This window comes from Nocardioides xinjiangensis, assembly GCF_017916455.1.
GTDB lineage: Bacteria > Actinomycetota > Actinomycetes > Propionibacteriales > Nocardioidaceae > Nocardioides > Nocardioides xinjiangensis.
Genome location: NZ_JAFMSY010000001.1, coordinates 682,376 through 851,881 on the forward strand (window position 1 = coordinate 682,376; position 169,506 = coordinate 851,881).

Consider the following 169,506-nt stretch of genomic DNA (forward strand, 5'->3'; position numbering starts at 1 on the left):
CGTCGAGGTTGCGCAGGCCGTAGACGAGCTCGCCGTAGCGCGGCTCGGCGGCCACGATGCGGACGTCGGGCTTGGCGGCGCGGAAGAAGCGGGAGACGCCCATGAGGGTCCCGGTCGTGCCGAGCCCGGCGACGAAGTGGGTGATCTCGGGGAGGTCGGCGAGCAGCTCGGGACCGGTGCCCTCCTCGTGGGCGAGGGCGTTGGCGTCGTTGCCGTACTGGTAGAGCATCACCCAGTCGGGGTGCTCCCCCGCGATCTGCTTCGCGACGCGCACGGCCTCATTCGAGCCGCCGGCGGCCGGGGAGGAGACGATCTCCGCGCCCCACATCCGCAGCAGCTGCCGCCGCTCCTCGGAGGTGTTCTCCGGCATCACGCAGACGATGCGGTAGCCCTTGAGCTTGGCGGCCATCGCCAGTGAGATGCCGGTGTTGCCGCTGGTGGGCTCGAGGATCGTGCAGCCGGGGCGGAGCGTGCCGTCCTTCTCCGCCTGCTCGATCATCCGCAGGGCCGGACGGTCCTTGATCGAGCCGGTGGGGTTGCGGTCCTCGAGCTTGGCCCAGATCCGGACGTCGGGGCTCGGCGAGAGCCGTGGCAGGCCGACGAGGGGCGTGCCGCCGACCGACTCCAGCAGGCTGTCGAAGCGCATGCCGCAAGCATGACATCCGCCCCTCGGTGGAGGCCGCCGGCCGCCGGTTGCCCGATGCGCGAGACGACGCCAGCCGGGGGCCGGAGGCGTGCTCTTGCCCCCGGCTGACGCCGGGGGACCCGGACCGGCCGGCTCAGCAGCCGCCGGCGACGGCGGGGAGCACCACGACCTGGTCGCCGTCGGAGAGCTCGGCGTCGAGCCCGCCGATGAAGCGGACGTCCTCGTCGTTGATGTAGACGTTGACGAACCGCCGCAGGTCGACCGAGCCGGCCTTCTCCTCGACCAGGCGGTCCTTGATGCCGGGGTGGTTGCCCTCGAGGTCGTCGATGAGCTCGGCCAGCTTGCCGCCCGTGCCCTCGACGGCCTTGGCGCCGTCGGTGTACGTGCGGAGGATGGTGGGGATCCGGACCTCGATGGCCATCAGGTGGTGCTCGCTTCCTGGGATGTCTCTGGGGGTGTTCCTGCAGTGGGCGTGACCGTGATGTCCTCCTCGGTCACGACGCCGTCGATGATTCTGTAGGACCTGAACTCCACGGGGCCGTCACTATTCCCCTCCTCGTCGAAGCTGTCCCGGGTGCTCACCAGCACGTAGTGCGCATTGGGCTCGCTGGCGAGGCCGATGTCGGTGCGGCTGGGGTAGGCCTCGGTCGCGGTGTGGGAGTGGTAGATCACCACCGGCTCCTCGTCGCGGGCGTCCATGTCCTTGTAGAGGGCGAGCAGCTCGCTGGAGTCGAACTCGTAGAAGGTCGGGCTGCCCGCCGCGTTGACCATGGGGATGAAGCGCTCGGGCCGGTCGCTGCCCTCGGGGCCGGCGACGACGCCGCACGCCTCGTCGGGGTGGTCGCGCTTGGCGTGCGCCACGATGGCGTCGTAGGTCTCCTGGGCGATGGTCAGCACGTCTCCGAGCGTAGGCGGCGCCCGGAGTTGACCTGGCCGCGTCTCACGACGTATATCTTGACGTCAAGATAGTCGGGTGTGCGAGGGGTTCGGATGACGGTCGGAGATGTCCAGGCACCCCTCACGCGCCGGGGGCTCCCGCTCGACCCGGACCTCCGGGTGCTGGCCCTGGGCTCCTTCGCGAACCGCTTCGGCTCCGGAGCGGTCATCACGACGAGCGCCATCTACTTCACCCGCCACGTGGGCTTCACCGCCGCGGAGGTCGGCCTGGCCTTCGCCCTCGCCGGCATCGTCGCGCTCGTGGTGCAGGTGCCGGCCGGCCAGCTCGGCGACACGCTCGGGCCGCGGCGGGTGCTGACCGCCGCCATGGTCGGGGCCGCGCTCGTCGCGCCCCTGCCCGCCTTCGCCCGGGCGCCCTGGTCGCTCGCGCTGCTCCTGGCGCTGCTGACCCTCTTCGAGCGATCCGCCGGCGCGGTGCAGCAGGGTGTGATCGCCCAACTGGCCACCGGCGGCCGCGGCGTGCTGTTCAAGGCCTACCTGCGTGCGGTCACCAACTCAGCCATCGGCCTCGGCTCGGTGTTCGGCGGCGCCGCGCTCGTCGTCGACGAGGAGTGGGCCTACGTCTCGGTGTTCTTCCTCAACGCCGCGTTCACCGGCCTGGCGGCGTGGAACAGCACCCGCCTGCCCGACCTGCCGGCGTACGTCCGCACCGAGGGCGAGCCGCGCCTAGCCGTGCTCCGCGACGTGCCCTTCGTGGTGATCACCCTCATCACCGGCGTGTTCTCCCTGCACTTCACGATCATGGAGCTCGGCATGGCGCTCTACATCGTCGAGCGCACCGAGGCGCCCAAGGTGATGGTCGCGATCCTGCTGGTGGTCAACACCATCGCCGTCACCTTCTTCCAGGTCCGCCTCTCGCGTCGTGCCGACTCCGTGGCGACCGGGGCCCGCGCGCTGCTGACCGGCTCGCTGTTCATCGCCGCAGGCTTCGCCGTGGTGGCCTTCGCCGACCGGGGCGACGCCACCACCGCCGTGCTGCTGCTCGTCGTCGGCTCGCTGGTGCACGTCGTCGGGGAGATGATCGGCTCGGGCGGCCAGTGGGGGCTCCAGATGGGGCTGGCGCCGCACGAGCGGCAGGGGCAGTACCAGGGCTTCGCCGGACTCGGCTTCAGCCTCACCTCGGTCATCGGTCCGCCGATGGTCGCCTACTTCTGCGTCGACCTCGGCGAGGTGGGCTGGCTGCTGCTGGCCGGGCTGATGGTGGTGACCGGCCTCGCCGCGATCCCGGCGTCACGCTGGGCGCTGGCCTCGCGGGCCCGCTACGGGGTGACCACCCACTCGGGCTGACCTCAGGCGCGGATCGCGGCCGGGATGCCGTCGGAGAAGACCTCCGGCTCGGCCGGGAAGGCCTCCGAGAGGCCACGGGCGTGCCGCACCGCCGTCCACGCCGCCGCGCACGCGTCGAGCAGGTCGTCCTCGCCGAACCCGGACCCGCGGAACCACGGGGGTGCCGCGATGCCGTGGGCGGCCAGCACCTCGCGACGCGCCCGTACGCCGTCGGCGTCCTTCTTGCGCGCCTGCACGGGACCGCCGGCCATCCGGGCGAAGCTCACCTCCGGGTGCACCTCGATCACCTGGGTGCCGGGCTCCGAGCGGACCCACGCGTCGACCTCCAGCACCTTCCGGCGCAGCGCGTACGCCTGGGCGCTGACGCTGGTGCGGCCGTCGGTCGCGGCGAGGTTGGCCGTCCGCGCCTCCTCGTAGGTCGGCGCCTCGAGCGCAGCCCGCACCGGTGTGGAGAACACCGACGACGCCCGCCCGGCCAGGACCCGGCGCGCCTCGGCGTCGGCCCGCCGGCCCCCGGCGTCGGGCAGCCCGATCGGGATGTCGATCGCCACGACGGGCACGTCGTACCTCTCGCGCACGAGCTCGACGAGCTCGACGACGGTGGCGGCGACGAACACCGAGGCGCGGAGCCCGGTGTCGAGGACCACGCCCACCCATCCGGTGCCGCACGCGTCGACGCCGAGCACCGGTGCGGGTGGCGCGACGAGCGCCGGCGACCCGACCCCGTCTGCGGCCCCCGCGGTCTCCTGTCCCGCCGGCGCGACGAACCGGGCCTCGCGCTCGTCGCTGGTGGCAGCCGCGATCCGGGCCAGCATCACCTCGGTCATGGGCGGCAGCGCGGCGAGCGGCCACCAGCGGACGTGGCTCGACTCGTCGTCCGCCACGTGCGCCTCCCCCTCGAGCCAGGTGCAGGCGAAGGTGAGGTCGAGGTAGCTCGCCCGGTCGCCGTTCACGTGGACGATCCCGCCGTGCGCGCCGGTCGAGGCCAGGCGGTCGACCCGGATCCGGACGCCGGTCTCCTCCATCGCCTCGCGGGCCGCCGCGACGGCCGGCTCCTCGCCGGGCTCGGGGATCCCGGTGACCGGCGTCCAGTGGCCGTTGTCGGCCCGCCGGACCAGCAGGACGTCGTCCCCGCGGCGCACGACCGCGGTGACCCCGGGCAGCCACAGCGGGTCGTGGCCGATCTTCTCGCGGATCGCGAGGACGAAGTCGGGGACCGGGGTCACGAGGGGCTCACGAGGGGCTCACGAGGACAGCGCCTCGACGAGCGTCTCCTGCAGGTAGCCGACCCACTCGTAGATGTCGTGCGCCTGGGCGCGCGGGTCGTCGTCGGGGAGCGAGTGCCAGTAGTGCTCGTCGCCGGCCTCCACGCCCAGCCGTGTCGCGAGGGCGAGCCGGATGTCGGTGAACGCCCTCATCCAGGACTCGGCGTCGTCACGGGTCAGCTCGACGTCGATCACCAGGCCGTCCTCGGTGAGCTCGGGCGGGAGGCCGGCGTCCTCGAGCGTGTCGATGATCAGCGCGGAGACCGCCGCCTTGCCGTCGCGCAGGGCTCCCTCGGTGAAGCGGCGGAAGTCGGCGGCCGCCTCCTCGTCGTCGAGGTACGCCGTCGGGAACAACCGCGCCAGCACCGGGTCCTCGGGGGCCGTGGTCGCGCCGGAGAACTCGGCGGTCATCGCCTCGAACGGGTCGCCGGACGGGGTCGCCGGCTCGGCCCGCTCGTTGCGGAGCAGCTCGACGAGCTGCGAGGCCAGGGAGCGCAGGAGGTCGGCCTCGAAGCCGGTGAACGTCGCGATGACGCGGTCCGACCTCCGGTGGTGCTCGAAACCGCTCACCTCAGGCCTTCTCCATCGTCGCCCAGAGGCCGTACTCGTGCATCGCCTGCACGTCGCGCTCCATCTCCTCGCGGGTGCCCGTCGAGACGACGGACCGGCCCTCGGTGTGCACCTCGAGCATCAGCTTCTCGGCCTTGGCCTTGTCGTAGCCGAAGTACTTCTGGAAGACGTAGCACACGTACGACATGAGGTTCACCGGGTCGTCCCAGACCAGGGTCACCCACGGCTTGGCCAGGTAGGTGATCTCGTCGGGAGTCACGGTCGGCTCGACCTCTACGGGACTGGCGGCTGACACGAGGCCCATCGTGGCACAGTACGGGTCGTGACGACTTCGGCGGCGCTGTTGACCGACCACTACGAGCTCACCATGGTCCAGGCCGCCCGGCAGTCCGGCACGGCTGACCGGCGGGCGGTCTTCGAGCTGTTCCCCAGGCGGCTGCCGGGCGGTCGCCGCTACGGCGTGGTGGCCGGCGTCGGGAGGGCCCTCGACGCCGTCGAGGACTTCCGCTTCGACGCCGCCTCGCTGGCCGTGCTCGAGGGCCTGGTGGACCCGGGCATGCTCGAGTGGCTGGCGTCCTACCGCTTCTCGGGTGACATCCACGGGTACGCCGAGGGCGAGACCTTCTTCCCCCACTCCCCCCTGCTCGTGGTCGAGGGCGCCTTCGCCGAGGCGGTGCTCCTCGAGACGGTGCTGCTGTCGATCTACAACCACGACTCCGCGATCGCCTCCGCCGCGTCGCGCATGACGCTCGCGGCGGGCGCCCGGCCCTGCATCGAGATGGGCTCGCGACGCACGCACGAGGAGGCCGCGGTCGCCGCGGCGCGGGCGGCGTACGTCGCCGGCTTCGAGGCCACCAGCAACCTCGCCGCACGCGCCCGCCACGGCGTCCCCTCGACGGGCACCTCCGCGCACTCCTTCACGCTGCTCCACGACGCCGAGGCCGACGCGTTCCGCGCCCAGGTGCAGACGCTGGGCGTCGGCACCACCCTGCTCGTGGACACCTACGACGTGACGGAGGCCGTGCGGCTCGCGGTCGAGGTGGCCGGCACCGGCCTCGGCGCCGTGCGGCTGGACTCCGGCGACCTCGGCGAGGTGGCGCGCGAGGTCCGCGCCCAGCTCGACTCCCTCGGCGCGACCGGCACCCGGATCGTGGTGACCAGCGACCTCGACGAGCACGCGATCGCCGCCCTGGCCGCCGCCCCGGTGGACGCCTACGGGGTCGGCACCCAGCTCGTCACCGGGTCCGGGCACCCCACCTGCGGCTTCGTCTACAAGCTGGTCGCGCGCGAGGGCGACGACGGCCGGATGGTGTCGGTGGCGAAGAAGTCGACGGACAAGCGCTCGATCGGCGGCCGCAAGTACGCCCTGCGCCGCCGCAGCGCGTCGGGCGTGGCCGAGGCGGAGGTCGTCGGCATCGGCACGGACCCGGGCGACGACGGTGACGACCGCCCGCTGCTGGTGCCGCTCGTGCGCGACGGCGAGGTCGTCGGCAGGACGACGCTGGAGCAGGCGCGCACCCGGCACCGCACCTCCCTCGCGGAGCTGCCGCGCGCGGTCACCCAGATGTCGGCCGGCGAGCCGGTGATTCCGACCGTCTTCGAGGGAGGCTGACCCGAGCGTCGGTCCGCATCGGCGGTCCGGATCGCCCGTCAGGGTCGGCGGGTGCTCACCGGGCCGCCAGGTGCCATCATGCCGAGATGGGTCTCGTCGCGCGCGAGCCGGAGCTCGCGGTGATCGCCGACGTGCTCGACCGCGCGCCGGCCGACGTCCGCGCCCTCGTGCTCGTCGGCGAGCCGGGCGTCGGCAAGACCAGCCTGTGGGAGGTCGGCCTTGCCCACGGCAGCGCGCGCGGCATGCGGGTGCTCGTGGCGCGGGCCTCGGCGTCCGAGACCGGCCTGCCGTTCGCCGGGCTGATCGACCTCCTGGACGAGGTGTCCGGCGCGGACCTCGACGACGTGCCGCCGCCCCAGCGGCACGCGCTCGAGGTGGCTCTCTACCGCGCCGACCCCGGGGAGCACCCTCCGACCGACCAGGTGGTGTCGCTGGCCCTGTTGTCGACGCTCCGCTCACTGGCGCGTCGCGAGCACGTGCTGGTCGCGGTGGACGACCTGCAGTGGCTGGACCCGCCCTCGCAGCTCGCCCTGGCGTACGCGTCGCGCCGCCTGCCGGACCACGCGACCCTGCTGCTCGCCCGGCGACCGGGCGCCGCGACGGCCGTCGAGCAGGCGCTGCCCGACGAGCACCTCGGCAGCCTCACCGTCGGCGCGCTGAGCCTGGGCGGCACGAGGCAGCTCCTCGCCGCGAGGCTGGGCCTCCGGCTGCCGCACCACCTGCTCCGCCGCGTCTACGACACCACGCTCGGCAACCCGCTCTTCGCCCTCGAGGTCGGACGCCTGCTGTCGGGGCGGGACCCCGAGCTCGTCGGCGACGACCTGCCCGTCCCGGACGCCGTCGAGGACCTCCTCGGCCTGCGGGTCGCCGACCTGCACCCGGCCGCACGCCGGGTGCTGCTGGCGCTGGCCCTCGCCGCGGACCTCCGGACCGCCCAGGTGGCCGCACTGGCGGGCGCCGACGCCGTCGAGGAGGTCGTGCGGGCGCACGTCGTCCAGGCGCAGGGCGACCGAATCCGTCCGACGCACCCCCTCCTCGCCGAGGCGGCGCGGCGCGCGGCCTCCGCGGACGACGTACGACGCCTGCACGCCGACCTGGCGGCCATCGTGTCCGACGACCAGCGACAGGTGCTGCACCTGGCCCTCGCCGCGACCGGGCCGGACCGCCGGCTGGCCGCACGGCTCGACGCGGCGGTCCGCGGGGCGACCGCCCGCGGGTCGATCCGCCTCGCCGCCGACCTCGCCGGGCACGCGCTGCGGCTCACGCCCGTCTGCGAGCCCGACGCCGCCCGCGTCATGGTGCTGGCCAAGCTCCTGCAGATGGCCGGGGACAAGCACCGGCTCACCGAGCTCCTCGCCCCCCGCGCCGCGTCGCTGCCCGACCGCGCCGACCGGGTGCGCGCGCACGTGCTGCTCACCGGCGGCGTGGTGCACGGCAACGACGACATCCTCCGCCACCTCCAGCAGGCGCTGGACGAGGCCGGCGACGACAGCGGCTTGCGCCTGCGCGTGCTGTGCCACCTCGCCGAGAACGAGGCCGTCATCGAGGTGCGCAACGTCGAGGTCGCCGACCGGAAGGCAGCCGAGGCCGTCGCGGCGTCCGCCGCCGGGTCGGCCGGCGACCAGCGGCTCGCCCTCTACACCCGCGTGTGGACCTCCGCCCTCCGCGGCCGGCCGCTCGACGGGCTCCTCGAGCGCTACGAGGCGCTCGCCAGCGGCTCCACCTACCTCGCCCGCACCCCGGGCCGGGTGGCCGGCCAGCAGCACGTGTGGCGCGGCGAGCCCGGCCCGGCGCGCGCACGGTTCGAGGCCTTCCGGTCGCTCGCCGCCGAGCGCGGCGAGCCGTCCCCGTACGCACTCGCCCGGCTGCACCTGTGCGAGCTGGAGCTGCGCGTGGGCCGGCTCGACGCCGCCGAGGAGCTGCTCGACGAGTGGGCCGCCTCGCTCGACAGCAGCCTGCTCCACTGGCCCATGTACGAGCGGTGCCGCAGCCTGCTGGCCGCCGGGCGGGGCGACGCGGCCCGGGCCCGCGAGTGGGGCGGCCGCGCGGTCGCGCAGGCGGAGGAGATGGGGGTCCGCTGGGACTGGCTCGAGGCGACGCGCGCCCTCGGCGTCGCCGCCCTGCTCGACCACCGGCCCGAGGAGGCCGTCCGGCACCTGCGCACGGTCTGGGCGCACACCCGCCGCGAGGGCGTGCTCGACCCCGGCGCGTTCCCCGCGGCCCCCGACCTCGTCGAGGCGCTCGTCGAGGTCGGCGACCCTGCGGGCGCGCGCGAGGTCGTCGACGTGCTGGCCGAGGCGGCCGACGTGCAGGACCACCCGTGGGCGCGGCTGGCGAGCGGGCGCGGTCGAGCCGCGGTCGCGCTCGCCTCGGGCTGGTCCGACGACGTGGCCGCCGACCTCGCCGGCGTCGCGGCGTCGTACGCCCGGCTCGGGCTGGCGGCCGACGCCGCCCGCACCTGGCTCCTGCTCGGGCGCGCCCAGCGCCGGTCGCGCAAGTGGGGCGCGGCCCGGGAGTCCCTGGGGTGCGCCGTCGGGCTCTACGAGCAGATGGCCGCCCCGGGCTGGGCCGCGGCTGCGCGCGCCGAGCTCGAGCGGGTCGGGGCCCGTCGCCCCGGCGGCGGCCGGCTCACCGCGACCGAGCGACGCGTGGCCGACCTCGCCGCCGACGGCCTGTCGAACAAGGAGATCGCTCGCGTCCTGGTGGTGACGGTGAGCACCGTGGAGTTCCACCTGCGCAACACCTACAGCAAGCTCGGCATCCGGTCGCGGATGGAGCTCGCGCAGGGCCTGGCAGCGCTCGACGAACCGGCACCGTGACAGCCGCCTGACAGCCCCCGGGCCTCCGGCCGCCACCGTCAACTGGGGTTGTCCTCGGGCCAATTCCTCGGGTCCTCCGCGGTTTCGGCGGCCGGGGTGAGCGAGCACCGTGGTGGTCATGGCCGAGTACCTCGTCGAGCTGTACGTCGCTCAGGGAGACCACACCGCCGCCCGGCGCCAGGCCGCGTCCGCGGAGCGGGCCGGCACCGACCTCGCCCGGGAGGGTCGGGCGGTGCGCTACCTGCGGTCGATCTTCGTCCCCGAGGACGAGACGTGCTTCCTGCTCTACGAGGCGGACTCGGCCGACCTGGTCACCGAGGCGGTGGCCCGGGCCGGCTTGCGGCTCGAGCACGTCTCGGCGGCCACCACGTCCGTCGCCGGCGCACAGGAGTCGCCGGACGGCATCACGAAAGGAACCCGCATGACGAGCACCACCAGCACCACCACCAGCACCAGCAGCAGCACGACCAGCACCACCCCGACCGGCACGACCGGCGCCCCCGACCTCGCCGAGCTGCGCGACAAGCAGCAGAAGGTCTGGAGCAGCGGCGACTACAACAAGATCGCCGCCCTCACGGTGCCGGTCTCGGAGCACCTCGTCGACCACGTCGGGGTGTCACCCGGGGACCGCGTCCTCGACGTCGCCACCGGGACCGGGCACGTCGCCCTCGCCGCCGCCCGGCGCTCGGCGGAGGCGGTGGGGATCGACTACGTCCCCGCGCTGCTCGACATCGCCCGGCGCCGCGCCGCCGCCGAGGACCTGGCGGTCGAGCTCACCGAGGCCGACGCCGAGCACCTGCCCTACGACGACGCCTCCTTCGACGTCGTCCTGTCCGCCATCGGCGTCATGTTCGCCGCCGACCACGAGGCCGCAGGCCGCGAGCTGGTCCGCGTCACCCGCCCCGGTGGACGCATCGGCCTCGCGAGCTGGACGCCGGAGGGCTTCGTCGGCGGCATGCTCCGCACGGTCGGCGCACACGTCTCACCGCCGCCCGGGGCGCAGCCCGCCACCAGGTGGGGGACCGAGGAGGTCGTCGCCGGCCTGCTGGGCGACGGCGTGACCGACGTGCGGTCGGTGACGGCCACGGTGCGTCAGCGCTTCGCCGACGCGGCGGCGTTCGCCGACCTGTTCCTCACCTACTACGGTCCGACGTTCTCCGCGGCCGGCCGGCTGGACGAGGAGGGGCGCGCCGCGCTCCGTGCCGACCTGGTCGCGCTGGCCGAGTCCCACGACCGCGGCGAGGGGAGCCGCGGCCTGGTGTGCGACTGGGAGTACCGCATCGTCACGGCGACCCGCCGCTGACGGCGTGGACAGGGATGCCCCCGGCGTCGCACCGACCCGGCCCTCGGGGCCGCGGTCACGAGCAGCCCTCTCGCCGCGAGGCGGGAGGGCTGCTCCCACCGGGGTCCTCGCTCGGCGCCGGTGCGCCCCGCCGTCGCTCCCGGCTAGTCTCGGGACATGGCACGAGCGCTGATCGTGGTCGACGTCCAGAACGACTTCTGCGAGGGCGGGTCGCTCCCGGTCTCCGGCGGCGCCCGCGTCGCCGCCGACGTCAACGACCTCCTGCACCGCTGGCACTCCGGGGCGACCGACGCGCCCGCCTACGACGTCGTGGTCGCCACCAAGGACCACCACGTCGACCCGGGCGCCCACTGGTCGGCCAAGCCGGACTTCGCCGAGTCCTGGCCGGTGCACTGCAAGGTCGGCACGAAGGGCGCCGCGTTCCACCCGAACCTCGACCCGCAGCCCTTCGACGAGGTGTTCTACAAGGGTGAGCACCAAGCGGCGTACTCCGGCTTCGAGGGGCGTACGTCCGGCGGCGAGGCGCTGGCCGACTGGCTGCGTGCGCGCGGGGTGGAGGACGTCGACGTCTGCGGGATCGCCACCGACCACTGCGTCCGCGCGACGGCCCTCGACAGCGCCGGGGAGGGCTTCGTGACCCGCGTGCTCACCGCGCTCTGCGCGGGAGTCGCGGAGGAGACCACGGCCGCGGCGCTCACCGACCTCGCCGGCGCGGGCGTGGAGCTCGCTTGAGGACCCCGGCTCAGCACCACTTCCCGGTGACGGTGCGCAGCACCTTGACCGTGCGCGCGGTGCCCTTGCCCAGGGCCGCGAACTGCTTGGACGACAGCACCTTGGAGGTGTGGATGTCGCCGTCGAGCAGGACGTAGGCGGCCCGCCCGTCGACGACGACCGTCTCGCCCTCGTGCTCGAGCGCGTGGACGGCCTCGACGGCCGCCGCGCTCGGGGCGGCGGAGTAGAGGGTGACGTAGTGCTGGCCCGCCGGGTCGTGCTCGGCGTGCAGCTCCTCGGCGCGGGCGGTGACGGCGGCCAGCTCGTCGGTGGTGAGGACGACCGTGTCCACCTCGAACCCGGCGGCGTCGGCGTACGCCTCCTCCAGCGCCGCCCGGACCTCGGCGACCGAGCCGGCCGGGTGGGTCAGGCGCACGTTGCCGGTGTTGATGTAGGTCTCCACGTCGGTCCCGCCGGCCGCCTCGGTCGCCGCCTTGATGGCGTCCTTGGGAAACTTCCGCTTGGCGCCGAGGTTGATGGCGCGGAGGAAGGCGACGTAGGTGGGCATGGGGAGGAACGTAGGCGGGCTCAGCCCCGCTTGCACTGGCTGGGCGGCGTCACCGCGGGATCGAAGACGAACTTGGGCGGGACGATGGCCGCCTCGTTCTGCGACTCCTTCATCGTCATCGCCCACCAGCCCGCCTTGCGGGTCTGGATGGCGGCGAGCTCGGCCCGGGGGACCTGGGACCACATGGTGAGCACGTCGACGCCGACCTCGATCAGGTGGCCGTGCGGGGTGACCACCGCCCTGGCCTCGACGCCGTTCAGCGCCGGAGGCACGGTCGGGAACAGGCCGCGCGGCATCCCGGTGAGCACGGCCTTGGCGGGCACGCCGACCGCCACGCCCTCGCCCGCGACGCGGACCGCCCGCGCCGCCGTCACCGGCCAGGTCGGGTCGAGGTCGGTCGGCAGCCCCCAGCTGCGAGCCGGGTCGTCGGTGATGTCGGCCCAGCACTCCGCGGCGTTGGGACCCCACGCCTCGCTGTTGAAGTAGGTGCGCCCCGCGACGACGAGGTAGTCCACCTGCTGGAGGTTGCCGTCGATCGCGGAGTCCATCGAGAGCTCGCTGTACCCCGTCGAGGGGCTGAAGCGGCCGTCGAGGTCGAAGATGCGCTTGCCACCGTTGTCGGGGTTCTTGGTGAGCAGCTGGCCGTGCCACTCCACGAGGCCCACCTTCTCGACCTGGGCCATGAGGGCGTCGAGCCGCTCGTCCTCCATGACGACGTGCTCGTCCTGGGTGGAGGCGGCCGTGCCGGAGCCGCCGCAGCCGGTGAGGGCGAGCAGGAGACCAGCGCTGAGGGCGGAGAACCAGGATGCGTTGCGACGTCGTGCCACAGGTGCCTCGATAGGGTCGTGACGAGCTCCGTGCTCGATCTCGCGGGCAGCCTAGGGTCGGCCTCGGGCGCCTGTCCGAGGAATCGGGGATCTCGTCTGCACCCCTCAGCCCGCCATCCAGCGCCGCGCGGCGCCGACCACGGCGTCGGTGAGGTCCCCCACCAGCGACGACCCGAGCCGCCAGTGCTGCCAGTACAGCGGCACCTCCGGACGGCGCCCGGCGACCAGCTCGACGAGGTCGCCGCGCGCCAGCTCGTCGACGACGTCCGACTCCGGGAGCAGCCCCCACCCCATCCCCACGCGGATCGCGCGGTCGAACTCGCGCACCGACGGCACGTACGTCACCGGCGGCGTGAGGTGGCGCCGCGTGACGCGACGGACGAAGTCGTGCTGGAGGGAGTCGTTGCGGTCGAAGGCGACGAGCGGCGCCTCGGCCAGGGTGGCCGACCCGACCCCGTCGGCGAAGTGCTCGGCGTGGAAGTCGCGCGTGGCGACCGCGGCGTACCTCAGCCGGCCGAGCCGCACGACCCGGCAGCCGGGCACCGGCTTCGGCTCGCCGGTGATCGCGGCCACCACCTCGCCGCGCCGCAACCGCTCCGCCGTGCGGGTGTGGTCCTCGCGCACGACCTCGAAGACCACGCGGTGGCGCGACTGCACCTCGGCCAGCGCGTCGACGAACCAGCCGTAGAGCGCGTCGGCGTTGACCGCGATGGGCAGCGAGGCGTACGACGTGCCGCCGCTGTCGTCCTCCTCGACGAGCTCGGCGACCGCCTCCCGCTCCAGCAGCTCGGTCTGCGTGGCGAGCCGGACCAGGACGAGGCCCGCCTCCGTGGGCTCGAGCGGCTTGACCCGGTGGAGCAGGACGCGTCCGACCCGCGTCTCGAGGGCCTTGATGCGCTGGCTCACGGCGGAGGGCGTGACGTGCAGCTCGCGGGCGGCCGCCTCGAAGGTGCCGAGCCGCACCGCGACCGCCAGTGTGCGCAGCGCCACGGGATCGAGCTGGGTGAGGTCTCTCATACTCAGAGATCCTAATGATTCCTCAAAATCCTTCGCTGGATTACAGATCCAACGGGATCTAGCGTGATCTGCATGATCCAGGTCGCACTCACCGGTCTCGTCACCGGGCTCGCCCTCATCGTCGCCATCGGCGCGCAGAACGCGTTCCTCCTGCGCCAGGGGATCCGCGGCGAGCAGGTGCTGCCCATCGTGCTGACGTGCCTGGTCTCCGACGTGGTCGCCATCACCGCCGGCGTCGCAGGACTCGGCGTCGTGCTCGAGCGGTGGCCCGCGGTGCTGCCCGTCGCCCAGCTGCTCGGCGGGCTGTACCTGATCGCCTTCGGCGTGCACGCCGCGATGCGGGCGTGGCGGCCGGGCGCGCTCGAGGCCGGCGAGGGCACGGCCCTCACCCCGGGCCGGGCCGTGCTCGTGACGCTGGCGCTGACCTGGCTGAACCCGCACTTCTACCTCGACGCCGTGCTGATGCTCGGCACGGTCGCCAACAGCTTCGGCCCCGACCGCTGGTGGTTCCTCGCCGGCACGCTGGCCGCGAGCCTCGCGTGGTTCTTCGGCCTCGGCTACGGCGCCCGGCTGCTGCGCGGCCTGTTCGCCCGCCCGCACGCGTGGCGCGTGCTGGACTCGGCCATCGCCGTCGTGATGGGCACGCTCGGCGTGGGGCTCATCGCCCACTGAGCGCCCCGGCGGGCGCTACTCCCCCGCGTAGGCGAGGCCGCGCTCGGCCATCGCCTCGCGCAGTCGGGTGAGGGCGATCGGGCCGACGCCGTGCATGGCGGCGAGCTGGTCGGCGGAGTACGACGTCAGGTCCTCGAGGGTGCTCACCCCCGCCTCGCGGAGCGCGCGAGTGGCCGGCGCGCCGATGGTGCGCGGCAACGGGGTCCCGTCCTGCCGCGGCGCCCGGTCGCGGGGCGCCGGCAGCCCGGCGTCGACGACGGCCTCGCCACGCGGCGAGAGCAGGTAGCCGATGGCGAGGGACTCGGTGAGGCCGAGGTCCTTGAGCTTGCGGACGTCCTTCTTGAAGTCGGCCGTCTCCCGACCCGCACGCGCCGCCAGGTCGGGTGCGCGGACCGTCGGGTTCAGGTCGATCAGGTCGAGCGTCTCGCGCGTCCACGGTCCGTGCGGGGACGCCGCGTCGAGCCGGTCGAGGCGTGCGTTGATGGCCGCGATCTCGTCGGCGTCCGGCACGGACTCGCGCAGCGCCTCGCGCGGGTCGGGACCGGCGTACGTCAGCCCGATCCGCCACGCGGGCTCGGACGAGCGGGCCGCGAGGGCCTCCTTGAGCGCCGCGAGCGAGGGGGCGCCGGCCCGGCGGGCGTCCTCCGCGCGCAGGCCGGACACGCTGACCTGCTCGAGCGAGGTCACCTCGACGACGCCGACGGCGGTGCGCATCCGGGTGCCGACCACGACGCGCGGCCTGGCCCACCGGCGGAACGCGAGGTCGATCGTGCCGGCCTTGATCGCTGCCAGCTCGGCCGGGCGGATCATCATGGCCCCAGCCTGCCAGAGCGCGACCGAGCGGTGAGTGAGGCAGGTTCTGCGGCCGCAGAACGTGCCTCACGCACCGCTGGTGCCATGGACGCGGGGTGAGGTCCGGCAATCCCCCGCTCAAGCGGGGGATTGCGAACATCCGGGGGTCTGCACGCCACCGGAAGTTCGCAGAACCCTCGGCAAGTCGGCCCGACGGAGCCCGGGGAGCCCGAGGAGCCGCCCTGGACACCCGGCGTACGTCAGAGGTTCCCGCGCTTCTCCTGCTCGCGCTCGATCGCCTCGAAGAGCGCCTTGAAGTTGCCCTTGCCGAAGCCGAGCGAGCCGTGGCGCTCGATCAGCTCGAAGAACACCGTCGGCCGGTCGCCCAGGGGCTTGGTGAAGATCTGGAGCAGGTAGCCGTCCTCGTCACGGTCGACGAGGATGCCCCGCTTCTGCAGCTCCTCGATGGGCACGCGCACCTCGCCGATGCGGGCGCGCAGCTCGGGGTCGGAGTAGTAGGAGTCCGGGGTGTTGAGGAACTCCACGCCGTTCGCGCGCAGCGCGTCGACGGTCGCGATGATGTCGCCGGTGGCGAGCGCGAGGTGCTGGGCGCCGGGACCGCGGTAGAACTCCAGGTACTCGTCGATCTGCGACTTCTTCTTCGCCACCGCCGGCTCGTTGAGCGGGAACTTCACCCGGTGGTTGCCGTTGGCGACGACCTTCGACATGAGGGCGGAGTAGTCGGTGGCGATGTCGTCGCCGATGAACTCGGCCATGTTCACGAAGCCCATGACCCGGTTGTAGAAGCCGACCCACTCGTCCATCCGGCCCAGCTCGACGTTGCCGACGATGTGGTCGAGGGCCTGGAACAGCCGCTTGGGCTGGCCCTCGCGCTTGTGCCAGCGCGGCTCGACGGCCACGTAGCCGGGCAGGTACGGGCCGGCGTACGTCACGCCGTCGACCGTGCGCTGCACGAGCGTGTGCCGGGTCTCGCCGTACGTCGCGATCGCGGCGATGCGGACCGAGCCGTGCTCGTCGCTGACGGTCTCCGGCTCGCGGAGCACCGTCGCGCCGGCCCTCCGGGCCTGGGCGATGCACTGGTCGACGTCGGGGACCTCGAGCGCGATGTCGACGACGCCGTCGCCGTGCCGGGCGTGGTGGGCGATCAGGTCGCTGTCGGGCGACACGGCGCCGCTGACGACGAACTTGATCGAGCCGGACTTCAGCACGAACGACTTGTGGTCGCGGTTGCCGTTCTCCGGACCCGAGTAGGCGATGAGGTCCATGCCCCACGCCGAGGCGTAGTAGTGGGCGGCCTGCGTCGCGTTGCCGACCACGAAGCAGATGGCGTCCCACCCCGTCACCGGGAACGGGTCGGCGTCGGCGTCGTACTCCACGAGCCCGACGAGCTGCCGCAGCTGCTCGAGGGACAGGTCGGCCTTCATCTCGTCCACGGTCAGGGCGCCACCGGTCGAGGCGATGTCAGTCGTCATGCGGCTCAGCCTCCCAACGCCCGGGCAAGGTGTGCAACAGTACGACGAAACGTTGGGCAGATTGCACAACAGGAGGGCTGGTCATGGACGAGATCGACGGCAAGGTGATCGACCTGTTCGCCAGCGAGCCCAGGCTCGGCGTGCTGGAGGCGAGCCGCCGGCTCGGCATCGCCCGCGGGACGGTGCAGGCCCGCCTCGACAAGCTCGCCGCGGCCGGGGTGATCACCGGCTGGGGTCCCGACCTCTCACCGGAGGCGATCGGCTTCCCGGTGACCGCCTTCCTCACCCTCGAGATCCGGCAGGGCTCGGCCCAGCGCGGCGGGCACGACGCCGTCGCCGCGCACCTCGAGGCGATCCCCGAGGTGCTCGAGGCCTACACGATCACCGGCGCGGGCGACATGTGGGCGAGGGTCGTCGCCCGTTCCAACGCCGACCTCCAGCGGGTGATCGACCTGGTGCTGACCGACCCGGGCATCGACCGCTCCACCACCGTCATCGCGCTGGCGACGCAGATCCCCTACCGGGTGGTGCCCCTGGCGCGGGCCGCCGTGCGGCCCGCGCCGGAGCGTCAGGACCCGTAGGCGCCCGCCGGGTCGGCGAGGAACGCGAGGTCGTCGGGCTGGTCGATGCGATAGCTGCCGCTGGCGTTGCAGTTGTAGTTCATCCCGAACGACGTCACGGCGACGATGATGTTCTCGTCGGCGATCTCCGGGGTGGTGATGTCGAACGTCGGTCCGCCGGAGTCACCGAAGCAGGTGCCGCCGGTCGTCCCGCCGCCGCGGTGGGAGAACATCACCGCGATGTCGCGGTAGCCGTAGGCCCCGCGGAGGCTGACCAGCCTGCGGTCGGCCTTGCGCCGGGTGTCCCCGCCGAACGAGAACTTCGGCCCGCTGTCCTCGAGCCCGTAGCCGACGCTCTCGAACAGCCCGCGCTGCCGGTCGCTGCCGGCGTAGCGGTCGAGGTAGTCCTCCTCCGGGAGGGACCCGTACTCGGGCAGCACGATCGGCTCGCTGAGCTCCACGACGCCGAGGTCGTGCAGGAGGAACGCCGCGTCGACGTACTCCGGGTGGGTGTACGTCGCGCTCGCCTCGTGCCACGTGGGGCTGGCGTCGAGCGCGGCCGACCAGTCGGCGTACCGCTCGGCGTTGCGGTCGGGCACGTAGCCCGCGCTCGGGTCGAGGATCGAGTAGTCGGGCGCCTCCTCCACCGAGAACCAGACGTCGGTGCCGCCGTGCAGCGGGTCCGCCGGGGCCTCGCCGTCCACACCGACGGCGTACGTGCAGTGTCCTGCGGTCACGACCGTGTCGGCGTCGATGAGGGTGCCGGTGCAGTTGAACCAGCCGCCCGGGTCGTCGAACCGCGGGTCGACGGCGTCCGGGACGTAGAACAGCAGCTGGCCGACGTAGGGGTGCTCCCCTGCGTCGGGGGCGCCGCCGACGATGGCGGAGGCGGGCAGCGCGGGGGCCAGGAGTGCGGCGGTCGCGAGGCCGGCGACCGCGAGCCGACCGATACGGACAGTCATGCGGGTGCTCCTTGCTGACGGGGGGTTGGTCCTCCTCAGTCAGCGCGCCCGGGCACCGGCACGTCAATCCCCCGTGGGGGTGGACCGCCGACTCACCGAAGCCGGTCGGCGACGGCCGCCGCCGCGGCGATCACCTGCGGCGCGACCACCTCCTCGTCGATCGCCCCGTCGAGCGTCACGATCCCCACGCTCGCCCGCAGGCCGTCGACGCCGCGCACCGGGGCGGCCAGCCCGCGGGCACCGGACTGCAGCTCGCCGCTCGTGACGGCGTACGCCGTGTCCTCCACCTCGCGCAGGCCGATCGCCTTGCCGGCAGCGCCCTGCGTGAGCGGGTGACGCGCCCCGACCCGGTGGGACACGTGGAAGTCGGTCCACGTCGGCTCGACGACCGCCAGTGCCAGCGCCTCGTCGCCGTCGGCGACCGTGAGGTGCGCCGTGGAGCCGAGGGCCTCGGCCAGCTGGCGCAGCACCGGCATCGCGAGGTCGCGCAGCAGCGGCTGGACGCCGCTGGCCAGGTGCAGCACGCCGAGCCCGACGAAGAGCCGCGACCGGGCGTCGCGGCGGACCAGCCCGTGCTGCTCCAGCGTGCTGATCAACCGGTACACGACCGTGCGGTTGACCTCGAGGCGGTGCGACAGCTCGGTGACGGTCAGGCCCTCCGGGCTCTCCGCGAGCACCCGCAGCACCCGCAGGCCCCGGTCGAGCGTCTGCGAGGTCTCGGCGGGCACCGGACCAATCTAGGGCGCTCAGCCCGACTGGCGCACCGCCCACTCGCGGATCCGGTTGATCCGCTCGTGCAGCTGCTCGGCGCTGGCCACGGCGGCGGGCGGGCCGCCGCACTCCTTGCGCAGCGCGTTGTGGGTGACCCCGTGGGCCTGACCGGTGCGGTGGTGCCAGGCCGCGACCAGTCCGTTGAGCTCGCGACGCAGGACGCCGAGCTGCTGGTGGGTGCTCAGCTGCTCCACGGAGTCGACGACGCGGTCGCCGCCCCCGTCGGAGCGCTGCTTGCGCGCCCGCTCGCTCTGGCGGGAGTGCAGCAGCTCGCGCACCTGGTCGGGCTCGAGCAGGCCCGGGATGCCGAGGAAGTCCATCTCCTCCTCCGACCCCACGTGCACCTCGCCGGAGTGGCCGAACTGCGCTCCCTCGTAGAGCACGTGGTCGAACGACGCCGTCGAGCCGAGCGCCTCCCACGACATCTCGAGCTCGTCGGAGGCCGACTCCCCCTGCTGCGCCTGCGCGAGCAGCTCGTCCTCGGCGGCGAAGATGTCGTCCTCGTCCCGGACCCGGCGGCCCAGCACGTGGTCGCGCTGCGCCTCCATGTCGGAGGCGAACTCGAGCAGGTGCGGCACGGACGGCAGGAACACCGACGCGGTCTCGCCGCGCGACCGGGCGCGGACGAAGCGGCCGACGGCCTGCGCGAAGAAGAGCGGCGTCGACACGGTCGTGGCCCACACGCCGACCGCGAGGCGTGGCACGTCGACGCCCTCGGAGACCATCCGCACGGCGACCATCCAGCGGTCGTCGGAGGCGGTGAACTTCTCGATCTTCTTCGAGGAGCCCTTCTCGTCGGAGAGCACGACCGTCGGCGCCTCGCCGGTGATCTTCCTGAGCAGCGCCGCGTAGGCACGCGCGGAGTCCTGGTCGCCGGCGATCACCAGCCCGCCGGCGTCGGGCACGTGACGGCGTACCTCCGACAGGCGCTTGTCCGCGGCCTCCAGCACCGCCGGGATCCAGGACCCCCGCGGGTCGAGCGCCGTGCGCAGCGCCTGGGCGTGCATGTCCTTGGTGAGCGGCTCGCCCAGCCGGGCCACCACCTCGTCACCCGCGCGGGTGCGCCACTGCATCTCGCCGGAGTAGGCCATGAAGAGCACCGGCCGCACGACGTGGTCGGCGAGGGCGTGGGCGTAGCCGTAGGTGTAGTCGGCCGCGGACACGGGGATGCCGTCGTCGCCCGGGGCGTAGCTGACGAACGGGATCGGGTTGATGTCGGAGCGGAACGGCGTGCCGGTGAGCGCGAGCCGCCGGGTCGCCGGGTCGAACGCCTCGCGCACGCCCTCGCCCCACGACAGCGCGTCGCCGGCGTGGTGGATCTCGTCGAGGATCACCAGCGTCTTGAACCGCTCGGTGCGGATCCGCATCGCCAGCGAGTTGACCGCGACGCCGGCGTAGGTCACCGCGATGCCGACGTAGTCGTCCGACGTCTTGCCCTTGCCGGCCGAGTAGGTGGGGTCGATCGGGATGCCCGCGCGGGCGGCGGCCTCGGCCCACTGCGTCTTGAGGTGCTCGGTCGGGGCGACGACGGTGATCCGGTCGACGACGCGGCGGCCGAGCAGGTCGGCCGCGACCGTGAGGGCGAAGGTCGTCTTGCCGGCGCCGGGCGTGGCCACCGCGAGGAAGTCGCGGGGCTGGCGCGACCGGTAGAGGTCCACCGCCGCCTGCTGCCAGGCGCGCAGGGAGGGCGCGGTGCCCCAGGCGGCCCGGTCGGGCCACGCGGGGGGCAGCGGCGCCTCGGGGCGCCCCGTCACGCGTCGGAGCCCGAGCCGTCGGAGCCGGAGCCCTCCCCCGGCTTCATCGACTCCCAGATCTCCTTGCACTCCGGGCACACCGGGTACTTCTCGGGGGCGCGCGAGGGGACCCACACCTTGCCGCACAGGGCGATGACGGGCGTGCCCATCACCATCGCCTCGGTGAGCTTGTCCTTCGGCACGTAGTGCGAGAACCGCTCGTGGTCACCCTCGTCGGTGGGCACCGTCTGACGCTCTTCGACGGTCTGCGTGCCGGGCGAGAATCCGATGGTGCTCATGATGGACAAGCCTAACGCCGGAGTCAGTTGAGGTCGGGATCGACGGGCCTGTTGACGTGCCAGGCGAGCATGCCGGGCTGGCGTCGCATGACGTCGCGCCACAGGCCGTCGGGATCGCCGCGGAAGGCGTCGGCGGCCTCGCTGCTGACGACGTACCAGCTGCCCTCCTCGACCTCCCCGGCGAGCTGGCCGGCGCCCCACCCGGCGTAGCCGGCGAAGACCCGCATCGCCGCGAGGGACCCGTCCACGAGCTCCGTCGGGGTGTCGAGGTCGACCATGCCCAGCACGCTGGTCACCGGACGCCACCCGACGGGCGGCTCGTCCGGGTCGCGCAGCCGGGCCACGGCCAGGGCGCCGTCGGTGCCGACCGGTCCGCCGCGGAAGAGCACCTCCGGCTCCACCACGACGTCGCGCCACGGCTCGAGGACGTCGGCCACGAGGACCTGCGTGGGACGGTTGAGCACCACGCCGAGGGCTCCCTCGTCGTTCACGTCGAGCAGCAGCACGACCGTCTCGACGAAGTTGGGGTCCTGCAGTGCCGGTGTCGCCACCAGCAGCATCCCCGAAGCCAGCTGCATGCCTCCACTATGGCAGGCCCGCGGGTACGCCGCTCAGGCCGCGAGCACCGCCTTCAGCCGCTGCACCAGCGACGGCGCCGGAGCCTGCCGCGGCACGGCACCCGGGACGTACGACGCGCGGGCGGCGGACTCGATCGCCCGACCCGCGCGGCGGGCGGCGTCGCCGGGCGCGCTGGCACGTCCGGCCATGAGGGCGAGCAGCTCGTGCTCCTTGCCCGCGGCGATCGCGGTCGTGCGGGCCATCTCGGGACTGCTCGGGTGCGCGACGTGGTGGTCGATGACGGCGCGGACGCCGGGCATGTCCTCGGCGGCCCGCCGCCACGCGACGGCGACGGCTCGAGGGAGGTCGAGGGGCTGGTCGGCCAGCTCGCGCTCGATCCGGCCGGCGAGGCGGGTGTGCCAGCGCAGCTGCAGGGCTCCGAGCAGCGTGACGTCGTCACCGAAGGTCTCGGCGACGCCGGCCACGTCCATCGGCAGACGGCCGTCGAGGCGGCTGTCGGCGGTGCGGATTACCTCGCGCAGCACGTCCGCGCGGCGGTGGTGGGACGTCCAGGTCATGGCGGTCTCCTTCTGTACATACCGACGGTACGTACCTTCAGTATGCCGCAGCCGCGCCGCTCCGCACAGTCCTCCACGCGTGAGGCCGGTCACCTAGGCTGCGCCCCATGACCGTCGACGGAGCACGCACGTGATGGCCCGCCGCCAGCGCTGGCCGGACTCGACCAAGCGCGCGCTGGTCGACGTGGCCGAGCGGCTCTTCACCGAGCACGGCTACTCCGCGACGTCCCTCGACGCCATCGTCGCGGGTGCCGACGTCACCAAGGGCGCGCTCTACCACCACTTCAGCGGCAAGCAGGCGATCTTCGAGGCCGCCTTCGAGCGCGTGGAGTCGCGAGCCACGGCCGGGATCGCCCGGGCCACCGAGGGGCACCGCGACCCGTGGTTGAAGGCGCAGGCGGGGCTGCGTGCCTTCCTCGGGGCCGTGCAGGAGCCGGGCTACCGGCAGATCGTGATCTCCGACGGGCCGTCGGTGCTGGGCCACGAGCGCTACCGCGAGCGCGAGGAGCGCTCCACCTACGCGATCGTCGACGAGATCGTGCGGTCCGCGCTGGGCGGCGGCGACTGGGACCTCGACGACGCCATGCTCGACACGTTCACGCGCATCTTCTTCGGCGCGATGTCCGCCGCCGGCGGCGCCGTCGCCGTCAGCGAGGACCCGGCAGCGGCCGCGCTGCGGGTCGAGGCCGCCATCGGCTTCGTCCTCGCCGGCCTCCAGCGGTTGCTGGAGGAGGGAGTCGGCTCGCCCGACCCGGGTGCTACTTCGCGAACGTGACGTTGCCGTTGACGGCCGGCACCAGCTCGACCCAGACGTGCCCGGCGGGCACGGCCAGGTCGCCGTCCTTGGTCGAGAGCTCGAGCGCACCCTTCAGCCCGTCCTTGCTCCAGGTGCCGCGCACGACGCGCCCACCGTGGAACAGCAGCGCGGCGCCCCTGCCCTCGAACTTCGTCTCGGGCACGGGGTAGCCGGCGGGGTCGCGGTACCCGGCGTCGCCGACCTTGACCCGCAGCACGAGCACGGAGTCGGCGGGGAACTGGTCGCCCTGCGCGGCGTAGGAGTCGGTGTTGACGTACCCCCCGCCCTGGAACTGCCAGCTGGTGGAGTGGGCGCCGAAGTCGGCGGTGAGGCTGCGCGCCTTGGCGCCCCGGGGCAGGTCGGCGGCGGTGCCCCACGGCAGGTACGGCGGCGGCTCCTCGTCGGCCTCGAGGCGCTTGGCGATGTCACCGAGCCGGGCGAACAGGTTGTAGGGCGCCGAGCGCGAGGTCTCGCGGTAGACGCCCGCGTCGCCCTCGGTGATCCAGGGGATCCCGGCGCCCTTGATGCGCTTGATGGTGATCGGGGCGGCGCCGCTGGTCACGACCGTCGCCCCCTCGGGCACGATGCCGATGTCGCTGGCGCGCATGGAGCGGACCGGACCGATGTCGGCGGGCACCTTGGAGTAGTAGAACGCCGCCAGGCGGGTGTAGCCGCCCTCGACGAGCTCCTCCACGACCAGGTCGGCCGACCCGAGGCCCACCTGCGGGGCGCTGGAGGAGGTGTTGTCGACCTTGGTGACGATCACGGGGTGCTCGGGGGCGTCGCCCTTGCGCTCGAGCCCGGTCAACGGCCAGTACGTCGGCTCCGGCGCCTCCGTGGTCTCCGACGTGGTCGGCTCGGGGGACCCGGAGGCGCTCGGCTCCTCGGCGTCGCCTCCGCTGCAGCCGGCGAGGAGCAGCGAGGCCGCGACCAGCGCGGCGGCGACTGCCCGGGACGAGGAGGGGCGAAGGGGGTGACGCACGGGAACTCCGATCGAGCGGGAACAGCAGGGGGATGTGCCTCGAGTGTGGCGGCGCGCCCTCCCCGATGGGAGAAGGCGCGCCACAGGGTAGATCAGCAGGCTCTGCCTACCAGCTTCGGCCGATCACCCACGCCGGAGCGTTCCGCCGAACCACTGGGAGGTCCACGGGACGGCCACCCGCACCCGCTGCCCGGAGCCCGGGGAGTGCACCATGACCGCGTGGCCGCGCTCCCAGCGCAGGAACACCGCGGCGTGGTAGACGCCGCCGCTGCCGTGGAAGAACATCAGGTCGCCCGCGCGCATGTCCTTCTTCGCCACGCGCCGCGTGAAGCCGGCCTGGGCCGCCGACGTGCGGGGCACGGGGAAGCCGGCGCGACGGTAGCTGTAGTAGACGAGCCCGGAGCAGTCGAACCGGTTCGGCCCGGTGGCGCCGTAGCCGTACCAGTCGCCGCGCTGGCGCAGCGCGGTGTCGCGGGCGCCGAGGACGCGGGCGGCGACGCGGCGACTGGCGGCGCGGCGGTCGGTGGTCGTCGAGGACGTCCGCTCCGAGGTCCGCTCCGACGTCGTCGGGGAGGACTGGGAGCCGGCGGCGGTGGCGGGCAGCGCCGTCAGGGTCGAGGCGGTGAGGCCCAGTCCGGCGAGGGCGAGCGCGCAGGCTCGCGCCGTGCGAGAGGTCGCAGGCATGAGTGTGTGTTCCTTTCCCACGCCTGTGAGGTGAGCTGTCGGGTTGGGGCTGGAAGGTGCCCCGCCGCCTGCACGGCGACTTCACCCCGAGCCGGCGCGTGCAGTGCTGCACGAACCGGCAGTGGAACCTGTGGGTCCCCCACTCCTGCCCTCGAAGATGTCGGGGGTCGCCCCGGGCGGGCAGGACTCGGCGTTGTCCCGGGGCGGGTGGTGCTGATCGTCGAGCACCGTAGGCACATCACCGCGCCGGGATCAAACCGCGGTCAGCCGAGCTTGCGTCCTCCGTCCACGTAGAGCGTCTGGCCTGTGATGAACGACGCTTCGTCGCTGCACAGGAACGCCGCCGCGGCGGCGATGTCCTCCGGCTGGCCCACCCGGCGGACGGGGGTCGCCTCGGCGTTGAGGCGCTGCAGCTCCTCGGGCTCCATCTTGAGCCGGCGCGCGGTCGCGTCGGTCATCTCGGTGGCGATGAAGCCGGGGGCGATCGCGTTGGCGGTGATGCCGAAGGGGCCGAGCTCGATGCCGAGGGTGCGGGTCAGCCCCTGGATGCCCATCTTGGCGGCGGAGTAGTTGGCCTGGCCGCGGTTGCCGAGCGCGGAGACGCTGGAGAGGTTGAGGATCTTGCCGTACCTCTGCTCCACGAACCGCGACTGCGCCGCCTTGGTCATGTTGAACACGCCCTTGAGGTGCACGCCCATGACCAGGTCCCAGTCCTCCTCGGTCATCTTGAAGAGCAGGTTGTCGCGGGTGATGCCGGCGTTGTTGACCAGCACGTGGATGCCGCCCAGCTCCTCGACCACGCGCTGGACGGCGGCCTCGGCCGCGGCGGCGTCGACGACGTCGCACGCGACGCCGATCGCCCGCGCACCCTCGACCAGCTCGAGCCGGCCCGCAGCCTCCTGTGCCGCCGCCTCGTCGAGGTCGAGGACGGCGATCGACGCGCCCTCGCTGGCCAGGCGCTGGGCGATGCCGAAGCCGATGCCTCGCGCTGCTCCGGTGATGGCGGCGACGCGCCGGTCGAAACGACCCATGTCGGTGACTCCTCAGGCTCGGTGCTGGTCCTCCCGGGAGACTAGTGGTCGCTGCTCCGCCCGCGCGCCGCGGTCGTGCGGGTGCGAGGACTCCCCCGACTTGTGGAGATCCGGTGCAGGGGGTGGGCCGCGGCGCGGCGCGTCGCTAGCGTGCCGACATGGGACGGGGGGACTTCCGTGCCGCGGCCGTGGTGGCCGCGGTGATGGCCGTGGCGACGGTGCTGGTCGCGACGGCGTACGACCTGCCGGTGCGCGACCCGGACGGGGTCTCCGTGCCGACGTGGGTGCGGCTGCCGGTCATCGTCGCGGCGGCCGTCCTGCTCGACGTCGTGCCGCGCTGGGTGCTCGCCGCCCGCGGTGCCGCGCACGCGGACGCGTGGGCTGCGCTGCGGTTCGTGCTGCGTGACCGGTGGCACGGAGCCCAGGTGCGGTTCACCCTGAGCGGGCTCGCCGCCTGGTACGTCGCCTACGTCGCCTTCCGCAACCTCAAGGGCTACCTGCCGTTCGTCGACGACCGGCTCTGGGACACCGAGCTGGCGAGGGCGGACCGCCTGCTGTGGCTCGGGCACGACCCGGCGGACGTGCTGCACCAGGTGCTCGGCACCGGCTGGGCGGCATGGCTCATGTCGGGCGTCTACGTGCTGTGGATCGGCCTGGTGCCGGCGACGCTGGCGGTCGCGCTCGTGTGGACCCGGCGCTCGCTCGCGGGGGCGTTCTACGTCACGGCCGTCTCGTTCAACTGGCTGCTCGGCGTGGTCGTCTACTACCTCGTCCCGTCGCTCGGGCCGGTGTACTCCCGACCCGGCGAGTTCGCCGACCTCTCCCCCACCTTCAACACCCGGGTCCAGGAGTGGTTGCTCCAGGACCGGGTCGACGTGCTGGCGGGCCCCTGGGACACCCGCTCCGTCCAGACCATCGCCGCCTTCGCCTCCCTCCACGTGGCGATCACCGTCACCGCGTGCCTGGTGGCCGAGGTGCTGCGGCTGCCGTCGTGGGTGCGGGCGGGCAGCTGGGTCTTCGCCGTGCTCACCTCGGTGTCCACCGTCTACCTGGGCTGGCACTTCTTCGTCGACGTCCTGGGCGGGGCGGTCATCGGCGCGGCCGCGGTGGTGCTCGCCGCGCGGGCGACCGGCCACCCGCTGCGTCGACGCGCGGAGGCAGGTCCGGGCCCCGCCGTCGCGCACGACCGCGCCGGCGCCGGGCACCCCTAGCCGTCGAGCGCGTCACGCAGCCGCTCGGCGTAGGTCTCCGCCTCGCCCTCGGCGTACCTCGTGCGCGGCCAGAAGAAGCCGCGCAGGCCGTCGCCCTTGGTCCGCGGCACCACGTGGAGGTGCAGGTGCGGCACGGACTGGCTGACGGTGTTGTTCATGGCCACGAACGACCCCTGCGCGCCGAGCCCGTCCTTGACCGCGGTGGCCAGCCGCTGGGCGGCCGCCAGGAAGCCGTCTCGCAGCCCGGCCGGCAGGTCGGGCAACGTCTCGACGTGGGTGCGCGGCACGAGCAAGGCGTGGCCCTTGAAGACCGGCCGGGTGTCGAGGAAGGCGACCAGGTCGTCGGTCTCCAGGACGACGTGGCCGGGCAGGTCACCGGCGACGATCCGGCAGAACACGCATCCGTCCATGCGGTCAGTGTGCCGCGTGCTCCGCCGCGCCGTGACCCGTCGTCGGGGTGGGGCGCCGCGCGTCGGGGGTGCCTACCCTCGAGGGAGTGCAGACGTTCCTCCCCTACCCCGACTTCGAGGCGTCGGCGCGCGCGCTGGACCAGAAGCGGCTCGGCAAGCAGCGCGTCGAGACCATCCAGGTCGTGCGCGCGCTGACCGTGGCCGACTACGGCTGGCGCAACCACCCGGCGGCGCTGATGTGGCGCGGCTACGAGGAGGCGCTCGGGCGTTACGGCTTCGCGTGCTGCGAGGTGTGGCTCGAGCTCGGGTTCGGCGACACGTGCGCGGCGACCATCGGCGCGGACCTGCGGGCCGCCGGTGTCACCGAGGTCCGGACGCAGGCCGAGCTCGCCGACGCGGGCGCGCTGCCACCGTGGCTCGGAGACCCGGGCCTGCACCGCAGCCACCAGTCCGCGCTCGTGCGCAAGGACCCGGAGTTCTACCGGCCCCGCTTCCCCGACGTGCCCGACGACCTGCCCTACCTGTGGCCGGTCCGCTCCCCCGCCGTCGTCGAGGCGGAGCGCAAGCGTGCGGAGAACGCCGTGCGCCGCGCCGAGCGCGCGGCCGAGCGGATGCTCCAGGAGGCCGAGCGGGCACGCAAGCGGCGCAGCCGGGCGGCGAAGAAGGCCTGGGAGACGCGGCGTCGCAACGCGCGCGAAGGCGGCTAGGACTCGGTCAGCCGGCGTTCAGCACGGCCCAGGCGATCAGCTTGTCGAGGCGACGGATGTCGACCTTCTTGTCCAGCTTGATCTTGATGTGGCCCGCCCGGGTCCACATCTCGAGCTCTGCGTTGAAGTCGAGCAGCTTCCCTGCGTTCTCCGACGACCACATGTCGATCCGGCTGTACGGCAGCGAGTAGACCTCGACCTTCTTGCCGGTCAGGCCCTGCGCGTCCCTCACGATGAGCCGCTTCGTGGTGAAGATCGCCGAGTCGCGGAAGGTCTTGTACGCCGCGACGGCCTGCTCGCCGTCGACGAGCAGGTCGTTGACGTCGGCCGGCACCGGGATCTCCTGGACGAGCGTCCACGACGTGATGGCTGCTGTTTCCATGGCGGCAGCGTCTCAGGACGAACGCCTTCGCGAGGCCGATTCGCCCGTCCGAAAGTTTGAACTGTGTCCGCGCTGTCCGCGCACGTCGCCGAGCCGCGGCGCGCGACCTCGTGCTCGAGGACCAGCGCGCGCGCAACCCGACTCGCTGGAACGTGTTCGACGTCTAGGGTCGGGGCGTGCGCATCGTCTCGCTGATCCCGTCGGCCACCGAGATCCTCTTCGCCGTGGGCGCGGGCGACGACGTGGTCGGGGTGACCTTCGAATGCGACCACCCGCCGGCGGCACGGGAGCGACGCGTGGTGTCGACGTCGGCGATGCCGGAGGGGCTGGCACCGCGCGAGATCGACGACTTCGTGGCCGCTGCGCTCGCCGCGGGCGAGGACCTCTACCGCCTCGACGCCGACGCGCTGGCCGAGCTCGACGCCGACCTCGTCGTCACCCAGGACCTGTGCGCCGTCTGCGCGGTCGACGTCGGCACGGTCGGCGAGGCCCTGGACTTCCTCGGCTGCCGCGCCGAGGTGGCGACCGTCGACCCGCACACGCTGGACGACGTGCTCGCCTCCGTCCGCGAGATCGGCCGGCTCACCGGCCACGACGACGCGGCCGAGGGCCTCGTCGCCTCGCTCGAGCAGCGCCTGGCCACCGTCGCCGAGCGGGTCGCGGGGCGCGCCCGCCCGCGCGTGCTGGTGCTGGAGTGGACGGACCCGCCGTTCGCTCCCGGCCACTGGATCCCGGAGATGGTCGCCCGGGCCGGCGGCGAGCCCACCCTGGGCGTCGCCGGGGCGAGGTCGATCCGCACCACGTGGGAGGACGCCGTCGCGTCGGGGCCGGACGTCGTCGTCTGCGCTCCGTGCGGCTACGACATCGAGGGCAGTGCCGAGCTGGCCGCGGGTGTGCGCGGCCACTTCCCCGGTGTGCCGGTGTGGGCCGTCGACGCCGACGGGCTGTTCGCGCGGCCCGGGCCGCGGCTGGTCGACGGGGTCGAGGCGCTGGCCGGGATCCTGCACCCCGAGGCAGCGCCGACGTCCGAGCACTGCCGGCGCGTCTGAGCGGCAGCTACGCCGTCTCGGGGCGCACCAGGACCACGAACTCCCGGCCGTCCCGGGCGGCCGCGAACGAGCCGGTGCGGGCGAACCCGAGCCGCTCGACGGTGCGCAGGGCGCGGACGTTGAAGCTCGCCACGGTGACGCGGAACGCGGGCGGGGCGAACCGGGCGCGACCGAAGGCCAGCCCTGCCGCGATCACCGGCCGGCCGAGCCCCTGGCCGGTGAGCTCGGGGCGCAGGCCGCCGCCGGTGTCCAGGGCGGAGTCGTCGTAGTCGCCGCCCGGCACCTGCCCGTCCCGGCCGAACGAGCGGAAGCCGATCAGCCGCCCGGCGGCCATGACCGCGAAGAACCCGGCGCCGGGGTGCAGCAGCTGCTCGGGGTCGGCCCCGGCGATGTCGTAGACGTCGTAGGGCGGCTCGTAGCGCCAGGTGACCATGTCCTCGGCGTGCTCGCGGGTCAGCGGCGCGACGGTGATCGAGGCCGGGTCGATCTGAGGGGGCACCACCGCAGGGTGCCACGACCCGTGCGGTGGCCGCTCGGGAGCGCACGCGCTGGCTCGACCGGGCACCTCGGCATGCGGCAGCCGCAACGACGACGAGGCGAGGCGGCCCGCAGCATCTGCCGGCCACCTCGCCTCGTGACGAGTGGAGCTGCGGGGAATCGAACCCCGGTCCTCGAGCGCCGAACCAGGTCTTCTCCGGGTGCAGTCTGCGATGTCGCTTTTCTCGGCCCCGGCGCTCGCACAGACACGTCGCCGACAGGCTCAGTCAGGAAAGAGTCCCGGCCACCCCTCCTGACAGGAGGTGACCAGCAAGTCTCCTAGATGAGGCCTGGGTCCGGGACGGAGACGGATGCCCGGTCAGACCCTTCGATCACTGCTCAGGCAGCGAGAGCGAAGTCGTTGCGCTCAGAATTGGCAACTATGGTTTCCAGCGATCGTTTACGAGATGGCGCTGGCTTCTCGACCCGCTTCCCCTGGAACTAACGTCCCAAGTCGAAACCGATCAGCCCCTCTTGTGTTGTCAAGCAGGCCGGAGCCTGCGACTCCAGTCTACCGGCCTCAACCGACGGCGGGCGAGCGCTATTCCGCCGTGCGCAGCGGATCCGCCTGCCAGGCGCCGTCGTCAAGGCGCCACAGCTGGTCGCCAGCACCGGCCGCCAGGCCCTCGGACGGGGCCGACTGGTCGAAGTCCATCCCGGCGGCGGTGACGGCCTCGCCGTGCCTGCGCCACGCCCGGGCGTGCTCCCGCTCGATCGCCGCCCGCTGCTCGGCCGTCGCGTCGGACGGCAGGACCATGCCCTCGCCCGGCGGCTCCGGTGCGGTCGGCTCGACGGAGCCGTCGGGGGCGATGACGAACAGGCGCTCGTTGGTCATCCGGTGCCCCGCGCGGACCAGGAGCGAGCCGTCGTCGCGCCAGCGGAACCGCACCGACCAGCCATCCCCCTTGACGTGACCGTCGCGACGGCCGGCGACGGCGTCGTCGGGCAGGAAGAGGCCCCAGCGGGCGAAGTAGCGGGCGAAGGCGTCCTGCTGGGCGCTCGTGCGGCCCTCGCCGGGGTCCGCGCTCCCACCGTCGGACGCCCCGTCCGCGGATCCGTCCCCCGGGCCGTCGCCCGACCCGCCCTGGCCAGCCGGCCCGTCAGCCGGACCGGTGACGAGCGGCGGGTGCAGCCGCACGCGCGTGATCCGGTGGCCGTCGACCTCGACCACCTCGAGCGGCCGGTCGCCGAGGAGCACCACGTCGCCCACCTCGCCCATCCGCGCGAGGCGGTGCAGGACGTAGCCGGCGACGGTCTCGAAGGGTCCGTCCGCGAGCTCCACACCGGTGCGCTCGGCGAACTCCTCGATGGTGAGACCGGCGTCCAGCGTCGTCGGGTCGGCGGCAGCGGCGACCTCGGCGTCGGTGTCGTACTCGTCGTGGATCTCCCCGACCAGCTCCTCCATGAGGTCCTCGAGCGTGACGATGCCGTCGGTGCCGCCGTACTCGTCGACGACGAGCGCGATGTGCGCACCCAGGCTGCGGAGGTGGTCGATCGAGGGCAGCACGCGGTTGGTGCGCGGCAGCACCGGCAGGTCGCGGGCGAGCTCGGCGACGGTGGTGGAGCGGTCGTCGGCGCGGCCGAGCACGTCGCGCAGGTGCAGGTAGCCGAGCACCTCGTCGAACGACTCGCCGGTGACCGGGTAGCGGGTGTAGGGCTGCTCGACGATCACCGAGACCGCCTCGGCGAGGGTGAGGTCGCCGGCGAGGAACACCACGTCGCCCCGCGGCTTCATCACCTCGCTCAGCGACCGGTCGCCGGCCTCGAAGACCTCGTCGACGAGCCTGCGCTCGCCCTCGGGGATGTCCTCGTGGCCCGAGATCATCATCCGCAGCTCCTCCTCGTCGACCTCGTCGCCGGCCGCGTCGGGGTTGCCGCCGAGCACGCGCACCAGCAGGTTGGTGGACAGCGACAGGAGCCAGATCACCGGCGTCATCACCGTGGCGAACCTGCCCAGCGGCGGCGCGAACAGCTTGGAGACGCCGACCGAGCGCTGGAGCGCGAGCCGCTTGGGCACGAGCTCGCCGAGCACGAGCGAGAGGTAGGACACGACCAGGGTCGTCACGACCAGCGACACGGTGTCGGGGGCCGGCACGCCGAGCCCCTCGAACGCCGGCGCGAAGGAGGGCGCGAGCGTGGAGGCGCCGAACGCGGCGGAGAAGAAGCCGGCCACCGTGACGCCGATCTGCACCGCGGAGAGGAACCGGTTGGGGTCGCGGGCCAGGGACGCGACGGCGTGCCCGCGCCCGCCCTCGGTGTCCAGCCGCTCCACCTGGCCGGCGCGCAGCGACACCAGCGCGATCTCGGTCGCCGCGAACACACCGCCCACCAGGATGAACGCGAGGACGAGGAGGACGTCGATCCACGTGCCGGCCACGACGTCAACCTATCGGGCGGCCACCAAGGCGGCGCCGACCGCGGCGACCGGGTAGTGCTGGGGGACCATGCTCACTCGGTCGGCCAGCCCCAGCGAGGCGAGGAACGGCGACCCCTCCCCCAAAGCGCGCAGCTGCCGCACCACCTCCACCCGCAGCGGCTCGCCGACCTCGCTGACACCGCCGCCCAGGACGATGCACTGGGGATCGATGGCGAGGCCGAGGGCGCGGACCGCGCTCGCCACGCCCCAGCAGAAGTGGTCGCGCACCTCGACGGCGTGGACGTCGCCGCCTGCCGCGGCGGCGAACAGGGCGGCGGCGGGTGGCCCGTCCGGCGTCGGCCAGGCCCGCGCCAGGGCGCGTCCGGACGCGACGGTCTCCAGGCATCCGGTCTGGCCGCAGCCACAGGCCGCACCGGCCGGGTCGACCGGCAGGTGGCCGATCTCGCCGGCGGCACCGTGCTCACCGCGCCGGAGCCGGCCGTCGACGACCAGGCCGGCCGCCAGACCGGTGCCGACGCTCAGGTAGACCACGTCGTCCGCGGCGACCAGCGCGCAGGCGGCCAGCGCCGCGGCGTTGACGTCGTTCTCCAGCACGACCGGGACGCCGAGCCGCTGCTGCAGCAGGTCGCGCAGCGGCAGGTCGTCGCCGTCGACGCCCAGGTTGACCGCGTGCCGCAGCATCCCGCGGCCCACGTCGACCAGCCCCGGCACGCCGACGCCGACCGGGCAGCGCAGCGGCTCGCCCAGCTCGCGGCCGAGCTCGGCGAAGACCTGCTCGGCGGTGGCGAGCACGCCTTCGGCGCCGGAGCCGGTCGACGAGCGCACCTGGGCCAGCACCGCGCCGTCCGCGCCGACCACGACGCCGTCGGTCTTGGTGCCGCCGATGTCGAGCCCGATCGTCCGCGCGTCCGCCCGTGCGGCACTCACCGCGTCCATCCCGCCTCTCGCAACCGCTCGACCACCGCGGCGACGCCCGGAGCGGACGAGCCACGGGTGCAGATCCTCGCAAGCCCGACGTCGTACGTCGCCGGCCAGCCCCACTCCACGACCACCGCGGGCCTGCCCGAGCGGGCCAGCGAGCGCAGGAAGGCCAGCACCTCGGGCCGCCGGTGCGCGTCGCGGACCTGCACGACGAGCGGCGCGTGCGCAGGTACGCCGTCGGGCAGGCCGTCGTCGAGCGCCTGCGGGTCCAGCCGGTGGTCCGGCGCGATCCCCCACGCCACGTCGCCCACAGCGATGTTCGCGACGGTCTCGACGCTCAGCACCGAGGCGCCGGCGAGGTCGGGCAGGTCGCCGTCGACCTGCAGGGCCGACCGCGCGGCGACGGCCTGGCGCGGGGCGTCCGGCGGCTCCGGGGTCGACCCGGGCGCCCGCACGCCGACGGCGGCGACGCGGGCGGCTGCGTCCTCGAGGCGATCGCGCCCGAGTCGTCCCTGCCCCACGGCTGCGACGACCGCGTCGCGGACCTCGATGACGAGCGAGGCCGGCTTGTCCGGACCGATGCAGAGCAGGTCGCAGCCGGCGGCGAGGGCCTGCACGGACGCCTCCGCGATGCCCAGCTCGGCCGAGGCCCCCGCCATGTCGAGCGCGTCGCTGACGATGACGCCGTCGAAGTCGAGGACCTCGCGCAGCATGCTCAGCACCACCGGGCTGAGGGTGGCGGGCCGCTCGCGGTCGAGCGCCGCGACGACGATGTGCGAGGTCATCACCGCAGCGACGCCGGCCTCGACCACGGCGTCGAAGGGCACCAGCTCGCGCCGCGCGAGGGTGTCGGCGTCGACGTCGATGCGCGGCAGCGCGAGGTGGCTGTCGGTCGCGGTGTCGCCGTGGCCGGGGAAGTGCTTGGCGCAGGCCGCGACCCCCGTCGACTGCAGGCCGCGGGTCCAGGCCGCCGCGTGGGCGGCGACCTGCTCGGGGTCTGCGCCGAAGCTCCGCGTGCCGATGACGGGGTTGTCGGGGTCGCTGTTGACGTCGGCGTCCGGCGCGAGGTCGAGGTTCACGCCGACTGCGGCGAGCTCGTGGCCCACCCAGCGCCCAACGGCCTCGGTGAGGCCGAGGTCGCCGGCGCCGCCGAGCGCCGCCGCGCCCAGGACCGGGCTCGGCTCGCGCGTGTGGAGACGGCTGACGTCGCCGCCCTCCTCGTCGACGGCGATCACCGCCACCGGGTTGGCCGCGCGGATCGCGGCGCTCAGCGCCGCCAACGCGGCGGGGCCGTCGGCGGTGTTGCTGCCGAAGTAGCAGATGCCACCGAGACCCTGCTCCAGCAGCTCGCGGTAGTCGGCGGGGAGCGTCGTGCCCTCGAAGCCCGGCAGCAGCACCCGGAGCGCGAGCGAGCGCACCTCGTCCGCCGGGTCCCCGGCCGAGTCGGGCTCCTCGCGTCGTCCGTATGCGCGCACGGCACCGGCGGGCGGCTGGGCCGAGGTCATCCCTTCACCGCCCCGGCGGTGAGGCCGCTGGCCATGCGGCCCTGGACGACGAGGAAGAAGATGATGACGGGCACCGCAATCAGGGTGGAGCCGGCCATGATGCCGCCCCAGTCGGTGCCGCGGTTGACGTCGGTGAAGGTGGAGAGCCAGAGCGGCAGTGTGCGCTGGTCCTCGCGGGTCATCACCACCAGCGCCAGGGTGAACTCGTTCCAGGCCTGGATGAACCCGAAGACGCCCGTCGCGACCAGCCCCGGCGCGAGCAGCGGGAAGGTGACGCGGAAGAACGCCTGGACGCGGGTGCAGCCGTCCATCATCGCGGCCTCCTCCAGCTCGTAGGGGACGCCCTCGACGAAGCCGCGCAGCGTCCAGATCGTGAAGGGCAGCACGCCGGCGACGTAGACGATGGTGAGGCCGGCGACGGTGTTGAGCAGCTCCATCGTCTCCAGCATCTTGTACTGGGAGATGAACAGGCCCTCGGCCGGGATCATCTGGATGACGAGCAGGGTGACGATGAAGGACATCCGGCCGCGGAAGCGGAACCTCGAGACCGCGACCGCCGCCACGAACGCGAAGCCGAGCGCCACGACGAGCGTCAGGCCGGTCACCATCAGGCTCGTCCTCAGGGCGGCGACGAACTGGCCTCCGTCGAAGACCGTGCGGAAGTTGTCGAGGTCGCCGCCGAACGGCACCCAGGTGGGCACCCGGTTGCGGATCTCGTTGCGGTCGAGGAAGGAGCTGTTGACCATCCAGTAGACCGGGAAGACAGCGAGGACGAAGGCGACCAGGCCGACGCCGTTGGCGAGCCACCTCGTCGGGCGGGGGGTCGGACGGGCCATCAGGCGGCGCTCCTCTCCTGGCGCAGCATGGCGCGGACGTACGGGGCGGTGAGCACCACGGTGAGCGCGAGCATGAACACCGCGACCGCCGCGGAGGTGCCGAAGTCGCCGCCGCCGATGCCGAGCCGGTAGATGTAGGTGCCGAGCAGGTTGGTGTCGCTGGCGCTGCCGCCGGCCTCCTGCAGGATGAAGATCTGCGTGAACACGCGCAGGTCCCAGATGATCTGCAGCAGCCCGACGACGAGCAGCACGGGCCGGATGCTCGGCAGGACCACGTGCCGCAGCCGCTGGGCGGGCGAGGCGCCGTCGATCTCGGCCGCCTCGACGAGCTCCTCGGACAGCTGGGTGAGCGCGGCGTACACGGTGAACGCCACGAACGGCACGCTCATCCACACCACGACGACGGTGGCCACGAAGAAGAACGACAACGGGTGCAGCAGCCAGCCGTGGCCCTCGAAGTCGCCTCCCAGGGCTGTCAGCACGTGGTTCACGACGCCGTACTGGGTGTCGAAGAGCCACTGCCACACGGTCAGCGACGCGACCACCGGCATCGCCCAGGCGAACAGCAGGCCGGTCTGGGTGAGGAGGCGGACGGGGGTGGACATGGCGCGCATGACGAGCGCGAGGCCGACGCCGAGCAGCATGGTGACGACGGCGTTGACCAGGCAGAACACCACGGTGCGGGCGGTCACCCGCCACAGGTAGCCGTCGGTGAGCAGCTCGCGGTAGTTGGCGAGGCCGACCCACTCCGGCGGCCGGCCGAACTGCTGCGCCAGGCCGAACTCCTGGAAGGAGAGCACCAGCTGGCGCACGAGCGGGTAGCCCAGGGCGAGGCAGAGGGCCAGGACGGCCGGGGTGACGAGCAGGTAGGGCAGCGCGCTGCCACGCGGGCGCGGGGTCCGGCCGCCCGTCCCTCGTCCCATCGCGCCTCCCGTCGTGGGTCCCGGTGCTCGTCCCGGTGTCCGTCCCACGGAGCCTGCCACCGAGTGTGCCGCCGTGGCTGCCGCGGGACCTGTCACGGCTCCTGCGATTCGTCCTGCCATCGGTCCTCCCATCGGTCCTCGAGTCGGTCCTGGCGTCGGGTGCTGCTGAGCTCTCGTCGGCCGGGGCCGGGCAGGCCTCGGCGGGGGCGGCGACCGGTGCCGCCCCCGCCGAGCCGATCGGTGGCTCAGCCGTTCAGCTGGCCGCTCATCTGCTCGTCGGCCTCCGCGGCGAGCTCGGCCACGTCGCCGCCCTGGGCGATCGCGCTGAAGAGGTCCTCGAGGACGCGGGAGCCCTCCACGTTGGCCCAGCCCGGCGCGGCCGGCGTGAGCTTGGCGTTGGACGCGGCCTCGATCGTGGCGGCGGCGTACTCGTCGTCCCCGAGCAGCGAGGCCAGCGAGTCCTTGGCCGGCGTCAGGCCGGCCTCGGCCAGGATCGTCTGGTACTCGTCGCTGAGCATCAGGGCGACCGCCTTTTGGGCGAGGTCCTGGTTGGGCGACTTCGCCGCGATGGCGATGTCCGAGCCGCCGAGCAGCACCGGGGCGGGCTCGCCGTCGCTCCCCGGGAGGGCGAAGACGCCCATCTGCTTGGCGAACGTGTCCGGGCAGCCGGTCTCGGGGTCCTCGATGAGGCCCTTGACCCAGCCGGGCGTCGACATCATGCCGACCTCGCCGGCGCAGAACGGCGTCCACGGGTCGGCCTCGTTGCCGTCCTTGGGTGCACCCGAGGCCTCCATGAAGAGCCGCTGGGCGGTCTCCAGGCCGGCGACGGACTCCGCCGAGCTGAGGGCCGGTTCCCACTGGCCGCCGTCCTCGGTGGCCAGGTCGCCGCCGGCGTCCCAGATGAACGTCGCACCGTTGCGCCAGTCCTGGCCGGGGAACCAGAAGCCGGAGAAGTTGGCCGGCTTGGGGTTGGCCTCCTTCAGGGCGATCGCGGTGTCGACGAACTCCTCCATCGTCGTCGGCACCTCGAGGCCGGCCTTCTGGAGCAGGTCCTTGCGGTAGAAGATGTACTTCGAGCCCGCGTAGTAGGGCACGGCGTACGTTTTGCCGTCGACGGTGGCCCCCTCGACGAAGCCGGGGAGCAGGTCGTCGCCGCCGAGGTCGTCGAGCTGGTCGGTGAGGTCGGTGAACGCGCCGGCCGAGGTGAAGGTCGGGGCCTGGGTGTTGCCGATCTCGACGACGTCGGGCGTCTCGGACTCGCTGGACAGCGCGGTGGTGAGCTTCTCCACCAGGCCGTCCCACTCCTGCTGCTCGATGGTCAGCGTGGAGCCGGGGTTCTCCTCCTCGAAGGTCTCCTTCAACCAGTCGCGGGCCTCCTGCGGGGTGTCGGTGCCGTTGAACCAGACGCGGATGTCGGCCGACTCGGGGCCGCCGTCCTCGCCCGACGAGCCGCCGTCGTCGCCGCCGCACGCGGCGAGCGTGGTCAGCGCGAGCGCGGCGACCGCCGCACCTGTCAAGGACTTCCTGATGCGCACCACAGTGTTCCTCTCGATGATGTACCGCTGGTGGCGATAGGGGTGGGGGTTGCTGGCCGGGTCGCTCACGAGACGCCCAGTTCTCCGGCGAGCACGAGCACGGCCGCTCCCACGACCACGACGTCCTCGCCGAGCTTGGAGGTGCGGACCGCCAGGCCCGTGGAGCTGATGGGCATCGTCCGCTCGCGGATGGTGCGGTCGGCTGCGTCGAGCAGCGGGCCGTCGAGCAGCTCCGCGGGGCCGCTCAGCACGATCTCGTGCAGGTTGAGCGCGGCGACGATCGGCGCCAGCACCTCACCGAGCCGCGTGCCCACGGCGGCGAGCTCGGCCGGCCCGTCGGCGCCGGGTGCGGCGACCCGGCGCCGCAGGCGCGGCGCGGACAGGATCGTCTCGAGGCACCCGGTGCGCGAGCAGGCGCAGCGCTCCCCGTCGGGGTCGACGGCGACGTGCCCGATCTCGCCCGCGGCGCCGAGGTGGCCGTGCAGCAGGGAGCCGCCGAGCACGAAGCCGGCGCCGACACCGGTGCCGACCCGCAGGACCATCAGGCCGCCGTCGCCGGACTCGCCGAAGGTGTGCTCCCCGAGGACGGCGGTGTTGGCGTCGTTGGCGACGAGGACGGGCAGGTCGAAGGCCTCCGCGAGCCGGGCCGCGAGCGGCGTGTCGGTCCACGCCAGGTTGGGGGCGTCGATGACGGTGCCGGCGGTGTCGACGACGCCGGGGCTCCCGACCCCGATGCCGAGTACCGGCCTCTCGGCCATCGCCCTCAGCTCGGAGACGAGGTGCTGCACCAGCGCGACCGCCTCGTCCCCCTGCGCGCCGTCGACGTGCACCTCGTGGCGCGCCTGCACGCTGCCGGCGAGGTTGACCACGGCACCGGACATCCGGTCGGTCTCCGACAGGTCGAGCCCGATGATGTGGTGGGAGTCGACCGCGAGCCCGACGAGCGTGGGCGGCTTCCCGACCCGGCTCTCCGCCGGGGCGCCGAGCTCGGTGACGAGCCCGTCGGCGAGCATCTCGCCCACGAGGTCGGAGACCGTGACGCGGGTCAGCCCGCTGGCCCGGGCGAGGTCGGCGCGGCTGGCAGGGCCGTCGCGGAAGAGCTGCTGCAGCAGCAGCGCACGGTGGTGCCGGCGGGCGTCCTCCTGCAGGAGCTTGCCGCGAGGTCGCAGCGGGCGGCCCACCGGTGTGTGCTTCGTCACATTAGTTAGTTCAGCGCACTTACTTATCGCTGTCAAGCAGTGCTGGCACTGGTCCAGCGCACCCCGCGCCTCGCGGCTAACGCCTCGCGAAGCGCGGGGCGCCGAGCGCGGGGGGTGCAAGCACGCACCACCACGCGGCCCGTAGGTCGTCAGTGCCGGACGAGACCGCAGGGTCCGCCGGGCGCGTCCGGAGGCGGGCCCTCGCCGGGCGGCGCGCTCCCGCCGCGGAGAAGCTCCACGAGCCGGCCGCGGTCAGCGCGACGCCGGGACGGCGAGCGGGAGGAGGAGCAGGGCGGCGTCCGCCGGGCTCAGTCCCGGTGGCCCTTGAGGCGACGCTGGACGGCCTCGACCTTCTCGCGGTCGGCCTGCCGCTCGGCGAGCGTGTGCCGCTTGTCGTAGGCCTTCTTGCCCTTGGCCAGGGCGATCTCGACCTTGGCTCGGCCGTCCTTGAAGTAGAGCGAGAGCGGCACGATCGTGTAGCCCTTGTCGGTGATCTTGCGCTCGATCTTGTCGATCTCCGAGCGGTTCAGCAGCAGCTTGCGGCGCCGGCGGGCCGAGTGGTTGGTCCAGGTGCCCTGGCTGTACTCCGGGATGTGCACGCCGAGGAGCCACGCCTCGCCGTTGTCGATCTCCGCGAAGCCGTCGACCAGCGAGGCGCGACCCTGGCGCAGCGACTTCACCTCGGTGCCCATGAGGACCAGCCCGGCCTCCCAGGTGTCCTCGATGTGGTAGTCGTGGCGCGCCTTCTTGTTCTGCGCGACCATCTTCTGGCCCTGTTCCTTCGCCATCGGGCCATCCTCTCAGGCAGGCCCAGCGACCCGCACGGCGGTTTCGGGCGGTGCCGGGTGGTCAGAGGAAGTTCATCGGGTCGACCGCGGTGCCGTTGGCCATGACCGTGAAGTGCAGGTGGCAGCCGGTGCTCCAGCCCGTGCTGCCCTCGAAGCCGATGACCTGCCCCTCGGCGACGCGGTCGCCGACGCCCACGTTGTAGCTGCTGGCGTGGTTGTAGATCGTCGCGAGGCCGCGGCCGGCGAGCACGCCGTGGTCGATGACGAGCCGGTTGCCGTAGACGCCGCTGTAGTACGACGACACGACCCTGCCGGACGCCGCGGCGCGGAGCGGGGTGCCGCACCCGCCACCGAAGTCGACACCGTCGTGCAGGCCCCAGTAGTGGTAGATGGGGTGGGTGCGGTAGCCGAACGGGGACGTGACGTAGCCGTCGACCGGGGAGGCGAGCACGCCGGTGGACGGGCCGCTCGCCGCGCCGCCGCGCGCTTGGGCACGCTGCCGGCGGAGCGCCGCCAGCGCGCGCTTGCGGAGCATCTCCTCGATCCGCTGCTGCTCCCTCTCGAGCTTGCGGAGCTTGGCGAGGTCCTTCGCCCGGGCGTCGCGAGCGCCGGCGCGGGCGTCGCGGCGCTCGACGACGAGGGAGACCACGGAGTCCTTGGCCGCCTGCTGCTCGGCCTCGAGCTGCTGCATCAGCGTGAGGTGCTCGGCGGCGGCAGCGCGCTTGGCAGCCACGGCGTCCCGGGCCTCGGTGACCTGGTCCTCCCGCACCTGCAGGAGCACCTCCGAGGCCTTCAGCTCGTCGTACTCGCGGGCCTCCTGCCCGACGACGACGTCGCGCACGCCCTCGCGCCGGGTGAGCTCCTCGGTCGAGTCGGCGTCGAGGAGCGAGGAGAAGGCCAGCAGCTCGGGGTCGCCCTCGGAGTACATGTCGGCGACGGTGCGGGCCACCTTCTCGCGCTGGGCGTCGCGGTCGACCCGACCCTGGGCGAGGGCGGCCTCCGCCTCGACGAGCGCCTGCTCGGCGGCGACGAGCTGGGCCTGCATCTCGGCGTCGCGCTCCTGCGCCACCTCGACCTTGCCGCGTGCGGTCGCCAGCCGGGTCTTCGCGACGGCGAGCTGCTCCTGCGCCGCCGCGAGACGCGCGGCGGCCTTGCGCAGCTGGGCGCTGGACTCGTCGAGGTCCTGGTGCGCGCCCTTGAGCTGGCGCTGGACCTCGTCCTTCTTGTCCTTGAGGTCGTCGGCATGTGCTGCGGACACGCCCAGCGCCATGACCACGACCAGGGCTGCGGCCATGCGGCGGTGAGCGGCACGGGGGAAGGTACGCACCGGGGAGCCTTTGCGTTGGGGAAGCGGGGAAGGGTCGTCTCCCCCGTCGGCACGACCGGGGAGACGGCTAGACGCTAACCTCCGCGACTCAGACTTTGAGGTATTTGCGCGTCAGCACGAGTGTCGGGAGCAAGGTCAGCACCGGGCCGAGGATCCCGACGGCCGCTGCGGCCACCCAGAACTCGTCCCAGCCGATCCACGGCACGAAGCGCAGGTTGGACGCGAGGTCGCCGATCGCGAAGTGCAGGAACGCCGCCAGCGCCCCTCCCGCGAGCGCCACGCTGACGAGCGCGGTGACCAGCGCCTCGAGGAGGAACGGCAGCGCGATGTAGAGCGTGGAGGCGCCGACGAGGCGCATGATGCCGATCTCCTTGCGGCGCGCAAAGGCGGCGAGGCGGATCGTGTTGGCCACCAGCAGCAACGCGGCCAGGACCAGCAGCCCCGCGGTGCCGAGCGCGTACGTGCGCATCTTGGTGATCGTGGTCAGGATCGGTCCCACCTGCTCGCGCAGGTCGCGGACCCGCGAGACCCCGTCGAGCCCCTGCACCGCGCTGCTGATGCCCTCGTACTGCTCGGGGTCCTCGAGCGTGATCCAGATCGTCTGCGGCATGTCCTCGGCCGTCAGTGCCGGGTTGTCGCCGGAGAACAGCTCCGCGCCGTAGAGCTCCTTGGCCTTCTCGAGCGCGACCTCGCCCGACTCGAAGCGGTAGTCCGCGACCTCGGGGTTCTCCGCGACGACGGCCTCGATCTCGGCCTTCTGCGCCTCGGTCACCGGGTTGGGGCACACCGGGTTGGAGTCGTTGAGGCGGCACAGGTAGACGGTGATCTGCAGCTGGTTGCCGAAGTGCTCGGCAGCCCGCGTGGCCTGCTGCTGGAAGAGCAGGCCGATGCCCACCAGCGTCAGCGAGACGACGAGGGTGAGGATCACCGCCAGGTGCATCGTGAGGTTGCGTCGCAGGCCCTGGCCGAGCTCGGAGTAGACGTAGCGCAGCTGCATGGAGGTGAGGTCTCGATTCGTTCGGGTGCGGGTCCGGGTCGGGGCGGTCGGGGCCGCCGGCCGGGATCAGTTCTGGTGGCCGTAGACGCCCTGCGCCTGGTCGCGCACGACGTGGCCGTTCTCGAGCTCGATGACGCGCTTGCGCATCTGGTCGACGATGCCGGCGTCGTGCGTGGCCATCACGACCGTCGTACCGGTGCGGTTGATGCGGTCGAGGAGCTTCATGATGCCGACCGAGGTGGTCGGGTCGAGGTTGCCGGTGGGCTCGTCGGCGATGAGGATCATCGGCCGGTTGACGAACGCGCGCGCCACCGCGACGCGCTGCTGCTCGCCACCGGAGAGCTCGTCGGGCATCCGGTCGCCCTTGCCGCTCAGGCCCACGAGCTCGAGCGTCTCGGGGACGACGTCCTTGATCTCCTTGCGCGACTTGCCGATGACCTGGAGCGCGAAGGCGACGTTCTCCGTGACGGTCTTGTTGGGCAGCAGGCGGAAGTCCTGGAAGACGGTGCCGATGTCGCGGCGCAGCCGGGGCACCTTCCAGCCGGCGAGCCGGTTGATCTCCTTGCCGGCGACGTAGACGCGGCCCTGCGTCGGGCGGTACTCGCGCAGCACCAGGCGCAGGAAGGTCGACTTGCCCGACCCCGAGGACCCCACGAGGAAGACGAACTCCCCCTTCTCGACGTCGACGGAGACGTTGTCGAGCGCCGGGTGGGGGTGGCCGGGATAGGTCTTGGTGACCTTCTCGAAGCGAATCACGGCGTCGAGGCTACGTGAGGGGTGGAGGTGATCGGCGAATCCCGGTCCGGCCGCGGGATGTGAGGTGCCTGACCCTCCGGCGCAGGCACCGTGCAGGCAGTTCGAGCCGGGTGCCGCCGCGTCCACGCTCCACCGGCGAGCAGGAGCGACCCGACTACCTGCATCGTGCTGCGCTCAGCCGGGCACCTCGACGACCGTGGGTCAGGCGTCGACCTTCTCCGCGCCCCGTCGCCAGCGGATGCCGGCCTCCATGAAGTCGTCGAGGTCGCCGTCGAAGACCGCGCTGGGGTTGCCGGACTCGTGACCGGTGCGCAGGTCCTTGACGATCTGGTACGGGTTGAGGACGTAGTTGCGCATCTGGTCGCCCCAGCTGGCGGCGACGTCGCCCTTGAGGTCCTTCTTGAGCGCGGCCTCCTCGGCCTTCTTCTGCGCGAGCAGCTTGGCCTTGAGCACCACCATGGCCGACGCCTTGTTCTGCAGCTGGGACTTCTCGTTCTGGCACGACACGACGATGCCGGTGGGGATGTGCGTCAGCCGCACCGCGGAGTCGGTGGTGTTGACCGACTGGCCGCCGGGGCCGCCGGAGCGGAAGACGTCGACCCGGATGTCGTTCTCGTCGACCTCGATCTCGTCGGTCTGCTCGAGCACGGGGACCACCTCGACGGCCGCGAACGACGTCTGGCGGCGGCCCTGGTTGTCGAAGGGGCTGATCCGCACGAGGCGGTGGGTGCCGGCCTCGACCGAGAGGGTGCCGTAGGCGTAGGGCGCGTGGATGGCGAACTCGGCGGACTTGATGCCCGCCTCCTCGGCGTAAGAGACGTCGTAGACCTCGACGCCGTACTTGTGCTGCTCGGCCCAGCGCGTGTACATCCGCATGAGCATCTCGGCGAAGTCGGCGGCGTCGACGCCACCGGCGCCCGAGCGGATCGTCACGATCGCCTCGCGCTCGTCGTACTCCCCCGACAGCAGGGTGCGGATCTCGAGCGATTCGACGGCCTTCTTGATGCGGCCCAGCTCGGCCTCGGAGTCGGCGAGCGTGTCGGCGTCGCCCTCCTCCTGCGCCATCTCGACCATCAGCGCGAGGTCCTCGACGCGGGTCTGCAGGCCGGTGTAGCGGTCGAGCTCGCCCTGCAGGGCGGAGAGCCGGCCGGTGACGCGGGTGGCGTTCTCCTGGTCGTCCCAGAGGTCCGGGGCGGCGACCTGCTCCCCCAGCTCGGCGATCTCGGCGCGCATCCGGTCGAGGTCGAGGACCTGGCCGATGGTCTTCATGGTCGCCTGGAGCTGCTTGATCTCTACGTCGAAGTCGATGCCTGCCACAAGGAGCAACAGTACGGCGTCGGGCGCGGAGGTCAGAACTGCAGGACGACCCGGCCGTCGCCGCCTCGGCCGGCCGTGCCGGCGCCCCTGCCGCCGTTGCCCTCGGCGACGGGGCCGGCGACGTTGGACACCGGTGCGGCCGTCGCGCCGCGCGTGTAGCTCGACCCGGCACCTCCGGCGCCTCCCGCATCGACGTTGGCGACGAGCTGACCGCCGAGGAGGACCGAGTTGGTACGGGTGCCTCCGGCGCCGCCGCCGGCGTACCCACCGCCGCCGCCCCCAGCGCCCACCCGCCCTCGTGGCACCCCAGACCCTCCATTGCCGCCGCCGTTCAGACCCTGACCGTTGACGCCGCCCGACGCACCTGGGGCGCCCTCCACCAGCAGACCACCCCCTGCTCCGCCTGTCCCCGGCGTGGTGGGGCCCCCGGGAGAGCCCACCGCTCCGCCGCCCCCACCTGCGCCGACCGCGCCGAACGGGTAGCTAGCCCCCGCGGCACCGCCGTTGCCTGCTGGGGCGACCGATGACCCGCCGGTCCCGGCGTCCTGCGAGCTCGGGGTTCCGTCGGCGCCAAGCCCGCCCTTTCCGCCACCACCGCCTGCCACCACGATCGGGGCGGCGCCGAGTAGGAGCGCAGTACCTCCTCCGCCTCCACCGGCCGCGAGGACGGAACCTCGACCGCCGGCACCGCCGCGGCCGTAACCGGTGCCGCCCGCCCCGGCCGAGGCCGCCGTGCCGGTGCCCTCGCCGCCTCCTCCACCGACGATGACAGTGAGGGTGACTCCCGACGCGTTAGTCGGCAGCGTGAAGGTGCCCGTGACGCGTCCGCCGTCGCCTCCCGAGTAGGCAGCACTACCGCCGCCCCCGCCCCCGACGACTTCGAACTGGACCGAGCGGTATCCGGCCGGGATCGTCACGGCGTACGAGCCGCGAGTCGTGTACGTGTGGGTGAAGCTCGCCGCGAACGCGGGCGCCGCGGTGGCCACCGAGATCGCCGGGACGCTCCAGGCCACGCCGCGGCTGAACGACCGCCGGGTCACACCGCGCTGCCCGCGCTCCTCGTGGCGCTGGTGTTCCATGTCTGTGTGCTTCCCGACGACGACCTGTTGACAACGTGAAGATATCAACAGGCTGTTGACGACGCGGGCGGATCCGGGAGCCTGTATCCCGGATCACGCCCGCGCCGGTGCGACCCCGGCCCGCGCGATCAGCGCGTGCAGAGCACCTCCGGGGTGGCGACCGCGACCGTGCCGGCCGGGGTCTCGCTCCTGGTGGCGTCGATCCTGAGGCGGAAGACGCCGGTCAGGTCGACGGTCTCGCCGGCGAAGACGGTGCCGACCGCGAGGGCGTGGTCGACGAGGACCGCGCCGTCGCCGGTGACCTTGACGGTTCCGGTCGCGCCGGTGACGGACTCGTCGGTGAGGGCGTAAGTCGCCCGCATCTCGGTGCACTTGCGGCCCAGCGTGTACTCGATCGAGGACGCGGCACCGAGCGTGGCGGTCGCGATGCTGTGGCCGTAGAACTCGGCACCGATGTTCACACCGGTCGGGACGTTGACGTTGGTCGCGACGGGCTGGCGGTCGACCAGCCTCTGCCAGCTGTACACCTCGACGGTGAGCGTCTTGCTGAAGCCTTTGGCGATGCCCTTCGAGGCCGGCTTGAGGACGCGGTACTCCCGGGTGCCGGGAGTCGAGGGGTCGTCCTGGAGCTTGTAGGTGCCGTTGCGCTTGATGGTCGCGGTGCCGCTGGGCCTCCACTTCCTCTTGCCGTCCACGCGCTGCTGCAGGACCACCTTCTGGCCGGCAGCCTTCGGCGTGACCCTGCCGCGCACCTTGAGGACGTCCTCCTTGCCGATCGCCACGGTCTTGTTGATCGACGCGGTGACGGTGTAGGCGTCGGCCTGGGCGGGCGCGGCGTGGACGGGCGCGCCGAGCGCGCACGCGCCGGCGGCGATGCCGGCGACTGCGGTCCACACGGTGGTGCGGTTCATGTGAGTTCCCCTCGTTCGGTCGGCCCGGGCGGGCCGTTGCGCGAGGGAGACGCGGGCGGACCCGGAGAAGTTGTCGCGGGTCTAGCATGCGGGGCATGGCGCTCCTCGAGCGCGACGAGCAGCTGCGCGCCGCGACCGGATACCTCGACGAGGCAGCGACCGGCCACGGTCGCCTGGTCTTCGTCGGAGGCGAGGCCGGCGTGGGCAAGACCACCTTCGTCGAGGCGCTCGCGGCGCGCGCCGACGCGCACGTGGGCTACGGCTGGTGCGACGGCTCCGCGACCCCACCACCGCTGGGGCCCCTGGTCGACCTGCTGCCCGACCTGCCGGACGGCACGTGGCCCGAGGACGCCACTCGGTCGCAGGTCTTCACCAACGTGCTCGCGGCGCTGCGCGACCCGCCGGACGGCACGCCGTACCTCCTCGTCGTCGAGGACGCCCACTGGGCCGACGAGGCGACGCTCGACCTGGTCCGCCACCTCGCTCGCCGCATCCACGGCTGCCGCGCGCTGGTCGTGGTGAGCTACCGGCCCGAGGACACCGTCGTCGGCGACGGGTTGCGGGTGCTGCTCGGCGACACCGCGTCGGCGACCGGCACCCGACGCATCGACCTGTCGCCGCTCACCTCCGACGGCGTGGCCAAGCTCGCGGCCGAGCACGGCGCCGTCGTCGGCGCCGCCGAGCTGCACGCGGTCACCGGCGGCAACCCGTTCTTCGTCACCGAGGCGCTGGCCGCCTCCGGCGGCCTCCCGCCCACCGTGCGCGACGCCGTGCTGGCGCGGGTGGCGCGGCTCGACGAGGCGGGACAGCGCGCGCTCGAGCTGGTGGCGCTCGCCGGCTCGCGGGCCGAGGCGGACCTCGTGGCCGACCTCCTGCCCGACGGGCTCGCCGCGCTCGACGAGCCGTTGGCCCGCGGCCTGCTGCGCCGATCCGGCGGTGACGTGCTGTTCCGGCACGAGCTCGCGCGGCTCGCCGTCGTCGACGAGGTCCCCGCCGGCCGCGCGGTGCACCTGCACCGGCGCCTGCTCGCGGCGCTGGTCGGGCGCGGGGCCGATCCGGCGCGGCTCGCGCACCACGCCGAGGCGGCCGGGGACCGGGCCGCCGTGCTGGAGCACGCGCGGGCCGCCGCAGCAGCCGCCGCCACCCTCGGCGCGCACCGCGAGGCGTCGCGGCAGTACGAGCGTGCGCTGGCGCACGCGAGCGACCTGCCCCCGGCCGACCGGGCCCAGCTGCTCTGGGACCTCGGCTACGAGTACTACCTGACCAGCCGCATCGAGGAGTCCATCGAGACCGTCGCCCTGGCGCGGTCGCTCTGGGACGAGCTCGGCGACTCCGTGCGGGTGGGCGACGCCTGGCGGTGCGGGTCGCGGCTGCACTGGTTCGCGGGCCGCAACGACGAGGCCCGGGCGTACGCCGCCCGGGCCGTCGATCTGCTGGACCGCACCGGCACGGTCGAGGAGGCGATGGCACTCAGCAACCGCACGCAGCTCTCCATGCTGTCCACGCACCTCGCCAGCACGCGCGAGTGGGGCGGGCGCACCCTCGCCGCCCTCGACGCGCTGCCCCCGGGCACCGGCTCCGAGGAGGTGCGGGTCCACGCGCTCAACAACCTCGGCACAATCGAGGTCACGGCCGGTGAGCTCCACGCCGGGCAGCAGATGCTGCAGGAGTCGCTCGACGGCGCCCGCTCGGCGAACCTGCAGGAGCACGCCGCCCGCGCCTACTGCAACCTCGGCTCCACCGCTGTGGTCCAGCGGCGCCATGCCGATGCCCGCCGCTGGCTCGAGGAGGGCATCGTCTACTGCACCGACCGCGACCTCGACTCCTGGACCAGCTACCTGCTCGCCCTGCGCTCGCGGCTGCACCTCGACCGGTGGGAGGAGGCCGAGGCGCGGGCCGACGCCGCGGCGGTGATGCGTGGCGGCGCGAGCGCGGTCGGCTACCTGGAGCCGCTGCTGGTGACGGCGCTGCTCGACGTGCGCACCGGCGCGGGCGACGGGAGCGAGTCGTTCGCGCGCGCGGTCGAGATGTCGGAGGGCATGCAGGAGGCGCAGCGGGTGGGACCGACGGCGGCTGCCCGCAGCGAGGCGGCCTGGATCGCCGGCGACCGCGAGGCCGCGGAGCGCATCGCCGAGGAGGCGTGGCCCCACGTGCGCGACGTGGACTGCCCGTGGCACCGCGGCCAGGTGGCGACCTGGCTGCCCGCCGACGTGGACGCCGGGCTCCCGCTGTCGCCGCCGTACGTCCTCGAGCGCGCGGGTCGCTGGGCCGAGGCCGCGGCGTGCTGGGAGCGTCTGGAGTCGCCCTTCGAGCAGGGGCTCGCGCTGGCGCGCAGCGGCGAGGCCGGGCTGCTCGCCGACGCCGTGCGCATCTTCGACCGGCTCGGCGCGACGGCGGCGGGTGCTCGTGCCCGCGCGATGCTGCAGGCGCTCGGGGCCGCGGTGCCGCGGGCGACGCGGGCGAGCGCACACCCCCACGGGCTGACGCCGCGTGAGCAGGAGGTGCTCCGGCTCGTCGTCCGCGGGCTGGGCGACGCCGCGATCGCGGAGACGCTGGTGATCTCGAGGCGCACGGCGGAGCACCACGTGGCCTCGATCCTCGCCAAGGTCGGCGTCCGTAGCCGCAGGGAGCTGGAGATGGGTGGCGGCGACGGCTCATCTGGGTAGTGACTACCGATGAGCCGGGGGGGCTGGGTGTCGTCCACTCGAGGTGTCAGCACGACACCAACGAGGAAGGAACACCGAGATGCCGCTCTACATGGACGTCCACTCGCTCGGCGACGGAGTCACGATGGACGACGTCGCCAAGGCGCACCAGGCCGACCTGGCCACCCAGGGAGCCCACGACGTGAGCTACCAGCGCTACTGGGTCGACGAGGAGAAGGGGCAGATCTTCTGCCTCGTCGAGGCTCCCTCCGCGGAGGCCGCCAACACGGTGCACCGCGAGGCCCACGGCCTCGTCGCGGACCGCATCTTCCAGGTGCAGGAAGGCGTCTGAGCCCGGTCAGCGCAGCAGCGCGCCGGCGTGCGGCGGCACGGTCAGCGTGTCGCCGCGCACGTCGACGCCCGACGGCGTCTCGAACAGCACCTCGCTCGCGTCGACCGCGACGCTGGCCTCGGTCTCCCCGGTGTTGACGACCACCAGAAGGTCACCGCGCCGCATGGTGAACAGGCGGCCGTCGACGGTGCACGACACCGACCCGAACGCCGGGTCGGTGAGCTGGGGCAGCTCGCGCCGCAGCCGCGCCAGCCGGCGGTAGCAGTCGAGGACCACGGCGTGCCGGCCCTCGGTGAGCTCGTCCCAGTCGAGCCGGGAGCGGTGGAAGGTCTCCGGGTCCTGGGGGTCGAGCACGTCGGCGGGGTCCCAGCCCATCTTGGCGAACTCCTCGATGCGCCCCTCGGCGGTGGCCGTGCCGAGCTCGGGCTCGGGGTGGGAGGTGAAGAAAGCGAACGGCGTCGAGGCCGCCCACTCCTCCCCCATGAACAGCATCGGGGTGAACGGCCCTGCCAGCGTCAGCAGGGCGGCGCAGGCGAGCTGGTCGTCGTCGAGGTGCTCGGCGAGCCGGTCGCCGCGGGCGCGGTTGCCGACCTGGTCGTGGTTCTGGTTGGCCACGACCAGGCGCCACGTCGGCATGTGCTCGGTGTCCACTGGCTTGCCGTGGTCGCGCTCGCGGAACGACGAGTACGTCCCGTCGTGGAAGAAGCCCTTCTCGCACACCTTCGCCAGCGCCTCGAGCGGCTCGAAGTCGGCGTAGTAGCCCGTGGTCTCCCGGCTCAGCGCGACGTGGACGGCGTGGTGGAAGTCGTCGCTCCACTGGGCGTCGAGGCCGTAGCCGCCCGCCTCGCGCGGGCGGACGAGCAGCGTGTCGTTGAGGTCGGACTCCGCAATCAGCGTCAGCGGGCGCCCGAGGTGCGCGGACAGCGCCGCGGTCTCGATCGCCATCTGCTCGAGCAGGTGCACCTCGGAGGTGTCGGCCAGCGCGTGCACGGCGTCCAGCCGCAGTGCGTCGACGTGGTAGTCCTCGAACCACATGCGGATGTTGTCGAGGATGTAGCGGCGCACCTCGGCCGACCCCTCGGCGTCGAGGTTGACCATGTCGCCCCAGGTGTTGCGCCCGTCCTTGAGGTAGGGCCCGAACAGCGGGAGGTAGTTGCCCGCGGGTCCGAGGTGGTTGTAGACCACGTCCTGGACGACGCCGAGCCCCTTGGCGTGGCAGGCGTCGACGAAGCGCTTGTAGGCGTCGGGGCCGCCGTAGCCCTCGTGGACCGCGAACCAGCCGACGCCGTCGTAGCCCCAGTTGTGGGTGCCGTTGAAGGCGTTCACCGGCATCAGCTCGACGAGGTCCACGCCGATGTCGAGGAGGTGGTCGAGCCGGTCGATCGCCGAGTCGAGCGTGCCGTCGGGCGTGAACGTGCCGACGTGCAGCTCGTAGACCACCGAGCCGGCGAGCTGGCGTCCAGTCCAGGCCGCGTCGCCCCACTCGTACGTCGTCACGTCGCGCCGCGACAGGCCGTGCACGCCGTCGGGCTGCCGGCGCGAGCGGGGGTCGGGGCGCGGGTCGGGGTCGTCGTCGACGAGGTAGCCGTAGTCGACGGCGGCGTCGCGGTCGGGCACCGGCTCGGTGGGCGTCCACCAGCCGTCGTCGCCGCGGGTCATCTCGACCACCTCGCCCGCCAGGGCCAGCCGCAGCCGCTCTGGCCGGGGCGCCCACACGTCGAAGGGTCCGCGGGTCGTGGCAGTCATGTCAGTCCTTCTTCACGAGCAGGGCGACGGGGTGGACGGCGAGCAGGTCGGCCAGCCTGCCGTCGGTGTCGAGCCCGGTGAGCACGTCGTGCCAGCGCCCCTCGGGCAGGTCGAGCGTGGTGTCGTCCCAGCCACCGGTCGTGGCCAGCCCGACCGGGAGCCGCGTGGCGACGGTGATGGCGCCCCCGCGGTCGAACGCGAGCACGTGCCCTGCCGCGGTGCCCGACGCGGACACCGGCGTGTACCCCGTGAACAGCTCGGGCCGCTCGCGGCGCAGGGTCAGCGCGGTGCACGTGACGTGCAGCTTGTCGACCGCGTCGTCCTCGTCGTCGCCGGCGAGGACCGCGGCGCGGTGGTCGAAGTCGACGGGCCGGCGGTTGTCCGGGTCGACGAGCGAGGTCTCCCACAGCTCGCTGCCTTGGTAGACGTCGGGCACGCCGGGCATGGTGATCGCGACGAGCTTGGCCGACAGCGAGTTCGAGCGGCCCGGGGCGTCCACGCGGGCGGCGAGGTCGGCCAGCACGGCGCGCACCTCCTCGGAGTCGAAGATCGCGTCGATGGCGGCGTGCACCTGGGCCTCGTACGCCTCGTCGGGCTCGGTCCACGTCGTCCGGTCGCCCGCCTCGCGCATCGCCTTCTCGGCGTAGCCGTGCAGGCGGTCGGGCAGGTCGGGCAGGTGGTCGGGCGTCCAGGCGCCGAGCACCGCCTGCCAGAGCAGCGAGCCGAAGGCGGGGTCCGGCACGGGCGCGAGCCGCAGCAGCTCGTCGAGGGCCCGCTCCCAGTGGCCCGGCTCCTCGGACAGCACGGTGATGCGCGCGCGGACGTCCTCGCCGCGCTTGGTGTCGTGGGTGGACAGCGTGACCATGGCGTCCGGCCAGTCGCGCTGCCGCTCCGCCATCGCCTCGTGGAACTCCTCCACGCCGATCGAGAAGACCGACGGGTCGCCACCGACCTCGTTCAGCGAGGTGAGCCGCGACCAGCGGTAGAAGGAGCAGTCCTCCACGCCCTTGGCCATCACCATGCCCGACGTCTGCTGGAAGCGCCGCGCGGGCTGGCTCCACTCGTCGTGGAGGACCGGCTCGAGCAGGTCGAAGGTGGCGGCGAGGTCGGGGCGCTCCTCCCGAGCCCGGGCGAACGCCTGCTCGAGGTGCTCGCGGCCCTCCGGGAGGTACGACCGGTAGACCGGGAAGCAGGCCAGGAGCTCGGCGAGGGCGTCGGCCACCGCGTCGTCGTCGGCTCCCTCGACGACCCGCGCCACCTCGCGGGTGATGCGCAGGACCTCGGCGTGCAGGATGCCGTCGGCGACGGCGCGCTTGTTGTCGTGGACCATCCGGTGCCAGTCCACCGACGTCCCGCGCAGCCGGTCCTCGAGGGCCGTCAGCGGCGCCTCGCCTGCCGGGTCGGTGAGGACGCGGTCGATGAAGGCGAGGGCGTCGTAGCCCGTCGTGCCCTCGGTCGCCCAGTCGGTCGGCAGGTGCTCGCCCGGCTCGAGGATCTTCTCCACCAGGACGTAGGCGCCACCGGTGAGCGCGGCGAGGTCGTCGAGGTAGCGCTTGGGGTCGCGAAGGCCGTCGGGATGGTCCACCCGCAGCCCGTCGACGAGCCCCTCGTCGAACCAGCGCTTGATCTCGACGTGCGTCTCGGCGAAGACCTCCGGGTCCTCGACCCGGACGGCGGCGAGCGTGTTGACGGCGAAGAAGCGGCGGTAGTTGAGCTCCTCGTCGGCGGTGCGCCAGTTGACCAGCTCGTAGTGCTGCTCCTCCAGCGTCGAGGTGCCGGGCGCCATCGGGAAGCGCTGGTCGTGGTAGCGCACGACGTCGCCCTCGATGCGGATCGAGCCCTCGTCGTCGTCACCGACGACCGGGATCCGGATGCGTCCGTCGCCGGCCGCCCAGTCGACGTCGAAGGCGCTCGCGTGCTCGGACTCGCGGCCCAGCCGCAGCACGTCCCACCACCACGGGTCCTCCGACGGGGTCGCGACACCCACGTGGTTGGGCACGATGTCGACGAGCACGCCGAGCCCGAGGCGCCGCGCCTCCTTCGACAGCGCGTCCAGGCCCTCGGCGCCGCCGCGCTCGGGGTCGACGTGGTCGAAGGCCACGACGTCGTACCCGTGCGTGCTGCCCGGCTCGGAGGCCAGCAGCGGCGAGAGGTACACCCAGTCGACCCCGAGGTCGCGCAGGTACGGCAGGACGCGCGCGGCGTCGTACAGCGTGAAGTCCTGGCTGACCTGGAGGCGGTAGGTGTTGTGCGGCTTGGGCTTGTCGGACCGGGCGTCGGGTCGGGTCACGGCGCTTCTGTTCCCGCGGGGCTGGTCAGGGATGCGGCCACGGAGCGGTCGGTCTCCTCGGGCTCGGGCTCGACGTGCTGGCGCAGCACGAGGGTGGACCGCTCCCCCATCGGCAGCGTCGTGCCCGCGGCGCAGCGGCCGCGGTCGTCGGCGACGCCGCCGGTGTCGATGAGCACGTCCCACGCCTCGGCGAACTCGGCGGGCGGCAGGGTCACCTCGCACTCGCCGTCGGCGTTGAACCACAGCAGGAAGTGGTCGTCGCGGATCGGGTTGCCGCGGGAGTCGCGGGTGCCGATCGCGTCGCCGTTGAGGTACATGCCGAGCGACTTCAGCCCCGACTCCCAGTCGCCGTCCTCCATCGCCCGGCCGTCGGGGTGCAGCCAGACGATGTCGTCGAGGCCGTTCTCGTCGGCCTGGCCGGTGAAGAACTGGCGGCGGCGGAAGGTGCGGTGCTCGCGGCGCAGCCGGGACACGGCGGCGACGAACTCGATGAGCCCCTGGTCCGCCTCGTCCCAGTGGACCCAGGTCAGCTCGTTGTCCTGGGCGTAGCCGTTGTTGTTGCCGTTCTGCGTGCGGCCGAGCTCGTCGCCGTGCAGCAGCATCGGCACGCCCTGGCTGAGCAGCAGCGTGGCGATGAAGTTGCGCTGCTCGCGCGAGCGCAGCGCGTTGATGTGCGGGTCGTCCGTGGGGCCCTCGACGCCGTGGTTCCACGAGCGGTTGTGGCTCTCGCCGTCGTTGTTGTCCTCGCCGTTGGCCTCGTTGTGCTTCTCGTTGTAGGAGACGAGGTCGCGCAGCGTGAAGCCGTCGTGGGCGGTGACGAAGTTGATGCTCGCGAAGGGGCGGCGTCCGGAGTTCTCGTAGAGGTCGGACGACCCGGCCACGCGGGACGCGAACTCGCCCAGCGCCGGCTCGCCGCGCCAGAAGTCGCGGACGGTGTCGCGGTAGGCGCCGTTCCACTCGGTCCACTGCGGCGGGAAGCCGCCGACCTGGTAGCCGCCGGGGCCGACGTCCCAGGGCTCGGCGATCAGCTTGACCTGGCTCACCACCGGGTCCTGCTGCACGAGCTCGAAGAACGTGGCGAGGCGGTCGACCTCGTAGAACTCGCGGGCCAGCGTGGAGGCGAGGTCGAAGCGGAAGCCGTCGACGTGCATCTCGGTGACCCAGTAGCGCAGCGAGTCCATGATCAGCTGCAGCGAGTGCGGGTGCCGGACGTTGAGGGAGTTCCCGGTGCCGGTGTAGTCCATGTAGTACTGCTGGTCGTCCTCGACGAGGCGGTAGTAGGCCGCGTTGTCGATGCCCTTCATGCTCAGCGTCGGCCCGAGGTGGTTGCCCTCGGCGGTGTGGTTGTAGACCACGTCGAGGATGACCTCGATGCCGGCGGCGTGCAGCGACTTGACCATCGCCTTGAACTCCTGGACCTGCTGGCCCAGCCCGCGCGTGGAGGCGTACGACTCCTGCGGCGCGAAGAAGCCGATCGTGTTGTAGCCCCAGTAGTTGCGCAGGCCCTTCTGCACGAGCGCGTCGTCCTGGACGAACTGGTGCACCGGCATCAGCTCGATCGCGCTCACGCCGAGGCGGGTCAGGTGCTCGATGACGGCCGGGTGGGCGATGCCGGCGTACGTCCCGCGCAGCTCCTCCGGGACCTCGGGGTGCAGCTGGGTGAGGCCCTTGACGTGCGCCTCGTAGATGAGCGTGTCGTGGTACGGCGTGCGCGGGCGGCTTTCGCCCTCCCAGTCGAAGAACGGGTTGACGACCACGCCCAGCATCACGTGGTCGAGCGAGTCGTCGTCGTTGGTCTTCTCCGGCTCGTCGAAGTCATAGGAGAACACCGACGGGTCCCACTCGTACTCCCCGACCGTCGCCTTGGCGTAGGGGTCGAGCAGCAGCTTGTTGGGGTTGCAGCGCAGGCCCTGCGCGGGGTCCCACGGACCGTGCACGCGGTAGCCGTAGCGCTGGCCGGGCTGCACGCCCGGCAGGTAGGCGTGCCACACGAACGCGTCGACCTCGGTCAGCTCGACGCGGGTCTCGACGCGCTTGCCGTCCTGGTCGGGGTCCTCGTCGATGAGGCACAGCTCCACGCGTTCGGCGACCTCGCTGAAGAGCGCGAAGTTCGTGCCGGTGCCGTCGTAGGTGGCTCCCAGGGGATAGGCCGATCCGGGCCAGGTCTCCGTCATGCCCCGAACGTACCCGCGACCGGCCGGTAGGCAGCAGACGGACCATCCGGCGGGGTGGGGTCGGTGGCGACCGTCACCGGGCGCTCCCCGGGGCCCGGGCCTGCGTCATACGAAGCGGGGCCTATGGGTGCGGGTCCGCATGACGCTCGGGCCGCCGGCGCGCCAGCGTCACACGAAGCGGGGCCTATGGGTGCGGGTTCGTATGACGCTCGCGCGCCCGGCGGGGCGGCGGGGGCGGCCGCGCTCAGTCGGCGACGACGGTCACGGCGGCGGTGCTGCTCGCGCCGACGACGGGGTTGCCCGGCGAGCCGAGAATCGTCAGCGGGAGGTCGAGCGGCGCACGCAGCAGCACCGTGACCGAGCGGCCGACCGGGTCGACCCGGACCGCGACGTGGATGCCGGGGTACTTCGTGGCGGCGTCCGCGCGGGCGAGGTACTCGCGCACTGCGACCTCGACCGCCGCCTCCTGCTGGGTCAGCCGCACCCCGTCGAGGCCCTGCTCGTAGACACCCGCCGAGCCGAGGTCGGCGCCGTACAGCGCCGCGCCGTCGGCGAGGTTGTCGAGCCCCTGCCGCTGGAGGTACGCCGCCGACGCGTCGATGACGACGACGATCGCCATCAGCAGGATGCCGGCGAATCCGATGATCAGCAGCGTGACCTGCCCGCACTCGTCGCGTCTGCCGCCCCGAACCGCAGGCCGGATCAACGCCCACGCCCCTCGCCGTCGGGCGGCGCGCTCACGACGTACTGCCCGATCGGCACCGTGTGCGTCGCGTCGAGCGAGAAGCTCGCAGCGCCCTTGCCGAGGATGTCGGGGAAGAGCGGCAGGTCGACCGCGGAGTCGACGCGCACGGTGATCACCGACGTCCCGACGTGGCAGCTGTCCCCGGGTGTCTGGCAGCTGACCGTGACCGTCGCGCGCTGGCCGGGCGTGCCCTGGTCGGCGAGGACCTGCCGTACGACGGCCTCCGCCCGCGCCTCGCCGGTGGCGTCGTCGGGCGCGAGCGCGTACGCGCGGCCGGCTGCGCGGGCAGCGGCGCTCGTGGCGAACGCGCCCTGCTGCACCTCGAAGACCGAGATCACGATCCACACCAGCGGCACCAGCAGGATGATCGCCAGCCAGCTGAACTCCACGAGGGCCGAGCCGCGGTCGTCGCGGAGGCGCCGCCTCATGGCTGCACCGTGTCGTGCTCGGCGACGGCGTGGCCGGTGACCCGGACGCGGACGCCGGTGCCGAGACCGAGGACGCCGACGTCGGCCTCGACCACCGCCTCGTAGCCGGGCGCGCCGCCGAGGAGGGCCGGCCGGACCGTGACCGACCGCACGAAGTCCTGCGACAGCGCGCCGTCGACGAGCTCGTGCACCTTGGCCTCACCGGCCGGCGCGGAGGACCCGGCGACCGCGGCGTGCCGCGCCCCCTCGGCGGCCGCCGAGGCGAGGGTGTTGCGCACGTGGAGCACGAGGGCGAGCTGGAGGATGCCGAGCACCAGCGGCAGCAGGACCAGCAGGACGAGGACGAAGTCGACGACCGCCGCCCCGCGCTCCCCGGCGCGAGCGCCGGGAGCCACCTAGCCGCTGACCATCGAGAACGCCCGCGCGAGAAGGGCGCGGAGCTCGTCGCGGACGAACGGCGTGAGCGCCGCGACGACGATCGCGGTCATCAGCGTGACGAGCACCCAGCCCGGCACGTCGCCGCGCTCGTCGCGCGGACGGTCGAGGAGGAGCAGGAGTCCCGAGACGGCTTGCTGCATGTGAGGTGTCCTTTCGGTGTCGGACCGGTCATGGGCCGGGCGTCGAGGCGGCGATCACGGAGTGGTGAGGCGCAGGCCGAGCACGCCCGGGTAGAAGGCGAACAGGATGGTCACCGGCAGCACGAAGAAGACGACGGGCGCCATCATCGCGATCTCCTTGCGTGCCGCCGTCTCGATGAGGAGCCGTCGCCCGGCCTCCCGCACGTCAGCGGCCTGGGCGTGGAGGACGTCGGCCAACGGGGTGCCGCGCTCCATCGCGACGGTGATCCCGGTGGCGAAGCGCGCCACGATCGGGAGCCCTGTCGAGCGGGCGAGCGTCTCGAAGGCGGCCGCCACCGGCTCGCCGGTGCGGATCCGGGCGAGCACCTGGGCGAGGTCCTCGGAGAGCGCGCCGTGGCTGCGGCGCACGACACGGTCGAGCGCGGAGACCGGGCTCTCGCCGGCCGCGACGGAGAGCGCCAGGAGCTCGGCGACGGTCGGGAACTCGGTGAGGACCTGCCGTTCGCGGTTCTTGACCTGCGTGCTGAGCCGGTTGTCGCGCAGCAGGATCCCGCCGACGAACCCGAGGACGCAGAGCACCGCGCCGGACCCGACGTCGCCCGCACCGCCGAGGGCGCGCAGGAGCACGACCGCCGCCGTGACGCCGAACCCGATGAGGCCCCACACCACCTGCTCGGTGCGCAAGTCCTGGACGCTCCGGTCGAGTCCCGCCCGCTGGAGCCGCCGGCGGACCGACGAGCTGCCGCCGAGCACCCGCTCGACGACGTCGGCGGCCGAGCGCAGGACGGGTCCGAAGATCCCGGCCGCGGCCGAGGCCGGCGACGACGCGGTCGGTCGGAGCGCCGGCTGCTGGTCGCGCTGGGGCAGGTCGCGCAGGTAGGGCAGGACCCGGACGGACAGCTGCGGGCGGCGCAGGGCGGCGATCCGGAGCGCCACGACCAGCACCCCGAGCGCTGCCCCTCCCCCGAGGACGCCGCCCCAGACCGCCGTGCTCACGACAGGATCCGCTTCTCGACGGGGAGCCGGCCGATGCGCATCATGGCGGCGTAGGCGAGGACGCAGACGGCGAACCCGATGCCCAGCACGAGGACTCCGCCCGGCGTGGCGTACTGCCGGATCGCGGTGGTCTGGAACGACATCAGCAGCAGCACGATCCACGGCGCCGACACGGCCAGCCGGGCGCCGTTGACCGTCCACGCCTGCCGGGACTCCAGCTCGGACCGCGTCCGGGCGTCGTCGCGCAGGAAGCCGGAGAGGTTGCGCAGCAGCCGGCCGAGGTCGCCACCTCCGACCTCCCGCGCGAGGCGGAGGCCCTCGACGACCCGGTCGCCGACGGGGTCGGCGAGGCGCTCCTTGAGGCGGTCGAGGCACTCCCCGAAGCGGCCGGTGACCTGGTAGTCCAGGGCGAACTGAGCGAAGTCGGCACGCAGTGCCTCCGGGCCCGTCGTGCCGAGCGCCGCGACGGCGTCGGGCAGCGACAGCCCGGCGCGTACGGCGCTGGCGAGGTTGTCGACCGCCTCGGGCCACACCTCCGCGAAGTCGCGCAGCCGCCGTGCGGCGCGCTGGCGCAGCACCGCGATCGGCAGGTAGGCGGCCATCGCGGCGAAGACGCAGGCGATGGGCACCGTCCGCGACACCGCCTGGACGACCGCGAAGGCGATGGCGAACAGCACGGCGCAGAGCGACACCACGCTCGTGGTCGTGACGTCGGAGAGCCCCGCGCGGCCCAGCAGCCGGCTCAGCGCCGTCGAGGAGGGCCCCGTCCGCCGCGACCGCGGCAGGGCGAAGGCCGACCAGACGAGCAGCAGCCCCACACCGACCCCGAGGCCCACGAGCGCGCCCATCAGCGGCCGCCCTCGGACGCGAGCACCTCGTGGACGTCGATGCCGACCCGCTCGTAGCGCTCCGTCCTGGCCGGCACCCCACCGGCCCGGCGCAGCTCGTGGCCGTCGCGGACGAAGATCGGCTCGACCTCGATGGCGTCCGCCTCGACCCGGCCCGGCACCGCCACGATCTCGTTGACGCGGCGCACGCCGTCGGCGCCCAGGCCGAGGTGCACCACGAGGTCGACGCTGCTCGCGACCGTCGGCACGACGAAGCGGGCCGAGATGTTGTCGCCGGCCAGGAGCGGCAGCGTGCACATCTTGACCAGCGCCTCACGGGCGCTGTTGGCGTGGAGGGTGCACATGCCCGGCAGACCCGAGTTGAGCGCGAGCAGCAGGTCGAGGCACTCCGCCGCGCGGACCTCCCCCACCAGGATGCGGCTCGGGCGCATGCGCAGCGCCTCCTTGACCAGGTCGCGCAGCACGATCGCGCCGGTCTGCTCCAGACCTGCCTGGCGGGTCTGCATGGCGACCCAGTCCGGGTGGTTGAAGCGGAGCTCGAAGACCTCCTCGGCGCTCACCACGCGCTCGCCACCGGGCACTGCCGCGGCCAGGCAGTTGAGCAGCGTGGTCTTGCCGGCCTGCGTGCCTCCCGCGACGAGGATGTTGAGGCCCGCGCGCACCGACGCCTCGAGGAAGCGGGCCGCCTGCGGCGTCAGGGTGCCCAGCGAGACGATGTCGGAGAGCCGGTGGGCGCGCAGCAGGAACTTGCGGATGTTGACCGCGGTGAAGCCGCGGGCGATGCCCTCCAGCACCACGTGGAGGCGATGGCCCTCGGGGAGCATCGCGTCGACGAACGGCGTGCTGATGTCGAGCCGGCGGCCGCTGGACTTGAGCATCCGCTCGACGAGCTCGTCCACCTGGCCGGCGTCGAGGCGGAGGTTGGTCAGCTCGTGCCGGCCGCGGCGGGCGATGAAGACGCGGCTGGGGTCGTTGATCCAGATCTCCTCGACCTCGGGGTCGTCGAGGAAGGGCTGGAGCGGGCCGAAGCCCGAGACCCGGGCGACCAGCTGGCCGACCATCGCGGCGTCGTCGGCGACCGGCGCGACCGCGCCGGTGAGGCTGAGCCGGTCGTGGTCGGCGACGACGTCCTCGGCGATGCGGCGGACGACGACGGCTTCACGCTGCGGGTCCACCCCTTCGCGGCGCACCCGGTCGCGCACCTGGGCGTCGAGGCGCTCGACGAGGTCGTCGGCGTGCGGCCGCTCGACGCGATGAACTGCCATGGTGCCCTGCTTCCCGAGTGTGCTCCGTCACGCTACCCAGCGTCGGCGGCCGGGAAACAGGGCCAGCGCGAAGGTTGTGGATCTCAGGCGATCGACTCGCGCACGGCTCGGGCCACCTGCTCGGGGTCCTGCAGCTGCAGGCCGTGCCCCACGCCGACGAGGCGGCGTACGCGCAGGTGCGGCACGTGCTCACGCAGGTGGGCGACGTCGTCGTCGGTGACCAGCCCGCCCGCTGCGGGGTCGGCCCGCAGGAGCACCACGGGCACGTCGATCGCCTCGAGCAGGTCGTCGGTCAGCCGCTCGTAGGTCTCGTCGAAGCGCAGGAGGACGGCGTCGAGGAAGTCGCCGTCGTGGTGACCCAGGGACGTCACCATCTCCGCGACGTAGGGGTGGTCGGGCCCGAACAGGTCGCGGATGGTCGGCGCGCCGGGACCGGGGGCGACCGGCAGGTCGAGGAAGTGGCGGGTCCGCTCGTCGGGGGACAGGGACGCGTCCGTCAGCTCGCGCCAGGCCCGGTTCATGGCCGCGGTGTCCTCCTGGTGCGCCCGCATCCGGTCCCGCGACATGGGGGCGTCGCCCAGCAGCAGGCCGCGCACGAGGTCGGGGCGGTCGGCGGCCAGCACGGCGGCGACGTGCGCGCCGTGGGAGTGGCCGAACACCCACGCGGGCCCGGCGCCGTCGGCGTCGAGCACCGCGGCAGCGGCCGCGGCCGAGTCCTGGAGCCGGTACCGGCCCGGCGTGGGCGGGGACCCGCCGTGCCCGGGCAGGTCGGGCCGGACCATCCGAGCGTCCTCGGTGAGCAGGGCCGACATGGCGTCGAACCATTGCCGCCGTCCGGACCCGCCGTGGAGCAGCAGGAGCGGCACGGGGCCCGTGCCCACCACGTCGAGGTCGACGTCGACGTCGACGTGCAGGGCCTGGTCGTCGGTCATCACGATCACCTCGTCGCTGGGTCGCGGGGGGCGAACGGGCCGCTGGTGACGGCCCACTGCAGCAGGAGCACGGTCTTGGCGTCCGTGATCCCGGCGCCGATGCTACGCAGGGCGTCGTCCACGTCGAGCTCGACCAGCTCGATGTCCTCGCCCTCCTCGGCCACGCCGTGGCGACGGTGCTCCACGTCGAGGCCGCGGTAGGGCGCGGCGAAGAAGTGCAGCCGCTCGGTCACCGACCCCGGGCTCATGAAGAGGTCGAAGAGGTGCGTCACCGGGCCGATGTCGAGCCCGGTCTCCTCCGCGGTCTCCCGGCGGATCGCGGTCTCGGGGTCCTGCTCGTCGAGCAGGCCGGCGGGCGCCTCCACGAGCATCCCGTCGGGGTGGTCGTTGACGTAGGCGGGATAGCGGAACTGGCGCGTGAGCAGCACCCGCCGGCGCTCGGCGTCGTGGAGGAGGATCGTCGCCCCGTTGCCGCGGTCGTAGGTCTCGCGGCGCTCGGTGACCCACGAGCCGTCCGGGCGGCGGCGGTCGTACGTCGTCGCCCGCAGGACGTACCAGTCGCACGACAGCAGCTCCACCTCGCGCACCCGGACGTCGGGGTTGCGGTCGAGGTCGAGCCCGGTGAGGTGCAGCCCGGTGCGCCCGCGACCGTCGGGTGTGTCGACGCCCCTGGCGGTGGTCGCGGTCACCGCGCGCCCACGGCCCGGTCGCGCGGCTGCACGCCCGGGACGTCCTCGAGGCGGTGCCACACGGGCAGCCCGCGCTCGCGGGCCAGCGCGACGTCCTGATCGGCACCGGACGAGGCGCCGGGCAGGCGCAGCACGCCGTCGCAGCGCTGCAGCAGGCGCGCCGCCGTCGGGTAGAGGTAGCGCTCGGACACCTCGTCGCCGACCCGGGTCGACCCCGCCTCGCGGGCGACGGGCAGCGACACCCACTCCGCCACCATCGGCAGGTGGCCGGCGTCGAAGAGCGGACGCGTCGCCTCCTCGAGGCGGCGCAGGTTGGCGTCGACCAGCGCGGGGTCGTCGCCGGTGCCGGAGCGGTACGGCCCGGCGACGAGGATCATCATCGGTTCAGTCATGGGTCCGACAGTATCGTGCACTTTCGTGCACGCCTACGCTTTTTCGTGCAGTGCTCGTAGGATCGGGCCGTGCTCACCGCCCACCGCAAGCAGGTCATCCTCGACGTCCTCCGCAGCGACGGCCGCGTGGTCGCCAAGGACCTCGCGGCACAGTGGGGCGTCTCGGAGGACACGGTGCGTCGCGACCTGCGCGACCTCGCGGCCGACGGGCTCCTCCAGCGGGTGCACGGCGGCGCGCTGCCGGCGTCGCCCGCGGTCGCGGACTTCGCCGCGCGGTCGGCGATCGGCGGTGCGGCGAAGGCGGAGGTGGCCGACCTCGCCGCCGGCCTCGTCCGGGCCGGGCAGACGATCGCCATCGACGGCGGCACCACCGCGCAGGCCGTCGCCGCCCGGCTGCCCGCCGACCTGCGCGCCACCGTGCTGACCCACAGCCCGACGGTCGCGGTCGAGCTGGCGAGCCACCCGGGCGTCGAGGTGGTGATCGTGGGCGGGCGGCTGTTCAAGCACTCGGTGGTCGCCGCCGGCGCAGCGGCCCACGAGGCCATCGGCCGCCTGAGCGCCGACGTCTTCTTCCTCGGCGTCACCGGCGTCCACCCGGTCACCGGCCTGACGACGGGCGACGTGGACGAGGCGGCGATCAAGCGGGCCTGGGTGGGGCGGTCGGCGGAGACCTACGTGCTCGGCAGCGGCGAGAAGATCGGCACCGCCTCCCCGTTCGAGGTGGTCCCCCTGGCCGCGGTCACCGCCGTCCTCACTGACTCCGGTGCACCCGCGACCGAGGTCGCGGCGCTCCGCAAGGCCGGGGTCGACGTACGCCAGCCGGCGCCGGCGCGCTGACCCGCCCTGGGACCCGCTCTCAGACCCGGCCGCGCAGGATCCGCCGCCAGTAGACCTGGGGCAGCGCGTAGCGGTCCACCCACCACGTGAGCGCCCGCGGCCGGACGAGGTCGACGAACGGCACGCTGGGCTGCGGCCGACCCTCGCGGTCGACCTCGACGAGCATCAGCCGGCGGCGGGACGTGGTGATCGGCATGACTGTGTAGCCGTCGTACTCCTGCATCGGCCCGCCGGAGCGGGCTGCGCCGATATTCGCGGCGAGGACCGCGACCTGCTTGCGCAGCGCACCCCCGGACGGCCGGGTCCGCACGTCGGCGACGTCACCCAGCGACCAGACGGCCCCTAACCGTCGGTGCCGCAGGGTCAGCGGGTCGATGTCGACCAGGCCGGCCGGGTGCGCGCCCGCCAGCCCGCCGTCGACCACCCAGCGCGGCGCACGGTAGTGCGGCACGACGTGGGCGAACGCGACGTCCCCGAGCACCCGCTCCCCCGCCGGCGTGCGGAGGGTGACGCCGTGATCGCCCATCGCGGCGACCCGCGCCTCGCGGTGCACCTCGACGCCGTACGCCGCCAGCGTGCCCTCGAGCCGCGCGTCGGGTCCCGGCAGCCCGAGCGGCGCCGGGCCCGGGAGCACGAGGTGCACCTCGAGGCCCGCGAGGACGCCGGCGCGGCCCCAGTGGTCGCACGCCATGAGCAGCGGCTTGAGCGCGGTCGCCCCGCACGGCGCCGGCTCGGGCGGGACGGTGAAGACCACGCGACCCGAGCGCAGCCCACGCAGGGCCGGCCACACGGCGGCGGCGGTGCCGTCGTCGAAGGTCGACGCGGCCCACCCGGCGGCGTACGCCTCGCGCAGCCCGGGCGTGGCGTCCCAGTCCTCGTCGAGGCCGGGGCACACCACGAGCGTCGTCGCGCCGATGCGACGACCGGACGCGGTGAGCACGGACGGGCCGCCGGGATCGACGGAGACGACCTCGTCGCGGACCGCGGTGCAGCCGTCGGGAAGGACGCGCTCCGCCGGCCGCTCGAGCGCTGACATGGTGGTCTCCCCGCCGCCGACGTAGTTGAGCAGCGGCCGGTAGCGGTGGACGGACCGCGACTCGATGACGGCCACGTCGCGCACGCCGTCGCGCAGCAGCCTCGCGGCCAGCGAGATGCCGGCGTTGCCCCCGCCGACGACGACCACGTCGTGGTGCGCTGCCCGACCCCGGTCTCCGGTCACCGCGCCCTCCAGTCTCGTACGCCGTCCCGGCGACCGTAGCGCGGCGGTCCGCCTCAGCGCCGCGGCAGGAGGATCTCCAGGCCGTCGCCGACCACGTCGCCGTGCCAGCGGCCGCCCAGCACCTCGGTGACCGCCTCGCCGGCGCGGGCTGCCGGCCTGTCGGCGGGGGCGCCGGTGCGCACGCCGCGGGAGGCGACGCGCAGCCGGACGTGTCCCTGCTCCGCCTCGAGGTGCAGCGAGACCGCCCCGGCCCCGTGCGTCTCGACGTCGCCGAGCACGCTGTCGAGCACCTGCTCCACGGGGCCGTGGGTCACCGGCAGGTCGACGCCGTCGCCCAGCGAGAGGTGCACGTCGCGTCCCGACGGCAGCCGCCGGCCCCAGCGCTCGACGGTCAGGGTCGCGAGGTCGCGGAGGGTGATCGCCCTGCCCGGCACGTAGGGCCGGCTGCGCTCGGCGTCGACGACCTCGGCGACGGTGTGCTGCAGCCGGGCCACGTCGGCCAGGCACCGCACGACGGTGCGGCGCACCTCCTCGTCGACGTCGTCGCGCAGCAGGATCTCCTCGAGCTCCAGCCGCAGCCCGGTGAGCGGGGTGCGCAGGGCGTGCGAGGTGCGCTGCACCGACTCGTCGATCCTGCTGAACTGCTCCTGCAGGCTGCGCGCACTCGCCCGCAGCGCCGCGCCGAGCGCCGCGACCTCGGGCACCCGCGAGGGCGGCGGGTCGATGTCGAAGCGGCCGCGGCCGAGCGCCTCCGCGCTCGAGGCCAGCTCCCTGATGGGGCGCGGAAGCCCCGCGCGACGAGCGTGGCGAGCAGGGCCGCCGCCACGGCGGCGGCCCCCATCAGTGCCAGGAGGGCCCGCGAGACGCCCGCGGTGAGCGCGCGCACGTGGGAGTCGCCGTGCATGACGGTCACCGTCGTGTCGCCCACGGTCCGCTCCACGACGACCGGCGTGTCGAGGTCCTCGGCCGAGAACGTCGCCCCGTCGACGGCGAGGGCGGGCTCGCCGGCCGTCGTCACCGCCAACCGCATGTCGGCCGAGACCCACAGCGCCAGGTCGGCCTCGGTGACGCGGCGACCCCGCGCGCGCTGCTCCTCGACCACCGCCGCGGCCTGGCGCGCGAGGTCGGAGAACGCCTCGCGCTCGCCGTCGCGCACCGCGTCGGCCAGCAGGGCGCGGCCCGCCAGCAGTGCAGTGGCGACGATCAGGAGCGAGAGGCCCACGAGGGTGACGGTGAGCCGCTCGCGCACGTCAGGTGCCGGTCTCCAGGCGGAACCCGACGCCGCGGATGGCGACCACGCGCTCACCGGCCTCGGCGGCCTCGAGCTTGTGGCGCAGGCGCCCGATGGTGACGTCGAGGGTCTTCGTCGAGCCGTACCAGTTCTGGTCCCAGACCTCGGTCATCAGCGTCTCGCGCGGGACGACCTTGTCGTGGTGGGTCGCGAGGACGGCCAGCACGTCGAACTCCTTGGCCGTCAGCGCGATCTCCTTCTCGCCGAGGTGCACCCGGCGCGACCCCGCGTCGATCCGCAGGCCGGAGGCGGTCGTGACGGCGGTGTCGTCCTGCGCGGCGGCGTTGCCGCTGCGACGCAGGAGGGCACGGACGCGCGCGAGCAGCTCGGCGAGCCCGAAGGGCTTCGCGAGGTAGTCGTCGGCGCCGACGTCGAGGCCGACCACGCGGTCGAGCTCGCCGGCACGAGCGGTCACCATGATGATCCCGCCCAGGTAGCCGCCGGAGCGCATCTGCCGACACACGTCGATGCCGTCCATGTCGGGCAGGCCGAGGTCGAGGATGACGACCGCCGGACCCTCGTCGACGACGAACGACACGGCCTCGGCGCCACCCGAGACGCGGTTGACCTCGTAGCCCTCACGCTCCAGGGTGCGCATCAGTGGGACGGCGATGTCCTCCTCGTCCTCAACCACCAGCACGTCGTGCACCATGCGGTCGAGCATAGAGGCAGGCTCAGCGGTTCGTGGATCGAATCCCCGAGTCGCTCGCAGGGGTGATGACCGTCTGGGCGGGCGAGGCGGGCGCCTGCTCGCCGGGTCCGAGCACGACGCCACCGGCAGCCAGGATCACCGCGACGGGGATCAGCAGGATGCGGGACATGCAAGAAAGCATGCGGTCCGGCCATCCACGCCAGATCCTCAGAGTGGTCACACCGAGGAAATAGTTCGGACAGGACCGGGTGCACCCGGGCGCGAGCGGGCGTGAGCCTGCGGGCGTACGGCGGGCGTACGGCGAGGGGTCAGGCGTCGAAGACGTCGCCGAGCTCGGCGACCCGCTCGAGCACCTGGTCCATCGTGAGCTGCTCGAGGGCGAGGTCGTCCTCCGCGCCCGCCTCCACCTCGTCCCAGGTCAGGGGCGTCGCCGCCGTCGGGCGCTCGCGACCGCGCAGCGAGTAGGGCGAGATCGTGGTCTTCGAGCCGGAGTTCTGCGACCAGTCGAGGAACACCTTGCCCGGGCGCTTGGCCTTCGTCATCACGCTCGTCACGCGATCCGGGTGCCGCTCCATGAGCGTCTCGGCGACCTCCTTCGCCAGCGCGGTCGTCCCGTCGCTGTCGAGGCTCTCGCGGCCGGTGGCGGGCAGCGGGGCGTACAGGTGCAGGCCCTTGCTGCCGCTCGTCACCGGCGAGCAGGTCAGGTCGCGCTCGGCCAGCGCGTCGCGCACGAGCAGCGCCACCTGGGCGCACTCGTGGAGGCCGGCGGGCTCACCGGGGTCGAGGTCGATGACGAGCCGGTCCGGGTTGCGCGGTACGCCGTCGCCGTCGACCGTCCACTGGTGGACGTGCAGCTCGAGGGCGGCGAGGTTCGCCAGCCACGTGAGGGTGGCGAGGTCGTCGCAGATCGGGAACCGCAGCGTGCCGTCGCCCTTGCCGCTGCGGGAGCCGGTCGTGGGCACCTCCGCCGTACGCACCCAGGACGGCGTCCCCGGCGGTGCGTTCTTCTCGAAGAAGCTCGACCCCTCCACGCCGTGCGGCCACCGGATCCTGGTGACGGCACGGTCGGCGAGGTGCGGCAGCAGCACCGGCGAGACCTGGGCGTAGTAGTGGAGCACCTCGCCCTTGGTCGTGCCGGTGCGCGGGTAGAGCACCTTGTCGAGGTTGCTGATCGTCAGCGTGCGCCCACCCACGTCGACCTGCACGTCCGTGCCGGCGGCGGGGCTCACGACAGGTCCTCCGGCGACAGGTCGTCGCGCACGCCCTGGAACGACGGCTGCCGCAGGCGGTCGTAGCCCGACCCGTGGGTGTCGATGTCGACCACGACGCGCGGCTCGACCCAGAACGTGCCCCTAGCGTCGACCCGCGGCACCTCGTCGGCGAACGGGTTCGTCGAGCTCCCCAGCGGGGCGAGCAGCGCCGCCAGGCGGGCGCTCGTGGCGCCGGCGATGCCGCTGCCCACCCGGCCGCGGTAGAGCAGCCCGTCGGCGGTCGGCTCGCCGACGAGCAGCGACGCCAGCCGGTCCGTCGTACCGACCTGGGGGCGCCAGCCGCCGACCACGAACGACCCCCGGTGCCGGTGCGCGAGCTTGCGCCAGTCGTCGCTGCGGACGTCGAAGCGGTAGCGCGAGCCGCGACGCTTGCTCACCACGCCCTCGAGGCCCTGCTGCAGTGTCGCGTCGAACAGCATGTCCCCGTCGTCGTACGCCGCCGGGACCTGCCACTTCGAGGTCGCGAGCGGCAGCTCTTCGAGGAGGGCGCGGCGCTCCTCGAGGGGGCGGGCGGTGAGGTCCTCGCCGTCGAGGCGGAGCAGGTCGAAGACCATGAGGGTGGCCGGCACCGACGTGACCAGGCGAGCGACCTCTCGCGCGTTGCGCACGTGCATGCGGTGCTGGAGCACGCGGAAGTCCGGGACGCCGCGCTCGTTGAGCGCGATGACCTCGCCGTCGACGAGCAGGTCCCGCCCGCCCAGGGGCGCATCGCTGAGGTCGGGCCACGCGGGGGTGACGTCGTTGTCGTTGCGGCTCGTCATCCGGACCGCGCCGTCACGGACGTCGACGAGCACCCGGACGCCGTCCCACTTGACCTCGTGCAGCCACTGCGCGCCGGTCGGCACGCGGTCGGTCTTGGTGGCGAGCATGGGACGCACGGGACCAGTGTGGCACCTGGCGTGCTCGCCGGACGGCACCCTCCGAGGGGAGACGGGGGTCCGCGGTGACGGCTATCGTCGGGCCATGCGAGCGATCTGGAAGGGCGCGGTCTCCTTCGGCCTGGTGAGCGTGCCGGTCAAGCTGTACGCCGCCACGGAGAGCCACGACGTCTCCTTCCGCCAGGTGCACGCCAAGGACGGCGGCCGGATCAAGTACCAGCGGGTGTGCTCCCTCGACGGCGAGGAGGTGGCGTACGCCGACATCGCGAAGGGGTACGAGACCGAGGACGGCGAGATGGTGATCCTCACCGACGACGACCTGGCCGAGCTGCCGTCGACGTCGTCGCGCGAGATCGCGGTGGAGAAGTTCGTGCCGCGCGAGCAGATCGACCCGATGCTCTTCGAGAAGTCCTACTACCTCGAGCCCGAGGGCCAGGGCGCCAAGCCGTACGCCCTGCTGCGCCAGGCGCTCAAGGACGCCGACCGGATGGCCGTGGTCACCGTCGCGCTGCGCCAGCGCACCACGATCGCCGTGCTCCGGGTGCGTGAGACGGAGGCCGGCGAGGTCATCGTGCTGCAGACGATGATGTGGCCCGACGAGGTGCGCGTGCCCGACTTCAAGGTCGAGGTCGACGACGCCAAGCCGCAAGAGGTCAAGATGGCCCACATGCTCGTCGAGACGCTGGCCGGCGACTTCGACGCGACCGAGTTCGAGGACGACTACGCCGAGGCCGTCGAGGCGCTGGTGAGGTCGAAGATCGAGGGCGGCGAGGTCAAGCGCACCGAGACCTCCACCAAGACCTCCGGCGAGGTCGTCGACCTGCTCGCGGCGCTGCAGAAGTCGGTGGCCGCCGCGAAGTCGGCCCGCGGCGAGGACGACTCCGACTCGGGCTCCGACTCGGGCTCCGACTCGGGCTCCGACGAGTCGGACGACGACGACGAGAAGCCGGCGAGGAAGACGGCCGCGAAGAAGTCGACGGCGAAGAAGTCCACCGCCAAGAAGACCGCCGCGAAGAAGACGGCTGCCAAGAAGTCGACCGCGAAGAAGACCGCTGCCAAGAAGACGGCCGCCAAGAAGGCCAGCTGACCGCTCCGCTGCGCCGCTTCCCGGCGCGAGCCGGCCGGGCCGCCCGGCCGGCGGTGCGTGGCGCAGGTTCTGCGCCACGAAAAGCAGCCTCACGCACCGCTCCCCCGAGCGCCGGCCGGCCAGCGGTGCGTGGCGCAGGTTCTGCGCCACGAAACGCTGCCTCACGCACCGCTCGCGCGCCCGCCGGCCGGCCGGCGGTGCGTGGCGCAGGTTCTGCGCCACGAAAAGCTGCCTCACGCACCGCTCGGGGAGGCGCAGGCTCGGGGAGGGGGAGGCGAGGAGGCGGAGCAGGAAGCGCGTCCGCGCCGGTCAGAGGCCGGCCAGCTCCCGCAGGTCGGCGAGGATGTCGTCCATCCGCGCGGCGAGGGAGAGATGGCCCTCGTCGTCGAAGAGGTGGGCCCGGGCGCCGGGGACCGCAGCGGCGAGCCACCGGCCGTGGTCGAAGGGCACCATCTTGTCGTGCGCGCCCTGCCACACCGCGACGGGCACGCTGATCGAGGCGAGGTCGAAGCCCCAGGGGCGCACCACCTGGAGCGCGTCCTCCACCATGCCGTCCGGTCCCTGCGCCATCGCGCGTCGGAAGGAGGCGGCCACGACCTCGGCGAGCTCCCCGGTGAGGGCGCCGGCGTCGACCTCGTCGACGAGCCCGCCGAACGCCTCCACGATGTCGGCTCCGGTCACCACGCCGAGCTCGGCGGCCTGCTCGGCGGCGATCGGCCGGTACGCCTCGCGGCCGGCGTCGGCGGCCTCGAAGTCGCGGACGTTCTCCGGGCCCATGCCCGCCATCCAGTCGAGTCCCGCGGCGTCGCGCGGGGCGACGCCGGCGAGGCTGGTCGCGGCGCGGCACCGGCCCGGCAGCAGGGCCGCGCACGCGAGCGCGCGCGGGCCGCCACCGGACCAGCCGAGCGTGGCGAACTGGTCCATCCCGAGGTGGTCGAGCAGCGCCGCGGTGTCGTCGACGTCGGCCGCGAGCGGCACCGGCCCGCCGTCGGGCGCCGGCCGGGCCGTGGAGGCGCCGTAGCCGGGACGGGAGTACGTCACCACGCGGAGCCCGGCGCGCTCGGCGGCGTCCCACACGAGGGGGTCGACCACCGCGGCGCTGGGCGTGCCGGAGTGATACACCAGCGGGAAGCCGTCGTCGGCACCGCCGACGAGGTGCTCCAGGGCGCGGCCGTCGGGCAGGGTCAGCAGCTGCGCTCCGGAGGTCATGCCGGATCCTCGCACACGCGCTACGACGCGCGGGCGACCGTCGCGCGACCGCTGAGCTCGCGCAGCCGGGCGCCCACCTCGGCGGCCACGGCGACGGCGAGGTCGGCGGGGGTGTCCGCGTCGTGCTCGGGCACGACCACCTCCACGGTCCCGTCGGCGAGCAGGTCGGCGGCCGTCACGCCCTGGGCCGCCGCCATCTCGGCCGCGTGCGCGGTGTCGCCGTGGACGATGACGCTGGCGCCCTCCGGCGGCAGCGGCGAGAGCCACGCGTGCGAGGCGGCCACGACGGAGCGGGCGGGCAGCAGGGCGAGCGCCCCTCCCCCGCAACCCTGGCCGAGGATCACCGACACGGTCGGCACCGTCATCGTGGTCAGCGTCCCGATGCACCGGGCGATCTCGCCGGCGATCGCACGCTCCTCGGCTTGCGGGGACAGCTCGGCTCCGGGCGTGTCGATCACGGTGACGAGAGGCAGGCCCAGCTCCTCGGCCAGCCGCATGCCCCGACGTGCCTCGCGCAGGGCGCCGGGCCCGAGCGGGTGGCCCGGTCCCTGCCGGCTGCGGTCCTGGCCGACCAGGACGCACGGCAGGCCGTCGAGCCGGGTGAGCGCCACCAGGACCGACGAGTCGCGCTCGCCCTCGTCGGTGCCCCGGAGGCGGACGGTGCCGGTGCACGCGTGCTCGAGCAGGTCGCGCACGCCGGCCCGGCCGGGCTCGCGCGTGCGGGTGATGGCGTCCCACGCGACGGGCGCGGGCACCGGCGACGTCGTACGCCGCGGCAGCCGCGGCGCCGTGGGCGGGTCGACGACCACGCCGAGCGCGAGGTCCACCAGCTCGGGCAGCAGCTCGGCGGGGACGACCCCGTCGATGACCCCCGAGGCGGCGAGGTGCTCGGCGACCTGCACGCCGGGCCGGAACGGCCGGCCGTTGAGCGCCTCGAAGACCTTCGGCCCGAGGAAGCCCACCAGCGCGCCCGGTTCGGCGACGGTGACGTGGCCGAGCGAGCCCCACGAGGCGTACACGCCGCCCGTGGTCGGGTGCCGCAGGTGGACGAGGTAGGCCAGGCCGGCCGCCCGGTGCGCCATCAGGGCCCGGGAGATCTCGACCATCCGGACGAAGGCCGGCGTGCCCTCCTGCATGCGGGTGCCGCCCGACGAGGTGCTCGCCAGGACCGGGAGCCCCTCGGCCGTCGCGCGCCGCACGGCGCTGACGATGCGGTCGGCGGCGTCGCGGCCGATGGAGCCGCCCAGGAAGCCGAACTCGTTGACGACCACGGCCACCGGGCGACCGCGGACCAGGCCGCGGCCGGTGAGCACCGACTCGTCGGTCCCGGCCCGCGCCTCGGCGGCGGCGAGCTCCGCGCGGTAGGCCTCGTCGTGGCGGGAGCGGTCGATCGGCTCGTCCCAGGACGTGAAGGTGCCCTCGTCGAGCACCAGGTCGAGCAGCTCGCGCGCGGACCACCTGCGCGTCACGGGGTCCTCGCGGCGGCGTCCGGGGCAGCGCTGCGGAGACGGGCAACGCCGTGCGGTGTGCTCACGAGCCGCCTCCGCCGATCCACGTGCGGATCTCGTCGGCGTGCTGGTCGAGCAGGGGCGGTGCGACGTGGTCGCGCCGGGTGACCTCTGTGCCGTCGGCGTCGAAGAAGCGCAGCGGCGGGCCGGGGAGGGTGATCTCCCCCAGGGTCGGGTGCTCGACGTCGACCAGCAGGCCCTGGCTGGCGACCTGGTCCCACTGGTAGACCTCGTCGAGGGTGCGCACCTTGCCGGCGGGCACGCCGACCTCGGCGAGCCTGGCCAGCAGCGGCTCGGCGTCCCAGTCGGCGAACGCCCGCTCCACGAGCTCGATCACCTGCTCGCGCCGGGCGACGCGCTCGCCGTTGGTGGCGAACCCGTCGGCTGCCGGGTCGAGCCCGAAGCCCTCGCAGAACCGCTTCCAGAGGCCCTCGCTGCCGAGGGCGATCTGCACGGCGCCGTCGCGGCAGCGGAACAGGCCGTAGGGCGCGATGGACGGGTGGTGGTTGCCCTGGGCGCGCCCCACCTCGCCGGCCACGGTCCACCGGGTGCCCTGGAAGGCGTGCACCCCGACGACCGACGCCAGCAGCGACGTGCGCACGACGGTGCCCGTGCCGCTGCGCTCGCGCTCGTGCAGCGCGGCGAGAACGCCGTACGCGCCGTACATGCCCGACAGCAGGTCCGCGATGGGTACGCCGACGCGCTGGGGGTCGTCGGGCCCGGAGCCGGTGAGCGACATCAGGCCCGCCTCGCCCTGCGCGATCTGGTCGTAGCCGGCCCGGCCGCCCTCCGGTCCGTCGTGGCCGAAGCCGGTGATCGAGAGGACCACCAGCCGCGGGTTGCGGCGCATCAGCTCCTCGACGCCCAGGCCGAGGCGTTCCAGGACGCCGGTGCGGAAGTTCTCCACCAGCACGTCGGCGCGCTCGACGAGCCCGACGAGGACGTCCTTGTCGGCGTCGTCCTTGAGGTCGAGGGCGATGGACTCCTTGTTGCGGTTGGTGCAGAGGAAGTACGTCGACTGGCGGGCGTCGTCGTCGCCGACGAAGGGGGGTCCCCAGCCGCGGGTGTCGTCGCCGCTGCCGGGCGCCTCCACCTTGACCACCCGGGCGCCGAGGTCGCCGAGCATCTGGGTGGCGTGCGGGCCGGCGAGGGCGCGGGTGAGGTCGACGACGAGGAGGTCGGCGAGGGGTCCGGTCTTCTCGGTCACGGGGTCACCATCCGGGCAGGACGAGGGCTGCCCACACGAGCAGCGGGCCGACGAGGGTCACGATCACGGCGTAGGTCAGGATCTGCTTGTAGTAGACGGGCTCCTCGATGGTGTCGGGCTTGTTGGCCAGCATGAGGGCGCCGTTGGTGGAGAACGGGCTGACGTCGACGATCGTGGAGGCGACCGCGAGGGCGGCCACGAACATGGCGGCGTTGATCCCGCCGTCGGCGATCAGCGGGACGGCGATGGGGATGATCACCGGCAGCAGCGCCGTCGAGGAGGCGAAGGCCGACACGACGCCGCCGACGTAGCAGAGGACCAGGGCGCCGACCGCCGCGGCGCCGAGACCGGCCGCCCAGCTGCCGACGAACTCCGGCGAGCCGGCGGTGGTGAGGATCGTGGCGTAGGTGCTGACACCGGCGACGAGCAGGACCGTGGGCCACGCGACCTGCTTGACCGCGTCCTTGTGCTCGTTGGGGGCGAGCATCGCCAGGATGACCGCGGCGGTGATGGCGACGAACCCGATGTTCTTGTCGAAGGCGAGGGCGACGACGGCCACGCCGACGAAGGCCAGCAGGGTGAGCACCTGGTCGCGGCGCACGCCCTGGGCCTGGGTGCCGACGGGCGCAGTCGCGCCCATCCCCCGGGCGGACACGGTCCGGCCGCCGCGGTGCAGGTCGTCGTCGAGCGTGTCGTCGTCGTCGGGGTCGATGCGCAGCGACATGAGCTTGCGACCGCCGAGCGCGACGAACAGCACCGCGGCCATCACGGTGTTGACGACGAGGCTGGCCAGGAAGACGGTGATCTCGCTCGAGGGCAGCCCGGCGTCCTCCATCACCGAGTTGGTGATCACGCCGTAGATGCTGATCGGCGAGAAGCCGCCGGCCTGGGCGCCGTGGACGACGAACATGCCCATCATCAGCGGGCTGATGCCGTAGCGGCCCGCGAAGCCGAGGGCGATCGGGCCGATGATCGCGCAGGCCGCCGGGCTGACGGCGCCGATGCCGGTCAGCACCGCGGTCACCGCGAACATCACCCACGGGATCAGGGCCACCCGGCCGCCGACGCCCTTGACCGCGGTGCGCACGATCAGGTCGACCGTGCCGTTGTTGCGCGCGATCGCGAAGAGGTAGGTGACACCGATGAGCGTCAGGATGAGGTCACCGCTGACGCCGGCCAGGATCTCCTTCTCGTCGAGGTCGAGGGCGTACATGCCCACGAACCACGCGGCGACGTACGCCAGCGCCCCCATGTTGATCGGCAGCACCGTGCCGACCACGAACAACGCGACCAGCGCGATGATCGCCACCCATTCCGGACCCATGTCCACCTCCGAGTCGTGTGCCGCACGGGAGGCCGGGGGTGGCCCTCGTCACAGTGCTGGCTCAGTGGCCTAGCCAATAGCACAATGAGCCACGAGTCAATACGCTGGAGGACATGTCGGCCTCGCCCTTCCCCGCCCGGTTGCTGCGCACCCGCCTCTACGAGCAGGTCGCCGAGCAGATCTCGGCGTGGATCGGCGACAACGGCCTCGGTGCCGGCGACAAGCTGCCTCCCGAGCGCGAGCTCGCCCAGCGACTCGGCGTCAGCCGCGCCACGCTGAGCCAGGCCCTGGTGGCGCTGGAGGTCGTCGGGGTGGTGGAGGTGCGCCACGGCGACGGCACGATCGTCACGTCCGGGCACCAGAAGTCCACCCGCATCGTCGAGGCGATCCGCAGCCACGCCGACCGGCTGCCCGAGATCATCGAGACCCGCGACGCGCTCGAGACCAAGATCGCCTCGCTGGCCGCGGTGCGCCGCACCGAGGAGGACCTCGCCCGCATCGACGAGGCGCTCGCCGCCATGGCCGCCGACATCGAGGCCGGGGGCCGCGGCGTCGAGGGCGACGAGCGCTTCCACGGCGCCGTCACGGCCGCCTCGCACTCGCTGCTGCTCGCCCGGCTGATGGACGAGATCGGCGACCTCGTCAAGGAGACGCGGCTCGAGTCGCTGGGCCAGCCGGGTCGTCCGCAAGACTCCCTCGCCGGGCACCGCGCGATCGCCGAGGCGATCCGTGCCGGCGACCCGGCGGCCGCGGCGCAGGCCATGCACGCCCACGTCGAGATGGTGAGCGACGTGGCCCTCCTCCGCGAGCAGCCGTGACCGCAGCCGAGGCGCTCCTGGTCGTGGCGACCGGGCTCGGCGCCGGCGTGCTGTCCTCCACCGTGGGCGTCGCGTCCCTGCTCAGCTTCCCGGTGCTCGTGGGGCTCGGGCTGCCGCCCGTCGTCGCCAACGTGTCGAACACCCTGGGACTGATCCCGGGCGGGCTCGGCGGCGTGGTCGGCTACCGCCGGGAGGTGCGCGAGGCGGGGCGCGTGGCGTACGTCATCGCCGCCGTGTGCGCCGTCGGGGCCGTCGCCGGCGCCGCTCTGCTGCTCGGGCTGCCCCCGGGTGTCTTCGAGGCGGTCGTCCCCTACCTCATCCTCTTCACCTGCCTGCTCGTCGGCATCCAGCCGCGGGTGGCCGGGTGGCTGCGCGCGCGGCACGAGCGCCGGCACGGCGAGGAGCTCGCGGAGCGGCGGCACATGTCCCCCGCGACGACGGCGTTCGCCACGGTGACGGGCGTCTACGGCGGGTACTTCGGTGCCGGCGCCGGCGTCATGATGGTCGCGGTCCTCGGCCTCGGCACCGACCTCGAGCTCCGCGTCGTCAACGGCCTGAAGACGCTGTCGCTGATGGTCGGCAACATCGTCGCGGGCGTGGTCTTCGTGCTCGTGGCCGACCCGCGGTGGGACGTCGCGGCGCTGCTCGCCGCCGGCTCCCTCGTCGGCGGCTACGTCGGCGCGCGTGTGGGGCGCAGGCTCCCCGACGCGGTCTTCCGCTGGGCCGTGGTGGCGGCGGGGGTCGTCGCCGCTGTCCTGCTGTTCTGACCCGCGCCCGGCACCGTCAGGACAGCAGGCCGCGGACCACCCGCAGGCCGACGGACAGCCGGGCCAGCTCGGCGGTCCCCTCGCGGCAGATCTCCTCCAGGGTGGCGGCCGAGCGGCCGACCAGCTCCTCGTCGGAGTTCTCCCACTCCGCGACCCGGGCGGGCGCACTGTCGTCGGCACTCGTGGACAGCAGCACCTGGGCGGTCAGCTGCTGGTGCACGCCGTAGAGGTCGTCACGCACCGCCGCCCGCGCCATCGTCTGCCACCGGTCGTCGCGCGGCAGGGCGAAGATCCGCTCCACCAGCGCCGGCAGGCCGAGCCGCTCGCCCAGCGCGAAGTGCACGCGCGCCACCTCCACGGGGTCGAGGTCGAGCCGGTCGGCGGTCTCGACGATGCCGAGCAGCGCGTAGGCCGGGGCCAGCACGGCCACCCGCGAGGCGAGGTCCGCCGGCACGCCGTGGTCGGTGAGCCGCTTCTCACGCGCCCGGTAGTCGTCGAGCTCACGCCCGCTCATGATGCCGGGCAGCTCGGCCATCACCGCCTGGACGCGACCGCGGAAGAAGTCCACGGTGGCGACCGAGTCCAGGGGTGGACGCCGGTTGGTGACCAGCCACCGCGACGCACGCTCCACCAGGGTGCGCATCTCGATGCGCATCCGGGTCTGGCGCTCGGCGGGCACCCGGTTGTCCAGCGCGGCGATCTCCTCCCGCAGCGGCAGCGAGCCGAAGATCTCGCGTGCGACGAAGTTCGCGCGGGTGAGGTCGGCGGCGCTGGCGCCCGTCTCCCCCTGCAGCCGCGGCCAGAAGGTCATGCCGGCGCCGTTGACGAGGTCGTTGACGACCTGGGTCACGATGATCTCGCGCCGGAGCGGGTGGTCCTCCATGGCCGCCTGGAGGTCCGGCTTCATCCGGCTCGGGAAGTAGGCCAGCAGGTCCTCGCGCAGGTAGGGGTCGTCGGGCAGGTCGGAGCCGATGAGCTCGTCGGCCAGCACGATCTTGGTCCAGGCCAGCAGCACCGACAGCTCGGGTGCCGACAGCGCCTGCCTGCGGTCGAGGCGGCGCTTGACCTGGCGCGTGCTCGGCAGCCCCTCGAGCTCGCGGTTGAGCACGCCGCGACGCTCCAGCGCGCGCATCCAGTCCTCGTGCACGTGCAGCAGCGACGGGGCGTGCGCCTCGGCGTTGGCGAGCGCGAGGTTCTGCTCGTAGTTGTCGCGCAGCACGAGGTGGGCGACCTCGTCGGTCATCTCGGCGAGCAGCTCGTTGCGTGCGGCCTCGTCCATGCCGCCCGCCCGGACGACCCGGTCGAGCAGGATCTTGATGTTCACCTCGTGGTCGGAGGTGTCCACCCCGGCGGAGTTGTCGATGAAGTCGGTGTTGATCCGGCCGCCGTCGCCGTTGACGCCGAAGCGGGCGTACTCGACCCGGCCGAGCTGGGTGAAGCCGAGGTTGCCGCCCTCGCCGACGCAGCGCGCCCGCAGGTCCTCGCCGTTCACCCGGATCGCGTCGTTGGCCTTGTCGCCGGCATCGGCGTCGGTCTCCTCCGAGGCCTTGACGTAGGTGCCGATGCCGCCGTTCCACAGCAGGTCGACGGGTGCGAGCAGGATCGCCTTCATCAGCTCGGCGGGGGTCAGCGCGGTGACGTCCGACGACAGCCCCAGCGCCTCGCGGGCCTGGGCCGACACCGGGATCGACTTCGCCGAGCGCGACCAGACGCCGCCGCCCTCGGAGATCAGCGCGGGGTCGTAGTCCTTCCAGCTCGACCTCGGCAGCTCGAACAGGCGCCGGCGCTCGGCGTACGACGACGCGGCGTCCGGCGTGGGGTCGATGAAGATGTCGCGGTGGTCGAAGGCGGCCACGAGGCGGGTGTGCTCCGAGCACAGCATGCCGTTGCCGAACACGTCGCCGGACATGTCGCCGATGCCCACGGCCGTGAAGTCCTCGGCCTGGCAGTCGACGCCCATCTCGCGGAAGTGCCGCTGGACCGAGACCCACGCGCCCTTGGCGGTGATGCCCATGGCCTTGTGGTCGTAGCCGACCGAGCCGCCGGAGGCGAACGCGTCGCCCAGCCAGAAGCCGTAGTCGCGGGCCACGCCGTTGGCGATGTCGGAGAAGGTCGCGGTGCCCTTGTCGGCGGCGACCACGAGGTAGGAGTCGTCGCCGTCGTGGCGCACCACGCCCCGCGGCGGGACGGTGACGCCGTCGACCAGGTTGTCGGTGATGTCGAGCAGTCCGCAGATGAACGTCTTGTAGCAGGCCACGCCCTCGGCCAGCCACGCGTCGCGGTCCGCGGGGTCGGGCAGCTGCTTGCAGAAGAACGCACCCTTCGCGCCCACCGGCACGATCACCGTGTTCTTCACCATCTGCGCCTTGACCAGGCCCAGCACCTCGGTGCGGAAGTCGTCGCGGCGGTCCGACCAGCGCAGGCCACCGCGGGCGACCGCGCCGAAGCGCAGGTGCGAGCCCTCGACCCGCGGGCTGTGGACGAAGATCTCGAAGCGGGGTCGCGGCTGCGGCAGGTCGGGGATCGCCGACGGCTCGAGCTTGAACGAGATGTACGGGTGCACCTCGCCCGACTCGGTGCGCTGGAAGAAGTTCGTGCGCAGCGTCGCCCTGACGAGGGTCCGGTACGACCGCAGGATGCGGTCGTGGTCGAGGCTGACCACGTCGTCGAGGGCCTTGGCCAGCCGTTCCTCGATCGCCTCCACCTTGGCCACCCGGGCCTCCGCGTCGTGCGCGAGCGCGCGGTCGCCGCGACCGGGGTCGAAGCGCGACTCGAAGAGCTCGACGAGCAGGCGGGTGATGTCGACGTTGCTGCGCAGCGCCTCCTCGATGTAGTCGAGGGCGAAGGGCGAGTTGCCCTGCTTGAGGTACTTGGCGTACGCCCGCAGCACGGTCGCCTGGCGCCACGTGAGCCCGGCGTTGAGGACCAGCTGGTTGAAGCCGTCGATCTCGTTGAAGCCGTCCCACACCGCCCGCAGCGCCTCGGCGAAGAGCGTGCGCTCGTGCGGCCGCAGGACGCGGCCGTGACGCAGGCCGAACTCGTAGATGTACGACGGGCGCGACAGGCCGGACAGCTCGTAGGGGCGCTCGTCGACGACCTCGACGCCCATCGAGGTCAGCATCGGCAGCACGGTGCTCAGCGACAGCGGCTCCCCGACGCGGAACACCTTGAGCCGCGACTCCCCGCGACGGTAGGAGCCGCTCTGCTGGTCCTGGTCGAACAGCGCCAGGTCGATCCCCTCCTCGCCCTGGATCGCCTCGATGCGGCCGAGGTCGGCCGACCCGCGCCGCGGGTCGTAGTCCTCCTTGTAGGCCTCCGGGAACGCGTCGGCCCAGGCGCGCGCCAGCTGCGACCCGCGGTCGACGCCGTAGTCGGCCACCACGGCCGCCATGAAGTCGTCGCGCCAGGAGCGCGACGCCTCCATCAGCCGCCGCTCCAGGTCGGCGACGTCGATCTCGGGGATCTGCTGGGCCTTGGGCGGGTGCACGACGAAGTGCACCCGTGCCGTCGTCGACTCGTTGACCCGTGCGGTGAACTCCACGTGCTCGCCGCCGAGCTCCTCGCGCAGGATGTCGGAGAACCGCTCGCGCACGGCCGTGCTGTAGCGGTCGCGCGGCAGGTAGACCAGGACCGAGACGTAGCGGCCGTAGGTGTCGCGGCGCACGAACGCGCGCAGCTTGCGCCGCTCGCGGGCGCTCATCACGTCCTGCGCGACGGGGGCGAGCTCGTCGGGCGAGGTGTGGAAGAGCTCGTCGCGCGGATAGTTCTCCAGCGTGTCCATGAGCGCCTTGCCGGCGTGGCTGCGCGGGTCGAAGCCGGCGTGCCGCATGACCTCGGCGACCTTCTCGCGCAGCACGGGGATCCGCGTGACCGACTCGGTGTAGGCGGCGCTGGAGAACAGGCCGAGGAAGCGGCGCTCGCCGGTGACCTCGCCGTCGGGCCCGAACGTCTTCACGCCGACGTAGTCGAGGTACGCCGGGCGGTGCACCGTGGCGCGCGAGTTGGCCTTCGCCAGCACGAGCAGCTTCTTCTCGCGGGCCTTGGCCTTCACCAGCGGCGGCAGCTTCGCGAAGGAGGTCGAGAGGTCCTGGTCGTGGCGCAGGATGCCCAGGCCCGAGCCCGGCACGGCGCGCAGGCCGCACTCGTCGGGGGCGCCCTCCTCGGTCTCCAGCAGGTACTCGCGGTAGCCGAGGAAGGTGAAGTGGTCGTCGGCCAGCCACGTCAGGAACTCGCGGCCCTGGCGCAGCTCGTCGGCCGACAGCGGCGGCGGGTCGGCGTCGAGGTCGGCGACCACGGCCAGGGCCTGGGCATGCATCTTCTGCCAGTCCTCGACCGACTCGCGGACGTCGCGCAGCACCCGCTGCAGTCCCTCGGTGATCTCGGCCGCCTCGTCCTCGTCGGTGCGGTCGATCTCGAGGTGCATCCAGGACTCGGTGCCCGCCTGCTCCCCGGCCTGCGGCTCGTGGGCGTGCACGTGCTGCAGCTCGCCGGTGATGGTGCGCTCGACCTCGAACTGGGGGTGGAAGACGGCGTGCACGTTGTGCCCCTGCCGGTTCAGCTCCATGGTCACCGAGTCCACGAGGAACGGCATGTCGTCGGTGACGACCTCGACCACCGAGCGGCCCGACGCCGACCAGCCCGCGTCGGCCACCGTGGGCGTCACCACCCGCACCGCCGCGGTGCCCTGCGGGCGGGTGGCGGCGAGCTCGTGGTGGGAGGCGACGGCGCCGAGCAGGTCCTCCGGGGTCCGTTCCGCGACCTCCTCCGGGGCGACGTGCCGGTAGTAGGCGTGCAGCAGGTCGGCCCACTCCGGGCGTACCGCCGTCGCCGCGTCGAGCTGCTGGTTCTTCGTCTCCTCAGGCGTCGCCACGCTCCGACCCTAGAACCCGCTCTGTGACGCCCACAACACGGGTGGGCGGCCCCGGCCGTCCCCGGCACCGACGCCGTCCGGGAGGCCCGGTCCTCGCCCTGGCGGGGGCGCTCCGACATGATGACGACACCGGTCGCGGGATCCGCCCCGCCGACTGCCGCCAGCACCGGAAGGACCCCAGGATGGGCAAGCGCGTGGTCAAGGACCTCACCTACGACGCCCCGCTCGAGGAGGTCGCGGCGATGCTCACCGACCCGGCCTTCCGCGAGCAGGTCCTCGACCGGATGAAGGTCGTGCGGGGCGAGGTCACCGTGGAGGCCGGCGTCGTCACCATCGACCAGGTGCAGTCCGCCGCCGGTCTGCCGTCCTTCGCCACCAAGCTCGTCGGCGACGAGATCCGCATCGTGCAGGTCGAGGCGTGGCGCACCCCCGGGCACGCCGACGTCGAGGTCACCATCCCCGGCAAGCCGGGCGAGATGACCGGCACCGCGGCGCTGACCGAGTCCGGCGGCCGGACCACCGAGCGGATCGATCTGGAGATCACCGTCCGCATCCCGCTGATCGGCGGGAAGATCGAGGGCCTGGTCGCCGACATGCTCGGCAAGGCGCTCGAAAAGGAGCACGAGACGGGCGTGGAGTGGCTCGCGCGCCGATGAGCCCGATGCGCGAGGCGTACGACGCGCTCGCCTCCGTGGTCGGCGGCCTGACCGACGACCGGGCGTGGGAGCCCACCGGCTGCACCGGCTGGGCGGTCCGCGACCTGGTCTGGCACCTCCGCGCGGACGCCGTCCGCGGCCTGGTGGCCGCGCACACGCCGGCCGGGCGCGCGGCCGACTGCGACGCGGTGACCTACTGGGGCGCCTGGGGAAGCGACCCCGCCGCCGACGAGCGGAGCCGGCGGATGACCCGCGTCGAGGCGGGCCTGCACGACTTCGCCTCCCTGCGGGAGGGCTACCTCGACGCCGCCGCGGCGGCGGTCGCGGCGCTGACCGCGCTGCCGGACGGCGCCGTGCTCGCGACCCAGGGCCACGCGATCAGCGCCGCGGACCTCGCGAGCACCCTGGCCGTGGAGGCCACGCTCCACCACGCCGACCTGGTCGCGCACCTCGCGGCGGCCGGCCCCACCGCCGCCGGCCTGGCGGAGTCGCGGCGCGTGGTGGAGGGGCTGCTCGGCCGCTCGCTCGACGGCTGGACCGACGCGCGGGTCGCCCTGGTCGGCACGGGCCGCGCCGAGCCGACGGCGGCCGAGCGCGACGACCTCCGCGACGCGCGGCTGCCCGTCTTCAGCTGAGCGGCTCGCGCTCCTCGGCCGTCGGCCCCGCGGCGTCCGCTGCCCCGTCGGACTCCGGGCCGCCTGCCGCGCCGTCGTCAGCGCCGTCTGCGCGGACGTCCTCCCCACGGCGCCGCCAGATGACCAGGCCGAGCACCGCGAAGGGGCCGAACGCCAGCAGCAGCGTCAGGAGCTGCTCGTAGGGGTGCAGCGCACCGAGGTGGAGGAGCATCATCGGGACCATTCTCCCCCACCCCTCTGCCGTCCCGGGCGTCAGCCCTGGTGGGGGTAGAGGTGCTCGGTCGGCGGGACGAAGTTCTCCTTGATCGAGCGCGGCGAGGTCCAGCGCAGCAGGTTGACCGCGGCGCCGGCCTTGTCGTTGGTGCCCGACGCGCGGCCGCCGCCGAAGGGCTGCTGGCCGACGACGGCACCGGTGGGCTTGTCGTTGATGTAGAAGTTGCCGGCGGCGAACCGCAGGGTCTCGCGCGCCCACGCGATGGCCGCACGGTCCTGGGCGATGATCGCGCCGGTGAGGGCGTACGGCGCGAACGACTCCATCTGCGCGACGACGGACTCGAACCGGTCGTCCTCGAAGACGGACACCGCGAGGATCGGTCCGAAGTACTCCTCGGAGAACATCTGGTCGGTCGGGTCGCTCGACTCGATGATCGTGGGGCGCACGAAGTACCCCACGGAGTCATCGGTCTGGCCGCCGGCGAGGAGCGTGAGGTGGTCGGTGCCCTCGACGCGGGCGATCGCCAACTGATGCTTGGCGAAGGCCCGGTCGTCGATGACCGCGCCCATGAAGTTGGACAGGTCGGTGACGTCGCCCATCGTCAGCGCCTCGGTGTCGGCGATGAGCTGGTCCTTGATCCTGGCCCACACCGAGCGCGGGACGTAGGCCCGCGAGGCGGCCGAGCACTTCTGGCCCTGGTACTCGAACGCACCGCGGATCATCGCCGTGCGCAGCACGTCGGGGTCGGCCGAGGGGTGGGCGACGATGAAGTCCTTGCCGCCGGTCTCGCCCACGATGCGCGGGTAGGCGCGGTAGCCGCTGATGTTCTCCCCCACCGTGCGCCACAGGTGCTGGAACGTCGGGGTGGAGCCGGTGAAGTGGATGCCCGCGAGGTCGGGGTGGGCGAGGGCCACCTTCGACACGTCCAGTCCGTCGCCGGGCAGCATGTTGATGACGCCGGGCGGCATGCCGGCCTCCTCGAGCAGCTCCATCGTCAGCGACGCGGCCAGCTGCTGGGTCGGGGACGGCTTCCAGATGACCGTGTTGCCCATGAGCGCCGGGGCGGTGGGCAGGTTGCCCGCGATCGCGGTGAAGTTGAACGGCGTGATCGCGTAGACGAAGCCCTCGAGCGGCCGGTGGTCGGTGCGGTTCCACAGCCCGGGGCTGTTGGCGATCGGCTGGTCGGTGAGGATCTGCTTGGCGTAGTGGACGTTGAACCGCCAGAAGTCGATCAGCTCGCAGGCGGCGTCGATCTCGGCCTGGACGGCGGTCTTGGACTGCCCGAGCATCGTCGCGGCGTTGAGCCGCTGGCGCCAGGGTCCGGCCAGCAGGTCGGCGGCCTTGAGGATGACCGCGCACCGCTCGTCGAAGGGCATGGCCTGCCACACGGGGGCGGCCTCGGCCGCGGCCCGGACGGCGTCCTCCGCGTCCTGGGTGGTCGCGCTGCGCAGCGTCCCGAGGACGTGCTGGTGGTCGTGGGGCTGGACGACCCGCACCTCGGCGCCGCCGCCGTCGCGGCGCTCGCCTCCGATGACGGCGGGGAAGGTGCGCTGCTCGCCCTCGATGCGGGCGAGCTCGGTGACCAGCGCCTCGCGCTCCGGGGTGCCGGGTGCGTAGGTGAGGTTCGGCTCGTTGGTGGGAGCCGGAGGGAAGGTGATCGCGTCCATGCGGCTGATCGTGTCAGACCGCCTCACGCGCCTCAAAGGGAGGCGATGAGGTCGCCGACCTCCTGCGTCGCCCACCACGCGAGGTCGTCGTCGGGATCGGCGTCGTCGTGGGTGTCGACGTGCACCGCGACCACGTCGCGCCACCCTGCCGCCGCGTCGGCGGCCGCGGTCTCGACGACCACGACGACCCGTCGCCGCCGGCCGTCGGGGAGGGCGGACACCAGCTCGGCCGAGGCGTCGGCGGCGGTCATGAGTGCGGCGTACTCCGTCTCCTCGCCGTCGTCGGCGGCGAGGACCGCGCCCTCGAGCCGCGGGCCGTCGTCCGCCCAGTCCTCGGCCAGCCGCTCCAGCGTCGTCGGGACGTAGCGCCGGGTCACGTGCCGCCCGCCTTGCCGGGGCCCGCGCCGTTGCGCCCGCGGGGCGCCCGCGGCCGGGAGTCCGACGCGGAGTCCTTCAGCTCCTCCAGCGCCTCGAGCACGCACTGGCCCAGGACGTCGGCGTCCGGCACCGCGTCGCGGTCGGCGGTGATGCCGTAGAACACCGACCCGTCGTAGGAGGTGACCCCGATCGCGAGCGGGTGGTCCGGGAGCAGCGGGTGCACGGGGTAGGACTCCAGCATCCGGGCGCCGTCGGCGTAGAGCGGGAACTGCGGGCCGGGGACGTTGGTGATCGAGACGTGGAAGCCGCGCCTGAGCTCCGCGGTGGCGAGGCGTGCCCCGAGGGCGTGGAACGTCGTCGGCGCGAAGCCGGCGATCCCGGCGAGGCGCCGGGCCGAGACGTTGCGACCGTTGTCGCGGTGGGCCTTGAGGTCGTAGCTCACCTGGTGCAGCCGGACGACCGGGCTCGGCTCGCTGATGGGCAGCTGGACGAGGTGGCCGGTGACCTGGCTGCCGAGCGAGGTCGCCTCGAGCTCGTCGTCGATGACCGACATGGGGACGATGGCCTTGATGGTCCGCAAGCCGCCCAGCGACTCCGCGCGCGTCATCAGCCAGCCGCGCAGGCCGCCGGCGAGGGTGGCGAGGATGACGTCGTTGACGGTGCCGCCGTGCACCTCGCGGATGGCGCGGTAGTCGGAGAGCCCGGTGCGCACGGTCACGAAGCGGCGCTGCTGGGAGAGCCGGCGCTGCACCGGGGTGGAGTGCACCGGACCGCGCCCGGCCAGCGCGTTGGCCACCTCGGCGACGCGGGCGCCGGACGCCGTCGCCGCCCGGCCGAGCGACTCGGCGTTCGCGCGGGTGGTCATCCACAGGGTGCGCGGGCTCTCGAGGGTGTCGGTGACCGCGTTGAGCGCGGCCGCCACCGGCCCGGCCGTGCGCCGCGGGCGCCAGTCGTCGTCGCCACCCAGCGTCGAGCGGTCCGGCGAGGTGTCCAGCAGCACCTGGCCGATGTCGACGGTCTCGCGGCCGTCGACGAGGATCTGGTGGCTCTTGGTGAGCAGCGCGACGCGTCCGTGCTCGAGACCCTCGACGAAGTAGCACTCCCACAGCGACCGGCTGCGGTCCAGCGGCCGGGAGGCGATGCGGGCGACGAGCTCGCGCAGCTGGTCCATCGACCCGGGGCGCGGGAGGGCGGAGCGGCGTACGTGGTAGCCGAGGTCGAAGTTCTCGTCGTCGACCCACGCCGGGTTGGCGAGTCGGCCCGGCACCTGCTGGAGGCGCTGGCGGTAGCGCGGGACGAACGCGATGCGGTCGGCGATGAGCTGGACCAGCCGGTCGTGGTCGAAGCCGGACTCACCCGGGTCGAAGATCTCGACGGTGGCGTTGTGCATCGGCGTCGCGGGGGACTCGGCGGCCAGGATGGCCAGGTCCCGCGGCCGGAGCCGCTCGTTCATGGGTCGCCCCTTCCTGGAGCCTGGTCGTCGATCCTTTGTCCCGCATGGGATTCTGGCAGAGGCCCGGGCAGGGCCCGAAGCACCAGTCGAAGGAGAAACCCTGTGTCCGGTCGCGGTCGTCCGCGCCTCGCGCCCCTCGTCGCCCCCCTCGTCCTCCTCACCCTCCTCGAGGCGGGCCTCACCGCCTGCGGCGGCGACAGCGGCGGGGACACCGCGCCGGCCGGGAGCGGCTCGGCCCGGTCCGACGGCGACACCGTGGCCGTCACCGTCACCCGCGAGGGCGACACCTTCACCCCCAACGGCGAGCGTGTCGAGCTCGCGACGGGCCAGGCCCTGGTGCTCACCGTCGAGGCGGACGAGGCCGGCGAGCTGCACGTGCACAGCACCCCCGAGCAGGAGATCGCCTACGACGAGGGCACCTCCGAGCACGAGATCACGATCGACCGACCCGGCGTGGTCGAGGTGGAGAGCCACGACCCCGACGTGATCCTGCTCCAGCTCGAAGTGCGGTGAGCGTGGGCCGGCTGAACGTGGGCGGCTCGATCTCCGCCCACGGCCTGGGTGGTGCCAAGGACCTGCCGATCCCGGCGGAGCTCGCAATCGCCGGTGCGGTCGCGGCACTGGTCATCTCCTTCACGGTCCTCGCCGTGGCGTGGCGCGAGCCGCGCTACGACCCCGCCACCAGCGGCCGTCCGGCTCCCGCCTGGCTCGACCGGTTCGCGTCGTCGCGGGCGCTCGCCGTCACGGCGCGGGTGCTCGGCATGGCGTTCTTCCTCTACGTCGCCGCGGCCGCCGTCTTCGGCAAGGACAGCCTGATCAACCCGTTCCTCGGCACGTTCTACGTGCTGCTGTGGGTCGGGCTCGTGCCGGCGTCGCTGCTCCTCGGGCCGGTGTTCCGGGCGATCAGTCCCGTGCGCACGATCAGCATGCTGTTCGCGCGGATCTCCGGGGTGCCGGAGGGCGAGGGCCTGTACGCCTACCCCGCCCGCCTGGGCTACTGGCCCGCGGCCGCCGGGCTGTTCGCCTTCGTCTGGCTCGAGCTGGTCTACCCGGCCTCGACCGACCTGGGTCCGGTGCGACTGTGGTGCGCGGCGTACCTGGGCATCATGCTCATCGGCTCCGCCGTGTGGGGCACGACCTTCCTCGAGCGCGCGGACCCGTTCGAGGTCTACTCCTCGCTCGTCGCCAGGCTCTCGGTCTGGGGACGCCGCGACGGCGTGCTGGTGCTGCGCAGCCCGCTGGCCAACCTCGACACCGTCGTACCTCGTCCGGGACTGGTCGCGGTCGTGGGCGTGCTCTTCGGCAGCACCGCCTTCGACTCCTTCCGGGAGTCGACGCCGTGGCTCAAGCTGGTGCAGTCGCTGTCCACCAGCCGGGTGCTGCCCGACACGGTCGCCCTCGTCGTCTTCTCCGCCGGGGTCGCCCTCGTGCTCGCCGTCGCGACGATGGCCACCGGGGTCACCAGCGACACCCCGAGACGGGCACTGCCCGACCTCTTCGCCCACTCGGTCGTGCCCATCATCGTCGGCTACGTGGTCGCCCACTACCTCAGCTACTTCGTCGAGTACGGCCAGACGACGGTGATCCAGCTCAGCGACCCGTTCAGCCGCGGCGACGACTACCTCGGAACCGCCGACCTGCAGGTCAGCTACTGGCTGTCCTCGCACCCGACCTTCCTGGCGGTGACCAAGGTGCTGGCCGTGGCGCTCGGCCACGTCGTCGGCGTCGTCGCCGCGCACGACCGGGCGATCAAGCTGCTGCCGAGGCGGCACCAGCTCACCGGTCAGCTGCCGATGCTGGTGGCCATGGTGGGGTTCACCGTCGGCGGCCTGTACCTGCTGTTCGCGGCGTGACCGCTCCTGGGCGACGCTCCTAGGCGACCGGGCCGTAGGGCCAACCGGCCGGGGGCACGTCCGTGACCGTGACGAACTCGCACGAGCCCCGGTAGTCGATGACGTCCGCGGGGTCGCGGCGACCCACGAAGACGACGCGGTCAGCGGTGCCGCTGTCGTGCTGGGTCGGGTCGTCGCAGTGGATCTTGTCCTGCTGGCCGTCCGGCAGCACGTAGATCGTGTCGTTGCCCTGCTCGCCGAAGACCCGGTCGGCGCCGGGGCCGAGGAAGACGACGTCGTCTCCCTCGTCGCCCTTCACCTTGAGGTCGTCGCCCTCACCGTCGATGAGCAGGTCGTTGCCCGGGCCGCCCTGGATCGCGCCGTCGTTGCCCGGACCACCGTCGATCCAGTCGTTGCCGTCGTTGCCGATGTGCTTGTCGACGCCGTCGCCGCCGAGGAGCCGGTCGTCGCCCTCACCGCCGCCGACGGTGTCGTCGCCGCCCTCTCCCTGGACGACGTCGTTGCCGGCGCCGGCGGTGAGCTTGTCGTTGCCGTCGCCGCCGAGGAGGTGGTCGTCGCCCTGACCGCCGTCGATGGAGTCGTCGCCGTCCCCGCCGGAGCCCGAGTCGTTCCCGCGCTGCAGGGTGATCCAGTCGTCGCCGGCGTCCCCGGTGACGACGTCGTGGCCGTTGCCCGCCCACACCTTGTCGTCACCGCCCCGGGCGGCGACGCGGTCCTGCCCGCCGATCGACATGATGCGGTCGGGGCGGTTCTTGCCGTTGATGACGTCGTCACCGGTGGTGCCGGTGCGGAGCTTGGCCGACCAGGCGGGGGCGGCGGCCAGGACGACGACGAGGCTCGAGACGGTGGCGATGCGAAGGTGGCGTGACATCAAGATCTCCTCACGATTGCCACCCAATCTACGCCAAATCTTGAGGGTTTCTAGAATTTTGTTCGCCCGGCTCCTTGCGACGGGCCGCCACGGCGCCGCGGTCGGGCGCGGGTGCCGCCGCGCCGCGGGAGCAGCCGGGGGCGGCGGGGACGTCCGTCGCCCGCCCCGGCCAGGGCCGGGAACACGGCGTCGGCGAGGGCCGACAGGCCCTGGGTCAGCGCGGAGTCACCCAGGTCGGCCACCGGCCGGCCCGACACCGCGGCGCGGTCCAGCAGGGCCCGGTCCTCGGGCAGGAAGTGCAGGCCCGCGACGCGGCTGAACCCCTCGACCATCCCGGCGATCTCCTTCTCCGACCAGCCGATCGTCGCCCGCATGCGGTTGACCACCACCCGGACGGGCACGCCGGGCGTGCGCTCCCGCAGGTCGACGAGGCCACGGGCGAGGCGCGTCAGGCCCACCGGATCGGCCGACCCGACGGCCACGACCTCGTCGGCCTGCTCGAGGGCCGCGAGGGTGAGCGCGTCGCGCGCCGGCCGGGCGAAGTCCGAGCCCGCCTCGTCCTCGAGGGCGAAGCCCGTGTCCACGACCACGTGGCCCTGGCCGCGGGCGCTCTGCAGCAGCTGGTCCACCTGCGCGGGACGCACCTCGCGCCACCGGTCGGCGCGCGGGAGGCCGGTCACCACCGCGAGGTGCGGGCCGACGCCGCGGCACACGGACGCGAACCTCTCGTCGAGCTGGCCGGCCGCCGCCAGCCGCGACGCCGAGAGCAGTCCGGACACCTCGTCGAGGATGCCGAGCTGCTGGGCGACGGTGCCGCCGTAGGGGTCGAGGTCGGCCAGGACGACGGCGGCCTCGCGGCGCGCGACCTCCCAGGCCAGGTTGGCGGCCACGGTCGTCCGGCCGGGCGCGCCGGCCGGGCCCCAGACCACGACGACCCGGCCCCGGTCGCGCTCGCCGGCCGCGATGTCCGCCAGGGGGACGTCGACGGACGGCCGGTGGTCGCGGTCCCGGGTGTCGGCGACGTCGTCCACGGTGGTGACCACGCCCGGCAGGGACGCCAGCTCGCCGGACCCGACCACCGCGGAGATGCCGAGGCGCTGGGCGTGCTCGCGCACGTCGAGGTCGTCCGACCGCGCCGACGTCACGGCGACGGGGCGCACGCGTGGCGGCGCAGGAGGGCCACGCTCGCCGGGTCGAGCCCCGGCGCGTCGAGCGACACGACGGCCACGTCGGACTGCCCGGTGGCGACCGCGGCCAGCAGGTCGTCGACGTCGACGCACCGCTTCAGCACCACGACCCCCGGGTGGGCCTCGAGGTCGGCCATCGCCGGCGACTCCCACGGCTCCCCCGCCGCCAGCAGCAGCACGGAGATCACGGCTCAGCCCCGCCCGACGACGCGGACCCGGTCCTCGCCGCTGGCCGCCAGGACCAGGCCGAGCGACTCCTCGTCGGTCTCCGGCACGGCGATCACGAGCTGGCGGCTGGTCGCCGCGGCGAACGCGTCGGACACGACGGGCGCGTCGAGGACGACCACGTCGCCGAGCACCCGCTCAGCGGCACTCCGAGAGCCCCTGCTCCCCAGCGCACGGTCGGCCACCACCCACACGTCGACCAGCGAGCCCCGCCCCAGGTCGGTGGGCACGTGCTCGGCGGCGACGGCGATGGAGACCGCGACCGTGTCGTCGGCGGCGTCCTCCCCGAGCGCCGCCTCCGGCACCAGCTCCCCCGCCGACAGCGGCCGGGTGAGGGTCGCCGCGGCCGGCAGCTCCTCCTCGACGCCGAGGAGCGGTCGCGGTCGGCCGGGTCGTCAAAGCGCAGGCGGGTGGGGCGCAGGTCGTCGGCCGTGAGCGGCTGCCCCGCGACCAGGTCGGAGGACGCCGACCAGACCGTCGTCATGTCGTCGGCGCCCGCCATGATCCGGGCGCCGGCGACCACGGAGCCGGTGACGAGCACGACGCCCACCCACAGTCGGGGGTCGCGCCACCCCGGCGCGCTCGCCCGGGTCGCCGCGGGAACGTCGGTCGCCCGCGCCCCGGGCCCGGTCGGAGCCCGCGCAGCGTCTGCGGCAGCGCCGTGGGACAGGATGCGAGGAGGACGGTTCCGAGAGCTCCGAGACACCCGGCCATCATTGCCGCACCGGCCGGTCTTCACACCTGCCGCTCCACAGGTCCCGGCCGGGCGACGGTCGGAGCCGACCGGCCGGTGGCACGATGGGGCCATGGCCGACGACACCCGCTTCCTGACGCTCGCCGACGTGGCCGAGGTGCTCAACACCTCCAGCGCGCAGGTCTACGCGCTGGTGCGTCGCGGGGAGCTGCCGGCCATCAAGATCGGCGGTCGCGGCCAGTGGCGGGTCGAGAGGGTGCAGCTCGAGGAGTTCATCCAGCGGATGTACGCCGAGACCCGCGAGTTCGTCGACCGGCACCCGTTCGTCGAGGCCGACGCGGGCCCCGACTGAGGCGCGCGGGGCCGCGCCGCGTCACCCCACCTTGCCGTCGAGCTCGATCTCGACGACGCGCTCCTCGCCGCCGCGGATCACCGACATCTCGACGGTCTCCCCGGGCAGGTGGGTGCGGATGGCCACGATGAGCGCGATCCCGTCGTTGACCGGCTGGTCGTCGACGGCGACGATCACGTCGTCCTTCTCGAGCCCGGCCCGCTCGGCGGGGGTGTCGGGCAGGACCTCGGTGATGGTCGCGCCCTCCGCGTCGGGCTCCCCGCCGGTGCGCACCTGGGCGCCGATCACCGGGTACTCCGCGCGGCCGGTCCGCAGGATCTGGTCGACGGTCGTGCGGACCTGCTCGATGGGGATCGCGAAGCCGACGCCGATGTTGCCCGACTCCGCGGACGCGCCGCCGGTGGTGGCGATGGCGGAGTTCACGCCGACGACCTCGCCCGCGAGGTTGACCAGCGGGCCACCGGAGTTGCCCGGGTTGATGGCCGCGTCGGTCTGGACGGCGTTGATGTAGGATGAGTCGTCGTCGGACTCACCCGACGTGGTCACCGGACGGTCGAGCGCGCTGACGATGCCCGCGGTCACCGTCTGGCTCAGCCCGAGCGGCGCACCGAACGCGACCACCGGGTCACCGACGTGCAGCACCTGCGACGCCCCCAGCGCCGCGGGCTCGAGGCCTTCGGCGCCGTCCACCGCCAGCACCGCGAGGTCGTACACCGGGCTGCGGCCGACGACCGTGGCGTCGTGGCGGGCGCCGGAGTGGTCGATGACGACGATCGGGCCGTCCTCCTCGGCAGCCGAGGCGACCACGTGGTTGTTGGTGACGACGTGGCCCTGCCGGTCGAGCACGAAGCCCGACCCGGTGGCGCCGGCGGACTGGCCGTCGAACTCGGCGAGGATCTGGACCGTGCTGGGCAGGAGCGCCTGGGCGACGGCCGGGACGGACCCGTTGTCCGCCTGGAGCGGCGCGGCGGTGCGCGTGCTCACCCCGCTGAGGCCGTTGTCGTTGGTGCCGCGCGGGGAGGAAAGCTCGTCCTGCAGCGCGCCACCGGCGAGGCCGCCGAGGACGCCCACCACGAGCGCGAGGCACGCGACCGCCGGCCACACCCACAGCGGCAGCCTCCGGGGGCGAGCCGGTCCGGGCGCGTACGGCGGGCGGGGTCCGGGGCGGAACCAGCCGGGCGGCTGCTGCTGCGGACCGGGGTCCGGGCGCTGCGCGAGACCGTGCTGGGGCGCGCCCGCGGCGGCTGGGTACGCGACCGTCGCGGGCGGCGGCTCGCCGTAGCTGCCGCGGTGGGGCGGCGGGCCCGGCTCGCCGGCCGGGCCGGCAGCCGGGACGGCAGCCGGCGGCGCGACCGAGGGTCCGGCAGCCGGTCCGGGCGGCGGTCCGGCGAGCATCCCGTCGTGCCCGAGCTGCGCATCGGGCTGCGCATCGGTCTGCGCATCGGCGCCCGCGTCGGTCCCGGACGCCGACTCGGAGGTGGGGCCGCGCCAGCCGGCGAGCGGCTGCGTCGGCTCGTCGGACCCCGTCGGGTCGGCTGCCGGCCGGCCGAGGGGCTGCTCGTCGGGCCGCTGGTCGTCGCTCACGGAGCAATCTTCTCCCGGATCGCCACGAGCCGGTCGGCCAGGGGCGTCCGAGAGGGTGGGACCGGCCCGCGGGCGGAGCGGTCGTCGACCGTGACCACCGGGGCCACGGGGCCCGTCGGGCGGCTCAGGTCGGTGACGGGCGGCCGGGGGTCGATCCGCGGGGTGTTGGCCACGCCGAGGGCCAGCACGCCGACGACGCAGGCGCTCGCGGCACCACCACCGATGGCGACGAGGCCTCGCCGGGACCGGTGGGCCGCCCCGGTCGCCGCGACGCCGGGGCCGGAGGCGGGCTGCAGCGACGAGCACCGTCCCATGAGCGAGGACTTGAAGTCGTGCGACGGCGAGCACGACCCCGAGGGACCGAGGGACAGCTGGGCGAGCCGGGTCTTCACCCAGCCTTCCTGCTCGACGAGGTCACGGCAGGCGTGGCAGGCGTGGACGTGGGCCCAGCACCGCTCCTCCTCGTCGGGGGCGAGCCGGCCGTCGAGCAGGGCGCTGACGCGCGATCCGAGGTGCGTCATCTCAGGACACCTCGCCCCGCGGGTGCCGGGCGACCGGTCCCGAGTAGCGCGAGCGCCCGGCGGCCGGCTCCCGGTGGGCGAGTGCCTTGCGGAGCATGGTCCGGCCGCGGTGGATCCGGGACCGCACGGTGCCGAGCTTGGCGTCCAGGATCTCGGCGATCTCCTCGTAGGTGAGGCCCTCGACGTCGCACAGCACGACGGCGGCGCGGAAGTCGGGTGGCAGCGTGGCGAGCGCGGTCTCGATGTCGTCGTCGAAGGTCCGCTCCGCCACCGCGAGCTCGGGGGCCGGAGCCGGGCTGGTGAGCCGCGCGGCGCGCTCGTCGGAGAGCGCGTCGAAGCGGATCCGCTGCTTGCGGCGGGCCCCGTCGAGGAACAGGTTGGTGGTGATGCGGTGCAGCCAGCCCTCGAAGGTTCCGGGGGTGTAGGAGTCGAGCGAGCGGAAGACCCGGACGAAGACCTCCTGGGTGAGGTCCTCGGCGTCGGGCCGGTTGCCGGTCAGCCGGTAGGCGAGGCGGAAGACGCGGTCGGAGTGCTGCTCGACCACCTCGTCCCACGTCGGTACCGCGGCTCCGGCCGGCCCGGCCGGGGTGGTGTCGAGCTGGTCACCCACGGGTGCCCCCTGATTCGTCTTCCTCGACCGCAGCTGCAACGGTTCACTGTCCTTCCTGACGCTAGGAGGGCCGCCTGAGAGTTGCCTGTGAGCCCCATGCGCTCCGACCAAGAACTGCCGGACCGGGTCCGGGCACCCGGTGGCCGACGAGGACTCCAACGAGCGGGGAGCGGCGTGTGTTCCCGGCCACGTCGGGAGGTCGCCGCGCGATAGAGTCGCCGGGTGCCGAACAACACCGCGCCGATCACGCCCGCGAGCTGGTCCTACGCCGAGTCGTTCGTGGCCGAGGACGAGGTCCTCGCCGCGGCGCGCAGCCGGGCCGAGGAGGTCGGCGTCGCCCCGGTCGGCTCGGGGGTGGGTGCGGCGCTGCGCTTCCTCGCCTCGGTCCTCGACGCCCGCGCGGTCGTCGAGATCGGCACCGGCACCGGCGTCTCGGGACTCTGGCTGCTGCGCGGCATGCGCTCCGACGGCGTGCTGACGACGGTCGACATCGAGGCCGAGCACCAGCGCCTGGCGAAGGAGACGTTCACCGAGGCCGGCATCCCCGGCAACCGGGCCCGCACGATCGCCGGCGCAGGGCTCGACGTGCTCCCCCGGCTCACCGACGGCCACTACGACCTGGTGTTCTGCGACGGCGACAAGCGCGAGTACGCCGCCTACCTCGCGGAGGCCGTGCGCCTGCTGCGACCGGGCGGCGTGGTGGCGTTCGACAACGCGCTCTGGCACGACCGGGTCGCCGATCCGGCCCAGCGCGACGAGGAGACGGTCGCGATCCGCGAGCTCGGCCGAGCGGTCCTCGACCACGAGGCGCTCGTGCCGGTGCTGCTGCCGGTCGGCGACGGCTTGCTGGCCGCGAAGAAGGAGTGGGCGCCCGAGGCCTAGGCCGGCGGCGCGGCCACGAAGCCCGCTCCGCCCTCGGCGACGGCGACGACGTCGCACGCCTCGATGAGGACCGGGGACGTGCCGATGATCTGCGAGCCCGGCGACTCGTCGGCCCCCTCGGTGAACGTGCGCTGGAACTCCTCGCGCTCCCGGCTGCTCGCGAACACGTAGCAGCCCTCGAACCACTGGCCGGGGACCTGGCGCCAGGTCTTGGAGCGCAGCCCGGGCATGTCGGTGAAGCGCGCGTGCGAGGTCTCGGCGACGTAGGACGCGAGCCGGTCCTCCGTGCCCTCGGGCGCACCGACGAGCGACCAGCGGACCGTGAGGCCGAGCATCAGGAGACCCCGGCGAGCGGGTCGTCGGAGCCCAGCCACGACAGCAGCAGGCGCGGGCCCCAGCCGCTGGGGCCGGCGGTCCACTCGTAGCGCTCGGCCGGCGACTCCGCGGCGGAGGCGAAGTCGAGGTGCGCCCACGGCACGTCGCCGGCGAAGTGCTGGAGGAACAGGGCGGCGGTGATGGCCCCCGCCCCGCCGGCGGCGTTGTCGCCGTCGGCGATCCGCGAGGCGACCTTCTCCTCGTAGTCGGCGACGAGCGGCATCCTCCACGCGTTCTCGCCGGAGGCCGCCGCCGCGGCCTCCACGTGCCCGGCGAGCGCCTCGTCGTTGGCGAAGTAGCCGCCGGTCCACTGGCCCAGCGAGACCTTCATGGCGCCGGTGAGGGTGGCGATGTCCACCAGCGCGGCCGGCGCAAGCTCGCGGACGGCGTACGCCATCGCGTCGGCGAGGACGAGGCGGCCCTCGGCGTCGGTGTTGTTGACCTCCGAGGTGCGTCCGCCGAAGTGGGTGATGACGTCGCCGGGGCGCATCGCGGACCCGCTGACGGCGTTCTCCGCGGCGGGGACGAGGCCGACGACGCGGACCGGGCAGTCGACGTCACGGAGCGCGCCCATGGTCGCGATGACCGCCCCGCCGCCGCTCATGTCGCGCTTCATCGTCAGCATGCCCTCGCTGGGCTTGATGTCGAGGCCGCCGCTGTCGAACGTGATGCCCTTGCCGACGAGGACGACCGTGGGCGTCCTCCTCGAGGCGCCGCGCGGGGTGTAGTCCATGCGGATGAGGCGGGGCTCGTGGGCCGAGCCGCCGCCGACGGCGAGGATGCCGCCGAAGCCCTCGGCCTCCAGCCGCGCGGTGTCCCAGACCGTGACGTCGAGCCCGGACGCCTCGCCGACCTCGACGGCCTGCTCGGCGAGCCAGGCCGGCGTCTTGAGGTTGGCCGGGACGGTGGCGAGCACGCGCGAGCGCCACCCGGCGCCGCCCAGCGCCAGCGCCCGGGCCAGCTCGTCGTCGGCGCCGTCGTCGCTGACGCCGGCCAGCACGATCCGGGCGACGGGTCGCTCCTTCGGGCCGGCCGAGCGCCAGTGGAAGGAGAACGAGCCGAGCATGGCGCCCACCACGAACGCGGCGAGCCCCTCGTCGGGGGCGATGGCGGCGACCGACGAGACCACGCTGGCGCGGTCCTTCGTCGCCCGGGCGAGCGTCGCTCCCGCCCGCCGGAAGTCCGTCACGGTGGCGTCGCCGACGCCGACCAGCAGCACGAGGCCGACGTCGTCGCCCGCGGGGACGGTCGTCACCTCGCCGGTGCGGCCGGTGGCACGCGCGGCCTCGAGCGCCCCGAGGAGGTCGATCCCGAGGGCCTCGGCGGCCTCGTCGGCGCCCGGACCCAGCAGCGGTCCGGCCTCGTCGGGCAGCACCGGGAACGCCCACACCTCCGCGCCGCCGATCTGGTGCGGCAGGTTGGGGCTGAGGGCGAACTCGGGTGGCGAGACCTGCGTCGGGAGCGCGGTGGTGGGCACGATCAGCCGACGACGTCCTTGAGGGCGTCGCCGAGTGCGGTGGCCTCCTCGGCGTTCAGCTCGACCACCAGCCGCCCACCGCCCTCGAGCGGGACGCGCATGACGATGCCGCGCCCCTCCTTGGTCACCTCGAGCGGTCCGTCGCCCGTGCGGGGCTTCATGGCGGCCATCGGCGCACCTCTTCCTGTCCAGCCAGCAGTGGATGTGGCTCTTCACATGCGAATCGAGGCGGCTGAGTCGTGCCTGGCCACCCCGATCGGCGTCGTACGGCGCCCATTATCCCCCATCCCCCGCGTGATCGGCACCACAGGGCGCGCGGACCCGTGTCGCCCGTCGGGCAGACTGCCCCCATGACGCCGCCGCCCGCCACCGACGCGCCCCCCGTCCTGCTCGACGTCGAGGACGCCGTCGCCACGATCACGCTCAACCGGCCCCACGCCATGAACGGTCTCGACGTGGCCACCAAGGAGCTCCTGCGCGACACCGTGCACCACGTCGCCGCCGACCCGGAGGTGCGGTGCGTGGTGCTGACCGGGAGCGGCCGCGCGTTCTGCGTCGGCCAGGACCTCAAGGAGCACCTGGCCGGACTCAAGGGTGACGCCGCCGTGCCGCTCTCCAGCACCGTCGAGCAGCACTACAACCCCATCGTGCAGGCGCTGGCCACGATGCCGAAGCCGGTGGTCGCCGCCGTCAACGGCGTCGCGGCCGGCGCGGGGGCGAGCCTGGCGTTCGCCGCCGACTTCCGGGTCCTGGCCGACTCCGCCGGATACAACACCTCCTTCGCCGGGGTGGCGCTGTCGTGCGACACCGGCTCGAGCTGGACCCTGCCGCGGCTGGTGGGGCGCGCGAAGGCGATGGAGCTGCTCTACTTCCCTCGCACGGTCGGCGCCGACGAGGCGCTCGAGCTGGGCCTGGCCACGCAGGTGGTGCCGGCCGAGGAGCTCCCGCGCGCCGTCGCCGAGCTGGCTGCCCGGCTGGCGGCGGGCCCGACGGTGGCGTACGGCGCCATCCGGCAGGCGGTGGCGTACTCCGCGGCCCACCCGCTCGAGCAGTCGCTCGCCTTCGAGGCCGACCGGATGGCCCTCACCGGCGCCACGGAGGACCACCTCGCCGCGGTCGACGCGTTCGTGGCCAAGGCGGAGCCGGCCTTCCGCGGCCGCTGAGCTCCACGGATCAGCGGCGGGTGGCCGCCGGGCCGGCGCCAGCGTCATGCGGACCGGTACCTATACGTGCCGCTTCGTATGACGCAGCCCCCGCTCACGGCCAAGCTTCATGCGGACCGGCGCCTGTACGTGCCGCTTCGTATGACGCAGCCCCCGCCCACGGCCAAGCGTCATGCGGACCGGCGCCCACCCGCGAAGATCAGCGGCGGGTCCGGTGGGCGCCGAGCACCCGGAGCAGCTGGCGGGGCGCCGCGACGCCCATCCGGTGCCGCGAGGGCCGGCCGCCGTACTCGACGGTCAGCGCGGAGCCGGCGAAGCGGTGGTTGAACCACATCGTCATGGTGCCGTGGCACAGCCCACCGCAGTCGAGCGACGTGCGCGGCAGCCGCAGCGCCCGCGCCAGCCGCCGGGCGAAGCGGGGGTCCTTGGTGTCGGTGTCCACGCCGTGCAGCGGCTGGTGGAAGCTGATCACCCGGCGCGGGTCGACCTGGCGCAGGAACGCCATCATCGCCCGGGTCTCCGGCTCGCTGCCCGGCCGCGGCCCGGACTCGTGGCTGCCGTCGAGGTCGGCCCAGCGGTGCGGGAAGTTGCGGTTGAGGTCCACGCCGCGGGCGTTGCGGCGGGTGCCGCGCGCGAGGCCGTCGGGGTTGTACGTCGGCACCACCCACAGGTCGATCCCGCGGACGGGACGGCCGTCGCGCAGCGCCTCCAGGATCCGGCGGGTGGCCGGCTCGTCGCCGTGCATGGTCGAGACGAGGACGACGCGTCGCTTCCCGGGCTCGCCGAGGCGCCAGGCGCGGACCGGGCGGCCGGCGACCGAGTGGCCGATGGTGCGGACCTCGACGACCGCCGGGCGGGGCGCCGGCGCGGCCTCGACGGCGCGGGCGCCCGTCGGTGCGACCGCAGCCGGACCGGCGACGAGCCCGGTGAGGAGCAGCGCGAGCGAGGCGGGGTACGCACCGGGGCGGGGCATCAGACCGCCGCGTCGAGGTAGGCGTAGGTGAACACGAGGACACCGGCCACCATCCCGAGGTGGGCGAGCAGCGACAGCCCCGGGCCCTTGCTCCAGGAGTCGCCGGCGGCCTCGGGGACGTGGCGTCCCCTCGCCGGCAGCCACCGCGCGAGGATCAGCAGGCCGCACAGGGCGGTGATCCACCACAGCGCGATCGCGGCGATCCCCACCAGCGGTCCACCGACGAAGGAGTCCTCCGGGGCCACCAGCACGCCCAGCCACAGCACCAGGGCCAGCATCCCGGCCACGAAGTGCGCGGTCGGGAGCCGCCGGCTGATCGAGAACCGGCCGGCCGCTCCGTCGCGGCCCAGGCGCAGGCGGGTCAGCACGATCACCACGGCGGCGAGTCCGGTGAGGATCCACACGGCGGTCGGGAACGACATGGTCGCGGAGTCTGCCCTAGTCGCGCGGTGCCTCGCCAGACGGGCCGTCGGCGTCCGGCGCCCCCGACGCGCGGTCCTCCATCTCGGCGGCGAGGCGCGCCAGGAGCGCGTCGACGTCGGACATCCGGTAGCCACGCACCGCCAGCGGGAAGCGGACGGCGCGCAGGTCGTCGGGCCCGATCGGGCGGTCGGTCGGCAGCACGACGTCGGGACGGTCGTCGTACGCCGGCGGCATCGACCCGCCGCGGCCGGACGCCACCATCGCGACGCCGCCCATGGCGAGGACGACCAGCGCGGCGAAGAGCCACGTCATCGGCGGACCACTCCCCTCACTCGGGCCGCTCGGGAGCCGGCGTGGGCCACCGGTCCTCCCGGGCGGCCACCATCAGCTCGACGGCCTCGTCGACGTCGTCGGTGAGGACCATCATGTCGAGGTCGGCGGCGTTGATCTTGCCCTCCGCGAGCACCGTCTCGCGCAGCCAGCCCAGGAGCCCCTGCCAGTACTCCGTGCCGATCAGCACGATCGGGAACGAGGTCACCTTCCGGGTCTGCACCAGGGTCAGCGCCTCGAAGAGCTCGTCGAGCGTCCCCAGCCCGCCGGGCAGGACGACGAAGCCTTGGGAGTACTTGACGAACATGGTCTTGCGGGCGAAGAAGTAGCGGAAGTTGATCCCCTTGTCGACCCACTGGTTGAGCCCGGACTCGAACGGCAGCTCGATGCCGAGCCCCACGCTCACGCCGCCGGCCTCGGACGCGCCCTTGTTGGCGCCCTCCATCGCGCCGGGTCCGCCCCCGGTGATGACGGCGAACCCGGCCTCGACCAGCTTGCGGCCGGCCTCCTCGGCGACGGCGTAGTGCGGGTGGTCGGCCGGCGTCCTCGCCGACCCGAAGACCGCGATGGCCGGCCCGAGCTCGGCGAGGGCACCGAACCCCTCCACGAACTCCGCCTGGATGCGCAGCACCCGCCACGGGTCGGTGTGCACCCAGTCGCTCGGGCCGCGCGAGTCCAGGAGGCGCTGGTCGGTGGTGCTTCCCTCGTCCACCTGGCCGCGGCGCTCGATGACCGGGCCCTTGACGCGGTGCTCGGGACGCCGGCCCGACAGGTGCTCTCGTCGGTCGGTCATGCCAGCCACTCCTTGAGGACCCGCTCGCACCGCTCGACGTGCTCGGTGGGCACGTGCTCGTCCTGCTTGTGGGCGTACATCGGGTCGCCGGGGCCGAAGTTGACCGCCGGGATCCCCAGTCGCGTGAACTGCGCGACGTCGGTCCAGCCGAACTTGGGTGCCACCTCGCCGCCCACCGACTCGACGAACGCCCTCGCCGCGGGCCGGTCGAGACCGGGCATCGCCCCGCCCGCCATGTCGGTCACCCTGACGTCGTAGCCCTCGAAGAAGTCGCGCACGAACGCCTCCGCGTCGCTCTCGCTGCGGTCGGGCGCGAAGCGGAAGTTGACCTCCACGACGCACTCGTCGGGGATCACGTTGCCCGCGACGCCACCGCGGATCCCGGTGGCGTTGAGCCCCTCGTGGTAGGTCAGGCCGTCGATCTCCGGGCGCCGGGGGACGTACTCGTTGAGCCGGGCGAGCACGGGGCCGGCGAGGTGGATGGCGTTGACGCCCTTCCAGCTGCGGGCGCTGTGCGAGCGCTCGCCGGTGGTGCGGACGTCGACGCGCATGGTGCCCTGGCAGCCGGCCTCGATCGCGGCGTTGCTCGGCTCCATGAGGATCGCGAAGTCGGCCTGCACCAGGTCGGGGTCGCTCTCGGTGAGCTTGCGGAGGCCGTTGTGGACCGAGTCCACCTCCTCGGCCTCGTAGAAGATGTAGGTGAGGTCGCGGTTGGGGCTGGTGACGTCGGCGGCCAGCTTGAGCATCACCGCGTCGCCGCCCTTCATGTCGCAGCTGCCGAGCCCGTGGAGGACGCCGTCCTCGAGGCGCGAGGGCAGGTTGTCGTTGAGCGGCACCGTGTCGAGGTGGCCGGCCACCACGACGCGCTCGTCCCGCCCGAGCTCCGTGCGCGCCACGACGGTGTGGCCCCGGCGGGTGACGACCAGGTGCGGCAGGCCGGACAGCGCCGCCTCGACCGCGTCCGCGATCTGCTGCTCCCGGTGGCTGACGGACTCGATGTCGACGAGCTGCTGGGTCAGGGTCACCACGTCGGCGGAGAGGTCGAGCTCAGGCATGGCCCCGATTCAACCAGCCGCTCCGCGCTCCCCGTCGCCGGGCGCTCCGGGCCGACCGCAGCGCGCCGAGCAGGCCGCGGTCGACGGGCCCGTAGCCGGTCGCTCCAGGCCCCAGGGTCGAGGCGGTGGTGGTGCACGGTCCGGTCGCCCCCTCCCCGTGCGTGCGTGTCCTGTGTACGTGCGCGCGTGCCCGTGTGGCGCGCCGCTCGCGCTCAGCCCCCGACGCCGTCCGCGGTCACGTCGATGCCGAGCTCGGGCGCATCGGCGTAGGACACCGCGGTCGCGAGCGTCTCCTCGGCGATCAGCGCCTCGTGCGTGCGGGCGGCGGCCATGGTCTCCGCTGGCCCGGCGAGGGTCAGCCGGATCCGGTCGCTGACCTGCAGGCCGGCGTCCTTGCGCGCCTGCTGGACGGCGCGCACCAGGTCGCGGGCGGTGCCCTCGGCCTCGAGCTCGGACGTCACGGCGGTGTCGAGGACGACGAAGCCTCCGCCCGGCAGCATCCCGATGGCGGTGTCGTCGGCCGCGGTGCCGGCGACGGTCTCGAGGGCGTACTCCCCTGCCAGCAGCTCGAGGCCGCCGGCCGTCACCGTGCCGTCCTCGGCGACCGACCAGTCGCCGGACTTCGAGCCCCTGATCGCCAGCTGGACGTCCTTGCCGAGCCGCGGTCCGGCGGCGCGCGCGTTGACGGTGAGCCGCTGGGAGACGCCGTACGACGCCGCCTCGGGGGCGTCGGCCGCGAGGAGCGTGACCGACTTGACGTTGAGCTCGTCGGCGACCAGCCGGTCGAACCCGGTGAGGTCGGTGTCGGTGACGACGGTGAGCCCCGACAGCGGCAGCCGGTTGCGGAGGTTCGCGGCCTTGCGCAGCGCCGAGCCGGCCGAGCAGACGTCGCGGACGGTGTCCATCGAGGCCACCAGCGCGTCGTCGGCCGGCAGGCCGTCGACGGCCGGCCAGTCGGTGAGGTGCACCGACCGCTCGCCCGTCAGCCCGCGCCAGACCTCCTCGGTGGTCAGCGGCAGCAGCGGCGCGGTGAGCCGGCAGACCACCTCGAGCACCGTGTAGAGGGTGTCGAACGCGTCGGCGTCCTCGCTCCAGAACCGGTCGCGGGAGCGGCGGATGTACCAGTTCGTCAGCACGTCGAGGAAGGCGCGCGTGCTGTCGCACGCGGCGGCCACCTCGTAGTTGTCGAGCTGGTCGGTCATGGTCGCGACGTGGTCGCGCAGCTTGGCCAGGATGTAGCGGTCCATCGGGTGCGCGCTGTCGGTGCGCCACGTGGCCTCGCGCCCGGCACCGCCGTCGGCGGCGTTGGCGTACAGGGTGAAGAACGACCAGCTGTTCCACAGCGGGATCAGCACTTGCCGCACCGAGTCGCGGATGCCCTGCTCGGTGACGACGAGGTTGCCGCCGCGCAGGATCGGGCTCGACATCAGGAACCAGCGCATCGCGTCGGCGCCGTCGCGGTCGAAGACCTCGCGCACGTCGGGGTAGTTGCGCAGGCTCTTGGACATCTTCTGGCCGTCGTTGCCGAGCACGATGCCGTGGCTCAGGCACGTGGAGAACGCGGGACGGTCGAAGATCGCGCCCGCGAGCACGTGCATCGTGTAGAACCAGCCGCGGGTCTGGCCGATGTACTCGACGATGAAGTCGCCCGGGAAGTGGTGCTCGAACCAGTCCTTGTTCTCGAACGGGTAGTGCACCTGCGCGAAGGACATCGAGCCCGAGTCGAACCAGACGTCGAGGACGTCGGTGACGCGGCGCATGGTCGACTGCCCCTCCTCCGGCGAGCGGGGGTCGTCGGGGTTCGGCCGGGTCAGCTCGTCGACGTACGGCCGGTGCAGGTCGGGGTTGCCGTCCACGTCGTGCGGCAGCCGGCCGAAGTCGCGCTCGATCTCCTCGAACGAGCCGTAGACGTCGACGCGCGGGTACTTCTCGTCGTCGGACTTCCACACCGGCACCGGGCTGCCCCAGAACCGGTTGCGGGTGATCGACCAGTCGCGGGCGTTCTCCAGCCACTTGCCGAACTGGCCGTCCCGGATGTGGTCGGGCACCCAGCGGATCTCCTGGTTGAGCGCCATCAGGCGCTCCTTGACCTTGGTCACCTCGACGAACCACGACGAGACGCCCTTGTAGATCAGCGGCTGCCGGCAGCGCCAGCAGTGCGGGTAGGAGTGGTCGTAGGTCTCGCGGCGCACCAGCACCGTGCCGGGCGTGACGGAGCCCGTCGCGCCGTCGCCACGGGTCGCGGCCTTGAGGTGGTCGATGATCTGGAGGTTGGCGTCGAAGACCTGCAGGCCCTCGTAGTCGGTGACCGGGAAGGTGAACCGGCCGTCCTTGCCGACCGGCATGACCGCCTCGATGCCCTCGCGGTCGGTGACGACCTTGTCGTCCTCACCGAAGGCGCCGGCGGTGTGCACCAGCCCGGTGCCGTCGGTGGTCGTGACGAACTCGGCCGGCACGAGCCGGAACGCGCGCTCGTGGCCCTCGTAGTAGGAGAACGGCGGGGCGTACTCGAGCCCGACGAGGTCCGCGCCGGTGCCGCGCCAGGTGACCTCCGGGTCCTCGCCCAGCTCGCGGGCGTAGGACGCGAGGCGCGCCTCGGCGAGCAGGTAGCGCTCGAGGCTGCCGGTGGGCTTGTCGGACCCGACGACGACGTAGTCGATGTCCTCGCCCACCATGACCGCGAGGTTGGAGGGCAGGGTCCACGGCGTCGTCGTCCACACCAGCACCTTGACGCCCTCGAAGTCGCCGGGCGTGGTGACGTGGTAGCCGACGGTAACGGCGGGGTCCTGCCGCATCTGGTAGACGTCGTCGTCCATCCGCAGCTCGTGGTTGGACAGCGGGGTCTCGTCCTGCCAGCAGTAGGGCAGCACGCGGAAGCCCTCGTAGACCAGCCCCTTCCCGTGCAGCTGCTTGAAGGCCCAGATGACCGACTCCATGAACTCGGGGTTCATCGTGCGGTAGTCGTTGTCGAAGTCGACCCAGCGCGCCTGGCGGGTGACGTAGTCGCGCCACTCGCCGGTGTACTTCAGCACCGACTGGCGGCAGGCCTCGTTGAACTTCTCGATGCCCAGCTCGACGATCTCGTCGGTGGTCTTGATCCCGTTGAGGCGCATCGCCTCGAGCTCGGCGGGCAGGCCGTGGGTGTCCCAGCCGAAGCGGCGCTCGACCTTGCGCCCGCGCATGGTCTGGTAGCGCGGGATGAGGTCCTTGACGTAGCCGGTGAGCAGGTGGCCGTAGTGCGGCAGGCCGTTGGCGAACGGCGGGCCGTCGTAGAAGACGAACTCGTTGGCGCCGTCGGGCCCCGCCTCCCGCTGCTCGACGCTCGCGCGGAAGGTGTCGTCGGCCTCCCAGTAGGCCAGCACCGCCTCCTCGATCTCGGGGAAGCGCGGGCTGCCGGCGACGCCTCGGGCGTCGGTGTGCGAGACCTTCGGGTAGGCCATCTGGGTGCTCCTCGCGGTGCGTCGTACGACTCGGGCTGTCACCACGAGGACGATCGGCTGACCGCGGTACCACCTCGCTTGCTCCCGCCCGGGGCGGGAACCGCTTCGTTTCGGCTGTGTCGGGCCGGACCCGTCGGGTTCTAGTGAGGTGGCGGCCGGCTCGCCGCACCCGTTCTTCCCGAGGCTCGCCGCTGATGACGGCTCAGACGCCTGCCCGGATCGTACGGCGGTCGCGCGGGCGGGCGCCAATCGGTTCTCCGGGGCTCGGCCTCCCCTCCGGTGGTCCACCGGCGAGTGGCTGCTTGGGACGCCCGCCGGACAGCCCTCCCCTCCGGTAGTCCACCGGGAAGCGGCTGCTTGGGACGCCCGCGGACTGCCACTTCCCGGTGGACTGTCGCTCAGGCGGTACGCCGGTACCGCAGGACGCGGTCGCGCTGGTGGCCGTCGAGCGCCCTGCGGCGCGCCACGGTGTCGGTCGCGGTCCACCACGCCGGCGGCTCGACCGTCCACGCGCGAGGACCGCTCGAGGCTCGCGCCCGGCGGGCGGCCGCGAGCAGCCGCGCGGTGAAGCCGTCGAGGTCCGCCCAGTCGGTGACGAGCATGGTGACGCACTCCAGCCCGAGGTCGCGGTACGCCGCCTCCTTCTTCACGTCGGCCGCCGTCCCGGCGAGGCTGATGTGGTCGGCCCCGTTGTACTCAGCCACCAGCCCGAGCCGGGGCTCGAGCAGGTCGGGCGTGCCGACGTGGCGGCCGTCGAGGGTGAAGACCGGCGCGTTGCACAGCGGCCGCGGCAACCCGGCCTGGTGCGTCCAGACGCCGCGCATCCGCGTCTCCTGGGGCGACCACGAGTTCTCGTCTGCCAGCGCCACGGCGTCGCGGGCCCGCGGGATGCCCGTCACCGGACCGAGGGCCTCGAGGTACGCCGACACCTCGGCGAGGCTCACCAGGTCGGCGTAGCAGGCCATGTCCAGCGCCACCACCGCGTCGGGGAGGGAACTGGCGTGCCGCACCTCGAAGACCACCGAGCGCAGCGCCGTGGTGATCGGCAGACCGTCGAGCACCTCGACCTCGTCCGGGTGCAGGAACTCCTGGCTGATCGCGAGGCCGAGCTGCGCCGTACGGTCGCGCGTCGCGACCAGCGGCACGCGCCGCGGCACCCGACCGCCCGCGGTCGCGTCGAACCACGCCGCGCCCCGCCACCTGAGTGCCGCCCACCCGGTGACGGCCTCGCCGTCCCGCAGCACCGCGGCCGCCTCGACGATCCGCTGCTCGGTGGTCGGCTCCACGTGCGCCGGCACGTACAGCCCGTGGCTCGACTGCCGCCACCGCGGGCCCCGCGCCTGCCCGCGCGTCGGCCCGGCCCGCCCGGCGGGATCGACCCGGACGGGGGCGACCAGTCGCGGCCGTCGCTGGTGGAAGGGGGCGGGCTCGAACACACGGCGAGCCTTCCCCGTCACGACCCCGCCCGGTCGGTCGTCCACAGGACCGCTTCCCCGCGGGTGGTAGTCCACCGGGGAACGGTCGCTGGACAGCCGGTCGGCGAGCCGTTTCCCGGTGGACTACCCCGAGGCGGGCGGCCTTGGTAGTCCACCCGGGAAACGGTCGCGGGAGGGCCGGTCGGCCCGCCGTTTCCCGGTGGACTACCCCGAGGGGGGTGCGGTTGGGTGGTGCCATGGCGCACCCCGGACACGACGGCATGTGGCTCCCCGCCGACCAGGACCCGCGGATGCAGATGGGGCCGACGCGCGGTGAGCGCGACTGCCTCCTCGGCTACCTCGAGCACTACCGCCAGACGCTGGCCCTCAAGTGCGACGGGCTCAGCGCCGAGCAGCTCGCCACAAAGGCCGTGCCCCCCTCGAACATCTCCCTGCTCGGCCTGGTGCGGCACATGGCGCGAGTCGAGCAGAGCTGGTTCCGTCGGATCATCGAGGCACGGACGGAGCTGCCGCGGCTGTTCGCCGGCGACGACGAGGACGCCGGCTTCGACTTCCCGGACGTCGACGACGACCTCGTGCGCGCCAGCCACGCGCTGTGGCAGTCGGAGATCGCGTACGCCAGGGAGGTCCTCGACCGCACCGACCTCGACACGATCGTCGACGTGCACGGCGAGCCGACCGAGGTCCGCGACATCGTCGTCCACGTGATCGAGGAGTACGCCCGCCACTGCGGGCACGCCGACCTCGTGCGGGAGTGCATCGACGGCCGCGCCGGCCAGTAGGCAGCCACGGGGCAGCCAGGAGCCAGCCGGTCGACGGGTCGTGGGGGCGCCCTCCGTACCCTTGCCCGCGTGACTGCTGCTTCCGGCTACGGCTTGCTGACCCTCTCGGGCGACACCGTCCTCGACGCCTGGTACCCCTCCCCCGTCCTCGGCGCGACCGAGGGCGACGCCCCCGCGGAGCTGACCGCGCTGGAGGGCCCCGACGACGCCCGCGGCGTACGCCGTGAGGTGCGGCTGGTGGAGATCGACGACCTCGCGGAGGCGCCGTCGTCGACCGAGGACGTCTGGCTGCGGCTGCACCTGCTCTCGACGCGGCTCGTCCAGCCGCACGGCCAGTCCCTCGACGGGATCTTCGGCCTGCTCGCCAACGTCGTGTGGACCTCGGCCGGACCCTGCGCGGTGGAGGGCTTCGAGGCCACCCGCGCCCGGCTGCGCGCCACGGGGCAGCACGTGACCGTCCACGGCGTCGACAAGTTCCCGCGGCTCGTCGACTACGTCATGCCCTCGGGCGTGCGCATCGCCGACGCGGACCGCGTGCGGCTCGGGGCGCACCTCGCCGAGGGCACGACGGTGATGCACGAGGGCTTCGTGAACTTTAACGCCGGCACGCTCGGCGCCTCGATGGTCGAGGGTCGCATCTCGGCCGGGGTCGTCGTGGGCGACGGCTCCGACGTGGGCGGCGGCGCGTCGATCATGGGCACCCTGTCCGGTGGCGGCAAGGAGACGATCTCCGTCGGCCGGCGCTGCCTCATCGGGGCGAACGCCGGCATCGGGATCTCGCTCGGCGACGACTGCGTGGTCGAGGCCGGCTGCTACGTCACCGCCGGCACCAAGGTGACGATCTCCGACATGGACGGCAAGCCGGCGGTCGTGAAGGCGGCGAGCCTCTCCGGCGTCGACAACGTGCTGTTCCGGCGCAACTCGGTGAGCGGCGCCGTCGAGGCGGTGCCGTGGAAGGGCGAGGGCATCGCCCTCAACGCAGCGCTGCACGCCAACCAGTAGGACCGACCGTGCCGTCCGTCCGCACCGTCGTGGTGGGTGCCGTCGTCGCGCTCGGGGCCGCGGCGACCGCCCTGGTGCTGGTCGACCGCGGCGGCGTGCCCACGCTGCTCGACCCCAGCGGCTGCACGGCCGAGGTCGACGGGCACACCGTCGAGATCGACCTCGAGCAGGCCGAGAACGCCTCCCTCATCACCGCGGTCTCGATCCAGCGCGGCATGCCCGCCCGCGCCGCGAGCATCGCGCTGGCGACCGCCTACCAGGAGTCGAAGCTCTACAACATCGACTACGGCGACCGGGACTCGGTCGGCCTCTTCCAGCAGCGACCGTCACAGGGCTGGGGCACGGTCGGCCAGCTGATGGACCCGGTCTACGCCACGAACGCGTTCTACGACGCGCTGGAGAAGGTCGAGGGCTACGAGTCGATGGAGATCACGGTCGCCGCCCAGGAGGTGCAGCGCTCGGCCTTCCCCGACGCGTACGCCGACCACGAGCAGGACGGGCGGGCGATCGCCTCCGCCCTGACCGGCAACTCGCCGCGCGCCTTCTGGTGCGACGTGCCGGGAGACGCCGACGAGGCGAGCGACGACCTCGACGAGTCGGGCCTGGTGCCCCGGGCCGCCGCCGTACGTCGCGACCTCGAGGCCCGCTTCGGGACGCTGTCCCTCGGCGGCTTCGAGCCCGGCGGAGTGTCCAGCGGCCACATGGAGGGCTCGGCCCACTACGAGGGCCGGGCGATCGACGTGTTCTTCCGGCCCGTCACCGCCGACAACCGCAAGCGCGGCTGGGCCGTCGCGTCCTACCTGGTCGCGAACGCCGACCGGCTCGACGTCAGGACGGTCATCTTCGACGACCGCATCTGGCGGGCCGGCGCGCAGTGGCGTGACGGCTGGTCCGACTACCGCGTGCCGGCGTCGTCCGGCGGGGACCAGGCGATCCTGGAGCACCGCGACCACGTGCACGTGGACGTCTTCGACTGACGTCGACCGGGGCTCGGGCCTCAGGCGGACAGCCGCCCAGCCGCGGCAGCGACGCGCTCGTCCGTCGCGGTGAACGCCACGCGGACGTGCTCGCGTCCGGCGGAGCCGTAGAACTCGCCGGGAGCCACCAGGACGCCCTGCTCGGCGAGGTCCGCCACGGTGGCCCAGCAGTCCTCGCCCCGCGTGGCCCAGAGGTAGAGCGACGCCTCGGAGTGGTCGACCCGGAAGCCGGCCGACTCGAGCGCGCCCCGCAGCGCCGCCCGGCGCACGGCGTACCTCGCGTGCTGCTCGTCGGCGTGGGTGTCGTCGCCGAGGGCGGCGATCATCGCGCGCTGCTGCGGCCCGGGCATCTGCAGGCCGAGGTTCTTGCGGACGGCGAGCAGCTCGCCGACGAGCGCCGGGTCGCCGGCCAGGAAGGCGCAGCGGTAGCCGGCGAGGTTGGAGCGCTTGGAGAGGGAGTGGACGGCCAGGACGCCCTCGAGCGAGCCGCCGGTGACCTGCGGGTCGAGGACCGACAGCGGCCGCTCGGCGGGGTCGTCGGACCACGCGCACTCGATGTAGCACTCGTCGGAGACCAGGATGGTGCCGCGCTCGCGGCACCACTCGACCACCTTGCGCAGGTGCTCGAGCGGCAGCACGCGACCGGTCGGGTTGGCCGGGCTGTTGAGCCACAGCAGGCGCGGCGTGCGTGGGCCGAACGCCGTCAGCGAGTCGGTGGCCAGGCTGTCGGCCCCGGCCAGCGCGGCGCCGACCTCGTAGGTCGGGTAGGCCAGCGCCGGGTAGCCGACGAGGTCACCGGGCCCGATGCCGAGGTGCAGCGCCATCGAGCCGATCAGCTCCTTGGAGCCGGTGACCGGCAGGACGCCGTCCAGCCCGAGGCCGCGCACGCCGTGACGGCGGCCCAGCCAGTCGATCGCGGCCTGCCGAGTGGCCTCGAGCCCGATGGTCGTGGGGTAGCCGGGTGAGTCCGCGGCCGCCCGCAGCGCGTCCTGCACGACGGCGGGCGTGGGGTCGACGGGAGTGCCGACCGACAGGTCGCACACGCCGTCGGGATGGGCCCGCGCCGTCGCGGCGTACGTCGCGAGCTTGTCCCAGGGGAAGTCCGGGAGACGCCGCGAGACCGGGCCGTCGGCCCGGACCGGGGTCACTCGTCGTGCTCCTGCGGGGGCAGGGCGGCGACCATCGGGTGGTCGGCGTCGATGACACCCATCTTCGCGGCACCACCCGGCGAGCCGAGGTCGTCGAAGAAGTGCACGTTGGCGTCGTAGTAGCCCTTCCACTCCTCCGGGGTGTCGTCCTCGTAGAAGATCGCCTCGACCGGGCAGACCGGCTCGCAGGCACCGCAGTCCACGCACTCGTCGGGGTGGATGTAGAGCATCCGCTTGCCCTCGTAGATGCAGTCGACGGGGCACTCGTCGACGCACGCGCGGTCCTTGAGGTCGACGCACGGCTGGGCGATGACGTAGGTCACCAGGTCCTCCTGGGCACGGATGGGGAAACGACGGTCGAGCGGTCCCACTCTAGTATCCGGGCATGCCAGCGGCGTCAGAACCCCATGCAGGCGAGACGACCACGGGCGTGCGCACCGGCATGCACTCACTGGGACCCCACGTCGTGGGCCGGCGGGTCGTGGTGCGGCACCTGCTCCCCGACGGCCGGGCGACCGACGTCCTCGGCACCTGCACGGCGTGGGGCGAAGCGTCCCTGACCGTCGAGCGCGAGGGCCACGGCCCGGTCGTCATCGCACTGGCCGACGTGGTCACCGGCAAGCCGGTGCCGCCGCGGGCGTCCGTGCGCGCGCGGGTCAGCGCCCGGGAGTGCGAGGAGCACGTCTCGGCGCTGTGGGCCTCCTCGACCACCGAGCCGCTCGGCGCCTGGCTGCTGCGCGCCGCTCCGCCGCACCGCGGGCGGCTGCGACGTCGCGGCAACTCCGCGCTCGCCATGGAGGAGCCGGGGATCGGCTGGGCCGACGCGGTGTGGCGCGTCCGCGAGTTCTACACCGCCCTCGAGCAGACGCCGCGGGTGCAGGTGCAGCTCGGCTCGGCGGTCGAGGCGACGCTGGCGGGCCTCGGCTTCACACCGATGGGCGACGGCGACTCCCACGCCCAGCTGGCGTCGGTGCCGCGCGCCCTGCGGTCGCTGCGCGGCGCCGCACCCGGCGTGCCCGTCGGGCTCGACGAGGCGGCCGACCGGGCGACCGCGGCGGCCGCGGGCGGTACGGCGACGGGCACCGGCGTGCTGTCCGGCGACTGGCTCCTCGTCGAGGGACTCGTCGTCGACCCCGCGCACCGGCGACGCGGCCTCGCCACCGCCGTGCTGGCCGAGCTGCTCGACTGGGGCGCCTCACGCGGCGCGCGGACCGCGATGCTGCACGTCGAGACGGCCAACGACGCAGCGCGTGCGCTCTACGAGCGGCACGGCTTCGTCACCCACCACACCAACCGCTACCTCGTCGCGCGGTAGACCCGGTTGCCGCCGCCCGCGGGCGGGCCGGATCCTCGTCGCGACGACCAAGGGGCCTGACACCGGCTCGCGCCGTAGGTCACTCGTCGACGGCGTCGGGGTTGGTGCAGATGACCGTGTCGCTGGGGGTGTAGGTGGTGTGGAAGACCTCGTCGTCGCGGGTCTCGGTGTTCTCCCCCACCGGCTCGAAGTAGCGCACCACGTCGATGTCGAAGCCGCCGTAGCCCTGGTTGGGGTGGCAGGTGAGGTCGTCGATCCGCCGCGTCTGCGGACGGGTGATGTTGTAGCGCTCGCCCGTCGTCGTCGTGATGTCCCAGTACTTCGTGGAGTACATGCTCGCGGTGACCACCCCGGACGACGACGGCGTGGACGGCGTCACCTGGGTGTCGATCAGCACGCCGTAGGGGGTGTCGTTGCGGAAGCGGAGGTCCACCGAGCCCCACGCCACGGTCGCCTCCCGGCCGACCGGGTAGCGGTCGATGTAGAAGGAGTGCGGCTTGTGCTCGACGTCCTCGAGCCCGGCGAAGAACATCGCGTTGAAGAGCGTCGTGGCCATCTGCGAGACACCACCGCCGAGGTCCTGCACGAGGATGCCGTCGCTGATGACGTAGCCCTTGGTGAACCCGTTCTCCACGGTCCGCTCACCGACGGTGTCGTTGAGCGAGAACGTCTCGCCCGGCTTGAGGAGGGTGCCGTCGATGATCTCCGCGGCGCGACCGATGTTGACGTTGCGGTACTCCGCGTGCGGGTAGTACGTCGTGAACGTCGAGACCCGTTCGCGCACCCGCAGCGCCCGGGCCTCCTTGGTGGTGAACTCCGGCCGGGCGACCTTCGCGGCCAGCTCGAGCGTGCGCTCGCCCTGCGGGGCTGCCACCACGTCGAGGAAGCCCGACTCGAGCTGCTCGGCGTCGAAGGTGACGCCGGGCTTGGCCGGCACGACCTGCGGCCGCCCGCCGACCAGCGCGACGCTGGCGTCCACCGGGGCGCCGGCGGTGACCAGGCCGCCGACCACCTCGGTCAGCCTCGCCGCGTCGAGCGTGGGCACGAGCTCGCCGTCGGTGGGCACCAGGGCGAGCGCGGCGGTGTAGTCGGCCGGGGCGACCGTGACGTCGGATCCCTCGAAGCTCAGCGTGACGGGCGCCGCGACGGCGGGTGAGGCGAAGCCGTCGAGAGCCTCCTGCACGTCGGAGGCGTCGATGTCGGGCTCGACCTCGGACATCTCGAGCTCCACCACGCCGGGCCGCTCGTCGAGGAAGGCCTCCTCCAGGACGGCGAGGGTGTCACTGGGGTCGAGCGCGCGGCCGGGTCGGGCGGCGGTGGTCTCGATCCGGCCGCCGGCGAAGGTGATCGCGCCGTCGCGCGCGACCACGCCGTGCTGCGCGTCGAGGCGGGCGCGGTAGGCGTTGTAGGCCGTGTCGTCGACGACGACCTCGGCCTCGAGCTCCTCACCGCCGGTGAAGTAGTTCCAGAGCCGGACCGGGTCCCAGCTCGTCTCGCCGCCGGCCTCCTCGACCGACGCCTCGTAGTCGACGCTGAGCCCGAGCTCGGCGGGGTCGACGGCGACCCGCTCGCCCCCGATGGTCGCCTCGATGTCGCGGGCGACCCGCTCGGCCAGGCCGGCGCGCAGCCGCTCGGCGGCCTCGCCCTGGGGGTGCCCGCCGATGCCGACCCCGGAGACGGTGGTGTTGCGCGGCACCTTGTCGCCGGCTGCGTAGTGCGCCGCCACGTAGAGCCCGCCGAACAGGACGACGAGCCCGAGGAGGAGCCACAGGACGACCCTGCCGCCCGCCCTCTCGCGGGGCTGGGCGGCGCTGCTCTGCTTCGTCGGCACGCGGCGAGTCTAGGAGGCGGGTCCCGGAACCCGCGGATCCTCGGCGCGCCCACGACCGGTGCTCCGTGCTCCGCCGACGGTGGCCAGCGCCGCCCCCAGCAGCACCGCCGACGCCGCCAGGAACGACAACCCGGCCGCGTCGGCGGAGATCAGGTGCCCGCCCGCCGGTCGCGCCAGCGCGCCGCGCAGGACGGGCACGCACCAGGCCAGGGCGAAGGCCAGCCGGAGACCACCCGCCGGCAGCCACGCCAGCACGACGAGCGCGGTGGCGACGGCGAGCAGCAGCCCCCACCACCGCTGGTGCAGCACCGTGCCGGCGCCGCCGGACACCACGCCGACCAGCAGGACGCCGGCGAGGCTCGCGAGGCGCGTCGTGACCCCGGGGACGCTCACAGCCCGGCGAAGAGGTCCTGCTCGAACCCGTCGGCGTCCACCGGTCCCGGGGTGCCCTTGACCAGGCGGTAGAACTCCTCCGCCCACCACGAGTGGCCGCTCTCGGCGCCGGAGAAGAACTCGCCGTCGGGCTCGACCTGGGTCCGGTGCTTGGCCAGGGCGTCCATCTTGCGCTGGACCGTGGCGGAGCCGTCGACCCGGGCGCTGATGAGCTCGTCGGGGGTCACGAAGGGCGGCAGCTTGCCGTCAGGCTCGAGGCCCTTGAACGTCTCGGTGTCGCCCGCCTCGCGCAGCTGGCGGAGGCTGTCGCGCATGCGCGACTCGCTCATCGCGGTCCAGTAGATCTTCGCGACGTCGTGGGGCTCGCCGAGCTCGAGCTTGTAGGACGGGGCCGCCGCGAGCAGCGCGGCGTACATCGCCACCCGGTGGGCCTGGATGTGGTCGGGGTGGCCGTAGCCGCCGAACTGGTCGTAGGTGACGAGCACCTGCGGCCGGACCTCGCGGACGACCGTGACGAGCTCGTCGGCGGCCTCGTTGAGGTCGGCGGTCCAGAACGCGTTGTCGGGGATGGTCTCGGCGGGAACGGCGTGGCCCTCCGGGTGCCAGGCCATGCCGGAGTCGTGGAAGCGGCCGAACCCGCCGAGGAAGCGGTGGTCGGTGACGCCGAGGACCTTCATCGCCTCCTCGAGCTCGCCGCGACGGTGCTCGCCGAGACCGCCCTGCTCCTCGTAGGCGAGGTGGGCCAGCTCGGGCACCAGGACCTCGCCCATCTCGCCGGCGGTGCAGGTGACGAGGGTGACGCCGACGCCCTCGTCGACGTAGCGCGCCATGGTGGCGCCGTTGTTGATGCACTCGTCGTCGGGGTGGGCGTGGACGAGCAGCATGCGGCGGTCGGTCATGCCGCCAGCCTAGGAGCCGTCACCGACAGCACGGGACCGACCGGCCGCGGGACGTGGGGTCAGGCCCGCTTGAGGCGTCGGGGCGCGTCCGGGAGGTCGACGGGCGCCGGCGGGACCGGCGCCGCCTCGGTCCCGAGGTCCGGGCGGGCGTCCTCCTCGTCGAGCCACCCGTCGTGGGTGTCGACCAGCACCTCCAGCATGAAGCCCGGGGCATCGCTCAGGACCGCCCACGGGTGGTCCTCGTCGTCGTCCTCCCCTGCCAGGCGCTCCCGCTCCAGGCGCGCCTCGAACCCGTCGGCCCGCAGCCGCGCCACGACCGCCCGCGCGTCGTCCTCGTCGAAGAAGATTGCCCTCACAGCCCCATGCTGCCACCTCACGCCCGCGGGAGAGGGGCCTGCGACTCAGTCGCGCCGCTCCCACAGCGACACATCCGACACCTCGACCGCCCGGCACCCGGCCGCGTCGAGCACCGTGAACGTGAGGGCGTCGACCCGGCGCGAGGCGCGCCAGAACGCCGACGAGTCGAGCGGCACGAGCTGGCGCCCGGGGACGGCGTCGAACGTCCGACCGGGAGCGTCGCCGAAGGTGCTCGGCGCCTCCCAGGACAAGCGGACGACCGGCGGCGTCGCGCCCGGGACCTCGGCCTCGCACCCCACGTCGAATGCGACCAGGCCGGCCCGGCGACCATCCGCGACCGCCGGCAGCGGCACCGTGAAGGAGGGCGAGGCAAGGTCGAGCCGCCCCGAGCCGTCGACCTCCGACAGCTCCGAGATGCCGTCGATCGAGTCGAGAGACCCTCCCCACGACGCCGGCAGGCGGTCGAGGTCCTCGCGTCCGAACGCCCGCTCGAAGAGCCACGCGTGGTAGCGCTGCCGGTCGACGTCGCCGGCGGCGACGGTGACCGTGCGGTCGGCAGCCGCAGACAGGGCGTCGGGAAGGCGCCGGTCCAGGCCGATCACGCCGCCCGCCGCCCGCGAGGTGACGCGCCTGCTCGAGCCGTCGGGGAGGACGAGGGTCGCCCCGTCCTCGAGGACCAGGGCGGCTGCGGGGTCGGCGAGCCGGACGGCCGACGAGGTCCGGGAGACTCCGCGGTCCCACTCGGCGTCGGAGGTGTCGTCGAGCGACAGGCTCACCGGCTGGTCGGCACTCTGAGGGGGCTTCCGCCCGCGCAGACCCAGGATGAAGCCGTCCTGCTCGTAGGGAGTGTAGGCGCTCTCGAGGTAGCGGGCGAGGAGAGGTGTGCGCAGGGCGAGCCCGCCACCGTCATGGACGATGTTCCCGAGCGGCTGGAGCAGCACGGCGACCGGGGGACGGGACCGGCGGAGCTCACGGATGGTCCTGCGCTGGTCGGCCGGGAGGGGGGCGTTGTAGGCAGCCGTCACCTTCACCGCCGGGCGCCGGCCGAGGTAGTAGTACTGCGCGTTGCGCGAGGTGGCGTCGTAGTAGGGCGCTCCTGGGGCGAGCTCCTCGTCGAGGATGCGGCCCAGGCGGACGGTCTGGTCGAGGTTCAGCGGATCCCCGGGTGCGGCGCGGCCCCAGCCGGGCAGGCCCACCTCGGAGCCGTCGACGAGATCGCCCGACGCGACGAACGGCTGCGCCGCCGCGAGCACGCTGGCCGGCTGCACGACCCACCCGAAGAGGCCGGAGGCGGCGGCGAGGAGTCCGAGGGCCAGCGCTGCGCGGCCGCTCGGGCGGAGACGACCCCACACCAGAGCCGGGATCACCAGGGCGAGGACGAACGACGTCATCAGGCCGGCGCGGGACACGCCGCCGGGGTCCACGCGTCCCATGACGTAGGGCAGCACGCCGCCGACGAACAGGGCCAGGAAGACGGTCCGAGCAAGCACCTCGCCGCGCCACCGGCGGGCGCGGAGCTCCGCCAGCGCCACGAGGCTGCACAGCACGAGGCCCACCACCCAGAGCATGCGGAGCACGTCCACGAGCAACGGTGTGCCGCCGCCGCCGACGAGAACGGGGTCCCACGGGATGCCGTACGCCGCCGTATTGACCTCCGCGTTGCTGAGGACGTACGTCAGAGCGGCCGCCAGCATGGCACCGAGCGGCGTCATCACGGCGAGGAGTCCCACCAACGCCACGGCGGCGGCCGGCAGCGCCAGCCGTGCGATCCCGCCGCTGGTGAGCAGATCAACAGCCGACTTCACGGCCAGAGCGCCGGCGGCGATCGCAAGCACCAACCCCTGGGCCGGCGCTGCCAGCACGAGCACCGGGGTCCCGACCACCCAGACGACGAGCCACCACTGCGGACGGGCGCGCAGTCGCGGCGACACCAGGAGCCAGCCGACGGCAACCAGGAACGCCCACGTGAGACCGCTGAGGGGCGGCAGCCCGCTGACGGTGGGTCCGGCCCCGACGACCGTCACCAGGCCGGCGAGCACCAGGCTGCCGCTCGCCCACAGGACGACCAGGAAGATCACCGCGGCGAGCAGCGCCGAGAACAGGCGGACCGATTCCGTGTGTGCGGCGGCGGACCCGTCGAAGAACAGGGAGGCAAGGAGCGCCGCGGCGTCGTCCTGCGCCAACCCGTGGGCGGGCTGGTGGTCGATGTACGGGAGCTCGCCCGCGCGGTAGCGGAACCAGCCGATGAGCGCCTCGCCGTAGTGGTAGTCGTCCGGGCTGACGACGGGTGGGCGCGTGGCGCCGTACATGGCGGCCAGGAGGATCGGCAGCGCTGCTGCCGGCGAGAGCGGCCGTCCGCCCTGGTCGCGCTCGTCCGCCCCGGCGCGAGGGCGCAGGCGCAGCGCACAGAGGACCACGCCGGCTGCTGCGACGATCCAGCACAAGATCATCAGCCCGGGGCTGGAGTCGTAGGTGTCGACCGATCCATCGGGAAGCCGCAGCCGTGCCGGCTGCAGGGCGAGCACCAGCAGCGGCATGGCGCACTGCGGCAGGCCGACGAACCACCGCCGCACCGGCTCGGCGCCATCGCCCCGCCGGGCCCTCCACAGCTCATGGATCGCAGCTCCGGCGCCGAAGGCCCCGACGAGAGCCGGCAGGGGCAGATCGGCCACGAGCTCCGCCACCCCGAGCGTCGTACGGGAGAGCGCGGCGGTCATAGCGACCGGGACCAAGGCCCAGAGCAGGCACCCGAGCACCGAGGTGGATGCCGCCAGCGGCGTCAGGACAGTCCCGGCGCGCCGGGTCAGGAGCGTCTCGAGGGAGATCGCGAGACCCGCGACGACCGCCAGCCCGACCATGCTCGCGGAGAGGCTGAGCCCGAGGGCGAGAGCGCCCAGGGCGACCGCGCCCGGGCACGCCCACCAGAGCAGATGCGTGGCGAGGCCAGCACGTCGTCGAGCGTCGGTCTGGGCGCTGAGGGCCGCCGTGACGGCGAGGCCGACGAGCACCCCGGCGACCACGCCGAGGGGCAGCGCGACGACGTCGCCGCCCTTGCGGCCGCCACCGAAGGAGAGCCCACCCGCCACCAGCCCGGTGAAGTGCTGGGCCGGCTGCACGCTGAGCGCGGCCGCCACGACGAGGACGCCGGCCAACGTGCCGTGCACGGCGGCGGCGAAGCGCCCGAGAAGGCCCGCAGCCGGAGCGACCGGTGTGCGCGCCGACCGGTCAGCCACAGCGTGCCTCACGGGTTGTACCTGCCGGTGCAGGCGCGGGCGAGCGTCCGGAGCAGGTCGACGTTGCCGGACAGGCCGCTGATCTTGGTGGGAACCTCCCCCTGGGGGTAGACCCGGCTGGTGGGCAGCTCGACGCAGCGGTAGCCCAGGCGAGGCACGCGATAGCTCAGGTAGGCGAGCAGCTCGTAGGACTGGAACACGTCGCGGAACGGCGCCACGCGGGGGTCGCGCAGGACCTCGCTCCGGTAGCCCCGGAAGCCCTGGGTCGTGTCCGTCCAGCGGTGCCGGGACGCCAGGGACAGGACGGGGGCGTGGATCGAGCGGATCGCGAGGTGTCGAAGGCGGGGGGTGTTTACCGACGTCCCCCCGGGGACGAAGCGCGACGCCTGCACGAAGTGCACCCCCTCCCGCATAGCTGCGACGAACGCCGCGATCGGAGAGGGGTCGTCCTTGTCGTTGCCGTCGATGGTGACGATGCCGTCATAGCCCTCGTCGAGCGCAAAGGCGTAGGCGCAGCGCAGCTGGGCGCTCAGCCTGCCCGGACCCGTCTTCCGCAACATGCCCGAGACCATCGTCTCGTCGAGGAGCGCAGGCGACAGCGACCCGTCCGTCGACCCGCCGTCGGCGATGATGACGTCGGCGGTGTCCGGGACACCCAGCGCCGCCATGCGGTGCAGCAGCGAGGCGATGCGCTCCCCCTCGTTGATCACCGGGACCACGACGCAGTAGTCGTGACGACGGCCCTCCCACCGTTCGACCCGGTGTGCGGGGACCTGCCAGTTCGTGCGGTCGTGTGCCATCGGTCCCCCTAGACGGACTTGAGTGAGATCAGGGTCACGCCCGCGACCACCAGCAGGATGCCGACGACGGTCGAGACCGGCAGCGGCTCTCTGAAGAAGACCACCGACCCGATCGCCACTGCCGCGATGGCCCCGGACGTGAGGATGGGGTGGGCGACGTTGATCGGCAGGCTCGTGAGTGACGCGGCGTAGACCAGGAACGCGGCACCGTAGAGGAACAAGCCGGTCCAGAAGGGCCAGTTGAGCAGGGCGGCCACGGGGTCGGACAGGGACGGCATCGTCCGTGGCGCCGTCACCGCCCGCTTGACGAGCAGGCTCGCGGCGGCGTTGGACAGGATGCCGCTGAGCAGCAGGACCCACCTCACGCGGCACCCCCGTAGGTCGAGACGGCGAAGTCCGCGGCCCGCTCCACGGACGCGGTCGCCGGCTCGTCGGTCGTCATAACCATCTCGATGCAGGCGACCCGATCGGCGAGGGCGGCCCGCAGCGCTGCCGGCGCTCGGCGGTGATCGCTCGCACCGTCGCCCAAGGGGGCCAGGCCCGGCTCGCTGAGGTGGACGTGACCCACGAGGTCGGCCACCTCGTCCACGACGAGCGGCACGTCCTCCTCGTTCATGGCGCAGGCCCCCAGGTCGAGCTGCATGCGGATCGCCTCGTGGGCCACGAGCCGGACGATGCGAGCGGTCTCCGACGACGTCGTCATGAAGTTGGCTCCGTAGGCCTCCGGGTTGGGCTCGAGCGTGATGCGCACCCTGTGGCGCTGCGCTCGGTCACCGAGCTGCCGGAAGAACTCGACGGCGATGGCATCCGTCGCGTCGTCGGCGAGGCCGGAACGGTCGCGGTTGCGCGGCGACCCGAAGACGAGGTGCCGTGCTCCGAGCCCGCCACCCACGCGGCAGACCGCGTCGAGGTAGTCGATCATCCGTGCCCTGACCGACGGGGGACCGAACAGGTTGAGACCAGCGGTCCCGAAGAGCAGCGACTGCATCCCGACGATCTCCAGGCCGCGCGCGTCCCAGGCGCTCCTGACCGACGCGACCTCGGAGTCGGACACGGTCGTCACGTCCTCGAAGTACTTGCCCGGCGCGACGTCGACGGCGTCGATCCCGCGCTCGCGGAGCAGGGCGGCGACCCGCTGGTCGTCCTCGGGCGCCCACGCGATGTTGGAGATGCTGATCCTCATGAGGCCGGCTCCGCGGCCGCTGCGGCGCTCTGCGCGTAGGACCTCACGGCCATGATCGTGTCGGCGGCCGAGTAGTGGTAGTCGCCGGTTCCGCGGACGACGTCCGCGTGCCGCGTGCGGAAGTCGTAGCGGGCCACGGGGCGCGCGAGGTGGTTCTCGAAGGGGCGCCCGAAGCCGAGCCGCGCGACGGTGGCGACGTCGACCGGCTCCGCCGTCAGGTGCACCAGGGACAGGCCGGCCCCGAGCGCCGAGTCGATGTCCCACCACAGGTTGACCATCGGGTAGAACTGGAACACGCCGCGCGAGTCGACGGCGTCCAGATTGTTGTCGTGGAGCAGGTCGAAGATCACGTTCTTCCGCAGGCCCGGGCCCACGAGGCCCGGCAGTCGCACGACCAGGTGGCGATCGAATCTCTCCTGCACGAACTCCTCGAGCCGGCGCCTGTTGGCGCCGTAGGCGTGGAGTCCGTCGGTCCGCACCACGCTCGACTCGTCGACCCCGGTGGGGTCACCGAAGACGTCGACGGTGCTGATGAGCACGAACCGCTCGGACGTGACGCGGTCGAGGTGCTCGATGAGGCCGTCGATGGTCCGACGGTCGGCGTCGGGATCGGCGTTGGCCTTCCACTTCTGCGCGGGCGCCCCGGCGCAGACGACCGTCTCGAAGGCCCCACCGTCGATACCCGCGATGTCGGACGACCGGAACTGGTGCTCGAAGCCCCGCTGCCGCTTCAGGGTCGACCCGACGAAGCCCGAGTGCCCGATGAGCGCCGACGTCACGAGCGGGAGCCCCTGAGCCGGGGGGCGCCGCTCGTGCCTGCGTGTGGCAGGCGCGGGGGGTCACAGGGCGTAGGCATCGAGTTCCTCCAGGACGTCGTAGATGTTGTCGATCTTGCCGCCGAGCACCGAGAAGAAGCCCGGGAGGTCGGCGTTGCTCTCGAAGAGGATCGGCCGGGCGTCGTTGGCCTCATTCTTCATCAGCACGGTCTTCACCTCGAACAGGGACTCCACGTACGACGCGTCCGCGATGCCGGGCATGTACCGAGCGACGTCCCGCAGCATCCACGCCGCCCGGGTCCCACCCTCGTAGTCGCTGAGCCGGCCGTAGGGGTCGATGCCCGGTCGGTCGACCCACTGCAGGTGCGGCGTGTAGCGCACATGCGTGAGCGTGTGCAGCTGCCTGGCGGGGAAGGGCATCATCGAGTAGAACGGCCCGTCCATGACGGTGACCCCGATGTCGCGGAGCGGGTGGGGCAGGTCGAGCAGCGCGATCTCGGTGATCTCCTGCTTGAGACCGGTGCGCACACCGCCGAAGTCGCCGGCGATCTGATTCAGCCCTGCGTAGGTGCAGTTGAAGGCCAACCGGGTCACCAGGATGTCCTCGGCCGCCGTGGCGCCGCCGGGGGTCCGGACACCCTCCTCGCCCGACTCGACGTGGACGACGAGCTCGTGCTCCGACGCGCGCCTCACCGCCGTCGCTCGCGTCGACAGCCGCACCTCGACCCCGCACCTCGCCAGCTCCTCGCGAGCCCACGCCGCGAGGACGGATGCGTCGAACGCCCACTCCTGCACGTCGAAGACCGACTCCACCAGCCGCGGCGCGAACAGGGACGCGACCGCCTCGTCTGCCGGACGGAGGGACGCTCCGATCTCGCGGCAGAACCGGACGAACTGCCTCGAGGTGACCTTGGAGTTGCGGCGCGCGATGGCGTAGGTCTTGGTGAAGTCGCGCTTCACCGCGTCCGGCCAGTCCGCGACGAACCTCGGCAGGTTGACCCGGCTGCGGAACGCCGTGGTGAAGCTGCGCGGGTAGTGGTAGCCGTTGTGCACGCGCGCCTGATTGTTGAACGACGCGCGGCTGAGCAGGCGTGGCTCCCTCTCGACCACGCACACCCGTTCCAGCCCCCGTTGTCGGACGAGGTAGGCGGCGATGCATGCCCCGTAGAACCCGCCCCCCACCACGACCGCGTCCCACGTGCCGCCCCGTGGGGGTGCGGCCGCGTCACTCATCGTGCGGTGGGCGCGCGAGGTGGACGACCTTCTCGACGTTCAGCCGTTCGCGGCTGCTGACCTGTGCGCTGGTGAACTCCCGCGCCACGTGGTAGTCGGGCGTCTCGTTCGACAATGCCGCCATGTGGAGGATGTACTCGCCCAGCACCAGCAGCACCAGCGACATGAGGAAGAACATCCCGGACTGCTGGAGCGAGACGCTCACCCAGCCTGGCTCCACGTTGTCTTTCACGATGGCGACCACCAGCACGTACGCGGCGTAGACCATGTTCGCCGCGGCACCGAAGAGCGACAGCATCGTCACCGCACGCAGTGGTGCCCGCGAGGTCGATACGAGGATCTGCATGCCTCGGTCGAACCCGTCGAGCACGGACCGGTGGTCGGCCGCGACCGGGCGGGAGGAGTAGGTGACGTACGACCGGATGAACCCACCTGTGGCGGGCAGCAAGCGGTAGGAGATCGCCGGCTGGGGGTGGTGCATGACGTAGTTGATGACGGCTCGGCTGACGAGCCGGAGGGTGGGCGCCTCCTGGGACAGCCGTACGCCCGTGAACGAGCGGTAGAGCCGCTCGAAGACCCCACGCGCCACGCGGTAGCCGCGAGGGTCCTTGTCCGGGTTCTCGTCGGTGGCGAAGACGACATCGTCCCCGCTGACCGCCCGCTGGAGCATGTGCCGCAAGACCGCGACGTCGTCGCGCAGGGGGTCGATGGCGGCGACGTAGTCACCGAGGGCGCTCTCGATCCCCATCCAGGTGGCGGCGTCGCGCGAGACCTGGTTGGTCAACGCGTACACCTGGATGTTGGGCAGCCCCCCTTCTCCCACGAGATCCTGCAGCCGCGACACGCTGTCGTCGTCGGAGGCGTTGTCGACCACCACGATCTCGTAGTCGTTCACCAGCGCGCCGAGCTCATCGCCGAGGCGGGTCAGGACGTTCTCGAGGTCCTCGGACGCGTTGCGCATCACGCAGACGACGGACAGGAAGAGCGGGTGGCGTTGCACGGGGACATGCTCTCACCCATTGGTCGCGGCAAGGCCTACGGTGGCTCCATGACCGCGTCGGAGCCGCCCCACGTGCAGGGCGTGCACCTGCGGCGCACGGACGAGAACGTGCGGGAGATCGCGGCGCTCGAGGCGGTCCTGGGCGAGCCCGCCGGGCTCGACGGGCTGCTCGACGACCTCGGGCACCGCATCCGGCCGGCCCGCGTGGTGCCGCGCCTGCTCGGCCGAGCCGTGCGCGAGGCGTACCGCTGGGACGCCCACGACGAGCGCGACGTGCAGTGGTACCCACAGGGCATCTCCACCAGCGCCGACGCCTCCGACACCGAGGACGTCGGCGGCCGCAGGCTGCTGGTGACGACCTGGTACTCCACGGGCCGGGACCGCGTGAAGCGCGGGTCGCGGGTGACGTTCGTCGACCTCGACTCCGGCAGGTACCGCCACGTCCTGCTGGTCTCTCCCGTCCTCGACGACGCCGGCACCCTCACGCTCCGGCCGACGGGCATCCATGCCGGCGGCGTGGTCTGGGCGGGCGCCTACCTGCACGTCGCGGCCACCAGCCGCGGCTTCGTCACCGCCCGGGTCGACGACATCATGCGGGTCCCCGGCGGCGACGGCCACCCGGGCCGGTTCGGGATCGAGGGCACGAGCGTGCACTCGTTCGGCCACCGCTACGTCCTCCCCGTGCGCTCCACCTACCGGGCGTACACCGACGAGGGCCACCAGCAGCTGCGCTACTCCTTCGCCTCCCTCGACCGGCGCTCGGACCCGCCGGCGCTGGTCGCGGGCGAGTACGCCGCGGGGCGGTCCGCCGCCGGCACCACCCGGCTGGCCCGCTACCGCCTGGACCCCGCGACGTGGCAGCTCTCGACCGGGGAGGACGGCTACTCCCGCCCGCTGGCCGTCGACGAGGGCGGGGTCCGCCAGATGCAGGGCGTCGTGGTCGCGTCGGGGCGCTACCACGTCAGCGTCTCCCACGGCCGCTGGATGCCGGGGTCGGTGTGCTCGGGGCAGCCGGGCTCGATGCGCGAACGCCGCTGGGTGCTGCCGATGGGGCCGGAGGACCTGTCCTACTGGCCCTCCACCGACCGGATCTGGTCGGTGACCGAGCACCCGCGCCGGCGGTGGATCGTCGCGATGGACCGCGGCTGGTTCGACTGAGTCAGGCGCGGGGCTGCATCGCCAGCTGGCGGCTCTGCGCCACCAGCCGGCCGGCGGCGTCCCAGACCTCGCAGTCCTCCTCGAACATGCCGCCGGCGACGTTGCGCGTGCGGTGGGAGACCTTGAGCCAGCCCGGCGCCGGCACCGCGCGCACGTGGACCGTGAGCTCGAGCGTCGGCGCCCAGCCCGGCCGGCCGAGGTCGAAGGTGACCGGCGGCAGCGCGTCGCAGACCATCAGCAGGCCCACCGGGTCGACCTCGTGGCCGTCGGCGAGCCGGAACCACGCCCGGATGTGGCCGCGGCCGCTGGGCCGGCCCGTCGTCCACCCGAGGCACGCCGGGTCGAAGCGCATGTCGAAGCGCTGCATCAGCGGCGCCGTCCGCAGCACCTCGTCGGGTGCCGTCGACCCGGGGACGCAGTCCTCCAGCGGGGGCAGGTCGGGCTCCTCGGCGGTCGTGGCCACGTCGTCGGGCATCGCGCCCAGGTCGCCGTAGGTCGCCAGGGCGGTGAGACGCGTGCCGCCCTCCTGCTGGAGCTCGGCGGATACGGTCGCCGCGGAGCCGCCCTCGCGCAGCACGCGCGTGCAGACCTGGGCCGGGCCCGGTCTCGAGGCGGACAGGTAGTGGGCGCTCACGGCCAGCGGGTGCGGCTTGGCCGGCACGGCTCGCGCGACCGCCTTGCCGAGGATCCCCAGCAGGTACCCGCCGTTCACGCCGCCGCCGACCATCCAGCCGCGGTCCAGCTCGGCGCCGTGCAGGCCGGGGCCCTCAGCCGCCAGCGCGGTGTGCGCGTCCCACTCCGAAGCCATGGCCCGAGCCTAGGGCTGGCCGGCTCAGCGCGGCCGGAGCCAGCCGGTGACCTGCGGCACACCGTCCACCCAGCCGAGCCGGGCGGCGTACATCGACCGGCGGCCGCGCTGCCGGGGCTTGTGGTCCCACTTGCCGGTGCCCACACAGGGCAGCGCGGTGCCGCGGCAGGTCCAGCCGTGCAGGAACGCCAGCGTCCGCCCCCCGGGCTCCTCGAGGAGGTCGGCGCCGCCGGGACCGCAGAGGCCGGTCGTCGCGGCGTCGAGCAGCATCCCGCTCTCGGCCGCCGTCCAGTCGAGCAGGCTCGCCGAGCGCAGCCAGCGGGTGCGGTACTCGCAGCGGGTCCAGTCGCCCTCCGAGGCCAGCATCACGTAGCCCTCCGGACGGCGGGTGAGCACCGGGTTCTCGATCACGCCGGCGGACCGGACCAGCTCCAGGCTGGTCGTCCCGGTCCGCACCGACTGCCCGTCGCGGGTGAGCGGCACGATCCGCACCGTGGACGGGATGCGGTCGGTCTTGTAGAGCAGGTACGCCGACCCGTCCGCGTCGCGGAACCACGACGGGTCGATCACCCCGGCCCGGGGCAGCGTGGGATCGCGCGGCAGCAGCGGGTCCTGCGCCGCCGGGGTGCCGGCGTACGACGGGCAGACCAGCGGGGCGCTGCCCACGGGCCGGAACGGGCCGCGCGCCGACCTGGACCGCGCCACGCCGATGCACCGGCCGTGCTCGCCCATCCCGCGCACGGGGGTCGCGTAGTAGAGCAGCCACCGGCCGCGCACGCGCGCCACGTCGACCGCCCAGACGCCGCCCTCGCGCGACCACGACGGACGGTGCGTCAGCAGGCTCGGCCCGCGCCGCCAGGGGCCTCCGGCGACGCGTGACCAGGCATGCGGGACCCGGTCGCCGGTGGCGTACGCGACGAGGCCCCCGGGTGCGGCGACGACCGCCGGGTCGGGGAAGTCCAGGTCCAGGACGGGCCGCGGGACCCAGTCCCGCGCGTCGTCCGCGGTCGCCGGAGCGGCGGCGTGGAGCAGCCCGGCGGTCAGCAGCAGCACGAGCAGGCGGACTGCTCTCCGGTTCGGCACCGGGGGACGGTATCCCGCCCGGCGGCCCCGCGGCGCGTTCAGGGCCGCAGCGTCGCCGGGAGCCGCTCGAAGCCGCGCAGGATCCGGGTCTCCCGGCGGCGCCCGCCGGGCTCGAGCCGCAGGTCGGGGTAGCGCTGCCAGATGGCGCGCAGCCCCACCTCGCCCTCCATCCGGGCGAGCTGGGCGCCCAGGCAGTGGTGCCGTCCGGCGGAGAAGGCGATGTGGTCGCGGGCGTTGGGGCGCCCGACGTCGAAGCGCAGCGGCTCCGCGAACACCGCGGGATCGCGGTTCGCGCCGCCGAGGATCGCGGTCACCATGGAGCCGGCCCGCACCTCCTGGCCGCCGACCTCGGTGTCGCGCACGGCCATCCGCCCGGTGAGCAGCACCGGCGGATCGAGGCGCAGCGCCTCCTCGACGACGTTGGCCCACAGCGACGGGTCGGCGGTGACGCGGGCTCGCTCGGCGGCGTGGTCATGGAGCAAGGCGATGCCGTTGCCGAGGAGGTTGACCGTGGTCTCGAAGCCCGCGGCCAGCACCAGCCCGGCGGTCGCCTTGAGCTCGGTCTCGGTGAGGCCCTCGCCCTCGTGGCGGACGGCGACGAGCTCGCTGAGGAGGTCGTCGCCGGGGGCACGGCGCAGCCGGTCGAGGTGGTCGCCGAGCCAGGCGTCGAACTGCCGCAGCGCCCGCGACACCGACCGGTAGCGCCGGTAGTCGAGGCCCAGGTCGAGGCTGGGCGCGGCGTGCGAGCCGAAGTCCAGCACGCGGGGACGCTCCTCCTCGGGCACTCCCAGCACCTCAGCGATCACGGTGACCGGGAGCTGGGCGCAGTAGCGCTCCACGAGGTCGACGGGGTCGGCGGCGCGCTGCTCGAGGGCGTCGAGCAGGCCCGCGGCGATCTCCTCGGTCCGCTCGCGCAGGCGCTCCACCGCGCGCATGGTGAAGACGCGGGTCACGAGGCGGCGGTAGCGGGTGTGGTCCGGCGGCTCGCTCACGAGGAGGGAGGGCGGCTCGACCGGGTGCAGCGTGGTCGGCGCCGCCCAGCGCACGACCCTGCCGAGCGCTCCGTCACTGGTCGGGAGCCCGGTGCGGAAGTCGTCGCTGGTGAGCACCTGCCGGACGGCGGCGTGGCTCGCGGTGACGTAGCCGAGCCGGGAACGGTAGAGCGGGCCGCGCGCGCGGATCTCCTCGACGAGGTCGAAGACCTCGTCGGTGCCCCGCGACCCGACCAGCACGAGCTGCGCCTGCAGGTCGCCGCGGTCGGCGGCTCGCCGCAGCACCAGCGTCGGGAGGCCGTGGGCAACGCCCCAGTGCACGCCGGCCCGGACCTCCCGGGCGACCCGCCGCCGCGCCACCCGCGGGGCGGGGAGGGTGGTCGACGTCATGGCCCGAGCGTAGTGCTGCCTAGGGTGGCGCCATGTGGCTCGCCGTCGACCTCCTCCTCGTCGGCGTCTTCGCGGTGCTCGGGCGCTACAGTCACCACGGCGCCGTGACCGTCGACGGCTGGTGGCAGACGGCGTGGCCGTTCCTGGCCGGGACGCTCCTCGCCTGGGCGGCCCTCGCCGCCAGCCGCCGGCCGCCGGCCGCGGTCGGCTCCGGGATCGTCGTCTGGATCGGTGCGCTCGTCGGCGGCATGGTGCTGCGTCAGGCCAGCGGGCAGGGGACGGCGCTGGCGTTCGTCGTCGTCGCGACCCTCGTCCTGGGCGCACTCCTCGTGCTCCCTAGAGTCGGTGCACGTGCCCGACGCTGACGCCCGCCCGCGCGGCGGCGCCGTGCCCTTCGCCGTCCTGTTCGCTGCCGTGGTGCTCGTCTCGATCAACCTCCGTCCCGGCGCGTCCTCGATCGGGCCGGTGCTCGAGGAGGTACGCCTCGGGCTCGGCATGAGCGCCGGTGTCGCCGGCGCCGTCACCGGCCTGCCCGGTTTGGTCTTTGGCCTGGTGGGCGCGGTGTCCGTCGCCTTCGCCCGGAAGGTCGGCATGACCGCCGGCGTCGCGGTGGGCCTCGCCGTCGCGGCCCTCGGCCTGCTCCTGCGGGTCAGCACCGACAGCGTCCCGGCGTTCCTGGTCCCCACCGTCGTCGGCCTCGCCGGCATGGCGGTGGGGAACGTGCTGGTGCCCGCCTGGATCAAGGCGCACGGGCACGCCGTCGCCCTGATGACGGTCTACGGCACCGGGTTGGTCGTCGGCGGCACCATCGGCTCCCTCGCGACCGCGCCGGCCACGGAGGCCGGCGGCTCGTGGCGTGCCGGTCTCGGCATGTGGGGAGTCCTCGCCGCCGTCGCGCTGCCCCTGTGGGGCTGGCTGGCCCTCCGCGAGCGCCGGTCCCCCACCGAGCACCGGGTCGTCGGGGCCGCGCCGAGCGGCCGGGTGGCTCATTCCCCGACCGCGGTCGCGCTGACCGTGCTGTTCGGCGTGCAGTCGATGCATGCCTACGTGCAGTTCGGCTGGCTGCCCCAGGTCTACCGGGACGCCGGCATCTCGGCGTCGCACGCCGGCGCCCTGCAGGCGCTGCTGTCCAGCGTCGGCATCGCGGGCGCGCTGGCGCTGCCCACGGTGATCGAGCGCGGACGCGGGTTGCAGGTCCTCGCGCTGTCGTTCGGCGTCCTGCTCGTCCTCGGCTACACCGGGCTGCTCGTCGCGCCCGCGACGGTTCCGTGGCTGTGGGCGTTGGTCCTCGGCTATGCCGGCCTCGCCTTCCCGTTCGCCATCGCGATGATCACCGCCCGGACCCGGCACCCGTCGGTGACCGCCCAGCTGTCCGGTTTCGTGCAGTCCGTGGGCTACGCGCTGGCCGCGATCGGCCCCTTCCTGGTGGGCGTGGTGCACGACGCGACGGGCGGCTGGACCCTCGTGCTCGCCCTGCTCGCCCTCACCGGCATCCCGCTGGCCCTCGCCGGGATGCGCGTCGCCCGGCCGACGTACGTCGACGACGAGTATTAAGCCGCGGCCTGGTGCCCCACGGTTACGGCTTCAGCTGGTCGTCCGCAGATCGTGCCGAGCGCTCTCGATGAATGAATCGCGATGTCGCGCGACGTTCGAGTACTCGTGCCAGTACTCGTCGGTGGCGTAGACCATGCCCGGACGCGTCGTCGCTGCCCGGAAGTCGTCCAGCGCCGCCCGCAACATCCGCGCAGCGCCTGTCACGGCCTCGGCGCCGACGATTTCGATCACGCGGAGGCGCCGGGTCACGTCGCTGTCGAGAGTCCAGTAGACAGCGCCGTCTGCGTCCAACGGATTCGGACACCCGGGAGTGGAACGCCCCAGCAAGTGCGCTGCATCATGAGCGGAGTTGAGGAAGTCGACGTAAGCCTGGGAACGCTCCAGCCGTCGGGCGTCCTGCACCGTGTCGTTCCGGGTGCGCTTGTGGCGCAGCACCTCGAGCCCGAACGTCAGACCGGAGCCGAGGACGAGGCTGCCGAGAGAGATGAAGACCGACGATTCCACGATCGGAATCTTCCCACTCACAGCAACGTGCGTCAGCCGAATGCCGTGACGTGGCCCCCATTCGCAGACAGGCTGAGTGGTTCAGCGTCGGTACGAGGGCCGGGTGGGGTCCGGCCGGCTCGGGACGTGCTTGGATCGCCGCATGGCCTCCCGACTGACCGAGATCTCCCTGGACTGCCACGACCCCGACCGGCTCGCGGAGTTCTGGACCGCTGCCCTCGAGTGGGTGGTGCTCGACCGCGAGCCCGGACTGGTCGAGATCGGACCGCCGCGCGCGAGCGACCAGGCGCTGCTCGACGCCGTCCGCTCCGGTCCGGTGCCGCCGACGATGTTCCTGGCGGCGGTCGAGGAGGGGAAGGTCGCGAAGAACCGGATGCACCTCGACCTCTCCCCCGTCGACCGCTCGCGGGACGAGGAGGTCGAGCGGCTGCTGGGGCTCGGGGCGACCCGCGCCGACGTCGGCCAGACCGGCGAGGAGTCCTGGGTCGTCATGGCCGACCCCGAGGGCAACGAGTTCTGCGTGCTGCGCAGCCTGGCTCCCGGCCACTTCTCCCTGTGAGCCGCTGAGCGGGTGGGCGCCGCCGGCGTGCGACGATCGCCCGCGTGACCGACGCGGCCCTGGACGTGCAGCTCCCGATCGAGACCGAGCGGCTGGTGCTGCGGGCGCACCGGATGGGCGACCTCGACGACCTCGCGGCCTTCCACGGTGACCCCGCGGTCGTGCGCTACGTCCCCTGGCCGGTGCGCGACCGCGCCGCGACGGAGGAGGCGCTGCGGGCGAAGCTCGCCCAGACCGAGCTCCGTGCGCACGGCCAGTGGCTCGTGCTCGGGGTGGAGCTGCGCGAGACCGGCCACGTGATCGGCGAGGTCCTGCTGAAGTGGGCCTCGGACCGGCAGGGCGAGGTCGGCTTCGCGTTCGCGCGGGAGCACCAGGGGCGCGGCTACGCCGCCGAGGCCGCCACCGCCATGCTGCGGCTCGGCTTCGACCACCTCGGCTTCCACCGGGTGTGCGCCGTGGTCATCGACGGCAACGAGGCCTCGGGCCGGCTGCTCGGCAGGCTCGGCTTCCGGCAGGAGGCGCGGCACGTCGACGGCGTGCTGTTCAAGGGCGACTGGGCGACCCAGCTGGTGTTCGCGATGCTCGAGGACGAGTGGCGACGAGCACGACCGCGAGGCTGACGTCCACGGCGAGCACGACCAGCAGCATCTCGGTGACCGTGCCGACGGCGGTGGTCGCCAGGACCATGACCGTCAGGGCCGCCCACACCAGGTGGACCGACCGTCCGCCCGGGCGGGCGAGGGCCGAGTAGACGAGCAGCTGCACCACCGACGTCGCGGTGCCCAGGAGGGCGAAGATCCACAGCACGTCGCGGACCTCGGCGTACGCGGCCCCGCCGGCGAAGAGGAGCGCCAGGTCGGCCAGCATGGCCGTCGCCGCTGTGCACAGCAGGCCCACGCCGACCACCGCCCCGAGGCTGATGACGAGGGCTCGCTCCGCGCCGTCCTCCGACGACATCGACGGGAACGCGACCACCACGACGAACTGGGGCAGGAACAGCACGGCGCGCGACACCAGCAGGCCCGCGGCGTAGAGACCGGACTCGGCCGGGTCGAGGACGGCCCGGGCCAGGAGCATGTCGGCGTTGCTGAGCGCGAGGAACGCGAGCAGCGCCTGGGAGCTGCGAGCCGTCTCCCGCACGAGCGGGAGGAACGCGTGGCGCGCGTGCCCGGCGCCCGGTCGTCGGCCGTGCCGCAGGGCGTGCCGGCCGTAGAGGTACGCGGCCGCGAACCCGACCGCGACGCCGGCGAACGCCGTCAGCTCCGTCGGTCGCCACAGGACGAGCGCCAGGCCGGCCAGCAGCCGGGGCACCCCCATGAGGACGTACAGCACCGCCAGCTCGCGCCACCGGCGCTCGCCCTGCAGGATCCCGGCCTGCGCCCCCGACATGGTGAGCGGCACGGCCGCCAGGGCGGCGAGCAGGGCGGTGCCGGGACTCTCGAGGTCGAGCAGCACAGTCACCACCGGTGCCGCCGCGAGGAGCAGGGCGGCGAGGAGGAGGGCGGCGCGGAAGGACACCCGCAGGATCTCCCGCTCGATCTGCTCCACGTGCGCGGGGTCGGAGCTGATGCGTCGTGCCGCCGTGGCCTGCAGCCCGAGCTGGAGGACGCCCACGATCAGCATGAGGTTGACGACGGCGAAGAACCCGCCGTAGGCGGTCGGCCCGAGGAGGCGGGCGGCGGAGACGGTGAACCCGTACATCGCCAGGTTCATGACCATCGTCGCGACCGCGACCTGGGCGGTCCCGCCGATCTGCCCGCGCACGCGAGGGGCCATCAGGCGCCCGTCAGATGGGCAGTCGTCGGAACACCGGACGCGGCAGGTGCCGCAGGACGACCATGACGCCTCGCATCGCACCCGGGACCCACACCTGCTCGCGGCGCGCGTCGACGGCCGCCAGCACCGCGTCGGCGACGTGACCGGGATCCGTCGCGAGCGGGGCCGGGTCGAGACCGGCGGTCATCTTCGAGCGCACGAAGCCGGGGCGTACGACCAGCACGTGGCCGCCGTGCTCGCGGAGGGCCTCGCCCAGACCGGTGAAGAAGGCATCGGTACCGGCCTTCGTGGCCCCGTAGACGAAGTTCGACCGGCGGGGGCGCTCGGCGGCCACGCTGGACAGTGCGACGACCACGCCGTGGCCCTGGCGCCGGACCTGCTCGCCGAGCAGGATCCCCGCGGCGAGCGGGCCCACGAAGTTGACCTCGGCGAGCTCGGTGCCGGCGGCGACGTCGGTCCAGGCGCGCTCGTTGTCGCCGAGGACCCCATAGGCCACGACCGACACGTCGAGGTCGCCGTGGCCGGCGGCCGCACGCACCGCCTGCTCGTGCGACTCGACCGACCGCGCCTCGAGGTCCACCGCGTGCACCTCGCAGCCGAGGCCCTGCAGCCGGGACACCGCCGCGTCGCGCCGCTCGCCCGGACGGGCGGCGAGGACGACGCGCAGCCCCGGCGTGCGGGCGGCGTACCGCTCGGCGACGGCGAGGGCGATGTCGGAGGTCCCGCCGAGCAGGAACAGCGAACGGGGGCGGCCGGTGGCATCGAGCACGGTCGGCTCCTGGGGGTGGGGCGGGCTCACAGCAGCACCCGCCGGGCGAGGTCGGACACGAACAGGCCGTCAGGATCCAACACCCGACGCGCGGAGCGGAACTGCCCGAGGCGGGGATACATCGCCTCGACGGCGTCGGGCCGCAGCCGGGAGTCCTTGGCGAGGTAGACCCGTCCCCCGGCGCCCAGCACCAGGTCGTCGAGCCCGTCGAGGAGCCGGTCGAGCCCGGGGCCCACCGGCAGGTCGACGGCCAGCGTCCACCCCGGCGCCGGGAAGGAGAGCAGCCCGGGCCCGCTCTCGCCCATCCGCTTGAGGACGTTGAGGCAGGAGGGGTGCCCCGAGCCGGCGATCAGCGCGACCGCGCGCCGGAAGGCGTCGGTCTCCGACTCGGGCACCACGAACTGGTACTGGCAGAAGCCCCGCGGCCCGTAGACGCGGTTCCAGTCGCGGACGCCGTCGAGCGGCTGGAAGAACGCCCCGAGCGGCTGCACGTCGGTCGTCGGGCGCGCCGGCGCCTTGCGGAACCACAGCTCGTTGAACGCCCGGCCCATGGCGCGGTTGAGCAGGCCGTGCGGCAGCACGGGCACGGCCGGGCCGCGTGAGGCGGCGCCGAAGGAGGACGGGTGCTTCGCCAGCCTCGCCGGCAGGTCGCCGACCTGCGCCAGCCGGCCGCGGGTCAGCACGGCCCGCCCCATCCGTGGGCCCCGGGCGAGGGCGTCGAACCAGGCGACGGAGTAGGGGTCCGGGTCGTCCTCGGCGAGCAGGTCCAGGAGGTGGTCGAGGTCGCGCGCGCGCTCGGTGCGCACCACGGCGTACGCCGTCTCGGCGGGGATGCAGGACAGCGTGGCGCGCACGACGACCCCGGTGAGCCCCATGCCGCCGACGGTCGCCCAGAACGCCTCGGCGCCCGGGCCGTCGGGGGTCAGCGTGCGCACCTCGCCGTCAGCGGCGACGAGGTCGAGCGCGAGCACGTGGGCGCCGAAGGACCCCGAGACGTGGTGGTTCTTGCCGTGGACGTCGGCGGCGATGGCCCCGCCCACGGTGACCTGCCGCGTGCCCGGCACGACGGGGAGCCACAGCCCGAGGGGCAGCAGGGTCCGGGTGAGGGCGTCGATGCTGACGCCCGCCTCCACCCGGACCACCCGCTCCTCGACGTCGACGGCGAGGATCCGGTCGCAGCCGGTCATGTCCAGGACGAGGCCGCCGGCGTTCTGCGCGGCGTCGCCGTAGCTCCGGCCGAGTCCGCGGGCCAGGACACCGCGATGGGGTCGGTCGCCGCCGACCCGGGGTGCTGCGACCAGCGACGCGACCTCGTCCGGGCTGCGCGGCGAGGCCACGTCCGCCGCGGAGGGCGCCGTGCGCCCCCACCCGGTGAGCGTGCGCCGCTGCACGGCCGGGGCGGTACCCCTCACGCCGCCGCCAGCGCGGGAACGACGGTCACGAGCCACAGCAGGCCGAGCACCTGCAGGGTGCGGTCCCCGAAGACGACGGCCTCGGGGCAGCCGGCCGCGGCCGAGCGCACGTGCGTGGCGTAGCGCGCGATCCCGGCCACGAACGGCGGCACCGAGAGGAGGGCGAAGGTCCCGGCGACGGTGCCCAGCGGACCCAGGCCGGCGGCCGCGACGGCGTACCCGCCGAGCGCGACCGCCGCGGAGGCCTGCCAGGTCGCGCGCAGCCGCCGCAGCGAGTAGCCACGCAGGACCGGCCGGGTCGAGCCCGTCGACCCGAGGGTGGCGAGCTCGGAGTACCGCTTGCCCGCGACCATGAAGAGCGAGGCGAAGCCGACCACGGTGAGGAACGGCACCGACAGCTCCACGCCGGCGGCGACGCCTCCCGCGACGACCCGCAGCACGAAGCCGCTCGCCACGACGAGGAGGTCGACCCCCGGCCGGTTCTTGAGGCCGCCGGTGTAGGCCACCTGGACCGCCAGGTAGCCCGCGAGCACGACCGCCAGCGCCGGCGACCACAGCAGGGCCAGGGCCAGGGCGCCCACCACGAGCGACACCGCGGCGCGCCAGGCGGTCCCCGGCGTCACGGCCCCACTGGCGATGGGCCGGAACCGCTTGACGGGGTGGCGGCGGTCGGCCTCGACGTCGCGCAGGTCGTTGGCCAGGTAGACTGCCGCCGACGCGGCGCAGAAGGTCACGAACGCGACCGCCGCGCCGAGCAGGACGACCGGTTCGAGCAGGCCGGCGCCCGCCATGGCCGGCGCGGTGAGCACGAGGACGTTCTTGGTCATCTGCCGTGGTCGGCAGCCGCGGGCGAGGGCGGCGGCGCGGGCGCCGCGCGTGGTCGGACCGGGCGCCGGGACCGCCTGCCCGCTCGGCGCCGGCGCGTCGTCCTCGCGACGCGGCGCCGGCACCCGCGGAGGACCCGACGCAGGCGCGGGCACCACCCAGGTCTCCGGGCGTGGCTCGGTGGTGGTCATGCTTCCCTCCCAAGGTGGCCGAGCCACGCCGTACCCAAGGTGGGGGTGACCTATCCTGACGGCCGAGCACGGGTGCGGCGCGCGAGCGACCACCACCGGGGAGTGCCAGGAGGCGGCAGATGCGACGGGCAGTGCTCACGCTCCTCGCCTGCGTGCTCGCCGCCGCGGCGGTCGCCGGGTGCGTCGCTGCCCTCGACGTCCGGGTCACGCAGTCGGGGTGGCGGCTCGCGGTCGTGCTCAGCGCCACGGTGTCCGCGACCCTCGTCGCCGCAGTCCTCGCTGTCGCCGGTCCGCGGCGTCCCCGCCTCGCGGCGGACGCCGCCGTCGTGGCCGGCGCCGCGCTGCTCACGGCGCTGGCCGTCGCGGGCCTCGACGGCACCAGGTGGGGGTGGCACGGACTGTTCGCCGATGCCGCCTTCCGCACCCAGATGGCGACGCGCTACGCCGACACCGCCTTCCTCGTCGACTACGGCTACCGCGGCCTGCCCGCCTACTACCCGCCCGCCGTGGGCTGGCTCGAGGGTCGCGTCGCGGACCTCACCGGGACGCCCGGCTGGGCGGCGGTCAAGCCGGTGCAGGTGGCGGTCGCGGCAGCGGTCCCCGTGCTGGCGTACGGCCTGTGGCACCGCGTGGTCGGCGCGCCTCGCGCCGCGGCGCTCGCGGTCCTCACCGCCCTGTGGTGCGCACACCCGCACAAGCCGGACGAGTGGGTGGTGCTGACGTGCCTGGTCCCGTGGTGGCTGCTCGCGGTCCGCGACGTCCGCACGCCCGGGAGCCCACGTCCCCGGGCGTGGGCGCTGGGGGTCGTGCTGGGGGTCCTGGTCCTCGTGCACACCTACTTCCTGCTCCCGCTCGGGCTCGCCACCCTGCTCGCGCTCGGCGCCGACGTGGTGGCCCGGCGTCGCGGCCGCGCGCCGAGGCTGCCGCTGCCCCGGGCGCTGGGCATCGGCGCGGTCGCGCTCCTCGTGTCGTCGCCGTACTGGGTCGGCGCGGTCCTGGCGCGCCTGCGGCTGCCCAGCGACACCCTGCAGCTGCGGTACGCCAGGCCCGGGGGCAACGTGCCGGTGCCCCCCTCCCCCTGGGAGGCCGCCGGCCTGGTCATGATCGGCGGGCTCGTCTGGCTGGGCTGGGCCGCCTGGCGCCGCCGGCGGGTCCGGGCCGACGACCCGCTGCCCGACGGCCCGCTCGCCGGCGGGCTGGCGCTGGCGCTGGCCGGCGCGTTGGCCACGCTCGGCGCGGGCGCTGTCCTCGAGCGCCTCGACGTGGGGGTGCTGGCCTTCAAGACCAACGACCTGCTCGAGCTGCTGCTCGTCGCCTGCGGCGTCCTGGGCGGCTCGCGGCTGCTCGCGCACCTGCGGTCGAGCGCGCCGGGGCGCGTGGCCCGGATCGCCGCGGCGGTCGGCGTGGCGGCGGCCGCTGGAGCGGCGACCCACCACGTGGCCGTCGAGTGGGCCACCGGCACGCCGGCCCTCGTCGCGCAGACGACGCGCTACCCCGACGGCCGGGTGCCCGAGGGCGCCGGCGGCCGGGAGCCGGTGGTCCCGGTGCTGTTCGTCCGCGCCCACGACCCGCCGGTCGTCGACGTGCTGGCGGCGTGGGACCGGCTGCGACCCGGGCTGGCCCGCTCCGAGACGGTGCTGGTGACCAGCCGTGTCGACCTGCTCGCCACCGTGCCCGTCCACGGCTTCACGGCGTTCAAGAGCATCTACTCCCACCCCAACGGCCGGTTCGGGTCCCGGGTGGAGCTCCTGCGGGAGGTCGCCGCGTGCCCGGACCCCGCGTGCGCGTCCGCGCTGCTGCACGACAACCCTTACGACCGGGTGGACGGTCTCGTGCTGGAGCGCTCGGGCGAGGAGCTCACCCTCCGCTTCATGGTCGACGACTTCCCCGACCGGACCCGGCGCGAGCAGGTCGTCTTCCCCGCTGACCTCTTCGCGGCGCCCTGGTTCGAGCGCGCCGACGTCGGGCGCTGGAGCGTCGTCGCGGTCCGCTGACGCCGCGTACGCAGCGGACCCGGCTCGTCGGACAGGACAAGGGCGCCGACCCGCTCCCGGTCAGGCGTACGCCGGGCGGCGGGGCTGGACTTCGTCCTGTCCGACACGCCGTACGTCGGGCCGCTGCGCTGGTTGGGCTGGCCGACGGCACCATCCGGGGCGGCGTCGGGGCCGGCCACGGGGGCCACGCGGCACGCGTGGCCCCCGCTCCGCCGGGATGCCGGTTCCGCGGTCCGGGTCAGACCGCCCGCCTCAGCACCCGGACACGGGCCTGGACGAGGACCTCACCGCTGCGGTCGAGGACCCGCAGGACCTTGCGGCCCCTGAGGTTCCCCGGCACGACCTCGCGGACGGTGAAGCGGCCGTCCTCGACCTTCACCGAGGCGAGCTTCCTGCCGCCGAGGGTGATCCGGACCCGGCCGACCGTGAAGTCGCGTCCTCGGACCCTGACGGACCCGCCGGCGCGCACGGTGTCCTTGACGCGGACCTTCGGCGTCACGCCGGGCGTGGGCGCCGGCGTCGTGGTGGGGGCCGGCGTGGTGGTGGGGACCGGCGTCGGCGTCGGGTCCGCCCCGTCGGCCGTGTACTCCACGTCGACGAACGGCACCACCTTCGCCTGCTGCGGCCCGAACGACAGGTACTTCACGTCGTTCATCCACCACGGGTTGCCGCGGGGGATGCGCGGGAACGCCTCGGTGACGATGCCGCGGTCGAGCTGGACGTTCGCCAGCGCCGAGGAGTACTCGATCTTGATCTCGTTCTCGCCGTCGACGAGGTAGTCGCTGACGTCGGCGATCGGAGTGGCCCAGTCGATCCCGCCGGTGTAGAGGTCGGTGCCTACCAGCGGCACCTGGTTGCCACGGCCGTCGTCGATCGTCGGCTTGCCGACTCCGCCGACGTCCTTGCGGACCTTGGTCGGGTTGGTCGAGACGTGCCCGCCCACCTTCTCGCCGTTGATCCACACCACCATGGAGTCCTCGAGGTCCTTGCCGAAGTCGAGGTAGGCGCCAGTGGCGGAGTCGGCGTCCCAGTCGAACGTCGCCTCGTAGTTGCCCTTGCCGGAGACGGCCTTGCCCACCTCGGGGATCTTGTCCCACGTCGTCAGGGTGTCGAGCTCGACGTCGATGTCAGTGACCACCGTCGAGGTCTTGCGGTTGGTGGTGGTCAGGCCGTCGATGGTCTCGGTGCGGACCAGGTCGCCCGCGGTGGGGTTGGGCCGCCACGACTCGACGGTCAGGTCCCAGTCGGTGATGTCGTACGCCTCGGGAACCGCGACAGCCTCGTCGATCGTCGCGCCGTCGCTGAGCTCCGCGGTCACCGTGCCGGAACGGGACGTCCGGACCGCGACACCGTCCTCGGTGGCGTACGCGGAGTCGGCGTTCGTGTCGAGGACGTGGAGCTGGGCCTCGTCGACCTTCTCGAAGGCGAGCAGGGCGATGTTGTCGTAGTCCAGGTCGATCGGGACGATGGTCTTGCCGTCCTCCCAGCGGTAGTCGGCGAGCTGGGTCGTCTCACCGGTCCACGCGTCGATGGCGTACGGCACGAACAGCCCGTCCTGGACGATGTCGGTCTGGATGTTCCGGCCGTGCTTCGCGGCCCGGACGCTGGCCTTGTGGCTCTTGTCGAGGTAGTTGGCCGGGTCGTAGTTGTAGACGTAGAGGTACTGGTTGCCCTTCTCGTCCTCGCGGGTCTGCGTGAGCAGCTGCAGGTTGGGCTCGGGGAAGCCGCTGTAGGGCTCGACGCCGAGCTCCTCGAGCTTCTCCAGGACGTTGTCGTCGTAGCCGCCGGGCTGGGCGCTGGAGTAGTCGATGTCGTCGTAGACCGTCGCCTGACGCACCGTCGGCAGCGTCTTGAGCTCGTCCATGACCTTCTTCAGCGCCTTGTCCTTGCCGTCGTTGAACGGCGTGCGGTTCCCGGCGTTCTCGAGGACGACGACCTTCAGCCCCTGCTTGGCCCACCTGAGCAGCCGGGTGGCGGCCTCGAGCTCGAGCCAGTCCTGGTAGAGCACGACGGCCTTGTAGCCGGCCTTCTCGATGGTCTTCGTCTTGGTGTCGAACCTGACGTCGTCGTCGAAGAGGAACCGCGGGCTGAAGTAGTCGTAGGTGTAGCCGTTGTCCTGCAGCTCGGTCGAGCGGTAGTAGACCCCTTGGTGGGCGTACTGCCAGTTCATGTTGCCGTTGTCGCTGCCGATGCCGGCGTTGTAGGCGACGCCGTGGATCCACTTCTGGTTGATGAACCCGACGTCGGTGCGGCTCCTGCCGGTCTGCAGGAGCTGCTGGACGCGGCCGAGGTGCGCGTTGAACTCGTCGTACTCGGAGTAGCCGGGGTTGCGGGTGCCGAGCTGACGGAAGCCGGTGGCGTTGTGGCCCGGCCAGGCGAAGCTGCCGTAGCTGTACCCGGCGCCCCACACGTGCCAGATCATGCGCTGGAACCCTGCGGCGTACTGCGAGTAGGCGTCGTGCAGGTCCATCTGCCGGGTGCCGCTGTAGGGGCCGAGCTGGGCGCCGGTCTCGGTGGAGAGCACCTTGTTCTCCAGCTTGGCGCCGCCGGTCCACAGACGGAGGATGTCGACGTTGTTGTACTGGTTGAAGTTCTCCGCCTCGGGGTAGTCGACGTCCATCGCCGGCTCCGACATCTCGAGCGGCCTGCCGTAGGAGATCTGGGCACGGGTCTCGATGCCCACGGAGTTCAGCCACGTCTTCAGCGGCCGGAGCATGCGCTCGCGGTAGAGCTCGGTGAGGACGTCCTGGTAGTCGTTGATGATGCCCTGACGCCGCATCTCGTCGCCGGCCAGCTTGTAGGTGCCGGTGTTGCGCACCTCGTGGTACGGCGTGAACGGGCTGGCGTTGACGCCCTGGAAGAGGAAGAGGTAGGGCGTGATGTCGTAGCCCTTGCGCCTCTTGAACTCGGCCGCCATGTCCTCGGCCCACCAGGTCGCGCCGCCGGTGCCGAAGTTGATCTCGAGGGAGTCCATGAAGAGCTGGACGTCACCCTCGGCGATCTTGGCGCGCAGCGCCGGGTCGGCGAGGTAGTGCTGCTCCCAGTAGGTGCGCAGCGCCTGGACGCCGCGGGTGTCGAAGTAGTTGGTCGCGTAGGCGGGCTGCGCCGACGGGCTCGACGAGTGGTAGGTGCCCTGGGTCCACACGCCGAACACGCGGTAGGTGCCGTCGTCCGGTGCGGTCCAGCTCAGGTTCTGGCTCCAGACGTCCGCGCCCTGCGTGACGTTGGCCTTGAGGTCGATGAAGCTGTTCGGGTCGACCGCGTCTCCCGCGGTGACCTTGTAGGCGTAGGCCGTCACGAACTTCGCGCCGGCGCGACGCGCGTTGGCCGCCGCCGGGAAGGGCACGGTCGTCAGCGACTGACCGGGCTCGACCGTGCCGGTGCCGAGCGTGATGTTCTGCATCGCCTGCTGGCTCGCCGGGTCGAGGCCCGGGACGTTGGACGTCGCCCAGTTGGTGCCCGAGGTGAGGTAGACCGCCATGCCCAGGTCGAGCATCTTGTTCATCATCAGGTTCCACTTGTGCTCCCACATCCCGGACCCGTAGGCGTACGTCGCGTCCGGCGCGGCGTTGTCGCTCTGCATGCACAGCTCGACGCCGCGGTAGCCGGCGTCGTAGAGCGCCTGGATCTCCTCGAGCAGCGACTCGTCGGTGTTGGCCGCCTCGCCCAGCCACCAGCGGACGTCGGTGCTGTAGACGCGGTCGGGGTCGACGTACTTCTTCTCGAGCTGCCTGGCGAACGCCGAGCTCTTCTTGACCGGAGGCGACTTCAGGTCCGGCGCGGCGGCCTGCGCGGTGGCGCTCGAGGGCTCGGCGGCGGACGGGCTGGCGCCCAGGCCCAGCGCCATGGACGACAGCCCCACCGCGAGGCTCAGGGCGACGGCTGTCGCCGTCCGCCCCCCTCGCGGCTGGAGAGCCGGTGATGTCGAGTTCATGCTGCTCCTTGTGGTGTGAGGTGGTCACGCGACCACGCGTGCGCGGCAGTTCACGGCGTGGGCGGCGCGGGCTCGGCGAACCAGACGTGTGCGGATGAAACGATTCATCGAAGCCGCCACCCACTGTGGTCGTCGTCACACCTCGAGCGCAACGGGTTCGCGTGACTTCGAGGACCATGGCTGCCGATACCGGCTATCGCCGGTGCCGATGCCCCCGGGCACGGCCGGTCGGGATAGCAGCTATCGAGGGACGCCATACCTCTCGCGAGGCTCTGCCCGCTGGAGCGTTGATAGGTTCCCGGCGAGCCGCGGACCGTTCGCCGAAGGGGCGCTCGTTGGCTGACGTGGCGTGGCGGTGGCACAGTCGACCCAGGAGGCCCCCTTGATCGACCACGCGCGACTTCGCCGCCTCGACCTGAACCTCTTGCACTCGCTCGACAGCCTGCTGCGTGAGAGGAACGTGTCGCGGGCGGCCGCCTCCGTCGGAGTGAGCCAGCCGGTGATGAGTGCCGCCCTCGCACGGCTCCGACGGCACTTCGACGACGAGCTGCTCGTCCGGAGGGGCAACCAGTACGAGCTGACGTCCCTGGCCAAGCAGCTCGGGCCCGCGGTGACCGACGCCCTCAGGGCGGTCGACCGGGTGATCGGCGCGAAGACGAGCTTCGACCGCAGCACCGAGCACGAGTTCACCGTGGTGTGCAGCGAGGTGGTCGCGGCGATGCTGCTCCCTCGGCTGTGCCTGGCGATGCAGGAGGCGGCTCCGGCGACCACGCTCCGGGTCGTCGAGCCGGGCCAGCTCCGTGGCGTCGACATCGCCGACCACCTGGCCGCGAGCGTGGACGGGGTGTTCCTGCCACACGGCTGGCTGTCCGGGCTGGAGAGCATCGACGTGCTCGTCGACCAGTGGGTCTTCGCCGTCTCGATCGACGACCCTGCCGAGCGGCTGGACCTCGACGACCTGAACACCCGCCCGTGGGTGGTAGCCCAGGTCGGGGACCGCGAGGTGGCACGCGGGATGCAGCAGGTCCTCTCCGCCGGCGTGCGCCCTCGCACGGAGGTGATCGTGAGCGGCTCGATGAGCATGCCGTTCTTCCTCCGCAACAGCCGACGCGTCGCGGTGATGGGTCGTCGGCTGATCGAGGAGATGGGACAGCTCTACGGGATCAGGGAGATCCCCGGACCCTGGGAGCTCGACACGCTTCGGACGGCGTTCTGGTGGCACCAGAGCAGGCGGGACGACCCGGCGCACCGCTGGCTCAGGACGCTCGTGCACGACGTGCGCGACGCCCGGGGAGCACAGGCGGCCGCCGCCGAGTAGGCGGCGTGCGACGCTGCTCGACCGGCCGATGGGCGCTCGGTCGGGTGAGGCACGGAGTGCGGGCGGTCGTCTACCTTGTGGCGCGGCGCTTCGCCGCCGTGCTGGCCCTCCTGGTGCTGTTCCTCGTCGTGGTCGCGGTCGCCGGCGGGCTCGCCAGCAGCGGCGACGACCTGCCGGACAACACGCCCGACGAGCTGGTCGAACCGTTGCAGGACCTCCACGACGCCGTCGAGGGGAGCGGGTGATGGAGGCGACTCGCATCGCCCGTGCGCTCGGCCGGCGTGCGGCCGCGACCGTGCTGGCGCTGCTCATCACCCCGGTCCTGGTCGCGTGCGGAGGGGCCGAGAGCGCACCCAGCGAACAGGTCCCGGCCCTCGGCAAGCAGCTGGAGAGGGTTGACGAGGCCGTGGAGGCAGGCGACTACTCGAGGGCGCGCGCTGCCGTGAAGGACCTGGTCGCGCGCGTGGCACAGGCCCAGGTCGACGGCGAGCTGTCGGACGAGCAGGCGCAGCGCATCGTCACCGCGGCGAGGTCCGTGCTGGAGAACCTCCCGGACGACGGCTCCCACAACGACGGCTCCCCCGACGAGGGCCCGGACGAGGACGACGAGGGCGAAGCGGCCTGAGCCGCCTGCAGCCGCGTGGGGTGCCGAGCTGCGCCCTGGCCGCGGAGGCGTGGACATCCGGGGCGCGGTGGACCGAGTGGCCCGGGGCGCCCATGCGCCATTTGAGTGAGATTCCCCGTGCACGGCCGGCCGGCGGCCCGGGTCCTCGTACCGTCGCACCACGACGTGGTGGCACACCCCGTCCACCCACGTCCCCCCATACGTACGAGCCACGGAGGGTGGTCGTCATGGCACGACGCGTTCTTGCACTGCTGGTCCTGGTCGTCGCGGCGTTGGTGGGTGGCGCGTCCGCCGCCTCCGCGGAGGTTCGCGTGATCACGGTCCACCTGGCGCCTTCGGGCGATGCGGACGGCTCGGGGGTCGCGACGTTGCGGTTGCGGTCCGACCAGGAGCTGGTCTGCTACTCGATCGTCGTCCGCGACATCGGTGTGCCCACGGAGCCGGCTCCCGGAATCGGGTCGGCGCACATCCACGGCCCCCTGCCCGCTGGTGGCATCGCGATCGACCTCGACACCGTCTTCCGCGCGGCCGGGCCGAGCACGTACGTCGCGCGGGACTGCGTCAGCGCCGACAGCGACGCGATCGACGCGGTGCTCGCCGACCCGGAGCTGTTCTACCTCAACGTGCACAACGTCGAGTTCCCCGGCGGCGCCGTCCAGGGCAGCCTCGACCGGGCCGGGGAATGACGGTCAGGGGCGCCGCGAGCGCCGGGGTTGCCTCGTCGCGGTCGTGCCCCGGCCCCTCGCCTGCACGGGCTCACGGTGCGGTGCTCGGCCGATGAGCCTCGACCCGGCGGAGACGAACCCCGACCACTACAGGGTCATCTTCGAGAACGAGCGTGTCCGCGTGCTGGAGTACGTCGACGAGCCCGGCACGCTCACCACCCCGCACGCCCACCCGGACAGCGTGATGTACACCCTGTCCTCGTTCCGGCGGCGGATCGTCCAGGGCGACGCGCAGCGCGAGGTGGACCTGCAGGCAGGCACCGTGGGCTGGATCCCGGCGCAGCAGCACCACGGCGAGAACATCGGCGAGACGCCGTCGCACGCGATCTTCGTGGAGCTCAAGGACGGGACGGCCCCGACCGCCGAAGGGGAGATCGGCCCGCGCCTGTGACGCGCGGCTGATCCGACCGCGAACGCTCAGGCACTGCGGCGGAGCTCCACGTCGTCCTGGCAGGACCGCGCGCGCGACCCGATCACAGGAACGGGATCGATTATCATTCGCCGGTGACCTCAACCGCGACGGTGCCCTCATGAGCGAATCGACCCGTCAGGACTCGCCTCCGTCCACCTCTGGCAGCACGGCCCGCCGAGCAGTCGGCCTGCCGGTCCAGGCCTACGTCGTGTTCGTCGCGATGGCGGCCCTCGTGATGTCGCAGCAGTGGCTGGTGCCGCGCCTCGACAGCCCGGCGCTCGCCACGTGGAGCACGATCTTCGTCGCGATCGTCGTGCAGTCGATCCCCTTCCTCGTCGGAGGCGTCCTCCTCGCCGGGGTGATCGCCACCCTCCTCTCCGAGCGGGCGCTGCGCCGCCTGGTGCCTGCGAGCCCGACACTGGGCGTGCCTGTCGCCGGGCTCGCGGGCGTTGCGCTGCCGGGATGTGAGTGCGCCTCGGTGCCCGTCGCCAGCAGCCTCATGCGACGCGGGGTCGCACCGTCCGTCGCGCTGACGTTCCTCCTGGCCGCTCCGGCGGTGAACCCGGTCGTCCTGGTGTCGACGGCGGTCGCGTTCCCCGATCGACCCGAGATCGTGCTGGCCCGGTTCCTCGCCTCGCTGCTCACGGCCGTGGCGGTGGGCTGGCTGTGGCTCCGGTTCGCCGGGCGGGTGCCGATCCTCCACCGCCGGAGCACCCACGACCACGACGAGAGCACGGCGCAGGCCTTCCTCGGCAGCGTCCGCCATGACTTCATCCACGCGGCAGGGTTCGTGGTGCTCGGCGCCATGATCGCGGCCGCCATCAACACGTTCGTGCCGCGCTCGATCATCGACGGGGTCGCGGGCAACGTCGTGCTGGCCGTCGCGGCGATGGCCCTGTTCGCCTTCGTCGTGGCGCTGTGCTCGGAGGCGGATGCCTTCGTCGCGGCAAGCCTCAGCGCGTTCTCCGACACCGCGAAGCTGGTCTTCATGGTCGTGGGGCCCGCGATGGACGTGAAGCTGGCCTCGATGGAGTCGGGCCAGTTCGGTGGGGCCTTCGCGCTCCGGTTCGTCCCCCTAGTGATCGGCGTGGCCGTCCTGTCGGCCGTCGGCATGGGATGGTGGCTGCTGTGAAGCGCGCGACCCAGACCCTGCTGCTGGCCGTCACCGGCGCCGTGCTGCTCCGCATGGCGGCAGGTGACAGCTACCTGCGCTACGTCAACTCGTGGATGCGGTGGCCGCTCATCGCCTGCGGTGCGTTCCTCGTGGCCCTGGCACTGCTCGACGTCTTCCGCGAGCAGGGGTCGCAGGACGACGAGCACGACGCGCACGTCCCGAGGGCCGCGTGGCTGCTCTTCGCTCCGTCGCTCGTGTTCTTCCTCATCGCTCCCCCGGCGCTCGGCGCCCACTTCGCCGAGCGCGCCCAGAGCGCGGTCGTGCCGGTGGACACGAGCACCGAGGTCGACCTCCCCCCGCTGCCCGAGGGCGACCCCGTGCCCGTCGTGCTCGACGAGGTCCTGTTGCGGGCGGCCTACGACGACGGCGCCACGTTGGCCGACCGCCGGCTCGAGCTCACCGGCTTCGTCAGCCGCGACAAGGCCGGCACCTGGTTCGTCACGCAGTTCGGGATGAACTGCTGTGCCGCGGACGCGACCGTCATGCGCGTGGCGGCGAGTGGCGTGGACGCTCCCCCCGACGACCAGTGGGTGCGGGTCGTCGCACGCCACGTCTCCGGCACCGGCGACGGCGGTCGGGAAGAACCCGAAGTGGTGGTCGAACAGCTCGAGCTCATCGAGGCCCCGAAGAACCAGTACCGCTGATCGGCGGGCCCGGGGTCCGGCGAAGGATCACAGCCGGCACGCCTGCGTCAGATAGGTCTCGAAGGCCTCCCCGCCGGAGGCGATGAACGCGTCCGGGGCGCCTACCGCTGCCGGGTCCAACCCGAGCCCGACGAAGTCGTAGAGCCCGCCGATGAGGATGTAGTAGCCGCTGCGGGCCGGCAGGGACAGCTCCGCCGGGACCCCGGTCGCGACGAGGGCGCGCGCCGCCCTGCGCACGGTCGCCCTGTCGACCTTGCCGCGCGCGTACTGCCGCTGCACCTCGTCCACCGTGCGGAACTCCGCGCAGAACTCCGCGTCGCTGGCGACCGGGACCTCACCCGTGAACGGCGGGGTCGTCGGCCCGGACGGGCGGCTGTCACTGGCTGGGTCTTCCGTTGCGGTGGACCCTGCGGCGCTCGGTCCGGCAGGAGCGCCGGTGTCGCCAGCAGGCCTCTGCACGAAGACGATCAGCCCGACGAGCGTCGCCAGGGCCACGGCCAGGCCCGCCCGGGCCATCGACCCGGACCGCTCGACATCTGACGGTTCGGCCACGTGTTCCTGCTCCTCGGCTGCTGATCGGGAGGACATGATCGCACTCGAGGGCGGACGACCCCTCACGGCGCCGCCGAGTCACCTGGGCTTCCTCGTGGGTGCACACGTGCAGCCGGTCATCGCGAACCGCAACGCAAGGGGGCCACACCGTCACGGTGTGGCCCCCTCTCGCGGTCAGTCCTGTCGGGGCTAGGCCGCCTTCCTCCTCACGACGCGGATGGTCGCCTTCGCCAGCACGTCACCTCCGCGGTCCAGGACCCTCAGGACCGTCTTGCCGGACAGGCTCCTGGGCACCCTCGCGATGAGGACTGCCTTGCCGTCCTTCACCTCGACGGCACCGAGCTTCCTGCCGCCCAGGGTGAAGGTGACCTTCTTGACCGCCAGGTCGCGAACCCGGATCTTGACCCTCTTGCCGGCCCGCACCTTCGACTTCACCTTGACCTTGGGCTCCACCGTCGGGGTGGTGGGATCGGGGCTGGTGGTCGGCGTGGGGGTCGGGCTGGTGGTCGGCGTCGGGGTGACCGTCGGCTCCTCGGTCGGCGGGGTGTCGTCGGCCGGAGCGAAGGTGTACGAGCCCGGCCCGACCTCGTACACGGCGTAGCCGTCCTCGCTCTTGACGAACTCCGCCTCGCCGCCGGTCACGTCGGCCTCGTCGCCGCCGGTCGGCGCCCAGATCTCCGCGGTGGAGTTCGAGGGCACGGTGACCGACAGGGTGGCAGCGTCGTCGCCATCACGGGTCCATTCGCTGAGCACCTCGCCGTAGGGCGTCACGTACTCGCCGCTGACCTCTCCGAGGTTGCCGACGAGCTGCGGCTTGATGACCAGGTCGCGGTAGCCGATGGAGTCGTCAGCCTGCTTGATACCTGCGAGTCCGGCGGTGAACCACTCGTCGATCTGGAGCAGGATCATGTGGTTCTGCGACTGTCGCAGGTCCCAGTACTCCGGGATGGTGGTGAGGCCGCCGGGGTGCTTCTCGGTGGACTGCAGGAAGTAGCCGTAGCTGGGCTGGGTGTCCTCCTGGAGCAGGTCCCACAGCACGTCCTGGCGGCCGTTGTCCATCAGTGCGCGGGTGACGGGGCCGAGCCCGATCATGCCGGAGTTGAGGTGCGGACCGCCACCGTTGGGCTGGTAGGAGTAGATCTGTTCGACCAGCTCGTCGAGGACCACCTGTCGGTTCTCCTCGGTGACCAGGCCGTAGTCGAGGGCGATGCCCTGGGCGGTCTGGCCGCCGACGGAGCTGGTCTGGTTGATTGTGTACTTGCGCAACGCGGGGTTCCAGAAGCGCTCGTTGTAGGTGGCCCGGATGTTTCCGGCGAGCGTCTTGTACTCGGCGGCCTTGGCGTCGAGACCCAGCTCGGCAGCGAGCTCCGACATGTGGTTGGCCATCTTGAAGTAGGCGCCGGTCGCGGTCATTGCGCGGTTGGTCGAAGCGCGGTCGGCCGAGGCCCAGTCCCCGAGGCCGTTGTCGACGTAGTACTGGTCTGAGCCGGTGGTGCCTGCCGTGCGCCGGTTCTTGATGTAGTCCATGTAGAGGACCATCGAGTCCCAGTGCTTGCGAGCGGTCTCGAGGTCGCCGTAGTTCTTGTAGAGCCAGTACGGCGTCAGGACGACAGCCCCGCCCCAGTTCAGGTCGTTGCCCAAACCGGATCCGGACAGGCGGACCTGGTCGTTGGGAGTGGTGGAGGGCACGAAGCCGGCGTTGATACCGGTCTTGGTCTGGGCGCCCTCGATGGCCTCCATCATGGTGTGCAGGTACGCGGCCATGTCGTAGTGCTTGTCGATGGCCGGCATCGACTGGATCATGTCGGCCAGCCAACCGGCCTTCTCGCGGTTGGGGCAGTCGGTGAAGTACGACTGCATGTTGCTCATGATCGAGTACTTCGACATCTTGTGGATGCGGTTGATGCGCTCGTTGTCGGTTTCGACGCGCCCCGCCTCGGGCGCGGTCGCGTGGGTCTGCAGGCCGGCGATCATGCTCGTGGTCGGCGTGAACCCGGCTGGGAGGCCAGTCACCTGGACGTACTGGAACCCGTCGTAGCCGAACTGGGGGTGCCAGGTCTCGCCATCGGGGTCGCCCCAGGTGGTGTAGGTGTCCAGGGTCTGGGTGCCGGTGGTGCCGACGCTGCCCTCGACCATGTCGAGGACGTTGATCAGGCCCTTCTGGGCGGGGTCGGTGGTGTTGAACGACTCGCCGAACTGCATCTTCACCGTCGTGCCGGCGGGGAAGACACTCGCGCCACCGGGGGTGGTGAGCTCGACGAAGCCGGAGAAGGCCTGGCCCATGTCGAAGATCCACGTGCCGGGGTGGCCGTCGACCTGCCAGACCTTCTGGGCCTGGAAGCGGTCGACGATCTCGACGGGCTCTGCGCCGCGCTCGGTGAGGTCCATGTCGAGGTTGGGGGTGCCGACGATGCCGGCGTCCATCCAGTTCACGTCCTGGCCGTTGCGGCGCTTGGCGGTGGCGGTGAGGTCGCTGTTGCGGTTCTTCCAGCCGACCTGCTCGAAGCGGGCGTCGTAGTCGGTGCCGCCCCACCAGTGGTCGGTGATGGCCGGGCCGGTGGCGGTGCGCCAGGTGCGGTCGGAGACGACGTTGCTGGTGGTGCCGTCGGAGTAGGTCAGCTCGACGCGCGCGATGAGGCGCGGAGTGACCCGGGTGTTGGGCGAGTCGCGCTCGCCGGAGCGTGTCACTACCGCTCCGGCCGCGTGCGCGCCGGTGAGCGGCGACTCGAGAGTGACGGTGTTGGTGGCGGCGTCGACCGCGGTGACGCGACGCTGCTCCAGCCGCACGCCGGCATCAGCGGTGTCGACGTTCAGGGTGTATCCCACGTTGATGCCCGCCACGCTTGCCAGCGTGACAGTCGTCGCACCGACCGTGGTGGCGGCGGTCAGCGAGGTCGGGACGACGGCTGCTCCGAGGATCTTGCTGTAGGAGTCGGTGCGTCCGTAGGCGGGGTTCTCCGTCTTCTGCATGAAGGCCTCGCCGTTGCCGAGCTCGACGGCGATGGTGTTGCCGGCACCGGACTCCAGCAGCTTCTCGATCGGGTAGCTGCGGTAGGTGATGGCAACCTGTTCATTGGCGCCACCGGGAGCAAGGACCTCTTCAGTGACGGCCTTGCCGTTGACGGTGGAGACCTGGACGCCGAGGCCGGCCAGGACCAGGCGTGCCTTGGTGAGCGTCTTGGCGGGGTCCACCGTGATCTGCTTCGCGAAGATCGGCATCGGGCCCTGCGGGTTGCGGGTGGGGTGCTCGATCCACTGGGCATTGCCCCAGTCGGACTTGTTGAGCAGGCCCATCTCGAAGAACTGCGGCTCGCTCCACTCGGAGACCTGTCCGTTGTTGTCCCACACGCGGACCTGCCAGTACACCTGCTGTCGCGAGTTCAGGGGCAAGCCCTTCCACACCACCTGTGCCGACGCCGAGGACGTCACCTTGCCGGTACGCCAGAGGTTGGCCCGAGGCAACGTGGCCTCGGTCGAGGAGGCGCGGATCTCGTACGCCATCTGGACGTCGACGTCGTCGAGGAGCCAGCTGAAGGACGGCTTCTGGTTGCCGAACGCGTACAGCGGGCCGGTGCGCCCGTCGACGCGAGGTCGCTCGACGGACGGGGTGCCGGACGGCGCGACGGTGGCGGCCTGAGCCGTCGCGGACGTCGGGACGACGGTCGTCGCCCCCAGCGCCAGGGAGAGCCCCAGCGCTGCCACCAGGCCGGTGGTCTTCGTTGTCTTCATGTTGACCCTTTCGAGTGCGGTTGCGGGCCATCGCCTGGATGCACCTCGACGGGAGTCGCAGGCGCGGTGAACCGACCCGGGGAACAAGCCCGAGGCGGCGCCCGCCGTCCGCCGGAAGCGCTTCTCGTGGGTCCGGGGAGGGCGAGGTGACGGCGGTCACAAGGTAGGTACCCCGCGCCGACCGGGTCCAGTGAAACGCTTCAGGTTGACTGATTTCGGCCATCCACGGGAGCTAGCCGGCTCGACGGTCCCGCGCTCGGAAGGGCGCAGCGCGCCTGTGCCCCGGCGCGCGATGAGGCGTGAAGCGTTTCATCGCTGTCTCCAGAGGTCCACCGCACCGATCGGAGTTCGAGCGACATCGGCCGTCCCCGCGCCGGTCGCGCGGCGACGTTCGGGTACGACGGCCGATCGGTCTACGATCACATCGGGCCGGTCCGGCCCCCACACCCCCACGGTCCTGCTGCCCCTGAGCGAGATGCGGGACCACAAGAGCAGGTTTGCGATGTCCAGTTCACCCGCTGCGTTGCCCGGCATCGACGGGCTCGACCGACGAACCCCGCGCGTGCCGGACGTGGTGCTGGGCCTGCTGGTCCTGGCGGGCACGCTGGTGAAGATCGACGAGCAGCAGAGCTGGACCGTCGTCGCGCCGAAGTCCAGCGTCGAGTTCCTCATCTTCGTCACCGCGGCCGCCGCCTTCGCGGCGCGGACCTTCCCCGTGCCGGCCCTCGTGGTGGCCTCGGTCCTCGACGCGGTGCCACACTGGCTGCCCATCGGCGGCGCCGGCTACCACCTCAGCTTCATGATCTGCCTGTACATGGTCTCGGCCTACAGCGGGCGTCGCACGGTGCAGGTCGCCGTCGCGGTCGTGTTCGTCGTCCAGGTCGGTCTGATGGCCTGGGTGCTCGACTGGAGGTGGGGCCACCTGTTCATCGCGGTGACAGCGCTGTCGGTCGTCCTCCCCACCGCCCTCGGCGCCGCCACCCGGGCGCGGCACGCAGCGTTGCTGGCGATGCGGGCTCGAGCCGAGGAAGCAGAGCGGTCGCGCCACTCGGAGGCTCGCAAGCTCCTGGCCGAGGACCGGCTGCGCGTCGCACGCGACCTGCACGACTCCGTGGCGCACCAGATCGCGGTCATGAACCTGAACACGGCGGTCGCGTCGAGTGCCCTGCCGGACCGACCGGAGGACGCCAGTCGAGCACTGCTCACCGTCCGTGAGGCCGGGCGGTCGGTGATCGACTCCATCAGCGACCTGCTTCGCGGGCTGCGCGAGGAGAGCTGGGACGACCTCGAGCCGAGCTACACCTCCGACGAGCTGACGACCCTGGTCGAGGAGTTCCGCACCCTCATTCCGTCCCTCGACGTCGAGCCCGACCTCGGCACGGATGCCCGCCCCGTCAGCGCGGTGACGTACCTCGTCGTCCGCGAGTGCCTCACCAACGCCTACAAGCACGGTGACCACCAGGCGCCGATCGAGCTGGCGCTGCACCGAGGCGCAGGCACGTTCTCCTTGCGCGTCTCCAACACGACGCGGGAGCCGACCTCCGACTTCGTCGAGGGCTTCGGCCTGCGCGGCATGCGAGAACGGGTGGCGGCCGCCGGGGGCCGGCTCGAGGTCTCGTGCGCGGACAGGACGTTCGTCGTGTCCGCCGAGGTGCCGGAGGAGGCCGGAGCCACATGATCGGGGTCCTCGTCGTCGACGACCAACAGCTCATCCGCAACGCCGTCGCCGAGCTCGTCGCACACGAGCCGGACATGCACCTGGTGGAGACCGCGGAGAACGGTGTGGACGCCGTTCGCAAGGCGAAGGAGCTGGCGCCGGACGTCGTCGTGATGGACGTTCGGATGCCCGTCATGGACGGCATCGAGGCCACCCGCATCATCACCCAGGACGAGCCGGGCGTGCGCGTGCTCATCCTGACCACCTTCGAGGACGAGCCGGAGTACGTCGTGCGGGGCGTGCGGAGCGGTGCTGCGGGTTTCGTGGGGAAGGGGGCTGAACCTGAGGTGATCGTGGAGGCGATCCGGACGGTTCACCGCGGTGAAGGCCTCCTCACCCCGCGAGCCACCAAGAACCTCCTCGACCGGTACGCCGGGGCGGCCGGCTCGGGCCAGCTGCACCCCGATCTCCGATCGCTCACCCCCCGCGAGATCGACATCCTGCGCCTCGTGGCCGAGGGGCAGACCAACCAGGCCATCGCCGATGACCTCGGCATCTCGGTGGTGACGGTCAAGACGCACATCAACCGCACGATGACCAAGGTGGGCCGTCACGACCGAGCACAGCTGGTGGTGCTCGCGTTCGAGACCGGTCTCGTCACTCCGCGCTATCGCTGAGCCCGGACGCGGTGCCGTGCATCGCGCCGGACCGGGATCCGCCCGCGTGCCATGGCGGACTGCGGCCCGGGCACCGGCTCGCACGCTCCACGGACGGGACCCCCGCTCGATCGGCTACTGCGACCGCAGTACGTGCAATTGCGGCGTCAGGCTGACGCGCGAGGAACGGAGCAGCGGTTGTACTTGCGCCTGTGACTGCCGTCACCGTCGACCCCGTTGAAACGACTCACCACGTCCGGGCGCTCTCCCCCGGGCTGTGCGGAGCGCTTCCCCGGGCGTGCGACGACCCCGTGCTCGCCCGCGCACGCACGTCATGGCCGCCCCACGTCAACGCCAAGGAGCTCGCGGTGGACGACACAGCGACCAAGGTCCGAATCGTGCCCGATCGGACCACGTTGAACATCCTGAGCGCCTTGGCCCGGGGCAAGACCGTTGCTGAGGCAGCAACGAGCTGCAACGTCTCCGAGAGCACCCTGCGCCGCAAGATCGCCCTCCTCCGGCGGCAGTGGGGAGTCGACTCCACCGTCCAGGTCGTCGTCATCGCCGTCCGCCGGGGGCTCATCTGAGCCGGGGTGCTGCCGAGGTGCCGCGCACGCGGGCTCTCCAGACGTCCGGCGGCAACCCGATGGCACGCTCCAGACGTCCGCTCCCGCCCGCACGGGCGGTCGTGGCCGATAGCAGTCAACTTCGCCGCGATGTGTTGACCGTCACATCGGGAAGTCCTGAAGGTGTCCGTGTTGAAACGAATCAGACCCGGCCGAGAGTCGCTCAGCCGGCGCTGACGCACCTGATCGGAGACCGCATGAACCCGACATCGCCAGCCCTGCGGCTGCGCGGCAGGACGGCGGCGACCGCCGTCGCCCTGAGCTTGTCCGTGGGCCTCTCGTCCATGGCGCTGGGGCTGGGCGCCAGCCCCTCGGCCGCCGAACCGTCCGCAACGCCCTCGAGTGCGGTGTCGACGCTGAAGTCGCCCGCGGTGAAGAAGAGCTCCGCCTTCGCCAAGCAGCTCGAGTCGAAGTTCATCGACCCCGACCGGGTCTACAGCACCGACGTGCGCTGGTGGCTCGGTGACGCGTCCGCCACCGACGAGACGCTGCTCGAGGAGATCCAGGCGCTCTACGACGCGGGCTTCCGCGGCGTCGAGCTGTGCATGCAGGACGACACGGTCGCGGCGAACGACGTGTACGCCTACGGCACCGAGATGTGGGCGCACAAGTGGGAGCTGATGATGAACAAGCTCCTCGACCTCGGGATGGGCGTCTACCTCACCTCAGGCACCAACTGGTCCACCTCGAACGTCCCGGGCCTGGACCCGACCAGTCAGGCCGCGATGCAGAACCTGACGCTCGGCACGGGCACCGTCGAGGCCGGCCAGACGCTCTCGACGCTGACCCCGCCGGCAGCGAACGCCCGCCGCGCCGGCGCGAGGTTCGTCACCGCCTACGCGTACAAGGTCACCGCCGGCAACACCGTCGACCCGAGCTCGTTCGTCGACCTCAAGTCGCGCGTCACCCAGGGCGCCGACGTGTGGACCCAGAACGTCGACTGGACCGCGCCGAGCGACGGCACCTACCGGGTCTTCGGGCTGTGGACCCAGGGCACCTACCAGGCATCCCAGCCGTCGGCGCAGCCCAGCTACGCCACGAACTACTTCGACACCCGAGGCGTGCAGGCGCTGCGGGAGTTCTGGGAGGAGCACTACCTGGCCGACCCCGCGCTGCGGGAGAAGATCGCCAAGGGCGACGTCCAGCTGTTCATGGACTCTCTCGAGATGAGCTACGGCACCGGTGGCATGACGTGGTGGGCCGAGGACGCCGCCGCGGAGTTCCAGAAGCGCAAGGGCTACGACATCACGCCGTACCTGTTCCTCATCCAGGGCGTCGACAACGTCTGGAACAACCCCTACCACCGGGTCCAGACCGCCGGCACCTACCGCCTCGACGGCGCGGAGGACCGCCGCCAGCGCATCATCAACGACTGGCAGGACGTGCTGACGCAGCTCTACCGCGAGCGGATGCTGCAGCCGATGAAGGAGTGGCTGAACTCCGTGGGCGTCGAGACCCGCGCGCAGATCTCCTACGGCAAGCCGATCGAGATGTCCGAGCCGGCGATGGACGTCGACTACCCGGAGGCCGAGAACCGCAACCAGTACAACCAGGTGGACATGTTCCGCTACTGGACCGGTGGCGCGAAGCTCGAGAACAAGGTCCTGTCCACGGAGACCACCGCGCTGAACTTCGCCTGGAACGGCACCCACCAGCTGCGCCTCGAGGACGCCTACTCGCAGTTCGCGGCCGGGTTCCAGCGCACCATCTGGCACATCTGGACCGCCGGGTACGGCTACGGCAACTACCAGTGGCCCGGTTACGTCACCCGGGGGACGTTCACGCTCGTCTCGACCCGGGCGCCGTCGTCGAAGAACTATGACGAGTTCAACGCCCACCTCGGTCGCGTGCAGCGGCTGCTGCAGACCGGCAAGGCGCGCTCGGACGTCGGGTTCATCACCCAGAAGTTCGTCCACGGCATGGCGTTCGGCGGCGGCACCGGCAGCAACAACCGTGCGATGCAGTGGCAGAAGGCCCACCAGGGCATCCACTACCGCTCCACCGAGCTGCAGGACAACGGCTACACCTACGACTACTTCAGCCCCCGGTTCCTCTTCGACGACGACGTCAAGTTCGACCAGCAGACGAAGACCATCGAGAAGGCCGGCTACAAGGCCGTCGTGCTCTACCAGGACTGGCTCGACATCGACGGCGCCCGCCGCCTGCTCAACTGGGCCAAGCGTGGCCTGAAGGTCGTCATCCTCGAGGACGCCGCCACCCGCACGCCGTTCAACGACGGCAAGGACGGCGCGCTGAAGAAGGTGATGGACGAGATGAAGACCCTGCCCACCGTGCGGCAGGCGACCGTCTACGACAACATCGACTACTTCAGCGAGACCCCCGGCGGCTACCAGGACAACGTCCTGGAGAAGCTGCAAGAGCTCGGCGTCGAGCCGTACGCCGGCTACTCCGAGCCCAACCAGCAGCTCCTCGGTCAGACCCGTGAGGACGAGTCCGGCAACCGCTACGTCTACCTCTACAACTACGACGACGGCTCCTACCGCGACAAGAGCCTCAACCCTGAGGTGCGCAACGCCCCCAACCCGGGCACCAACATCAAGACTGACCTCGAGATGGACGGCCAGTACGTCCCGTACACCATCGACGCGTGGACCGGTGAGGCCACCGAGCTCGCCGACTACCGCTGGGAGAACGGCAAGACCGTCGTCCCGGTCGACCTCGACTACAACGACATCTCGCTCCTCGCGTTCGAGAAGGCTGGTGGCCAGCAGCTCCACGTGACCGACACCACCGCCGACACCGCTTATGCCACTGACAAGGGCGTGGCCGTCCGTGCGACGAAGTCCGGCAACATCGCCACGACGCTGAGCAACGGCAAGCAGTACACCGACGCCGTCACCGTCCCCGGCGCCTACGACATCACCGACTGGGACCTCACGGTCGAGTCGTGGCGCCCGAGCCCGACCGCGGGCGACCTGTCCCGCACCGAGGTGCTCGACGGCGTCACCACCACCAATCGCAAGACGTCCACGGTGAAGACCGCCATCGACGTCAAGCTGGACAAGCTGACGACGTGGGACAACATCCCCCAGGTCGGCAAGGCCGTCTCCGGCACCGGTCACTACGAGGCCACGTTCGACTGGGACGCCGACACCGCCTCGGGTGCCTACCTCGACTTCGGCGACCAGCTCGAGGAGTCGATGACCGTGTGGATCAACGGCACGAAGGTGGGCGGGGGCGTGTCCACCAACCCGACCAAGGTTAGGCGTGATGTCGGCGGGGTCGGCAAGCCGACCATCGACGACGGCACCGGCAACCAGGTGCCTTTGGTCGGCAAGGACCAGTACACCGGTGGCGTGAACTGGATGGACCCGGTGACCGACGTCAGCGACTACCTCGTCGACGGCAAGAACGAGATTGTCATCGACTACAACTCCGCGCTCGCCAACGTCCAGCTCGACCGGGGCATCGCACCCACCCCGCAGCAGAATGCTCAGGGCTGGTGGGGCTACCACATCGAGTACCTCTCTTTCGGTCCCCGCCAGGCCAAGCTCGTCCCGTTCGTCGACGTCGAGTACACCGGTGCCGACGAGCCGGGTCCGACCACGTCCCCGACACCGACCACCACCCCCACGCCCATCAGCCCGGCACCGGTCCCGATCGTGGGGCCGAAGGTGAGGGTCAAGTCGACGGTGAAGGCCGGCACTTCGGTCCGGATCCGCGGACGGAACCTGCCGGTCAGCAAGGTGGGGATCACCCTGGGCGGCAAGAAGCTGGCCACGGCGGAGGTCGAAGATGGACGCTTCGAGGTCAGGGCGAAGGTGCCGAACCACCTGTCCGGGAGGAAGGTCCTGCGGGTGCTCGACCGTCGAGGTGAGGGCCTGGTCTCCACCACGGTGAAGGTGGTGGCGAAGCAGAAGAACTAGCGTCGGTCCTCGTCCCGGCCCGTGCGACATGCCCACGGGTCGGCTTCCAGAGGCCGGCTCACCGACCGGCTGGGGGCCACGTGTCCGAGCGTGGCCCCCGGCTCGGCGGCACCCGGGGGCTGACGACACGCAGTCCCCCGGACCATCCCCCGGGCATCGCGCAACCCGCGCCCACAGGCTGTCCGCCCGGGAGGCTCGCGCGAGTGCGCGAGCAGGCCTGACACCACTGACGACCGGGCCAGTCAGCACCGGACGTCGATCGAAAGGAAACCGCACCATGACGCGTTCCTCGCGCGCACTCGCCAGGTTCGGCATCGCCGCCCTTGCGGTGACGCTGGGGTCGAGCACGCTCGCCCACGCTGGAGCCGGCGCCGCGACGCCGGTCTCCGGCGCCGCGCAGACCGCTGCCCTCGCCAGCATCGCAACGGGCTCACTGCCGCAGGCGCTCCGGGCTGCTGCCGTACCCAAGAGCTCGGCGTTCGCGAAGAAGCTCGAGGCCAAGTACATCGACCCCGATCGCGTCTTCAGCTCCGACGTGCGCTGGTGGCTGGGCAAGGCCGCCCACACCGACGAGGTGCTGCTCGAGCAGATCCAGGACCTCTACGACGCGGGCTTCCGGGGAGTCGAGCTGTGCATGCAGAACGACAACGCCGCCCCGAACGCCGACTACGCGTACGGGTCGAAGATGTGGACCCACAAGTGGAACCTGATGATGAACAAGCTGCTCGACCTCGGGATGGGTGTCTACCTGACCTCGGGCACCAACTGGCAGACCTCCAACGTGCCGGGCCTCGACCCGACCAGCCAGGCCGCGATGCAGAACGTCACCATGGGCACCACGACCGTGGCCGCCGGTCAGAGCCTCGCCTCTCTCCCGGCCCCGGCCGCCAACGCCCGCCGCGCCGGCGCGAGGTTCATCGGCGCCTACGCCTACAAGGTGACCGCGAACAACACCATCGACCCGACCAGCTACGTCAAGCTCGCGCCCACCCAAGGGGCGGACGTGTGGACCCAGAACGTGGATTGGACCGCCCCGTCGGACGGCACCTACCGGGTCTTCGGGCTGTGGACCCAGGGCACGTTCCAGACGTCCAACCCGTCGGCCGAGCCCGCCTACACGACGAACTACTTCGACACCCGTGGTGTCGACGCGCTGCGCACCTTCTGGGAGAAGAACTACCTCGCCGACCCTGCCCTGCGCGAGAAGATCGCGAAGGGCGACGTCCAGCTGTTCATGGACTCCCTCGAGATCTCCCTGGGTGGAGGTATCGCCTACTGGGCCGAGGACATGGCAGCGGAGTTCCAGCGGCGCAAGGGCTACGACATCACCCCGCACCTCTTCCTGCTCGCTGGCGTCGAGGCTCGCTTCAACCGGCCGAACACGACCGTCGGCGACGTCGGCACCTACCGGCTGGCCGACGACGAGGGCCGCCGGCAGAAGATCGTCAACGACTGGCTGGACGTCCAGACTCAGCTGTACCGGGAGCGGATGCTGCAGCCGCTCAAGACGTGGCTGAACTCCGTCGGCATCGAGACCCGTGCGCAGATCTCCTACGGCAAGCCGATGGAGATCTCCGAGCCCGGCATGGACGTCGACTACCCCGAGGCGGAGAACCTCAACCAGTACAACCAGATCGACATCTTCCGCTACTGGACCGGTGGCGCGAAGCTGGAGAACAAGGTGCTCTCGAGCGAGACGTCAGCCATCCCGATCGGCTGGAACTCCACCTCGCAGACCCGCCTGCAGGACGCCTACTCGCAGTTCGCCGCCGGCTTCCAGCGCACGATCTGGCACGTCTGGGCCGCCGACTACGGCTACGGCAACTTCGCCTGGCCGGGCTTCAACCCCTCGCCGTTCGCCTTCCTCCGCTTCCCGCTCCTGGGCGAGCGCGACCCGGGCGCGCAGAACTACGACGAGTTCAACGCCCACCTGGGCCGCGTCCAGCAGCTCATGCAGACCGGCCAGTCCCGCACCGACATCGGGTTCATCAACCAGAAGTGGGTGCACGGCATGGCCTTCGGTGGCGGCACCGGGAGCGACAACACCGCGATGAACTGGCAGAAGGCTCACCAAGGCATCCAGTACCGCTCCACCGAGCTGCAGGACAACGGCTACACCTACGACTACTTCAGCCCCCGGTTCCTCTTCGACGACGACGTCAGCTTCGACAAGCAGACCAAGACCATCGAGAAGGCCGGCTACAAGGCGATCGTGCTCTACCAGGACTGGCTGGACTTCGAGTCCTCCAAGCGCATCCTGAGGTGGGCCAAGCAAGGCCTCAAGGTCGTCATCCTCGAGGACGCTGCATCGCGCACGCCGTTCAACGACGGCAAGGACACCGCTCTCAAGAAGGTCGTCGACGAGCTCAAGACCCTGCCGACGGTCCGCCGGGCCACCGTCTACGACAACATCGACTACCACTCCGCCGCCCCCGGCGGGTACGACGACAACGTCCTGGAGAAGCTGCAGGAGCTCGGGGTCGACCCGTACGCCGGCTACGCCGAGCCCAACCAGCAGCTGCTGAGCCAGACGCGTCAGGACGAGGCCGGCAACCGCTACCTGTTCACCTACAACTACGACGACGGCTCCTACCGCTCCAAGAGCCTCCGTCCGGAGGTCCGCAACGCGCCCAACCCCGGCACCAACATCACGACCGACGTCGAGATGGACGGCCACTTCGTGCCGTACACCATCGACGCCTGGACCGGTGAGGTCACCGAGGTGGCCGACTACTCCTGGCGGGACGGAAGGACCGTCGTCCCGATCGACCTCGACTACAACGACATCGCCCTGATGGCGTTCGAGAAGGTCGACGACGAGCGGCTGCACGTCACCTCGACCACGGGCGAGACGGCGTACGCCACGGACAAGGGTGTCGCCGTCCGCACCACCGAGACCGGAACGCTCGAGACGACGCTCAGCAACGGCAAGTCCCACTCCGACGTGGTCACGGTCCCCGAGGCCTACGACATCCGCGACTGGGACCTCACGGTCGAGTCGTGGACGCCCAACGCCACAGCCGGCGACCTCGTCCGGACCGAGACCATCGACGGCCTGACGACGACCAACCGCAAGACCTCCACGGTCAAGACGCCGGTCGAGGTCCAGCTCGACACGCTGACGACGTGGGACCAGATCCCGGCGGTCGGGCGCAACGTGTCCGGCACCGGCCACTACGAGGCCACGTTCGACTGGGACGCCGACTCCGCGTCCGGTGCCCACCTCGACTTCGGCGACACCCTGCAGGAGTCGATGGAGGTGTGGATCAACGGCCGCAAGGTCGGCGGCGAGGTCTCCACGAATCCCACCAAGGTCAAGCGGGACGTGGGCGGTGTCGGCAAGCCCACCATCGACGACGGCACCGGCAAGCAGGTCCCGCTCGTCGGCAAGGACCAGTGGACCGGCGGTGTGAACTGGATGGACCCGGTCACCGACGTCAGCGAGTACCTCGTCGATGGCGAGAACACCATCGTCATCGACTACGCCTCGGCGCTGTCCAACGTCCAGCTCAGTCGCGGGGTCATGAGCGTCACCCCCAACGCCAGCGGCTGGTGGGGCTACCACGTCGACTACCTCCCGTTCGGGCCGGCACAGGCCAGGCTCGTGCCGTTCGTCGACGTGGAGTACAGCGCCGCCGACGCTCCTGCACCGACCACCTCGCCGACGCCGACCAGCACCCCCACGCCCACCAGCCCGACACCGGCCCCGGCCGTGGAGCCAACAGTGAGGGTTAAGTCGAAGGTGAAGGCCGGCAGGTCGATCAGGATCCGCGGACGGGACCTGCCGGTCAGCAAGGTGAGGATCACCCTGGGCGGCAAGAAGCTCGGCACCGCCGAGGTCGAGGACGGTCGCTTCACCGTGACGCGGAAGGTTCCGGGGAACCTCTCCGGGAGGAGGGTGCTCCGGATCCTGGACCGCAGGGGCGAGGTCCTGGCCAGGGCTGTCGTCCGGGTCGTGAGGAGGACGACCTGATCCGAGCCCCGCGCAGCGGGGAAAGTCGTGTAACAGCGGGCCGCGCCGTGCAGGCGCTGCCCCCTGTTCCGTTGTCGCGGCGGTAGTGCCGCTTGGTGATGGCGGCGACGCGGTCCGCCGCCGTTGCAGCGCAAGGCAGACGCGGGTTCGAGGCACTCGCGGAAACTGTGCGACATGCCGTCTGACCCGCACCAACGATTCGGCCAGTCCTTCGGGCGTTCGTCCTCGTTCAGGGTCGCTTCCGTTCCGTGAGGACCGATCGAGGGCGTAGAGCCACTCCATTGCGGTGGGGCTGTCTGATACTCCTCGAATACACGGACCCGCGTGCGTACGGGGGACGGGCTGATGTCCCTCCGCCGAGGCACCGTCGCGATCGGTGCAGGAAGTCCTTCAGATCACGGACCGGCGAACGGCGATCGTGACAGCCTGGATGTTCGTTGCCGCCCCCAAGCGGTCGCGAAGGGCCTGCACGCGCCGCTGCATCTGTCGCGGTGACACCCCGGCGGCCGCGGCGATATCGCTTGCGGTCATCCCCTGCGCCAAGAACCGGAGGATCGTGATTTCGTGATCGTCGAGCTGTGCCCGGTCCATTCTGTCCGTTCCTTCCCCTAAGTGCGTGACACGTCGTGGATGGAGACGAGGAGGCCGCCGGCGTCTCCACCGGCGGCCTCCTCTGAGCTACGGCAACTTCATCGATCCGCGCGACGTTGCACGACCTTGAACACGAATGTCTTCCTCTCGGCAGCCACGCGAGCGTCACCTTGGTAAACGACGCGGACCTTGACGCGGCCAGTTCGATCGAACCTGGGTAGCCACACCTTCGTCCTACCCCACTTGTTCAGCGTGCGGGTGTACTTCTTCCTCTGTCCCGCACCCTTGAGCGAGATCGTCGCCGCGCCGGTGGGCAACACCTGGCTTGCCCGGACGGTGACCCGCAGGCGGCGCCGGCTGTCGATCGCCAGCGGCTTGACCATCTTGGTCGCGATCCGCGCGGTCACCTTGTCCGCGGCGGGCGGCGTCGCCGTCGGCGGCGTGGGGGTAAGGGCCGGCGTGGGAGCGGCCGTCGGGTTTCCGGCGCCAGGACCGCCGGACTTCGGGTACTCGAGACCGACGAATGGCACGAGCTTCGCCTGCTGAGGACCGAAGCTCAGGTACTTCTGGTCATTCTTCCACCAGCCGCCCTTGTTCAGCTCCTCGCGGATCGCGCCGCGGGCGAGCTGCACGTTCGACAGCACCGAGCTGTAGTCGATGACGATCTCATTGCGCCCGTCGACGAGGTACGCACTGACGTCCGCGACCGGCTTGGTCCAGCTGATCCCACCGGTGTAGAGGTCCTTTCCGACGAGGGGAACCCTCCGGCCAGTCCCGTCGTCGACCGTGCCGCCGACGTCCCTGCGGACCTTGGTCGGGTTGGTGCTGACGGCACCACCGACCTTGTGCCCGTTGATCCAGACCTCCATCGTCGACTCGAGCGTGTCACCGAGGTCGAGGTAGGCGCCGTCCGCGGCGTCGGCGTCCCAGTCGAAAGCGGCTTCGTAGTGCCCGGTTCCCGACACGCCTCTGCCAACCTCGGGGATGCTGTCCCACGTCTTCAGCGTGTCGAGCGACACCTGGATGTCGGTGACGGCCGTAGACGTCTTCCGGTTGAGCGTCGTCACCCCATTGATGGTCTCCGTCCTCCGCAGGTCACCCGAGACATCGCCCGGTCGCCAGGACTCCACGGTCAGGTTCCAGTCAGTGATGTCGTAGGGCCGGGGGACCGTGACCTGGTCGGTGAGCCGACGACCGTCGCTGAGGGCGGTGGTGACGGGACCGGTGTCGGTGACTCGTACGACCACGCCGTCGTTCACGACGAAGCTCGACTCGGCGTTCGTGGACAGGACATGGAGCCTCGGTCCGTCGACCTTCTCGAACGCCATCAGCGCGATGTTGTTGAGGTCAAGGTCGACGGGGACCACCGTCTTGCCCTCCTCCCAGCGATACTCCGCGAGCTCGGTGGTCTCCCCCGTCCACGCGTCGATCGAGTAGGGCACGAAGTAGCCGTCCATCTCGACGTCGGTCGCGATGTTCTTGCCGAACTTCAGGTTACGGACGCTCGGCTTGTGGCTGTACTTGTTGTACTCGTCGTCGGCGTAGTTGTAGAGGTAGACGTACCGGTTCCCGTCGGTGTCCTCCCGCGTCTGGTTGAGCAGCTGGAGGTTCGGCTCCGCGTAGCCGGCGTACGGCTCGACGCCGAGCTCCTGCAGCTTCTCCATGACGTTGTCGTCGTAACCGCCGGGGGCTGCGCTGAAGTAGTCGATGTTGTCGTACACCGTCGCCTGGCGCACGGTCGGCAGGGTCTTCAGCTCGTCGGTGACCTTCTGGAGTACTGCGTCCTTGCCGTCGTTGAACGGCGTCTGGGACGCGGCATCCTCGAGGAGGACCACCTTGAGGCCTTGCTTGGCCCAGACCAGGATCCGCTTCGCGGCCTCCACGTCGAGCCAGTCCTGGTAGAGGACGATGGCCTTGTAACCGGCCTGCTCGATCGTCTTGGTGCGGCGGTCGAATCGGACGTCGTCGTCGAAGAGGAACCGCGGGCTGAAGTAGTCGTAGGTGTAGCCGTTGTCCTGCAGCTCCGTCGAGCGGTAGTAGATCCCCTGGTGCCCCTGCTGCCAGTTCATCTGGGCGTTGTCACTGCCGACTCCGCCGCCGAATCGGACGCCTTGGAACCAGTTCTGGTGAACGAATCCGACGTCCGTGCGGGACCGCCCGGTCTGCATCAACTGCTGCACCCGTCCCATGTGCGCGTTCAGCTCGTCGTAGTCACGGCTGTCGGGGTGGCGCGTGCCGAGGTAGCGGAAGTAGTTCGGGATGTACTGGGCATAGCTGAACGGGTCGTAGCCCGGCCACGCGTAGTTGCCGAAACCGTAGTCCGCTGCCCACACGTGCCAGATGACCCGCTGGAATCCGGCGGCGTACGCCGAGTAGGCGTCCTTGAGGTTCATCTGCGCGGTTCCGTTGAAGGACGGCATCTGGGCGCCGGTCTCGGTGGAGAGAACCTTGTTCTCCAGCTTGGAGCCTCCGGTCCACAGGCGGAAGATGTCGACCTGGTTGTACTGGTTGTAGTTCTCCGCCTCCGGGTAATCGACGTCCATGATCGGCTCGGAGTTCTCCAGTGGCTTGCCGTAGGAGATCTGAGCGCGGGACTTGATCCCGTAGGAGTTCAGCCATTCCTTGAGCGGCTGCAGCATGCGCTCGCGGTACAGCTGGGTCTGAACGTCCTGGAAGTCGTTGATGACCCGCTGTCGCAGTTCTTCTTGGCCAGCGATGCGGTAGATGCCCGTCTTCGCCACCGAGTGATACGGGTCATACACGTTGGCCTTGGTCCCGCGGATCAGGAACAGGTAGGGCGTGACGTCGTATCCCTTGCGGGCCTGGAACTCCTCTGCCATGTCCTCTGCCCAGAACGTGAACTGCGGCTGCTTGGAGATCGGCCCCTCGAACTCGGACCCGCCGCCGGGGTGGATCTCGAGTGAGTCCTGGAACAGCTGCACATCGCCGCGCTTGAACTTCTCGACCAGAGCCGGGTCGCTCAGGTAGTGCTCTGCCCAGAACGCCTTCAGCGCCTCGACGCCCCGCTCGTCGAAGTAGTTGGTGGTGTAGCTCGGCTCCGCCGCGGGGTCCGAGGTCTGGTAGGTGCCCTGGGTCCATATGGCGAAGACGCGGTAGTTCCCGTCGTCCGGCGCGGTCCAGTTGACGTTCTGCGTCCACACGTCCGCGCCCTGGCTCACCGACGGTGAGAGCGCCACGTAGCTGTCAAGGTCAAGGGTGTCGCCGTCGACGACCTTGTACGCGTACGCCGTGACGAATCGCGCGCCCCGCTCGCGGGCGCTGGCCGCCGGAGCTGGAAGCGCGGCCAACGTCTGGCCGGCCTCGACGACACCGGTCCCGAGGGTGAGGTTCTGCATCGCCGCCTGGCTGGTCGGGTCGAGGCCCGGGACATTGGAAGTTGCCCAGTTGGTGCCGGACGTCAGGTAGACACTCATGCCGAGGTCGAGGAGCTTGTTCATCACCAAGTTCCACTTGTGCGTCCACATCTCAGACCCGTAGGCATACGTGGGGTTGGCAGCGGCGAGATCGTCCTGCATGCACAGCTCGACGCCGCGGAAGCCCGCGTCATAGAGCTTCTGGATCTCTTCCAACAACGTCTCATCGGTGTGCGACGCATCGCCCAGCCACCAGCGCACGTCCGCGCTGTAGATACGGTCCGGGTCGACGTAGTCACCCGCCAGCCGGCGCGCGAAGGGCGAGCTCCCGGCGCGCGCCGCTCCGTCCGCGGCGTGGCCGCGAACCTCGCGAGTCGCTTGGACGTTGCTCTCCTCCGCGTGCGCCAGCAACGGTGTCGTCACCGTCACCGCGAGTGCGGCGGCTGCCAGCCCGGCGATCCCACGCACCGATCGGGCGCCGATCGAGCCAAGGGCTCCTATGTGGTGCGTTGAGCACCTAGTTCGCGGCATTGCATCTCCTCGGTCTTGAAAGTCTTGACTACAGGTGCGACCGGCCCGCTCTGGCGAAGCAGCACCAGGTCACCTACGGATACGACGTGCGACGACACCGGTCGTCGTGATGGCAACGGCTCCAAACGCGCACCGGGACGGAAGAGCGCTGTTGGAGCGGGTGGCTGGGCCCACCGAGCATTCCGTCCGGTCCGGGTAACAGCCTCAGTCCGCGTACCGCTCGATGACTCCCCATGCCGGTCGAGCTCTCGGGAGGCGGGGGCCGCCGGCGTTTCGCGCCGGCGGTCCCCCGCGTCGAAAACGGAGTCAGGTCATCGAACGGTCCGCCTGTCGACGACGGCGAAGGCGATCTTCTTCCACTGGGCCTCCACCGCTGAGTCGCCCATGTAGCGAACCTTCACCGCGACTCGCCCGGGCCACTTGAACACCGGCAGCCACAACTTCGTCCGGCCCCGGGAGTTGAGGGACTTCTCGTAGGACTTCTTCTTGCCCGCACCCCGGACCTTGACCTCGACCGACCCGGACGGCACCACACCTCGGGCACGGACCGTCACCCGCAGCCGGACCTTGGTTCCGACCTCGACCGGCTTGACCACCTTGGTGCCGATCCGCGCCACGACCTTGTCGACCGCCGGCGCCTGGGTCGGTGTCGGGGTCGCGACGACCGGAGGCGGCGTGGGTCCGGTCTTGGGTGCGGACCGGAAGCGGAGCGTCTCGCCGCCGCGCACGCTGAAGATCACGCGATCGCCGCTGAGCTCGGCTCCGTCGACCTGGGGGGCGGCGACGAACTTGCCGTCGACCCACACGTCGTGGCCGTTGACCTGAACGGCCGCGTCGTTGCTCAGGAGGGGCAGGCTCACCTGCCCGGACGTCCCGGCCGGAGCGGTCACGTCCACGTCGAACCGACGATCGCCCTCCGACTGGCCCCAGAGCACGTCGATCGGGCCGGAAGGGGTGGGCACTGATCCGTCGGCCCAGTCGACGCTGGTTGCTGGCATCGGCTCCACGAGCCACTTGTGGTAACCCGCGCTGGTGGGGCGCACGCCCACCAGGCGTTCCAGGAGCTGTGCCGACTGTCCTGCACCCCACCCGTGGGCGAGGCTGTCGCGGGATTCGTCCACGATGCCGCTCTGGTCGAGGAACTCCCACAAGGCACCGGTGTAGAAGTCGCTGCTCTCGTCGACCATGGGACCGATGAGGTCGCGGGTCAGCTCGAGCGCGCTCTCGGTGTCCCCAGCGACGTAGCGGGCTTCGGACTCCCATGTGTTGGTCAGCGGCTCGATCTCGTGGCCGTAGCCGTCAGCGAGGCTGGGGCCGGCCGGCACGCTCTGGCTCAGCACGTTTCCGTGGCCGGTCCAGGTGCGTCGAAGGACGTCGAGGATGCCCTGGACCTTGCCGCGGGGGGCGACCCCGAGTCGGATTGCATCGGAGTTGGCGTCGGCGGGGATGACGGTGGGCATCACGTCGCTGTGGATGTACGCGCCGAGCGAGTCGCTCCACAAGTGGTCGTTGATGTTGGCCTTGAGCCGCTCGGCCGCCTCTGCGTATCTGGCGGCCTTCTCCGGGTGGCCCAGCTCGTTCTCGAACCACACGAGGTTCTGGAGGAACTCGAGGTACACCATGCTGTAGTGGGTGACCTCGCCGTCCTGTCGGGTCTGCCAGTAGTCCGGGTCGTTGGTGACGATGAGACCGTTCTCGTTGAGGTGGCTGGCGTGGAACTTCTCGGCGCGTTCGACCGCGGGCAGCAGCGACCGCGCATAGTCCAGATCCCCGGCGTAGCGGTAGTAGTCAATCGCCGACATGGCGGCGTAGGCCGAGTACGTCGTGGCGTAGAAGATGCCGCAGCACGTGGACGACGGCAGTTCACCGGTGACGGGGTTCTGCATGTCCATGAACGTGTCCAGCGTTCCCTTCCAGTAGGGAAGGGCGGCCGCGCCGAATGCCTGGTAGGCGACGCGTCCTTGGACGATGAGGTCGCCCGACCACAGGGCGCGGTCGCGCTTGGCGCCGTCGTAGATCACCGGGACGTCGAGGTCGTCCACGCCAGCCGGGACCATGTTCGTCTGGTTGGTGAACGCGCCGGCGAACCAGGCCTTGTTCAGCGTCTCATCGCTGGAGAGGAAGTGACCGGCGTAGTCGTCAGCACCGGCGCGGTGGGCTGACCACCGGACGCTTGGTGCCGAGATCGTCACCTTGCCCGGCTTGGTGAGTGCGATGGCTCGGAAGCGGAACCCACCCTCGTTCGCGCCCTCGGTAGGACCGGGGTTCGCGAGGGTGGTCACGTTGTTGGTGTAGCCGGTGGGCATGCCCGGCTTGGTTCGGATGGCCGTTCCGGCCTCCACAGACTCGGCCAGGCCGCGCGACAACGTGAGGCCCGTTCCGGGGGCCAGGATGACCTGGGTGCCGACCGGAACGTCGTTGGCGAGCGCCGGCGTGATGGTCACCGGTCCTGGCTTGTGAGCCGGGGAGGTGGCGCCGGTCGGCAGCGGGGTGGTGAAGCTGGCCAAAGTGCCCCATGGCTGGGTCTGGGCAAAGGCGACGGTCATGAGCTCGCCGCTGATCGTCAGGACGTCTCCCGCTGCCACGTTGCTGTTGGGACCGAAGAACGCGACCATGTCCGCCGAGATCGGGGCGAAATTGATGCTCGTCGGAGCGCCGTCCACCGCAACGATGGTGTGGGGCGCACCGCCGACGCGAATGACCTGGCCTGCCACCGCTTCCTCAAGCGAGCCGAGCTGCAGCCGGGTGGCGCCGGCGGGAGCGGCCTTGGCGAGTGGGACGGCCGCGTCGGCGGTTCCGACACCGGTGATCTCGTACTGTTCGGCGCCGAACTGGACGGTGTCACCGACGAACAGGTTGGTGCCTGAGGAGTAGCGCACCTTGCGTGTTCCTGCCGGCGCCTTGACGGAGACTGTCGCGGTACCCGGCGTGTACATGAACGGCATGGACTCTGAGTAGGCCTGCCGGAGTTGTACGCCCGTCGCACCGTCGTCAGGCGTGACCGAGTCAACGGTGAGCTGCGGATAGCCGGCGGTCTCGACGCCGTAGTCAAGAACAAGAATGGCGGGCTCACCTCCGTCGACCATCTCGAGCGTTGCGGAGCCGCCCTTCAGTAGCTCCCGTGCACCGGACACCCGGCCACGGACACTTCGAATGTCCACCGGGTCGTGCACCACGCGGTCCTGGCCAAGGACGTACCGGCCCCAGGCTCGGTCAGCCGGCCAGAGCGGCTCGTGTGCCGCCCCGGGTGCCGGCGTCGATGTGGCGGCCACGACGGGCGTGCTTCCGAGCACCATGGCGGTGGCGGAGGCAGCAACGACCATGGCCGTGACCGGTCGCCATCGTCTCCCGGCGTTGCCGGTGAGTCCGTCGTTGGTTGCTGCTGGTGGAGCTCCCATTGCTGGTCCTTGTCCTTGTGTTCGTCCGGTGACCGAACGATCGTCCTGCTGGGCATTGGCTGTGCCCGTCCGCCACTGGCGGGAGCACGGGGCTTCTCGCCGGGGGCCGGCGGCGTTTCGCGCCGGCGGTCCCCCGCGTCGAAACGGAGTCAGGTCATCGAACGGTCCGCCTGTCGACGACGGCGAAGGCGATCTTCTTCCACTGGGCCTCCACCGCTGAGTCGCCCATGT

Annotated in this window: 154 protein-coding genes, 1 other RNA gene, 1 pseudogene and 1 riboswitch (1 of these 157 running past the window's edge); of the genes and pseudogenes, 46 read left to right on the forward strand and 110 right to left on the reverse strand. The window is 72.6% G+C overall.

What is annotated here, in order from left to right; translation table 11 throughout:
* The 3 genes from J3P38_RS03315 to J3P38_RS03325 all read right to left on the reverse strand — a co-directional run.
* Positions 1–646 carry the 5' portion of a PLP-dependent cysteine synthase family protein gene (locus tag J3P38_RS03315; RefSeq protein ID WP_210438428.1) on the reverse strand. Its footprint begins 302 nt before the window's first position, so the window shows 646 of its 948 coding nt (coding positions 1–646); its start codon is at positions 644–646; the stop codon falls past the left edge of the window.
* A gap of 133 nt (positions 647–779) precedes the next feature.
* Positions 780–1,067 carry a MoaD/ThiS family protein gene (locus J3P38_RS03320; RefSeq protein WP_210438429.1) on the reverse strand — a complete coding sequence of 96 codons (288 nt, stop codon included), beginning with the start codon at positions 1,065–1,067 and terminating at the stop codon, positions 780–782.
* Positions 1,067–1,543: a Mov34/MPN/PAD-1 family protein gene (locus J3P38_RS03325; protein ID WP_210502670.1), complete on the reverse strand. Its 477-nt coding sequence runs from the start codon at positions 1,541–1,543 to the stop codon at positions 1,067–1,069. Before J3P38_RS03325 ends, J3P38_RS03320 begins: the two co-directional genes overlap by 1 nt.
* A gap of 93 nt (positions 1,544–1,636) precedes the next feature.
* Between J3P38_RS03325 and J3P38_RS03330 the strand changes: the two genes are divergently transcribed.
* Positions 1,637–2,890, forward strand: coding sequence for an MFS transporter (locus J3P38_RS03330; RefSeq protein ID WP_210438431.1), 1,254 nt, complete (start codon positions 1,637–1,639; stop codon positions 2,888–2,890).
* A 2-nt stretch (positions 2,891–2,892) separates the two neighbouring features.
* Here J3P38_RS03330 and J3P38_RS03335 read toward each other — a convergent pair whose 3' ends face one another.
* From J3P38_RS03335 to clpS, 3 genes are read right to left on the reverse strand one after another with little or no spacing between them, the layout of a single operon-like run.
* A complete protein-coding gene (locus J3P38_RS03335) occupies positions 2,893–4,116 on the reverse strand; it encodes a DUF429 domain-containing protein (protein WP_210502671.1) in 1,224 nt (407 codons plus the stop codon).
* 18 nt (positions 4,117–4,134) lie between these two features.
* The gene (locus J3P38_RS03340; protein ID WP_210438433.1) at positions 4,135–4,725 is read right to left on the reverse strand and encodes a DUF2017 domain-containing protein; all 591 of its coding nucleotides are present in this window, start codon (positions 4,723–4,725) and stop codon (positions 4,135–4,137) included.
* A gap of 1 nt (position 4,726) precedes the next feature.
* Positions 4,727–5,029 carry an ATP-dependent Clp protease adapter ClpS gene (gene clpS / locus J3P38_RS03345; protein ID WP_210502672.1) on the reverse strand — a complete coding sequence of 101 codons (303 nt, stop codon included), beginning with the start codon at positions 5,027–5,029 and terminating at the stop codon, positions 4,727–4,729.
* An 18-nt stretch (positions 5,030–5,047) separates the two neighbouring features.
* Between clpS and J3P38_RS03350 the strand changes: the two genes are divergently transcribed.
* From J3P38_RS03350 to J3P38_RS03365, 4 genes are all read left to right on the forward strand, one after another.
* Positions 5,048–6,337, forward strand: coding sequence for a nicotinate phosphoribosyltransferase (locus J3P38_RS03350; protein WP_210502673.1), 1,290 nt, complete (start codon positions 5,048–5,050; stop codon positions 6,335–6,337).
* A gap of 86 nt (positions 6,338–6,423) precedes the next feature.
* A complete protein-coding gene (locus tag J3P38_RS03355; protein WP_210502674.1) occupies positions 6,424–9,156 on the forward strand; it encodes a helix-turn-helix transcriptional regulator in 2,733 nt (910 codons plus the stop codon).
* Positions 9,157–9,274: 118 nt separating this feature from the next.
* A complete protein-coding gene (locus J3P38_RS03360) occupies positions 9,275–10,459 on the forward strand; it encodes a methyltransferase domain-containing protein (protein ID WP_210502675.1) in 1,185 nt (394 codons plus the stop codon).
* Positions 10,460–10,615: 156 nt separating this feature from the next.
* Positions 10,616–11,191, forward strand: a complete 576-nt coding sequence (locus tag J3P38_RS03365) for an isochorismatase family protein (RefSeq protein WP_210502676.1) — start codon at positions 10,616–10,618, stop codon at positions 11,189–11,191.
* Positions 11,192–11,201: 10 nt separating this feature from the next.
* On the opposite strand, the gene J3P38_RS03370 is transcribed toward J3P38_RS03365, so the two are convergent.
* The 3 genes from J3P38_RS03370 to J3P38_RS03380 form a co-directional block, all read right to left on the reverse strand.
* Complete coding sequence (locus tag J3P38_RS03370) at positions 11,202–11,738, reverse strand: DUF1697 domain-containing protein (protein WP_210502677.1); 537 nt, start codon at positions 11,736–11,738, stop codon at positions 11,202–11,204.
* Positions 11,739–11,758: 20 nt separating this feature from the next.
* Positions 11,759–12,565, reverse strand: coding sequence for a hypothetical protein (locus tag J3P38_RS03375; protein ID WP_210502678.1), 807 nt, complete (start codon positions 12,563–12,565; stop codon positions 11,759–11,761).
* A 105-nt stretch (positions 12,566–12,670) separates the two neighbouring features.
* Positions 12,671–13,582, reverse strand: a complete 912-nt coding sequence (locus J3P38_RS03380) for a LysR family transcriptional regulator ArgP (protein ID WP_210502679.1) — start codon at positions 13,580–13,582, stop codon at positions 12,671–12,673.
* A 72-nt stretch (positions 13,583–13,654) separates the two neighbouring features.
* On the opposite strand from J3P38_RS03380, the gene J3P38_RS03385 reads away from it, so the two are divergent.
* Positions 13,655–14,254, forward strand: a complete 600-nt coding sequence (locus J3P38_RS03385; RefSeq protein ID WP_210502680.1) for a LysE/ArgO family amino acid transporter — start codon at positions 13,655–13,657, stop codon at positions 14,252–14,254.
* Positions 14,255–14,269: 15 nt separating this feature from the next.
* Here J3P38_RS03385 and J3P38_RS17550 read toward each other — a convergent pair whose 3' ends face one another.
* Both J3P38_RS17550 and hppD read right to left on the reverse strand, forming a co-directional pair.
* A complete protein-coding gene (locus tag J3P38_RS17550; protein ID WP_246855617.1) occupies positions 14,270–15,067 on the reverse strand; it encodes a helix-hairpin-helix domain-containing protein in 798 nt (265 codons plus the stop codon).
* A gap of 239 nt (positions 15,068–15,306) precedes the next feature.
* Positions 15,307–16,539: a 4-hydroxyphenylpyruvate dioxygenase gene (gene hppD / locus J3P38_RS03395; RefSeq protein ID WP_246855618.1), complete on the reverse strand. Its 1,233-nt coding sequence runs from the start codon at positions 16,537–16,539 to the stop codon at positions 15,307–15,309.
* Positions 16,540–16,622: 83 nt separating this feature from the next.
* Here hppD and J3P38_RS03400 point away from each other — a divergent pair, with 83 nt between their 5' ends.
* On the forward strand, positions 16,623–17,120 hold the full coding sequence (locus J3P38_RS03400) for an Lrp/AsnC family transcriptional regulator (protein WP_210438444.1): 498 nt from the start codon (positions 16,623–16,625) through the stop codon (positions 17,118–17,120).
* On the opposite strand, the gene J3P38_RS03405 is transcribed toward J3P38_RS03400, so the two are convergent.
* From J3P38_RS03405 to J3P38_RS03430, 6 genes are all read right to left on the reverse strand, one after another.
* Complete coding sequence (locus J3P38_RS03405) at positions 17,108–18,061, reverse strand: trypsin-like serine protease (protein ID WP_210502681.1); 954 nt, start codon at positions 18,059–18,061, stop codon at positions 17,108–17,110. The two genes, J3P38_RS03400 and J3P38_RS03405, sit on opposite strands and share 13 nt — an antisense overlap.
* Before the next feature lie 92 nt (positions 18,062–18,153).
* Positions 18,154–18,789, reverse strand: coding sequence for an IclR family transcriptional regulator (locus J3P38_RS03410; protein WP_210502682.1), 636 nt, complete (start codon positions 18,787–18,789; stop codon positions 18,154–18,156).
* Positions 18,790–18,807: 18 nt separating this feature from the next.
* Positions 18,808–20,586, reverse strand: a complete 1,779-nt coding sequence (locus tag J3P38_RS03415; protein WP_210502683.1) for a DEAD/DEAH box helicase — start codon at positions 20,584–20,586, stop codon at positions 18,808–18,810.
* The gene (locus tag J3P38_RS03420) at positions 20,583–20,864 is read right to left on the reverse strand and encodes a DUF3039 domain-containing protein (RefSeq protein WP_210438448.1); all 282 of its coding nucleotides are present in this window, start codon (positions 20,862–20,864) and stop codon (positions 20,583–20,585) included. The genes J3P38_RS03415 and J3P38_RS03420 overlap by 4 nt, the downstream gene beginning before the upstream one ends.
* 23 nt (positions 20,865–20,887) lie before the next feature.
* The gene (locus J3P38_RS03425) at positions 20,888–21,442 is read right to left on the reverse strand and encodes a YqgE/AlgH family protein (RefSeq protein ID WP_210502684.1); all 555 of its coding nucleotides are present in this window, start codon (positions 21,440–21,442) and stop codon (positions 20,888–20,890) included.
* 33 nt (positions 21,443–21,475) lie between these two features.
* A complete protein-coding gene (locus J3P38_RS03430) occupies positions 21,476–22,000 on the reverse strand; it encodes a hypothetical protein (protein ID WP_210502685.1) in 525 nt (174 codons plus the stop codon).
* A gap of 133 nt (positions 22,001–22,133) precedes the next feature.
* Here J3P38_RS03430 and J3P38_RS03435 point away from each other — a divergent pair, with 133 nt between their 5' ends.
* A complete protein-coding gene (locus J3P38_RS03435; protein WP_210438451.1) occupies positions 22,134–22,775 on the forward strand; it encodes a TetR/AcrR family transcriptional regulator in 642 nt (213 codons plus the stop codon).
* On the opposite strand, the gene J3P38_RS03440 is transcribed toward J3P38_RS03435, so the two are convergent.
* The 3 genes from J3P38_RS03440 to fabG form a co-directional block, all read right to left on the reverse strand.
* Complete coding sequence (locus J3P38_RS03440) at positions 22,759–23,778, reverse strand: DUF3048 domain-containing protein (RefSeq protein ID WP_210438452.1); 1,020 nt, start codon at positions 23,776–23,778, stop codon at positions 22,759–22,761. The genes J3P38_RS03435 and J3P38_RS03440 overlap by 17 nt on opposite strands.
* Before the next feature lie 123 nt (positions 23,779–23,901).
* Positions 23,902–24,462: a C40 family peptidase gene (locus J3P38_RS03445; protein ID WP_210438453.1), complete on the reverse strand. Its 561-nt coding sequence runs from the start codon at positions 24,460–24,462 to the stop codon at positions 23,902–23,904.
* 5 nt (positions 24,463–24,467) lie between these two features.
* Positions 24,468–24,665, reverse strand: a riboswitch (cyclic di-AMP (ydaO/yuaA leader).
* Between the two features lie 60 nt (positions 24,666–24,725).
* A complete protein-coding gene (gene fabG / locus J3P38_RS03450; RefSeq protein WP_210438454.1) occupies positions 24,726–25,493 on the reverse strand; it encodes a 3-oxoacyl-ACP reductase FabG in 768 nt (255 codons plus the stop codon).
* 158 nt (positions 25,494–25,651) lie between these two features.
* Between fabG and J3P38_RS03455 the strand changes: the two genes are divergently transcribed.
* A complete protein-coding gene (locus J3P38_RS03455) occupies positions 25,652–26,704 on the forward strand; it encodes a phosphatase PAP2 family protein (RefSeq protein WP_210438455.1) in 1,053 nt (350 codons plus the stop codon).
* Here J3P38_RS03455 and J3P38_RS03460 read toward each other — a convergent pair.
* A pseudogene (locus J3P38_RS03460) lies at positions 26,701–27,126 on the reverse strand (HIT family protein); the annotation flags it as partial. The gene J3P38_RS03455 and the pseudogene J3P38_RS03460 sit on opposite strands and share 4 nt — an antisense overlap.
* Positions 27,127–27,200: 74 nt before the next feature.
* Here J3P38_RS03460 and J3P38_RS03465 point away from each other — a divergent pair.
* Positions 27,201–27,821: an MSMEG_6728 family protein gene (locus J3P38_RS03465; protein ID WP_210438457.1), complete on the forward strand. Its 621-nt coding sequence runs from the start codon at positions 27,201–27,203 to the stop codon at positions 27,819–27,821.
* Positions 27,822–27,828: 7 nt separating this feature from the next.
* On the opposite strand, the gene J3P38_RS03470 is transcribed toward J3P38_RS03465, so the two are convergent.
* Positions 27,829–28,203, reverse strand: coding sequence for a PH domain-containing protein (locus J3P38_RS03470; protein WP_210438458.1), 375 nt, complete (start codon positions 28,201–28,203; stop codon positions 27,829–27,831).
* Positions 28,204–28,379: 176 nt separating this feature from the next.
* Between J3P38_RS03470 and J3P38_RS03475 the strand changes: the two genes are divergently transcribed.
* Positions 28,380–29,252, forward strand: a complete 873-nt coding sequence (locus J3P38_RS03475) for a cobalamin-binding protein (protein WP_210438459.1) — start codon at positions 28,380–28,382, stop codon at positions 29,250–29,252.
* Positions 29,253–29,259: 7 nt separating this feature from the next.
* On the opposite strand, the gene J3P38_RS03480 is transcribed toward J3P38_RS03475, so the two are convergent.
* The 16 genes from J3P38_RS03480 to J3P38_RS03555 all read right to left on the reverse strand — a co-directional run bounded on the left by J3P38_RS03480 (position 29,260) and on the right by J3P38_RS03555 (position 46,260).
* Positions 29,260–29,751 (reverse strand): GNAT family N-acetyltransferase, encoded by a 492-nt coding sequence (locus tag J3P38_RS03480; RefSeq protein ID WP_210438460.1) that lies wholly within the window; start codon positions 29,749–29,751, stop codon positions 29,260–29,262.
* Positions 29,752–29,891: 140 nt separating this feature from the next.
* Positions 29,892–30,261, reverse strand: a transfer-messenger RNA (tmRNA) gene (gene ssrA / locus J3P38_RS03485).
* A 69-nt stretch (positions 30,262–30,330) separates the two neighbouring features.
* Positions 30,331–32,166: a hemolysin family protein gene (locus J3P38_RS03490; RefSeq protein ID WP_210438473.1), complete on the reverse strand. Its 1,836-nt coding sequence runs from the start codon at positions 32,164–32,166 to the stop codon at positions 30,331–30,333.
* Positions 32,167–32,175: 9 nt separating this feature from the next.
* A complete protein-coding gene (locus J3P38_RS03495) occupies positions 32,176–33,093 on the reverse strand; it encodes an ROK family protein (protein ID WP_374222505.1) in 918 nt (305 codons plus the stop codon).
* A complete protein-coding gene (locus J3P38_RS03500; protein WP_210438475.1) occupies positions 33,090–34,592 on the reverse strand; it encodes a glycoside hydrolase family 3 N-terminal domain-containing protein in 1,503 nt (500 codons plus the stop codon). Before J3P38_RS03500 ends, J3P38_RS03495 begins: the two co-directional genes overlap by 4 nt.
* Positions 34,589–35,428 carry a carbohydrate ABC transporter permease gene (locus tag J3P38_RS03505; protein ID WP_210438476.1) on the reverse strand — a complete coding sequence of 280 codons (840 nt, stop codon included), beginning with the start codon at positions 35,426–35,428 and terminating at the stop codon, positions 34,589–34,591. The genes J3P38_RS03500 and J3P38_RS03505 overlap by 4 nt, the downstream gene beginning before the upstream one ends.
* On the reverse strand, positions 35,428–36,351 hold the full coding sequence (locus J3P38_RS03510) for a carbohydrate ABC transporter permease (protein ID WP_210502686.1): 924 nt from the start codon (positions 36,349–36,351) through the stop codon (positions 35,428–35,430). Before J3P38_RS03510 ends, J3P38_RS03505 begins: the two co-directional genes overlap by 1 nt.
* A 245-nt stretch (positions 36,352–36,596) precedes the next feature.
* A complete protein-coding gene (locus tag J3P38_RS03515) occupies positions 36,597–37,886 on the reverse strand; it encodes an extracellular solute-binding protein (protein WP_210502687.1) in 1,290 nt (429 codons plus the stop codon).
* A 65-nt stretch (positions 37,887–37,951) separates the two neighbouring features.
* Positions 37,952–39,085 (reverse strand): ROK family transcriptional regulator, encoded by a 1,134-nt coding sequence (locus J3P38_RS03520; RefSeq protein WP_210502688.1) that lies wholly within the window; start codon positions 39,083–39,085, stop codon positions 37,952–37,954.
* A gap of 308 nt (positions 39,086–39,393) precedes the next feature.
* Entirely contained in the window at positions 39,394–39,873 is a 480-nt protein-coding gene (gene smpB, locus J3P38_RS03525; RefSeq protein WP_210438480.1) for an SsrA-binding protein SmpB, read from the reverse strand.
* Between the two features lie 61 nt (positions 39,874–39,934).
* Complete coding sequence (locus J3P38_RS18265) at positions 39,935–41,200, reverse strand: M23 family metallopeptidase (RefSeq protein ID WP_210502689.1); 1,266 nt, start codon at positions 41,198–41,200, stop codon at positions 39,935–39,937.
* Between the two features lie 88 nt (positions 41,201–41,288).
* Complete coding sequence (gene ftsX, locus J3P38_RS03535) at positions 41,289–42,197, reverse strand: permease-like cell division protein FtsX (RefSeq protein WP_210438482.1); 909 nt, start codon at positions 42,195–42,197, stop codon at positions 41,289–41,291.
* Positions 42,198–42,263: 66 nt separating this feature from the next.
* Positions 42,264–42,953, reverse strand: coding sequence for a cell division ATP-binding protein FtsE (gene ftsE, locus J3P38_RS03540; RefSeq protein WP_210438483.1), 690 nt, complete (start codon positions 42,951–42,953; stop codon positions 42,264–42,266).
* 201 nt (positions 42,954–43,154) lie between these two features.
* The gene (prfB, locus tag J3P38_RS03545; RefSeq protein ID WP_210438484.1) at positions 43,155–44,270 is read right to left on the reverse strand and encodes a peptide chain release factor 2; all 1,116 of its coding nucleotides are present in this window, start codon (positions 44,268–44,270) and stop codon (positions 43,155–43,157) included.
* A gap of 32 nt (positions 44,271–44,302) precedes the next feature.
* Positions 44,303–44,560 carry a hypothetical protein gene (locus J3P38_RS03550; RefSeq protein WP_210438485.1) on the reverse strand — a complete coding sequence of 86 codons (258 nt, stop codon included), beginning with the start codon at positions 44,558–44,560 and terminating at the stop codon, positions 44,303–44,305.
* A 917-nt stretch (positions 44,561–45,477) separates the two neighbouring features.
* Positions 45,478–46,260, reverse strand: coding sequence for an NPCBM/NEW2 domain-containing protein (locus J3P38_RS03555; protein ID WP_210438486.1), 783 nt, complete (start codon positions 46,258–46,260; stop codon positions 45,478–45,480).
* A 95-nt stretch (positions 46,261–46,355) separates the two neighbouring features.
* On the opposite strand from J3P38_RS03555, the gene J3P38_RS03560 reads away from it, so the two are divergent.
* A complete protein-coding gene (locus J3P38_RS03560) occupies positions 46,356–48,926 on the forward strand; it encodes an ATP-binding protein (RefSeq protein ID WP_210502690.1) in 2,571 nt (856 codons plus the stop codon).
* A gap of 79 nt (positions 48,927–49,005) precedes the next feature.
* A complete protein-coding gene (locus J3P38_RS03565; RefSeq protein ID WP_210438488.1) occupies positions 49,006–49,257 on the forward strand; it encodes a DUF4242 domain-containing protein in 252 nt (83 codons plus the stop codon).
* Between the two features lie 6 nt (positions 49,258–49,263).
* Here J3P38_RS03565 and treZ read toward each other — a convergent pair whose 3' ends face one another.
* The 13 genes from treZ to J3P38_RS03630 form a co-directional block, all read right to left on the reverse strand.
* Complete coding sequence (gene treZ / locus J3P38_RS03570) at positions 49,264–51,003, reverse strand: malto-oligosyltrehalose trehalohydrolase (protein ID WP_210502691.1); 1,740 nt, start codon at positions 51,001–51,003, stop codon at positions 49,264–49,266.
* Between the two features lies 1 nt (position 51,004).
* Entirely contained in the window at positions 51,005–53,293 is a 2,289-nt protein-coding gene (gene treY / locus J3P38_RS03575; RefSeq protein ID WP_210438490.1) for a malto-oligosyltrehalose synthase, read from the reverse strand.
* Positions 53,290–55,467 carry a glycogen debranching protein GlgX gene (gene glgX / locus J3P38_RS03580; protein ID WP_210438491.1) on the reverse strand — a complete coding sequence of 726 codons (2,178 nt, stop codon included), beginning with the start codon at positions 55,465–55,467 and terminating at the stop codon, positions 53,290–53,292. Before glgX ends, treY begins: the two co-directional genes overlap by 4 nt.
* 244 nt (positions 55,468–55,711) lie before the next feature.
* Positions 55,712–56,173 (reverse strand): TadE/TadG family type IV pilus assembly protein, encoded by a 462-nt coding sequence (locus J3P38_RS03585; RefSeq protein ID WP_246855619.1) that lies wholly within the window; start codon positions 56,171–56,173, stop codon positions 55,712–55,714.
* Positions 56,170–56,640, reverse strand: coding sequence for a hypothetical protein (locus J3P38_RS03590; protein ID WP_210502692.1), 471 nt, complete (start codon positions 56,638–56,640; stop codon positions 56,170–56,172). The genes J3P38_RS03585 and J3P38_RS03590 overlap by 4 nt, the downstream gene beginning before the upstream one ends.
* Positions 56,637–57,035 (reverse strand): TadE/TadG family type IV pilus assembly protein, encoded by a 399-nt coding sequence (locus J3P38_RS03595; protein ID WP_210502693.1) that lies wholly within the window; start codon positions 57,033–57,035, stop codon positions 56,637–56,639. The genes J3P38_RS03590 and J3P38_RS03595 overlap by 4 nt, the downstream gene beginning before the upstream one ends.
* Complete coding sequence (locus tag J3P38_RS03600; RefSeq protein WP_210438494.1) at positions 57,036–57,218, reverse strand: hypothetical protein; 183 nt, start codon at positions 57,216–57,218, stop codon at positions 57,036–57,038.
* A gap of 54 nt (positions 57,219–57,272) precedes the next feature.
* Positions 57,273–58,214 (reverse strand): type II secretion system F family protein, encoded by a 942-nt coding sequence (locus J3P38_RS03605; RefSeq protein WP_210502694.1) that lies wholly within the window; start codon positions 58,212–58,214, stop codon positions 57,273–57,275.
* Positions 58,211–59,062 carry a type II secretion system F family protein gene (locus J3P38_RS03610; protein WP_210502695.1) on the reverse strand — a complete coding sequence of 284 codons (852 nt, stop codon included), beginning with the start codon at positions 59,060–59,062 and terminating at the stop codon, positions 58,211–58,213. The genes J3P38_RS03605 and J3P38_RS03610 overlap by 4 nt, the downstream gene beginning before the upstream one ends.
* A complete protein-coding gene (locus J3P38_RS03615) occupies positions 59,062–60,327 on the reverse strand; it encodes a CpaF family protein (RefSeq protein ID WP_210502696.1) in 1,266 nt (421 codons plus the stop codon). The genes J3P38_RS03610 and J3P38_RS03615 overlap by 1 nt, the downstream gene beginning before the upstream one ends.
* Positions 60,328–60,410: 83 nt before the next feature.
* On the reverse strand, positions 60,411–61,259 hold the full coding sequence (locus J3P38_RS03620; protein WP_210438498.1) for an alpha/beta fold hydrolase: 849 nt from the start codon (positions 61,257–61,259) through the stop codon (positions 60,411–60,413).
* A gap of 5 nt (positions 61,260–61,264) precedes the next feature.
* Positions 61,265–61,948, reverse strand: a complete 684-nt coding sequence (locus tag J3P38_RS03625; protein ID WP_210438499.1) for an NUDIX domain-containing protein — start codon at positions 61,946–61,948, stop codon at positions 61,265–61,267.
* Positions 61,945–62,340, reverse strand: coding sequence for a DUF4406 domain-containing protein (locus J3P38_RS03630; RefSeq protein WP_210438500.1), 396 nt, complete (start codon positions 62,338–62,340; stop codon positions 61,945–61,947). The genes J3P38_RS03625 and J3P38_RS03630 overlap by 4 nt, the downstream gene beginning before the upstream one ends.
* Before the next feature lie 69 nt (positions 62,341–62,409).
* Between J3P38_RS03630 and J3P38_RS03635 the strand changes: the two genes are divergently transcribed.
* Entirely contained in the window at positions 62,410–63,177 is a 768-nt protein-coding gene (locus tag J3P38_RS03635) for a DeoR/GlpR family DNA-binding transcription regulator (RefSeq protein ID WP_210438501.1), read from the forward strand.
* A 19-nt stretch (positions 63,178–63,196) separates the two neighbouring features.
* On the opposite strand, the gene J3P38_RS03640 is transcribed toward J3P38_RS03635, so the two are convergent.
* From J3P38_RS03640 to ligD (J3P38_RS03665), 6 genes are all read right to left on the reverse strand, one after another.
* Positions 63,197–64,396 (reverse strand): NAD(P)/FAD-dependent oxidoreductase, encoded by a 1,200-nt coding sequence (locus J3P38_RS03640; RefSeq protein WP_210438502.1) that lies wholly within the window; start codon positions 64,394–64,396, stop codon positions 63,197–63,199.
* Positions 64,397–64,449: 53 nt separating this feature from the next.
* Positions 64,450–65,442, reverse strand: a complete 993-nt coding sequence (locus J3P38_RS03645) for a HAMP domain-containing protein (protein ID WP_210502697.1) — start codon at positions 65,440–65,442, stop codon at positions 64,450–64,452.
* 204 nt (positions 65,443–65,646) lie between these two features.
* Positions 65,647–66,351 (reverse strand): response regulator transcription factor, encoded by a 705-nt coding sequence (locus J3P38_RS03650; RefSeq protein WP_246849867.1) that lies wholly within the window; start codon positions 66,349–66,351, stop codon positions 65,647–65,649.
* A 10-nt stretch (positions 66,352–66,361) separates the two neighbouring features.
* Entirely contained in the window at positions 66,362–66,508 is a 147-nt protein-coding gene (locus tag J3P38_RS03655; protein WP_210438504.1) for a hypothetical protein, read from the reverse strand.
* Between the two features lie 139 nt (positions 66,509–66,647).
* On the reverse strand, positions 66,648–67,568 hold the full coding sequence (gene ligD / locus J3P38_RS03660) for a non-homologous end-joining DNA ligase (RefSeq protein WP_210502698.1): 921 nt from the start codon (positions 67,566–67,568) through the stop codon (positions 66,648–66,650).
* The gene (ligD, locus tag J3P38_RS03665; RefSeq protein WP_210503606.1) at positions 67,565–68,479 is read right to left on the reverse strand and encodes a non-homologous end-joining DNA ligase; all 915 of its coding nucleotides are present in this window, start codon (positions 68,477–68,479) and stop codon (positions 67,565–67,567) included. Before ligD (J3P38_RS03665) ends, ligD (J3P38_RS03660) begins: the two co-directional genes overlap by 4 nt.
* Positions 68,480–68,573: 94 nt before the next feature.
* Between ligD (J3P38_RS03665) and ku the strand changes: the two genes are divergently transcribed.
* Positions 68,574–69,575: a non-homologous end joining protein Ku gene (ku, locus tag J3P38_RS03670; protein ID WP_210502699.1), complete on the forward strand. Its 1,002-nt coding sequence runs from the start codon at positions 68,574–68,576 to the stop codon at positions 69,573–69,575.
* A 309-nt stretch (positions 69,576–69,884) separates the two neighbouring features.
* Here ku and J3P38_RS03675 read toward each other — a convergent pair whose 3' ends face one another.
* The 4 genes from J3P38_RS03675 to J3P38_RS03690 form a co-directional block, all read right to left on the reverse strand.
* Positions 69,885–70,784 carry an alpha/beta fold hydrolase gene (locus J3P38_RS03675; protein WP_210438507.1) on the reverse strand — a complete coding sequence of 300 codons (900 nt, stop codon included), beginning with the start codon at positions 70,782–70,784 and terminating at the stop codon, positions 69,885–69,887.
* Between the two features lie 20 nt (positions 70,785–70,804).
* Positions 70,805–72,253 carry a carboxyl transferase domain-containing protein gene (locus tag J3P38_RS03680; RefSeq protein ID WP_210438508.1) on the reverse strand — a complete coding sequence of 483 codons (1,449 nt, stop codon included), beginning with the start codon at positions 72,251–72,253 and terminating at the stop codon, positions 70,805–70,807.
* Positions 72,254–72,314: 61 nt separating this feature from the next.
* Positions 72,315–73,499, reverse strand: coding sequence for a CaiB/BaiF CoA transferase family protein (locus J3P38_RS03685; protein WP_210502700.1), 1,185 nt, complete (start codon positions 73,497–73,499; stop codon positions 72,315–72,317).
* A 4-nt stretch (positions 73,500–73,503) separates the two neighbouring features.
* Positions 73,504–74,823: an SLC13 family permease gene (locus J3P38_RS03690; protein WP_210502701.1), complete on the reverse strand. Its 1,320-nt coding sequence runs from the start codon at positions 74,821–74,823 to the stop codon at positions 73,504–73,506.
* A 113-nt stretch (positions 74,824–74,936) separates the two neighbouring features.
* Here J3P38_RS03690 and J3P38_RS03695 point away from each other — a divergent pair, with 113 nt between their 5' ends.
* Both J3P38_RS03695 and J3P38_RS03700 read left to right on the forward strand, forming a co-directional pair.
* Positions 74,937–75,641, forward strand: coding sequence for a FadR/GntR family transcriptional regulator (locus tag J3P38_RS03695; RefSeq protein WP_210502702.1), 705 nt, complete (start codon positions 74,937–74,939; stop codon positions 75,639–75,641).
* Complete coding sequence (locus J3P38_RS03700) at positions 75,638–76,408, forward strand: sulfite exporter TauE/SafE family protein (protein ID WP_210502703.1); 771 nt, start codon at positions 75,638–75,640, stop codon at positions 76,406–76,408. The genes J3P38_RS03695 and J3P38_RS03700 overlap by 4 nt, the downstream gene beginning before the upstream one ends.
* A 16-nt stretch (positions 76,409–76,424) precedes the next feature.
* Here the strand turns inward: J3P38_RS03700 and J3P38_RS03705 are convergent, their stop codons facing one another.
* Positions 76,425–81,278: an NAD-glutamate dehydrogenase gene (locus J3P38_RS03705; RefSeq protein ID WP_210502704.1), complete on the reverse strand. Its 4,854-nt coding sequence runs from the start codon at positions 81,276–81,278 to the stop codon at positions 76,425–76,427.
* A 182-nt stretch (positions 81,279–81,460) separates the two neighbouring features.
* Here J3P38_RS03705 and J3P38_RS03710 point away from each other — a divergent pair, with 182 nt between their 5' ends.
* A complete protein-coding gene (locus tag J3P38_RS03710; RefSeq protein WP_210502705.1) occupies positions 81,461–81,934 on the forward strand; it encodes a DUF2505 domain-containing protein in 474 nt (157 codons plus the stop codon).
* Positions 81,931–82,569 carry a maleylpyruvate isomerase N-terminal domain-containing protein gene (locus J3P38_RS03715; RefSeq protein ID WP_210502706.1) on the forward strand — a complete coding sequence of 213 codons (639 nt, stop codon included), beginning with the start codon at positions 81,931–81,933 and terminating at the stop codon, positions 82,567–82,569. Before J3P38_RS03710 ends, J3P38_RS03715 begins: the two co-directional genes overlap by 4 nt.
* On the opposite strand, the gene J3P38_RS03720 is transcribed toward J3P38_RS03715, so the two are convergent.
* From J3P38_RS03720 to J3P38_RS03735, 4 genes are read right to left on the reverse strand one after another with little or no spacing between them, the layout of a single operon-like run.
* On the reverse strand, positions 82,562–82,783 hold the full coding sequence (locus J3P38_RS03720) for a hypothetical protein (RefSeq protein ID WP_210502707.1): 222 nt from the start codon (positions 82,781–82,783) through the stop codon (positions 82,562–82,564). The two genes, J3P38_RS03715 and J3P38_RS03720, sit on opposite strands and share 8 nt — an antisense overlap.
* Positions 82,784–82,821: 38 nt before the next feature.
* Positions 82,822–84,450, reverse strand: a complete 1,629-nt coding sequence (gene pruA, locus J3P38_RS03725; protein ID WP_210502708.1) for an L-glutamate gamma-semialdehyde dehydrogenase — start codon at positions 84,448–84,450, stop codon at positions 82,822–82,824.
* Between the two features lie 32 nt (positions 84,451–84,482).
* Positions 84,483–84,827 (reverse strand): DUF6912 family protein, encoded by a 345-nt coding sequence (locus J3P38_RS03730; protein ID WP_210502709.1) that lies wholly within the window; start codon positions 84,825–84,827, stop codon positions 84,483–84,485.
* A complete protein-coding gene (locus tag J3P38_RS03735; RefSeq protein WP_210502710.1) occupies positions 84,824–86,281 on the reverse strand; it encodes a WS/DGAT/MGAT family O-acyltransferase in 1,458 nt (485 codons plus the stop codon). Before J3P38_RS03735 ends, J3P38_RS03730 begins: the two co-directional genes overlap by 4 nt.
* A gap of 102 nt (positions 86,282–86,383) precedes the next feature.
* Here J3P38_RS03735 and J3P38_RS03740 point away from each other — a divergent pair, with 102 nt between their 5' ends.
* Together J3P38_RS03740 and J3P38_RS03745 are read left to right on the forward strand one after the other, a co-directional pair.
* The gene (locus tag J3P38_RS03740) at positions 86,384–86,794 is read left to right on the forward strand and encodes a hypothetical protein (protein ID WP_210502711.1); all 411 of its coding nucleotides are present in this window, start codon (positions 86,384–86,386) and stop codon (positions 86,792–86,794) included.
* A 2-nt stretch (positions 86,795–86,796) separates the two neighbouring features.
* A complete protein-coding gene (locus J3P38_RS03745) occupies positions 86,797–88,134 on the forward strand; it encodes a hypothetical protein (protein WP_307807688.1) in 1,338 nt (445 codons plus the stop codon).
* Between the two features lie 19 nt (positions 88,135–88,153).
* Here J3P38_RS03745 and J3P38_RS03750 read toward each other — a convergent pair whose 3' ends face one another.
* The 4 genes from J3P38_RS03750 to J3P38_RS03765 are packed head-to-tail and all read right to left on the reverse strand — an operon-like array spanning position 88,154 to position 90,722.
* The gene (locus tag J3P38_RS03750) at positions 88,154–89,005 is read right to left on the reverse strand and encodes a calcium-binding protein (RefSeq protein WP_210502712.1); all 852 of its coding nucleotides are present in this window, start codon (positions 89,003–89,005) and stop codon (positions 88,154–88,156) included.
* A 50-nt stretch (positions 89,006–89,055) separates the two neighbouring features.
* Complete coding sequence (locus tag J3P38_RS03755) at positions 89,056–90,165, reverse strand: AAA family ATPase (RefSeq protein WP_210502713.1); 1,110 nt, start codon at positions 90,163–90,165, stop codon at positions 89,056–89,058.
* A complete protein-coding gene (locus J3P38_RS03760; protein ID WP_210502714.1) occupies positions 90,147–90,380 on the reverse strand; it encodes a hypothetical protein in 234 nt (77 codons plus the stop codon). Before J3P38_RS03760 ends, J3P38_RS03755 begins: the two co-directional genes overlap by 19 nt.
* A gap of 3 nt (positions 90,381–90,383) precedes the next feature.
* A complete protein-coding gene (locus tag J3P38_RS03765; RefSeq protein WP_210502715.1) occupies positions 90,384–90,722 on the reverse strand; it encodes a hypothetical protein in 339 nt (112 codons plus the stop codon).
* A 501-nt stretch (positions 90,723–91,223) separates the two neighbouring features.
* Between J3P38_RS03765 and J3P38_RS03770 the strand changes: the two genes are divergently transcribed.
* Positions 91,224–91,463, forward strand: coding sequence for a helix-turn-helix domain-containing protein (locus J3P38_RS03770; protein ID WP_210438524.1), 240 nt, complete (start codon positions 91,224–91,226; stop codon positions 91,461–91,463).
* A 21-nt stretch (positions 91,464–91,484) separates the two neighbouring features.
* Here J3P38_RS03770 and J3P38_RS03775 read toward each other — a convergent pair whose 3' ends face one another.
* The 3 genes from J3P38_RS03775 to sigE are packed head-to-tail and all read right to left on the reverse strand — an operon-like array spanning position 91,485 to position 94,178.
* Complete coding sequence (locus tag J3P38_RS03775; protein ID WP_210502716.1) at positions 91,485–93,047, reverse strand: S1C family serine protease; 1,563 nt, start codon at positions 93,045–93,047, stop codon at positions 91,485–91,487.
* A complete protein-coding gene (locus J3P38_RS03780) occupies positions 93,044–93,568 on the reverse strand; it encodes an anti-sigma factor family protein (RefSeq protein WP_210438526.1) in 525 nt (174 codons plus the stop codon). Before J3P38_RS03780 ends, J3P38_RS03775 begins: the two co-directional genes overlap by 4 nt.
* A gap of 1 nt (position 93,569) precedes the next feature.
* Positions 93,570–94,178, reverse strand: a complete 609-nt coding sequence (gene sigE, locus J3P38_RS03785; RefSeq protein ID WP_210502717.1) for an RNA polymerase sigma factor SigE — start codon at positions 94,176–94,178, stop codon at positions 93,570–93,572.
* 222 nt (positions 94,179–94,400) lie between these two features.
* On the opposite strand from sigE, the gene J3P38_RS03790 reads away from it, so the two are divergent.
* Entirely contained in the window at positions 94,401–95,060 is a 660-nt protein-coding gene (locus J3P38_RS03790) for an O-methyltransferase (protein ID WP_307807690.1), read from the forward strand.
* Here J3P38_RS03790 and J3P38_RS03795 read toward each other — a convergent pair.
* The 3 genes from J3P38_RS03795 to J3P38_RS03805 are packed head-to-tail and all read right to left on the reverse strand — an operon-like array spanning position 95,057 to position 97,082.
* Entirely contained in the window at positions 95,057–95,395 is a 339-nt protein-coding gene (locus tag J3P38_RS03795; RefSeq protein ID WP_210502718.1) for a hypothetical protein, read from the reverse strand. The two genes, J3P38_RS03790 and J3P38_RS03795, sit on opposite strands and share 4 nt — an antisense overlap.
* Positions 95,395–96,912: a leucyl aminopeptidase family protein gene (locus tag J3P38_RS03800; RefSeq protein WP_210438529.1), complete on the reverse strand. Its 1,518-nt coding sequence runs from the start codon at positions 96,910–96,912 to the stop codon at positions 95,395–95,397. The genes J3P38_RS03795 and J3P38_RS03800 overlap by 1 nt, the downstream gene beginning before the upstream one ends.
* Positions 96,913–96,914: 2 nt before the next feature.
* A complete protein-coding gene (locus J3P38_RS03805) occupies positions 96,915–97,082 on the reverse strand; it encodes a DUF3117 domain-containing protein (protein WP_210438530.1) in 168 nt (55 codons plus the stop codon).
* A 180-nt stretch (positions 97,083–97,262) separates the two neighbouring features.
* Here J3P38_RS03805 and J3P38_RS03810 point away from each other — a divergent pair, with 180 nt between their 5' ends.
* Positions 97,263–98,075, forward strand: coding sequence for an enoyl-CoA hydratase/isomerase family protein (locus J3P38_RS03810; protein WP_210502719.1), 813 nt, complete (start codon positions 97,263–97,265; stop codon positions 98,073–98,075).
* 199 nt (positions 98,076–98,274) lie between these two features.
* On the opposite strand, the gene J3P38_RS03815 is transcribed toward J3P38_RS03810, so the two are convergent.
* The 7 genes from J3P38_RS03815 to J3P38_RS03845 form a co-directional block, all read right to left on the reverse strand.
* A complete protein-coding gene (locus tag J3P38_RS03815) occupies positions 98,275–99,048 on the reverse strand; it encodes a M14 family zinc carboxypeptidase (RefSeq protein WP_210502720.1) in 774 nt (257 codons plus the stop codon).
* Positions 99,048–99,470, reverse strand: coding sequence for a hypothetical protein (locus tag J3P38_RS03820; RefSeq protein WP_210438533.1), 423 nt, complete (start codon positions 99,468–99,470; stop codon positions 99,048–99,050). The genes J3P38_RS03815 and J3P38_RS03820 overlap by 1 nt, the downstream gene beginning before the upstream one ends.
* Positions 99,471–99,486: 16 nt before the next feature.
* Complete coding sequence (locus J3P38_RS03825) at positions 99,487–99,783, reverse strand: DivIVA domain-containing protein (protein WP_210502721.1); 297 nt, start codon at positions 99,781–99,783, stop codon at positions 99,487–99,489.
* Positions 99,784–99,799: 16 nt separating this feature from the next.
* Entirely contained in the window at positions 99,800–100,594 is a 795-nt protein-coding gene (locus J3P38_RS03830) for an LOG family protein (RefSeq protein ID WP_210502722.1), read from the reverse strand.
* The gene (gene dapE, locus J3P38_RS03835; RefSeq protein WP_210502723.1) at positions 100,591–101,649 is read right to left on the reverse strand and encodes a succinyl-diaminopimelate desuccinylase; all 1,059 of its coding nucleotides are present in this window, start codon (positions 101,647–101,649) and stop codon (positions 100,591–100,593) included. The genes J3P38_RS03830 and dapE overlap by 4 nt, the downstream gene beginning before the upstream one ends.
* Before the next feature lie 212 nt (positions 101,650–101,861).
* On the reverse strand, positions 101,862–105,089 hold the full coding sequence (gene ileS, locus J3P38_RS03840) for an isoleucine--tRNA ligase (RefSeq protein WP_210502724.1): 3,228 nt from the start codon (positions 105,087–105,089) through the stop codon (positions 101,862–101,864).
* A gap of 398 nt (positions 105,090–105,487) precedes the next feature.
* A complete protein-coding gene (locus J3P38_RS03845; protein WP_307807691.1) occupies positions 105,488–106,525 on the reverse strand; it encodes a hypothetical protein in 1,038 nt (345 codons plus the stop codon).
* 236 nt (positions 106,526–106,761) lie between these two features.
* Between J3P38_RS03845 and J3P38_RS03850 the strand changes: the two genes are divergently transcribed.
* The 3 genes from J3P38_RS03850 (at position 106,762) to J3P38_RS03860 (ending at position 109,286) form a co-directional block, all read left to right on the forward strand.
* Positions 106,762–107,307: a DinB family protein gene (locus J3P38_RS03850; RefSeq protein ID WP_246855621.1), complete on the forward strand. Its 546-nt coding sequence runs from the start codon at positions 106,762–106,764 to the stop codon at positions 107,305–107,307.
* A 69-nt stretch (positions 107,308–107,376) separates the two neighbouring features.
* A complete protein-coding gene (dapD, locus tag J3P38_RS03855) occupies positions 107,377–108,309 on the forward strand; it encodes a 2,3,4,5-tetrahydropyridine-2,6-dicarboxylate N-succinyltransferase (RefSeq protein ID WP_210438538.1) in 933 nt (310 codons plus the stop codon).
* An 8-nt stretch (positions 108,310–108,317) separates the two neighbouring features.
* On the forward strand, positions 108,318–109,286 hold the full coding sequence (locus tag J3P38_RS03860) for a hypothetical protein (protein ID WP_307807692.1): 969 nt from the start codon (positions 108,318–108,320) through the stop codon (positions 109,284–109,286).
* Positions 109,287–109,306: 20 nt separating this feature from the next.
* Here J3P38_RS03860 and dapC read toward each other — a convergent pair whose 3' ends face one another.
* A complete protein-coding gene (gene dapC, locus J3P38_RS03865; protein WP_210502725.1) occupies positions 109,307–110,434 on the reverse strand; it encodes a succinyldiaminopimelate transaminase in 1,128 nt (375 codons plus the stop codon).
* Complete coding sequence (gene fdxA, locus J3P38_RS03870) at positions 110,431–110,757, reverse strand: ferredoxin (RefSeq protein ID WP_210438539.1); 327 nt, start codon at positions 110,755–110,757, stop codon at positions 110,431–110,433. The genes dapC and fdxA overlap by 4 nt, the downstream gene beginning before the upstream one ends.
* Positions 110,758–110,819: 62 nt before the next feature.
* On the opposite strand from fdxA, the gene J3P38_RS03875 reads away from it, so the two are divergent.
* Positions 110,820–111,749, forward strand: a complete 930-nt coding sequence (locus J3P38_RS03875; RefSeq protein ID WP_210502726.1) for a GNAT family N-acetyltransferase — start codon at positions 110,820–110,822, stop codon at positions 111,747–111,749.
* 79 nt (positions 111,750–111,828) lie between these two features.
* On the opposite strand, the gene J3P38_RS03880 is transcribed toward J3P38_RS03875, so the two are convergent.
* Genes J3P38_RS03880 through J3P38_RS03930 form a run of 11 tightly spaced genes read right to left on the reverse strand, consistent with a single transcriptional unit; the run spans position 111,829 to position 123,454 of the window.
* Positions 111,829–113,580 carry a VanW family protein gene (locus tag J3P38_RS03880; protein WP_210502727.1) on the reverse strand — a complete coding sequence of 584 codons (1,752 nt, stop codon included), beginning with the start codon at positions 113,578–113,580 and terminating at the stop codon, positions 111,829–111,831.
* 9 nt (positions 113,581–113,589) lie between these two features.
* Complete coding sequence (locus J3P38_RS03885) at positions 113,590–113,973, reverse strand: hypothetical protein (protein WP_210502728.1); 384 nt, start codon at positions 113,971–113,973, stop codon at positions 113,590–113,592.
* Positions 113,970–114,872, reverse strand: coding sequence for an N-acetyl-1-D-myo-inositol-2-amino-2-deoxy-alpha-D-glucopyranoside deacetylase (gene mshB, locus J3P38_RS03890; RefSeq protein WP_210502729.1), 903 nt, complete (start codon positions 114,870–114,872; stop codon positions 113,970–113,972). The genes J3P38_RS03885 and mshB overlap by 4 nt, the downstream gene beginning before the upstream one ends.
* Before the next feature lie 59 nt (positions 114,873–114,931).
* Positions 114,932–115,228: a hypothetical protein gene (locus J3P38_RS03895; RefSeq protein ID WP_210502730.1), complete on the reverse strand. Its 297-nt coding sequence runs from the start codon at positions 115,226–115,228 to the stop codon at positions 114,932–114,934.
* Between the two features lie 45 nt (positions 115,229–115,273).
* Positions 115,274–118,474, reverse strand: coding sequence for a hypothetical protein (locus J3P38_RS03900; RefSeq protein WP_210438545.1), 3,201 nt, complete (start codon positions 118,472–118,474; stop codon positions 115,274–115,276).
* Positions 118,471–119,262 (reverse strand): glycosyltransferase family 2 protein, encoded by a 792-nt coding sequence (locus J3P38_RS03905; protein WP_210438546.1) that lies wholly within the window; start codon positions 119,260–119,262, stop codon positions 118,471–118,473. Before J3P38_RS03905 ends, J3P38_RS03900 begins: the two co-directional genes overlap by 4 nt.
* Positions 119,263–119,270: 8 nt before the next feature.
* Positions 119,271–119,627: a DMT family transporter gene (locus J3P38_RS03910; protein ID WP_210438547.1), complete on the reverse strand. Its 357-nt coding sequence runs from the start codon at positions 119,625–119,627 to the stop codon at positions 119,271–119,273.
* Positions 119,624–120,445, reverse strand: coding sequence for a sugar phosphate isomerase/epimerase family protein (locus tag J3P38_RS03915; RefSeq protein WP_210438548.1), 822 nt, complete (start codon positions 120,443–120,445; stop codon positions 119,624–119,626). Before J3P38_RS03915 ends, J3P38_RS03910 begins: the two co-directional genes overlap by 4 nt.
* Positions 120,442–121,224: an NAD-dependent epimerase/dehydratase family protein gene (locus J3P38_RS03920; protein WP_210438549.1), complete on the reverse strand. Its 783-nt coding sequence runs from the start codon at positions 121,222–121,224 to the stop codon at positions 120,442–120,444. Before J3P38_RS03920 ends, J3P38_RS03915 begins: the two co-directional genes overlap by 4 nt.
* Before the next feature lie 60 nt (positions 121,225–121,284).
* The gene (locus tag J3P38_RS03925; RefSeq protein ID WP_210502731.1) at positions 121,285–122,454 is read right to left on the reverse strand and encodes an NAD(P)/FAD-dependent oxidoreductase; all 1,170 of its coding nucleotides are present in this window, start codon (positions 122,452–122,454) and stop codon (positions 121,285–121,287) included.
* Positions 122,447–123,454 carry a glycosyltransferase gene (locus J3P38_RS03930; protein WP_210438551.1) on the reverse strand — a complete coding sequence of 336 codons (1,008 nt, stop codon included), beginning with the start codon at positions 123,452–123,454 and terminating at the stop codon, positions 122,447–122,449. Before J3P38_RS03930 ends, J3P38_RS03925 begins: the two co-directional genes overlap by 8 nt.
* A 48-nt stretch (positions 123,455–123,502) precedes the next feature.
* Between J3P38_RS03930 and J3P38_RS03935 the strand changes: the two genes are divergently transcribed.
* Entirely contained in the window at positions 123,503–124,612 is a 1,110-nt protein-coding gene (locus J3P38_RS03935; RefSeq protein WP_210502732.1) for a hypothetical protein, read from the forward strand.
* Between the two features lies 1 nt (position 124,613).
* On the opposite strand, the gene J3P38_RS03940 is transcribed toward J3P38_RS03935, so the two are convergent.
* The 3 genes from J3P38_RS03940 to J3P38_RS03950 are packed head-to-tail and all read right to left on the reverse strand — an operon-like array spanning position 124,614 to position 127,885.
* Positions 124,614–125,420, reverse strand: coding sequence for a thioesterase family protein (locus tag J3P38_RS03940; protein ID WP_210502733.1), 807 nt, complete (start codon positions 125,418–125,420; stop codon positions 124,614–124,616).
* 24 nt (positions 125,421–125,444) lie between these two features.
* Positions 125,445–126,503: a family 43 glycosylhydrolase gene (locus J3P38_RS03945; protein ID WP_210502734.1), complete on the reverse strand. Its 1,059-nt coding sequence runs from the start codon at positions 126,501–126,503 to the stop codon at positions 125,445–125,447.
* Between the two features lie 38 nt (positions 126,504–126,541).
* A complete protein-coding gene (locus J3P38_RS03950; RefSeq protein WP_210502735.1) occupies positions 126,542–127,885 on the reverse strand; it encodes a cytochrome P450 in 1,344 nt (447 codons plus the stop codon).
* Between the two features lie 32 nt (positions 127,886–127,917).
* On the opposite strand from J3P38_RS03950, the gene J3P38_RS03955 reads away from it, so the two are divergent.
* Entirely contained in the window at positions 127,918–128,250 is a 333-nt protein-coding gene (locus J3P38_RS03955; RefSeq protein WP_210438556.1) for a DUF3054 domain-containing protein, read from the forward strand.
* On the forward strand, positions 128,237–129,439 hold the full coding sequence (locus J3P38_RS03960; RefSeq protein WP_210502736.1) for an MFS transporter: 1,203 nt from the start codon (positions 128,237–128,239) through the stop codon (positions 129,437–129,439). Before J3P38_RS03955 ends, J3P38_RS03960 begins: the two co-directional genes overlap by 14 nt.
* A 30-nt stretch (positions 129,440–129,469) precedes the next feature.
* On the opposite strand, the gene J3P38_RS03965 is transcribed toward J3P38_RS03960, so the two are convergent.
* Entirely contained in the window at positions 129,470–129,943 is a 474-nt protein-coding gene (locus J3P38_RS03965) for a hypothetical protein (protein ID WP_210438558.1), read from the reverse strand.
* Positions 129,944–130,085: 142 nt separating this feature from the next.
* Between J3P38_RS03965 and J3P38_RS03970 the strand changes: the two genes are divergently transcribed.
* Positions 130,086–130,502 (forward strand): VOC family protein, encoded by a 417-nt coding sequence (locus J3P38_RS03970; protein ID WP_210438559.1) that lies wholly within the window; start codon positions 130,086–130,088, stop codon positions 130,500–130,502.
* 44 nt (positions 130,503–130,546) lie between these two features.
* Positions 130,547–131,122, forward strand: a complete 576-nt coding sequence (locus J3P38_RS03975; RefSeq protein ID WP_307807693.1) for a GNAT family N-acetyltransferase — start codon at positions 130,547–130,549, stop codon at positions 131,120–131,122.
* Here the strand turns inward: J3P38_RS03975 and J3P38_RS03980 are convergent.
* The 4 genes from J3P38_RS03980 to J3P38_RS03995 are packed head-to-tail and all read right to left on the reverse strand — an operon-like array spanning position 131,046 to position 135,475.
* Positions 131,046–132,278, reverse strand: coding sequence for an MATE family efflux transporter (locus J3P38_RS03980; RefSeq protein WP_210502737.1), 1,233 nt, complete (start codon positions 132,276–132,278; stop codon positions 131,046–131,048). The genes J3P38_RS03975 and J3P38_RS03980 overlap by 77 nt on opposite strands.
* 10 nt (positions 132,279–132,288) lie before the next feature.
* Complete coding sequence (locus J3P38_RS03985; protein WP_210438561.1) at positions 132,289–133,047, reverse strand: decaprenylphospho-beta-D-erythro-pentofuranosid-2-ulose 2-reductase; 759 nt, start codon at positions 133,045–133,047, stop codon at positions 132,289–132,291.
* A 26-nt stretch (positions 133,048–133,073) separates the two neighbouring features.
* Complete coding sequence (locus J3P38_RS03990; protein WP_307807694.1) at positions 133,074–134,438, reverse strand: FAD-binding oxidoreductase; 1,365 nt, start codon at positions 134,436–134,438, stop codon at positions 133,074–133,076.
* 17 nt (positions 134,439–134,455) lie between these two features.
* Complete coding sequence (locus J3P38_RS03995) at positions 134,456–135,475, reverse strand: decaprenyl-phosphate phosphoribosyltransferase (RefSeq protein ID WP_210438563.1); 1,020 nt, start codon at positions 135,473–135,475, stop codon at positions 134,456–134,458.
* A gap of 119 nt (positions 135,476–135,594) precedes the next feature.
* Here J3P38_RS03995 and J3P38_RS04000 point away from each other — a divergent pair, with 119 nt between their 5' ends.
* Entirely contained in the window at positions 135,595–137,469 is a 1,875-nt protein-coding gene (locus tag J3P38_RS04000) for an arabinofuranosyltransferase (protein WP_210502739.1), read from the forward strand.
* A 238-nt stretch (positions 137,470–137,707) separates the two neighbouring features.
* Here J3P38_RS04000 and J3P38_RS04005 read toward each other — a convergent pair whose 3' ends face one another.
* The gene (locus tag J3P38_RS04005; protein ID WP_210502740.1) at positions 137,708–141,331 is read right to left on the reverse strand and encodes a glycosyl hydrolase; all 3,624 of its coding nucleotides are present in this window, start codon (positions 141,329–141,331) and stop codon (positions 137,708–137,710) included.
* A 454-nt stretch (positions 141,332–141,785) separates the two neighbouring features.
* Here J3P38_RS04005 and J3P38_RS04010 point away from each other — a divergent pair, with 454 nt between their 5' ends.
* From J3P38_RS04010 to J3P38_RS04040, 7 genes are all read left to right on the forward strand, one after another.
* The gene (locus J3P38_RS04010; RefSeq protein WP_210438566.1) at positions 141,786–142,721 is read left to right on the forward strand and encodes a LysR family transcriptional regulator; all 936 of its coding nucleotides are present in this window, start codon (positions 141,786–141,788) and stop codon (positions 142,719–142,721) included.
* Between the two features lie 44 nt (positions 142,722–142,765).
* Positions 142,766–142,966, forward strand: coding sequence for a hypothetical protein (locus J3P38_RS04015; RefSeq protein ID WP_210438567.1), 201 nt, complete (start codon positions 142,766–142,768; stop codon positions 142,964–142,966).
* Positions 142,966–143,346 (forward strand): hypothetical protein, encoded by a 381-nt coding sequence (locus J3P38_RS04020; protein ID WP_210438568.1) that lies wholly within the window; start codon positions 142,966–142,968, stop codon positions 143,344–143,346. The genes J3P38_RS04015 and J3P38_RS04020 overlap by 1 nt, the downstream gene beginning before the upstream one ends.
* A 227-nt stretch (positions 143,347–143,573) precedes the next feature.
* Positions 143,574–144,032, forward strand: coding sequence for a CHRD domain-containing protein (locus J3P38_RS04025; RefSeq protein WP_210438569.1), 459 nt, complete (start codon positions 143,574–143,576; stop codon positions 144,030–144,032).
* Between the two features lie 91 nt (positions 144,033–144,123).
* On the forward strand, positions 144,124–144,462 hold the full coding sequence (locus tag J3P38_RS04030; protein WP_210438570.1) for a cupin domain-containing protein: 339 nt from the start codon (positions 144,124–144,126) through the stop codon (positions 144,460–144,462).
* A gap of 139 nt (positions 144,463–144,601) precedes the next feature.
* Positions 144,602–145,615, forward strand: coding sequence for a permease (locus tag J3P38_RS04035; RefSeq protein ID WP_210438571.1), 1,014 nt, complete (start codon positions 144,602–144,604; stop codon positions 145,613–145,615).
* The gene (locus tag J3P38_RS04040) at positions 145,612–146,301 is read left to right on the forward strand and encodes a TIGR03943 family putative permease subunit (RefSeq protein ID WP_210438572.1); all 690 of its coding nucleotides are present in this window, start codon (positions 145,612–145,614) and stop codon (positions 146,299–146,301) included. The genes J3P38_RS04035 and J3P38_RS04040 overlap by 4 nt, the downstream gene beginning before the upstream one ends.
* Positions 146,302–146,328: 27 nt before the next feature.
* Here J3P38_RS04040 and J3P38_RS04045 read toward each other — a convergent pair whose 3' ends face one another.
* Positions 146,329–146,889 carry a hypothetical protein gene (locus J3P38_RS04045; RefSeq protein ID WP_210438573.1) on the reverse strand — a complete coding sequence of 187 codons (561 nt, stop codon included), beginning with the start codon at positions 146,887–146,889 and terminating at the stop codon, positions 146,329–146,331.
* A 153-nt stretch (positions 146,890–147,042) separates the two neighbouring features.
* Positions 147,043–150,582 carry an alpha-L-rhamnosidase gene (locus tag J3P38_RS04050; RefSeq protein ID WP_210502741.1) on the reverse strand — a complete coding sequence of 1,180 codons (3,540 nt, stop codon included), beginning with the start codon at positions 150,580–150,582 and terminating at the stop codon, positions 147,043–147,045.
* Between the two features lie 502 nt (positions 150,583–151,084).
* On the opposite strand from J3P38_RS04050, the gene J3P38_RS04055 reads away from it, so the two are divergent.
* From J3P38_RS04055 to J3P38_RS04075, 5 genes are all read left to right on the forward strand, one after another.
* Positions 151,085–152,260 carry a sensor histidine kinase gene (locus J3P38_RS04055; protein WP_210438575.1) on the forward strand — a complete coding sequence of 392 codons (1,176 nt, stop codon included), beginning with the start codon at positions 151,085–151,087 and terminating at the stop codon, positions 152,258–152,260.
* The gene (locus tag J3P38_RS04060; RefSeq protein ID WP_210438576.1) at positions 152,257–152,916 is read left to right on the forward strand and encodes a response regulator transcription factor; all 660 of its coding nucleotides are present in this window, start codon (positions 152,257–152,259) and stop codon (positions 152,914–152,916) included. The genes J3P38_RS04055 and J3P38_RS04060 overlap by 4 nt, the downstream gene beginning before the upstream one ends.
* A 191-nt stretch (positions 152,917–153,107) precedes the next feature.
* Positions 153,108–153,482, forward strand: coding sequence for a helix-turn-helix domain-containing protein (locus tag J3P38_RS04065; protein ID WP_210502742.1), 375 nt, complete (start codon positions 153,108–153,110; stop codon positions 153,480–153,482).
* A 236-nt stretch (positions 153,483–153,718) separates the two neighbouring features.
* Complete coding sequence (locus tag J3P38_RS04070; protein ID WP_210502743.1) at positions 153,719–157,408, forward strand: glycosyl hydrolase; 3,690 nt, start codon at positions 153,719–153,721, stop codon at positions 157,406–157,408.
* A 277-nt stretch (positions 157,409–157,685) separates the two neighbouring features.
* A complete protein-coding gene (locus J3P38_RS04075) occupies positions 157,686–161,381 on the forward strand; it encodes a glycosyl hydrolase (RefSeq protein ID WP_210438579.1) in 3,696 nt (1,231 codons plus the stop codon).
* A gap of 390 nt (positions 161,382–161,771) precedes the next feature.
* Here J3P38_RS04075 and J3P38_RS04080 read toward each other — a convergent pair whose 3' ends face one another.
* The 3 genes from J3P38_RS04080 to J3P38_RS04090 all read right to left on the reverse strand — a co-directional run bounded on the left by J3P38_RS04080 (position 161,772) and on the right by J3P38_RS04090 (position 169,050).
* Positions 161,772–161,972, reverse strand: a complete 201-nt coding sequence (locus tag J3P38_RS04080; protein WP_210438580.1) for a LuxR C-terminal-related transcriptional regulator — start codon at positions 161,970–161,972, stop codon at positions 161,772–161,774.
* Positions 161,973–162,070: 98 nt separating this feature from the next.
* Positions 162,071–165,769, reverse strand: a complete 3,699-nt coding sequence (locus J3P38_RS04085) for a hypothetical protein (protein ID WP_210502744.1) — start codon at positions 165,767–165,769, stop codon at positions 162,071–162,073.
* A 419-nt stretch (positions 165,770–166,188) separates the two neighbouring features.
* Entirely contained in the window at positions 166,189–169,050 is a 2,862-nt protein-coding gene (locus J3P38_RS04090; RefSeq protein ID WP_210502745.1) for an alpha-L-rhamnosidase C-terminal domain-containing protein, read from the reverse strand.
* Between the last annotated feature and the right edge of the window lie 456 nt (positions 169,051–169,506).

Coding starts and splice junctions, on each gene's coding strand:
- fabG (WP_210438454.1), bottom strand. CDS start 25,493: ATGGGTCGTTTCGACCGGCGCGTCGCCGCCATCACCGGAGCAGCGCGA.
- J3P38_RS03750 (WP_210502712.1), bottom strand. CDS start 89,005: ATGTCACGCCACCTTCGCATCGCCACCGTCTCGAGCCTCGTCGTCGTC.
- J3P38_RS04060 (WP_210438576.1), top strand. CDS start 152,257: ATGATCGGGGTCCTCGTCGTCGACGACCAACAGCTCATCCGCAACGCC.
- J3P38_RS03970 (WP_210438559.1), top strand. CDS start 130,086: ATGGCCTCCCGACTGACCGAGATCTCCCTGGACTGCCACGACCCCGAC.
- mshB (WP_210502729.1), bottom strand. CDS start 114,872: ATGACCGACCGCCGCATGCTGCTCGTCCACGCCCACCCCGACGACGAG.
- J3P38_RS03590 (WP_210502692.1), bottom strand. CDS start 56,640: ATGAGGCGGCGCCTCCGCGACGACCGCGGCTCGGCCCTCGTGGAGTTC.
- J3P38_RS04055 (WP_210438575.1), top strand. CDS start 151,085: ATGTCCAGTTCACCCGCTGCGTTGCCCGGCATCGACGGGCTCGACCGA.
- J3P38_RS03925 (WP_210502731.1), bottom strand. CDS start 122,454: ATGAGTGACGCGGCCGCACCCCCACGGGGCGGCACGTGGGACGCGGTC.
- J3P38_RS04030 (WP_210438570.1), top strand. CDS start 144,124: ATGAGCCTCGACCCGGCGGAGACGAACCCCGACCACTACAGGGTCATC.
- J3P38_RS03355 (WP_210502674.1), top strand. CDS start 6,424: ATGGGTCTCGTCGCGCGCGAGCCGGAGCTCGCGGTGATCGCCGACGTG.
- J3P38_RS03905 (WP_210438546.1), bottom strand. CDS start 119,262: ATGGCACACGACCGCACGAACTGGCAGGTCCCCGCACACCGGGTCGAA.
- J3P38_RS03505 (WP_210438476.1), bottom strand. CDS start 35,428: ATGGCCCGTCCGACCCCCCGCCCGACGAGGTGGCTCGCCAACGGCGTC.
- J3P38_RS03770 (WP_210438524.1), top strand. CDS start 91,224: ATGGCCGACGACACCCGCTTCCTGACGCTCGCCGACGTGGCCGAGGTG.
- J3P38_RS03850 (WP_246855621.1), top strand. CDS start 106,762: ATGGCGCACCCCGGACACGACGGCATGTGGCTCCCCGCCGACCAGGAC.
- J3P38_RS04000 (WP_210502739.1), top strand. CDS start 135,595: ATGCGACGGGCAGTGCTCACGCTCCTCGCCTGCGTGCTCGCCGCCGCG.
- J3P38_RS04025 (WP_210438569.1), top strand. CDS start 143,574: ATGGCACGACGCGTTCTTGCACTGCTGGTCCTGGTCGTCGCGGCGTTG.
- J3P38_RS03820 (WP_210438533.1), bottom strand. CDS start 99,470: ATGTCGTTCCCGACCGCCGTGTGGATCCTCACCGGACTCGCCGCCGTG.
- pruA (WP_210502708.1), bottom strand. CDS start 84,450: ATGGACGCGATCACCTTCCCTCCGGCTCCCACCAACGAGCCGAACCTC.
- dapE (WP_210502723.1), bottom strand. CDS start 101,649: ATGCCTGAGCTCGACCTCTCCGCCGACGTGGTGACCCTGACCCAGCAG.
- J3P38_RS03815 (WP_210502720.1), bottom strand. CDS start 99,048: ATGCCCCGCCCCGGTGCGTACCCCGCCTCGCTCGCGCTGCTCCTCACC.
- J3P38_RS03400 (WP_210438444.1), top strand. CDS start 16,623: ATGGACGAGATCGACGGCAAGGTGATCGACCTGTTCGCCAGCGAGCCC.
- treZ (WP_210502691.1), bottom strand. CDS start 51,003: ATGACTGCCACGACCCGCGGACCCTTCGACGTGTGGGCGCCCCGGCCA.
- J3P38_RS03420 (WP_210438448.1), bottom strand. CDS start 20,864: ATGAGCACCATCGGATTCTCGCCCGGCACGCAGACCGTCGAAGAGCGT.
- J3P38_RS03720 (WP_210502707.1), bottom strand. CDS start 82,783: ATGATGCTCCTCCACCTCGGTGCGCTGCACCCCTACGAGCAGCTCCTG.
- J3P38_RS03510 (WP_210502686.1), bottom strand. CDS start 36,351: ATGGGACGAGGGACGGGCGGCCGGACCCCGCGCCCGCGTGGCAGCGCG.
- J3P38_RS03675 (WP_210438507.1), bottom strand. CDS start 70,784: ATGACCTCCGGAGCGCAGCTGCTGACCCTGCCCGACGGCCGCGCCCTG.
- J3P38_RS03600 (WP_210438494.1), bottom strand. CDS start 57,218: ATGCAGCAAGCCGTCTCGGGACTCCTGCTCCTCCTCGACCGTCCGCGC.
- J3P38_RS03610 (WP_210502695.1), bottom strand. CDS start 59,062: ATGGGCGCGCTCGTGGGCCTCGGGGTCGGTGTGGGGCTGCTGCTCGTC.
- J3P38_RS04080 (WP_210438580.1), bottom strand. CDS start 161,972: ATGGACCGGGCACAGCTCGACGATCACGAAATCACGATCCTCCGGTTC.
- J3P38_RS03915 (WP_210438548.1), bottom strand. CDS start 120,445: ATGAGGATCAGCATCTCCAACATCGCGTGGGCGCCCGAGGACGACCAG.
- J3P38_RS04035 (WP_210438571.1), top strand. CDS start 144,602: ATGAGCGAATCGACCCGTCAGGACTCGCCTCCGTCCACCTCTGGCAGC.
- clpS (WP_210502672.1), bottom strand. CDS start 5,029: ATGGGCCTCGTGTCAGCCGCCAGTCCCGTAGAGGTCGAGCCGACCGTG.
- J3P38_RS03810 (WP_210502719.1), top strand. CDS start 97,263: ATGACGCCGCCGCCCGCCACCGACGCGCCCCCCGTCCTGCTCGACGTC.
- J3P38_RS03555 (WP_210438486.1), bottom strand. CDS start 46,260: ATGAACCGCACCACCGTGTGGACCGCAGTCGCCGGCATCGCCGCCGGC.
- J3P38_RS03405 (WP_210502681.1), bottom strand. CDS start 18,061: ATGACTGTCCGTATCGGTCGGCTCGCGGTCGCCGGCCTCGCGACCGCC.
- J3P38_RS03695 (WP_210502702.1), top strand. CDS start 74,937: ATGTCGGCCTCGCCCTTCCCCGCCCGGTTGCTGCGCACCCGCCTCTAC.
- J3P38_RS03950 (WP_210502735.1), bottom strand. CDS start 127,885: ATGACGTCGACCACCCTCCCCGCCCCGCGGGTGGCGCGGCGGCGGGTC.
- J3P38_RS03500 (WP_210438475.1), bottom strand. CDS start 34,592: ATGACCTCGGCCCAGCCGCCCGCCGGTGCCGTGCGCGCATACGGACGA.
- J3P38_RS03955 (WP_210438556.1), top strand. CDS start 127,918: ATGTGGCTCGCCGTCGACCTCCTCCTCGTCGGCGTCTTCGCGGTGCTC.
- J3P38_RS03445 (WP_210438453.1), bottom strand. CDS start 24,462: ATGCCTGCGACCTCTCGCACGGCGCGAGCCTGCGCGCTCGCCCTCGCC.
- J3P38_RS03470 (WP_210438458.1), bottom strand. CDS start 28,203: ATGGAAACAGCAGCCATCACGTCGTGGACGCTCGTCCAGGAGATCCCG.
- J3P38_RS03330 (WP_210438431.1), top strand. CDS start 1,637: ATGACGGTCGGAGATGTCCAGGCACCCCTCACGCGCCGGGGGCTCCCG.
- J3P38_RS03825 (WP_210502721.1), bottom strand. CDS start 99,783: ATGACGTGGCTCTTCGCCGCGCTGGTCGTCCTCGCCATGGGCGGCGTC.
- J3P38_RS03940 (WP_210502733.1), bottom strand. CDS start 125,420: ATGGCTTCGGAGTGGGACGCGCACACCGCGCTGGCGGCTGAGGGCCCC.
- J3P38_RS03655 (WP_210438504.1), bottom strand. CDS start 66,508: ATGTCCCGCATCCTGCTGATCCCCGTCGCGGTGATCCTGGCTGCCGGT.
- J3P38_RS03805 (WP_210438530.1), bottom strand. CDS start 97,082: ATGGCCGCCATGAAGCCCCGCACGGGCGACGGACCGCTCGAGGTGACC.
- J3P38_RS04075 (WP_210438579.1), top strand. CDS start 157,686: ATGACGCGTTCCTCGCGCGCACTCGCCAGGTTCGGCATCGCCGCCCTT.
- J3P38_RS03935 (WP_210502732.1), top strand. CDS start 123,503: ATGACCGCGTCGGAGCCGCCCCACGTGCAGGGCGTGCACCTGCGGCGC.
- J3P38_RS03560 (WP_210502690.1), top strand. CDS start 46,356: ATGGCGCTCCTCGAGCGCGACGAGCAGCTGCGCGCCGCGACCGGATAC.
- J3P38_RS03370 (WP_210502677.1), bottom strand. CDS start 11,738: ATGCCCACCTACGTCGCCTTCCTCCGCGCCATCAACCTCGGCGCCAAG.
- J3P38_RS03690 (WP_210502701.1), bottom strand. CDS start 74,823: ATGGGTCCGGAATGGGTGGCGATCATCGCGCTGGTCGCGTTGTTCGTG.
- J3P38_RS03565 (WP_210438488.1), top strand. CDS start 49,006: ATGCCGCTCTACATGGACGTCCACTCGCTCGGCGACGGAGTCACGATG.
- J3P38_RS03650 (WP_246849867.1), bottom strand. CDS start 66,351: ATGCTCGACCGCATGGTGCACGACGTGCTGGTGGTTGAGGACGAGGAG.
- J3P38_RS03715 (WP_210502706.1), top strand. CDS start 81,931: ATGAGCCCGATGCGCGAGGCGTACGACGCGCTCGCCTCCGTGGTCGGC.
- J3P38_RS03875 (WP_210502726.1), top strand. CDS start 110,820: ATGCCAGCGGCGTCAGAACCCCATGCAGGCGAGACGACCACGGGCGTG.
- J3P38_RS03620 (WP_210438498.1), bottom strand. CDS start 61,259: ATGACCGACGACCAGGCCCTGCACGTCGACGTCGACGTCGACCTCGAC.
- J3P38_RS03710 (WP_210502705.1), top strand. CDS start 81,461: ATGGGCAAGCGCGTGGTCAAGGACCTCACCTACGACGCCCCGCTCGAG.
- smpB (WP_210438480.1), bottom strand. CDS start 39,873: ATGGCGAAGGAACAGGGCCAGAAGATGGTCGCGCAGAACAAGAAGGCG.
- J3P38_RS03380 (WP_210502679.1), bottom strand. CDS start 13,582: ATGAGAGACCTCACCCAGCTCGATCCCGTGGCGCTGCGCACACTGGCG.
- ligD (WP_210503606.1), bottom strand. CDS start 68,479: ATGCTCGCCACCAAGACCGACCGCGTGCCGACCGGCGCGCAGTGGCTG.
- J3P38_RS03425 (WP_210502684.1), bottom strand. CDS start 21,442: ATGCAGCTGGCTTCGGGGATGCTGCTGGTGGCGACACCGGCACTGCAG.
- J3P38_RS03320 (WP_210438429.1), bottom strand. CDS start 1,067: ATGGCCATCGAGGTCCGGATCCCCACCATCCTCCGCACGTACACCGAC.
- J3P38_RS04020 (WP_210438568.1), top strand. CDS start 142,966: ATGGAGGCGACTCGCATCGCCCGTGCGCTCGGCCGGCGTGCGGCCGCG.
- J3P38_RS03630 (WP_210438500.1), bottom strand. CDS start 62,340: ATGACTGAACCGATGATGATCCTCGTCGCCGGGCCGTACCGCTCCGGC.
- J3P38_RS04045 (WP_210438573.1), bottom strand. CDS start 146,889: ATGTCCTCCCGATCAGCAGCCGAGGAGCAGGAACACGTGGCCGAACCG.
- ku (WP_210502699.1), top strand. CDS start 68,574: ATGCGAGCGATCTGGAAGGGCGCGGTCTCCTTCGGCCTGGTGAGCGTG.
- J3P38_RS03830 (WP_210502722.1), bottom strand. CDS start 100,594: ATGACCGACCGACGAGAGCACCTGTCGGGCCGGCGTCCCGAGCACCGC.
- J3P38_RS03435 (WP_210438451.1), top strand. CDS start 22,134: ATGGCCCGCCGCCAGCGCTGGCCGGACTCGACCAAGCGCGCGCTGGTC.
- J3P38_RS03780 (WP_210438526.1), bottom strand. CDS start 93,568: ATGACGCACCTCGGATCGCGCGTCAGCGCCCTGCTCGACGGCCGGCTC.
- J3P38_RS03365 (WP_210502676.1), top strand. CDS start 10,616: ATGGCACGAGCGCTGATCGTGGTCGACGTCCAGAACGACTTCTGCGAG.
- J3P38_RS03615 (WP_210502696.1), bottom strand. CDS start 60,327: ATGGCAGTTCATCGCGTCGAGCGGCCGCACGCCGACGACCTCGTCGAG.
- J3P38_RS03430 (WP_210502685.1), bottom strand. CDS start 22,000: ATGACCTGGACGTCCCACCACCGCCGCGCGGACGTGCTGCGCGAGGTA.
- hppD (WP_246855618.1), bottom strand. CDS start 16,539: ATGACGACTGACATCGCCTCGACCGGTGGCGCCCTGACCGTGGACGAG.
- glgX (WP_210438491.1), bottom strand. CDS start 55,467: ATGACGGAGACCTGGCCCGGATCGGCCTATCCCCTGGGAGCCACCTAC.
- J3P38_RS03360 (WP_210502675.1), top strand. CDS start 9,275: ATGGCCGAGTACCTCGTCGAGCTGTACGTCGCTCAGGGAGACCACACC.
- J3P38_RS03980 (WP_210502737.1), bottom strand. CDS start 132,278: ATGGCCCCTCGCGTGCGCGGGCAGATCGGCGGGACCGCCCAGGTCGCG.
- J3P38_RS17550 (WP_246855617.1), bottom strand. CDS start 15,067: ATGATGATCCGCCCGGCCGAGCTGGCAGCGATCAAGGCCGGCACGATC.
- J3P38_RS03455 (WP_210438455.1), top strand. CDS start 25,652: ATGGGACGGGGGGACTTCCGTGCCGCGGCCGTGGTGGCCGCGGTGATG.
- J3P38_RS04070 (WP_210502743.1), top strand. CDS start 153,719: ATGAACCCGACATCGCCAGCCCTGCGGCTGCGCGGCAGGACGGCGGCG.
- J3P38_RS03995 (WP_210438563.1), bottom strand. CDS start 135,475: ATGACCACCACCGAGCCACGCCCGGAGACCTGGGTGGTGCCCGCGCCT.
- J3P38_RS04050 (WP_210502741.1), bottom strand. CDS start 150,582: ATGAAGACAACGAAGACCACCGGCCTGGTGGCAGCGCTGGGGCTCTCC.
- ileS (WP_210502724.1), bottom strand. CDS start 105,089: ATGGCCTACCCGAAGGTCTCGCACACCGACGCCCGAGGCGTCGCCGGC.
- J3P38_RS03735 (WP_210502710.1), bottom strand. CDS start 86,281: ATGAACGAGCGGCTCCGGCCGCGGGACCTGGCCATCCTGGCCGCCGAG.
- ftsX (WP_210438482.1), bottom strand. CDS start 42,197: ATGCAGCTGCGCTACGTCTACTCCGAGCTCGGCCAGGGCCTGCGACGC.
- J3P38_RS03385 (WP_210502680.1), top strand. CDS start 13,655: ATGATCCAGGTCGCACTCACCGGTCTCGTCACCGGGCTCGCCCTCATC.
- J3P38_RS03795 (WP_210502718.1), bottom strand. CDS start 95,395: ATGCTCGGCCTCACGGTCCGCTGGTCGCTCGTCGGTGCGCCCGAGGGC.